This is a genomic window from Nonomuraea thailandensis, from assembly GCF_024172165.1.
Classification (GTDB): domain Bacteria; phylum Actinomycetota; class Actinomycetes; order Streptosporangiales; family Streptosporangiaceae; genus Nonomuraea; species Nonomuraea thailandensis.
The window spans coordinates 10,862,672-11,088,078 of record NZ_JAMZEB010000002.1 but is presented as its reverse complement, the minus strand read 5'-3'; the positions used below and the strand labels follow the sequence as shown (position 1 = coordinate 11,088,078).

The following is a 225,407-nucleotide window of genomic DNA, read 5'->3' as shown; positions in this document are numbered from 1 at the left end:
CGTGCACGGCGATGTAGTAGCCGCCGTCGGTGTAACGGACGATGCTGCCGGCCGCGTACCACTGCCCGGCCGCCCAGTTCGGGTGGTCGCAGGACGGGGTGGGCGTCGTCCCGCCCCCGCAGGCGCCCTGATCGGCCCAGACGCCGGCGTTGCCAGGGGCTTCGTTCTGCGTCCACCACTTGGCCGACCAGTTATGGCCGTTGTAAGAGACCACGGCGCCACCCTGGTAGGCGGTGGAGGCGGTCCACGCCGTCGCGCAGGCCGCGGCCGAGGCGGACGACGTGGGGAGGGTTACTGAGATCGTGCCCGCGGCGAGCAGCGCGGCGGCCAGCGACGTCAGGCTTCGTCGCACCCGACACTCCCTTCCTCGAGAAAATCTCTTAGGAAAGTTTCTTAAGAGTTGAGGAGATGGTGGCATGATCGGGCCCGGCGCCACAAGGCTCATTGTCAAACTGCCAGTCAGCGCCGGCCGCGTACGACGGCGATGGGGATCCCGGCACGAGGTCTCAACGCACGCCGACGGTCTGCCGCTCGGGGACGATGACGGCGACGACCCGCTCCTCCTCCCTCGGGTACGGCTCACCGAGGTACTTCCTGGAGATCCGGTCGATGATCTCCCAGGCCGCGTCCCCTTCGAGCCATTCGACCACCCGCCCGCGCACGATGACGGGCTCGAACGGATTGCCGGGGGCGGTCAAGGACAGCGCCACCCGGGGGTCGCGCCGGAGGTTTCGGGCCTTGCGCGAGTGCGGGCCCGTGAGGAAGACGATGTGGTCGCCGTGGGTGGCGACCCAGAGCGGGACGGTGTGCGGCGAGCCGTCCGGCAGGACGGTGGCGAGGTGGGCCAGCGAGGTGCTGTCGAGGGCGTGGCGCACGTCGGGGTCGAGCGTCATCTTCTTCTCCTGGGGGTGAGTGGGGTCAGAGCCGGACTTCGTGGTGGAGGTGGGTGACACCCGGCGCCGGGACGGCTTCGACCAGGCGCAGGCGGATTTGCGAGGGGAACGCCTGAAAGAAGGGCCGGCCACAACCGAAGCGGACCCCTCGGAGTTCCTTGAGGAGACTCCATGACCGTAGCACTTTGAGTTCCCTGAGGGAACCCCGATTGCTAGAATGCCCGCATGCAACGCACGAACTTCGGGGAGATGGCCTGCTCCATCGCGCGCACCCTCGACGTGATCGGGGAGCCCTGGTCGCCGCTGATCCTGCGCGACGTGTGGGTCGGCATGAACCGGTTCGACCAGCTCCAAGCCGACCTCGGGATCTCCCGCAAGGTGCTGACCGAACGCCTCAACCACCTGATCGGCCACGGCGTGCTGGAGCGCCGCCCCTACGACAACCGGCCCCGCTACGAGTACCACCTGACCACCAAGGGCACCGAGCTCGTCGACCTGCTCATGGTCATGACCGGCTGGGGAGACAGGTGGCTCGCGGGCGAGGCCGGGCCGCCGGTGCTCTACCGCCATCACGCGTGCGGCGAGACCAGCCAGGTCGACCTGCGCTGCGCCCACTGCGGCGAGCCGATGCACGCCGGCGACATCGACCCGCTGCCGGGCCCGGGCTCGGCCGGCTGACCACGGCTGTTCTGTCGTCCGCTGCTGCTATAGATTGCGCCATCACCTGATCTTCAAAGGAAGCAGGATGTCCGATGGCATCAGTGACGTTTCGCGACGAGAGCGCGACCGGCCGGGCACTGGCCGAGTTCTCCCTGCCCGGCCTGCCCGAGCGGATCTCGGCCAGGGAGCTGGTACGGCTGCGCGTACGCGAGGAGGTGGCCCGGCACAACGCCTCCCCCGGCCGCCACTTCCGCGGCCTGGTCAAGCCGACCGACGCCGAGGCCGAGCTGAACGGCTACCGCATGCGCACCGCGCGCACGCTGGACTGGGAGAGGCAGGCCGACGCCGCCGAGGCGGCGTTCGCCCGCAACGGCTTCCTGCTGCTGGTCGGCGACCGGCAGCTGGAGGATCTGGACACCGAGATCGACCTGACCGCCGACCCCGTCGTCTCCTTCGTCAAGCTGATCCCGCTGGTGGGCGGCTGACGGCCCGATCCCGGCAGGCGGGAGGAAGACCTTAAGAGTTCGGTAAGCCGGCTGCGGGAAGCTCTGAGCACACCGGACAACGACCGGGCCGCACGGCCCAGCAGGAGGACCATCATGAGGACGATCGCCGCCAGCCTGTTCATCTCCCTCGACGGCGTCGTCGACGAGCCCGGCGAGTGGCACTTCCCCTACTTCAACGACGAGATGGGCGCCGCCGTCGACAGCCAGTCCGCCGACACCCTGCTCCTGGGCCGCAAGACCTACGACAGCTTCGCCGGAGCATGGCCCGCCATCGAAGCCGAAGGAGGCGAGGACGCCGGCTACGCCAAGACCCTCGGCGACGCCCGCAAGATCGTCGTCTCCCGCCAGAACCTCCACTTCACCTGGCGCAACTCCGAACTCCTCCACGGCGACCTCATCCAAGCCGTCACCGCACTGAAGAACGAACCCGGCGGCCGCATCGCCATCAGCGGCTCCGTCTCCGTCGTCCGCCAGCTCCTGCACGCCGGACTGATCGACGAACTCCACCTGCTCGTCCACCCCATCGCCGTCCGCAAGGGCGAACGACTCTTCGACGAGGCCGACACCACCCTCCCCCTGGAGCTCGTCAAGTCCGAGACCTTCTCGACCGGCGTCCTGTACCTGGTCTACAAGCCCGCCAAGGCGGCCTAGGATGACCGACCGGCATGGGCGGCTCCGGGTACGAAGGGGTTCGTGACTTCTACCGGGAGTGGTTCGTCGGGCGCAACGCCGCCGACATGTCCATCGAGTCGCTGAGTCGTACGGTGGGGGACGACCGCATCGTCGACGAGATGCTGATCACCTTCACCCATGACATCGAGATCCCGTGGATCCTGCCCGCCGTCCCCGCGACCGGCAGGCAGGTGCGCGTCCCGGTGATCGGGATCGTGGGGTTCGAGGGGACAGCGGTCGCCAGCGAGCGCGTCTACTGGGATCAGGCCGCCGTGCTCGCCCAGGTGGGGCTGCTCGGCGACGACGTGGTGGAGCGGTTGCCGATCATCGCGGCTCCCGACGGCCTGCTGGACGGGACGGTGGCTCCCAACCAGTTGGCCCGGCCCCGGTAAAGAGCTTTCCAGGGCCGGGCCGGGAGGCTCCCGGGCGGGTAGGAACCTGCCATCACGAGCATGTACACCGTCCTGCGAGGCATCCGGCGGCGCGCCGAGCAGGCGCCGCCGTCGCGGGAGCGGTTCATCGACCTGCTCCGGGCGATCTCCATCGTCGCCGTGGTCCTCGGGCACTGGCTGGTGGCGACGGTCGGCTACGACCGGGACGGCGAGCTGAACGGCCGGTCGGCGCTGCCCGAGCTGCCCTGGGCGCATCCCCTCACCTGGCTGGTGCAGGTGATGCCGGTCTTCTTCCTCGTCGGCGGGTACGCCAACGCGGCGTCCCTGGCCGCCGTCCGCCGCCGCGGCGGGAACGCGACCGGGTGGCTGCTGAACCGGAGCGGCCGGTTGCTGCGCCCGACGACCGCCCTGGTGCTGGTCACGGCCGGTGGCGCGCTGGCCGCCCGGTTGTTCGGCGCCGATCCTGCCCGGGTGCGGCTGGTGGCGTGGTTCGCCTCGATCCCGCTGTGGTTCCTCGTCGCGTACCTGGCCGTGGTCGTGCTGACCCCCGTGATGTACGCGCTGCACCGCCGCTACGGCCTGGCGGTGCCGGTGGTGCTGGTCTGCCTCGTCGCCCTGGGGGACGTGGCCCGGCTGCTCGGCGAGCCGTTCTGGGGCAACGGCAACTTCCTGTTCGGCTGGCTGGCCGTCCACCAGATGGGGTTCGCCTGGCGGGACGGCCTGTTGCCGTCCCGCGCCCGCGTGGCGCTGCCGCTGGTGTGCGGCGGGGCCGGCCTCGTGCTGGTGCTCACCCTCGCCGGCCCCTATCCGGTCAGCATGATCAACGTGCCCGGGGAGCGGCTGCACAACATGTCACCGCCGAGCCTGGCCCTGCTGGGGGTGGCCGCCACCCAGCTCGGGGTGGCATTGCTGCTGCGTGAGCGGGGCGAGCGGTGGCTGCGGGTCTCGCGCGTGTGGATCGCGGTGGTCGCCGTCAACGCGGTGATCCTGACGATCTTCCTCTGGCACGTCAGCGCCGCGATCCTGCTCGCCGCCGCGCTGCATGCCGCGGGGGTGCTGCCCGTTTCCGAGGCCGGCTCGGCGGCCTGGTTCGCCTGGCGGCTCCCGCTGCTGGTCATGCTCGGTCTCGTGCTCGTGCTGCTGGTCGCGATCGCGGGACCGATCGAGGTTCGCCGCACCGGCCGGATCTCGGGCCCGCCGCCGTGGCTGGTGGTGCCGGTCGTGGCGGGGTTCGCCGCCGTCATCGCGGGCCTGCTCGGCAACAGCCTGCTGCCCAGCACGAGCCCGACCCTGTTCGGGTGGCCGACGCCGGCGCTGATCGCCTACCTCGCCGGCACGGCGGTCCTGCGCCTCCTCCGGCGTACGAGCGACTCCTGATCTCAGTCTCAGAATCTATTCTGCCTCGATTTGGTTTCTGAGATAGCGATAGACGGTCGCCCGGGAGACGCCGAAGCGGGCGGCGATCTCCTCGGCGGCCAGGCCTTCGGCGTGCAGGGAACGGGCCTGCGCGATCTGGTCCCCGGTGAGGGCGGCGCGCCGCCCGCCGTTGCGTCCCCGGGCGCGCCCGCGGGGCCTTGGTGCGGCGGGCTCGCCCAGCAGGGCCCTGGCGCCGTCCAGGATCAGGCCGCGCAGCCGCTCGGCCGGCTCGTCGCGGAACAGCACCACCGGATCGGCCAGCCCCGCCACCACCTGCGAGGCCCGCACCCGCTGCGCCAGCCCGCCGCCGGGGCCGGCCACCAGGTCGTTGGCCAGCGCGATCGCGGCCCTGAAGCGGTCGGCGACCGGCGCCTGCACCAGCAGCGTCATGTCCCTGACCAGCATGGTGAGCGTGTGCCGGTGCCGCAGGTGCACATCCACGTAGCCCTCGATCGCCCGCCACCGCACCTCCTCCGCGCCGTCGCAGGACTCCGCCCGGGCCAGCACCGCCTCCAATTCGTCCAGGAGCGGGAACGTGAGCCGGTGAAGGATCTCCTCCTTGGAGTCGAAGTGGTAGTAGAGGGCGGCCTTGGTGATGCCGACCTCGTCGGCGATCGCCTGCATGGACGTGGCGCGGTAGCCGCGGGCGGCGAACAGCGCTCGCGCCGCCTCCAGGATCCGCTCGGATGTCATGGATCTCACTTACCTGCGGTCAGTTTCTTCGCTAGAGTGCTTACCGCTGGTAAGTCTATGGCCACGGGGATGATCTGTATGCGTACCAAGGTGTCCTTCACCGCCGGCGGCATCCGCTGCGCCGGCTACCTCCACCTGCCGGCCGGCTCGGGCACGGCGCCGTGCGTGGTGCTCTGCCACGGCTTCAGCGGGACCATGGACCGGCTCTTCGACCACGCCGAGCACTTCGCCGCCGAGGGCTTCGCCGCGCTGGTCTTCGACTACCGCGGCTTCGGCGAGAGCGACGGCGAGCCGCGTCAGCTGCCCGACATCGGCGGCCAGCTCGCCGACGTCCGCGCCGCCGTGGCCTTCGCCCGCGGGCACGAGCGGGTCGATCCCGGCCGGGTGCTGCTGTGGGGCAACTCGCTGGGCGGCGCGCACGCCATCACCGTGGCCGCCGACGACCCAGGGATCGCCGCCGTGGTGGCGCAGATCCCGTTCAACGGGTTCCCGAAGAAGGTCGAGGGCCGCTCGACCGGTGAGACGCTGCGGCTGCTGGGCGCGATCGTCTGGGACGCGCTGCGGGGCAGGCTGGGCCTGAGCCCGTACTACATCCCCATGGTGGGGCGGCCGGGAGAGCTCGCCGTGGCCGCCACCCCCGAGGCCGACCAGCACATCCAGACCCTGACCGGCGGGCAGACGACGCTGTGGCGCAACAGCGTCGCGCCACGGGGGCTGCTGCGGATGATGCGCTACCGGCCCGCCGACGCCGCGGCCCGCCTGGCCTGCCCGCTGCTGGTCTGCGTCGCGGCCCAGGACCGGGAGACGCCGCTGGAGAGCACCCGGGTGCTGGCCGAACGCGCGCCGCGTGGCGAGCTGCGTGCCTACCCCGGGACTCACTTCACCTTCTACACCGACCCGGAGCTGCGCGAACGCGTGGTCGCCGACCAGATCGACTTCTACCGCCGGGTGTCCGCGACGGTGTGACACGGGCGGAGCGGCTCCGCGGTGGCGCGTCAGTGGCCGCGTCAGGACGGTGACGGTGCGGTGTCAGCGCAGTCGGTGATCGTAAGGCACATGAACGGCGCGACACCCCGCCCGTTCGAACCGGAACCCTCCCCAAGGAGCACACCCACCATGTCGATCACCTTCTCCGAGCAGGACCAGACCACCCTCCGCACCGCCGCCTGGGGCGCCGTCTACCTCATGTCCGCCGCCGGCGCCGCCGGCTCCGCCCACAAGGCCGCCACCAACGGCTCCATCGCCCTGACCTCCGCCACCGGCGCCATCGGCCACGTCCTGGCCAAGGCCCCCAAGAACCTGTCCGGCAAGACCGTCGCCGCCCTCGCCGACCAGGTCCTGCCCGCCCTGACCGCCTCCACCGCCCTGCTCAAGCAGCACACCCCCGACCAAGCCGACAACTTCCGCCGCACCGTCACCGTCGCCATCGACGCCGCCATCCAGTCCCAGACCGGCGAGCCCAGCCCCACCATGACCGACATGGCCCGCAAGATCACCGAAGCCCTCGACGCCGCCTGACCCCCATGCCCACCACCGGCCCGTCACGGGGTCCCCACCAGACCCCGTGACCGGAATGCTCAGTTGCCCACGCCGAGATCGGCCATGAACGCCGACGGGTACCGGTCACCGCGCGCCGCGCCCGCCGGCACCGCCTTCTCGATCTCGGCGAGATCGTCCGCGGTGAGGACCAGGTCCATCGCGGGCAGCGCCTCGGCCAGCCGCTCGCGGGTGCGGGCGCCGGCCAGCGGCACGATGTCCTCGCCCTGCGCGGCCACCCAGGCGATGGCTAGCTGGGCGACGGTGCAGCCCTTCGCCTCGGCGACCCGGCGCAGCGCGTCCACGAGGGCGAGGTTGTGCTCCACGTTCCCGCCGGAGAACCGCGGGCTGAAGCCCCGCATGTCGCCGGGGCCCGCGGTGTGGCCGGCCGACCAGTGCCCGGAGATGAGGCCGCGGCCGAGCACCCCGTACGCGGTCAGGCCGATGCCGAGCTCCCGCAGCGTGGGCAGGACGTCCGTCTCCACCGCCCGCGAGAGCAGCGAGTACTCGATCTGCAGGTCGGCGATCGGGTGCACGGCGTGCGCCCGGCGGATCGTCGCCGCGTCGACCTCCGAGAGCCCGATGTGCCGCACATGACCGGCGTCCACCATCTCCTTGATCGCGCCCACCGTCTCCTCGATCGGGACCGCCCGGTCCAGGCGGGCCGGACGGTAGATGTCGATGTGGTCGGTGCCCAGGCGGGTCAGCGAGTAGGCCAGGAAGTTCTTCACCGCCTCGGGACGGCCGTCCTGCCCGCCGAGCTGGGAGCCCGGCCCTCGCATCTGGCCGAACTTGACGCTCAGCCGGTAGCTGTCCCGGTCCCGGCCGCGCAGCGCCTCGGCGAGCAGCAGCTCGTTGTGGCCCATGGCGTAGAAGTCGCCGGTGTCGATCAGCGTGACGCCGGCCTCCAGCGCGGCGTGCACGGTGGCGATGCTCTCCGCGCGGTCCGTGGCGCCGTACGCGCCCGACATGCCCATCGCGCCCAGGCCCAGCGCGGAGACGGCCGGTCCGGTGCGGCCCAGGGTTCGTGTCTGCATGGTGTTCTCCTTCGTCGATGTCGTTCCTCACTCTGGGCGCACGTCGAGGCGGGCGGAATCGGAGCGTTCATCATGGGAGAGCCGCTCCCTGGCTCCGCTCGCCGGCCGCGAGGCAGGATGAAGGCATGGAACGTGAGCAGCTGGCCGACTTCCTGCGCCGCCGCCGTGAGGCGATCCAGCCGGCCGAGGTGGGCCTGGCCGCCAGCCCCCGCCGCCGCACCAGCGGCCTGCGCCGGGAGGAGGTGGCGATGCTCGCCGGCATGTCGGTGGACTACGTCGTACGCCTGGAGCAGGGGCGCAGCAGTCAGCCGTCCACGCAGCTGCTCGGCGCGCTGGCCCGGGCGTTGCGCCTGTCCGACGACGAGCGCGACCATCTGTTCCACCTGGCCGGGCACCAGCCCCCGCCCGCCGACGGGACGGCTCGCCTGGCGCGCGCCGGCCTGATGCGGATGCTCGACCTGCTCGGCGACACGCCTGCCGTGGTGATGTCCGACGTGGGCGAGGTGCTCGCCCAGAACCGGGCGGCGCTCCTGCTGATGGGCGACCAGACCCGTCACTCCGGCGACCGGCGCTACATGGTCTACCGCTGGTTCACCGACCCCGCCACCCGCGCCGTCCACCCGCCCGGGGAGCAGGAGCACCAGTCCCGCCAGATGGTGGCCGACCTGCGCGCGGTCGCGGGGCGGCGGGCCGGCGACCCGGTCATCACCGCGCTCGTCGAGCGGCTGCGGGCCGTGAGCGCCGACTTCCGGCGGCTGTGGGCGGAGCACGAGGTGGCGGTCCGGCGCGCGAACCGCAAGACGCTGACGCAGCCGCGGGTGGGCCGCCTGGTCATGGACTGCGAGACCCTGATCACGCCCGACCAGCGGCAGCAACTGCTGGTGTTCACCCCGGCGGACGACGAGACCCGCGAGCGGCTGGCCCTGCTGCGGGTGCTCGGCCTGGAGGAGTTCCCCGCGGAGGTCGCGGCCGAACCCCACGGCCAGGACTGAGCCTCGCCGCGGAACAGCCATCCGGCCGCGAAGCCGGACGCGTGGGTCTCCGTACCGGCCGAAAGTACTGTCCGGATCCCTGCTTTGTGCCGATGTGAGGGCCTTTTCCTGCTTACAGGATGTGGTCCCATGTCATCTGAAGTACGGCAACGCCGCTCCCGGATCGCGGCGCTCGACGTGATCCGCGGGTTCGCCCTGTGCGGAATCCTGCTGGCCAACGTTCAGCCGATCGCCCACACCGATGGGGCGCCGGTGGCGGTGGCGCCGGAGAGCCTGGGATACACCTGGCTCGGCCTGTTCGTCGAGCAACGCTTCTACCCGATCTTCTCGCTGCTGTTCGGCGTCGGGTTCTCGCTGCTGCTGCGCTCGGCCGCGGAACGGACCGCCCGGCCCAGGCTGCTGCTCCTGCGCAGGCTGGTGGCGCTGCTGGCGATGGGCGCGGCGCACCATCTGCTCCTGTGGCAGGGCGACATCCTGGCCGTCTACGCCGTCGTCGGGCTGGTCGTGCTGCTGCCCTCGGCCTGGCTGCCGCGCCGGGCGGTGGCGGGGCTGGCGGCCGTGCTCCTCGTCGCCGCGCTCGCGCTGGTCCCCGGGCCGATCGCGCTGGTCCCCGGGCTCTTCCTGCTGGGCTCGGCGCTCACCCGGTACGGGGTGATCGACCGTCTTGAGCGCTCCACCCGCGTTCCGGCCGGGCTCGGGCTCCTGTTCGCCGTACTGGCCGTGCCCGTGGCGGTGTTGCAGCTCGAGCAGGTGCGGTTCAGCCTCACCCTGGCGCTGGCGGGGTTGCTGACCGCGGGTGCGTACATCTGCGGGATGCTCGTGCTGCTCAGGACGCCGTTGCGGCGGGCGCTGGAGGTCGTCTTCGCGCCGCTGGGGCGGATGGCGCTGACCAACTACCTGAGCGCCACCGTGCTCGTGCTGCTGGTCGCTCCGCTGGTGGGCGGGGTGCCGCACGAGTGGCCCGCCGGCACCGTTCTGATCATCGCGGGCGGCGTCCTGGTCGTCCAGTGGGTGTGGTCCACGCTCTGGCTCGGCCGCTACCTTCAGGGGCCGGTCGAGTGGTTGTGGCGCTGGGTCACCTGGGGCCGCCGGCCCGCTGCGCTGCGCACGGGCGAGCGCGCCGGAGCAGGACAGGAACGACGCGCCTGACGTGCGGCCGGGTTCTGGACGTGGGTCACCGCTGGAGCGAGGGGACGGGCCCTGAGCAGGGGAAGGCTCGCCGGTACTCGGTGGGGGCCACGCCGAGGTGCGCGGAGAAGTGGTGGCGCAGGTTGTTGGCGCTGCCGAGCCCGCTGCGCTCGCTGATCTGGTCGATGGGCAGCTCGGTGGTCTCCAGGAGGAGCTGCGCGCGGGCCAGGCGCTGGTGGAGCAGCCACTTCATCGGGCTGGTGCCGGTCGCCGCCCGGAGGTTGCGGTGGAAGCTGCGCACGCTCATCCCGGCGCGGGCGGCCAGGCCCTCGACGGTGAGCGGCCGGTCGAGGTTCTCCAGGGCCCAGTGCAGGACGGGGGCGATGCCGTCGTCGGTCACGTCGACGGCGCGTTCCACGTACTGGGCCTGGCCGCCCGGCCGGTGGGCGGGCACGACGAGGCGGCGGGCGAGCTGGTTGGCCACCCGGGCGCCGAGGTCGCGGCGGACGATGTGCAGGCACAGGTCGAGCCCGCCGCTGAGCCCTGCGCTGGTGAGCACGTCGCCGTCGTCCACGTACAGGACCGACTCGTCCACCTGGACCCGCGGGTAGCGCTCGGCCAGCTCGCGGGTGTGCTCCCAGTGCGCGGTGGCGGGGCGGCCGTCGAGCAGGCCGGCGGCGGCGAGGGCGAACACGCCGTTGCAGAGGGAGACCAGGCGCGCCCCGCGGGCGGCGGCGCGGCGGAGCGCGGTGAGCAGCTCCCCGGGCAGCTCACGGCCGCCGTTCATGTACGACTCCGGCACGACCGGGACGATCACCGTGTCGACCTTCTCCAGCTCGTCCAGCCCGTACGGCGCGTTCAGCGTGAACCCCGGCCCCGGCGCGGACGCCCCGGGCCGCGGCCCGACGAGCCGCAGGTCGTACCACGGGTCGGCGAGGTCCGTGTGGGCCACGCCGAAGACCGCCGTGGCGATGCCCAGCTCGTACATGTCCCACATCGCGATGGCGTCGTCGATCACGACCAGCGCCACGGAGCCCGCACCCATGGAGGCCACCCTATGGCAGTAATTTGGTGAATGTCGGCACTCCTGCCAGTGTCGGCCGGCCGCTCCCGCTGCCATCGTGGTGGATCGTCACCACCGAAACGGACAGAAAGCGACAGACATGGCAGGAACACCGGTCACGGTCATCGGCCTGGGATTGATGGGCCGGGCGCTGGCCACCGCCCTCATGAACGCCGGCCACCCCACGACCGTCTGGAACCGCACCCCGGGCAAGGCGCAGGCCCTGGTCGAGGCCGGCGCGAGCCAGGCCCCGACGGTCGAGGCCGCCGTCGCCGCCGCTCCCCTGGTGATCGTGTGCGTGCGCGACTACGACGCCGTACGCGGGCTGCTCGCCCCGGCGGAGCCGGCGCTGGCGGGCCGCGTCCTGGTCAACCTCACGTCGGGCGCGTCCGACGAGGCCCGGGCGATGGCGGAGTGGGCGGCGGAACGCGGCGCCGAGTACCTGGACGGGGCGATCATGATGACGCCTCCGGGCATCGGCGCGCCCGAGACGGTCATCCTGTACGGAGGCCCGCCCGCCCTGTACGAGGCGCACGAGCCGGCCTTGCGGGTGCTGGGCGGCGGCACCACGCTCATCAGCTCCGACGTCGGCCTGCCCTCGCTGTACGACGTCGCGCTGCTGGGGATCATGTGGTCCACGTTCAACGGGTTCATGCACGGCGCGGCGCTGCTGGGCACGGAGAAGATCCCGGCCACCGACTTCCTGCCGATGGCCACCGGCTGGCTCAGGGGCGTGGCGACGTTCCTGACGGCGTACGCGCAGCAGATCGACGACGGCGCCTTCGCCGCCGAGGACGCCACGCTGGAGACGCAGGTGCCGCCCGTGCGGCACCTCATCCACGAGAGCCGCATCCGGGGCGTCGACGCGACCCTGGCCGAGTACACCGAGGCCCTCCTCACCGAGGCGATCGGCCGAGGCCACGCGCTCGACAGCTACGCCCGCGTCATCGACCACTTCCGGCCATGAACGCCGACCTCGTCGTGGAGGCGGCGGACGAGACGGTCGCGGCCCTGGAGAAGGCCGCCGAACGGGACTGGACGCGCCGCGCGGCGGGGCTGGAGTGGACCTGCCGGGCCACGCTCGACCATGTCGCGCTCGGCGTCGTCGGCTACGCCGGGCTGCTCATCGCCCGGCCGGCCGACCGGTACGTCACGCTCTTCGCCTCGCTCGACCCGCAGGCGCCCATCGGTCACTGCCTGGAGGGGATCGGGATCGCGGCCCGCCTGCTGGCCTCCGCCGTGCGCGAGGCCGGTGACGACGTGCGCGCCTGGCACCCGTGGGGGCACTCCGACGGCCCCGGCTTCGCCGCCATGGGGATGGTCGAGCTGCTGGTCCACGGCCTGGACATCACCCGCGCGATGGAGCTCGACTGGCGTCCGCCGGAGCACCTGTGCGCTCCCGCCGTGCGGCGTCTGTTCCCTGAGGCTCCGGACGGCGAGGACGCGGCCGAGATCCTGCTGTGGTGCACCGGCCGCGCCGGGCTGCCGGGGCTCGGCCGCAGGGACCGCTGGCAGTGGGACGGCGCCGTCCGCTGAGCTGGAGTCCCGCGGCCGGTGATCCGGGCGCGTTCGCGGGTAGACACGTGCACCAGGAGGACAAGGGAGGTCGGGATGCGCCGGTTGGTCGCGATCGTCAACTCGTCGGCGGGCAGCGCCGGCGACGAGGTCGTGTCCCGGGTCCTGGCGGAGCTGGGCGAGCACGCCGACACGGTGGAGGCCCGCATCGGGGATCCGGCCGAGCTGCCGGAGGCGCTGGCCGGCCACCCCGAGCGGGACCCCGTCGTCCTGGGCGGGGACGGCACGCTGCACTGCGTCGTCGAGGCCCTGGCCGAGCGGGGCGAGCTGGGGCGGCGCACCGTCGGGCTGGTCCCGCTGGGCACCGGCAACGACCTGGCGCGCACCCTGGGCGTGCCGATGGACCCGGTCGAGGCGGCCCGGGTCGCTGCCCTGGGCGAGCCCCGCGCGCTGGACCTGCTGCGGGACGACGGCGGCGGCATCGTGGTCAACGCCGTGCACCTGGGGGTCGGGGTCGAGGCCGCGCGGGCGGCCAAGCCGCTCAAGCCGGTGCTGCGCCGGTTCGCGTACGCGGTGGGGAGCGTGATCGCGGGAGCGCGGATGAAGGGGCTGCCGCTCAGGGTGGAGGTGGACGGCCGGGTCGTCGCCGACGGGCGGCGCAGGGTGCTGATGGTCGGGATCGGCAACGGCCGGTCCATCGGCGGCGGCACGCCCATCGCTCCCGACGCGCGGCCGTCCGACGGGCTCGCCGACGTGGTCGTCTCGTTCGCGACGAGCCCGCTGCGCCGGTTGCTGTACGGGGTGCTGCTGCGGCTCGGACGGCACACCGGCAGGCAGGACGTGGTCACCGTGCGCGGCGCCCGGATCGGGATCTCCGGCCCGCCGGTGCCCGTGAACGCCGACGGCGAGCTCACCGGGCCCGTGACCGGGCGCACGTGGACGGTCGAGGCGGGCGCGTGGCGGCTCAGCGCCGTGCGTGCCGGAACGCGGCCCTGATCTCGGAGACCAGCAGGTCCGGCTGTTCCAGGCCGGGGAAGTGGCCGCCGCGGTCCAGCTCGTGCCAGGAGCGGAGGTCGTGGTAGCGGCGCTCGGCCCAGCGCCGAGCGGTCGGCCACGGCTCGGCGGGGAACAGCGAGCAGAAGGTGGGCACCTTCACCGGTTGCGCGTTCTCCTCCTCCGCGCTGCGCGGCACCCACCGGATGGCCTCCCAGTACCAGCGGGCGCTGGAGGCGCCGGTTCCGGTCAGCCAGTACAGGGAGATGCCGTCCACCTGCTGCCGCACGCTCACCCCGCCGCCGGCCTCGGGGCGGGTGTCGGAGTAGGCGGTGAACTTCTCGCCCAGCCAGGCCGCCAGCCCGGCGGGCGAGTCGAGCAGGGAGTAGCCGAGCGTCTGCGGGCGGGTGTTCATGATCAGGCCGAAGCCGTACCCGTCCATGAGGTGGAGGTCGCGCCGCTCCAGCATGCGCTGCTCCGCCGGGCCGGGGTCGAGCCGGTCCCCGGGCAGGGGGGAGGCGGGCGGCATCGTCAGGTGCAGGCCGGTGACGCGCTCGGGCGCCTGGCGGGCGAGCTCGGTGCTGACGTAGGCGCCCCAGTCGCCGCCGTGCGCGCCGAACCGCTCGTAGCCGAGCGCGGTCATCAGCTCGGCCCAGGCCCGCGCCGTACGGCCGGGGTTCCAGCCGCGCTCGCGCGGGCGCTCGCTGAACCCGAACCCCGGCAGGGCCGGCACGACCACGTGGAAGGCGTCGCTCGCGGGGCCGCCGTGGGCGACCGGGTCGGTGAGCGGGCCGAGCACGTTCTCGAACTCGAGGACGGAGCCGGGCCAGCCGTGGGTCAGCACCAGGGGCAGCGCCGCCGGCTCGGGCGAGCGTACGTGCCAGAACGCGATCCGCAGGCCGTCGAGGCTCGCGCGGTAGTGCGGGATCGTGTTCCACCGGGCCTCCGTGACCCGCCAGTCGTGCTGCCGCCAGGAGTCCAGCAGCGTTTCGAGCCGGTCCAGCTCGATCCCCTGCGTGGCGTCGGGCACCGTCTCCCGCTCGGGCAGCCGGGCGCGGTCCAGCCGGTTCCGCAGGTCCGCCAGGTCGTGGTCGGGAACGTGGATGGGGTACGGCTCAATCTCAGTCACCAGATTTCCGGACATGGGAGAAACCCTAGGAACGGGCCGTTCTCGAATCCATGCGCGGGATTGCCGGGAAACGGTCAGGAATTGCGGTAGGCCGAGGGACGGCTGCCGGTGTGCCGCAGGAAGGCCGTCGACAGGGCGCCGGGGCTGCCGAAGCCGCAGAGCGGCGCGATCTGGGCGACCGTGAGGTCGGTGTCCCGCAGCAGGTGCCGCGCCCTCTCGATGCGCAGCCGGGTCAGGAACCGGTGCGGCGTCTCCCCCGTCGCCCGGCTGAACACCCGCACCAGGTGGTAGACGCTGAGGTACACCTCGTCGGCGAGGTCGGCCAGGGTGAGCGGCTCTGGCAGCCGGTCCCGCATGAGGGCGATCGCCGCGCGGACGCGGGCGTCCTCCCGCGCCGGCGCGCGTCCGGCGGGCCGCCGGGAATGGCGGGTGAGCAGGTGCACGGCCAGGAAGGCGGCCGCGGACTCGGCGTACAGGTCGCCGGGCTCCTCGGCGGCGCCGACGGCGCGGACGGCCTCCTCGATCAGCGGATCGCCCGCGGCCACGGACGCCGCCAGGCCCGCGTAGTCCACCGCGCCGCCGCCCAGCCGCTCGGCGGCCCGCTCGACGGCGCCGCGCGGCAGGTGCACCTGCACGCTGCGCAGCGGGCCGTCCGCGCGATAGCGGCGGCGGACGGGCTGGTCGGGGACGGCCAGCTCCAGCCGCCCCGGCGCCCAGGCGTGGCGCCTCCACCGGCCACCGGCCCGCGTCTCCAGCACGGTGCTGCCCCCTACGGGCAGGATCAGGTGCAGGTCCGGCACGGCGGGCAGCTCCATGTCCTCGACCACCGGGACGTGCTCGAACCGTTGCACCAGCAAGGACTGCCAGCCGAGGTCCTCCCAGCTGCAGTGCGTCCGCCGCACGTAGCGGTGCATGTCGAAACCGGCATAGGGCTGGAGGTCCAGATGAGCGGAGTCGAACACCATGCGGCCGAGGCTAACGGCACCCGCGCGGCGCCGGCTGACACAATGCCCGGCATGCACAAATCGGACCTCCATCACTACCTCAGGACCGCGCGTGAATCCCTCGTGTGGAAGCTCGACGGCCTGTCCGAGTACGACGTCCGGCGCCCCCTGACCCCGACGGGCACCAACCTCCTCGGTCTGGTCAAGCACCTGGCCAGCGTCGAGCTCGGCTACTTCGGCGACACCTTCGGCCACCCGCACGGCGAGTCGCTGCCCTGGTTCGAGGACGGCGCCGAGGTCAACGCGGACATGTGGGCGACGCCCGGCGAGTCCCGCGAGCAGATCATCGCCCTCTACCACCGCGCCTGGGCCCACGCGGACGCCACGATCGAGAAACTGCCCCTGGACGCGCCCGGTCACGTCGCCTGGTGGCCGGCCGACCGCAACCCCACCTCCCTGCACCGCGTCCTCGTCCACGTGCTCGCCGAGACGCACCGCCACGCCGGCCACGCCGACATCGTGCGCGAGCTGATCGACGGCGCCGTCGGCCGCCAGGAGAGCGACATCCTGCCCAGCGACGACCGGGCCTGGTGGAGCGACTACCGCGAGCGCCTGGAACAGGCCGCCCGGCAGGCCGGATGACAGGGTGACGCCCGCGTCGCGAGGTCCTACAGCATGTGCCTGATCGGCCCCGGCATCTCGGGGACGGGCTGCCTGCGCAGCTCGTCCACCTCCGCGCGGGTCAGCAGGCGCGCCTCCAGCAGGCTCGTGAAGCAGTCGTGCCAGTCCCTGCGCGCCTCGTCGGGCCGCCCCAGGGCGTGCAGGGTCTGGCCGGCCCACCAGGCGGTCACGGCGTAACCGATGCGGTATCCGGCCTCACGCAGGAGCGTCAGCGCCACCTGGTAGGTGTCGGCCGCCTCGGCCAGCCGTCCGGCGTGCAGGTAGGCGCGGGCCAGGGTCTCGCGGGACACCCCCTCGCCGTACAGGGTGCCGCTCCACTTGGCGACGGCCACCCTCGCCTGCGCGATCGCCTCCTCGAACCGGCCCTGCCGGTAGAGCAGGTGCGCGCGGTTGTTGAGCACGGCGCCCACCGCGTAGTGCTCCTCGAACTCCTCCGCGAGGTCCAGTGCCCGTGACAGGTTGGCGTGGGCGAGATCGAGCCGCCCCAGCATGGTGTAGATGACGCCGAGGTTGTTGAACGATCCCATCCTGCGGTGCGGCAGGCCGGCCTTGTCCCAGCACGCCACCGCCCGTTCCAGGTGGTCGATCGCCTGCTCGTAACGGCCCTGGTCGCGGTAGACCCAGCCCAGGTAGCTCTCCGCCTGCGCCTGCCCGGCCCAGTCGCCGTGCCGGGCGGCCAGCTCGATCGCCTGGAGATGAACGTCGGCCAGGTGCGTGACCCAGCCGCGGTAGTTGAACGGCATGTGCAGGCCCAGCGCCAGCCCGATGGCGGTGTCCGGGTCGGCGGCCCCCGCTGCCTGGTGGGTCACGGCGAGCAGGTTGTCGCGCTCGGCCCCGGTCCACTCCCTGGCCTCGCGCGCGCCGGCGAGCGCGACGCCCGGCTGGTCCGCGGCGTAGTAGGGCTCCTGGACCTGCGGGTGGACGAGCTGCGTGGCGGTGTTCGCCGTGGCCAGGTAGTGGTGGAGCCCCCGGCGGAGGGTGTCCGCGCGTTCCCGCCCGGGCAGCTCGTGGGCGGCCTGATCCCTGGCGTACAGGCGGATGAGGTCGTGGAAGCGGTACCGGCCGTGCCCCACGGACTCCAGGAGCCGGGCGACGCGGAGCCGTTCGAGCGCCGCCTCCGCCCGGGACTCGGGCCAGCCTGCCAGGGCGGCGGTGGCGGCCGGGGTGTGGGTGGGCGTGTCGAGCAGGCCGAGGAGCGGGAGGGCGCGCGCGGCGTCGTGGCCGCTGGGCTCCTCGCGCAGGTGCCGGTGGCCGACCGCGATGCTGGCCCGTACGGCCAGGTCGTCGTACTGCAGGGTGTCCAGGCGCCGGGCGGCGTCGGCCAGGCGGTCGGCGAGGTCGGACAGGCGCCAGTCGGGCCGGGCCCGCAGCCTGGCGCCGGCGACCCGGATGGCCAGCGGGAAGCCGTCGCAGAGCGCGGTGATCTTCGCGGCGGCCTGCGGCTCCCGCTGGACGCGGTCGGGGCCGGCGATCCTGGCGAGCAGCGTGACGGCGTCGCGGTCGCCGAGCCCGGCCAGGTGCAGGTGGCGGGCCTGGCCGAGGGTGTTCAGCGCGTAGCGGCTGGTGACGACGGTACGGCAGCCCGCCCCCGCCGGGATGAGCGGGCGCACCTGGTCGGCGTCGAGCGCGTTGTCGAGGATGACGAGCAGGTCGCTCGCCGCGGTGAGCGACCGGTAGCGCGCGATCGCCTCCTCCTGACCGGCCGGCACGGCGGAGCCGTCCAGCCCCAGCGACCGCAGCAGGTGCCCCAGGGCGTCGGTGACAGGCAGCGGCTGCAGCCCGGGGGTGGCGCCGTTCAGGTTGACGTAGATGACACCGTCGCGGAACCGCCCGGCCATCGCGTGCGCGACGTGCACGGCCAGCGCCGACTTGCCCACGCCTCCGGACCCGTCGACCACGGCCACGCCCTCGTGCCGCAGCGCCTCCCGCAGCCATTCCACCTCCACCTGCCGGGCGGTGAACGAGCGGGTGTCGGCGGGCAGCTCGGCGGGCACGATCGGGCCGGCCTGCGCCGGTGCGACCGGCTCCAGCGAGGGGTCCCTGGTGAGGACGGCGTGCTGCAGCCTGCGCAGCCGCACGCCCGGCTCGAGACCGAGCTCCTCCACCATGGCGGCGCGCCCCTCCTGGTAGACCGCGAGCGCGTCGGACGGCCGGGCCGCCCGGTAGAGCGCCAGCATGAGCTGGGCGCGCGGCCCCTCCCGCAGGGGATGGGCCTGGACGTGCGGCGCGAGGTCGGTCAGCACCGCGTGGTGGTCGCCCGCGGCCAGGCGCAGCTCGATGTGGTCCTCGAAGACGGCCAGGCGTTCCTCCTCCAGGCGCTTGGACTCGATCTGCGCCCACGGGTCGGTCAGCTCGGCCAGGGCCCGCCCCCGCCACAGGGCCAGCGCCCGCCGGAACAGCTCGTCGGCCGTGCCCGGCTCGCGCCGGTCGCGCGCCATCCGCGCCTGGCCGGCCAGCAGCGTGAAGCTGTGCGCGTCCACGTGGTCGCGGGGCAGGTTTAGCAGGTAGCCGCCGGGCACGGTGGTGATGAGCCCCGAAGGCAGCGCGTCACGCAGCTTCGAGACCACGATGTGCAGCTGCTTGCCGGCCGTGGTCGTCGAGGTCTGCCCCCAGACGTCGGCGACGAGCTGGCGCGTGCTGACAGGGTGGCCGGCGTCCAGCGCCAGGCGCGTCAGCACGGCGACACGGCGGCGGCCCGCCAGCCGGACCGGCTGCCCGTCGATCTTGATCTGCCAGGGCCCGAGGAACCCGATCTCCACTTTCATCAGGGGAGGAAGCCTATGAAGGAGCGGTATATCGCCGGTATGTTCCCGGCCTGGTATGCGGCGGGTATGTCCGGCGGCGGGTATGTCCGGATTCTGTTGACAGCCCCTGCGGCGGCTGGCGGAATGGGCGTCCTGTCTCTGGAGGGAAACCCGTGCGTCCAGCCCGTTCCGCGGCCGTCGTCGTGCTCGCGGCCGCTTTCTTGTCCGTCCCGCAGCCCGCGCAGGCGGCCGTGTTCAAGCACCCCGGCGTGCTGGTCAGCCGCGCCCAGCTCGACTTCGTCCGGGCCAACCTGGACAGGGAGCCGTGGCGGGCGGCCTGGCGGAAGCTGCAACGCCACTCCTTCGCCTCGCTGTCCTACACCCCCACCCCCCGCTCCGTCGTGGAGTGCGGCCCGACGTCGAACCCCGACCACGGCTGCTCCGACGAGCGCGAGGACGCCATGGCGGCCTACACGCACGCCCTGCAGTGGTACCTGACCAAGGACGCCCGCTACGCGAAGAAGGCGATCCAGATCATGGACGCCTGGTCGGCCGTGATCACGAAGCACACCGGGAGCAACGCGCCGCTGCAGACCGGCTGGGCCGGCGCGAACTTCTCCCGCGCCGCCGAGCTCATCAAGCACACCTACACCGGCTGGGCCCAGGCCGGCCGGTTCGCCGGCAAGCTGCGCACCGTCTACCTGCCGACCGTGATCGCCGGCGCGCCGAACAACAACGGCAACTGGGAACTGATCATGACGGACGCCGCCATCGGCATCGCCGTGCACCTGGACGACCGGGCCTCGTTCGACCGGGCGGTCTCGACCTGGCGCGGCAGGCTGCCCGCCTACGTCTACCTGAAGACGGACGGCTCGGTGCCCAAGGCGGCGCCGAACAGCAAGCACGACACCAAGGCCGAGATCATCGACTACTGGCAGGGCCAGACCACGTTCGTGGACGGGCTGACCCAGGAGACCTGCCGCGACTTCTGGCACACCGGCTGGGGCCTGGCGGCCATCGCGCACGTCGCGGAGACGGCCGGCCACCAGGGCGTGGACCTGTCCTCCAAGGCCAAGCACCGGCTGCGGTTCGCGATGAACTTCCACGCCCGCTACCAGCTGGGCGGGACGGTGCCGTCGTGGCTGTGCGGCGGGAAGATCAAGGCCGACCTGGGCGACCACTTCGAGGTCGGCTACAACGCGCTGCACCACCGCCTCGGCTACGACGACATCCCGTACGCCAAGCAGTGGGTGGAGCAGAAACGCCCCACCGGGGTGTCGCACTTCCTGGGCTGGGAGACCCTCACCCACGCGCAGAACCCGCACCGCGCCGGGATGGGCATGTCGGCCACGCCCGACTTCGACGCCGACGGTGTGGGCGACCTCTTCTCCACCGCCACCGGCACGCTCACCATCTGGAACGGCGAGGGCGGCAACACGTTCGGCCCGCCCGTCGCCGTCGAGGGCGCGTGGAGCGGCTTCTCCCGGCCCGTCGCCGGCGACTTCAACGGCGACGGCCTCAGCGACCTGCTCGCCGTCAGGAAGGACACCCACAAGCTGCACGTCTGGAACGGCGCAGGCGGCAACACGTTCGGCCCGGCCATCGAGCTCGGGCCCGGCTGGGCGCCGTACGCCGGCTCGCTGGTGTCGCTGGGGGACGTCAACGAGGACGGCCGTACCGACCTGGGGGCCGTGAACGCCGCGACCGGCACGCTGTACATCTGGAACGGCAAGGGCGCCAACGGGTTCGGCCCGGCCACCCCGGTCGGCGGCGGCTGGCCCGCCTTCTCCCGGCCGGTCGCGGGCGACTTCAACGGTGACGGCATCGGCGACCTGCTCGCCGTCAGGAAGGACACCCACACGCTGCACGTCTGGAACGGCAGGGGTGCGAACAACTTCACCGGCGCCGCCGAGGTCGGCCCCGGCTGGGAGCAGTACGCGGGCTCGCTGATGTCCCCCGGGGACGTCGACGGGGACGGCAGGAGCGACCTGGCAGCCGTCCACGCCGGGACCGGCGCCCTTCAGGTCTGGAACGGCAGGGGCGGCAACAAGTTCGGCCCGGCCACGGCCGTCGGCACCGGATGGAAGTCCTTCTTCGGGCCCGCGGCGACCCCGAGCCCGTCAGGGACGCCGAGCCAGTCAGGGACCCCGAGCCCGTCGGCGACCCCGAGCCCGTCGGCGTCCGCGGGCTAGGGAACGCCGGCACCCCGTCCGGCCCGGCAGGTGGCGCGCTCATCGAAGCGAACGGCGATCCCGCGTTTCAGTACAGTGGCGGGATGACAGGTGAGCAGGTGAGCGCGCGGGTGGACAGCTGGATCTGGTCGGTGCGGCTCACCAGGACGCGCTCGATCGCGTCCGACGCCTGCCGGGGCGGGCACGTCCGGGTCAACGGGGTGCGGGTCAAGCCCGCGCACGCCGTACGGGCCGGTGACGAGGTCAGGCTCCGGCACGAGGGCCGCGAGCGCATCGTGGTCGTCTCCCGGATCATCACCAAGCGCGTCGGCGCCGCCGTGGCCGCCGAGTGCTACGTCGACAAGAGCCCGCCGCCTCCGCCGCGTGAGGAGACGGTGCAGGTGGCCGTCCGCGCTCGCGGCGCGGGCCGCCCCACCAAACGCGAGCGCCGCAGCCTCGACAAGCTGTTCGGCCGCTCGGCGGCGGAGGGGCGGGCCCGCCCGGAGTGATCCGGGCGGAATTTCGCGGAAGGCCGGGCTCCCAGCGGGCAAGTACGGATGTCCTTCTCATCCGGGAGCCCCTGAGTGATCCTTGCCCCTGACACGTTCGAAGCGGTCTTCGACGCCCACTACGAGGAGATCCGCCGCTATCTCGGCCGCCGGGTCGGTCTCGACGTGGCGGAGGATCTCGCGGCCGAGACCTTCCTGATCGCCTTCGACCGGCGCGCGGCGTTCGACCCGTCGTACGGCGCGGTCAGACCCTGGCTGTACGGCATCGCCACCAACCTGATCGGCCGGCACCGGCGCGCGGAGCTGCGCCGCTACCGGGCGCTGGCCAGGAGCGGGCCACCACCCGACGACGACGGCTCCCACGATCGGCTGGTCGACCGGCTGACCGCCGAAGTGACGGTGGGACGGCTGGCCGAGGCGCTGGCCGGGCTCTCGGCCGGGGAGCGGGACGTGGTGCTGCTGGTCGCGTACGGCGGGCTGAACTACGCGGAGGTGGCCACCGCCTTGGGGATCGCCGAGGGAACGGTCGCCTCGCGGCTGAACAGGGCCAGGGCCAAGCTGCGCGCGACGCTGGGAGTGGAGGCGTGATGAGGGAGTTCGAGTTCATCGACCGGGTGATGCCGGACGTCCCGCCGCCCGCGCCTGAGCAGGTGGCCGCCGTGCGCGCCCGGCTCGCCCAGCGCGCCGCCTCCCCGGCCCGGCGCCGCCGGCCGCTGGGCGGGTGGAAGGGCATGGCGCTGGCCGCGGCCGCCGTGATCCTCGTGATCGGCGCGGTCGCGGTCCTGCTGCCGCCGCCCGCGCCCGCCCCGGTCGCCACCACGCCCCGGCAACTGCTGGAGGCGGCGGCCGACAGGCTGGCGGCGCAGCCGCACACCGTCCTGCGCTACTGGCGGCAGGACACCGAGCAGATCGCCAGGACCAAGGGCGACGGCGGTTACCTCGTCGAGGAACGCAGCCGGGACGTGATCGCCTTCGGGCGGGATCGCGACTGGTACACCTGGCACGAAGCCGTCTCGGCCGAGCCGTACGACGCCGAGGCCGCCGAGGCGTGGCGGCGCGCCGGCTCCCCCCGGCTCTGCCCGGCCCGCGGCTGCGACCCCGGCCTGCCCGCGTACGCGGGCCGCTCGATGGACCGCCCGCTGGCGGTGGCGCCCGGCTGGACGGCGACGCTGCCGGAGCTGCTCGCGCTGCCCAGGGAGCCGGCCGCGCTCAGGAGGGAGCTGCTCGAACACGCCCAGGACACCGCGGGCGCGCCCCCGGAGGAGTGGCTGGCGCAGGCCGCCCGCCGGCTCGTCGTGGAGTTCCCCGTCACCCCGGGCACCCAGGCGGCGGCCTATCGCCTGCTGGCCGGGCTGCCCGGGATCGGCGTGCGCGGCGACGTCCGCGATCCGGCCGGCCGCCGGGCGGTGACGCTGGAGCTGCCGACGCGCGGCGTCGTACGCGTCCAGCTCGTCATCGACCCCGGCAGCGGCGCGTTGCGAGCGGTGCGGCAGGTGGCCGAGGAGATCCCGCACGTGGTCACCGTCATCGTGAGCAGGGGCTGGACCGATGCCCGGCCGGTGCCGCCGTCCGGCTGCCGGGGCTGCTCGGGCCGGTACTGAACGGCGTGAGGGCGGGCGTGGTCACGCCCGCCCTCAGGAAGTGACGTGTCTCACCGTCGGCGGGCGCCACATCCACGTCACACTCCGGGCCCCGGGCGCGTCTTCTGTGTAGGCAAGGTAAGGGGGCCCAGGATGCGCTCGTTGTCGGCCAAACGCCGTACTTTCCAGTTCTCGCATTGGTCGTTCATGTTCGCCGAGATCGCCGTCTGGTCGTTCGTCGTCCTGCTGGTGACCGGCGCGCTGCTGATGCTGGTCTACGACCCGAGCATGTCGCAGGTGACCTACGACGGCTCGTACGGGCCGCTGCGCGGGCTCCTCGTCAGCGAGGCCTACGACTCGACCATGCGCCTCAGCCTGGAGGTGCGCGGCGGTCTGCTCATCCGGCAGATGCACCACTGGGCGGCGCTCGTCTTCGTGGCGGCCGTCGTGCTGCAACTGCTGCGCATGTTCCTCACCGGCGCGTTCCGCCGGCCGCGCACCGCGCAGTGGCTGATCTGGGTGACGCTGCTCGCACTCGGCATGGCCGCGGGCGAGACCGGCAACGCCCTGCCCGACGACATGCTGTCGGGCGGCAGCCTGTGGCTGATGCTGTCGGTAGCGCAGTCGATCCCGGTGGTGGGCTCGTGGGCGACGTCGCTGCTGTTCGGCCCCGGCTTCCCCGGTGACCAGATCATCCCCGTCCTGTACGCGGGGCACCTGATCATCCCGGCCGTCATGGCGGCCCTGCTGATCGGCCGCGAGCTGCTGGTGCGGCGCAACGGCCACTCGCGCTTCGTCGCCACGCTGCCGGGGCGGCGCAGCGCCCGCCCGATGATGGCGACCGCGACGGTCGGCATGCTGATCATCCTCGGGTTCGGGTTCCAGATCGCCCCGATCTGGCTGTACGGCCCGGCCAAGCCGACGCAGATCTCGGCGGGCTCGGTCCCCGACTGGTACATGGGCTTCCTCGACGGCGCGCTGCGCATCATGCCGGGGTGGGAGCTCACGCTCGGCGACTACACGCTCAGCCTCGCGGTCCTCGTCCCGACTCTGGTGATCCCCGGGGTGTTCTTCACCGCCCTGGCCGCCTACCCGACGGCCGAGCGGCTGGTCCTGAGGTGGCGCGGGCGCCGCGACGCGCTGGGCCGGCCCAAGACCGCGAGCCGCATGGCCCGCGAGACGGCCGCCCGTGACGTGCTCGACCGGCCGCGTGACACGCCGGTGAAGACGGCCATCGCGGCCGCCGGGGTCGCGTTCTACGGCCTGCTGTGGGCGGCGGCGGCCAACGACCAGCTCGCCCACCAGTTCGACCTCAACGTCAACACGGTGACGGTGTTCTTCAGGTACGCCGTGGTCATCGGCCCGGTCGTCGCCTTCGCCGTCACCCGGTGGATCTGCCTCGGGCTGCAGCAGTCGGACCGCCACGTGGCCGAGCACGGCGTGGAGACGGGGATCATCACGCGGTCGGCGGACGGCGGCTTCCACGAGGTGCTGGAGCCGCGGGAGCCGGCGATCACCGGGCGCCGGTGACGCGGGACGGGGCCGCACCGCCATGGCCGGGCGGTGCGGCCCCGTTCACTCATGACGTTTCGTCACGCCCCGCGAGCAGCAGACCGGCGGCTGCCATCGCCACCCCGGCCAACGCGTAGAGGAAGGCGGCGCGGAAGCCGCCGACCCCCGCGGTGCCGGCGGCCACGCCCACCAGGACCGCGAGCCCGAGCGCGCCACCGAGCTGGTCCACCGAGCGCTGCACGCCCGCCGCGGCTCCTGCGTCGCTGTCGGTGACGCCGTGCAGCGCGGCGTTCTGCAGGGCGATCAGGCCGAGGCCCATCCCGGCCGCGATGCCGGCCATGCCCGGCAGCACGTCCACGGCGTACGTGCCCTGGTCGGGCAGGCGCGCCAGCCAGCCGAGACCCGCCGCCGTGCACGCCAGCCCCACCAGCGCGGTGCGCCGCACGCCGAGGGCGCCGATGAGCCTGGACACCTGGGAGACGGCCAGGAACAGCGCCGCGCAGAACGGCAGGAAGGCCAGCCCTGCCCGCATCGGGCCGAACCCCAGCACGTCCTGCAGATAGAGCGTGAGCAGGAAGAACGCGGTGGACAGCGCCGCGCTCAGCAGCACGGTCACGGCGTTGGCCACGGCCCTGACGCGGTGGCGGAAGAACGACAGCGGGACGAGCGGGTTCCCGGTCCGAGCCTCGACGATCACGAAGGCGGCCAGCAGCAGCACGCCCGCCACCACGGCCGCGGGCCTCGCCTCCAGCACGCCGTACACGAGGCTGAGCGGGCCGGCCGTCAGCAGCGCGGCGCCCGGCAGGTCCAGCCGCCCGGCGCGGGCGGCCGGCCGGTCGGCCGGCACCAGCTTCGGGGTGATCAGCAGCACGGCGGCGGCGAGCGGCACGTTGATGCCGAAGATCCAGCGCCAGTGCAGCAGCTCGGTGATGACTCCCGACAGCAGCACGCCGGCCACGAGTCCTCCGGAGGAGATGGCGCCCCAGATGCCCAGCGCCCTGGCCCGTTCCGCGGGCTCGGGGAAGAGCAGCGCGATCAGCGACATCGCGGCGGGCGAGGCCAGCGCCTCACCCGCGCCCTGGGCGAAGCGGGCGGCGACCAGCGCGGGCAGGCTGGGCGCCAGCCCGGCGGCCAGCGAGGCCAGCGCGAACAGGGCGGCGCCGAGCAGGAACATCCTGCGCCGGCCGAGCAGGTCGGTGACCCTGCCGCCGAGCAGCAGCAGCCCACCGCCGACCAGGGTGTAGCCGGTGACGACCCAGGACAGGGAGGTGACCGGGGCGTCGAACCGCGCGCCGATGGCCGGCAGCGCCACGTTGACGACGGTGACGTCGATGGCGATGAGGAACTGCAGGAGGGAGAGGAGCGCGAGGGCCGTCATCCGGCGCCCCGCGGGCACGCCGGCGCGTGCCTCGGAGTGGGTGTTCACGAAGTGGGTCTCCAGGTAGCGGGACTTCGCGACCGCAGGGGTCGCAAGGGCGCTTCCGTGCCGGTACGGCGATCCGGCCGCAGCGGCCTCGGCCGGTGCGGCTACGCCGTGAAACGGCACACCTGGAACTATTCGGTGACAGCGATACCCACGTCGTGGAGCTTAGCAAGGGTCAGCGGGCCGGGGTGCGTGGCCGGTTCCACCACAGGGAGAGTGACAGGGCCGCGGTGATGAGGACCGCGCCGCCGGCGGCGAACGCGGCGGCGGTGTCGACCTGCTGCCGGACGACGGTGAAGCTGCCGGGCAGGGAGTTGAGCGCGGTCTGGAGCTGGACGGCGTTCTCGGCGCGGTGGTAGGAGCCGCCGGTGGTCTGGGCGATCCGCTTGAGCGCGGGCTCGTCGATCAGGCGCACGTTGCGGCCGCCCCGGTCGAATCCGCCGCGCCCGCGGCCCCAGCCGCCCCAGCCGCCGTCGACCTGGGAGCTGTCGCAGACCATCGGGGCCGGATTCGTGGTGCCGAAGCCGATGGTGAAGACGCGCAGGCGGCGCGCGGCCGCCTCCTGGGCGGCGGTCTGCGGGTCCACGCCCTGGGTGTTGGCGCCGTCGGTGAGCACGACGATGGCGGCGCTCGCGTAGCCCTCGCCGGCCTCGCCGGTGGGGGTCGCCCCGGTAGGGGGAACCGACGGGTCCACGTCCGAGATCGCGTCGATCGAGGCGAGCACGGCCTGTCCGATCGCGGTGCCGCGGTACGTGGTGAGGTTGTCCAGCGCCTCGATCAGCGCGTCGGTGTCGTCGGTGGGCGGGACGAGCAGGCCGGCGGTGCCCGCGAAGGTGACCAGGCCGATGCGCGGCCCGTCCCGCTGCGACTCGATGAAGTCCGCGGCGGCCTTCCTGGCGGCGGTGAGGCGGTTGGGGTCGACGTCCGTGGAGCACATGGAGCCGGAGGTGTCGAGCGCGAGCAGGATCGTCGCCGACGTCTGCGACACCGGCACCGACGCCTGCGGCCGCGCGGCTCCGACCGCGAGCAGCGCGAGCCCGGCGACGAGCAGCGCCGGGGGGACCACGCGGGTCCAGCGCGTCCGGCCGGGCAGGGCGGTGCGGACGAGCGCGATCGAGGTGACCCGCACGGCGGCCCGCCGGCGGCGGCGCCGCGCCCACCAGCGAATCGCGAAGATCAGCGGGATGATCAGGACCGACAGCAGCGCCCACGGCCATGAGAACGTCATTCAGATCACCCGTCCCGATCGCAGCACGGTGAGCGCCGCTCCCGCGGTGAGCAGTACGAGGGCGAGCCCGATCAGCCCGCCGGCGAGAGGCAGCGGCTCGTCGGAGACGGTGAGCCGCAGATCGATCGTGTCGGCGATCCCGTCGAGCCGCGTGGCGTCGGAGGCGGGGTGGTAGCCGCCGCCGGTGGTCTCCGCGATCAGGGTGAGGGCGTCCTCCTCCAGCGACGTCTGCAGGTGGAACCCGTCCACCTGCACCGTCGCCCCGGCCGTCGTGCCCACGCCGACGGTGTGGATGTGCACGCCCGCCTTCTGAGCCACCTCGGCCGCCTTCTCGACGTCCCCGTCCGCGGTCCGGTCCCGGTCCTGGCCGTCGGAGAACATCACGATCGTCGCCGACGGCCAGTAGCCGATGTCGGGCGCGTCGCCGTCGCGGCCGATGGCCACCTGCTTGCCGGTGATCGCCGACAGGGAGCCCATGATGGCCGTGCCCAGCGAGGTGTCGCCGGTGACCCGCAGCCGTTCGATGGCCTTGAGCGCGATGGAGTGGTCGGCGTCCGGACGGGCGGCGGTGAGCGCGCCCCGCTCGAAGGCGACCACGCCGATGTCGACGCTGGCGGGCTGCGCCGCGACGAACGCGCGGGCCGCCCGCTGCGCCGCCGCCAGCCGGTTGGGCGCGATGTCGTCGGCGCCCATGCTGTTGGAGACGTCGATGGCCAGGATGACGGTGCCCGCGGCGCGCGGGACCGGCACCATCGCCGTCGGGCCCGAGGTGGCGATCGCCAGCACTCCGACGCCGGCGATCGTCAGGCCGACGCCGAGGTAGGCGCGCCGGCCGCCCGGCACGGCGACCCCGGCCGCGGCGAGCGCCGCCGCGCGGCGGCGGGCCGAGACGACGGCCGCCCAGGCGAGCGCCGCCGTGACGAGCAGCCCGGCCACGAGCAGCAGCGGGGACGACAGAGTCATCGCGCCTCCTCCGCCGAGCCCCCGAGGCCGGTCACGGCGTCGGTCACGGCGTCGGTCACAGCGTCCGTCACAGCGTCGGTCACGGCGTCGGTCATGGCGACCGGTCCCGGGTTCTGGCGACGACCTCGACGAGCGCCTCGGCCAGGTCGCGGTCGGTGTCGACGCGGTGGACGGGCACCCCGGCCCTGCGCATGCCCGCCGCGAGCCGGGCGTCGCGGGCGTTCACGGCCTCGCGGAAGCGCACCCGCAGCAGCGGGTCGGCGGAGTCGACGACGAGCTGCTCCCCCGTCTCGGCGTCCTCGACCACGATCAGGCCCGCTTCCGGCAGCACGTCGTCGGCCGTGTCCACGATCCGCAGGGCGACCACCTCGTGCCGCCTGGCCAGGCGCTGGAGCGAGCGTTCCCAGTCACCGTCGCCGATGAAGTCCGACAGCACGACGATGAGCGCCCGGCGGCGGGCCAGCCGCCCGGCGGCGTCGAGCATCTCCGCCAGGTCGGTGGTGGCGCCACCGTGCGACTCGGCGGTGCGCTCCAGCTCTGCGCCGATCCGCAGCGTGTGCCGCCGGGTGGTGCCGGGCGGCACGACCCGCACCATCCCGGTGTCGAACAGCAGCGCGCCGACGCGGTTGCCGCCCCGCCCGAACAGCCGGGCCAGGACGAGGGCGAGCTCGGCCAGCACGTCGTGCTTGCCGCGGCCCGGCCGCCCGGCCGCCATCGACGCCGACCGGTCGAGCACCAGCCACACCGTCAGCTCGCGGTCCTCGGTGAACACCCGCAGGTGCGGCTCGTCCAGCCGGGCGGTGACGTTCCAGTCGATGTGCCGGGCGTCGTCGCCCTCGTCGTAGGGGCGCAACCCGGTGAAGTCGATGCCGGCGCCGCGGTACGTGGTGCGGTGGGCGCCCTGGAGCCGGCCGTCGAGCCTGCGGACGACCTTCCACTCCAGGCGGAGCAGGAGTTTCTCGGGGGCGGTGGCCATGGCGGCTCAGCGGTTCTGCAGGACGACGTCGGGCGCCCTGACGGCCCCGAGCACCCTGGTGACGATGGTGTCGGCGTCGACGTCGTCCGCGAGGGCCTCGTACGACAGCACGAGGCGGTGGCGGAGCACGTCGAGCGCGAGCTCGGCCAGGTCGTGCGGCAGGACGTAGTCGCGTCCGCGCAGGAACGCCAGTGCCCTGGCGCCGGTGACGAGCGCGATGGAGGCGCGCGGGCTGGCCCCGTACGTGACGTACCGCTCCAGCTCGCCGAGCCCGGCCGTCGCCGGGGAGCGCGTCACGGACACCAGCCGCACCGCGTAGTCCACGATCGCCGGATCGACGTACACCTCCCGCGCCCGCACCCGCATCGCCATCAGCTCCTCGGCCGTCAGCATCGGCTGCGGCGTTTCCGGCGGGCGCAGCGCCCGGTCCACGATCGCCTGCTCCTCGGCCTGCGTCGGATAGTCGACGACCACCTTCATCATGAAGCGGTCGACCTGCGCCTCGGGCAGCGGATAGGTGCCCTCCGACTCGATCGGGTTCTCCGTCGCCATGACCAGGAACGGCTCGGGCACGCGGAACGTCTCGCGCCCGATCGTCACCTGATGCTCCTGCATCACCTCCAGCAGGGCGCTCTGCACCTTGGCGGGGGCGCGGTTGATCTCGTCCGCCAGCAGCAGGTTCGCGAAGACCGGGCCGAGCTCCGTCCTGAACTCCCCGGAGTGCTGGTGGTAGACCCGCGTGCCGACGAGGTCGGCGGGCACCAGGTCGGGCGTGAACTGGACGCGCTGGAAGCTCCCGGCGATCGCGGCGGCCAGCGACCGCACCGCGAGCGTCTTGGCCAGCCCCGGCACGCCCTCGACGAGCAGGTGCCCGTCGGCGACCAGCGCGACCGCCATGCGCTCCAGCAGCACGTCCTGCCCGACGATCGTGCGCTTGACCTCGAACAGGACCTGTTCGAGCGGATGAGATTCGGTCGAGGTCATGCGATCCCTTCGGTCATATCCGGGGCCCGGGGGGGGCCGTCGCCTTCGTCTCCGCCCAGGGCCGCGCCGATCGGCACCGCGAACGCGATGCCGGCGAACGCCTCGTCGCCGCCCGGGTCGGCGATCGAGACGACGATCCCTATCAGCAGGCCGCGGGCGTCCAGGAGGGGGCCGCCGGAGCTGCCGGGGTTCACGGAGGCGTCGAACTGGATGAGCCCGCTCAGGTCGCCCTTCTCCGCCGACCGGTCCAGACCCGACACGACGCCGGTGGAGACGCTGTACGTCAGCCCCAGAGGGTTGCCGATCGCCACGACGGGCGCGCCCACGGCCACGCCGCCGCCGAGCGTCGCGGGGACGACGATCTCCGGCAGCTTCGCGGGCTTGAGCGTCGCGACGTCCCGCTCGGGGTCGGCCGACGTGAGCGCGGCCTTCGCCTTCGTGCCGTCGGCGAACGTCAGGTTGACGTCCTTGGCGCCCTTGACGACGTGGTGCGCGGTCAGCACGGTGCCGTCGTCGGCCGCGATCACCCCGGTGCCGAGCGACTCCCCGGCCTGGATGACCACCACCGACGGCCCGACCCTCTTGTAGACGTCGGGCACGGTGAGCGTCGCGCTGGGTGTCGGCGTGGGGCTCGGCCTGGGCGCGGCCTGCTCGCCGCGTCCGCCCGCGCTGCCCAGCCAGTACGCCAGCGCCGCGACGACGACGAGCGCACCGGCCCCCACGACCGACCGCCGAGCCCTCCCGGCCCCGGCCTTGCGAGCCTCGGCCGCACCGGCCTCCTGCGGCACGTGCTCCATCGCTCCATCGTCATAAAAGTCAGCTCAAAGTGCCACAAACTCCACCTGAGAACTCCATGAGAACCACGTCAGCTCGCCTGGAGCTCGGCCAGCAGGTCCTGGGAGTAGGCGATGCGGCCCGTGAGCTCCGCCGCCGGGCGGTGGCACAGGGCCAGGGCGGCATCGGCCATGACCTCGGGAGGCTCGTTGTCGGGGGCGTCGTCGGTGGTGAGGCGGTGGAAGAGGGTGCCCGGGGTGGGGACGACCTGGTTCGGCGACAGCGCGTTCACGGCGATGCCGTCGGCGTAGAGCTCGGCGGCCAGGCCGGTGGTGAAACGTTCGAGCGCGGCCTTGCACATGCCGTACACCGTGCCGCCGAAACCGGCGTACGGGCCGGGCGGGAAGGTCGGATGGCGGGCGGCGATCGAGGAGATGTTGAGTATCCAGCCCGCGCCGCGCTCCCGCATGCCGGGGATGACCAGCCGGGCGAGGTGGAAGGGCGCGTTCACCTGCACCTCGAACATCAGGTCGTAGCGGCGGTCGGTGAACTCGGAGACGGGGGTGAAGTAGGTGACGGCGGCGTTGTTGACCAGGATGTCGACCGTGCCGTACCGCTCTTCCGCGGCCTGGACGAGGGCCTGCCTGTCCTGCTCGCGCGACAGGTCGGTGGGCTGGGCGAAGGCGGTGCCGCCGGCCGCCTCGATCCGCGCGACGGTGTCGCCGATCGTCCCTTCGAGGCGGCTCTGCGACGCCTCGACGGTACGGGCCGCGGCGACGACCTTCGCGCCCTCGGCGGCCAGCCGTTCGGCTATGGCGGCCCCGATGCCCCTGCTCGCTCCGGTGACGACCGCGACCTTGCCTTCCAGTACGCCCATGGCTGTCCTCCTGGACCCTCGCCGGCCTAGCCTCCATCGCGATACTAGAACGATATTCAGTTGTTTCACCCTCGGACGGGCATGCGGAAAACCGGGCTAGCATCGTCCGCCATGACCGACTCTTCCACCTATCTGACTGTCACCTCGCAGGCCTACGACGCCGTCGCCGGCCTCTACGCCGAGCTCGTCCGGGGCGAGCCGAAGCTGCCGCTGGAGCGCGCGATCGTGGCCGCGTTCGCCGACTCCGTGCGGGCCGCGGGCGGCGGGACCGTGATCGAGGTGGGGTGCGGGCCAGGGCACATGACGGCGCACCTGCGAGAGCTGGGGCTGACCGCCTTCGGGATCGACCTGTCGCCGGCGATGATCGGTCTTGCCCGGGAAAGCCATCCCGAGCTGCGCTTCGAGGTCGGTTCGATGGACGCGCTGGAGGTCGCCGACGGTGAGCTCGGCGGCATCCTGTCGTGGTACTCGATCATCCACACGCCGCCGGAGGAGCTGCCGCCGTACTTCGCCGAGTTCCGGCGGGTGCTCGCGCCCGGCGGACATCTGCTGCTCGGGTTCTTCGAGGCGGAGGGCGGGCCGGTGACGCCCTTCGACCACAAGGTGACGACCGCTTACCGGTGGCCGATCGACGACCTGGTGAAGCTGGCGGTGGAGGCCGGGTTCGCGGAGGTCGGGCGGATGTCGCGGGAGCCACTGGCGGAGGAGCGGCAGTTCCGCCGGGGCCACCTGCTGCTGCGCGGCTGAGCCTGCCGGACCGGTCGCGAACGTGACAGGATCGACCGCCATGGGTGCCAAAGTCGTGGCGGTCGTCGCCCTGATCCTGATCGGCTCCGGCCTTCTCACCGGGTTCCTTCCCGTCACGTCGGGCGGGCAGGCCTGCGGGTCGGCGTTCGCCGAGGCCGCGCCGGACGAGACCGCGATCGCCTTCTACCCGGACGACGGCTGTACGGACGTCCGGAGCCTCGTGCGGATCCCGGCGATCGTGCTCCTGGCGGCCGGCGGCGCGACGCTCTGCGCCGCCGGGATGCTGCGCTGGCGGATCAGCCTGGCCAGAGGCTGAGCCCCACCTCACCTCTCCGGCTCCCCGCCCTCGGTGCGGTGCTGCGCGTACACGATCAGGGGTTCGGCGGGAGACCGCACGTCGGGCAGTCGGGCCGCTGCGGGATCGTCCGCGAGCGGATCTCCAGCGGCCAGAAGTCCACCTCGCCCCACCGGTCGCCGAGCGCCGGCGGCAGCCCCGCCAGGATGCGGACCGCCTCCCAGGCCAGGATGTTGCCGACGAGGCCGGACAGCGCCCCCATCGCGCCCGCCTTGTCCCGCTTGCCCACGACGGTCTCCATGCCGTCCCGCCCGTGGTCGGCGAACGTCTCGGCGCGTACGCAGGCCCAGCAGGCGGTCCTGCCGGGGATGATCGAGGTGCCGAGGACGCCGATGTGGTAGGCGTAACCCGTCCCCATGATGTGCGGGATGTCCGGCCAGCACGCCTCGCTCACCCAGCCGGCCACGTCGTTCGGGGTGGGCAGGTCGGCCGCGTTGATGACGATGTCGGCGCCCTTGACCACGTCGGCGAGGTCGCCGGCGCCGCCGATGCGCCGCGCCACGGCCTCCACCTCGATGAACGGATTGACCTCGCGCAGCCGGGCGGCCGCCGCGTCCGCCTTGGGCACGCCCAGGTCGGCCATCCCGAACAGCACCTGCCGGGTGAGGTTCGAGACCTCGACCCGGTCGAAGTCGCACAGGCGGATCCGCCCGACGCCCGCGCCGGCCAGCGCGAGCGCCACCCAGCCGCCCAGCCCGCCGACCCCGCAGACGACGGCGGTCGCGTCGGCCAGCCGCCGCTGGAGCGCGGCCCCGCTCGTCTCCGGCGACCAGCCCTGGTCGCAGAAGTCCTGGAACAGCCGTAGCTGCCGGTCGTAGAATTCGGCCCGCGCGGTGCCTAAAAGGCGAAATTCCCGCTCCGGGGCGGCGACCCGGCTCAACAGCCCTTCGCGCTCCAGGATTTGCACGACTTCCGCCACCCGCTCCCACGCGTCGGGACGCCCGCCACAGGCCAGAGCGCCGATCTCGGCGATGGTGCGGGTGCCGTCGAGAAGCACCACCACGTCTTTCACGAATTCGTCGCAGGCGAATCTCTTCACGGTCCGGTCGGCCAGGCACAGGAACAGCAGCGTGCCGCCGTCCGCCTGCACGATGACGCTGTCGCGCAGGCGTGGGCGCGATGCGGTGTCGGCCACGGACATGCCTCCTACGGGGATGTGGGTGAAGCGGAATGCCTCACCCACAGGACGCTACCCGAGCCGGCGTTTCAGTTTCCGTGGGAGTTCGACGCGGTCACCGCCCCGACGCGCAGCGGGACTTCTTCCACCTTCACCATCACCGGGCGTCGTTCCATCGCTACCCTTTCTCCTCTGATATTCTCCCGCGCATATCATGCCGAGTTCGCGGTTGCCTGACAAAGGCTCTTACTCGGCATTCCTCAACGAGAAAACTCGTCGAGTTCGCGGACGGCCTGATCGAGCTCGTCGGCCACCCCGCGCCGCAGCAGCCGCGCGTAGAGCCCCTCGCCCTGGTGGCCGAGCCGCCGGATCAGCGCGGCCCGCTCGGCCATCTGCACCTGCACGGCCCTGACGAGCGCCTCGGGCCGGCCCGTCCACCCGTAGGCGTCCAGGAAGCGCCGCAACCTGGCGGGCCGGGCCTCGAACGCGGTGAACCCCGTCGAGGCGTCCACGTGCCGGGCGTGCAGCGGCACCCAGCAGTGCGCCACCAGCGCCACCTCGGCGTCCACCGTGGTCGGCCCGGCGAAGTCCCAGTCGAAGAAGCCGGTCAGCCGCCCCGCGCGGTAGGCGGCGTTGGCCGGGCCTGCGTCGTTGTGCCCGATGATCAGGCCCGGCGACCAGCGCCTTCCCGAGCGCCAGCGCGCGTCCGGGGGCGGCACGAAGTCGGCCACGGCCTCGTGGTAGGCACGCAGCCACCGCGCCACCTGCACGAGCGTGCCCTCAGTGCGGGTCCACGACGGCCACACCGCAGCGTCCCCCATGGTGTCGCCCTCCAGGTACGTGAGCACCTCGTACCCGCCCTGGTCGACGCCCAGCACCCGGGGAGCCCCCTCGAACCCCTTGCGCTCCAGGTGGCGCAGCAGTTCGTGGACCGAGGCCGTCCACTCCCGGACCGGCCGCCGGACGGTGGCGCCCACGCGGACCGCGCCCCCGTCGTTCCCCCCGCCGAGCGGTTCCCCCGTCATGAGGAAATCGTGCCTGGCGACCTGACCCCCATCAAGGCCACGGGGAACGGCGGGCGGTGTACGTCGCGGGAACACGCGCGAGGTGGCGATTTTCCTCCGCAGAGTGGCCGATCACGGGAAGATGGCACCGAAAGGCGCAATCCGGCCCGCACCGCGATCCGAGTAAGGGTGCCATGATCGATCAAGGCGCAGTCCTTCCCCTCGGCCACGAGGATCCCCGGCAGATCGCCCAGTACGCCGTCGAAGGACGTCTCGGCGCGGGCGGTCAGGGAGTCGTCTACCTCGGCCGCGGCCCGGACGGGCGACCGGTCGCCGTCAAGGTGCTCAAGGCCATGCAGGGCCGCGACCGCTTCGAGCGCGAGGTGGCCGCGGCGCGCCGCGTCCCGCAGGCGCACACCGCCGCGATCCTGGACGCCGACGTCCTGGGCGAGCGGCCCTACATCGTCAGCGAGTACGTGCCCGGGCTGTCGCTGCAGGCGGCGGTGGAGCGCAACGGCGTCTTCACCGGCCACGTGCTGGAGCGGCTGGCCACCCACACCATCACCGCGCTGGCCGCCATCCACGGCGCGCGGGTCGTGCACCGGGACTTCAAGCCGGCCAACGTGCTGATCGGGCCGGACGGGCCGCGCGTGGTGGACTTCGGCATCGCCCATGCCCTGGAGTCCGGCGGGCACATGACGAGTTCCCTGCTGGGGACGCCGCCGTACATGTCTCCCGAGCAACTGAACGAGCAGCCCGCCGGCCCGCACACGGACGTGTTCGCCTGGGCGGCGACGATGGTGTTCGCCGCGACCGGCCGGCCGCCCTTCGGCCAGGGGCCGTTCGCCGCGGTGGCCCACCGCATCCTGCACGGAGCCCCGAACCTGGAGGGCGTGCCCGCGCCGCTGCACGACGTGCTCGCGCGCTGCCTGGCCAAGGATCCGGCGGAGCGGCCGTCCTCTCTCCAGGTGCTGCAGTCGCTGATCGGCCACGGCACCGTGGTGGAGCCGGAGCTCCCGCGCCTCGCCCTCCAGCAGGCGCGCCCGCCCGACGGGCCGGCACCTGGCCCCGCACATGGCCCGGTCGATGGGCCGATCGGCGGGCCGGTCAGCGGGCGGGCCGGGGGGCGGGCCGGGAAGCCGGGCGGTGGGCCGGGCGAGCCGCCCACCGCGCCGGCGAGGAGGCGCACGGGCCTGCTGATCGGCGCCGTCTCCGCCGTGCTGGTCGTCTTCACGGCCTGCTCGGTCGCGATCCTGCGGTACGCGGGCGCGGACGACGCCGAGCCCGCCGCCTCCGGGCCCACCGGGCCCGCCACCTCCGAGCACGCCGATCCCGGCGCCTCCGGGCACGCCGACCCCGTCGCCTCGGGGGACGCGGAGCCCGGCACGACGGCTCCAGCGGCGCCGGCCGGGACGCGCAACCGCTGGCTGCTCGGCGAGGGCGCCGGCATGCGCGCCGCCGACTCGGCAGGCGGCGCGGAGCTGGTGCTGCGCCCCGGCGCCCGCTGGGACGCCCGGCCGCCCGCGCCGGGGCGGAACGCGCTGCTGTTCGACGGCGTCAAGGGCTACGCGGCGACCGAGACCGCGGCGGCCGTCGATCCGGCGCGCAGCTTCACCGTCGCGGCCCTGGCCCGCATCGACCGGCTCCCGGCGGCCTCCGACTTCGCCGCCGTGCTGAGCCAGGACTCGACCGAGGACGTCTTCTCCTACACCCTCCAGCACATGAGCTGCACCGCGCCGGGCAAGCCCGACCTCTTCTGCCCGGGCAAGGGTTCGTACTGGGCGTTCTCGGTGCACGAGACCGGAAGCTTCGAAGCGGAACGGGCCGTGGCCGCCACCGGCGCCGAGCTCCGGACATGGGCGCGGATCACGGCGGTCCACGACCGGCAGGCCGGCGAGATCCGGATCTACGTCAACGGCCGCCTGGAAGGCATCAGGGCACTGACCAGACCGGTACGCCGCGCCTCCGGCCCCTTCTACCTGGGGCGCGCCACGTACGTCACCCCCGTGGACTTCTGGCCGGGCGCGATCGCCGACGTGGCGATCTGGGATCGCGCGCTGTCGGACGAGGAGATCAGCGCCCTTGGTTGAGTCTCGAAATATAAATCTAGACAAACCGGACATTGCGCCGTTAGCCTGAGGGCGCTCCAGTTGGGGGCCAACTGGAGCACCAAACTTCACCCATCCGCTCGGGCCTGGCAGCCGGGTTACCAGTCGGCTCCAAGCCATGGACAAGAGCACCCCCTCACCATCTCCGTACGTGAGCGGATATTTCAGGAAAAGGTTGACGAAGATCGCCGCCGTCGCGGCGGCCATCGTGACGGTGGCGCTGCCCGCCGCCCCCGCGGCCGCCGACGACGCGCCCGACGAGCGGCCGGACGTGTCCGTCGGCACCTGGCTGGCGGCGCGTACGCAGCCCGCGGTCCAGCTGACGAGCTTCACCTACACCGGCACGGTCGCCGTCCCGACCAGCACGATCAACGAGACCGCGTTCAACGGGCTGACGCAGCAGGCCGTCGAGGCGGTGCAGGCCGGCAAGATCTCCTCGGACGAGCGCAGCATCGCCAAGTGGCTCTTCCAGCGGATCGCCGCCGACGTCGACACCTACCTCACCGAGACCACTCCGGAACGCACGGTCGAGGCCGAGGTCGGCGGCCTGTGCACCGGCTGGTGGGTCACGCCCGACGGCTACATGGTGACCGGCGCCCACTGCGTCCAGGTCGGCGAGACCGAGCTCAGTCAGCTCTTCGCGCAGCAGGCGCTGGCCAAGTTCAACGAGCAGGACGCCAAGGAGATCATCTCCGGGCTCCAGGGCATCGAGGCCGACGAGGAGATCCTGAAGCTCGCGCAGCAGATCTACGTCACGTTCAACACCGGCCACATGAAGATCCGCAACCTGCAGCAGAGCCTGTCGGTGCTGCAGAGCCTGCCGGGCGGCGGCGTGGACAAGACCGCCAAGGCGACCCCGGCCGAGCTGGTCTCGGTGGGCGAGAGCTACCCCGGCAAGGACTTCGCGCTGCTCAAGGTCAACGGCCAGCAGAACCTGCCGACCGTCCCGCTCGGCGAGGACGCCGACGTGCGCACCGGCGACACGCTGTACATCAGCGGCTTCCCCGGCCTGGTGACGAACACGCCGTTCTTCAGCCTGGAGTCGAGGCTGGAGCCGGCGCTGACCGAGGGCCCGTACAACGCCAAGCGCGCCACCCAGACCGGCGTGCCGTACATCCAGACGCAGGCGCCGTCCTACCAGGGCAACTCCGGCGGCCCGGTGTTCAGCAAGGACGGCAAGGTCATCGGCATGCTGATCGCCGGCACGGTGAGCGAGGGCGGCGAGGCCTCGGAGAGCGAGAGCTTCGTGCTGCCGGTGAGCATCATCAAGGAGAAGCTCGGCGAGAAGAACGTCAAGCCCGCCCAGGGCGTGACCACCACCCGCTACAACGAGGCGCTCAACGACTACTTCCGCAACTACTACGAGGACGCGCTGCCCAAGTTCCGCGAGGTGCAGGCGCTCTTCCCGAACCACCCGTACGTGGCCAAGTACATCAGCGACACGCAGGCGGCGATCTCGGCGGGCAAGGACGAGTCGCCCCGGCCGATCCTCATGTGGGTGCTGATCGGAGCCGGCGCGCTGCTCGTGATCGTGCTCGCCGTGGTGCTGGCGAAGGTGCTCGGCCGGCGCCGCCGCCGCGCCGTCGCGGCGCACGCCCCGTACGGCGCGGTGCCGACGCCGCCGTGGCCGCAGCACCCCCTTCCGGCGGGCCAGGCCCAGGTCTCTCCCCCGGTCCCGCCGGCCTACCAGCCGTACGGGTACAACGGCTCCAACCACGGTCACGGGCCGCAGGCGGGGCAGCCGTACCTGGGCGACCAGACGCGCGACGTGCGCTACGGCCAGTTCTCGCCCCCGCGGGACGGTCGCCCCTCCTGAACGTCCGCCTTCCTGACCGCTTCCAGGGTGGCCGACAGCTCGGCCTCCGGCACGAAATGGCCGAAGGTGTCGTTCGCGAAGAAGGACACCCCGGCCACGGACCCGGCGTGCGCCGCCAGCACCTCGCGCTGGTAGAGGTAGGTACGCCGGTCGTCCAGATACGTCCTGTACCAGTACCAGGGATCCACGAAGTCGAGCCCGAGCAGCGGCCGCGGCCCGCCGAGCGCGGCCTTGCTCAGCAGGTTCGGCACGATCTCGGTGCGCTCGACGAGCACGGCGAACGTGCTGACCAGGATCGCGTCGAGCGAGCGGTAGGCGGCGTCGGTCATGCCCCACGCCTCCCGCTCCACCTCGGCCCGCCAGTAGGTGTCCATCCAGTAGACGAGCCGGTCTCCCATGGCCTCCCGCAGCCGGAGGAAGAACCGCTCGATCCCGGCCGACCGCTCCGGCGTGAGCGGCGGCGCGTTGTCCGGGTGCCAGAACCCGACCAGGCCGAACTGGTTGCCGAGCATGACCCCGTCCAGCCCGAAGTCGGCCGTGAACGCGGCCGTCTGCGCGGCCACGAAGTCCCCGGCCGCCAGCCCGGCCTCGATGCCGCCGGGGTAGGCGGCGTACGGGCGGGGGTCGGCCGCGAGCGGCGCGGTCACGTCGACGACGCCCGGCACGATGTGCCCGCCGGCGTCGGCGGTGCCGGTCGCTGCCTCCGGGTGCCGCTCCGTCTTCCACTCGCTGCGGCAGAACTCGGGGCCCGGCTCCAGGTACTCCAGCAGGCTCACCCGCAGGCCGCGCCGCTCGGCCTCGGCGCGCACGGCCGCGTAGAGGCCGGCCAGCGTCCGGTAGTCCATCGGCTGCTCGGACAGCACGAACATGGGCCCGGCCGAGTACGGGTTGAACGAGCGCTCGCCCCCGTCGCGCACCCTGGCCAGCCAGTCGCGGTTGTGCGCCCTCGTCGCGGCGGCGGGCCCGCCGGGCGCCAGCGCGAAGCAGTTGTAGCGGGCCCAGTCGAAGCGGTGGTCCCAGGCGTCGAGGCCGGCGTAGTTGAGCACGTGGTCGCCGTTGCCGGCGCAGAACACGATCGTGACGGGCCGGTCGGCCAGCCAGTCGGCGTGGTGGTCGAAGAAGGCCGCCACCCCCGGGCCCGGATCGTCCAGATCGTCGAAGATCTTGGGGGTGATCCAGAGGCAGGCTTCCAGGTTCACTTGGCCTCCCCGAACGCCTTGTCCATGCGGCCGAGCAGGGTCGGCACGTCGATCGTCCCGTTGAACAGCTCCTGCACGGAGGTCAGGTGCTCCTGCTGCACCTTCGGGCCGGGCCAGCCCTGGTCCGGGTAGAGGGTGGACTTCCCGTTCCTGACGGCTTCGAGCACCGGCTGCTGGAGCGCGTCGGGCTGGAAGGACGGGCTGGACAGCGCCGGGCTGCTGCCCGACTCCGTGGCGTACAGGGCCTGGCCTTCCGGGGAGGCGAGGAACTGCATGAACTTCTTGGCCAGGGCCGGGTTCTTGGCCTTGGCGTTGACGCCGTACACGATGCCGACCGACACCGGCAGGTAGGTCGCCTCGGCACTGTCCGTGGCCGGGAACGGGGTCATCGAGAACGTGGTGCCCTGCGGCGCGGAGTTGAGCGCCGACTGCACGGCGGACAGCACGTGCACGGCGCCCAGCGCCTTGCCCTGGCCGAGGAGCTGCATCTGCTCGTCGTAGCCGACGCCGTTGGGGCTGTCGTTGAAGCAGCCGGAGTCGCGCAGTTGCAGGTACTGCTCCATGGCCCGCTTCCACTCCGACTTGGCGAAGCTGGCTTGGCCGTCCCGCTGCTGCTGGGTGAACTGCGGGTTCGGGCCGTAGACGAGGGAGGCGGTCAGCGCGTACGGGACGAGCTGGGTCACCCACGCCGACTTCAGGCCGAGCGCGAACGCCACGACCCCCTTGTCCTTGGCGTCCTTGCAGAACGCGAGCACCTCGGGCCAGGTCGTGGGCTTGCTCAGGCCGGTCCTGGCCAGCGCCTGGTCGTTCCACACGGCTCCGATGGCGCCGATCGTCACCGGGACGGCCACCACCTTGCCCGCCGGGTCGGTGGTGACGGCCTTGAGGTCGGCGCTCAGGCCGCTCGCCCAGCCCTCGCCCGACAGGTCCATCAGCATGCCGTCGGCGCCGAGGTCGCGCACGGCCATGGTGTTGCCGCCGCCCGGCCACATGCGGAACACGTCGGGGGCCGTGCCCGAGGAGAGCTGGGTGCGGAGCTGCTGCTGGTAGGAGGCGTCGTCCTCGGTGAACGTGGTCTTGACGGTGACGCCCGGGTTGGCCTTCTCGAACGCGTCCACGGCGGCCTGGGCGGGGCCCTGCCCGGCGGCGGCGAAGGTGAGGACCTGCTCGCCGGGGGTGGCGGTGGTCTGGCCTCCCGAGGTCGAGCAGGCGCCTGCCGCGACCGCGAGGCAGCAGGCGGAGGCGAGCGTTTTGACGATCTTCTTCATGACGAACTCCAATGGGGGGTGGAAATCAGCCTTTGAGGCCGCCGGCGAAGCCCTTGATGATGTGCTTCTGCAGCGCGAAGTAGACGACGAGGATGGGGATCACGCTGATCACGAGACCGGCGAAGATGAGGGGCCACTGCGAGACGTACTGGCTGACGAACCCGTAGATCGCCACCGGCGCCGTGGTGTTGTCGCTGCCGCCGAGATACAGCAGCGGGGTGAAGAACTCGTTCCAGATGCCGACGGCGTTGAGGATCACGACCGTGCCGGTGACGGGTCGCAGCAGCGGGAAGACCACGGAGACGAACGAGCGCAGCGGCCCGCAGCCGTCGAGCAGCGCGGCCTCCTCGTAGTCGAGCGGCAGCTCGCGCAGGAACATCGTGTAGAGGAAGACCGAGAACGGGATCTGCTGCCCGACGTTGATCAGGATGACCGACCAGAGCGAGCCGAGCAGGTCGAGGTCGCGCATGGTGGCGTAGAGCGGGAGCAGGGCGAGCTGGCCGGGCACGAGCAGGCCGCCGATGACGAAGTAGAACGTGTACCGCGACCAGCCCCGCGTCACCCGGGCGAGCGGGTAGGCCGCCATCGACGCGAAGCCGATGATCAGCACGACGCTGACGCCCGTGATGAGGAAGCTGTTGGCCAGCGCCGCGCCGAGGCTCGCCTGGTTCCAGGCCTGGACGTAGTTGTCCAGCGTGGGCGGGAAGGCGAAGGCCAGCGCCCCGCTCTGGCTGTCCTGCGGCTTGAGCGAGACGTTGAGCAGGCCGACCAGCGGCACGAGGAAGGCCACCGCGAGCAGGATCAGGCTCACCTCGCGCGCCAGCGTGCGCCAGGTGTATCGCGCGTGCATCAGATGCTCTTCCTCTGCGTCAGGCGGAACTGGACGGCCGCCAGGACCGCGATGACCACGGTCATGACGACGGCCAGCGCGATCGAGAACGGGAAGTCGCCGAGCGCGAACGCGCTCTTGTAGATGGCCGTCGAGATCGTCTCCGTCGCCGTGCCGGGCCCGCCGCCGGTCATGGCCATGACCTGGTCGAACTGCTTGAGCCCGCCGATGAGGCAGAGCATCACGTTGATCACGACCGCGCCGTTGAGCAGCGGCAGCACGACGCGGCGGAACTTGCTCCACGCGCCCGCCCCGTCGATGGTGGCCGCCTCCAGCACCTCGGCCGGGATCGCCTGCAACCCGGCCAGGTAGATCACCATGGAGTAGCCGGAGAACTGCCAGACGATCTCCAGGACGATGGCGTACAGGGCCGTGTCGGGGTCGCCGAGCCAGTCGTGGGCCAGCCCGCCGAGGCCGACGGCGCGCAGGGCGTCGTTCACCGCGCCGTTGGGCGACAGCAGGAAGCTCCACACGTAGCCGGCGACCAGCGGGGTGAGGACCACGGGCGCGAAGAAGATCACCCGCAGCACGTAGCGGCTCTTGACCATGCTGTTCACGCCGAGCGCGAGGAGCAGGCCCACGACGTTCTGCACGACCGTGGCGGCCGCCGCCAGGGTGAGCGTGTTGACCAGGGCGTCGAGCGCCGTGCGGTCGGAGAAGACGGAGGTGAAGTTGTCCAGGCCGACGAAGGACCAGTCGGGGCGCAGGCCGTTCCAGTCGGTGAAGGAGAACAGCGCGCCGTTGGCGCTGGGGACGACGACGATGAAGAGGTAGATCGAGATCGCGGGCACGACGAACCACCAGGGCGCGCGGACCCCGACCCGGCGGCGCTTGGCAGGGGCCTGCTCGGTGGGTTCGCGTACGCCGGGCGGTGTCGTCGTCGCATGAGTGGCAGCCACGTGTGACTCCTCTCGCGGGGGTGACCATGGATGCACGTGGTCTGCTGGGACGGAGGCGGGGATGATCTGGGCCTCGTCGTGGAGCGAGCCCACATTGTCGTGAATCGATTCACGACGTTTCGGGCAGATTACGGGCACGGTCTCGGCGATGTCAATGACGTCACCGAGCTTCAGGCCGTTTTCGTGAATCCATTCACGAGTCCGCTAGGCTGATGCCGACACCCCGGCCTCGAAGACATGTCAGTGAGGAGACCGATGGCCTCTGGATCGGCGCCGAAGCAGTCGAAGGCCGAGGTTTCCGCCCCCACGGTCGCCGACGTGGCGGCCCGCGCCGGGGTCTCGCGGGCGACGGTCTCCTACACCTTCACCCAGCCCGGCCGGGTCTCGCCCGACCTGCGGCGCCGCGTCGTCGAAGCCGCCGACGAGCTCGGCTACGTCGGCAACGAGGCGGCCCGCCGGCTGCGCGTGGGGCACAGCCTGGCCCTGGGGCTGCTGGTCTCCAACATCGGCAACCCCGTCTACGCCGAGCTCGCGGCGGGCGCCGAGGCGGAGGCCGCCAGGCACGGCCGCTTCATCCTCGTGGCCAACAGCGACGAGAGCCCGGAGCGCGAGCGGGCCTACCTCGGCTTCTTCGAGTCCCAGCAGGTGAGCGGCATCCTCGCGGCCCCGGTCGGCGACGTGCCCGAGGAGCTGCTCGGGCTGGGCCGCAGGGGCACGCCGTTCGTCCTGGTCGGCACCGCGACGGGCCCGCACAGCTATCCGGCGATCTCCGGTGACAACGAGCGCGGCGGCCATCTGGCGGCCTCGCACCTGCTCGCCCAGGGGCGGCGGCGGCTGATCTTCATCGGCGGCCCGCACCCCCACGTCGACCTGCGACTGGCGGGAGCCAAGCGGGCGGTCGACGAGTTCGGGGAGCCGGCCTCGCTGGAGATCATCCGGATCCAGGTGCAGACCGCGAAGGTCGGCGAGGCGGTCGCGCGGACGCTGCTGCGGCGCCCGGCCGGCGGCTTCCCCGACGGCATCGTGGCGGGCAACGACCTGCTCGCGCTGGGCCTGCTGCACGGGCTGATGATGGGCGGGGTCCGGGTGCCGGAGGATCTGTCGCTGGTCGGGTACGACGACATAGAGTTCGCCGACTTCGCCATCGTGCCGCTGACGACCATCCGCCATCCGTCGGCGGCCCTGGGCGCCAGCGCCGTGCGGATCCTGCTGGGCATCGAGTCCGAGCGTGACACGCTGGGGCGGTTCGAGCCCGAGCTCGTGGTCCGCGAGACCTCGTTCCCCGCCGTCGAGGGCGACCACCACGACGGATGACGGGAGCCGATCACCACGCCCGATGACGGGCTGTTGACACGGCCGCGACGCCGCTCGTAGGCTCCGCCGTACCGCATCGTCGTGAATCGATTCACGATCATGGTCGCCACATCAGCGCAGGTCAGGACCTCTCCCCCGCTAGGCACCCCCTGGAAGGCACCATCATGAGCTCTAAACGCATCGCCACGGTGGCCGTCACCGCGGCGCTCGCGCTGACGACCGCCACCCCCGCGGCGGCCTCTCCCCAGCCGGCCCCGCTGCCCGAGGTGGCCGCCCTCGACCCCACCGCGATCGACCTCGCCGGCTTCACCGGCCTGGAGCAGCAGATCGCGCCCTACCTGGGCAATCTGGCGCGCCTGGCCAACAGCGTCAACGACGACAGCGCCACGAACTACGGGTTCATCACCTGCAACTGCTGGCGCACCGGGCAGGGGCCGAACGACGCCCGGGTCATGGAGAACGTCCTCACGCTCGCCTACTTCTACACCGCCGACCGGCCGTGGAACCCGTACCGGCGGGACGCGGCCCTGCGCGGCCGCCTGGAGGCGGCGCTGCGGTTCATGCTCGGCACCCAGAACGCCGACGGCTCGTTCCCGCAAGGTTCGGGCGACCTGCACTCGCGGGCCGCCACGGGGTGCGCGCTCGAACTGTACGCGGTCATGCTGGAGCTCCTCGACGCCGACGGCACCCTCGATCCCGCCCTGGTGGCGGAGCTGACCGCGGCCATGAAGCGGGCGAGCACGTGGTTCCTGGAGGACGAGGAGGTGTGGGGGCCGCGCGGCGCGCAGTTCGCCAACCAGGTCGCCGGCGGGCTGGTCGGCATCTCCCGCCTGCTCGGCCGCTTCGGCGACGCCGACTTGCGCGCCCGGTTCGAGCAGCGCCTGGCCGAGCACGAGAAGGTCTCGCAGGGCGAGGCCGGGTTCTTCCGCGACGGCACCGTCGCCCACCGCTACAGCCTCGAAGTCGAGTCCGAGGACCTCGCCGGCTGGGCCGACCCCGCCACCCGGCCGGTGATCGACCGGATGCAGGCGCGCTACCTGGACTGGGCCCAGTACAACCTGCTCTACGACCAGGGGCTCGACGGCTACTTCATCAACACCGCCATCGACTCGCGGCACCGCGGCTGGAACTACGCCGACGAGCTGCCGATCGGCTCCAACAACCTCTGGGGCTCGGTGATCCCGCAGGCCCGCGCCTACTCGGCGACCCGGGAGGAGAGCGAGGAGCGCCGCGCCGCGTTCGCGCGGGCGGGCTGGCAGACCTCGGTCGCGCCGCTCATCGCCCCGACCTGGGCCTACCTCGATCCGTCGATCATCAGGGACGTGGCGCTGGGCGAGGAGTACCACCCGGCCGCCGCCGACCGCCTGGCCGCCATCAGGACGCTGCGCCCCTACGCCGGAGCCCCGTACACCGAGCACCGCGCGGACGCGGTGACCGGGCAGCGGTTCGTCTTCGCCAAGCGGCCCTCGTACGTCGTCGGCCTGGGCTTCGGCAAGCACGTGGACACCCAGTACGGCTTCTGGGACAACCAGCGGTTCGGGCTCAGCTACCTCTACGACCCGAAGCTCGGCGTGGTCGTCCAGGGGCAGAACGCGCCCCAGATCGGCGCGCCGCGCACCCGGCCGGTGGACGCGGAGCTCTCGTGGGGCACCGGGTGGACGGCGGCGGACGGCGTGCACTTCGACTCCTACGACCAGCCCGTCCCCGCGTTCTACCGCGACGGCGCTCCCGTGGATCCGGCGGCGGCGGGCGACCTCGACGACCTGGAGATCCGGTACGCGGCGGCGGGCGGCACCAAGTCGGTGACGCTGGACGACCGGCTGCGGGTGCGGGTCGAGGCCGGCGCCACGCCGTTCTTCGAGCGCATCCCGCTCGTGCTGGACAAGGGCGACACGCTGCGATGGATCGGCGGCGGTGCCGTCGCGGTGGGGTCCCGCTCAGAGGCGCAGAACGCCTCGGGCGTGGTGGTCGAGCGTGACGGCCGCAGCGTGGAGATCCGCTGGACCGGCACGGGGTCGGCGGTGTTGTGGCCGTCGTCGTTCCCGGTCGCGGGCGGCAGGCGCACGCTCCAGGTGCTCGACCTCAAGGCCACGGGCACGCTGGCCTACGACATCCGGGTCGTGGACGACGCGTGCGTCGGGTCGGACGAGCGGGCGCGCGTCTTCATCGGCGACCGCGACACCGGCGTCGCCAACCCCGGCGACGGCACCGGCTGCACGGTCGCCGACCGCCTGCGCGCCGACGAGCAGTGGGACAGCCACCACGCCTTCGTCACCCACGTCACCAGGACCACCGCGGCACTGGCCCGCGAGGACGTGCTGACCCGGCGCGACGCCGCACGCCTGGTCGCCGCCGCGGCCCGCTCCGACGTGGGCAGGAACCTCGTCACCGCCTCCCTGAGCGCGGCCGAGGCGGTGGCGGGCACGCGGCTCGACGTGCGGCTGTCGGGGCGGAGCATCCGCGAGGCGACCGTGTCGGGCCCCTGCCTGACCGGCGACGTCACCACCGTGCCCACCAGGGCACGGGCGGGCGGCGGAAGCGCGTTCGCGCAGGTCACCGTGCGGGAGACGACGCTGCCCGGCCCGTGCGCGCTCACCGTCCGCACGGTGCGCACCACCGGAACGACCGAGCTCGACCCCCTTCCGCTGACCATCGTGCCGGACGCCCAGGGCGTCGTCTTCCGCGACGGCTTCTCCTCGCCGTCGCAGGCGTGGACCGCCGTGGACGGCTCCTGGAGCGTCACCGGCGGCGTCTACCGCCAGCAGGACACGACCCGTACGGGCTGGCGGTCCTACGTCAACGGCCTGACGATCGCCGACGGCACCGTCGAGACCCGCATCGACTTCCGCACGACGGCGACCTCGACCGCGTTCGGCGGCGTCCAGGTGCGCACGGCCAAGCCCGGCGACGCGTACACGCAGTCGGGCTACCTGGTCTACCTGCGGCCCAACGGCTCCGTGGACGTCTACCGGGCAGGCACGGGCGTGCTCGCCACCGGCGCCGGGCCGGCGGTCACGGGCCCGACGACGTTGCGGGTCGAGCTGCGCGGGGCGCAGATCCGCGCCTTCGTCGGCGACGACCCCGCGCCTCGCGTCACGGTGACCGATCCGAGCCCGATCACCGGCCCCGGCTCCGTCCAGCTCATCACCGGCAGGGCGGCGGTCGACTTCGACGACGTCCGCGTCACCAGGTGAGCAGCCCGGGGGTGTGGTCCCGCAGCACGCTCAGGAAGGGCTCGGCGAGCGTGCCACGGTAGCCGCGCCGCCGCAGGACCGCGACCACCGGCAGGCCCGCGTCCAGGCTCTCGATCTCGATCGCCCGCAGGCTGCCGAGGCGCAGCTCCTCCCGGACGCTGCTGGTGGGCATGAGCGCGAGACCGAAGCCCGCCTCCACCAGCCGCCGCTGCGCGGTGAGGCTGTCGATGCGGGTGATCGAGGGCTCGGCGAGCCCGGACGCGGCCAGCAGGCGTTCGAGGAGGTGCCCGTAGGAGTCGGAGCGGCCCCGCTCGGGCGGGAAGCTCAGCCAGCGCTCACCCTGGAAGGCGCGCAGGTCGGGCAGGCGGCCGGCGGTGACCGGGTGGGAGGCGGGCAGCACGACCAGCAGCCGCTCCGCGCCGAGGGGGATCGACTCCAGGCGCGGGTCCGGGTCGGGGAAGTAGCGCAGGCCCATGGTGGCCTCGCCGCCGCGGACGAGGGCGCTCACCTCCCGGCTGGTGGCCGTGCGCAGCTCGACCCCGGCCTGGGGGAAGCGCGACTCGAACGTGCGCAGCGCGTCCACGATGTGCGAGTCGGCCAGGGTGCCGACGATGGCCAGGCTGAGCGTGCGGGCGGCCCCGCCGGCGGAGGCGTCGCGCACGGCCCGCTCCGCGTCGCGGACCGAGGCGAGCACGGCCTCCGCGTGCGGCAGCAGCGCCCGGCCCGCCTCGGTCAGCGCCACCTGACGCCCGGCCCGCTCGAACAGCGCCGCCCCCAGCGACCGTTCGAGCTCGTGCACGCGGCGGCTGATCGCGGGCTGGGACCGGTTCAGCCTCCTGGACGCCTCCGTGAACCCGCCCACCCGGGCGATGCAGAGAAAGGTCTCCAGCTCGTCGAGCGTCACGATCCATCAGTATTCCTGATGGAAAAGATCCCGACTATGCATTTGACCGATCGGTGGAGCGGTGGCGACAGTGGGCGCATGACGGATCAGACGGCCCGGGCAGCCCGTTTCCGCGCCCTGCACGAACGGCCGGAGCCCCTTCTGCTGCCCAACCCGTGGGACGCGGGCACGGCCAGGCTCCTGGCCGGCCTCGGCTTCGAGGCGCTGGCCACCACCAGCCTCGGCGTGGCCAACGCGCTCGGCCGCACCCGCGCCGGCCGGCAGGACATCCTCGACAACTGCCGGCAGATCGCCGAGGCCACCGGCCTGCCGGTCAACGCCGACCTGGAGAACGGCTTCGCGGACGACCCCGCCGAGGCCGCCAAGATGGTCGCCGACGCCTGCGCCCACGGCGCGGCCGGCGCCTCCATCGAGGACGCCACGGGCGACCCCCGCGCGCCGATCTACGAGTTCGAGCGAGCCGTCGAGCGGGTGCGGGCGGCCGTCGAGGTCGCGCGCGGGCTGCCCGTCCCGCTCGTGCTGACCGCCAGGGCGGAGAACCTGCTGCACGGCGTGGACGACCTCGATGACACGATCCGCCGCCTGCAGGCGTTCGAGGCGGCGGGCGCGGACGTCCTGTACGCGCCGGGCCTGCGCACGCTCGACCAGATGCGCGCCGTCGTCTCCTCCGTCGGCAAGCCCGTCAACGTCGTGATGGGCTTCGCCGACCCGGAGATCACGCTGGAGCAGCTCGCCGGGATCGGCGTGCGGCGGGTCAGCGTCGGCGGCGCCCTCTCCCGGCTGGCCCTGCGCGCGTTCCTGGACGGGGCCAGGGAGATGCGCGCCGGGCGGTTCGGGTTCGTCACCGGGATGGCCTCGATCGCCGAGCTGCACCAGGCCTTCCGGTGAGTCAGCGCTCGCAGGCGGCCTGCCGCGCCTGGACCGCGCGGACGCGCCCGACGTCGAGCTTGGTCGTGCGGTCGAAGCGGTAGATGCCGTTCTCCTCCTGGAAGACGTCGGTGAGCTGGGTGTAGCAGTAGCCGAACATGTCAGGGTCGTCCAGCAGCGCGCCGGTCAGCCCGGCGAAGCGGGCGTGGAACTCCTCCTCGTCGCGCACGCGCTGCCCGTAGCCCCAGGAGCCGACGCGGGCCGCGTCCTGCTCGGTGCCGGCCAGCTCGGGGTTCCACCAGATGCCGCCGTACTCGCTGACGAAGTACGGCTGGCCCCGGTACGGCACGGAGACGGGCCGCCCCGCGGCGGTGTTGACGTAGGGCAGGCCCTTGCCCAGGCCGCTGAGCTGCCCGGCGAACGCCGCCGGCTCCTGCTCGTAGAGGTGGCAGTCGTAGACGTCGGTCTCCGGCACGCGGTGGCTGTAGCCGGAGGCGTCGATGACCGGGCGGGTGGGGTCGGCGAGCTTCGTGGCCAGGAACATGGCGCGGGTGACGTCGTCGAGCTGGGTGACCTGGTCGCCGATCGCCTGTGACGTCTCGTTGAGCGGGCACCAGCCGATGATCGACGGGTGCGAGTGGTCGCGCTCCAGGACCTCCAGCCACTGCGTGACGAAGGACGCCGTGGGATGTTGCTCGCGCCCGTCGAAGGCGCCCCAGTCGCCGAACTCTCCCCACACCAGGTAGCCCAGCCGGTCGGCGTGGTGGAGGAAACGCTCCTCGAACACCTTCTGGTGCAGGCGCGCGCCGTTGAAGCCCGCGGCCACCGACAGCTCGATGTCGCGCAGGAGGGCGGCGTCGGAGGGGGCGGTCATCAGGCCGTCCGGGTAGTAGCCCTGGTCGAGCACGAGCCGCTGGAAGACGGGGCGGCCGTTGATGAGCACGCGCCTGCCGTCGATGGCGATGGAGCGCAGCCCGGCGTAGCTGTCCACGGCGTCCGTGACGGCGCCGCCGGCGTCGAGCAGCTCGATCCTGACGTCGTAGAGGAAGCCCTCGCCGGGCTCCCACAGGCGCACCCGGTCCTCGGGAGGCGGCAGGCGCAGGGAGGGCGCGAGGTCCAGGTCGGCGCGGGCGGTCGCGGTGGCGACGGGGCCGTCGCCGTCGGCGACCGTCACGCGGACCGAGGCGCCGGGTCGGTTGGCGGACAGCGGGGTGACGACGGTGAAGGCGGAGGTCGCAACGTCCGGGGTGATGCGCGGGCGGCGCAGGTGCACGGCGGGGACGGGCTCCAGCCACACCGTCTGCCAGATCCCGGTCGTGCGGGTGTAGAGGCACTCGTAGTTGCCGTACCGGGTGGACTGCTTGCCCCGGGCCTGGGGGCCCCGGCGGGGGTCGCGGACGCGTACGACGATCGTGGCGTCCTCGCCGGGGCCGGCCACGTCCGACAGGTCCGCCGTGAACGGCGAGAAGCCGCCGCGGTGGCGGGCCACCTCCGTGCCGTTCACCCACACCGTGGCGTCGTGGTCGACGGCGCCGAAGTGCAGCAGCGTGCGGCGGCCCGCCCAGGCGGGCGGGATCGTCACCGTGCGGCGGTACCAGACCGCCTCCATGAAGTCGGTGTGCCCGAGGCCCGACAGCTCGGACTCGGGCGCGAAGGGCACGGTGATGGTCCCGGCGAGCTCGCGTTCGCGCAGGCCGCGCTCCAGCCCGGAGTCGGCGGCGTCGATCTCGAACTGCCACGGCCCGTTGAGGTTCAGCCAGTCGGCGCGGGCCATCTGCGGGCGGGGATATTCCGGTCGGGGGAGGTCGGGGGCGGCGGAACTCGGCATCTGGCACCCTTCGCCTGGAACTGGGTCGATCTTTAGCTACCCGCCCGTCCTCCGGCCGCAGCCCCAGGGCCGTCATGATTTCGCCGTGTCACACGAACAGCAGGACGATGATCGCGATGCCGAGAGTGAAGTCGAGCACGAAGCAGAACTCCGCGAGCGACCGGGCCACGACCTTGTTCGCCCGCCAGACGATCACGTCCTGGACGGCGTGGCCGATGAGCGCGACCGCGACCAGCCACGTCCCGAGTACCGGGTCCAGGGCCAGCGCGACGAGCGCGGCGGCTCCGCAGACCAGCATCAGCGGGATCTGCACGGCGGCCAGCCGTGGCCTGCTCGGCAGGCCGCTGACCAGGCTGAGCACGATGACGGACACCGCACCGCCGACCAGCACGGGCCACAGCTCCGCGCCGATCACCTCCACCACCAGCACCCCCGCCACGCAGGCGCCGAACAGGATCCACACGACTCCGGGCCGGTCGACCACCGCGGTGCCCAGGTAGATGAGGGCCGCCAGGAAGACCACGAGGCCCTGGTTGCGGCCGTCCTGGTCGTCCATGACGGAGAACGCCGCCGCCGCCAGGCCGGCCAGGGTGGGCCAGCGGTGGGCGAGGAAGGTCAGCGCGCGGCCGGTTCTCGGGGCGGCCGATGGGGAGGAGATGTCTGCCATGCCCCGACTCTCGCGGGCCGGCCCGCCTGACGTCCCCGCCCGCCGATCGAGCGGTCCGAAATCCTGGGGATCCGGTCCGATCGCCACCTGAGGCGGCTAGCGGCGCTCGGCCGCGGCGAGGCCCGCCGGTCGCATGCGGCCCTGCTCCCGCAGGCGCTCCACCCTGGCGAGGTTCCGCGCGGACCAGTTGCTGCGGGGTCGGCGCGGGGTGTAGCGCTGGAGGTAGGTGGTGGCGTCGCGGGCGCGGGTCAGGCCGTCGATCCAGCCGTGGCACAGCGCCTCCTCCAGGGCCTGCTCGTAGGTGAGGCTCGTCGGCCGCGTGGTGCCCTTCTTGGCCAGCACCACCCACGCCTCGGTCTCCGTGTCGTGGTGCTCGGACAGCCAGCTCCGCCACGCGGCCGCGTCGGGGAAGATCGTCATGACGTGCCCTTCATGGCGGCGAGGATCTCGAGGTAGTGCGGGTTGTACATCAGGCCCAGGACGTTGCCCCAGGGGTCGATCACGGAGGCGGTGATGAAGCCGGTGCCGCGGTCGTGGGGCGAGTCGTGCGCGGTCGCGCCCATGGCCACGAGCCGGGCCTGCGCCTCGGGGACGTCGTCCACGTGCCAGTAGACGATGGCGCCCGCGGGCCTGCCGATCGTGGCGGGGTCGGGGGTCATGGCCAGCGGGCTGCCGGCGTACTTGCTGTGGATGACGCCGAACTCGTGCTGGTAGTCGCCGATGCGCCACTCCATGTACGCCGGGGTGTCCATGTACGGCGGGATGCCGAACAGCTCGGTGTACCAGCGCTTGGTCGCCTCGAAGTCGGGCGAGTAGAAGGCGGTGGTGGTGAGTCCTCGAAGCATCTGGGGCTCCTTCTCCCTGAGGTGTGCCACCATCATCGCCCCCGAAAGTGCTCACCGAATGAGCACTTTTATGAGCAGTTCAGCTCCGGCGGCGGCGGACTTCCCAGACGCCCGCCGCGACGCCCGCCACCATCGCCACGAACGCGATGATCGCGATCTCCACCGGATGCATGGTGCCCAGCGGTGCCAGCAGGCTGCCGATCACGATGAACGTGAGCAGGGCGGCAATGGCGCCCACGATGACGGGCATGTGCGACCTCCTGACCCCTGAGGGAACAGATTCCCGGTCAGGGCCAGAGGAACACCAGGGCGGTGAGGGCGATGGCCAGGGCCACGAAACCGGGGGTCCGCGGCCGGTCGGCGGCCTCCCTGCGGGAGGAGACGACCAGCGTGACGATCAGGGCCAGCGCGGCGAGCAGGTGCAGGCCGTACCAGACGGCGATCGGGAGCCCGCCCAGGACGGTGCCGGACAGCAGGTCGTCCACGGAGCCGTAGCCGCCCGCGAAGCTCACCACGAGCAGGCCCAGGCCCAGCCACGCGGGCGCGTACCGGAAATGTCCGAGCATGACCCACACGACGGCGCCCAGCAGGAGCAGGGTCGAGGAGGTGAGGTGCAGTTGCCTGATGAGCAGACCGCCGCGTACGTCGAAGCTGATCTCCAGGGTGGACACGTAGGCCGCGCTCATCGGGACGCCGCTCAGCGGCGCGTAGCCGCCGTCGTAGAGCACCTCGTGGCCACCGGGCGTGTAGTGGAAGGCCAGGAAGGCGCCGGTGGCCAGGACGACCACGAAGCAGTAGATGAGCATCTCACCTACGAGCTGGCGGGCTCGCTCCATGCGCTCAGTGCAGGGTGGCGGTGAAGGTGCGGCCGTAGGCGTGGTGGGTCGTGGCCTGGATCAGGGTTCCGCCCGGGACGCGGCGCACCGTCACCCCCTCGTCCGCCGTGTCGAGCCGGAGCCGGGCGCCGTGCACGACGACCGAGACGCGGTCGCGTTCCATCGTCGGATCGGACAGCGCGACCACCGTACGGCCGCCCGACGAGCGGACGATGACCGAGGCCGGGCCGTCGACGAGCAGGCCACCGGCCTGGCGCGGGCCCTGGCCGAACACGTTGCAGGCCACGATGCCGAGCGTCCTGTGCCGCACCGCCTGGACGTGGCGGTTGTTGGCCAGGACGGTCAGCGGGCCGTCCGCGTAGGCGCGCAGGGCGGGCTCGGTGGCGTTCGGCACCAGGGCGTAGGCGAAGGCGGGGACGTCGCCGGAGATCGTGGCGGTGAACACGTTCTTGGTGACGCCGGTGTCGGGGTTGGCGACGCGGACGACCCGGCGGCTGCGGGTGACCGTCTCCAGCCCCGCCGTCACCGGCTGCCGGGTGAGGAAGGCGTAGCCGACGGCGGTGCGGCGGGTGCCGTTGGCGTAGCGCAGCCAGCGTGGCGAGGCGCCCGGGGCGCCCGGGGCGCCCGGCTGCCAGGGCTGCCCGTCCCAGTGCTCGCCCGTGAGCGCGACCGCGTCGCCAGGGGCGGCGATGCGGCTGTCCACGGTGGTCACCACGTCCCGGCCGTCCTGGCCGGAGACGCCGGCGGCCAGGACCACGATCTCGTCGTCGAACATGAACCAGGACTTGGTGGCGCGCGCGTTGCGGTACGCGACGAAGTCGCCGGGCAGGAGGCCCTCCTGCTTCGCGGCGTACGCGGCGTCGTCGGACTGGACCATGCCCGCCACCCCGTACGCGCCGAGGGTCGCGCCGCCCGAGAAGGCGTTCCGCGCCCGCGGGAAGTACACGTAGGTGTTCTGGGACTCCGAGGAGGAGGTGAAGTTGAGCGGATGGCCCGGGTTCTCGTACCAGAAGCGGCCGTACAGCTCGGGCACCGTCCGCCGCTCCTCCACCGGCGCGGTCACCCCGGCCAGCCGGTACGGCGAGACGGCCGTGTAGTAGTCGACGCCGAACACCTCGCGCTGGTCCTCGCCCGCCAGGTACAGGTAGTACGCCCCGTCGCCCTGGAACCAGGGCATCAGGTTCTCGCCGTTCATGTACTCGTACTTGCTGATCCGCTCCGAGCTGCGCGCCAGCGCGAAGGCGTAGCCGGGGCGGCGGTGCACGGTGCGGTCCATGGCGTTGAAGGCGACGCTGCGCTCGGGCGGGTTCAGGTCGGCGGCCGGGATGCCGGAGTCGGCGCGGATGGCGGCGTACCGGGCGATGCTCACCGGGGAGACGAACGCGGCCGTGTCCGCGGCCGGCAGGAACCGCAGGTACCGCTTCAGCGGCAGCGCGTCATCGACGTGGTCGGCCAGGTCGGCGATGGCCTCCACGACCACGCCGATGTCGGTGTAGCCGCTGCTGGTGCGCGAGACCGCCCGCCCCTTGACGATCTCCATCATCCAGCCCTCGAAGATCAGCGGGGCGAAGCCGTCGGTGATCCACCGGTACACGACGCTCGGCAGGTCCTGCGGCCCGCTGGTCACGCCTTCGAGCATCTTCAGCGTCTGCACGACGCGGGTCAGCAGGCCGCGGCCGTACGAGCCGGTGTAGGCGACCGAATGGTGCTGGATGAAGGAGCCGTCGCGGTAGTAGCCGTCGGTGACGCCGTGCTGGAGCCGGTAGGGGTCGATCGTGGCGAAGACGGTGGCCTGGTCGGCGACGGCCTTGGTGACGCGGGCGTCGTCGGCGGTGAGCGCGCCCTGGAGGATGCGGTTGGCGGTGATGTCGGCCAGGTTGGCCCCGGTGTGGAAGCGGGAGTCGAGGTCGACGTCGCCGTCCTTGCCGTTGCGGAGGTAGGCGTCCATCGAGGCGAGGTAGGTCGCCGTCAGGTCACCGCGTAAGGCCTCCGGCAGCAGGAGCAGGGTCCTGCTCACGTGGGCGGGGATGGCGATCTCCCAGTTGTGCCAGTTGCCGTAGTAACCGGCCGACTGGTCGCCGAAGTGGCGCTCGTGCAGCCAGCGCAGGCCGCCGGCGACGCGCTGCTGCGCGGCGGCGTCGTCGGCCAGCGCGCTGCCGGGCGCGCGCGTGGCGAGCGCGATCTCGTAGAGGTACTGGTAGGCGAGCCGGAGGTTGACGTCGTCGGCGCCGAGCGTCAGGCCGGCGAAGAGCTGCCCCTCGCCCGCCTGGTCCATGGCCGCCAGCCGCTGCCGGGCGGTGGCGAGGATGGCGGCGAGCTTGCCTGCCACCTCGGGGCGGGCGTTGACGTCCGGCGTGCCGGCGAAGATGGCGAGGGTGTTGGCGAGCAGCCTCGCGTGGTCGACCGCCGCGGCGTGCGACGGGGAGGCGGCGACGGCGAGCAGGCCGGCGGCGGGGAACAGGGAGAGAACCTGGCGGCGGGACATGTGCGGCACGGCGGGCTCCAGGCCGGAGGAGGATTACGCTGGGGCTCACCGTACATGATCTTCTGCGTTCACTTCGAGAGGTAGAGGGTCTTCCACGTGCCCGCGTACAGGCAGTTGAGCGACGGCTTGGCGGCCTTGCGCTCGGAGCACACCTTGAGCTCGACCTGGTAGACGTGCCGGTACTTGAAGGAGAACTGCTTCGGGGTCCTGTAGGAGCAGTCGCGGGCCCAGTGCTCCCGGTTCGGCAGCTCGTTCCCGGACCGGTACGTGATGCGGAAGACGGCCCAGCCGCACGCCGCGCCGCGGGTGTTGTCCTGCACCTTGCCGGAGACGCGCACGACGTCGGCGGTCGGGAGGTCGGCGTGGTCCTCGCCGGTGGCGGTCAGGGTGCCCGTGGCCTTGGCGGCCTGGCCGGGCGCGTAGTACGGGCCCCACGGGCCGCTCGCCGCGTTCGCGGCCTGGGCGGTGAGCGCGGTGAGGGTGAGGGTGGCGGTGGCCACCAGGGTCAGGCCGGCAAGGGTACGGGTGATCGCCATGGGGGGGACCGTCCTTCTCAGGTGGGATGGCCCCACTGTGCGCTCCCCCGATTTCAGGTGGCTTGCCGGATGACTTCGTCCACTTTCAACTTGATTGCCTGGCAGCCGTCAGCGTCAACATAGGCTGGGAACGTCCAGGGATTGGCCCAGGCGGCGAGAGGCGCGGCACATGGCCGACACGACACCCGACCACCCCGACGAGACCTCCCGGCCGCCGCGGCGGTTCCGGACCAGCCGTGGCCGCCGCGTGGGCGACGCGATCATCAGCGTGTTCATCCGGGCGGGCCTGGTGCCCGGCTCCTACCTGCTGACCACCCGGGGCCGCAAGACCGGGCGCCCGCGCACCAATCCGGTGACCGTCGTCGAGCACGCCGGCAAGCGGTGGCTGGTGGCGCCCTACGGGGTCGTCTCATGGGTGCACAACGTCCGCGCGGACGGGAGGGTGACCCTGAGCCGGCGGTTCGGCAGGCGCTCCTACACCGTGCGGGAGGCCACGGCCCAGGAGGCCGGGCCCGTGCTCAAGCTCTACGTCGCCGTCGCGACCCCCACGCGCCCCTACTTCCGGGCCACGAAGGACTCACCGGTGGAGGCCTTCGTCGCCGAGGCGGGACACCACCCGGTGTTCGAGCTCGTCCCCACGAGCTGAAGCCCGACGGCTCCTCGCCGGACGAGGCCCTACGGCTTGAGGCCCTACGGCTCCTGACCGGCCACGACGGCCAGCAGCACGTCGGCATGGCAGTCCTGGTCGGGCCTGCACCAGCAGGCGAGGTCCTCGCCCGCCAGCTCCTCGCGGGCCCGCTCGACGAGCTCCGGGTGTTCGCGCAGGTGCACGCGGTAAAGCTCGATCACCTCGGCCCGCTCGTGGACCCGCCCGCCGCACGTCCGGCAGCCCTTCCCGCCGACGCTGTGCGGGCTGTTGTACGGGCTCGCCTTCAGCCCGGGCGCCGCCCTGCCCACGTACGTCGCCCCCTCGGGCACGTGCCCGTGATACCTGTCGCCCTCGACCTTGACCCGGTGTGCCACCGTGGCCTCCTCAGTGGACCGCTCCCAGTCGCCGCACCGCCTGATAGTACGAGCGGGCGAGCCGGTCGCAGGCGGTTCTGCGGATCTCGGCGTACGTGGCGCACACCTGGTTCATGTCGAACAGGAAGGCCTGGTCGACGCGTTCCCTGTGGGCGGGGAACAGGCTCATCGCCTTGTAGTTGCGGTAGCCGAAGTCGTGCCGCGTGCAGGGCAGGCTGAAGTCGAAGCCGAGCGGCTTGTCGGGGCTGCCGGAGCAGACGTCGGTGGACCAGTCGAAGGCGTAGGGGGCCCAGGAGGACCGGTCCTGCCAGGCGGCGCGCCAGGCGGCGGCGCTGCCGTCGGTGGGCTGGGTGAGCGCCGAGAGTGCGGTGAGTTTCTGCTGCAGCGTCACGGCCGGGGCCGGGAACGCGGCGATCAGGGCGAGGGCGGCGAGCGGTGATCCAACCATGAGAGCCTGCTTCGTCGTGCCAGGAAGCTGTCATGGGTAGCTTCGCCTGACCGCCCCGGCGTCCGGGCGGGATGCCGGGCAATGCCGGTTCAAGATTTAGTAGATGCGGTACTTCTTGCCGCAGTTGTCGAACTTGCCGGCCCAGCAGGTGAACGTGTAGACCTTCTTGATCCCCTTGCCGCTCCAGGCGCCGGCGACCTTGCCGTCCCAGGCCTTGTTGAACTTGTGCCAGGAGCCGTTCTGGTAGTACTCGAACCACACCCAGGCCTTCTTGCCGCCGGCCTTGTCCACGCCGTACCACTTCGTGAACACCTTGCCGCCCGAGTTCCAGGTCTTGCCGTAGGTGTAGGCCTTGTGGTCGCTGGAGAAGAACTTGCCCCACTTGACGACGGTGACGGTGCTCGCGGTCGTCGTGGCGGCCTGGGCGGCGGCCGGGCTGAGGGCCAGGCCGGTGACGGCGATCGAACCGGCCAGGGCGGCGATCGTGAGGGTCTTACGCATGATCGGGTCCTCTTCCTGATGGTGTTCGGTGCTGCCGGGCTCGTCCCGACAGCAGGAACACTACGGAGAGCGCCAGGGATCATCTGTGGAGGAATCCACACACCAGCCGTGATCAGCACCACACAGGTTCAGGTCATCCGGGAGGCCGCCTCACGCGTACGCGCATCCTGATGTCGTCCTCGGCCCACAGCACGAAACGCTCCACCGGCGTCACGGGATGCTCCTCGACCGGCTCGAAGCGGAACCGCCTGAGCAGCACCGCCAGCACCAGCTCCGCCTCCACCATGGCCAGGCTCGCGCCCTCGCAGCTACGCGGCCCCAGGCCGAAGGGGATGTAGGCGTACCGGGCACGGCCCGCCGACGCCTCCGGGGTGAACCGGTCGGGGACGAACGCGTGCGGGTCCGGCCAGTGGTCGGCGTTCAGGTGGACGGCCCAGAAGGGGTAGAAGATCGTGGTGCCCGCCGGGATGTGGTGGCCGCCGAGGGTGAGGTCCTCGGTGGTCTCGCGGGCGCCGTACGGGCCCGGCGGGAAGAGCCGCATCGACTCCTTGAGCGCCATCTCCAGGTACGGCAGGCGCTTGAGGTCGGCGTACGACGGGGCGGGCCGGTCGCCCAGGACGTCGTCCAGCTCGACGGCCACCCGCGCCGCGGCCTCCGGGTGACGGGCCAGGAGGTGCAGGGTCCACGAGACGGCCACGCCGGTGGTGTGGTGGGCGGCCAGCATGATCATGAGGACGGTGTCGCGGATGCGGGCCGCCGTCATGCCGGCCTTGACCAGGGCGGCCACCAGGTCGCTGCCGCCCGCGGCCAGCACGCCGTCCACGACCTCGCGCAGGTACGCCAGCGCCCGCTCGGCCTTCGGCAGGTCGTCGTCGCCTTCGTGGAGACGGCCCAGGTAGACGGTCAGCACGGTCTCGAACGCGCTCACCACGCGGGCGGGGTCGTCGATGTCGCCGCCGAGGGCATACTGGCAGATCATGCGCAGGGAGAGCGCGCTCAGCTCCTGCTGCAGCGCCACCTCCCCCATCCCCGCCCAGCGGTCGGCGAGCTCCGTGGCCAGGGCGGTGAAGGCCGGGAAGCAGGTCTCGTGGGAGGGGCGGCCGGCCAGCACCGACAGCAGGGCGCGGCGGAACGGGACGTGCTCGTCGGCGGGCAGGGTCTGGAGGTTGCCCGCCTCGCACAGCGGGGCCAGGAACTCGAAGAGCTTGTCAGGGCGGGCGTTGACCGCGGCCGTGGCCTCCAGGAGCACGGGGTCGGCCACCGAGACGGCCGACGGGGCGCCGGGGAGCTGGAAACGCACGAGCGGGCCGTACCGGTCGTGCAGGTCGAGCTGGTAGGCGTGCAGGCCGCCCGCCGCGGCGATGGCGCTCAGCCCGCTGTCCGGCTGGGTGGGAGGTCCGGGGATATCGCGCACGCCGCCACGGTCTCCCGATCCCGTTCGCTTGGCAAGCCTTCCGGCGGGTCTGTCAAGATCACCACATGGTGCGATCAGGGGTGACGCTGCTGGCCGTGCTGCTGCTCCTCAGCGGGACGCCGCAGCCGGCGGGCACGTCCCGGACGTTCGAGGACGACGCCGCGCAGGCCGTCCGTACCTGGCGGACGAGCGGCGCGGCACAGCGGTGGGACGACGGGCTCCTGCCGCTGGGCGAGCTCAGCGCGATGCCGCCGAAGGTGCTCAGGAGGATCGAGCGCGACGAGGAGTTCGGGTGGAAGGTGGCCGGGCCGCTGCCCGCCACGCCCGCCGATGCGCAGGTGCGCTGGGACGACGGGACCACCAGGCGGGTGCCGGTGATCGGGGCGCGCCAGGCGATGCTGGAGCATTCGCCGTGGGAGGGCGGGGACTCCGGCCACGCCGACGACGAGAGCCACCACCTGACCGGGGCCACCTTCACCACGATGCGGCTGAGGACGCTGCGCGGCATGGCCACCGTGCCCGCCTGGCGGCTGCGCTTCTCCGACCTGCCCGGCACGATCGATCAGGTCGCGGTCGACTGGGACGCGCTCGGGCGGCTGGGAGATCTGGTCGGCGAGCACGTCGGGGGCGGCGGGGTCTCGGGCTTCGAGGCGCTCGACGAGCGCACGCTGCTGGTGCGCTACGGCTACGGTGCCTGCGGCCACGAGCCGCTCGACGTCCGGGTGCGGGTCAGCGAGCACTCCGACGTGGTGGTGCTCGGGACCGACGTCCCCGACCAGGGCGGCGGCATGTGCGCCGGGGTCGGGATGTCCGGCGAGGGCGTCGTCGGGCTGGAGCAGCCGCTGGGGAACCGGGTGGTGCTCAGCGCGGGGAGCGGGCTTCCCGTTCTCTGCGGCCGGATGCCGGTGGCGTGCTAGCGGCCCTCGCCGTGGACGCTCGCGTATGGAGATGAGATCGTCCACCATGGACCGTCTCGCCGGCCGGGCGTCACCATATGACCATGCTTGTACTCGCTCTGATCACCCTCGTGCTGCACGGCGCCCTCACGGGCCTCTTCTACGCCTTCTCCATGTCCGTCATGCCGGGCCTGAACGCCATCGACCCCGCCCAGGCCGAGTCGGCGATGCGGAGCGTCAACCAGAAGATCCAGAACGTCTGGCTCTTCCTCGTCTTCATCGGCTCGCCGCTGGCCGCCCTGGTGTCCGGGTTCCTCGCGGACGGCATGGCCGCCACCTGGTTCTTCGCCGCCGCGGGAGTGAACTTCGTCGGCTCGTTCCTGGTCACCGTGGCGATCAACGTGCCGATGAACAACGCGCTGGACGCCGGCACCATGGCGTTCAAGGACTACTCGCCACGGTGGACCGCCTTCAACACGCTGCGCACCGTGGCGTGCGCGGCCGGCCTCGTCCTGGTCGGGCTCGGGCTGACCGCGCTGTGATCAGGGCCCGTAGCGGGTGCGCAGCAGGCCCCGGCAGAGCCAGCCCGAGCTCCCCGGCCGCCTCGCCGGGGAAGGTCCCCACGAACCCCCCGCTCTGCGCCACCCCCGCGTTGATCTCGTCGGCCGCGAAGTGGTCGACCAGCCGCACCTGCGCCGACCGCACGCCGGGCGCCGCCCGTACGGCGTCGAGCGCGTCCGCCACCATCAGGTACGCGAAGTTGGGCGCGCAGAAGTACGTCGGCAGCCGCAGCCGCACCGACGCGTGACCGTCGCGCAGCTCGGCCGAGCTGACGAAGCCCAGGTCGGTGATCGGCTCGTCCAGCTCCGGATCCCGCACGGTGGCCAGCGCGGCCCACAACGCGTTCACGCCGGCACGGGGATGTCGTAGAGGCGCGCCAGGTTCAGGCCCAGGATCTTCCGCTTCACCTCGGGCGTCAGCTCGCCGTACTCGGCGCGCAGGTCCTCCGGGATCTGGAAGTCCACGAACTTCTCGATCAGCCACTTGGGTGTCCAGATGGCGTAGTCGCCGGCGAAGGTGATGCGGTCCTCGCCGACCCAGTACAGCAGCTCGCCGAGCACCTGCGCGAAGTAGCGGGGCCGGCTGTGGATGAACGGCATCGCCACCGCCAGCCCGGCGTACACGTTGGGCTCCTGCGTGGCGATCCAGCAGAAGTCCTCCAGCCTGGGCAGCCCGCAGTGCTCGACGATGAAGCGCAGCTCGGGGAAGGCGGTCGCGGCCTCGTCCACGTCGGCCACGTCGAACGCGTCCCTGTTGAGCGGCCAGATGGTCGGCCCCTTGTGCACGTGGATGTTGCGGATGCCGAGCTCCTGGCACTTGTCGAGATACCGGTACGCCCACGGGTCGCTGAGCTTCCAGCCCTTCGAGGCGCCCTTCCACTCGGCGGTGTGGAGCTTGACGCCGCGCAGGCTCCACCGCTCCGCCTTGGCCTCCAGGGCGTCGAGCCCGGCCTCGCCGTCGCGCGGGTCCCACGACCCGTTGACGATGAACTTGTCCGGGTACTTCTCGGCGAACGCCCCGTCCTGCTCGGTGGTGTTGAAGCCGTTGACGAAGAAGCCGGTGCCGTAGCGGTTGGCCTGGTTCGACGGGCGGCCGTCCCAGAAGTGCACGTGCCCGTCCACGACGAAGTACCTGTCGCCGTCCTTGTCGTACATGGTCAGCTCCTCGACGGCACCAGGATCCCGCGGCCCTGCAGGCGCCCGCCGTCCAGGTCGTCCATGGCCTCGCCGACGGCGTCCATGGGGTACGTCCTGGTGTGCAGGCGCACCCTGCCCCTGGCGGCCAGGGCCATCAGCTCGTCGAGGTCGTTGTAGGAGCCGACGAGGTTCCCGATGACGTTGATCTCGGTGGAGATGATGTCGATGGTGGGCAGCTCGACGCGGCCGCCGTACCCGATCACGAAGTACGAGCCGGCGCGGCGCAGCATCGCCACGCCCTCCCGCTCGGCGCCGCCCTCGCCCACGAAGTCCAGCACCACGTGCGCGCCCCGCCCGCCGGTCAGCTCGACGACCGACTCCACCTGCCTGCCGTCGGCGGGCACGGTGTGCGTGGCGCCGAGCTGCTCGGCGAGCTTCAGCGCCGCCGTGGACCGGTCGACGACGATGATCTCGGCGGGGGTCATGGCGGCCAGGCACTGCACGCCGATGTGGCCGAGCCCGCCGGCGCCGATGACAGCGACGCTCGTGCCCGGGTGGAGCAGCGGCTGCGCCTTGCGTACCGCGTGGTAGGCGGTCAGCCCGGCGTCGGCCAGCGCCGCGACCTCGGCGGGGTGCAGCGACTGGCTCAGCCTGACGACCGAGCGGGCGGAGGTGAGCAGCAGCTCTGCCATGCCGCCGTCGGAGTCGATGCCGGGGAAGCGCGCGTTCGCGCAGTGCACGTCGTCACCGCCGCGGCAGGCCCGGCACAGCCCGCACGTGACCAGCGGGTGCAGGATGACCGCGTCACCCGGCCGCACGTTCGTCACGGCGGAGCCGACCTCCCGCACCCAGCCGGCGTTCTCGTGCCCGATGGTGTACGGCAGGCGGACCCCGCTCTTGCGCGCCCACTGCCCCTCGACGATGTGCAGGTCCGTACGGCACAGCCCCGCGCCGCCGATCTCGACCAGCACGTCCAGCGGGGCAGTGACCCTCGGCTCGGGGACGTCCTCCACCACGGGTCGCTTGGTGTACTCGTGCAGGCGTACGGCTTTCATCGTCGACCGCTCCCTGATGAGACGTCAGCCCGATCGTCGGCGTGCTGGTCGGGAGCGGTCAACGCCCGAAATTTCAGAACACGGGAATTCCGGTGCTACTCCCGGAAGTGCTCCTTGAGGATGACGCCGTGCACGCCCGTGGTCCTGTCGACCACCTGCGACACCTCGAAGTTCGTCGCCGCCGACAGGTAGGCGTAGGCGACGGCCCGCTCCATGCCCTGGTCCCGCTCCAGGAAGTCGAGGGCGTTGACGACCGCGCGGCGCATGGCCACGTCGAGGTCGTTGACCTGGCCGTCGCCCGACCCGTCGGGGTCGGACAGGCCGATGGGCAGCCAGGCGTCCTTCGTCTCCGCGAACGGGTAGTGGAAGGCCACCGAGGGCGCCTCGCCGGAGCCCGGCTTGCAGACGGTGAGGCGGAAGGTGGCTCGCAACGAGCCCTCCATCGCGGTCAGCGCCACCTCGCCGCCGCCCATCGCGTGGTGCGGGTCACCGGTGTAGAACAGCGCGCCGTCCGCGAACACCGGCAGGTAGAAGGTGGCGCCCGCGCCGAGGTGGTGGATGTCGATGTTGCCGCCGCCGAGGGTGGGCGGGATCGAGTTGAGCAGGGGGTCGGTCATCCGGTCGGCGGCGGCGAACGCGACGCCCATGACGCCCATGAACGGGTTCAGCGGGAACGTCACCTCCTTCGACCGCCCGCCCTTCAGCACGCCGCGTCCCCGCCGGACCGGGGTGAACACGGACACGTTGCCGTACTTCGTCGGATCGCCGGTGGGCCGCCCGTCGGTGGCCACAGGTGGCATCACCTCCTCCAGGGTGATGCCGTCGGGCGCGCCACCGCCCGCCTGCCTGGCCAGCGCGCCCTTGCCGTGGCGGCTGGAGACGACCCCGTACGGCACGCGCGGCAGCAGCGAGAGCATCTCGACCTTGAGCACGTCGCCGGGCCGCGCGCCCGCCACGTGGATCGGGCCCGTCACCACGTGGGGGCCGTCGACGTCGAAGCTCCGCGGGGTGCGGGAGTAGTCGCGGGCGATCGCGACGGCGTCCTGGAGCACGTCGGCCCGGCGCACGCCGTGCCCGGCGAAGTAGGCGACGGGGTCGCGGCCCTGGTCCTCCAGGATGCCCTCGTGCGAGACCGAGTCGACGGTGACCGTCTCGCCCGACCTCATCCTCAGCACGGGCTCGCTGCTCAGGGACGGGACGTATCCCCACCTGACCTGCTCGGGCGTGGACGGGAGGTAGTGCCTGCCGTGGATCGGGCCCTTGCGGGGATGGAGGATCTCGCGGGGCATGGTGACCGAGGCCGCGGCCGGTGGCGCGCTCGCCAGTAAGGTGGCGCCCGCTCCCCCGCCCAGGGCCGCCGCCACCCGCAGGAAGCTCCGTCGTCCGAATCTCGTGATCAGGGCGTCTCGCACGTCGCCCGGGCTCGTCGGCACCTTCATGATTGCTCCTCACACTCGTGACGCCGATCATCGGGCACGGCTGTTGCGTCCTTGTTACGCGCCGCCGCCGGTCTGCGAGGATCGGAATCCGAATACCTGCACGGCCTGACCGAAAGGCATATCGAGATGGCTCCGAACATCGCGACCGCGCGCCGCGTCGACCTGCCCGAACTGCTCGGCTTCCTGCGCCCGCGGCACCACGGCCTGCTGTCCACCACCCGTGCCGACGGGCGTCCGCAGCTCTCGCCCGTCTCCTGCGGCGTCGACGAGAGCGGCAGGATCGTGGTCTCCACCTATCCCGACCGGGCCAAGGCGGTCAACGCCCGCCGTGACGACCGCGTGTCGATCTGCGTGCTGTCCGACGACTGGAACGGGCCGTACGTGCAGGTCGACGGCAGAGGCGAGGTGCTGGACATGCCGGAGGCGCTGGAGCCGCTCGTCGAGTACTACCGGTGCATCGCGGGCGAGCACCCCGACTGGGACGAGTACCGCGAGGCCATGCGGCGCCAGGACAAGTCGCTGATCCGCATCCACATCGACCGCTGGGGCCCCATCGCGACCGGCGGCTTCCCCGCCCGCCTGGCCTCCGGTCGATGACGCGGACCGGGATCACACCATCGCCAGGTAGGCCGCCAGCTCCTCGGCCGAGGAGGTGGCGACGCCGACGTAGCCGTCCGGCCGGATGAGGGTGTGCCGCGCCCCTCCGTACGGCCGCGCCGGCACGTACGCGCGCACCTCGGGGCCGCCGGGCACGCGGGGCGCGGGGTCCGGGGACAGCAGCGTGAAGTGCGGCCCCCGCAGCAGGTCGAACAGGCGCGCCCGCCGCCCGCCCACCGGCTCGACCGGGCCGTCGGGCACCCGGTCGCCGCCGTTCGCGGCCAGCGAGCCGCCCCGGTAGCTCAGCGTGAGCTGGTAGGTCTCCGGGTCGCGCCTGATCGACTTCTTGTCGTGCAGGTCCGAGCTGAGGCCGAGCACGCCGGCGGCGATCGGCCTGCGCTCCTCCTCGTAGGTGTCCAGCAGCGACTCCGGCGCGCCCGCCAGCACCCTGCCCAGCTTCCAGCCCAGGTTGTAGGCGTCCTGCACGCCGGTGTTGAGCCCCTGCCCGCCCTCCGGCGGATGCACGTGCGCGGCGTCGCCCGCCAGGAAGACACGACCGGAGCGATAGCGGTCGGCGAGCCGGATGTTGACCCGGTAGAGGGAGGACCACAGCAGCTCGGTGAGCCGCACGTCGCGCCGCATCGACCGCTGCGCGAACATCCGCTGGTACCAGGCGAGCGTCTGCTCCGGCTCGACGCCCGGCCTCAGCGAGGCGAGCAGCTGGAAGGCGCCGGTGCCCGCCATCGGGTACAACGCCACCATGCCGCTGCCGGGGCGTACCCAGACGTGGATGTGCTCCCTGTCGAGGCCCTCGGCCCGCACGTCGGCCAGCGCGCTGCGCTGCTCCTTGCGGGTCTCGCCGGTGAAGCCGATGCCGAGCGCCTTGCGTACGGTGCTCCTGCCGCCGTCCGCGGCCACCAGGTAACGCGCCCGCACGCTCTCCCCCGTGCCGAGCCTGGCGGTCACCCCTCCCGCGTCCTGCTCGAACCCGGTCAGCGCGACGCCCTGCTCCACCTTCCCGCCCAGCTCCCCCAGCCGCTCCCGCAGCACCGCCTCGGTGCGCCACTGCGGGTGCATGACCACCGTCGGGTACGGCACCGCGTCCGTGGCGGTGGCTCGCCTGTGCATGCGTGCCCGCCAGACGGGCACCCTGCCGATCCTCACCCGCAGCGGCGGGTACGGCGTGGCGGCGGCCAGGATCGGCGCGATCACGCCGAGGTCGTCGAAGACCTCCAGCGTGCGGGGCTGGAGCCCCTTGCCCTTGGAGCCTGCGGCGGGCTCGGGCGCCTGGTCGACGACGCGGCAGGCGACGCCGCGCCGGGCCAGGTCCACGGCGAGGGTGAGGCCGGTCGGGCCGGCGCCCGCGATGAGCACGTCCGTGTTGTTCATGGCCCCGACCGTGCCAGGCGGCTCTGCCGGATCGCTGTCAGCCTCTGCCGGGGCGCTGTCAGCACTGCGGGGCGCTGCTGGACGCTGCCGGGCGCCGTCAGCCGCTGCCGGGGGTGGCCCTTCCTTCCGCGCCCCAGTCCCACAGCGCCTGCAGCACCGGCCCGAGGCGGTGGCCCTGCGGGGTGAGCCGGTAGGAGGTGCGCGGCGGCCAGCCGGCCCGGCGGTCGCGGACGAGCACGCCGCTGCGCGCGAGCTGCGCCAGCCGGTCCGACAGGACCTTGTCCGACAGCGCGGGCAGCGCCCGCGCGAGCTCGGTGAACGTGCGCTCCCCCCGCAGCAGCTCGCGCACCACCAGCGTCGTCCACCGGCCGCGCAGCGCGGCGAGGGCGACCTCCACCGGGCAGGACGGCGTGGGCTCGGCGACCGCCGCCCGGGGATCGTCGGGCAGCCCCGGCCGACGGATCGCGTCACCAACCGTTTGGTGAGTCACTGAGCAGTCTCCTAGCGTTGCCGCGTCTCGAATCCTGTGTCCGTTCTACCGGGAGTGATGGATGATGCGTGAGCTTGCCAGGCGGCCCGAGGACGTGCCCGCGGTGTTCGCCGAGCGATTCAACAGCGGTGATCCCGCGGCGGTGGCCGAGGTGTACGAGAGCGGGGCGGTGTTCGTGCCCGAGCCGGGCGGCCCGCTGACCGGCGCCGAGGCGCACGCCGCCAACGCCGCGTTCATGGCGCTGGGGGTGCCGATCGCGGTACGTCCCCGGCACGTCTACACGACCGGCGACCTCGCGCTGCTGATCGTGGACTGGACGATCGAGGGCACGAGCCGCGCGGGCGAGCGGGTGCGCATCGAGGGCACGGCCACCGACGTCGCCCGGCGCGGCGCGGACGGCCACTGGCGGTACACGATCGACAACCCGTTCGGCGTCGCCCTCCTGAGCAGCGGCGGCGCGGCCTGACCCCGGCGGCGGAGTGGGCTGGAATTGTCGGTGCCGGTCGCCATGATGGGTCCATGACCGAGACGCCCCCCATCACCGCGCTGCCCGACGACACGGCCTACGCCGAGGCCGTGCAGCTCGCCGTCGACTCCGCCGCGGCCTACTACGCCGACGGCACCTCGACGCTCGACGACGACGCCTACGACCGGCTGGTCCGCGGCATCCAGGCGTACGAGGAGGAGCACCCCGAGTCGGTGCTGCCGTCGTCGCCGACCGGGAAGGTGGCCGGCGGGGCGGTGGTGGGCGACGTGCCGCACACGGTGCCCATGCTGAGTCTGGACAACGTGTTCGGCGCCGAGCAGCTCGCCGACTGGGCGGCGGGGCTGGAGCGCAGGCTCGGGCGGCCGGTCACGGTGTGGAGCGTGGAGCCCAAGCTCGACGGCCTGGCGATCTCGGCCCGCTACCGGCACGGCCGCCTGGCCCAGCTCGTCACGCGCGGCGACGGCAGCGCGGGCGAGGACGTCTCGCACGCCATCGGCACCGTCGTCGGCCTGCCCGACCGGCTCGCCGACGCCGTGACGGTGGAGCTGCGCGGCGAGGTCATGATGACGACCTCCCAGTTCGAGGAGGCGTGCGCCAAGCGCACGGCGCACGACGGCACCACGTTCGCCAATCCGCGCAGCGCCGCCGCGGGCACGCTGCGCGCCCAGGACCGGCCGTACGTGTGCGAGCTGACGTTCTTCGGCTACGGCGCCCTCCCGGCGCCCGGCGACGAGTCCGAGCTGGCCGTGGGCCTGCGCGAGTGGCCGCACAGCCAGATCATGGAGTGGGTGGCGGCGCAGGGCGTGCAGACCACGGCCGCCACGCCGGTGGCCGGGATCGTGGCCGAGACGATCGACCAGGTGCAGGGCCGGGTCGGGGAGATCGCGGCGGCGCGGGCCCAGCTGCCGTTCGGCATCGACGGCATCGTGATCAAGTGTGATCTGGCCGCCGACCAGGCGCAGGCGGGGTTCAGCTCGCGGGCGCCGCGCTGGGCGGTGGCCTACAAGCTGCCCGCCACGGAGAAGATCACCAAGCTGCTGGCCGTGGAGTGGAACACCGGCCGCACCGGCGTCATCGCGCCCCGCGCCGTGCTGGAGCCCGTCGAGCTCGACGGCAGCATCGTCACCTACGCCACCCTGCACAACGTCGCCGACATCACCCGGCGCGGCCTGATGCTGGGCGACAGCGTGACCGTCTACAAGGCGGGCGACGTCATCCCCCGGGTCGAGGCGCCGGTCGTGCACCTGCGCACCGGCGAGGAGCAGCCCATCCCCATCCCCGAGGTCTGCCCGATGTGCGGCGACGAGATCGACCGGTCGCAGGAGCGCTGGCGGTGCGTGCGGGGGCGCGACTGCCAGGCGATCGCCTCCGTCATCTACGCGGTCGAGCGCGACACGCTCGACATCGAGGGCCTGGCGGCCAACCGCATCAAGCAGATGTTCGAGACCGGCCTGATCGCCGACTTCGCCGACCTGTTCTTCCTGACCCGCGAGCAGTTGCTGGCCCTGGAGCGGATGGGCGAGACCAGCACCGACAACCTCCTCGCCGCCATCGAGCAGGCCAAGACGCGCCCGCTCAGCAGGGTGTTCGCGGCGCTCGGCGTGCGCGGCACGGGCCGCTCGATGAGCCGCCGCATCGCCCGCCACTTCGCCACGATGGACAACATCCGCGCGGCCGACGCCGAGGCGATCCAGCGGGTCGACGGCATGGGGCCGGAGAAGGCGCCGGTCGTGGTGGTCGAGCTGGCCGGGCTCGCCCCGCTGATCGACAAGCTGGTGCGCGCCGGGGTCAACATGACGGAGCCCGGCGCCACCCCGCCGAGCGACGAGCCGAAGGCCCCGTCCGCGGACCTGCCGCTCGCCTCGATGTCGGTGGTCGTGACCGGCACGATGACGGGGCCGCTGGCGGCGCTGACGCGTAACGAGGTGAACGAGCTGATCGAGCGGGCCGGCGGCAAGTCCTCCTCCAGCGTCTCCGCCAAGACGTCGCTGCTGGTGGCCGGCGAGAAGGCGGGCTCGAAGCGGGCCAAGGCCGAGACCCTGGGGGTCCGGATCGTGAGCCCGGAGGAGTTCGCCGATCAGGTCAGCGCGTTCATCTGAGCCGGCCGCTCGGGTAGGGGTGGCGGGTGAGCCTGCCACTGGGATCGGCGGGTGAGCCTGTCACTTGGCGGTTGTGGTGCGTGCGCCTGTTACTTGTCGGGTGTGGCGCGTGAGCCTGTCACTTGGCGGGTGTGGCGCGGCGGCGCAGCCAGCCGGCGGCGCGGTGCGCCACGGGGCCCAGCACGCTGACCTCCTTGGTGGCCTTCTTGAGCGCCTGGACGGCGTGCTGCGACTCCGTCGTGACCTTCTTCAGCTCGGCCGTCGTGCGCCGCAGCTCGGCGGTGAGCCGGTCGAGCTCGCTCTGGGGCTGTGCCGGCTTCGGCTTCTTGCGCTGGTTGACGCGGACGAGGTGACGCTCGCCCAGCACGTCCGTGGTGTGCCACAGGTCGGGGCGCGTGGCGAGCCATTCGAGCAGCCGCTCCCGCACGGGCGCCGGATCGCCCCACATGCCGTACAACTTCTGGCTGCTGACGCAGATCGGCTCCAGCCCGAGACCGGCGACGGCCTCCCAGACGGCCAGCGCGACGCCCGGGGTGTGCTCGCTGCGGTAGTCGTCGAACGCGACGACCCCGCCCTCCTTGAGCACGGTCCGCGCCGCCACCACGTCGTCTTTGACGTGCGTGTACAGGTGGGAGGCGTCCACGTGCACGAACCGGCAGGTGCCCGCCTCGACGTGGTCGAGGATGACCGACGTCGGCCCGTGTACGACCTCGGGCAGGGTGTCGTGCACGCCCAGGTAGTTCTGCTCGAACCGGCGGCGGGTGAGCGAGGAGTACGACCGGGTGGTCTCGGCGTCGTTGTCGGCGTCGGGGGCGTCGGACTCGAACAGGTCGCAGACGGTGAACGTCTCTCCCCTGCGTACGTGGTCGCCGATCAGGACGGCGCTCTTGCCCAGGTACGTTCCCAGTTCGAGGACGTCGCCGGAGGCGCCCTCGTCCGACAGGAACCACTCGAACAGGCGCTGGTCGGCCGGCCAGAACCAGCCGGGGATGCGCTCCAGAGCGGCGGTGAGATCCGGTGCTGACATGCCCGGACGCTAACAGCCCCGTTTTCCGGAGAAGAAGAGGGTTTGCCGCATGGCCATCCGGAGGTCACCGAAAGTTCGGCCGGCCGGCTCCGATCTCCCGCGAGGCCCGATTCTGTCGGTGCCGCCGTTCATAATCACCATCAGCACCACCCTTGAGGAGGAAATGATGGCCAGGCGATCCGGGCGCCGCAGGAAACGCACCAAGTCGAGCGGAAAGGCGCAGTTGTTTCTGATCGTCCTGGTGAGCGCCGCCATCGCGGTCGCCCTCGCGGCCAGATTCGCAGTGGAGAATCCGGGGGTGGCCTTGAGCGTTCTCGTGCTTCTGGCAGCGCTCTTCGGGGGTGCTCTTTTCCTGCGATATCGGACCATCCAAGCCCGCCGGCGGCAATTCCTCGCCGCCAACACGGAATTGGCGAAGGTCGATCTCATGTCCGGGTCGCAATTCGAGCACCTCATCGCCGAACGCATGATCGCCGAAGGGTTCCGCCGGGTGCGCGAGCGGGGCGGCAAAGGCGACGGCGGCGTCGACATCACCGCCGTCGCGCCCGGGGGCGTGCCGTACGCGGTGCAGTGCAAGCGCTACAGCCGCACCGTCGGCGCCCCCGAGGTGCGTAACTTCCTGGGGGCGCTGGCCAACACCTTCGACGGGCACACCGGCGTCCTCGTCACCTCCGGCCACCTCACCCGCCAGGCCCGCGAGGAGGCGCTGAACGCCCGCCGGCCGCTCCTGCTCGTCGAGCGCGACCACCTCGCCGACTGGCTGACGGGTGTGGTCGCCCTGGCGCCGCAGCGGGTGCCGTGACCTGATCGACTTCAGAGCGGCCGCATCGTTAGGGTTGGGCGCTCTGTTCCTTCGCCCCCCGAGGAACCACCCGTGCTCCGCCACCGTTCCGGCCTGGTCGTCGTCGCCGCCCTGGCGATCCTGGTCGCCGCGTCCGGCGTCGTCGCCCTGACGACCGGCGATGCCCGGCTCTCCATGGCGTTCGTCTACGCGCGGTTCCCCGGTGAGCCGGACGACGTGGCCCCGGACCTCCTCGCCATGGTGGTCCTGGTCGGGCTGGTACGCGTCTGGGGTCTGTGGCAGATCCTGCCGAAGCGGCACGACGCCGGGCGGCGGCCGGGCCGGGACGAGCGGTTGTTGCGGATCGCGCTGTACGCCTGGCTGGCGTTCGAGTTCGTCGACCGCTTGTCCCTTGAGTCCGACGCGGCCCAGGATCTCGCGCAGGTCGCCGCGACGGTGCTGTTCTTCCGGGTGATGCGCCCGGTGTCCCTGCCGTTACGGGTGGTGGCGCTCGTCGCCGGGCTGCTGATGCCGGTGCGCAGGCTCGCCGTCGCGGCGCTCGAGGTGGCCGGGGCCGATGGCCGGGCTCTTGACGACGTCCTGCCCGCGAGCGGGGTGCCGTGGCTGCTCTGGCTGGTGCTGACGCTGGTGGCGCAGGCGAAGGACGGCCGCTGGCGGCGGGGCACGTTGTGGGCGGGAGCGGTGTTCGCCGCGGGGCCGGTGCTCGGGCCGGAGTTCTCCCCCTTCAGCCGGTCCTACGTGTGGTTCGAGGGGCTCGGCCTGGTCCTGGACGTGATCATGATGGTGTGGCTCGGCCGGTCCGCGCGCGAGGTCGCCGGCGAGCCCGGGGCACCTTCCGTCAGCCCGCCCAGGTGTGCGCTGCGGTGGTGGCCGGCGCAGGGGGCGGCGGTGGTGGTGCCGCTGGTGCCGGCCGTGGTCAACGGCGTGAACGGGGTGTTCGCCTGGATCGGGCCGCGCGGGGCGATCGTGTCCTGGTTCTCCGGGAACGGCTGGTTCCTGCGGCAGCTCTGGCTCCCGCTCGACCTCCTCATCGGCATCGGCGGCGCGTCGGGGCTGGTGCTGGCGGCCGTGCTGCTGCGCACCCGGCGGCTCGTGCTCGGCACGAGCGCGGCGCTGCTGCTCGCGGCGGCGGCCGGCGTGGTGAGCGGGATGACGACCTGGAACGAGGGAACGCGGGCGGCCCAGGCCTTCGAAGCCGCCCTCTGGGACGCGATCTTTCCTGGCACCGGCCACAGGGACGCGGTCGCCGGTGACGTCTCCCTCTACGGCAGTGGCCCGAGCCTCGTCGGCTCCCGCCACGGCCGCGGCCCGACAACGTTCGACGAGCTGCTCGCGAGCGAGCCCGGCATCTCCCCGCTCTGGTACAGCGCCGCCTTCACGGCCTCCGCCCTGCTCCTCACGCTCGCGTACGCCACCCGGCCGGCCAGGCGCGGCCCGTACCGGGTGGCCGCCGCGAGCCTGGCCACCGGCGCGCTGCTCGCCCTGGTGCCGGCGTCGGACCAGGAGCCGGACCGGACCAGCACCTACGGCGAGTGCGAGTCCGAGCTGAGCCGCGGGTCCTCCACCGGGATGACCGGCGAGCGCGCGTTCGTGTGCGGGGTGCGGTACAGCACCGCCCCGCTGTTCGGCGCGGACATGCCGGACCGGCGGGTGATCGCGTACGGGCGCCGCATGTGCGGCGTCTACACGAGCGGCGACCCGCGTGACAGGGCCCGGTTCCGGCAGGCGTACGGGATCGACCCGCTCGAACACGCCGGGCTCCTGGCGAGCATCTGCCCGAAGGCCGAAGCGGACGTGGAGCAGGCGGCGGCCGAGGAGGAGGCCGAGATGCTGGCGTGGGAGGCGGAGGAACAGGCGATGTGCGACCGGGCGCCGCGCCACCGGCCGCTGGTCGAGCCCGTGCGGGCCACCCGGAGGAAGGAGCCGGTCTGGCCGGAGATCGGGCTGGAGGCGTACGAGGACGCGGACGTGCCGGAGTCCGGCCTGTACGGGCGGGACGTCGATCTGGTGGCCACCGCACCCGGTCACCTGCTCATCGAGGTCGACACCACCTACGGCGTCTGCGTCACCACCGAGACCTACGACCGCCGTCCCCCGGTCGAGACGAAGGGCTGGCAGCACGTCGTCGAGGTCGGGTACGAGAGCCCGACGGGCGTCATCGAGCTCACCGACAACCTGGCCGGCGTCGAGCTGCCCGACCTCTCCCTGCGGGGCAGGAAGGGGCACTACCGCATCCGCGTCCACTACGACCCGCCCGACTGGGAGCGGAAGGTGGGCCAGCGGCTGCTCGTCATGGCCTGGCCGGGGCGCGGCGACGACCGCGTGGTGCACCGGGCGCCTCAGCGCTGAGCGCAGATGGCGGTGTCCAGAGCGGCCTCGACCTTCTGCTGGGCGGGAGCGGAGGCGGGCAGGTGGGTGACGGCGACGGCGGCGGCGCGGCCGTCCTCGGTGGCGGCGTTGGAGGTGTAGTAGCCGGGGATGGCGCCGCCGTGTCCCCACGCCGTGACGCCGCACGACAGCTTCACGCTGCTCAGGCCCAGGCCGTACCGGCCGTCGCGGCCGACCTGCGGCGCGGGGACGGTGGTGCGCATCTCCTTGAGCTGGGCGGGCTTGAGCAGCCTGCCGTCGAGGAGCGCGGTGAAGAAGCGGTTCAGGTCGCCGGGAGTGGAGATCATCTGTCCGGCGGTCCAGGCCTGGGACGGGTCGAACTCGGTGACGTCGGTCATCGGCTGCGCGGGGTCGTCCCGGTGGTACCCGGTGGGGTGCGGCCGGCGGATCCGCCGGTCGCCGTCGGCCGGGAAGTAGGTGCGGGTCAGGCCGAGCTTGTCGACGGTGCGCCTGGTGATCTCCTCGCCTGCCCGGTGACCGGTGACCTTCTCGATGAGCAGGCCCGCGACGATGTAGTTGGTGTTGCTGTAGGCCCACTTGGCGCCGGGCGCGAACTGCGGCTTCTTGCGCAGCGCCAGGCCGAGGAGCTGCCGCGGCTCGTAGTGCCTGTGCAGGATGGGCAGGGCGCCCTTGGCGAAGAGGGTGTCGGTGTACTCGGGCAGGCCGCTGGTGTGCTGCAGGACCTGGCGCACGGTGGCGCGGCTGCCGCGCAGCAGGCCCGGCAGGTACGTCTCGACTCGGGCGTCCAGCTTGACCTTGCCCTCGCCGACGAGCTGCAGCACGGTCACGGCGGTGAAGGTCTTGGTGTTGCTGCCGATGCGCACGTACCCGTTGGCCGGCGGCCGCTCCTTCAGCCCCGCGGTGTAGTGGCGCGTCCTGCCGTCGCGTGACTGCACGGCGGCGAGGGCGGCGGGGAAGCCTTCCTCGGTGACGAGCTCGTCCAGGGTCGCGTCGAGTGCGGGGCCGGCGGCGGCGGTGGCCTGCGTGGCGGCGCCGCACAGGACGGCGAGGGCGAGGGCGGGGGCGCCGGTCCACCGGCGGAGACTCGTGGCGATCATGCGGTCAAAACTACGGACGGTCAGGGTGCGGTGGCGATCCCGTATACGGGACGATCGTGGTAGGGCTGCCTCTACCGTCAGGCCGCGCCGTCGAGGGATCGCAGCACCGCGCGGGTGAACTCCTCGGTGCCGGCCGTCCCGCCCAGGTCCCGTGTGCGCACGTCCCCCTTGGCCAGGACGTCCGCGATGGCGGCCACGATCTCGTCGGCCGCTCCGGCGTGCCCCAGGTGCTCCACCATCAGGGCGGCCGACCAGATGGCCCCGATCGGATCGGCCACGCCCTGGCCCGCGATGTCCGGCGCCGACCCGTGCACGGGCTCGAACATGGACGGGAACTCCCGCTCGGGGTTGAGGTTGGCCGACGGCGCGATGCCGATGCTGCCCGCGACCGCCGCCGCCAGGTCGCTGAGGATGTCGCCGAACAGGTTCGAGCCCACGAGCACGTCGAACCGCGACGGCTCCAGCACCAGCTTCGCGCAGAGCGCGTCGATGTGCTCCTGGTCCCAGCGCACGCCGGGATGCCCGGCCGCGCGCTCCCTGACCAGCTCGTCCCAGAACGGCAGCGTGTGCACGATCCCGTTGGACTTGGTGGCGGAGGTCAGGTATCCCCGGCGGCGGCCGGCCAGCTCGAAGGCGTAGTCGAGCACGCGGGTCACCCCCGCCCGGGTGAACACCGCCTCCTGCACCGCCATCTCCTCCGGGAAGCCGCGGTTCATCCGGCCGCCGATCTCGCTGTACTCCCCTTCGGTGTTCTCCCGCACCACCACGAGGTCGATGTCACCGCGCACGGGGCTCTCGACGCCCTCGAAACGCCGGACCGGGCGCAGGTTCACGTACTGGCGGAAAGCCCGCCGGATCGGGATGAGCAGGCCCCACAGCGAGACGTGGTCGGGCACCCCGGGCGCGCCGACCGCGCCGAGGAAGACGGCGTCGTGGCCGCGCAGCCGGTCGAGGCCGTCGGGCGGCATCATGGCGCCCTCCCGCAGGTAGCGCTCGCACGACCAGTCGTACTCGGTGAGCCGGAACGCGAAGCCGTGCCGCCGGCCCGCCGCCTGCGCCACCTCCAGGGCCGCGGGGGTCACTTCGAGCCCGATGCCGTCTCCGGGGATCACCGCGATGTCATGCGTCGTCATGCTCCCGATTCAACCGGCGCTCCGGGGAAACGTCCAAGACGGCGGCAACGTGAGGAGCAGACGATGAACCCCGGCCCTCCGAGAACGGACGTCGACCAGGCCCTGCTGGGCCACGCCACCTACCGGAGCCTCGGCGAGCAGCGGCTGACGCCGGCCGAGGAACGCTTCGAGAAGGCCAGGCGCACCACCGGCCTGTGGCTCGCGCCGCTCGTCACGGTGGCCTTCCTGCTGCTGCCGCTGCGGATGGACGCCGAGCAGCACACGCTGGCGGCCGTACTGCTCGGGGTCATCGTGTTGTGGGTGACCGAGCCGGTGCCCATCCCCGTCGGCGGGCTCATCGGCGTCGGCGTGATCGTGCTGCTCGGCGTGGCCTCCGCCGCCGACGCGCTCACCCCGCTCGGCTCCCCCACGCTGTTCACCTTCATCGGCGCGTTCATCCTGGCGCAGGCGATGCTCAAGCACGGCGTGGCGCGCCGCTTCGCCTTCCGCATGTTGTCGCTGCCGGGGGTGGGCCGCTCGACGTTCCGGCTGGTCGTGGCGTTCGGCCTGATCACGTGCCTGCTGTCGGCGTTCGTCTCGAACACCGCCACCGTCGCCATGCTGCTGCCCACCGCGCTCGGCATGCTCGCCGTCATCGCCAAGCTGCTGCAGGACCGCGGGCTGGTCGCGCCCGACTTCAACCCGCTGCGCCTGCGGGTCGGCGCGGCGCTGGTCCTGATGCTCGCGTACGGGGCCAGCGTCGGCGGCCTGATCACGCCCGTCGGCAGCCCGCCGAACCTGATCGGCCGCGGCCTCATCGAGGAGGCCACCGGCAGGCGCATCTCGTTCACCGAGTGGATGCTCACGGCGCTGCCGATCTGCGCGCTCATGTTCGCCGCGCTCGCGGTCGTGCTGCTCCTGCTCAACCGGCCGGAGATCCGCAGGATCGAGGGCGTGGAGGAGTACGTGCACCGCGAGCGCGCCACCCTCGGCCCGCTGTCGCGCGCGGAGAAGAACACCCTCGTCGCCTTCGGCGCCACCGTGTTCCTGTGGATCTTCCCCGGCCTGGTCGCGGTGTTCACCGGGACCGACTCCGCCCTCTACACCACGATCAGCGGCCGGCTGAACGAGGGCGTCGTGGCCGTGCTCGGGGCGGCGCTGCTGTTCCTGCTGCCGACCGACTGGGGCAGGCGCGAGTTCACGCTCACCTGGAGCGACGCCTCCAAGATCGACTGGGGCACGATCGTGCTGTTCGGCACCGGCATCATCTTCGGCTCGCTGCTGGAGGGCACGGGGCTGGCCGAGACCATCGGCTCGTCGGCGGGCTCGGCGCTGGGGCTGGGCAGCGTGTTCGCCATCACCGCGTTCGCCGTGGTGCTGGCCGTGCTGGTCTCGGAGACGACCAGCAACACGGCGTCGGCGGCCGTGGTGGTGCCGATCGTCATCCCGATCGCGGTGGCGGCCGGGGTGAACCCGTTCGTGCCCGCGCTGGCGGCGACGTTCGCGGCGTCGTTCGGGTTCATGCTGCCGGTGTCCACGCCGCAGAACGCGATCGCGTACGGGTCGGGGGTGGTGCCGATCACGACCATGATCCGGTCGGGGGCGAGCTTCGACGTGCTCGGCGCGCTCCTGATCATCGTGCTCCTGCCGCTGCTCGTCGGGCTGACCGGCATCGGCGCCTGATCAGGCCTCCCTGGAGCGCAGGAACGCCTCCAGCGCGGCCCGGACGGCCGCCCGCGTCGGCTCCAGGGCGATCCCGTGCTCCCACAGGAGCTTCCCGGCCGGGCCTGACTTGTCGTGCAGGAGGCCGAGCAGCATGTGCTCGGTGCCGATGTAGTTGTGCCGCAGCTCCGCCGACTCGGTCAGCGCGGCCGTGAGTGCCCGCCGGGCGTCGGCGCCCACCGACAGCGCCGCCGGTGAGCCGGGGCCGGTCGGCAGCCGCCGTTCCAGGGCCTCGCGCAGGGCGGCCGGGTCGGCGTCCTGGGCGGCGACGGCGCGGACGGCCAGCGTGTTCGGGTCGTCGAGGATGCCGAGCAGCACGTGACCGGCCTCGATGGAGGGCCGGCCGAGGCGGCGGGCGTGCTCCTCGCCCCGTTCGAGCGTCTCCTTGGCCCGGCCCGTGTACCGCTCGAACGCTCCCGACCTGGCCAGGTCGGCGATGGTGAGGCTGGACCAGCGCCGGCCGTAACGCTGCTGGGCCGCCTGGCGGCTGATGCCGAGATGGTCGCCGACGTCCGCCCACGAGGAGCCCTCGGCCCGGGCCAGCTCGACCAGGTAGCCGAGCAGGCGATCGCCGACCTTCTGCAGGTCGGACAGCACGCCTTCGGCCACGGTCAGGCGGGTCAGGGCGTCGGTGTCGTCCGCGCTGCGCTCTTCGACGATCGACAGCAGGTCGGCGAGGTCGGGTAGCTCTGGCACCGTACCATTATGACTGTCAACGCCCGCCTTGACACTTCATGGATGTCAATGCGAGCGTTGACACATGGACATCAGCACGCTGGCAGAGGCGCTCGACACGTTCGTGCCCGAGATCATGGAGCACTGCGGGACGCCCGGGTTGTCGATCGCGGTCGGGGCCGGCACGGAGGTGGCGCTGGCCCGCGCGTACGGGGTCGCGGACCTGGCCACCGGCCGGCCGATGACGGTGGGCACGGTCGGCCCCACGGGCTCGGACTGCAAGCCGTACACCGGGGTCGCCGCGCTGCAACTCGTGGAGCGCGGGGTGATCGGGCTGGACGACTCGATCGAGCCGTACGTGCCCGTCGTCAACCCGCACGGGCAGCGGCCGATCACGCTGCGGGACCTGCTCACCCACCGCAGCGGGCTCGGCACCGGCATGGGCAACTTCGACCGGGTGCCGCCCCCGCCGCTGGGGGAGCATCTGCGGCGGGTGCTGGAGGCGGGGCGGTCCGACGCGTACGGGGGCACGATGGTCCCGTTCTGGGCGGGGCCCGTGGGAGCCGCGTACCAGTACAGCAACGTGGGGATGGCCGTCGTCGGGCACCTCGTCGAGCTGCTCAACCCCGACGGGGTGACGTTCTCCGAGTGGATGGCACGGCACGTGTTCGCGCCGCTGGGGATGGGCTCGACCGTGTTCCCGCGGGCCCAGCATCCCGACTTCGTGCCGGCCGAGCTGCTGGCCCGCCGCTCCACCGGGTACGCGACGCTGCCCGGGATGTGGCTGCCGCTGCCCGCCCTGTACCCGGGCGACTATCCGGCGGGATCGGCGCTGAGCACGCCCGCCGACCATGCCCGGTTCGTGCTGGCGATGCTCAATGGTGGTTCCCCGATCCTTTCCCAGGACCTGGCGACGCAGATGATCACGGCTCAGGCGTCCGGTGGCACCCTCGCGGGGCCGCACCCCGGGCTGTCCGTCGGGCTGGTGTTCAACGTCTTCGGCGGCGAGCACCCGTACATCGGGCACGGCGGCGAGTACCCCTGGGGGTGGACGCACTTCACCCGCGGCTGGACCGAGGACCGGGTGGCGCTGGTGATCTCCGCCAACCAGCTCGACCTGGGCGACTTCGGCCTCTCCGACCGGCCCGGCCACGCGGCCGCCCGGCTGGTCGCCGAGATCGTCACCGCCTGGGTGCACGGCGGCGATCCCCGCCCCCGCCGCACCCTCGCGGCCGGGCGGAGCCTCCTGGCGGGCCTGCTGGTCGGCGACCGGCTCACGACCCGGCTCGGCATCGCCTCGCAGCCTTCCGCCGAGGACGTCGCGCGGGTCGCCGAGGGGGCCGTGGTGTCGCTGCCGTGGGATGCGGAGGCGTTCCGGCAGGGGGTGGGGCAGGTGCGGCTGTCGGCCACGCCGCTGGTGGACAACGCCATGACCGTACGGCGGGAGCTGCCGGGGCACGAATTGGCGCTGCCGGCGCGGCAACTCGGGGTCCCCGGCCTCGTCACGCAGCTCCAGAGCGGTGCCGGGTCGCAGGTGGCCGAGAGCGCGGGCGCGGCGGGCGGGGCCGGGTCGCAGGTGGCGGGGAAGTGAGCGTGGACGACAGCCGGACCGTGCTGGAGGCCCTGTCGATCGCGGTGTCGGCGGGCGTGCCGACGCTGTTGTGGGGCAGCCCGGGCACCGGCAAGACCTCGGCCGTCGTGGCCCTCGCCGAGTCCCTGAACTGGCCCATCGAGGTGGTCATCGGCTCGATCAGGGAGCCGAGCGACTTCGCGGGCCTGCCGGTGGTCTGCGACGGCGCGGTGCGGCTGACCCCGCCGGCCTGGGCCCACCGCCTGGCCACGGCCGGGCACGGCCTGCTCCTCCTCGACGAGCTCACCACGGCTCCCCCGGCGGTGCAGGCCGCGATGTTGCGGGTGGTGCTGGAGCGGGTGGTCGGCGACGTGCGGCTGCCGGACAAGGTGCAGGTGGTCGCCGCCGCCAACCCGCCCGAGGAGGCCGCCGACGGCTGGGACCTGGCGCCGCCGCTGGCCAACCGGCTCGTGCACCTCAACTGGCCGGTGGACGGCAGGCAGATCGCCCGGGGCCTGGCCGTGGGCTTTCCCACGCCGCCGCTGGCCGGGTTCGCCCGGCCGCCGTCCCCCGAGCAGACGATGCAGGCGCGCGCGACCGTGGCGGCGTTCCTGGAGGTCAGACCCGCACTGGCGCTGCAGGTCCCGCCGGTCGGCGGCCAGGGGTGGCCCAGCCCTCGGTCGTGGGAGGCGACGGCGAAGCTGATGGCCGCGTGCAAGGCCGCCGGCGCCCCGGCCGAGGTGCTGGCCGCGCTCGTGGCGGGAGCCGTCGGCGAGGGGGCGGCCCTGGAGTTCCTGTCCTGGCTGGAGCACCTGGACCTGCCCGGACCCGATGGCGGTGCTGGCGGACCCGGACGCGTTCGAGCTGCCCCGGCGCGGCGATCGGGCCTTCGCCGTGCTCACCTCGGTGGTGGCCGTCGCGGTGACCGCCGGCGACGTGGAGCGCTGGGACGCCGCCTGGAGGGTGATCGCCAGGGCCGCCCGTACCGCGCCGGACGTGGCCACCCTCGCGGCCCGCACCCTGGCGGCCCGCCGCCCGCCGGGCGCCACGATCCCGGCAGCGCTGCTGGAGCTGGCCCCGATCCTGCGCTCGGCCGGGCTGCTCGGTGACTAGCCCCGAGCTGTGGGAGAAGTGGTCGGCGGCCCGCGTCCGCGCCGCCCACCAGGCCCCCTACCTCGCGACCGCCCTGCTCGCCCTCGACCGCGTCCTGGTCACCGGAGCCTCCGGCGAGCTGCGGCGCTTCCCCGCGGACCCGGGCTGGCACGTGTACGCCGGGGTCGAGGAGCTGGCCCGGCAGAGCGTGCAGGAGGTGGCCTTCTGGCTCGTCCACCAGGTCACGCATCTCCTGCGGGGACACGCCCGCCGCTGTCCGGGCGGCGTCGTGGAGCCGCTGCCCGAGGAGCGGCAGACCTGGAACCTGGCCACCGACGCCGAGATCAACGACGACCTCACCTCGGACCTCACACCGGAGGCGACCACCCCCGCACACCTCGGCCTCCCCGACGGCTGGACCGCCGAGCAGTACTGGCACGCCCTGCGCGATTCCTCCCGCCGGCACGGGCACGACCTGCCACCGACCACCACCCCAGGGGACTGCGGCAGCGGGTGCGACGGCCTGCCCCGCCCCTGGGAGCGCGACGACCTGCCCCCCGCCCTCTCCTCCACCACCGCCCGCCTGACCGCGCTCGACACCGCCCGCAGGATCCGCGAACGCCTGAACGCCCAGGACGACGTCCCGGCGGGCTGGCGCCGCTGGGCCGACCAGGTGCTCGAACCCACCGTGAGCTGGTGCCGCCACCTGTCCGCCATGGTGCGCCACGGCCTCACCCAGGCGGCCGGCCGCGTCGACCACACCTACCTCAGGCCGTCACGCAGGGCCGCCGCGCTGCCCGGCATCGTCCTGCCGAGCCTGCGCCGCCCGCTGCCCTCGGTGACCGTGCTGATCGACACCTCGGGCTCGATCACCGAGACCATGCTGGCCCAGGCCCTGGCCGAGGTCACCGGCGTCCTGCGCGCCATGGGCGTCGGACGCCGCCTGCTCACGGTCATCACCTGCGACGCCCGCGCGTACCGCCCGCAGACCCTCACCCGGGTCTCGGACCTGCGCCTGGACGGCGGCGGAGGCACCGACCTGCGGGCCGGCTTCGCCGCCGCCCTGTCCACCCGCCCGCGCCCGGACCTGATCATCGCGATCACCGACGGCCGCACCCCATGGCCGCACCGCCCACCCGGGACCCGGGTCGTCGTCGCCCTGCTCGACCCGGCCGGCCGGTCGCCCGAGTGGGCGCGGACCGTACACGTAGAAGGAGCACCATGACGTCCAGCACGCCGGAATTCGACCCCGCCCCTTACGAGGCGGCCGGCATCCCGCCCGCGGAGGGACACCGCTGGTGGGCCTGGCGGCTGACCGCCGTCCAGGCCACCGCCTGGCGGCGGGCCGGAGTCACCGACCCGGCCGAGGCCGTCCAGTGGACCACCGCCCACGTCACCCCCGGCATGGTCGCGACCTGCCGCGCCGCGGGTCTCACCGCCGCCGAGGCGCTCCTGTGGCACGAGTACGAGTTCGACCTCGACGACGCCATCGCCCTCAAGCACCAGGGCCACGCCCCGGACCAGGCCTACGACCTCGAACGAGGCCGCAAACCCCGCAGCCCGCACGACCCCACAGCCCCCGGGGACGCCTTCACCAGCCTCATGTCGTTCGCGGGCGGCGGCGACCCGCGCGACCGCGCCCAGCGGTTCATCGCCCGCCTCGCCAACACCGACGCCCTCGTCATCTACAGCTACTGCGGCGAGGACTGGGTGGACGACCAGGCCGTCGCCTGGGCCCGGCACAACGTGCCCGCCCCCACCGCCCGCATGTGGCAGGAGCTCGGCCTCAGACCCGCCGAGGCGAGCCGCTACATCCAGCGCGGCCTCACCCCGATGGCGGTCGCCCGGGCCTGGTGGCAGGCCGGCATCCCGTTCGAGGAGACGGCCTCCTGGGCGGGCGCCGGCCTGACCCCGGAGGAGGCCGCCGCCCAGCGCGCCAGAGGCGTCACCGCCGAACAGGCCGAAACCCTCCGCGCCCTCCGCGACGACCTGTGACGTCCGCCGCGGAGGGGTCGCACCGTCGCCCTGGCCACGCCACCGCCGCGCCTCAGGAAGGCTGCCGCCAGTTCGCCGCGCACGAGCTGCCGTGCTTGACCACCTGGGGCAGCGACTCCTCCGCCGGCCAGATCTGCAGCAGGTAGTGATCGACGGGACCGTTCGACAGATCGACGCCGTCGACGGCGTCGTCCATGCCCCGTGCGTGGTACCTCAGCCGGTACCACCCGGGCCCGGCCGGGAGGGCGGGCAGCTCGTGGCCCTCGCCACCCCACTCGTGCAACATGAACTCGCCGGACTCGGACTCGATGCTGATCTCCACGACGTCCTCGAAGCCCTCGGTGTCCGCCCCGGGGTCGTGGTCGGCCACCGCGACGTTGAAGTCCACCGTCCCGGTGTGCAGGCCGGTGATGAGGAACGCGTTCCCGTCCGCGACCCGGATGATGCCCACCGGGTGGGTCGGGTGGTCGTCGAGGAGGTCCTCGGGGCCCTCGGCGTCGTCGGTGCAGTCGATCAGGTACGCCTGCGCGTAACTGACGCGGAGGTCGAAGTGCATGACATGCACGGTGCCCGGTAAGGCGGTCGATTCGTTCATGGACACGAAGCGTAGGGATGATCACCGACATTTCAGAGGTCAGGCGGCCAGGGCTGAAAGTCTCACCCCGCGCCACCACCGCCCGCGCGGCCGCGGGCTGCCAGGTCACCTACACCGTCCCCAGCCAGTGGGCGGGCGGCTTCTCCGCGAACGTCGTCATCAGGAACCTCGGCGACCCGCTCACCGGCTGGACCCTCGGCTGGTCGTTCACCGCCGCCCAGCGGATCACGTCCGGCTGGCGGGCCACGTTCACCCAGAACGGCGGCCAGGTGACGGCCGCCGACGCCGGCTGGAACGCCTCGCTCGGCACCAACGCCACCACCGACCTCGGCTTCAACGCCACCTGGAACAACTCCGCCAACCCGGCCCCCGCCACGTTCACCCTGAACGGCGTGACCTGCACCGGCGGCACCACCCCCGGCGAGCCCACCCCCACGGCCACCCCGCCCCAGGGGCAGCTCTGCAACGCCTTCGACTCCGTGACGATGGGCAAGTACTGGATCAACAACAACCTGTGGGGCCAGGACTCCGGCACCGGCACGCAGTGCGTCTGGGCGGGCTCCACCAGCGGCAGCACCATCTCGTGGGGCACGAGCTGGAACTGGTCGGGGCAGAGCAACCAGGTCAAGTCGTTCGCCGGCTCGGTCCTCGGCTGGCACCGGGGCTGGAAGCTGTCCGGCACGGGCCTGCCGACCCAGGTCTCGGCCAACCGCAACGTGAACACGACGTGGAACTACAACGTCTCCACCACCGGCACCATGAACGTGGCCTACGACCTCTGGCTGCACACGATCTCCAACCCCACCTGGGAGAACAACCCCACCGACGAGGTGATGATCTGGACGTACCGGACCGGCGGCGCGGGCCCGGTGGGCACCAGGCAGGCCACCGTCACGCTGGGCGGCACGACCTGGGACCTCTACCGGGGCAACATCGGCTGGGAGGTCTACTCGTTCGTCCGGACCGGCAACACGAGCAGCCTCGACCTGAACCTGCGTGACTTCCTCAACCACCTGGTGAGCAGGGGCTGGCTGGCGAGCTCGAAGTACCTGACGAGCGTCCAGGCCGGCACCGAGGTGTTCATCGGCCAGGGGCGCCTGGACACCACGGCGTACTCGGTGACGGTCAACTGACTCACATGGTCGTCCCGCCTGAGACGTCGAGCCGGTGCCCGGTGATGTAGCGGCTGTCGTCGGAGGCCAGGAAGGCGACGGTGTCCGCCACGTCTTCGGGCGCGCCCAGCCGGCCGAGGGGCGTCTGCGACGACAGCCAGGCCAGGGCCTCGCCCACCAGGCGCCCCTCGTGCATGTCGGTGTCGATGACGCCGGGGGCCACGAGGTTGACCGTGATGCCGCGGGGCCCGAGCTGCTTGGCCAGCGCGATGGTCAGGACGTCGAGTGCTGCCTTGGACATGGCGTAGTCGATCGCCCTGGGCATGGCTGCTCCCCTGGTCAGCATGGTGCCCACGGTGACGATCCGCCCGCCGTCGCGCAGCCGCGGGAGGGCGAGCCTGGTGATGAAGAACGGCGCGGTGGTGTTGACGGCGAACAGGCGCTCGAAGCCCTCCCGGGTGACGCCGTCGATCTCCGTCTGGCCACCGAGGACGCCCGCGTTGTTGACCAGGATGTCCAGCCCGTCGGCGTGCGCGTCGAAGCCTGACCACAGCGCTTCGGCGTCACCCGGCGCGCCCAGCTCGGCCTGGACGGCGAAGGCCCGCCCGCCGGCGGCCTCGATGGCGGCGACGGTGTCCTCGGCGGCCGTGTGGTTGCCGCCGTAGTGCACGGCGACGCGGGCGCCCTCGCGGGCCAGCCGGACGGCGATCGAACGGCCGATGCCCCTGCTCGCACCCGTCACCAGCGCCGTCTTTCCGGCCAATCTCATCATCATCACCCTCATTTCGCGTACCACGTACGAGAAATGGACCCTAACCATTCAGGTACCATGTACGCAAATGAGTGTGGACGAGGAGCCGACCAGCATCTGGATGCTGCCGGAGCGGCAGGAGCGCTCGGGGCCGGGACGCCGCCCCGGCTACAGCCGCGAGCAGATCACCAGGACGGCGGTCAGGATCGCCGACGCCGAGGGCGTGGAGGCCGCGACCATGAGGCGGATCGCGGGCGAGCTGGGCACCGGCGCCATGTCGCTCTACCGCTACGTGCCGCGGCGCGACGACCTGTTCGACCTCATGATCGACCTGGCGATGAGCGAGATCGAGCTGCCCGACGGCCCCTCCGGTGACTGGCGCTCCGACCTGGCACTGCTGTCCGGGCGGGTCCGCGCCACCGGGCTACGCCACCCCTGGCTGATCGCGCTGCTCACCGGCAGGCCCACCCTCGGCCCGCACCTGCTGCGCGTGCACGAGTTCGCGCTCGGGGCTCTCGACGGCACGGGGCTCGGCATCGACGACATCACCGCCCTGGCCGGCATGCTCAGCGACTACACGCACAGCGCGGTCCGCCGGGAGCTCGGCTGGCTGGAGGAGGCCCGCCGCACCGGCCTGGACCCCGAGCGCTGGAAGCGCGACTACATGGGCCCGTACGTGCGCCAGGTCGTCGAGTCCGGCGACTTCCCGCTGTTCAGCCGGTCGGTTCTCGACTCCCGCATCGCCCACCTCACCCCCGAGGAACGTTTCCGGCACGGCCTCGACCGCATCCTCGACGCCATCGCCGCGCTCATCCCGTCACCCCCCTGACCACCGCAGGCCCCCTCGCCGACACCGCTGCACCGGCCACCGCGGGACCCTCGCCGACACCGCTGCGCCCGCCACCGCAGGACCCTCGCCAAGACCGTTGTTGCGCAGGCCGTCGCCGGTCACCCGGCCACGGCCCGCCCGCTCAGGCCGAGCCGACGGGAACGAAGCCGGAGCCCGCCCGGTAGTTGGGCGACTGGTGCCGGAAGTAGGTGTTGTAGACCTGGCAGTAGCGCCCGCCCCTGGCCAGCAGCGTGGCGTGGTCGCCCTCCTCCACGATCTGCCCGTGGTCGAGCACGATGATGCGGTCGACGTGCTCGATCGTGGACAGCCGGTGCGCGATGACGATCGACGTCCGCCCGGCCAGCACCACGTCCAGCCCCTCCTGGATCTGCGCCTCGGTCAGCGGGTCGACGCTGGCCGTGGCCTCGTCGAGCACCACGATCGCCGGGTCCTGGACGAGCAGCCGCGCCAGCGCGACGAGCTGCCGCTGCCCCATCGACAGGGCCCGGCCGTGCTCGCCGACGTCGGTCTCCAGGCCGTTCGGCAGCGCCTCGATCCAGTCGCCGCCGCCCACCGCCGACGCGGCGGCCAGCACCTCCTCGTCGGTCGCGTCGGGCCGCGGGTAGCGGATGTTCTCCGCGACCGTGCCGCTGAACAGGAACGGCGCCTGCGGCACCGCCCCGATCTGCCTGCGGTAGCTGCCCAGCTCCAGGGTGCGGATGTCGCGCCCGTCGATCAGCAGGCGGCCGTCCTGGAACTCGTAGAAGCGGGTGATCAGCTTGCTCAGCGTGGACTTGCCCGCGCCGGTGTGCCCCACCAGCGCCACGGTCTCCCCCGCCTCGATGGTCAGGTCGAAGTCACGCAGCACGGGGTGCGCCGGGTCGTAGCCGAACGTCACGCCCTCGAACTCGATGCGCCCGGCCAGCCGCTCCGCCGGCACCGCGTCCGTCTGCACCACCCGCGGCGGCGCGTCGATCAGCGCGAAGACCCGCTCGGACGCCGACAGCCCCTGCTGGAACTGCGACCAGAACGCGGCGATGGACGTCAGCGGGAACCAGAAGAGCGACACGCCCTGCAGGAACAGGTACCAGTCGCCGGCGGTCAGCCCGCCCGCGACGACCGACGCGCCGCCGAGCTGCACCAGCGCCACCGTGGCGAGCCCGGCCACGAGGAAGAGCACCGGGAAGATGGCGGAGAAGACGAAGCCCTGCCGCAGCGTCACCTCGTAACTCTGCCGGTTGATCGGCCGGAACTCGTCGTGGACCTGCTGCTCCTGCCGGAAGTTCTTGGCCACGGCGATGCCGCCCATGGTCTCCTGGAGGTTGGCGTTCACCCGGCTCAGCGACCGCTGGGCGCGCCGCGTGCTGACCCTGGCCAGCCGCCGGAACAGCAGCGCCAGCCCCACCACGATCGGCACCACCAGCAGCGTCAGCAGGGCGAGCTCCACGCTGCGCACGAACAGCAGCACCGTCACGAAGCCCACCATCAGCACCTGGCTGATCAGGTCCATCGTGAGCGTGGAGACGGTGGCGAAGTCGTCGGTGTCGGACGTCACCCGGCTGACGATCTTTCCGGAGGGCGTCTCGTCGTAGAAGGACAGGTCGCGCTTGAGCACCGCGTCGAACGCGTCCTCGCGCAGGCGCAGCACGACGTCACCGGTGACCTTCGCGCTGTTCTTCTGCCGGACGAAGTTGAAGCACCACGACAACACGCCGGTGGCCAGGATGCCGGCGGCCAGCAGCCACCCCACCTGGCCGATCGTGCCGTCGGCGATGGCGTCGACGGCCATGCTGCCCAGCGTGGGGATGGCCGCCTGACTCGCGGACCCCAGCACGATCATGAAGGCCACCAGGACCATGGCGCCCAGCTTGGGCCGGAAGTACGACAGGATCCGGCGCAGCAGGTCGCGGTCGTTGTAGGTGCGGTCGTAGTCCTCGGCCTCGAGGCCGTCCATGATGAAGCCCATCAGCGCACCCCTCCCTGCTCGCCGGCCAGCACCGGCCCCTCGTCGCGGAGGTCGGCCTCGTCGTAGTGGGCGAAGACCCGCCGGTAGAGGCGGCTGCGCCCGATCAGCTCGTCGTGGGTGCCGAAGTCGACCACCTGGCCGCGCCGCAGCAGCAGCACCTTGTCGGCCCAGCGGATCTGCGAGAGCCGGTGGGTGATGAGCAAGGTGGTGCGCCCTTCGAGGATGCGGCCGATGGCCTGCTGGATCCTGTCCTCCGTCGCGGAGTCGATGGCGCTGGTGGAGTCGTCCAGCACGAGGATCGCCGGGTCGGTCAGCAGCGCCCGCGCGATGGCCAGCCGCTGCCGCTGCCCGCCCGACAGTGTGACGCCCCGCTCGCCGATCACCGTGTCGTAGCCGTCGTCCAGCTCGTCGATGAACTCCGCGGCCTGCGCGTCGCGCGCCGCCTCGATCACCGCCTCGCGGTCGGCCCGCTGCCCCTTGCTGAAGGCGATGTTCTCGGCCACGGAGCGGGAGAACAGCACGATGTCCTGCTCGATCGTGGAGATCTGCGAGCGCAGCGAGTCGAGGTCCCACTCGCGCACGTCCACGCCGTCGACCAGGATGCGCCCGGAGGTGACGTCGTAGATGCGCGGCACCAGCTTGGTCAGCGTGCTCTTGCCCGACCCGGTCTCGCCGACGATCGCCACGGTCTCGCCCGGCTGCACCGTGAACGTCACCCCGCGCAGCGCCGGCTCGCCGTCGGCCTCGTAGCCGAACGTGACGTCCTCGAAGACGATCTCCCCGCTGATCGGCGCGACGTGCCCGTCGGGCCGCTGCTCGATCTCGCTGTCGGAGGTGATGATGCCGAGGATGCGGCGCGAGGAGACGATGCCGATCTGGATCAGCGAGAACGTGAAGATCGACATCTGCGTCGGGAACCCGAGCATGCCCATCAGCCCCATGAACGCGACCAGCTCGCCGACCGTGATCGCCCCGAGGCTCTGCAGGTAGAGGCCGTGCCACAGCGCCGCCGCCATGGCGAAGGCGAACAGCAGCGTCGGCAGGTAACGCGCCTGCACCAGCCCGTTGCGGACGAACGAGTCGCGATACCGGCGCGCGTTGGCCCGGAACCGCAGCCGCTCCTGCGCCTCCTGCGCGGTCACCTTGATCACCTCGATGCCCCGCACGGCCTGGTTGAGCCCCGCGTTGAGCTCGCCGAACTCCTCCCGCATGCGGGTCGCGACCGGGTTGAGCTGCCGCATGTAGTGCCAGAGCGCCACGATGAACACCACCGCGAACACGCCCGGCGCCAGCAGCAGGCGCGGATCGATGGCGGCGATGAAGAACAGCGGCACCAGCCCGGTCAGCCCCGAGTCCACGATGAGGTCGGCCCCCGGCGTGATCATGATCGAGAGCTGGCGGATGTCGTTGGCCGCCCGGGCCATCAGGTCGCCGACCCGCTGCCGGTTGTGGAAGGTCTGGCTCTTGCCGAGCAGGCTCACGTACAGCTCGTCGCGCGCGTCGCGCTCCAGCCGCTTGGCCAGCACCTCGCTCGACAACCGCGCCCACAGGTCGAACAGCCCGCGCGCCACCACGATCGCCAGCAACGCCCACGCGATCAGCCCGAGCGCGTCCATCGGCTCGCCCCGCACGCCGAGCACGGCGTCGAACGCGTCGCCGGTGAGCAGCGGCACCATGGCGTTGAGCACCACCATGACCAGCGACCCGCCGAGGAAGCCGAGCAGGTGCAGCGGGTGGCGGCGCAGATGCGACCACAACCAGCGCACCGGGCCGCGGCGGTTGTAGCGCGGCCCAGCGACGGAGAACTCCGAGCCACTGGTGATCGACATGCTCAAGCCCCTCGGCATAGGTGGACCTGCTTTGTATCACCGGGCACCGACAGTTCTCGAACCCTTTTACGTCGTGGCGTAGCGTAGCCTCATGGAACGCATGAGTGACGACGAGTGGCGGGCGTTCGCCTCGGCGGGCACCCGCACGGGCAAGCTCGGGGTGACGCTGTCCGACGGCGCGCCGCACATCACGCCGATCTGGTTTCTGCTGGACGACGACGAGGTGGTGTTCAACACCTCCGAGACCGGCCTCAAGGCCAAGGCGCTGCGCCGCGACCCGAGGGCCGTGCTGTGCGTGGACGACCAGGCGCCGCCGTACTCGTACGTGCTGATCAAGGGCCGCGCCACCATCACGCTCGACCTGGAGGAGATGCTGGTGTGGGCCGTCGAGATCGGCCGGCGTTACATGGGCGACGGGCGCGCCCAGGAGTTCGGCGCCCGCAACGCCGTCCCAGGCGAGTGCCTCGTACGCTTGCGCATCGACAAGGTGGTCGCCCACCGCGCCGTCGCGGGCTGACCAGAAGATCAGCCCAGGACGAAGGGCAGCTTGCCGGTCAGCTCACCGAGCTGCGCCCGCTCCGCGTCCGTCGCCGGCCGCCGTCCCGTGCCGACCAGCAGCGCGTCCGCGTCGGAGAACGACGCCGGGAACGCGGCCCCGGCGAGCTCCTCCAGCATCGCGCGGGCGCGGGACAGCCCCTCGGCGGGCGGACCGGCGACGTGCGGCAGGTGGGCGATCAGGTCGAGGTGGTGCAGCGTCCACTCCATGACGTACGCGGACAGGTAGTCGCCCACCGTGAGGACCTGGTCCTTGGTCCCGACCCGGGCGGCCGGATCGGCGAGCGCGGCGGCGCGCCCGGCCGCCGAGCCCACGTCGTCGAGGTGGAACTTGAGCAGCCGCGGCTCCTGGTAGGCGGCGGCGAGGCGGACGGTCAGCGCGTCGAGCGGGTCGTCGCCGGTCGGCGGCTCGACGAGGTCCCAGTACGTGACCGCGTTCCTGGTCGGCGCCCCGTCCCGGGGAGTGGCCAGGGTGATCAGGACGTCCTGGGCGTCGATGACCAGGTGGCAGGCGAGGTCCCGGACGAGCCAGCCGGCGCAGCCGGAGGGCCGCTCGAAGTCCTCGTCGGCGAGCCCGGCGACCGCCGTGCGCAACGCCGCCCACGACCGTGAGAAGAGATCCACCGCAGCACGCTAACAGCGCCTGCCACGTCACGTGACCCGGCGCGGGGCGAGCGCGGCTTGCGCGACCTGGTCGTTCCAGACATCACACCTTCCTGACGACGACCGATTCCGGAACCAGCTTTTCCAGGTCGTCCACGTCGGAGGTCAAAACGGTCACCTGCCCCTTCTGCTGCCGGGCGATTACGGCGAGCACCGCGTCGATCGCGTACTTGTGGCCATGCAGTCCGGCATCCGAGAGAAGCCGCCGGGCCTCACGAGCCTCGTCCTTGCCGATGCCGACGACGTCGAGCCGGGAGAGCACCCAGTCCCAGCGCTGCTCGGTGATCCGTCCGTCATGCGCCTCGACCACCGTCATCGGAGACGTCACCACGTCCGCCTCTCCCCGCGCCGCGAGGTCGAGCATGGCGATCAGCTTCCTGTCACCCTTCACGGCCAAGGACAGGGCCTGGCAGTCGAGCACGAACACGCGCAGGAGTGACCGCCCGTGCTCACCACCGCGCTTCCTCACGCGGATTCTCCCCCGCTGCGCACATCGCCGGTGCGGCGGCGCTCGTGCTCAGCGTCGAGATCTTCAAGCTCCGCCATCGCCGCGGCGCGCTCGTCTTCGGTGACCGGGCCGTATTCCTCTTCCAACCAGCCCACCAGCTCCCGCAGCCGATCTCGGTCACGTTTGGCACGCAGCGCCTCCGCGACGTAGGCCGAAAGCCCTCGTTCGGCCGCGTCTGCGCGGATCTCCTCAAGAAGATCTTCGGGAACCGTCACCGTTATCTTCTTGGTTGCCATACAAGACACCATACTCTCCGTGGTACACCCCATACCAGTGTTCACGTGACCCGGCGCAGGGCGAGCGCGGCGGCCACACACGCGAGCGGGATCGCGGGCAACACGTACCGATGGTCGAAGTCGAGCGCGGCCACCGGCGCGACCAGCAGGAACATCGCGAACGACCACGGCAGCAGCGCCGCCCTGCGTCCCCGCCGCAGCGCGCCCGCACCGCCCGCCACCAGCAGCACCCCGAACACGGGCCCGTGCAGCAGCCATGGATACGGGTAGGCGGCCAGCACCGACGCGAACGGCTCGACCGAGCTCATGCCGCGAATGTCGGAGTCGTACTCGTTGCGGACCTTGCCGATGAGGGCGTGCTGCTCGGGCAGCGGCCAGGAGCCGCGCGGGAAGGTCGTGTGGGCACTGACCCGCCTGGGGTGGGCGACGGGCTGCCAGGTGAAGGCGAGCGAGGTGTCCTTGACGACCTCGCGCAGGTAGTCGAGCGGCTGGGCGGCGATCGCGGTGACGGCGAACGATCTGGCCAGGTCGTTGTGGGCGAACCGGTCGCCGGGCAGGCGGTTGAGGGAGGAGCCGGGCGCCCAGACGTACTCGGAGGCGGCGTCGAGGACGGTGCCGTTCGGGCAGAGGGGTGCCAGGTCAGGTGGCGGCTGGATGCGCGAGCAGTCGGCGAAGGTCATGGTGCGGGCCCAGAGGGCGACGCCGTCGGAGCCGCTCAGGGCGAACCTGCCGTGGTGCTGGGCGTACCAGCCGGCGTAGGCGAGCAGGGGCAGCCCGCCCGCCAGCACGAACGCCACGATCCGCCGCCAGGGTGTGCGGCGGGCCAGGAGGAAGAGCGCGGCCAGGCCGAGCAGGGGCACGGCGGCGGTGCGGGTGAGGCCGGCCAGCGCGAGCAGCAGCCCCGCCGCGGTCGCCGCCCTGGTGGAGAGGTGACCGGTGGGACGCCACAGCAGCGCCGGCAGCGCGGCCGTGATGAGGAAGATCACTTGCAGGTCGGACAGCACGGAGTGTTCCAGCCGGACGAAGGACGGGTCGAACAACACCGGCACCGTGGCCGCCGTGGCCGCCCAGCCGGGCACCGACCAGCGTCTGAGCAGCGTGTACAGCATCACCGCGACGCCGAGCCCCATGGCGTGCTGGATCCCCGCCACCAGCTCCACGCTGTGGAAGGGGCGCAGGGCCCACAGGAACCACGAGTAGCCGGCGGGGTGGAAGGCGCCCTGTGGCCGCAGGTGCACGGCCACGTCGAGGTAGGTGAACGAGTCGTACCAGTAGAGCCGCGCGGTGTCGTACCCGAGCATGACCAGCACGCGGAGTGCGGCGGCGAGGACGAGCACGCCTCCGAACACCCGGTGCCCGGAAAGGCTGCGGCCCGTGGCGTCCGCGCGAGAGCGGGCGCCACGGGCCAGGGTGGCTGTCACGAAGGGTCCCCCGATGGAGCGGGCCGAGCGGATCTCGGCCATCGGGGAGGTAGTCCAGCGAGCGGTCCATAACCCGGCCGTCACCGGATGTGGTTATGCCCGCGTTATGTCGACATGCGGTCATTCCGGGGAGCAGGCCGTCAGGCGGCGTCGAGGGCTGCGGTGATCTTGCGGAGCATCTCGGCCACGGGAGGGCGGGGGTCGCCCTGGTGGGTCCGGGCGGCTGCTTCGATGGCGACGACGACGGTGCGGCGGAAGTTGACGGCCTCCGCGGGGTCCTGCTTGTTGAGCAGGCTCATGGCCGCGGTCAGGGCCGGCAGTACGACGTCGGCGAGCTCGGCCACGGACTTGCCGCGCAGGTTCACGCCCTTGGGCCACTCGGCGAGCACGTGGCCGGTCAGGCCGGTCGCGGAGGCCAGGGCGATGGAGCCGTGGGTGGCGGCCCGGTGGGGCTTGCCGGCGGCGTCGGCGGCGGCCATCAGGGAGACCGAGCCCCAGGCCGCGGTGCGCATGGTGATCTTGTCCTGGGCGGTGAGGGTGAGGGACATGGTGGGGGTGCTCCGTTCAGTTCGTGAGGTGCTCGGTTGCTTCGTGACATCCACGATCGCCGACCGGGCTGACACCGGGCCGTCGCCGATCTGACACGGCGCTTCTACGCGGCGACGAGGATCCTGGACTCGTCGGTGGTCGAGGGCGTGCCTGCCGTGACGCGGCGTCCGCGCAGCAGGAGCAGGGCCAGTACGGCGGCCGCGAGCACGCCGGCAGCCGCGCCGAGGAAGGCGTACGACATGGCCGCGCCGTAGGCCTCGCGAGCGACCGCGGACAGGGACGGGTCGGCCACGGCGGCGGCCACCGAGCGGCGGGCCTCCTCGGGTGCGCCGGCCGGCATGGCCGAGGCGTAGCCGCTGGTCGCCAGGCTGCCCAGGACGGCCACGCCGAGCGCGGCGCCGGCCTGCTGGATGGTGTTGTTGAGCGCCGAGCCGGCCCCGGCCCGCTCGGCGGGGACGGCGCCCATCAGCGCGATGACCGCCGACGGCATCGCCAGGCCGCTGCCCGCGCCCAGCACGGCCTGGGCGACGGCCAGGATCGCGAAGCTGTCCGCGGAGGAGAGGCCGAGCAGGCCGAACCCGCCCGCCATCACCACCATGCCGAGCACCGCGGTGGTGCGGTTGCCCAGCCTGGTGCCGAGCGCGGCGCCGACGCCGTTGAAGATCATGGAGGCGGCGAACATCGGGATGAACGCCAGGCCGGCCTGGGTGGAGCTGTAGCCGAGGACGAACTGCATGTACTGCGTCAGCACCAGCAGCAGGCCACCGTTGCCGACCTGGACCAGCGTCATCGACAGGCTGCCACCCGCGAAGTCACGGTCGCGGAACAGCCTGAGCGGCACCATCGGGTGCTCGGTGCGCAGCTCCCAGACGACGAAGGCGCTGAGCGCCACGACGGCGATGACCAGCTGGATCCAGGCGACGCCGTGCGCGAGCTCGTTGATCGTCCACACCAGCGCGGACATGCCGATCACGGACAGGACGGCGCCGAGGGGGTCGGGCCTGGTCACCGGCCCTCTGGACTCGGGCATGAGGGCCAGGGCGGCCGTGACGGCCAGGGCGGCGACCGGGACGTTGATCCAGAAGACCGCCTCCCAGCCGAGGGAGGCGACCAGGGCGCCGCCGAGAACGGGCCCGCCGACCAGGCCGAGCACGCCGAAGGCGGCACCGGCGGCCATGGCCTTGCGCCGTTCGGCCTCGTCGGTGAACACGTTGATCATGATGGACAGGTTGGAGGGCATGATCAGCGAGCCGCCGACGCCCATCGCCACGCGGGCGGCGATCAACTCGCCGGGGCTGGTGGCGAACGTGGCCACCAGGGAGGCCGCGCCGAACAGCGTCAGGCCGACGACCATGACCTTCCGCCTGCCGTACCGGTCGGACAGCGAGCCGGCCGTGAGCAGCAGGCCGGCGAAGACCAGCATGTAGGACTCCAGGATCCACTGGATGTCCTGCGCGGTCGCGCCCAGGTCCGCGGACAGCGCCGGGACGGCGACGGTGAGCGCCATGTTGTCGATGACCAGAACCAGCGTGCTCAGGCAGAGCGCGATGAGGATCAGCCAGCGGCGGGGATGCGGTCGCATGTCTCCTGCTTCCTGCGCCGTTGGGCGCGAACTCGGTGTCAGGCGTCGATGGCCTGGTAGACGGTGGTCCAGAAGTCGTTCATGAGGTGGGCGGGGTTGGGGACGGTGTAGCCGAGCTGGCAGAGCAGGATGCCGGTGACGCCGTTGGCGGGGTCGGCGTAGGCGGAGGTGCCGCTGCCGCCGTCCCAGCCGAACTGGCCGATGGGGGCGTAGTCGCCGCGGTAGGTGCGTACCGCCATGCCGATGCCCCAGCCGCCTTGCTGGCCCTGGCCGAAGGAGATGTGCACGTTGTTGCGGGCCAGTTCGGTGCGGGGGGCGTTCTGCTCGGGGGTGAGCCGGTTGGTGGTCATCAGCTCCACGGCCGGGCGGGACAGGATGCGGCGGCCGTTGTGCACGCCGCCGTTGAGCAGCATCTGGAAGTAGGCGTGGTAGTCGTCGGCGGTGGAGACCAGGCCACCGCCGCCGCCCTGGAAGGCCGGTGGCTTGCTCCAGCGGCCGTTGCCGGGCTCGTCCCAGGCCAGGAACTCGCCGGTGGCGGGGTCGGGGGCGTACAGGGTGGGCAGCCGGTCGAGCTGGTCGGCGGGCACGTGGAAGCCGGTGTCGGTCATGCCGAGCGGCTCGAAGACGCGCTCGCGCAGGAACTCCTCGAAGCTCTGCCCGCTGACCCGGGAGACCAGGACGCCGGCCAGGTCGCTGCTGATCTGGTACTGCCACTGCTGGCCGGGGTGGTACATCAGCGGCAGCTCGCCCAGGCGGCGCATCCACTCGTCCTGCTCGGGCACCTCGGTGGGCAGGTTGGGGGTCAGGCCCGCGGCGAACACCGCGTTCATGATCGGCTTGCCGAGGGCGGTGAAGTCCATGCCGAGGCCGAAGGTGGAGGTGAGGACGTCGCGGACGGTGATCGGGCGGCGGGCCGGCACGGTGTCGTCCAGCTCGGCGTCCGGGCTCGTCAGCACCTGGCGGCCGGCCAGCTCGGGCAGCCACGGGTCGACCACGTCGTCCAGCCGCAGCCGGCACTCGTCCAGCAGGACCATCGCGGCGGCGATCGAGACCGGCTTGGAGGTGGAGGCCATCCGGAAGATCGTGTCGCGCTGCATCGGCGCGCCGCCGTCGTGCCGCATCGTGCCGAGTGTCTCGACGTGGGTCTGGCCGCCGCGGCTGACCAGGGCCACCAGGCCGGGGATCTTGCCGGAGTCGACATGCCGGGCCAGCACCTCACGCAGCCTGCGCAGACCCGTCGTGGTGAAGCCGTTGTTGCTCATCATGAATTCCTCGCGTCCTTCGTGGTGTGAAGCCGGTTCGCCTTGCCGAACCGCTGATGAGGGCAACCTTCGCCGGACGCTCTGATACGGGGCTGTCGCCGTTCTGACGCCACTACTGACATGGGCCGGCTGACGTGCCGGCCGGTTCCTGCTCGCACGCCACGACGGAGCTGCCGGACGGTTGACGCTCATGAGCTCGCACTTGACCGTCGCTGAGGAGAGCATGGGAGTGCGGCGGGCCGGATTCGCGGCCTCACCTCCGGAGACAGGTGATCGATGCGTCTACATCCCGGCGAGACCGAGGCCACCGGCTGGCGGGTGGTGACCGTCCTCGACGCCGTCCGGCGGCTGCGCAGGGCGTCACCCGGCGTCACCGGACGTCCGCGAGTGATCGCGATCGACGGCCGGGGCGGCGCAGGCAAGACGACCCTGGCCGAGCGGCTGCGCGAGGCGGTGCCCGGCTCGGCCGTCGTGCACACCGACGACCTAGCCTGGAACCACGCCTGCTTCGACTGGGGCGCCGTGCTCGTCGAGAACATCCTGCGCCCCCTGCACCGAGGTGAGGCGGTGAACTTCCGCCCTGACCCCTGGATCACCCACGACCGGCCCGGATCGATCACCGTCCCCGCCGGCGCCGGCGCCGTCTGGGTCGAGGGCACCGGCATCATCCGCGCAGAGCTTGCCCCGTGGCTGGACGCCTCGGTATGGATGCAGGGCGACCTCGATCAGCAGGAGCGCCTGCTGACCGACCGCGACGGCGACTCTCCCGAGCAACTGCAGCACGTACGGAACTGGCTGCTGGAGGAGCTGCCGTTCTTGAGGCGGGAACGCCCGTGGGCCCGAGCCACCATGATCGTCGCCGGCCCTCCGCACCTCGACCACGACCCGGACACCGAACTGGTCATCGCCCCGCCGACCGCCCCTGAGACCGGCCGCTCCACCCGCAGAACGCAGTGAACCCGGCCGCCGGCGGTGCTACGTCACGCGCTACGTCACGCGCTGCGTCCCGCGCCCGAGCGCCAGGACGGAGCCATCACAACTTCTCCCGCAACCTCAGGTACTCGCGCCCCGCCTTCGTGATCCTGACATACCGCGCGAGGTCGAACTCCTCATAGGCATGCCCATGATCTTCACGAATCGCGTTGAGCCCCCGCTGCGAATCGACCGGCTCCACGAACCCCATGGCGTCCAGCCGCTCCAGCTCCAGCTGCAGCTTCCCGTCCTGCCGGAACCTCGCCGGCACAGGCCCCTCACCGGCGAGCCGCCGCAGATGGTCCCACTCGTACTTGGTCACCAGCCCGCTCAGCGCGACCTGCAGCGCCCGCAGCTCGGACTCCAGCGCCCGTTGCTTGGCCTCGGTCCTGTCCAGCCTCGCACTGACCCCGCCGGCGCCGATCGACAGATCGGTGATGGAGTAGGACGAGGCCGCGAACCACACCCCGACCAGCAAGGCCGCCGCCAGGGCCACCTCGTGTACTTCGAGCCGGCGGGTTATTAGGCCGAGCGGGATGGCCACGATGTAGGCCAGGTAGATGATCGTCAGCAGAATCGCGAGGATCGTACCGATGCGCCGCGTATCCATGCCCGAAGTGTGAAGCCCTCGGCCCATCGAGGAAAGCCGATCTGGCCCTTACCGGCCGGCGCGGACGACATACCGGCAGCGTGCGGCTCGCCCCCGGTCGCGCGGCGGGCTTTGACGCGGACGCTGCGCGGGGACGGCCCATCGCCAGGGGTGGATCTGATCGGTGCCGGGGCATGATTTTGCGACCGGTGTCGTGCAGGCGAGCGGATGGGCAGGCCGGGGGTAGTGGTCGATCCCGCGGCGGTCAGACGTCCAGGGGGTGCCAGGCGGAGCCGGCGCCGTCTCGGCGGACCTGTCCGAAAACCGCATCGGCGAAGTGGATGCCAAAACCGATCGTGTCAGGCTCTTCCAGCTCGGCGACGAGTTGACGGCGATGCTCGGCGGACTGGGCACGGTCGTGGTCATAGAGGCAGGACCATTCGGGGTGGTCCATTTGGATCGGTGAATGCAGGGCGTCGCCGAAGGCGATCAGCCGGGTTCCACCGCCGGTGATGACGTACTGCGTGTGCCCGGCCGTGTGCCCACCGGTGATCTGCACCCGCACGCCAGGGAAGATCTCCTGCCCGTCCGTCACCGTGCGCACGCGCGGTGTCAGCGCGGCGACCTCCTCTTCGGTGACGCCCTGCGCGGCCAGGTCGCGGTGAGCCCATTCCGGTGCGGCCACCAGATACTCGGCCTGCGTGAACACAGGCTGGTCGCTGCCCGGGGCGAGTTGCCAGGCCCAGCCGAGGTGATCGATGTGCAGGTGGGTGAAGGCCACCGCCTCGATCTCGTCCGGCCTGCGGCCCAGCTCGGCCAGACTGTCCAGCAGCGCGCCGCCGCGAACGGCGCCGTTCGGGCTGCCCGGCTCGGCCGGCAGCGACACCGGACCCCACCCCGCGTCGATCAACAGAGCGCGGTCAGCGTTCTCCACCAGGAGACCACCGATACTCGCCACCAGATGGCCGGAGGCGTCCAGGTACTGGGGGTGGGCGGCCCAGGTCTCCTCGGTGGTGTCCGGCAGCCAGCTGCGCGGCCTGCCCTCGATCACCCCGTCCGGCACGTAGGACACCTTCGTGTCGCCCAGCCACACCGAGCGGATCCCCGCCGGCCGCCGCAGCCGCTCGTCCTGGTCAACCGCGGAGCTCGCCATGGTCGCGTTCCCTTCTCCAAGTCAGTCATCGCCACGTCTGCCATCGGCGACCAGGCCACCATAAACATCAAGCTTGAACCAGTCAAACTTGAAATATACTGACTTGATGGACTTGCTAGCATGGAGCACATGACCACCTCCCCAGAACCGCAGGCCGTCGCCGAGCGGGAGCTGTGCGGCCTGGTGAACGGGCTGGCCCAGCAGATCGCCGTTCACGTACGCGAACGCGCCGCCACCTTGGGCCTCACCGCGGCCCAGGCGACCGCGCTGCGGGAGATGACCGGGCCCATGACCATGCGGGAGCTTGCCGAACGCATGAGCTGCGAGCCCTCCAACGCCACCTTCATCGTCGACAAGCTGGAGAAGCAGGGCCTGCTCGAGCGCCGCGCGCACCCCACCGACCGTCGCGCCAAGCAACTCGTCCTCACCCCGGAGGGCGACGCCCAGCGTGAGCGGCTGCTCGAACTCCTCGTCCAGGACTCACCGCTGGCCGGCCTCAGCACCCAGCAGCAGCGCACTCTTCAGGACCTGCTCGAACAGGCCATCATTCGTTCGTGAGCCGACCCGCACAGCCATGTCCGCACAATGCCCTGCGATGCCGAGCTGTGCCCGATCCCGCCGCTTCTGCTGAGTCGTCCCTTGTCATCCTGGACACCATCAGCTAGATATGTGATCTTCCTATGTCTTTCTGAGGGCGTGATATGACCGACGCTCCGATCCTGGGTCTCTACGACTCCCTGATCACCGGCACGCTGGATGCGGAGATCAGCGCCTGGCGGCAAGCCGGCCACCTGATCGAGGTGTCGAAGATCGACGAAGAAGAGGTCGCCCATCTGCTGGGCCGCTTCATCGGCGAAACAGCGGCTCGGGCTTTCGCTGGGCTCAAGGGGCACCCTGACCGGCAAGTAGCGCTGGCTAATCGGCTGCTGGCGGAGCTCACTGAACCGGAGACCGTCGCGGAGGGGCCGCAGCAGCTCCTGTCGATCGTGGGAGACGCTCCGGGAGCGGCCACCCCGCGTCGGCCCCTGACGTCGCTTTCGGAAGCGGCCCTGCTCACCAACGCTCGCGAGGACCCGAACCTGGCGCACGAGCTTGCGGCCGAGCTCGCGAGTGCCGACCGGGTGGATCTGCTGTGTGCTTTCGTGAAGTGGTCGGGGCTACGCATCCTGGAGAAGCCGCTGGCCGAACTGCGGCGTCGGAACGTGCCGCTGCGGGTGATCACGACCACCTACATGGGGGCGACAGAACGGCGGGCGCTGGACCGGCTGGTCAACGATTTCGGCGCCGAAGTGAGGATCAGTTACGAGCGTAACTCGACCCGGCTGCACGCCAAGGCATGGCTGCTGCGCCGCCAAACCGGCTTCGACACTGCCTATGTCGGCAGCTCCAACCTTTCCCGCGCGGCTCTCCTGGACGGGCTGGAATGGAACGTTCGATTGTCGTCGGTGACCACGGCGCGGTTGCTGGACAAGTTCGAGGCAACCTTCGACTCCTACTGGAACCGGTCCCAGTTCGAGCCATATGACCCGGCGACCGATGCCGATCGCCTGGATGAGGCGCTGGCTCGCTCTCACGCGGGCAAGCAGTTGTTCGACATCCCCGAGTTGGTACCGCACCCCTTCGACCACCAGCGCGAGATGCTGGCCGACCTCGACCGGGAGCGCACCATCCATGACCGGCACCACAACCTGCTGGTTGCCGCGACCGGCACGGGCAAGACCGTGGTGGCCGCGTTCGACTACCGCAATCTGCAGCAGCGGCTGGGCCGGCAGCCGTCGATGCTGTTCGTGGCGCATCGGCGGGAGATCCTGGCTCAGGCGATGCGTACGTATCGGCAGGTGCTGGCCGTCCCGGACTTCGGCGAGCTGCACGTAGGAGAGGAGAAGTCGCGGCACTGGCGACATGTGTTCGCCAGCGTGCAGTCGCTCACCCGCCGGATCCTCGAGTTCGACCCCGAGCACTTCGATGTCGTGGTGATCGACGAGTTCCACCACGCCGCTGCGCCGACCTATCGACAGATCATCAACCATCTCAAGCCGAAGGAGCTGCTTGGCCTGACCGCGACGCCGGAGCGATCCGATGGCACGTGGGTACAGGATGAGTTCTTCGACCGGCGAATCGCCTCCGAGCTGCGGCTGTGGGATGCGCTGGATGCCGATCTGCTGTGCCCGTTCCACTACTTCGGGATCAATGACGGAACCGACCTGTCCGAGGTGAAGTGGACGCGCGGCGCCTACGACGTCTCCGCTCTCGACAACGTCTTCACCGGTGACGACGCCCGTGCCCGCCTGGTCTTCAACGCGGTGCGCGACAAGGTGAGCAACCTGGAGACAGTGCGCGGGCTGGGCTTCTGTGTCTCGGTGCGGCATGCGCACTACATGGCCGAGTTCTTCACCAAGAATAGGATGCCGTCGCTGGCAGTGGATGGATCGACAGAGGACGGCACTCGCAAGGCAGCACTCCGGGCGCTCGCCGAAGGGGAGATCAGGTTCCTGTTCGCGGTGGACCTGTTCAACGAGGGCCTGGATGTGCCCGACGTCGACACGCTGCTCATGCTGCGACCCACCGAAAGCGCCACGATCTTCCTGCAGCAGCTCGGCCGCGGGCTCCGTCGTACGCCGGAGAAGGACGTGCTGACCGTGCTCGACTTCGTCGGGCAGCACCGTAAGGAGTACCGGTTTGCCAACCGGTTCCAGGCACTGACCGGGTTCTCCAGAGGGCGGCTGGACAAGCAGGTCAAGGATGACTTCCCGCTGCTGCCGTCGGGGAGTCAGATCGTGCTCGATCGGGTGACCAAAGAGCGGCTGCTGGCCGATCTCAAGGTCCAACTCGGGGCGACGGTGAACACGCTGTCGCAGGAAATCCGCTCGCTCGCGGAGCTGTCGCTCATCAGATACCTGGAGGAGAGCGGACGCGACATCAGCGATCTGTACCGCAATCGGCGCTATTGGACCTCGCTGCTGCGCCGTACCGGACTGCTGTCCGAGCAAGTCTCGCCTCTGGAAGAGGCACTGGGACGGCGCGTCCGCGCGTTGCTGCACGTGGACGATCGAACCCGCGGTGAGGCCTACGTACGACTACTGCAGCCAGACGGCCCCCGCTACGCGTCACTGTCCCCAGCTGATCAGGCCTTCGCGCGGATGCTGTTCTTCTCGTTCTGGCGTGATGGCGGCGGATTCGCCTCCTACGACGAGGCACTGGACCAACTGCGCGGCGAGGCTGCGCTGTGCGATGAAATCAAGCAGGTGCTCTCCTTCGGCATCGACAGGCCACGATATGTGGCCAAGCCGATGGAGCTCGACGGCGTGCCGCTGGCCATCAATGCTCGCTACTCCACCGACGAGGTGCTCGCCGCGATCGGCTGGGCTTCGGTAGGTGGTCTGGTGCCCTCCACCATGCGCGAAGGCGTTGCCTGGAGCCCGGGCGCCCAGTGCGACGCGCTCTTCGTCACCTTGCAGAAGAACGAGAAGGAATTCTCACCGCAGACGATGTACCGCGATTACGCCCTCACCTCGCGTCTGTTCCACTGGGAATCCCAGAATCGGACCAGCGCCGCTTCGGTTACTGGTCGCCGCTACCAGAACCACGCGACCGAGGGCAGCCACGTGCTGCTGTTCACCCGCCAGCGGAAGGAGAACGAGCTCGGTCACCCGGAGGCCTTCGTCTTCCACGGCGAGGTGAGCTACGTGGAGCACCGCGGTGAACGGCCGATGGGTATTACGTGGCGACTCGACGAGGAAATGCCCGCAGACTTGTTCCGCCGCGCGGCCATTGCCGGATAGGGGGCATTCGTACCTCCCAGAGCAGCCGATCCGAATGCCCACTCGGCAGCACATGTGCCATTCTGTAGAAGCCCTACGGCGGATGGCCTTTTGTTGTCCAGCCCGCTGGCGACGGAAGTCGAACACATCGTGAAGAGTCACTGGATGTCCGCCTATACGGCAACCGTCGCGCGGGTATAGATCGCCACCAGCAAGGGGTAGAGCACGTGAAGACCTTCACCGTGACTGTCGCCGGCACTGAACGGTTCGACGGCGAGGAGCCTTACACATGGGTTGTGGAGGCGCCCGATATGGCCAGCGCGACAAGCAAGGCCGTGGCGTACCACGCACTCGCCCAGGATCAACAGCTGTGCGATCTGGAGGCCGACCCACTGCGCACCTTTGAAGGCCTTCCTCCTGACAATTGCGGCTATTACTGGAACGATGTGCGAGCTGAGCTTCTCTGAGTTCCGCAACCATCTGTCTGCATTTCCCTAGACTGGGATGTCAGTAGGTTGGATGCGCCCTATCCCCATCCATGATGTCCCACTCGGGTTCGGGTACGACCCCGCACGAATACGTGGCTTCCTCCAGCAACTGCGGTGTCAGTTTGATCCCGGTGAGGTGCTCGGCCAGGAGGAACATCGGACCCCTGTGGAGATCGACGAGCGGTGGGTAGCGAGCGTCGATCTCCTTCATGATCTCCACAAGCTCGGCCGGCACCGGCTCCATGTAGCCCTCCTGCGCGATGAAGCAGAACCGGAGCTCTCCATCCTCAAGCCAGTAGAAGTAGTCGAGGGCCTTGATGTCGAGGCAATAGTGGGAGACGAGGCGGGTGCCCGCGGACAACCGCGTGACGATGTCTGTAGTGATGCCGAGCACGGTGCCCGCCATCTCAACGATCATCACCCAGTCACCGACGACTGTGATGCCGACGAGCGCCCCGGACGAGCTGCTGCCGCACAACCCGTTGAAAGTCGTCGGTTTGAAGTCCTCAAGACGACCACCGAGCCGGATCGCTACTTCCTCTGGCGTCAGGCCTCGAACGTAGGTGATGCAGCCGCCTGTCTCGGCGAGCTCGGCGTGGTTCTTGTCGAAGATCATTGCGTGATGCTCGCAGGTGCCACCGACAATCGAGCTCATCGAGCCCGAGGAAGAGCGGGCTCGGCCCAGGCCGGGGGTCCGGGGGCCGGGAGGCCCCCGGCAAGGGGGCGGCTCCCCGACAGGGCGCAGCCCGGAGCTCAAGGCGCGAAGCGCCCCATGCGGAGGTCCAAGCTTTGAGCTGGGGTGCTGCCCGGAGCCGAAGGCGCAAGCCCGCGCCTTCAGATCTTGCCGACACCGGCGCCCGCCGGCACGACGGTCGGGACGCTGGAGGCAGGGTCGGCGGTGTACGGGTAGATGGTGCGGGGTTCGGGCACGGAGCCGCGCACCTCGATCGCGTGGTTGCAGTCCACGAGGATGTTGTCGCGCTGGACGATGCGGCCCAGGTCTCCACTGAAGTCCACGCGGCCCGGGTTGTTGACGCTGAAGAAGTAGTTGCCCTCCATCAGGATCTTGGAGTCGTTGGTGGAGGCCACGCCGTAGCTGTTGTCCCGGTAGTAGTTGTTGTAGACGTGGGTCAGCTCCGAGAAGCGCACGCGAGGATGGCGCTGGTCGGAGGCGTCGAAGTAGTTGTGGTGGTAGGTGACGCGCAGGCGGCCGATGTCCTGGGCGCCGTTGTCGTCGTCGTGGCCCAGGAGCAGGGTCTTGTCGTGGTCGTGGAACCTGTTCCAGGAGACGGTCACGTAGTCGGAGCCGCGCTTGATGTCGACCGCGCCGTCGTCGCCGTTGGACAGGTCGTTGTGGTCGATCCAGACGTGGTGGCTGAACATCTGCACGTTGATCAGGTCGTCGGTCGCGCCCGACAGGGACAGGTTGCGGATGATGACGTTGTGGACGGCGTTCGCGGGTGGTGAGGTGACGTCGTCGTCCACCGGGAGGCCGATGTTGAGGCCGCCGCCCACCAGGCGCGCCGTGCTGCCGAGGCCGATGATGGTCTTGTCGGAGGTGACGTTGTGCATGCCGTCGGACGAGCCTGTGGGCAGGGTGATGGTGCCGCTGACCTGGATGACGTACGGGCCGGGGCGGGCGATGTGGTCGAGGAACTGGGCGGTGGTGGTGACCGTGACCGTGGGGCCGCCGGCGCCGCCCGTCGTGCCGTTCTGGCCGAGGGCGTTGACGGCGGCGAATCCGATGGGGCCGGCGTCCGCTACCGAGGAGGCAGCGATGGTGGCTGCGGTCGAGGGAGGTAGGCAGATCAGGGGGGCTGTGATGAGCAGGGCCACCGTGATGGCCAAGCGCCGTAACGCAAAGCGGACAGTCATGGTGAGAACTCCTTGAAGATTGCCGACGCCGGCTCCGACACCGCACCGGCGCCGCTGTCGCCTTCACCGAGTTCGGGTTCGCCTGTGTACGCGGAGGGTCCTTGGATGGTGCTGCCGGATAGACAAGAAACCGCCGAACTCGGCCAAGGCCGGGGGTCCGGGGGCCGGGAGGCCCCCGGCTAGGGGGTGTGGGGGAGCTCGGCTCCCCCACCGGGCGCAGCCCGGAGCCTGAATGCGCGAAGCGCTGCCAAGCGGAGGCCCGAGCTTTGAGCCCCGAAGCCTCGTTTAGATCTTGCCGACGCCGGCGCCGGCCATGACCGTCGCCTTCACCGAGTTCGGGTCGGCCACCGTGTACGAGTAGTACGCGGACGCCTCCTGGACGGTGCCGCTGCAGTCAGGAGCGCCTGACTCGTTCACGAACACGTTGTTCCGCGCGACGCACCTCCCACCGGGCCCCGCGTAGGAGTTCGTCACGGGCTCCTCGACCCGCTCGAAGTAGTTCCCCTCGACCAGGCACCCGGCATCGGCCTGGCAGGCCACCCCGGTGTCGGTGTTGTAGAAGTAGTAGTTGTTGTACACGTGCACGGGCTCGCCGAACCGCACCCGCGGGTTCCGCTGCGGCGTCCCGTCGAACCAGTTGTTGTGGTAGGTGACCTTCAGCCGTCCGACGTCCTGAGCGGCGTTCCCGTCGTCGTGCCCGAGCAGCATGTTCTTGGTGTGGTCGTGCGTGTGGTTCCAGGAGACGGTCACGTACGACGACCCCCGCTTGATGTCGATCAGCCCGTCGTACCCGTCGGCCAGGTCGTTGTGGTCGATCCAGACGTGATGGCTGAACATCTGCACGTTGATCGAGTCGTCGGTGGCCCCGCGGAACGACAGGTTGCGGATGATCACGTTGTGCACGGCGTCGGCGGGCGGCGAGGTCACCGCGTCGCTCGCGGGCAGGCCGATGTTGAGCCCGCCCCCGGTGATGCCGGACGTCGCACCGACCCCGAGGATGGTCTTGTCGGAGGCCACGTCGTGCATGCCCGCCGGGACGGTGATCGTGCCCATGACGCACACGGTCAGCGGGCTCTGCTGGCCGATCGCGGCGAGGAGCTCGGCCGCCGTGTCCACCGCGACGGTCGGTCCGCCCGCGCCGCCGGTGGTCCCGTTCTGCCCCCACGCGTTCACCGAGGCGAAGCCGGTGGGCGAGCCGGAGGTCCGGCAGCTCCCCGGCGGGATGGTGGGCGTGGTGGGCGGGTCGGTGGGGCCGCCGAGGTCCGTGACGAGCACGTCGTCGAAGGTGGCGCTCGCGTAGTAGCCCGCCAGCCCGGCCCTCCCGGAGCCGAACGAGGTGTCCGTGGTGGAAACGACCTGCACGTTGTTCACGAAGCCGCGCAACGTGGTGCCGAACGCCTCCAGCCTCACCGTGTGCCACGCCCCGGTGGTGACGCCGGCCGCGCCGGTGGCGAGCGTGATGGGGGCGCCGCCGGTCCGCTTGCCGAGGACGGCGGCGCCCGTGTTGCTCAGGCCGAGGAAGTAGTAGTTGCTGCTGCTCTGCGCTCTGGCCAGCACCGCGACGTACCGTCCTGAGCCGTTGTACGCGATCGGCTTGACGCGGGCCTGCACCGCCTGATCGCCCCAGCCGCTGCCGCCGCCGGCCAGGGCGCGGGCGTCGGCGCTGGTGCCCGACTGGCGGTAGGCCGGGGAGCCGTCGGTGACCACCGACCAGCTCCCGCCGGACCGGGCCCAGCCGGTCGCGTCGCCGTCCTGGAAGTCGTCGCTGAACAGGGTCGCGGCGGACGCGCTCGGGATGATCAGGAGTGCCGCGACGATGGCCGCGCCGAGTGCGGCGCAGGCCAGGTGGAGCGGAGTGTTGCTGCGCACCGTGGAGCCTCCGGGGGTGAGGGGCGGCGACCGGGCGCGTCGGGGGGAACGAGGAGAGCGCCGTATCGCGCTGCCTGACGGGACGAGCTTCACATCTTTATGCAACCGATTGTTAGGCACGTCAACCCGATTGGTGTGCAGTTTTGTTGCAGCAAGAGTAGAGGATTTTGCAAGCGATTGTAGGGCGTAGGCTGGCGATCATGACTGTGGCCGACCTGTGGTTCGACCCGTCCTGCCCGTACACGTGGGTGACCGCGCGCTGGCTGATGGAGGTGCGCGCGGTGCGCCCGGTCGAGGTGCGCTGGCACGTGATGAGCCTGTCGGTGCTGAACGAGGGCCGCGACGACGACCCTGAAGGCGATCCCGAGGGCTACCTCTGGGTCCCGGTCCGCATCTGCGCGGCCGTTCAGCGCGACCACGGCCAGCAGGCGCTGGAGCGGTTCTACACAGCCCTGTGGACGACCGGCACGGGCGACTGGATCGGCGACCTGCGCACCGCGCTGGGCGCCGCCGGGCTGCCGGTCGAGCTGGCCGAGGCGGGCCTGGGCACCGGCTACGACGACGTCGTACGCGCCTCCCACGCCGAGGGCATGGCCCTGATCGGCGGCGACCACGTGGGCACCCCGATCGTCGCGGTCACGCGGGAGGACGGCGAGCGCGTGGTGTTCTTCGGGCCGGTCGTCTCCCGCGTGCCCACCGGCGAGCAGGCCGCCCGCCTGTGGGACGGGACCCTGCTGGTGGCGGGCACCCCGGGCTTCCACGAACTGAAGGGCAGGCCGCACGAGGAGCCTCACACAATGTGACGGCTTCTGCTGATTCCGTGATCCCCGCAGGGTGTGCGGGCTATCTTGGGTGGCTCCATCAGCCGCGGACGAGAGCGCACCAGCCTCATGGACGAGCACGTCATCACCATCGGATGGGTCGACGCCCCCGATGAGATCGCCTATCACGACTACGTCGAGGGCACCTACAACTCCTTCTCGTGCACCTGTGACCTGCCACTGCCCGACCGCGACACCGCCACGCGGCACGCCGCCGAGTCCGGCCGGTGCCTGATGTGCCTGGGCTCCGGCACGATCTCCATCAACCCTCACCAGAGCAGCGGTTGCGACGCCTGCGCCGGCTCGGGCAGGTCGGAGCCGGGCACGATCATGATCCAGGCGCGGGTGACGGAGAGCTTCGTCAAGGAGGTGGCCGCCCTGCTGCCCGACGAGTTCGGGCTCTGCGACGTGGTGGCCGCGCTGGAGCCGCGCATGAAGGGCGGGGCCGAGGCCGTGCTGTCGGTGGCGGCGGGGCTGATCAGGTATCTGGAGGTGCAGGGCGAGGTGGTGCTGTGCACGGCGCCCGACTTCCTGCCCGGGGAGGGGGTGGAGCAGCGCTACGGCGATCCGCTGTGGCTGCGCGTGCGGTGATACTGATGGGGTGACCGTGACGGCGTGGGCGGCGGTGGCCGTCCTCCTCGGGGCGTACACGCTGACTGCCACCGAGAAGGCGCACCGGGTGGCGGCGGCGCTCGGCGGCGCGGGGATCAGCTTCTGGCAGTTCACGAAGTACGGGCTGGTCGTCACGCTGGTGACCGTGGCGCTGTCCACCCCGTACCTGTGGCTGCGTCATCTCACCTGAGGGGCAGCACGTCCACCCCGCGCTCGTCGTCGCCACGCGGCCCGAGGATGCGCCGCTCGGACTCCTCGATGCGCACGTCGTTGATGCTGGCCTCCCTGCGTCGCATGAGCCCGGACCCGTCGAACTCCCACTGCTCGTTGCCGTAGCTGCGCCACCACTGCCCCGAGGCGTCACGGGACTCGTACTGGAACCGCACCGCGATGCGGTCGCCGAGCACCGCCCACAGCTCCTTGCGCAGCGCGTAGTCCAGCTCCCTGTCCCACTTGCGGCGCAGGAACTCCCTGATCTCGTCGCGTCCGGACACGAACTCGCCGCGGTTGCGCCAGACCGAGTCCTCCGTGTACGCGAGCGCCACCTTGTCGGGGTCGCACGTGTTCCAGGCATCCTCGGCGGCCTGGACCTTGATCCGGGCGGTCTCCTCGGTGAACGGCGGGACGGGCGGACGGGACATGGCGGCCTCCTCGGACACGAGAGAACGGTCGTTCTCGCGAGCTATCGTAGAGAACGACCGTTCTCCAGAGCAAGCGAGGTGCCATGGAACACGCCGAACGACTCCTCACGGCGGCCGGCGAGCTCTTCTACCGGCGCGGCATCCAGGCCGTCGGCATGGACGAGGTCAGGGCCGCCTCCGGCGTCTCGCTCAAGCGCCTCTACCAGAGCTACCCGTCCAAGGAGGCGCTCATCGTGGCGTACCTGGAACGGCGCGACGAGCGGTGGATGAGCTCGCTCACCTCGTACGTGGCCGAGCGCGGCGACTCGGTCGAGGCGGTGTTCGGCTGGCTGGAGCGGTGGTTCGGCGAGGAGGACTTCCGCGGGTGCGGCTTCCTCAACGCGTACGGGGAGCTGGGGGCGACCTCGGAGGCCGTCGCCGGCGTGGTGCGGCGGCACAAGCGCCGGCTGCGCGACTACCTGCGGGGGCTGGTCGCCGACGACCTGCTGGCCGAGCAGCTTCTCATGCTGGTGGACGGGGCCACGGTCACCGCCATGGTGGACCGGGAACGAGGAGCGCAGGCGGCGCGGGCGGCCAAGGAGGCCGCCCGCGTGATCACAGCAGCTTGTCGAGGGTGATCGGCAGGTCGAGCACGCGCCTGCCGGTGGCGTGCCGCACCGCGTTGGCCACGGCCGCGGCGACTCCGGTGATGCTCACCTCCCCGACCCCGCGCAGGCCCATCGGCATGGTGGAGTCCGGCTCGTCCAGGCAGAGCACGTCGATGTGGGGGATGTCGGCGTGCACCGGCACGTGGTACTCCGACAGGCTCGCGTTCATGACCCGGCCGCTGCGGTGGTCGATCAGCGTCTGCTCCGACAGCGCCATGCCGATGCCCATCACGATGCCGCCGCGAAGCTGGCTCGCCGCGGTCTTGGCGTTGATCACGGTGCCGACGTCGAAGACGCCGAGCCAGCGCGAGACGCGCACCTCCATGGTGTCGGGGTCCACCCGCACCTCGCAGAACTGCGCGCCGGTCGCCGCCCGCACCAGCCGCCTGCGCTCGCGCAGGGTCCGCGCCACGAACCCCAGCATGCCCGCCTTGCTCTCCACCTCCACGTGGCCGCGGCCGGCCGCCTTCAGGATCTCCGCGTACGTCTGGCCGGCGGCCCCGGCGTACAGCCCGCCGTCGCGCGCCTCCACCTCGTCCGGCCTGCGCCCGCGCAGCGGCGAGCCGGGCGCGCGGCGGACCAGGCCGAGCAGCGTGCGCTTCAGCTTGGCGGCGGCGTCCTGCACGCCCGCCGCCGCGCTCGCGGTCTGCATCGAGCCGCCGGCGCCGGGCCCGACCGGCAGGTCGGAGTCGCCGTACTCGACGCGTACGGACGCCAGCGGCACGCCCAGCTCGTCGGCGGCCATCTGCCCCAGCACCGTCGCCGTGCCCATGCCCATCTCCTGGAGGCCGCAGCGCACCACGACCGTGCCGTCCGCGTCCAGGCGCACCGTGACGTTCGCCGGCATCCGCATCGACGGGTGGTAGGCCGTGGCCACTCCCATGCCGACCAGCCACCGGCCGTCCCGCATGGCCCCGGGCCGCGGGTCGCGCTCGTGCCAGCCGAACCGCTCGGCACCCAGCGCGTACGCCTCGCGCAGCCTCCGGTGCGCGAGCTTCTGCCCGCCCAGCGGGTCGCGGTCAGGCTCGTTGCGCAGGCGCAGCTCGACCGGGTCCAGGCCCAGCTCGCAGGCCAGCTCGTCCACGGCCGACTCCAGGGCGAAGGTGCCGATGGACTCGCCCGGAGCCCGCATGAAGGTGTTGGGCAGCAGGTCGAGCCGGACGGTGCTCTGCCGCAGGTGGATGTTGGGCGCGGCGTACAGGTGCCGGGTGCCGGCGGTGATCTGCTCCCCGTGCCCGCCGCCGCGGCCGGTCCTGGACACGCTGGTGTGCAGGATGGCGGTCAGCGCGCCGTCCGCGTCCGCGGCCAGCGCGACCCGCTGGATGCTGCCCGTGCGCCCGCCGACCGTGTGGTAGACGCCCTCGCGGGTGAGCGCCAGCCGCACCGGACGGCCCGTCGCCCGGGCGGCGAGCACGGCGAGCAGCGTGCCCGCCCATACCGAGCCCTTGCCGCCGAACCCGCCGCCCACGTACGGGGACAGCACCCTGACGTTCTTCTCCGGCACGCCGAAGCGCTGCGCCAGATGCCTGCGCATCCACGTGATGCTCTGCGTGGCCTCGTGCACGGTGAGCCGGTCGCCGTCCCAGACGGCGGTGGTGGCGTGCGGCTCGATCGCGTTGTGGTTGTGCGGCGGCGTGGTGAAGGTCAGGTCCACCGAGTGGAGCGCGGCGGCGAGCGCGGCCTGGGCGTCGCCCTTGTCGGCCGAGGTCTCGCCGAGGAGGTTGCCCTTCTGCGGGACGGCGTTGTGCTGCTCGGCCGCGAGGTCCACCGCGGCGGGCAGCCCCTCGTACGACGGGCGCACCAGCGACGCCGCGTACCGGGCCGTCTCCGGGGTCTCGGCGACCACGACCGCGACGGGCTGGCCGTTCCAGTGCACCTCGTCGGTGGCCAGGTAGTTGACCGGGGTGCCGGAGGCGAGCGTGCTGGGGTCGAGGAGGCTGGTCCTGGGCGCGGGCTTCATGGGCGGCGCGTTCTCGTGGGTGAGGACGTCGATCACGCCGCGCACCGCGCTCGCCTCCGCCGTGTCGATGGCGGTGATGCGGCCTCGCGGGACGGTGGCGTGCACGAGCGCGGCGTAGGCCAGGCCCGGGTACGGGTACTCGGCGGCGAACTTGGCCTCGCCGGTGGTCTTGGCGGGGCCGTCGACCCGGTCGATCGCCTGGCCGACGTACTTGGTGGCACCGGTGGCCTGCTCGGTCTCGGCGTACTTGACGCTCATCCGGCCGTCACTCCCTTGCTCAGCTCGCGCAGCGTGGCCGTGATCGTGGCCGCGGCGAGGCGGGGCTTGAAGGCGTTGCCCTCCCTGGTGGCGGCCTCCGCCAGCTCCGCCTCGGCCGCGCGGCGGAAGGCGGTCTCGTCGGCCGGGCCGCCGAGCAGCAGGCCCTCGGCCCGGGTGGCCCGCCAGGGCTTGGGCGCGACGCCGCCCAGCGCCAGCCGCACCTCGGTGACCGTGCCGTCGCGCACCTCCAGGGCCGCCGCCACCGAGACGAGGGCGAACGCGTACGACGCCCGGTCGCGGACCTTGCGGTAGCGGGAGTTGGCCGCGACCGGCGCGGGCGGCAGCTCGACCGCCGTGACCAGCTCGCCGGTGGCCAGCGCGGTCTCGACGTCCGGGGTGTCGCCGGGCAGCCGGTGGAAGTCGGCCATGGGGACGCGCCGCGTGCCTTCCCGGCCGCGTACCTCGACGGTCGCGTCGAGGGCGGCCAGCGCCACGCACAGGTCGGAGGGGTGCGCGGCGACGCAGCTCTCGCTGACGCCCAGGATCGCCGTGCTCCGATTGAACCCGTCGAGCGCGTCGCAGCCGGCGCCGGGCGAGCGCTTGTTGCAGGCGGAGGCGTGGTCGTAGAAGTACGGGCAGCGGGTGCGTTGCAGCAGGTTGCCGCCCACGGTGGCCATGTTGCGGAGCTGGGCGGAGGCGCCGGACAGCAGCGCCTGCGACACCATCGGGTAGCGGGTGCGCACCCGCCGGTCGGCCGCCAGGGCGCTGTTGCGGACGAGCGCGCCGACGCGCAGCCCGCCGCCGGGCAGCTCGTCCACCGTGTCGAACGGCAGGCCGGTCACGTCCACGACGGTGTCGGGGCGTTCGATGCCCTCGCGCATGAGGTCCACCAGGTTGGTGCCGCCGCCGAGGAACCTGGCGCCCGGCTCGGCGGCCACCCGTACGGCCTCCGCGACGTCGGCGGGCTTGACGTACGCGAACGGTCTCATCCCGAGACCTCCTTGATCGCGTCCACGATCCCGTTGTAGGCGCCGCAGCGGCACAGGTTGCCGCTCATGCGCTCCCTGATCTGGGCCTCGTCGAGCCCTCGGGACTCGGGCACGGCGCTGGGCATGCCGGACTCGTACTCGGCCAGCATGCCGATCGCCGAGCAGATCTGGCCCGGAGTGCAGTAGCCGCACTGGAACCCGTCGTGGCGCACGAACGCCTCCTGCAGCGGATGCGCCACGCCCTCGATCGTGGTGATCTCCCTGCCGTCGTACTGAACGGCCAGGGCCAGGCAGGCGTTGATCCGCACGCCGTCGGCCAGCACCGTGCATGCCCCGCAGGCGCCCTGGTCGCAGCCCTTCTTGGGGCCGGTCAGCCCGAGCCGCTCGCGCAGCGCGTCGAGCAGGCTCACCCACGGCTCGACGTCGAGGGACTCGACGGAGCCGTTCACCTTCATCCGTATCTCGGTCACTCGCATCCTCCCGGCTTTGCACCGGACGCTAACAGAACAGCGTTCCCTTAACAAGTGAACGGTGTTCTCTTAAAATCACGCCAGTATGCTGATGGCGACATGACGCGGTCGGCATTCCTCCGGGCCAGGCGGCCCGAGCACAAGCAGCAGCGGCGCGAGGCCATCCTCGCCGCCGCCCGCGAGCTCGCCCGCACCTCGGGGGTGCGCAACGTGAGCCTGGGCGCGGTCGCCGAGGCCGTCGGGCTGGCCAAGTCCAACATCGTGCGTTACTTCGGCACCCGCGAGGAGATCTACCTGGAGCTGCTGGTCGACGAGTGGCGGCAGTGGGCGGAAGCCGTCTCCGGGCGGCTGGGCACGGTCCGCTCCGCGGTGGAGGCGGTGACCGTGCTGGCCGAGACGATCAACGACCGGCCGCTCTTCTGCGACCTGCTCAGCCACGCCTCCACCAGCCTGGAGCACAACGTGTCGGCCTCGGCGGCCCGCGCGTTCAAGCACGCGGTGCACGACCGGATCGCCGAGATGGGCGCCGAGGTGGCCCGCGCGACGGACCTGACCGAGCGCGAGGGCGGCGAGCTGGCGGCGGCCGCCAGCGGGCTGGCCGGCATGCTCTACCCGGCCTCCAACCCGCCGCCCGCGCTCGCCCAGGTCTACGCCGAGGATCCGGAGCTGGCCGCCTCGTGCCCGGTGCTGCTGCCCACGCTCGTCCGGGCGCTCTCGGCCCTGGCCGCCGGGCTGCCCACGCTCAGGGACGAGTGAAAGTTTCACCTCTCTCCAGGCATTCCTTCCCCGTCTCCGTCGCGTCGCTGTACATCGGGACGCTTTCCGCAGACCATGTGCCCGGACCTAACCGGTTAACAGGAGGGCACCCCTCATGATCAAACGACTCGGGCTCGCGGCGGCGGCGCTCCTGTCGCTGCTCGTCTCGATGCTGATCGTCCCGGCTCCCGCGCACGCCGCGGTCGGGCTCCGGGTCAGCGGCACCAGAATCATGGAAGCCAACGGGAACGCGTTCGTCATGCGCGGCGTCAGCCACGCGCACACCTGGTACACCAATCAGACGGGTTCCTTCGCCGACATCAAGGCGCTGCGCGCCAACACCGTGCGCGTGGTGCTGAGCGGCGGCCGGTGGACCCCGAACAGCGCCTCCGACGTGGCCAACGTCGTCTCCCTGTGCCGGCAGAACCGGTTAATATGCGTGCTCGAAAACCACGACACCACCGGGTACGGCGAGCAGAGCGGCGCGTACACGCTCGACCAGGCCGTCGACTACTGGAACAGCGTCCGCAGCGCCCTGACCGGCACCGAGGACTTCATCATCGTCAACATCGGCAACGAGCCGTACGGCAACAACAACGTCTCCGCCTGGACGGCCGCGACCACGAACGCGATCACCCGCATGCGCACGCTCGGCTTCCAGCACATGCTGATGGTGGACGCGCCCAACTGGGGCCAGGACTGGCAGTTCACCATGCGCGACAACGCCAGGACCGTGGCCGCCGCCGACACGCAGAAGAACACGGTGTTCTCCGTCCACATGTACGGCGTCTTCGACACCGCCGCCGAGATCACCGCCTACCTGGACGCCTTCCAGACCGCGGGCCTGCCGCTGGTGATCGGCGAGTTCGGGCACAACCACTCCGACGGCAACCCCGACGAGGACACCATCATGGCGCAGGCCGTCTCCCGCGGCCTCGGCTACATCGGCTGGTCGTGGAGCGGCAACGGCGGCGGAGTCGAGTACCTCGACATGGTCACCAACTTCAGCCCGACCGCGCTCACCTCCTGGGGCCAGCGCATCTTCAACGGCGCCAACGGCATCACCGCCACCTCGCGCGAGGCCACCTTCTTCAGCGGCGGCGGCACCGACACCACCGCCCCGACCACGCCCGGCACCCCGTCGTCCTCCGGGGTCACCTCCACCGGCGCGACCCTGACCTGGGCCGCCTCCACCGACGCCGGCGGCTCCGGGCTGGCCGGGTACGACGTCTACCGCGAGCAGGGCAGCACCGACCCGCTGCTCGGCTCGTCCACCACCAACTCCATCAACCTGACCGGCCTGACGCCCGCCACCCAGTACCAGGTGTACGTCCGGGCCCGCGACGGGGCGAGCAACCAGTCCACCGCCTCGGCCACCACCACCTTCACCACCACCTCGGGCGGCGGCAACGGCGGCTGCACGGCCGCCGGGACCGTGCAGAGCCAGTGGGGCGGCGGGTACGTCGTCCAGCCGGTCACGGTCACCAACACCGGCACGTCCGGCATCACCGGCTGGACCGTCACCTTCACCCTGCCGGCCGGGCACACGCTGGCCGGGTCGTGGAACGCCGCGGTGACGACCAGGGGGCAGACGGTGACGGCCAGGAACGCCGGCTACAACGGCAACGTGGCAGCCGGAGGCAACACCAGCTTCGGCTTCCAGGTCACCCGCCCGGGCGGGAACACCGCCACGGTCGGCTCGTACACCTGCGCCGCCTCCTGACAGGCACCTCGGGCCGCCCCGCGGGGCGGCCCGCTCCTCACTCCCTGCCGTGGGTGGGGACGAGGTCGAGCTCACTCATGCGGCGGGCGCCCCATTCGCCCAGGGCGCCCAGCGCCGCGTAGAGCGCGACCCCGGCGTCCGTCAGCTCGTACTCGACCCGGGGCACCGTCTCCTCGAACACGGTCCGCCGGACGATCCCGTCGGCCTCCAGCTCGCGCAACTGCTGGGCGAGGACCTTCTCGCTGATGCCGGGCAGGCTGCGGCGCAGCTCGCCGAAGCGGCGCAGGCGCTCGTCCAGCGCCCACAGGATCAGCGCCTTCCACTTGCCGTCGACGACGTCCATCGCGGCGTCCAGAGCACAGATGTAGGGCGGGTTACGCACCGCCACATGATAGTCAGGCGGCGGCGCGGCGCATCCGCCACAGTGACGCGCGCAGGTGGCCGGCGAGGTCGTCCGGCACGTCGGCCTCCTCGGAGGCGGCCAGGATGTTCTCCAGGCCGGTCGCCTGCATCGCGGGGTTGTACTCCTCGGGGACGAAGTCGCTCACGTCGGCGCCGCTCACCATGAACGGGAGCATCTGCTCCAGCCATGGCTGGAGCACCTCGCGCTTGAACGCCTCCACGTCACCGCCCTCGCGGTGCACCATGGTCACGGCATGGTCGGCCCCGGCGCTCATGCCGTACATGCCGCTGAGCGCCGCCATGTCGTACAACGCCGCGAAGCCGGGGTCCGCGCCCACCCAGTGCGGACGGCCGATGGGCGCGAGCGCGGGGGCGACCCGGTCGAACAGCTCACGCTCACCGCTGTAGAGGATGAAGGCGCCGTCCGTCCCCACCGTGGGAGGCACCGCCATGATGCCGCCCGCGAGGAGCCGCGCCCCGTGCCCCGCCAACCGCCCGTCGAGCTCGCGCGCCTGCCGGGCGGAGCCGCTGGTGAGGTTGACGAGGGTGGCGCCGTCCAGCTTCGGCGCCACCGGGGCGAGCGTCTCGCGGACGCTGGCGTCGTTCAGCAGGCACACCACCGTGAGGTCGCTGCTCTCGATCGCCTCTTCCACGCTCGACGCCTCCCGCGCGCCGAGCCCGTCCGCCTTCCCGGGAGTGCGGTTCCAGACCGTCACCTCGCGGCCGGCGCCGAGGAGCGCGCTCGCCAGAGCGCGTCCCATGGCTCCCAGCCCGAGGATGCCAATGCGTTGCGTGTTCATGCGCACCACTGTTCACCGGGCGCCGCTTCCGCAACAAGAACGCACTTAGAAGTGCGTGGTTACCCGGAGGTCAGGAGACCCCGGGCGGTGAGGTGGAGTCGCGGATCACGAGCTGGCAGGGCAGCGTGTGCACCCCGGGCGTGGCCTTGCCGTCGATGGCCGCGAAGAGGTGCTGCGCCGCCGTCCGGCCCAGCACCTCCAGGTTCATGTCCACGGTCGTCAGCGCGGGCCGCGTCTCCGTGGAGAGCACCTCCCAGTTGTCGTAGCCGACCACCGCGATGTCGTCGGGCACCCGCCGCCCGCGCTCGCGCACGGCCTCCACGAACCCGGCCGCGATCTGGTCGCTGCCGCAGAACACCGCGTCGATCTCCGGCTCGGCCATGAGCAACATCTCGGCCGCGTGCCGGCCCCACCGCTGCGACCACACGCCGGACAGGGTCTGCCCGGCCTGCTGGACCCCGGCCTCGGCCAGCGCCCGCCGCAGCCCCTCCTCACGGTCGCGGGCCGCCTTGTAGTGGGCGGGGCCGGTGACGTGCGCGATGCGCCGCCGTCCCAGGGCGAGCAGGTGGTTGACCGCCATCGCCGCCGCGCCCACGTCGTCGGGCACGAACGACACGTCGGACGGGTCCTCGGACGGCCCGTAGGCGTACACCACGGGCACCGGCAGGTCCTTGCTCACGGACGGCCGCGGGTTCGTGCTCTCCCCCACCACGATCAGCCCGTCCACGCGCCGCGACAGCAGGGCGCGCAGGTGGTGCTGCTCCCTGATCGCGTCCCCGCGCGCGTCGCACAGCAGCACCGCCATCTCCCCCGCGCCGAACGCGTCCTCGGCCCCCAGCAGCACGGGGATGCCGAAACGGCCGACGCTGTCGGAGGTCAGCAAGCCCACGGTCCTGGTCTGCCCCGAGAGCAGCCCCCTGGCCAGGGCGTTCGGCTGGAAGGAGAGCTCCGCCGCCGCGGCGAGCACGCGTTCGCGCGTGGCCGCCCGCACGTCCTGGCGCCCGTTGAGCGCCTTGGAGGCCGTGGCGATCGATACCCCCGCCAGCGAGGCCACGTCGTTGATGGTCGCCCGCTTACCCGCCATACTTCGAAACCCTTTTCGGTGAATTGTGAACCGCTTAGCACCATAGCACCCATTGACATGGGCTCATGTTTCTTCTACGTTTCCGAAAACCTTTAAGTCCAGGAGCACATCATGAGACGAAGGCTGGCCGGGATCTCCCTCCTCGGTGTGTTAGCGCTCACAGCAGCGGCCTGCGGCAGTAGCGGCGGTGGTGGTGGCGGCGGGACACAACCGGCGGACAGTCCCGTGACGATCACCATGTGGACCCGCGCGGCCACCCAGACGCAGAGCGAGCGCCTGGTCGCCGAGTACAACAAGACCCACAAGAACCAGGTCAAGCTCACCGTCATCCCGACGGACAACTACCAGCCCCGCATCGCCGCCGCGGCCGGCGCCAAGCAACTTCCCGACGTGTTCGCGGCGGACGTCATCTTCGTCCCGAACTACACCTCCCAGGGCCTGTTCATGGACATCACGGACAGGATCGCGGCGCTGCCCTACAAGGACAAGCTCGCCCCCTCGCACATGAAGCTCGGCACGCTGGACAACCGGCAGTACACGCTTCCCCACACCCTCGACCTGTCGGTCTGGTTCTGGAACAAGGACCTGTACGAGAAGGCCGGCCTCGACCCCGAGCAGGGCCCCAAGTCGCTCAAGGAGTTCGCCCAGCACGCCACCACCATCCAGGACAGGCTGGGCAAGGACGGCAAGGTGCACGGCACCTTCTTCGGCGGCAACTGCGGCGGCTGCTACGTCTTCACGTTCTGGCCGTCCGTCTGGGCCGCCGGCGCGCAGATCATGAACGACGAGGGCACCACCTCCCTGAACGACCAGCCGGTCATGACCGAGGTCTTCAAGATCTGGCGCGAGCTGTACGAGAAGAAGGCCACCGGCCCGACGGCCAAGGAGGAGCAGGGCCCCACCTGGACCGGCTTCTTCCCCAAGGGTGAGATCGGCGTGATGCCGATGCCGTCCACCACGCTCGGCCTGATGCCGAAGGAGATGAAGATCGGCGTCACGCCGATCGCCGGCCCCGACGGCGGCGAGTCCACGTTCGTGGGCGGCGACTCGCTCGGCATCTCCGCCACCTCCAAGAACGCCGACGCGGCCTGGGAGTTCATCAACTGGACGGTCTCCGACCAGGCCCAGGTCGAGGTGATGGCCAAGAACAAGGACGTGCTCGCGCGCACCGACCTGGCCAGCAACAAGTACTCGGCCGAGGACCCGCGCGTGGTCATGATCAACTCGCTGGTGGCCAAGGGGCAGACGCCGTTCGCGCTGCGCTTCGGCCAGACCTACAACGACCCGCAGGGGCCGTGGCTGCGGCTGGCCAGGGAGGCGGTCTTCGGCGACGCCTCGAAGGTCCCGCAGCTCAACGCCGAGATCACGAAGTCGCTGCTGCAATGACGCTGACGGTCACGCGTTCGAGGCGGGCGGCGCACTCGGCGCCGTCCGCCCGGTGGCGGAGCAGGAAGGTCCAGGGCTGGCTGTACGCGGCTCCGACGGCCGTCATCGTGGGCGTGCTGTTCATCGCGCCCCTCGTGCTGGTCGTCTGGATGTCGCTCAACCGCTGGCCCCTGCTCGGCCAGGCCACCTTCAACGCCCCCGCCAACTACCTCAAGATCGCCGACAACCCGCTCTTCATCGACGCGGTCTTCTTCACGCTGAAGTACACGGCCATCACGACCGTCCTGCTGTCGGGCGTGGCCCTGGGCCTGGCGCTGCTGGTGCAGGAGCGCAGGCCGGGCGTCGCCTTCTTCAGGACCGCGTTCTTCCTGCCGGGCGCGGTCGGCTTCGCGGCGGCGGGCCTGCTGTTCTACGGGATGCTGAACAACGACTTCGGCCCCATCGACCCGATGTTGCAGGCCCTGGGCGTCACCAGCGAGCCGGTCAAGTGGATCGGCACCCCGAACATGGCGCTGTTCTCCACGATCACGCTGGTGATCTGGCGTTTCGCCGGGTTCAACATGCTCATCCTGCTGACCGGGCTGCAGGCCATCCCGACCGAGGTGTACGAGGCCGCCAGGAGCGACGGCGCGAACCGCTGGCAGATCTTCACCAAGATCACGCTCCCGCTGCTGCGCCCGACGCTGGCGCTGATGCTGATCCTCAGCGTCACGGGCTCGCTGCTGGCCTTCGACCAGTTCTTCGTCTTCACCAACGGCGGCCCGGACAACAGCACGGTCTCGATGGTCATGGTCGTCTACCGGGACGCGTTCTTCCGCTTCGACCTCGGCGGCGCCGCGGCCCTGTCGGTCGTGCTGCTCGTGGCCCTGGTCGGGCTCAACACGCTGATGATGCGGAGGCTCCGGTGAGCCGTTACCTCACCCTGTCCGCCCTGGCGGTCCTGTTCCTGTTCCCACTGGTGTGGAGCGGATACGCCTCGCTGGAGGAGCCGGCGAACTACCTGGAGATGGCCCGCTTCGGCGAGGGCATCGGCACCTACGCCACCAACAGCCTGCTGGTGTCGGTCATGACCGTGGGCGGCACGCTGATCGTCTCGGCGCTCGGCGGCTACGGCTTCGCCCGCTTCGACTTCCCGGGCAAGAACCTGCTGTTCCTGGCCACGCTGGCGATCCTCATGGTGCCGTACGCGACGATCCTGATCCCGCTCTACGTCCTGCTCGGCTACCTCGGCCTGCAGAACTCGCTGGCCGGGCTCTCGCTGGTGTTCGTGATGTTCCAGCTCCCGTTCGCGCTGTTCATGATGCGCAACGCGTTCGAGGCGCTGCCGCGCGAGCTGGAGGAGGCCGCGCTGGTGGATGGCTGTGGCACGTTCCGGGCCTTCTGGCGGATCCTGCTGCACGCCGTGCGGCCGGCGCTGATCACGGTCGGCCTGTTCGCGTTCCTGGCCTCGTGGAACGACTTCTTCGCACCCCTCATCCTGCTCAACGACGGATCGTCCTTCACGCTGCCGGTGGCCGTGGTCAGCATGACGCAGCACACGTTCGGCGCGATCGACTACGGCATGCTCCAGGCCGGAGTCATGGTCATGGCCATCCCCTGCCTCATCCTCTTCATCGTTCTGCAGCGCCACTACGTGCGCGGATTCATGTCAGGAGCTCTGCGTGGCTAATCCCGTCCTGCCCTCATCGGGTGTCCTGTCCCCCCTCGGCCTCGACTCCGTACGCGTGCTGCCCGGCTTCTGGGGCGACCGGATCGTGCTCAACAACGAGGTGACGATCGCCCACTGCCAGGAGTGGCAGGAACGCGAAGGCTGGATCGGCAACTTCCGCGGCGAGCGCCCCCGCAGGGGACGGGAGTTCAGCGACTCGGAGATCTACAAGCTGCTGGAGGCCATGGCCTGGGCCGACCATCCGGGGCTGCCCGCGCTGGCCGAGGTCGTGGCGCAGGCCCAGGAGGGCGACGGCTACCTCAACACCCGCTGGTCGGGCAGCCGGTACACCGACTTCGAGTGGGGTCACGAGCTCTACTGCTACGGCCACCTCATCCAGGCCGGGGTGGCGCGGCTGCGCATGCACGGCGAGGACCAGCTCACCCAGGTCGTCACCAGGGCCGCCGACCACGTGTGCCGCCGGTTCATGGACACCGACGAGACCTGCGGCCATCCGGTGATCGAGATGGCGCTGGTCGAGCTGTACCGGGCCACCGGCGCCGAGCGCTACCTGGAGATGGCCCGCCGCTTCGTCGAGCGCCGCGGCCTGCCCGCGCTCGCCGACATCCCGTTCGGCCGCGGCTACTACCAGGACGACGTGCCCATCCGGCAGGCGCAGGTGTTCCGGGGGCACGTCGTGCGCGCGCTCTACCTGGCCTCCGGCGTGGTGGACGTGGCGGTCGAGACCGGGGACCAGGAGCTGCTCAAGGCGGTCGAGTCGCAGTGGGAGCGGACGGTCGCCCGGCGCACGCATCTGACCGGCGGCATGGGCTCGAGGCATGCCGACGAGTCGTACGGCGAGGACTACGAGCTGCCGCCGGACCGCGCCTACAACGAGACGTGCGCGAGCATCGCCTCCATCATGCTGGCGCACCGGCTGCTGCTGGCCACCGGCGACGCGCGCTACGCCGACCTGGCCGAGCGCACCATGTACAACATGCTCGCCACGGGCGTGGCGCTGGACGGCACGTCGTTCTTCTACGTCAACCCGCTGCAGGTGCGGGTGCCGGCGACACCGCTCGACGGGGTCAACCACGCGGCCGAGGGCGGGCTGCGCTCGCCGTGGTTCGACGTGTCCTGCTGCCCGAACAACATCGCCCGCACGCTGGCCTCGCTGCCCGCCTACGTGGCCGCGGCCCAGGACGGCGGGGTGCTGATCCACCACCTCACCTCGGCGGAGATCCGCTCGGAGCGGCTGGCGCTGCGGGTGGAGACGGGATACCCGTGGCAGGGCTCGGTCAGCGTGCGGGTGCTGGAGGACGGCGAGGGCCGCATCGGGCTGCGCGTCCCGGCCTGGGCCGGGGACGCCACGCTCGCGCACGTCCCGGTCTCCTCCCAGGACGCGCCGCTGCCGGAGGGCCCGGTCATCCGGCAGGTCGGCCCGGGCTACGCCCACGTCGAGGGGCCGTGGCGGGCCGGTGACGAGATCCGCCTCGAGCTGCCGATGCGGCCCAGGTGGACCGTCCCCGACCGGCGGATCGACGCGCTGCGGGGCAGCGCGGCCGTGGAGCGGGGGCCGCTCGTCTACTGCGCGGAGTCGGTGGCCGACGAGCCGCCGCTCGCCGGCGTGACCGCGCGCGTCGACCCGCCGGTGGAGCACGAGACGGACGGCGTGGTGGAGCTGGAGGTGGGCGCGCGGGTCGCGGCCGGCGGCAACGGCTCCTGGCCGTACGGCGCGGGGCCCGGCTCGCAGGAGGGCGGGGACGTGCGGCTGCGGCTGGTGCCGTACCACCGGTGGGGCAACCGGGGCCCCGCGACCATGCGTGTCTGGCTACCGACGATCTAGGAGATGCACGTGCGCAAACCGTTGGTGTGCTTAGCCGTGTTAGCGCTCACAGCCGCGCTGGGGACGGCGCCCTCGCACGCGGACGAGGCCCTGGGCATGCCGGTCTTCACCGGGGCCGACCCGGTGCCGGACGAGCCCGTGGGCTACCACCCGCGCAGGATGATGGAGCAGATCTACAAGAAGGAGAAGGGCGGCGACTCGTACTGGATCGACCGCGTGCTCGCCCGCCCCGGTGACGATCCGGCGGGGCCGTGGCTGATGACGCGCGGGCGGGCGCTGTTCATGAAGGAGCACGACCCGTCGGTGCTCGGTTTCGGCGGGTACGCGGCGTACTGGGAGAGCATCGACAACCGCGACGCGTACGAGATCTCGCTCGGCGCCCCGCTCACCGAGGACGTGGCCGAGCGCCTGCAGATGCCCAGCCACTGGACCGGGCAGTACGCGGGCGAGGGGCTCGCGGTCGGGGTCAAGAAGTTCATCACCCACGAGAACGTGGCCGTGACCACCCTGGAGATCACCAACACGGGCGCGGAGCCGCGCACCGTTCCCGTCACCGTCACCTCGCCGTACGCCAGGAAGGCCGACGGCGACCGGGAGCTGACCGGCGCGGTGTGGGCGAAGAACAAGCTCACCACGATCTTCCCCAGGCTCAGCGGCGACGGCCTGAAGGTGTCGGACGGCGCGCTGAAGGGCTCGCTGACCGTCGAGCCGGGCGGGACCGTGCGGGCCAAGGTGCAGATGGGCTTCGTCACCGAGGAACTGCCGAGGTCGCGCGCGGAGTACGACGGGTACAAGGGCCGCTCGCCCGAGCAGGCGCTGCGCCGCCAGCTCCAGGACTACAACGCCTGGTGGGCCGAGAACCTGCCCTACATCGACGTGCCCGACGAGAACATCAAGAAGTTCGTCTACTACCGCTGGTGGCTGATGCGCTTCAACTTCCTCGACGCCGACATCCCCGGCAACGACTTCCAGTTCCCCACGTCGGTCGAGGGCGCTCTGGGCTACAACAACGCGATCGTGCTGACCGTGCCGATGTTCGTGCAGGACCTGAAGTACCTGCGGGACCCGATCTACTCGTACGGGCCGTGGGTGTCGGCAGGCGAGGTGTCGCGTAACTCGAAATACACGGATAACCCGGGTGACCCGGAGAACTGGTCGAACAGCTACACGCAGTACATCTCGGCCGCGGCCCTGGAGAGCTACCAGCTCCACGGCGGGCAGCCGTCGATCCTGCGCAACCTGGCCAGGTACGCCGAGAAGGACGTGTACGGGCAGCTCGACGCGTACGACTCCAACGACAACGGGGTCATCGAGTACGACTGGGAGGCCATGACGGGCAACGACGCCGACGCGGTGTCGTTCCACTACTACGACCGGGCCAACGAGCGGCTCGAAGGCGCCTACGTCTACGCCAACGCGATGGCGGCGGCGCAGGCGTACGAGCTGGCCGGCGACGCCACGAAGGCCGCCGAGCTGCGCGGCGTGGCCGACAAGGTGAAGAACGGCGTCCTGACCCTGCTGTGGGACGAGCAGAACAAGCTGTTCAAGCACCGCGACCTGCAGACGGGCAACCTGATCCCGTGGAAGGAGTCCAACAACTACATCCCGTACGCCGCCGGCCTCGTGCCCACCGACGACCCGAAATATCGGGAAGCGCTGAGGTTGTGGGCCGATCCTGCGGAATATCCGATCTTCCCGGCGTACACGGCCAACCAGAAGGACAAGGCGGAGGCCGCCGCCGCGGGCCACCCCGGCACCAACAACTTCTCCCAGATCAACTCCACCCGGAACTTCGCGCTGTTCTCCAAGGCGATGCGCCAGTACGAGACGCCGTACATCACGGCCGAGCAGTACAAGCAGCTCCTGTACTGGAACGCCTGGTCGCAGTACGTCGGCGGCGACACCCGCTACCCCGACGCCAACGAGTACTGGGCCAACTGGAACCCGCAGACCAAGACCATCGGCTACCGCTCCTGGATCCACCACACGATCCTGGGCAGCAGCAACTGGACCGTCATCGAGGACGTCATGGGCCTGCGCCCGCGCTCGGACGGCAAGGTCGAGCTGTGGCCGGTGGACATCGGCTGGGACCACTTCACCGTCAACGGCGTCAACTACCGCGGCGCCGACCTGACCATCGTCTGGGACAAGCCGGGCGACGGCACCCGGCACTACGCCGGGGTGCCCGAGGGGTACTCGATCCTGATCGACGGCAAGCGCAAGGTCACGCTCTCCGGCCTCGCGCACGCCACCTGGGACCCGCGGACCGGCAAGGTCGAGGGCGGCGACGTGGTGCACGCCGAGAAGGCTCCCTCGCTGAAGTCGCCCACCGAGGTCAGGCTGACCGGCGACCGCGTCGAGGACCTGTTCCGGAAGGCCGGCGTGGACCTGCGCTCCACCCGCCAGAACCTGGTCGCATCGGCCACCGCCTCCACCGGCGACCCCACCGGCGCGGTGGACGGCTTCACCATCAACGAGCCCTACTGGGGCGGCGGCGACTGGCTGGAGGTGGACCTCGGCACGGCGCGCAAGGTCGACACGGTGCGGCTGTACTTCTACAACGACCGCAAGACCCGACTCGACCCCGCGCTCTACACCCTGCAGTACCAGGACGGCGGCACCTGGAAGGACGTACCCAGACAGGACAGGACCCCGGCCTATCCCCGGGCGAATCTGAACGAGATCCGCTTCCCCGCCGTGACCACCGCCAAGCTGCGGGTGCTGGCTGGGGGCGCGAGCGTGAAGGAGGTGCAGGCCTACCGTACGGGCCTGCCCGCCGGCCGCGTGTCCAACCTGCCGCCCCAGGTGGTGCCCGTCGTCGATCCCGCGTTCACCCGCCCAGGACAGGCCAGGATCGAGGCCGTGGTCAAGGACGACGCGCTGCCCAAGAGCACGCTGTCCATGCAGTGGGCCAAGGTGGACGGGCCGGGTGAGGCCTACTTCACCGATCCGACCGGGCCGGCCACGGTGGTCGCGTTCTCGGCGCCGGGGCCGTACACGCTGGAGCTGACCGCCACGGACGGCGCGAAGAGCACCACCGCCACCGTGAACGTCACCGCCACCGACCAGGCCACGCAGGTCAACATCGCCCCCAAGGCCACGCCCACCGCCTCCTACACCTCACCGTGGGAGCGCGTCGCCGCGATCAACGACGACATCGACCCGCCCCGCTCCAACGACGCGGCCAACCCGCGCTGGGGCACCTGGCCGCAGCAGGGCACCCAGTGGGTCCAGCTCGACTGGCCCGCTCCCGTCCAGGTGAACAAGGCGGACGTGTACTTCTTCGACGACGGCGGCGGCGTGCGCGTGCCCGCCTCGTGGAAGATCCAGCAGTGGGACGGCGACTCCTTCGAGAACGTCACCGGCGCCCAGTCCTACCCGAAGGCCGTGGACGCCTACAACACCGTCTCCTTCGACACCGTCACCACCTCGCGGCTGCGCGTGCAGCTCGAGTCGGGCGGGGCGTCGGTCGGCCTGCTGGAGGTCAAGGTGTACGAGGTGCCGCCGGACTCGGTGCGCCCCGTCCACGTGCCCACCCTGGTGGACACGCTGCCGCGGCTTCCCGCCACGGTCGAGACCCTGTACGCCGACGGCTCCCGCGGCCGGGCCGCCGTCACCTGGCAGCAGGTGACACCGGAGCAGGTCAGGACGGGCGGCACCAGCTTCGCCATCACCGGCCTGGCCGAGGGCGTGCGGCAGCCCGCCCAGGCGACGGTGTACGTCCGCGCCACCGCGGCGGTGACGATCACCTCGATCGCCGAGGAGAGCGTCACGACCCGGGCCGGGGTCGCCCCGTCGTTGCCGGAGACCGTCGTGGCGACGTACAACGACGGGTCGAAGGACAGCTCGGTGGCCGTCACCTGGGAGTCCGTCGATCCCGAGCGGTACGCCCAGCCCGGCACGTTCACCGTGTCCGGACAGGTGACGGGCACAACTGTGACCGCGAAGACCACCGTCACCGTCCAGTAGCGCCTATTCTGTCCTGGCCCCGCCCGTTTCGCGGGGCCAGGACAGGAGCGGGACAGAGCACGATGGCCGAACTCGCCGACAACACGCCCAGGCGTCTGACGGGACCGGTCGCCGTCGCGTCCCTCATCGCGGTGGCCTCGCCCATCCTGACCGTGGCCGCCCTGCTCATCTGGGGCGGCCTGCCCGCCGAGTGGTCACCGGAGCGGACCGTGACCCCGCAGTCCGCGGTCACGATCACCTTCCCCGCGGTCGGCGCGTTCCTCATCTACCACCGTCCGCGCCTGAACATGGCCTGGCTGATGTCCATCGGCGGGCTGGCGGCGGCCGTCAGCGACGTGTCCCAGGCGCTGATGTTCCGCGCCGCCGCCGACGGCGAGATGGCCGTTGCCGGGTGGTTACGGGCTCCGAGCCAGATCGGGTGGGCGGTGTGCGGGCTGACGCTCACGATGGTGATGCCGCTGTACTCGCCGAACGGCCGGCTGCCCTCCCAACGCTGGCGGCCCGCTCTGTGGCTGGGCTGCGCGGCGATCACGGCCACGGCGGCGCGCGCCCTGTTCAGGCCGCAGCCGTCGCCCGAGGGCTACCCCTATCCCGAGGTCATCCCCAACCCGCTCGCGATACCGGCGCTGGCGCCGTACATCGACCTGCTGGCCGCCGTGGGCTGGACGGGCATCTACACGGCGATGGCGCTGGCGGCCCTGTCGCTGGCGCTGCGGCTGCGGCGGGCCGATCCGGTCGGGCGGCGGCAGATCGGCTGGCCGCTGTTCGCGTTCGCCGGGTACATCGTGTTCCTGATCGCCGCCGCGATCTGGCCCGTGTTCATGTGGCCGGCCGTCGCTTGGGCGGCGGCCATCCCGTTCGCGGTGGCGTTCGCGGTGATGCGCTACCGGCTCTACGGCATCGACACCGTGATCAGCCGGGCCTTCGTGGCGGCCGGCGTGGTCGTGGTGGTCAGCCTCGTCTACTTCGGCGCGGGCACGCTGTCGAGCGTGGTCGTCTCCGGCTACCACCAGGTGGCCGGGATCGCGGCCGCCCTGTTCGCCGGCGCGTTCTTCCAGCCGCTGCGGCGGGTGTTGCAGCGGGCCGTGGACCGGCTGCTGTACGGGGCGGTCGGCGACCCCGGCGTGCTGGCCGAGCGGCTGACGCAGGCCGTGCGCGGCGCCGACCCGGCCAGGGCGCTGAACTCCGTGGTGAGCGTGCTGCGCGACGGGCTGGCGGTCGAGGGCGTGGCCGTGGAGGTGGCCGACGGCGAGCCCCGCTACGTGGAGAGCGGCCACGTCGGGGCCGAGCCGCGGGAGGTGCCGCTGGTCTGGCACGGGACGCGGGTCGGCCGCCTGCTCGTCGGCCCGCCCGGGCCGCGCCGCTTCCCCGCCGCGCACAACGAGCGCGTGCTGGCCACGCTCACCCCGTACGCGGCCGACGTGGCGCACGCGGTGCGCATGGCGGCGGACCTGCAACGCTCGCGCGAGCGCATCCTGACGGCCCGCGAGGAGGAGCGCCGCCGCCTGCGCCGCGACCTGCACGACGGCCTCGGCCAGACCCTCTCGGCCATGGCGATGACGATCAACATGGCCCGGCTGACCCTGAAGAGCTCCCCCGAGGCCGCCGACGAGCTGCTGCGGGACCTGCACGCGGGCATGAGCGCCGTCACCGGTGACATCCGCGAGCTCGTGTACGGCCTGCGCCCGCCCGCGCTCGACGACCTCGGCCTCGCTCGTGCGGTACGCGACCTGGCCGGGCAGTCCTCGCCCGACACCGCGATCGACGTGGAGGTCGAAGGAGACCTGACGGACCTGCCCGCGGCCGTCGAGGTGGCCGTCTACCGCATCGTCCAGGAGGCGCTGACCAACATCCGCCGGCACGCCGAGGCGTCGCGCGCCAGGATCGTGCTGCGGCGGGAGGAGCCGGTGCTGCGGGTGCTGATCTCCGACGACGGCAAGGGGCTGCCCGCCTCGCACCGGGCCGGCGTGGGGCTGGGCTCGATGCGGGAGCGGGCGGCCGAGCTGGGCGGCATCTGCGTGGTGACCGGCGAGCCTGGGGCGGGCACCCGCGTCGAGGTCATGCTGCCGCTCCTGACGGCCGGCGTGAGCCTCCGCTCCTGACCGGGGTTTTACCTGGCAGGAGCGGTCGCTTGACGGCCGGACCACCAGCTCTGGGCAGCGTGGGAGGACGTGTTCATACGGAGGTGAGCGCATATGACGCGATTCAGCGTGCCGGCCTGCGTCCTGCTGCTGGTGTCCACGACCGCCGTGACGCCGGCCGCGGCGGAACGGCGGGCTCCGTGCCCCACGCCCGGCTCCGCCAGGCCCACCGTCGTGCTGGTCCACGGCGCCTGGGCCGACACCTCCAGCTGGAACGGCGAGATCCTGGCCCTGCAGCGGGCGGGTCACCTCGTGCGCGCGGTGGGCAACCCGCTGCGCGATCTGACCGGCGACGCGCGGACCGTACGCGACTTCCTGGACACGCTCTCCGGCCCCGTCGTCCTCGTCGGCCACTCCTACGGCGGCTCGGTGATCACCAACGCCGCCGCGGGCGACCCGGACGTCAAGGCCCTGGTGTACGTCAACGCGGCGGCGCCGGCCGTCGGCGAGACGACCGCGCAGCTCAGCGGCTCCGGCTCGGCCCTCGGCGGCGACCCGGCCACCCTGTACGACCGGGCCGCCTACTCCGGCGCGGCGGGCGACGCGACGGACCTGTACCTGAAACAGGACGTGTTCGTCCGCTCCTTCGCCTCCGACCTGCCCAGGGACACGGCCCACCAGCTCTGGGCGACCCAGCGGGCGGCCTCGACGGCCGCGTTCACGACCCCGTCGAAGGCCGCGGCCTGGCAGCAGATCCCCTCCTGGTACTTCATCGCCACCGGCGACCAGATCATCGTTCCGGACTCGCAGCGGGCCATGGCGAAGCGGGCCCGCTCCAAGGTCACCGAGTTCGCCGGCGGCTCGCACCTGACGCTCGTCTCGCACCCCCAGGCGGTCACCCGGGTGATCGAGGACGCGATCTGCTCCGTCCGCTGAGGGCTGCGGCGCAGGCGGGGCCGGAGTGGTGGTTTCCTATACGCATGCCTGATCTCGTAGTCGACGGCGGCGACAAGCTCTGCGTGCAGTTGCTCATCGAGCTGCGGGCCCACGTGCGCGCCGCGGGACCGGGCGCCGTGATCCACCTGATCGCCACCGATCCCGCCGCTCCGGTGGACCTGCCCGCGTGGTGCCATCTGACCGGGCACACGTACCTGGGGCCGGTGGAGGGGGCGGAGCGGCCCACGTACGCGTTGCGCGTGGCCGAGGCCGCCAAGGAGACGCAGGATTCCAAGCCTTGGCACGCGACTTAAGCGGTTAACACCTGTACGGGAGGGGCACCATGCCAGGGGGGCAGGGTGTCCTACAGTGTGGAGGGTTATCCGGTTCAGAGAGGGAGTCCGTGAAGCGACCGACGATCGCCGACATCGCCAGCCGGGCGGGAGTGTCCAAGGTGGCGGTCTCCTACGCGCTCAACGGGCAACCGGGGGTGTCGGAGGCGACACGGGCCAGGATCATCGCCATCGCCGACGAGATCGGCTGGCGGCCCAACAGCGCGGCCCGCGCGCTCAACGGCGCCAGGGCCAACTGCGTGGGGCTCGCGCTCTGCCGTCCCGCGCGCATCCTGGGCGTCGAGCCGTTCTTCATGGAGCTGATCAGCGGCATCGAGGGCGTGCTCGCCGACCGCTCGTACGCGCTGCTGCTCCAGGTCGTCACCAGCCACCAGCAGGAGAGCGAGGTCTACCGCCACTGGTGGGGCGAGAGCCGCATCGACGGCGTGTTCCTGGTCGACCTGCACTACGACGACTCCCGCGTGGCCGAGCTGGAGCGGCTCGGCATGCCGGCCGTGGTGATCGGCCACCCCTCCGAGTCGGGCTCGCTGTCGGCCATCTGGTCGGAGGAGGGCGAGGCCGTGCGCGAGACCGTCGGCTACCTCGTCGCGCTGGGGCACCGCCGCGTCGCGCGGGTGGCCGGGCTGCCCGAGCTGGTCCACACGACGGTCCGCGACCAGGCGTTCAGGCAGGCGTGCGAGGGCGTGGCCGAGCACGTCATCGTGCACACCGACTACACCGGCGAGGAGGGCGCCAGGGCCACCAGGCGGCTGCTGAGCTCGCCCGACCGGCCCACCGCCATCGTCTACGACAACGACATCATGGCCGTGGCGGGCCTGTCGGTGGCGCAGGAGATGCGGGTGGAGGTGCCGCGCGACCTGTCCATCGTGGCCTGGGACGACTCGCCGCTGGCCCAGGTGGTGCGGCCGCCGCTGACGGCGCTCACCCGCGACATCCCGGCCTACGGCGCGCACGCCGCGCAGCGACTGCTCGCGCTGATTGCGGGCGAGGACGTGCCGCCGTACGAGGACCAGGCCGCCATCCTCACGCCACGCGGCAGCACCGGCCCCGCCCACTCCGGCGCGTAGCCCTCCGCCACAGACCCGTCCGGCACGCAGCCTTCCCGCCACAGGCCCGCCCGGCACGCAGCCCTTCTGTCACAGCCCGTCCGGCGCGCAGCCCGTCCAGGGCGCAGCCCGTCCGGCGCGCGGCCTTCCGCCATGACCCCGTCCGGCACGTGTCACGGGCGGGGACCGCGGCTGGCAGACCGCCCGTCCAGGCCCGTGACACGTGCCGTCCCCTCCTCGCGGCATTTCTCTGTGGAGCCGCCCCTGCGTCCCCCGCGCCGAGGCGACTCCATGATGACCGAGGCGGGAACGTACGCCCTGAGTACCTCCGTACCTAAACGAGATACGAAATACAGCGATTCGTGACCGTAGCAGTTGACAATTTTTTTTGTCGGCTTCTACCCTCTTCATCAGACGCCACTCCCCTACCAGAGGGTTCGACGATGAGATTCCGCACCACGATCGAGCTGGCCGGCAAGACCGCCACGGGCTTCGAGGTCCCCGCCGGGATCGTCGACGAGCTGGGGAGCGGCAAGCGCCCGGCCGTCAACGTGACGATCAACGACTACACCTACCGGAGCACCGTGGCCCCGATGGGCGGCCGCTACCTGCTGCCCCTCAGCGCCGAGAACCGGCAGGGCTGCGGCGTGGCGGCGGGCGACGAGGTCGAGGTGGAGCTCACACTGGACACGGCGCCCCGCGAGGTGACGGTGCCCGGCGACCTGGCCGCGGCACTCGACGCGGCGCCCGAGGCGAAGAAGTTCTTCGAGAGCCTGTCCTACTCGCGCAGGAGGTGGCACGTGCTGAACGTCGAGGGCGCCAAGAAGCCCGAGACCCGGCAGCGGCGCGTCGCCGACACGGTGGCCAAGCTCGCAGGCGGCGAGGGGTGACGGGTGCGTAACGGGGGGCGTGGCGGGTAGGCGGGCGAGTATGACTGAGGGTTTCGACACCGACATGCTCTGGAACGAGTTCCATCGGGCGGTCAACATGAACTCCGAGGAACTGCGCTCGTACCTGCTCGCCGAGGCCGCAGGCGAGGAGGGCTTCCCGCCCGATCCCGACCTGGGCATCGACGAGCTGGGGCGGGGTGTGCTGCACGTCCTGAGCAAGCGGAAGGGCGACCTCACCAAGAGCGATATCGACGTGATGCGCCAGGTCGTGGAGCTTGTCGAGACCATGGGTGACCGTACGGATGACGACTCGCGGCGCGAGCTCATGTCCGTAGGTCACGACCCGCTGAGAGGATGACCCCATGGTCCAGCCACATCCGTGGATCGAGGGCTACGTACGCGCGTGGAACTCCAACGATCCCGACGACATCGCCGCCCTGTTCACCGAGGACGCGGTCTACTACACCGAGCCGTACAGCTCGCCGTGGCAGGGGCGGGACGACATCGTCCGCGAGTGGCTGGGACGACAGGACAAGCCTGGTGAGGCCACATTCGAGTGGCATCCGGTGAGCGTGACGGAGGACGTGAGCGTCATCCAAGGAGTCACGACATATCCGGACAAAACGTACAGCAACCTCTGGGTGATACGGTTCGCCCCCGACGGGCGATGCCGGGAATTCACCGAATGGTGGATGCGGCACGATGTCAAGTGATGCAATGGGCCGAACCGTCTTCACCCGAGGAGATCCGTTGAGAGACAACCTCGACCTCGCCGCGAGCGCCCAGCAACTGGCCGACGCCGCCCCGACGGGATCGATCGACCGTGCCGCCGCCTCGTCCGTGGCCATCACGCTGGCCACCACCCGCGACATCGCCGACGCCAGGCAGACCCTGGACGGCGTCTCGCCGGAGGAGGTAAGGCAGGCGGCACTGGCCCTGTTCGACCGTCTCTCGACCCAGTAACCACAGCAAGCAGCCAGGCGGGGCACTCCCGCGCCACCGCCATGCGGATCTTCCGCCGCGCAGGCCCAAGGCGAGGCGCGGGCCGGCCGCCGTCAGCGGGGTCCATGCCGGCGGGTGTCAGGCGGGTCTCCCGTCGACGGGTGTCAGGTCGGCCGGTCTCCCGCGTGCGGGTGTCAGGCGGGTCTCTCGCCGGCGGGCATCAGGCGGGTCTCCACGGCGCGGCGGGCGCGGGCGGCGGCCCGCTGGTCGCCGTGGAGCTGGATCGCGTGGTTCAACGCCATGACCACGCCCAGCAACTCGAACACGACCTGCTCCGGATCCGTGCCCGCGGGCAGCTCCCCCGCGTCCACGGCCCGGCCCGCCTCCTTGCCCAGCCGCCTCCGCCAGGCCTCGAACCGGCTCTCCACCGCGTCCCGCACGGCCCCGGGCCGGCCGTCGAACTCGTGCGCCGCCGCCACGAAGAAGCACCCGCCGGGAAAGACCTGACGCTCCAGGTACGAGATCCACGCCTCGCAGAGCACCCGCAACCGCACCAGCCCCGGCGCGGCGGGCGCGGCGGGCTCCCACACCTCGGCCAGGAAGATCCCGTCCGCCCGCTCCAGGACGGCGAGCTGCAGCGCCTCCTTCGAGCCGAAGTGCCCGAGCACGCCCGACTTGCTCATGCCCAGCTCGGCGGCGAGCCGGCCGATGGTCAGCCCTTCGAGCCCCTCCACGGAGGCGACGGCCACCGAGCGGTCGAGGATGGCCGCCCGCGTGCCCAGCGCCTCGGCGACCGACCTGCGCGGGCTCATGCGAGGTCTCCGTCCGTTGGTGAAGCGTTCACACGGGACATTTTAGCGTCCGAACGTTCGCTTGCTATAGTCCGCCGCATGAGTGGATCACGACTTGTCGCCACAGGCCACTACCAACCCGCCAAGATCATGACAAATGACGACCTGGCGGAGCTGGTGGACACCAGCGACGAGTGGATCAGCAAGCGGGTCGGCATCCGCACCAGGCACGTGGCCGAGGACGGTGAGAGCGTCGCCGACCTGGCCACGCACGCCGCCGCCAAGGCACTGGCCGGCAGCGGCCTGAACCCCTCCGACCTCGACCTCGTGCTGGTCGCCACCTGCACCCAGACCGAGCGCGCCCCCAATGTCGCCTCCCGCGTGGCGGCCCGGCTCGGCGTGCCGGGCGGCGCGCTGATGGACCTGGGCGCCTCCTGCTCCGGCTTCACCCACGCCCTCGCCCAGGCCGACCACGCCATCCGCGCGGGCGCCGCCACCCACGCCCTGGTCGTCGGCGCCGACAAGATGACCGCGGTGACCGACTGGACCGACAGGACCACCTGCGTGCTGACGGGCGACGGCGCGGGCGCCGCCGTGGTCAGCGCGTCCGAGGAGGCGCGGATCGGCCCCGTCGTCTGGGGCTCGGCGCCCGAGCTGGGCCGGGCCGTCCGCATCGAGGGCGCCCCGACCCGCTTCTCCCAGGACGGCCAGACCGTCTACCGCTGGGCCACCACCCGGCTCCCCGCCATCGCCAGGCAGGCGTGCGAGCGCGGCGGCGTCCGGCCCGAGGACCTGGCGGCGGTGGTCCTGCACCAGGCGAACCTGCGCATCATCGATCCCATCGCCGACAAGCTCGGCGCGGTCAACGCGATCGTCGCCAGGGACGTGGTGGAGTCGGGCAACACCTCGGCGGCCAGCGTGCCCCTCGCGCTGTCGAAGCTGCTGGAGCGCGGAGTGGTGCCGCAGGGGGCGCCGATGCTGCTGTTCGGCTTCGGCGGCAACCTGTCCTACGCGGGCATGGTCGTCCGCTGCCCCTGACGTCGGCCCTCGGCGACGGATCGGATCCCTCGCTGAGGGGTCCTGGTGGTTGCGCTCAGCGACGAGTGCGAACACTGTGGAAGCATGCCAGGCGTCGACACGCTGGACGGCCTGCTCGAGGCCGTCGCCGAATTCCGTACGGACGACTACGAGCTCGCGGTCGAGGAGAGCGCGCTCGAGCGGGCCAGACGCTCGCTGCAGGAGACGGGGCTGCTGCTGCTCGGCGAGGTGCACGGGGTCAGGGAGAACCCGCTGATCGTCCTCGGCCTCATGCGGGCACTTGAGCTGACCCATCTGGCCCTGGAGTGGCCGGAGAACCTCAAGGCGCAGCTCGACGTCTACCTGGCCGACGGCACGGGGCTCGACCATCCGCTGTGGTGGCTCGGCGACGGGCGCGTGACGGCGGGGCACTTCGCCGTGCTCAAGGCCATCCCGGGGCTGTCGGTCACGCTGTTCGACGGCGGGATGTTCACCGGTGACTGGTCGCAGCGGGACGCGCTGATGGCGGAGCGGGTGCTGACCGCGCACATCGAGCCCGCGCTGGTCGTGGCGGGCAACGCCCACACGCTCACCTCGCCGACCGAGCTGGGGCTGCCGATGGGGGCCTGCCTGGCCAGCGCTCGGCCGGCGCTGGAGAGCGTGCGCATCCAGTACGGCAACGGCAGCTACTACAACATCGAGCCGCGGCAGAGCAGGGGGTACGCGGCGGTGGCCGGGCTGTACGCGGACGAGGCGGAGCTGCTCGTCGGGCTGCCCGAGTTCAGCGAGGCCACGGTGCCGCACCTGCCGGTCGAGCTGCTGCGGGACCGGCTCGGCCTCTGAGCCCCGATACGACCTCTGGCCGCCGGTACGGCGGGGTTGCGCGGGTGCGTACTGTTGACTCGGCGCGCAGTCGTGGAGGGTGGATGCGGGTCGGGATTCTGGGGCCGTTGCGGGTGGCGGGGAGCGAGGTCGGCGGCGCTCGGGTGCGCGCGTTGCTGGTGCGGCTGGCACTCGACCCCGGGCGGGTGGTCACCGCCGACCGGCTGATCGAGGACCTGTGGCCGGATGACGCGCCCGCGCATCCGATGGCGGCGCTGCAGTCGCTCGTGTCGCGGGCGCGCAGGCAGGCGTCCGGGCTGATCTCCTCGCATCCCGCCGGTTACGTGCTCGCCGTGCCGCCTGGTGAGGTGGACGCCTGGGCGTTCGAGCGGCTGGTGCTCGACGGGGACGTACGGGCGGGGCTGGCGTTGTGGCGCGGGCCCGCGCTGGCGGACGCGGCCGGGCTGCCCTTCGCGGCGGGGCCCGCGGCGCGGCTCGAAGAGCTGCGGCTCACGGCGCTGGCCACGCGCATCGCGGCGGATCTCGACCAGACCCCGAACGGCCACGGCTCGCATGGTCAGAGTTCCGATGGCCACAGTCCGGGTGGGCTGGGGCTCGGGGCCGGGCACAGTGTTGCCGGGGTGGTGGCGGAGTTGGAGGGGCTGGTCGCGGTGCATCCCCTGCGCGAGCCGTTCCACGCGCTGCTCGTGCGGGCTCTGGTCGCGCAGGGGCGGCGGGCCGAGGCGCTCGCGCTCTTCGAGCGGATCAGGACCGCGCTGGCGACGGAGCTGGGCGCTGACCCGGGGCCGGAGCTGCGGCGCGCCCACCTGGAGGCGCTGCGCGACGCGGAGCCGGAGGCGCCCAGGAGCAACCTGCCCGCCCGGTTGACGAGCTTCGTGGGCCGCGCCGAGGACGTCGAGCGGGTCGGCACGGCGCTGGCGGGCGCCAGGCTGGTCACGCTCGTCGGCCCCGGCGGCGCGGGCAAGACGCGGCTCGCCGTGGAGGTGGCGGCGGGGCTGGCCGTGCGCGACGGGGTATGGCTGGTCGAGCTGGCCTCCGCCGCGAGCGTGCGGGCGGCGGTGGAGGGCGTGCTCAAGGCCACCGATCTCGTGGCGGCGCTGCGCGGCACCGCGCCCCTGATCGTGCTGGACAACTGCGAGCACGTGATCGAGGAGGCGGCCCGGGTGGCGCGGTGGCTGCTGTCCGAGGTCGCGGGCCTGCGGATCCTGGCCACGAGCCGGGAGCCGCTGGACGTCCCCGGAGAGCGCCTGCACCAGGTGCTGCCGCTGCCGGCGGGGCCGGCCGGTGAGCTGTTCGCCGATCGTGCCGCCGCGGCCAGGCCCGACCTGGTGGTGACGCGGGCGGAGGCGGAGCGGATCTGCCGCGAGCTCGACGGCATCCCGCTGGCCATCGAGCTGGCCGCCGCGCGCCTGCGGACGATGCCGATGTCGGTGCTGGTCGAGCAGCTCGGCGACCGGCTGGCCTTCCGCGGCGGGCGCACCTCGGAGCCGCGGCACCGCACGCTGCGCGCCGTCATCGACTGGAGCTGGAACCTGCTGTCCGAGCGCGAGCGGGAGCTGCTGCGCGGCCTCACGGTCTTCTCGGGCGGCGCCACGTACGAGGCCGTCTCCCGGGTCTGCGGCGGGGACCTGGACCTGCTCTCCTCGCTGGTGGACAAGTCGCTCATCGCGGTCTCCGGCGACCGCTACACGATGCTGGAGACCATCAGGCAGTACGCCGCCGCCGACCTGCCCGAGCTGTGCCGGGAGCACGCCCGCTACTACACCGGGCTGGCCGAGACCGCGGATCCGCACCTGCGGACCGGGGCGCAGCTCGAATGGCTGGCGGTGCTGGACGCCGAGCGGGACAACCTGGACGCGGCGCTGCGCCGCACCGACGACCCGCTCAGGCTCATCCTGCCGCGCTTCTGGCCGTGGATCGTGCGCGGGCAGTGGCGGGAGATGGGCGAGCAGGCGGCGGCGGTGCTGGCCAGGGTGGGCGAGGGCGGGACGGCGCCTCCCGGGCAGGGGGTGGGGCGGCGCGGGCGGGAGGTGGCGTACGGGCTCTGTGTGGCGCTCACGGGTGGCGGGGTGAGCCGGGCGCTGCGCGAGAGCGACCATCCGGCCGCGCTGAACGCGTACATGCTGGGCAGCGGCCTGGCGCCGCCCGGCGAGGTGGTGGAGCTGGCCGAGCGGGCGCTGGCGCGGCTGCGCGACCATCCCGACGGGTGGACGCGGTCGGCGGCGCTGCTGGCGGCGGGCGTCTCGCGGTTCGAGTACGGGGCGGTGGCGGGGGCGGAGGACCTGCTGGAGCCGGCGCTGGCCGGGTTCCGCGAGACCGGAGACCGGTGGGGGCAGTGGACGGCGCTCTACTGGCTGTCGCTGGTCGCGGAGAACCGGGGCGACTTCGCCGCCGCCGTGGCGCTCGGTGAGGAGCCGGAGCGGCTGGCCGCCGAGTTGTCCGGGCTGGAGACGCCGCTGGGGCCGATGACGTTCCTGCTGCGGCTCGGGCAGCTCAAGGGGCGGGCCGGAGATCGTGCGGGGGCGGCGCGGGCGCTGGACCGGGCGTGGGCGGCCGCCGTGCGGTCGCGGGACCAGGACATGATCGCCAGGGTGCTGCACGCCAGGGCCGAGCTGGCCCGGCGCGGCGGGGACCCGGGCGAGGCCGCGCGGCTGCTGGAGCGGGCCATGGCGCTCGGGGTCGAGACGACCGCGCAGTTCGGGGCGCTGCTGCGGGTGGAGCTGGCCCGGGTGAGCCTTGAGCCGGTCGGGCCGCTGCGCGGGGCGCTGGAGTTGATGGCCGGGTGCTCCGACAGGACCGTGCGGGCGAGCGTGCTGGAGGGGGTGGCCGAGCACCTGGCGCCGCTGCCCGCGGCGGAGCTGCTGGGAGCCGCGCGGGCGCTGCGCGGCATCGGCGTGTCCGCCGACCCCCACGTCAACGGCCTGGTGGACCGGTGCGCGCGGGCCCTGGGGGCCGGGGCCTGCCACGCGGCGCTGTCCCGCGGCGCGACGATCACCGACCCCGAGAAGCACGCGCTGGAACGGCTCCCGGCCGCGGGCGGCGGATGATCGGCGCGCGCTGGGCGGGCAGGCCGGAGTCGGGCCAGGTAGGCTCGACGTACGGCCAGCAGGAGATCGGGCGGCCCGCCACCACGACCACGGTCGTCCCCTCCGGGGTGGGCAGCGGGGCGAGGGCTTCGGGAAGGGTGGCGGCGGCATGCCGGGCGATCGTGTGACACCACTCCTGCTCGTCCACGGCACGCCCTTCAGGGCCGATCCTGAGCACGTGGCCGTGGAGGCGGCAGGCAGCGGATTCTTCCCCGCCGTGCAGGCGCTCGCCCGCCCCTTCTACGCCCCAGGTCGCGGCCACTGCCTCACGGATCACAGAGGTTAGAGGCGTGTTGACGTAGATCACACCGCCACGCTACGCGCTTCCGGTTTGACGGCGGATGCGCGATGGTTAGGGCAACTTGCACCGTGAGGTAAGGAGAGCAGTGGCCAGTCCTGGCACCATCGACACTCGAGGCAGTGACTTCGCCCGACTAGCCCATCGCATAGCGGACGCCGGCCTCCTCGACCGGCGTCCCTTTTATTACGCCATCCGGATGAGCATCGCGGCCGTCGTGTACGCCGGCGGCTGGGCCCTGTTCGTCTGGGTGGGGGACTCCTGGTGGCAACTCCTCGTCGCGGTCGCGATGGCCGTGATCTTCGCGCAGCTGGGCTTCCTCGCCCACGACCTCGGGCACCGGCAGGTCTTCAGGACGCGGCGGCCCAGCGACGTCGTGGGCCTGATCATCGGAAATTTCGGCATCGGTCTCGGCTGGGGCTGGTGGAACACCAAGCACAACAAGCACCACGCCAACCCCAACCACGAGGACCATGACCCCGACGTCTCACCGGCGGTGATCGTCTGGTCCCAGGACCAGGCCGTCCGGAGCGCCGGCCTGCCCCGCTTCATCGCGAAGTACCAGGCCTACTGGTTCTTTCCGCTGCTCACGCTGGAGGGCTGGCACCTGCACATCGCCAGCTTCAAGGCGCTGTTCCAGCCCACGGCCAAGCGGCGCAACGTGGAGCTGACGCTGCTGATCGTCCACTTCGTGCTGTACTTCGGGGTGGTCTTCACCGTGCTGCCCTTCGGCAAGGCGCTGCTGTTCCTCGCCGTGCACCAGGGGCTGTTCGGGGTCTATCTCGGCTGCACGTTCGCGCCGAACCACAAGGGCATGCCCGTGCTCACCAAGGAGGACAAGCTGGACTTCCTCCGCAAGCAGGTACTCACCTCACGCAACGTGCGCGGCAACCTGTTCACCGACGTGGCGCTCGGCCAGCTCAACTACCAGATCGAGCACCATCTGTTCCCCAACATGCCTGCTCCGAACCTGCGCAAGGCGCAGCCCATCGTGGAGCGCTACTGCGGGGAGATCGGCGTCGACTATCTCCAGACCGGTCTCATCGAGTCGTACGGGCAGGCGCTGAGCCACCTGCACGAGGTCGGCGCCCCCCTTCGCCGCTGACCCGCTCATGGGCGCCCCTCACCGGGCGCCCTCCTCCTCCTCGAGCCGCTGGATCAGCCGGTCGCGGCGGCGTTCGAGCCCGGCGATCAGCTCGACCTGCTCGTCCGCCTGGCTGATCATCGCCGAGATCTCGATCTGGTCGGTCGCGCCCATGTCGCGGATCTGGTCGCGCACGTCCTGGTTCTCGGCTCGCAACCGGGTCAGGTCCTCTTCGACCCGCCGGAGTTCGTCCCTTGTGCTCATTCAACGGCTCTACCCAGAACTGCCGCCGCGATCACCGGGGCCTGTCGACGGGGCGCGTGCGCGAACGTACAGAATGAGGGCATGCGCAGGCCCTCTCCCAGCACGATCGTGTCGATCGTGACCATCGCCGCCGTGCTGGCAGGGTCCCTCTTCGCCTTCGACGGCTCCGGCCGGCTGAACGTGCTGGACTTCGTGCTGCCGGTGATCGCCTGCGCCGCGCTGCTGGCGCGGGAGCGCTACCCGGTCGCGGCGCTGGTCGTCGTGGCGGTCTCGGTGGCCGCCTACTACCCGTACGCGGGAGCCGACGGGCCGCTCATCGTGATGTTGTTCGTCGTCCTGTACACGGCGGCCGACCGCGGCCATCTCACCGCCGCCGTCGCCACGGGCGCGGCGGCGCTGCTGGCCATGGGGTTCGGCGAGACCGGCGGCATCAGGCACGTGGACAACACCACGTTCGTCTCGATCACGGGATGGGTGGTCGCCTCCATCGCGTTCGGCGGGGTCACCCGCAACCGCCGCGCGTACCTGTCGGAGGCCCGCCGGCACGCGCTCGACGCCCTGCTGACCAAGGAGGAGGAGGCCAGGCGGCGGGCCAGCGAGGAGCGGCTGCGCATCGCCAGGGAGTTGCACGACGTGCTCGGGCACAACATCTCCATGATCAACGTGCAGGCGTCCGCGGCGTTGCACGGGATCAGGAAGCGGCCGGAGGACGCCGAGGCGGCGCTGCGGACCATCAAGGACACCAGCAAGGAGACGCTGCGCGAGCTGCGGACCACCCTCGGCGTGCTGCGCCAGGTGGACGAGGACGCGCCGGTCGCCCCCGCCGACAGCCTGGCCCGGGTGGACGAGCTGGTCGCGGCCTCAGGGTTGAAGGTGCGGACGGAGCTGTCGGGCCCCCTCGACGCCCTGCCGACCGAGGTCGACCTGGCCGCCACCCGCATCGTCAGGGAGGCGCTGACGAACGTCTCCCGTCACTCGGGCACGGAGCACGCCACCCTCGCGATCACCAACGAGGCCGGACATGTCATCATCACCGTGCAGGACGACGGGCCCGGCACCACGTACGACGGGGGCAGCGGCTTCGGGATCCAGGGCATGCGCGAGCGCGCGACCGCGCTCGGCGGGACCCTGGAGGCCGGCCCCCGCCCCGAGGGCGGCTTCCGCGTCACCGCCCGCCTGCCACTGACCCAGCCGACGAACGGGGCTCGATGATCCGCGTACTGCTCGCCGACGACCAGACCCTGGTACGGGCCGGGTTCCGGTCCATCCTCAGCGACGAGGACGACATCGAGGTCGTGGCCGAGGCCGCCAACGGCGCCGAGGCGATCGCCGGGGCCCGCGAGCACCGGCCCGACGTGGTGCTCATGGACATCCGCATGCCCGAGCTCGACGGCCTGGAGGCCACCCGCCGCATCGCGGGCGACCCGGCGCTCGGCGACGTCAAGGTGATCATCCTGACCACGTTCGACCTCGACGACTACGTCTACGGCGCGCTGCGGGCGGGCGCGGGCGGCTTCCTGGTCAAGGACACCGAGCCGGCCGAGCTGATCCACGCCGTCCGGGTCGTGGCCAGGGGCGACGCGCTGATCGCGCCCTCGATCACGCGGCGGCTGATCGCCGAGTTCGCCGGCCGGGTCAAGCGGCCGGAGCCGGGCCCCGAGCTGAACGCGCTCACCGAGCGCGAGCGCGAGGTCATGACGCTGGTGGCCGCCGGCCTGTCCAACGACGAGATCGCGGCCCGCCTCGTGCTCAGCCCCGCGACGGCGAAGACGCACGTCAGCCGGATCATGACCAAGCTGCGGGTGCGCGACAGGGCCCAGCTCGTGGTCATCGCGTACGAGGCCGGCATGATCACGCCGGGCTGGCTTACTCCCTGAGTCGTACGTCCGCCGCCCTCGTGCGACCCGGGATGTAAGGCGGGTGCCCGCCCCGGCATGACGCGGCGGGGGTGACCGTACCGGGAGGGTCTGCGGTATGGACATCGTGGACCTCGCCCGCCTGCAGTTCGCGCTCACGGCGGGCGCGCACTTCCTGTTCGTGGCGTTGACGCTCGGGCTGGCGACGCTGGTCGCCGTCGTCCAGACGCGCGCCACCTTCAGCGGCGACCCCGTGCACCTGCGGATGACGCGGTTCTGGGGCCAGCTCTACATCATCAACTACGCGATGGGCATCGTGACCGGGCTCGTGATGGAGTTCCAGCTCGGGCTGTCGTGGAGCGGGCTGACCGAGTACGCGGGCGACGTGTTCGGCTCGGCGCTGGCCATCGAGACGCTGGTGGCGTTCTTCGTCGAGTCCACGTTCCTGGGCCTGTGGATCTTCGGCTGGAACAAGCTGAACCGGTGGGCGCACCTGGCGCTGATCTGGGTGGTGACGCTGACCGCGTACGCGTCGGCGTTCTGGATCATGGTCGCCAACGGCTTCCTGCAGAACCCGGTCGGGCACGTGCTGGAGGGCGGCCGGCTGCGGCTGACGGACTTCGGGGCCATGGTGGCCAATCCGGCGGCGCAGGTGGCGTTCTGGCACGTGCTGTTCGGAGCGATGATCGTCGGTGGGTTCTTCATGGCCGGGGTGAGCGCGTACCACCTGGGCAGGCGCACCGCCGAGCAGGACCTGTTCCGCAAGTCGCTGCGGATCGGGATCGGCGTGGCGCTGCCCGCCCTGCTCCTCACGGCGACGTTCGGCGGGATCGGGTTCGAGACCCTGCAGCCCGCGAAGGTCGCGGCGTGGGTGAACGACCCCGAACGGCTGGCCGCCGCGCAGGCCGAGATGGTGGCCAGGCTCGGTCCCGGCGACTACCTGCCGCCCGTGGGGGCGGTGCAGACCAGCGGTATCACGATGATGGCGCTGTTCGCGATCATGCTGTTCGTGGCCGCGCCGAGCTTCCTGCTCATGCTGATCCGGCCCGTGGTGCGCGGGTTCAGGGTGTGGCACCGGCTGCTGACACTGATGATCCCGGTCCCGTTCGTCACCATGCTGGCCGGCTGGATGTTCCGCGAGATGGGACGCCAGCCGTGGGCCGTGTACGGGCTGCTGAAGACGTCCGACGCCATGTCGCCGGTGACCGAGGGGCAGATGGTCTTCTCGCTGACCGCGTTCGTCACGGTGTTCGCGCTCCTGATCGCCGTCAACTACTGGCTGCTGGCCAGGCACGCGCGGCGCGGGCCCGATGCGGTGGCGCTGGGCGACCGGCCGGTCGACGCCCCCGTTCCTGCTCCTTCGTTCTAGGGGACGCTTGTCATGGAGATCTTCATTCTGGGCTTCTTCGCCATCGGGTACCTCGTGCTGGCCGGCGCCGACATCGGGGTCGGCATGGCGCTGCCGTACCTGGGCAGGTCGGCGGGCGAGCGGCGCGAGGTGATCGCCGCGATCGCGCCGTTCTTCCTGGGCAACGAGGTGTGGCTGGTGGCCACGGCGGGCGTGCTGGCCGGGCTGTTCCCCCGGCTGGAGGGCGAGCTGCTGCACGGCAACCACACGGTGGTGGTGACGCTGCTGCTGGCCTGGGTCGTGCGCGACATGGGGCTGTGGCTGCGCGGGCGCGTGCCGGGGGCGCGCTGGCAGGCGTTCTGGGACGGTGCGATCGTGGCCGGGAGCTGGGGGCTGGCGCTGAGCTGGGGCGCGCTGCTGTCCCACGTGCTGCTCGGCATCGAGGGGCCGGTGGCGGTGCTGCCCGCGCTGGTGCTGGCCGCGCTGTTCGGCACGCACGGGCTGACGTTCGCGGCGCTGCGGCTGCGCGGGACGCTGCGGACGCGGGCGGCGGTGCTGGCGGGCGGGGCCGGGGAGGCGCGCACGTACGCGCTGACCTCGGTGGTGCTGGTGGTCGTCGGGGTGCTGGCCGGGCTCCGGCTGCCGCTGGAGCCCGGCACGTCGGGGCCGCTGCTGGTGCCCGTCGTCCTGACCCTGATCCCGTTCCTGGTGGCCGCCCAGGCGTGGGTGTGGTGGACGTTCAGGCACCGGGTGAGCGGCCCGTCCTACCTCTAGAACCCTCTAGAAGAGCGGCGCTCCGTCCCTGGTCAGCTTCCAGTTGGCGGCGGCGAAGCCGGCCGGGTCGATGGTGCCCTGGGCGGTGGCGTACTCGATCAGCGCCTGCCGGATCTCCACCTGCGCGTTGTAGAGCACGGGGGCGGTGCTCACGTGCGGGAAGCCGCCGCCGCCCGACTGGCGGTAGTTGTTGATCGCGACCAGGAACTCCTTCTCGGCCGGGATCGGCGCGCCTTCGTAGGCGAGGTTCGCGACGCGCTGGCCGGCCGGCTTGGCCACGTCGAGGTCGTAGGAGACGCCGGCGAGCTGGTCGTAGTTGTAGTCGGGGGTGTTGTTCGCGTTGGTCAGCTTGGTGACGTCGACCGGGGCGCCGGGCGCGAGCTGGTTGAAGTACCTGGCGGAGTACTCCAGGTAGTCCTTGAGCTGCGCGCCGGTCAGCTTGACCGCCATCAGCGTGTTGTCGTAGACGTACAGGCCGGCCACGTCCCTGACCCGGACGTCGCCGGCGGGGAAGACGGCGCTGCGGCTGAACGGCGCGGCGATCGACAGCACCGGCAGCGTGTTGTCCGGCAGCGCCTGCTTGACCGTCTCGATCTGCACGTGCTGGATGTAGTCGAGGATCGGCGTGTCCTTGTACGGCGACTCGGCCGCCGAGAGCTGCTGCGCCGACCTGGCCACGACCTTGTTCACGTAGCCGACCGTGGTGTCGTGCTGCGGCTTGAGCAGCGCCACGATCTTCGGGTCCTCGGGCAGCGTGTTGGTGTTGAGCGTGGTGGACGACTTGCCGGTGACCACCCACTTGCCGCGCTGCTTGGTGAGCTGGAAGTCCAGCCGCGACAGGCGCTGGCCCCACTTGCCCGGCTCGGTCAGCAGCACCTGCTTCCCGGTGGTCTTGTTCGTCACGAACCGCTGGGCGACCTCGTTGTGCGCGTGCCCGAACAGCACCGCGTCGATGCCCGGCACCTGCTCGGCCACCATCGCCGAGGCGTTCTCGACCGGCAGGTCGCCCCCGTAGGAGGACATGCCGTTGTCGCCCGCGTGGGCGGTCACGACGACCACGTCCGCGCCGAGGCCGCGGATGACCGGCACCCACTTCCTGGCCGACTCGACCAGGTCGGTGAAGCGCAGCCTGCCCTCGACGTTGGCCTTGTCCCAGATGGCCACGCCCGGGTTGGTCAGGCCGAGCACGCCCACCTTGACCGGCTTGTCACCCTTGACCTTCATGGTCTTGATCACGAACGGCTTGTACGCCGGCAGCCCCGATCTGTCGTGGACGGCGTTGGCGCCGAGCACGGGCGCCTTCATCTGGTCGATCCAGGTGGCCAGCAGCGGCAGACCGTAGTTGAACTCGTGGTTGCCCAGCGTCACGGCGTCGTACCCGATGGCGTTCATGGCCTTGGCCATCGGGTGGGTCTCGCCGCTCTCGGTGATCGGCTCGACCTTGGCGTAGTAGTACGCCAGCGGCGTGCCCTGGATCGTGTCACCCGAGTCGAACAGCAGCGTGCGCTCCGCTCCGCGCTCGGCCCTGATCCGGTTGACCAGCGAGGACACCTTCGCCAGGCCGACGTGGTTGCCCTGGCTGTCGGAGTAGGCGGTGTCCTTGAAGTAGTCCCAGTTGAGGGCGTTGCTGTGGAGGTCGGACGTGCCCATGACAGTGACCGTGACCGTTTTCGCCGGTGCGACGGCCTGCGCGGGGAGTGCCACCAGGGCCAGCACGCTGGTGGCGGCGGCCCCGGCGAGGGCGAGCTTCATGGTCTGCATGGTGCGGAGAGTAACCAGGACAAATCACTCAATGGTTACGAGCGGGTGATGAACTCCTTGATGAGCGCTGTGACTTCCTCCGGGCGCTCGTGCAGGACGACGTGGCCGCTGTCCAGCTCGGCGTACCGGCTGCCGGGGATGGCCGCGTGCAGCGCGCGGGCGTGCTCCACGGGGACCAGGTAGTCCTGGGTGTTGCCGATGACCAGGGTGGGCGCGGTGATCCTCGGCAGCAGGTCCCTGATGTCCACGCGCAGGTCCAGCTCGATCTGGCGCAGCGTGCCGCGGGGCGGCTCGCCCGCCATCAGCGCCTTGGCGCCCACCGAGCTCACGAAACCCGGGCTGAAGCCCACGAGCGGCCCGTACGCGGCGTGGCTCTCGGGGTCGGTGGCTGCCAGCCGCGCCCACGTGCGCAGGCCCAGCTCCAGCCGCGAGTCCGCCAGGTGCGTCCAGCCGGCGATCAGCACCAGCCGCCTGACCAGCTCGGGCCGCTCGGCGGCGACCTTGGCGGCGACGGCGGCGCCCAGCGAGAACCCGACCAGGTCGGACGGCTCCTCGAACGCGGCGGCCACCTGGCCGGCGAGCAGGTCGAGCGTGAGGTCGCCCCCGGGGTCGAAGGTCTGGCCGCTGCCGGCGTAGTCGGGGGTGATGACCGTGCGCACATCGGCGAGGCCGGGGACGAGGTGGGCGTAGTTGGTGACGGCGTCGCCGCCGGTGCCGTGCACCATCACGAGCCCGGGGCCGGTGCCCGCCTTCGCGTAGTGGACGGCGCCGCCGTCGTGGATGACCGTGGGCATGTCCTGACTCCTCAGAGGTTCCCGCCGCCGGTGGCGTCGATCGTGGTGCCGGTGACGAAGCCGGCCTGGGGTGAGGCGGCGAAGGCGACCACGTCGGCGATCTCCTCCGCCTGGCCGACGCGGTTGACCGCGTGCCTGCTCGCCGCGTACGCCCGAGCCCCGGGGTCGCCGCGCAGCCAGCCGGCGTTGGTGTCGGTGTCGATGATGCCGGGGGCGACGTTGTTGACCGTGATGCCGCGCGGGCCCAGCTCCTTGGCCAGGGCCAGGGTGAAGGTCTGCACCGCGCCCTTGCTCATCGCGTACGCGATGCCCTCGGGGAAGGCGATGCGGGTCGCGCCCGAGGTGACGTTGACGATCCTGCCGCCGTCGGGGATGAGCGGCAGCACCTGCTGGGTGAGGAAGAACAGGCCCTCGACGTTGACCGCGAACACGCGGGAGAAACCGGCCCGCGTCACCTCCCCGATCGGCTGGGACAGGCCGATCCCGGCGTTGTTGACCAGCACGTCGAGCACGTCCGTCTCGGCCCGGACCCGCTGCGCGAGCGCGGTGACCTCCTCCGGCACGCCGAGGTCGGCCCGCAGCGCGACCGCGTTCGCGCCGATCGTGTCCACGACCTCCTGGGCGGCTACGCCGTCCCCGGCGTAGTTCACGATCACGCGGAACCCGTCCTTGGCCAGCCGCAGCGCGACGGCGCGGCCGATCCCCCTGCTCGCACCCGTGACGAGGGCAGTCCTCATCGCCCCACCTTTCTTTAGCGATCGATACAGAACGATAGCATAGCGATCGCTATAGAATGAGGGCATGGCGAGGCGACGGGAGTTCGACAGGGAGGCGGCGCTGGAGAGCGCGCTGCTCGCGTTCTGGCGGCACGGTTACGAGGCGACCTCGATCGCGGAGCTGACCGCCGCCATGGGCATCAGGCCGCCCAGCCTGTACGCGGCCTTCGGCGACAAGCGGCGGCTGTTCGAGGAGGCCGTGCGGCGCTACCAGGAGACCTACGGCGCCTTCACCACCCGCGCGCTGGCCGAGGAGCCCACCGGGCGGGGCGCGATCGAGCGGGTGCTGCGGGAGGCGGCGGCCGAGTACGCGAGCACCGAGCATCCGGGCGGCTGCATGGTCATCACCGCCGCCGTGAACTGCGGGCCGGAATCGGCCGAGGTCGAGGAGCTGCTCCGGCGGTTCAGGACGGAGGCCAAGGCGGCGTTCAAGGCGCGCATCGACGGCGACATGGCGGCCGGGCGGCTGCCCGCCGGCACGGACACGGCGGGGCTGGCCGCCTTCTACGCCGCGACGGTCCAGGGCATGTCCACGCAGTCGCGTGACGGTGCCTCCTACGAGGACCTGCTCGCCATCGCCACCCTCGCCATGTCCGCCTGGCCAGCCGCCGGTGAGGCCGTCACAACGACTTGACCGAGGCGTCCTCCGGGGGGATCTCCGGGGGCGAGGCACGCAGCCAGCGGCAGCCGTGCGGGTCCAGCGGCACCCGCGCCACACCCTGCTCCGACACCTCCAGCGTCCCGTCCACCAGCAGATCCGTGAGCAGGCAGCGCTCCAGCCCGTCCAGCCGCAGCTCCACGTCCTGCGCCGTGTCGCAGAGGTTGTGCGCGACCACCACCGTGGCCCCGTCGGCGTCGCAGCGGTGCGCGAAGACCGCCGGATGCCCGGTGTCCAGCACGGTGTACTCGCCCCACGCCAGCTCGGGGCACTCCCGGTAGCGCTCGATCAGGAGCTGGAACCAGCGCAGCAGCGAGCCGGTGTCCCGCTTCTGGTCGGCCACGTTCACCCGGTCGGGAGCGAAGGAGCCCCCGGGGATCTCGCGGACCGGCTCGGCCTGACTGAAGCCGCCGTCCTCCGACCACTGCATCGGGACGCGGACCGCCAGGCGGCCCTCCTCCTCCAGGTTCTCCCCCATCCCGATCTCCTCGCCGTAGAAGATCACGGGGGTGCCGGGCAGCGAGAACAGCAGGCTGTAGGCCATCTTGACGCGCCGCAGGTCGCCGCCGAGCATCGTCGGCAAGCGTCGGCGCAGCCCCCGCCCGAAGATCTGCATCTCCTTCTCCGGCCCGAACGCGCGGAAGACCTCCTCCCGCTCCTCCTCCGTGAGCTTGTCGAGGGTCAGCTCGTCGTGGTTGCGCAGGAACATCGCCCACTGGCAGTCCTTGGGCGGCTTCGGGCGCTCGCGCAGGGCGTCGACCAGGGGCGTGGCGTCGTTGCGGGCCATCGACAGCCAGGCCTTCTGCATGCCGATGAAGTCGAAGCACATGGTGATCTGGTCGCCCAGCCCGTCACCGAAATACGCAATTAACTCCTTGTACGGCACGTTCACCTCGCCGAGCAGGATCGACCCGCCCTTGCGCCGCGTCATGAACGCCCGCAGATCCGCCAGGAACTCGTGCGGGTTCGCCAGCCGCGGATTGACGTTCTCGATGAGGAACGGCACCGCGTCCACCCTGAACCCCGACAGCCCGAGCTCCATCCAGAACCCGAGTATGCGCGTGATCTCGTCCCTGACCTCGGGATTGCCCACGTTCAGGTCCGGCTGGTGCCGGTAGAAGCTGTGCAGGTAGTACTGGCCCGAGCCCTCGTCGTACTCCCATACGCTGTTCTCCTTGTCGGGGAAGACGATCTGCTCGGGGTTGTCCGGCTCCGGCCTGTCGGACCAGACGTACCAGTCGCGGCGGGCCGAGTCCCGGCTCGACCGGGCCTCCACGAACCACGGGTGCTGGTCGGAGGTGTGGTTGACGACCAGGTCGGCGATGACCCGCAGGCCCCGGTCGTGGGCGGTCCGCATGAACTCCACGAAGTCGCCCAGCGTCCCCAGCCGCGGGTCGATGGAGTAGAAGTCGGTGATGTCGTAGCCGTCGTCCTTGTTGGGGGTGGGGAAGAACGGCATGAGCCACAGGCAGGTCACGCCGAGCCCCGCGAGATAGTCGATCTGCTGCGTCAGGCCGCGGAAGTCGCCCACGCCGTCGCCGTTGCCGTCCTTGAACGTCTCGACGTCCAGACAGTAGACCACGGCGTTCTTCCACCAGACGTCGGAGGTGTACGTCAGTCGCATCCGTTCCCGCTACCCCGGGCGAGGGCGCTCATGACAGGGTGCGGACGGCGGCTTCGATCAGGTCCCAGAACGCCTCGACGTCCACGCCGGTGGCCACGTGCGCGTTGGGCTCGCGCCCCAGCTTGCCGAGCAGGTCCACGCTGGTCGCGCCGGCGGTCTCGGTGCCGCGCAGCTCGATGTCGAGCCTGGTGCGCACGGTCGTGACCAGCCCCGGCCTGGCCACCAGCGCCACCGCCACGGGGTCGTGCAGCGGCCCTTCCGGCATGCCCTGGTCGGTCTCGTAGGTGGAGTTGAAGTAGCTGAGCAGCTCCACGCCGAAGGCGGCCGTCCGGTTGCCGACGGCGCCGATCCTGGCCATCACCTCGGGCGTGACGAGGACCTGGTGGGTGACGTTCAGGCCGATCATGGTGAACGGCACGCCGGAGCCGAGCACGATCGACGCGGCCTCGGGGTCGGTCCAGCAGTTGAACTCCGCGTACGGGGTGATGTTGCCCCGCCCCGTGGACCCGCCCATCCACACGACGTCCCCGATCCGGGGGAGCCGGTCCGGGTACGTCCGCGCGAACATCGCGATGTTCGTCAGCGGCCCGGTGGCGACGATCGTCACCGGCTCTCCGGCGGCGTCGAGGGTGTCCCTGATCAGCTCGACGGCGGTGCGCGGATCGGCCTCCACGGCAGGCGGCGGCAGCTCGGGGCCGCCGAGCGCGTTGTCGCCGTGGATCCCGACGGCGGGCGACAGCAGCCGCACCATGGGGCTGTCGGCGCCGGGCGCGATCGGCACCCCGGTGATGCCGGCCAGCCCGGCCACCACCCTGGCGTTGTAGGTGGTGTGGGCCAACTTGCCGTTGCCGCCGACGGTGGTGATGGCGCGCAGGTCGATCTCCGGGTCGCCGGCCGCCAGCCAGATGGCGAAGGCGTCGTCGTGGCCGGGGTCGCAGTCGAGGATCACCGGTGTCGGCATCGGGCCATGCTACAGAGTCGATCCGGGCGGTTCCCGTTCGTTCAGGGGGAAAGACTCCATGCCGGAGAAGGAGAACAGCATGTCGTTCACCGACGAGGAGATCGCCTACCTGCGCTCTCAGCCGCTCGCCCGCCTGGCCACGCTGTCCGGCGACGGGCAGCCGGACGTGGTGCCGGTGGCGTTCGAGTTCGACGGCGCGCACTTCTGGATCGGCGGCGCCGGCGAGCAGGTGCTGCGCACCAGGAAGTTCCGCAACATCGGCCCGGGCGAGGCCAAGGTGGCGCTGGTCGTGGACGACATGGTGTCGTTCGAGCCGTTCGTCGCCCGGGGCGTGCGCGTGTACGGCGTGGCCGACGGGCCGGTGGAGTGGGCCGGCCTGGTCGGGCCCGGCGTCTACTCCCGCATCACGCCGACCGTCTCGTGGAGCTGGAACCTGTCCGGCGAGCCGGTCGGCGACACCTGGTACGAGTCCCGCCGCACCGAGCACCAGCCGCGCTCAACGCCCTGACATGACCGCCTGCCTGGCCCGTAGCGCGATCTCCAGCTCGAACCGGATGTCCGGGTCGGCGAGCTGGTCGCCGTACAGCTCTTCCAGCTGCCGCAGCCGGTAGCGCACCGTCTGCGGGTGCACGTGCAGCTTGGCGGCCACCTCGCCGGCGCCGCGGCCGTGCCGCAGCCACGCCAGCAGCGTCTCCGCCAGCCGGTCCTGCTGGTTGGGGCGCAGGTGGGCCAGGGGCGCGAGCCGCACCTCGGCCAGCGCGCTGACCAGCTCCTCGTCCTTGAACACCACCAACGTGGCCAGGTGGTCCTCGCACCGCAGCAGCCCGCGGGGCAGCACGCCGCGCCGGGACAGATCCAGCGCCTCGCCGGCCCACCGCAGCGACGTCGCGGCGGCGGCGAGCGGCACGGCCGGGCCGATGGCCGCGCGGTGGCCGCGCAGGGCGTGCTCCAGCGCCTGCGCCTGGCCGGGGCCCGCCGGGTCGGGCACGAGCAGGCACGGCAGCGCCCGCCCTGGCCCGGTGAGCACGTCGGGCGGCAGCGGCGGCATCCGGCAGGCGCCGTGCTGGTCGTCGAGCGCCACGCAGGCGACCGTCCTGGGCAGCCGCCAGGCGGCGGCCTTGGCCAGGTCGGCGATGGCGTCGGGGCTGGCGGGCGGCCGGCTGAGCAGCAGGTCGAGCAGGCGGCCCCGGCGGCGCTCCATCTCCCCCGCGGCGTGCGCCCTGGCCTCCTCGAAGCCCTCGGCGGCGGCGTCGGCGAGCTGGTCGAGGTAGACGAAGATGGTCTCGCCCAGGTCGTACAGGGATTGGGGAGACAGGCCGAGCGGGCCGGCCAGCTCGGTCAGCCGCCGCCAGCCGACCCGGGCGCCGAGCCGCATCGCGGCCTGCAGCGGCTCCAGGTTGCGGCCCTCCGCAGCCTCACCCTTGCCGATCATGCGGAACGGCTCCGGGTCCCACGGGGCGTCCGGGCTCTCGATGCGGTCGAGGAAGCCTTCGATGGCCTGCTCGACCGCCATGCGCACGACCTTGATGTAGATCTCGTCCGATGGCCGGGCGTACTCGGGGATGCGGGCCTGGATCTCCTCGATCACCTCTTCGGAGACCGGACCGATGCCCGACCTGAGCGTTTTCACGATGTCCGCGGGTGTACGGCTTTCGCTGATGTCACTCTTGATCGCCATCGTCCCTCCTGCCGCCATTGTGACCCAGGCAACAGGAGAATGGGTAGCAAACGCTTGTTTCTTATCACTTCTGGAGGAACGCGCTGAACTCCTCCAGGTCGATCAGGCCGTCACCGTCCTTGTCCAGCTTGAGCACCCCCTCCTGGGCGGCCTCCAGCGTCACGGGCTGGCCGAGCACCTCCATCAGGCGCACGAGCTCGACAGCGGAGATGCGGCCGTCCTTGTCGGCGTCGATCAGGTCGAAGGTGGTCGCGTACTCACTCATGGGGGCACCTCTCTACGAGTCCGATCTCGGGTCAGACCTTAGTGGTCACCTGTCGCAGCGCGTCGATGAACGCGAGGACTTGTGGGCTCTCGTCCCTTTCGCGCCAGGCAATGGCCAGTTCCCCAGGAGGCAGCCCCGTAACCGGCCGGTACGTCATGCCGGGCCGTTTGTAGAGCGCGGCGTTCCCCTCGGCCACCAGCACCACCCCGAGCCCGCTGATCACGGCCTCGAACACCTCCTCCGGCGTGTTGGCCGTCACCCCGACCACCGGCTCGTCGCCACGCGCGTCGAGGCCGAGCCAGAAGTCCCGCAGCGGCCCCGCCGCCCGCGGCAGCGCGATGAACGGCTCCCGCCGCAACGCCTCGAACGGGATCTCCGCCAGCTCCGCCAGCGGGTGGTCGGCGGGCATGGCGACCCCGCGCCGCTCGGTGGCCAGCACGTGCGTCCGCAGCCCCGCCGGCACGGGCAGCCAGATGAACGCCACGTCCGACGACCCGTCGGCCAGCCCGCCGCTGGGGTCGTCCCAGCCCACCAGCCGCAGTGACACCTCCCACCCCGGCATCGTCGCGCGGAAGCGGCGCAGCGCCTCCTGCTGCAGCCCTCTGCCCACGGCCGTCTGCAGGCCGATCACCAGCGTGCCCGTGGGCGCCGCCGCCCGCGCCTGCTCCACCCCGGTGTTCCAGCGTTCGAGCAGCTCGCGGGCGACCGGCAGCAGCGCCGCCCCCTGCCGGGTGAGCACCACCCCGCTGGGCACCCGCTCGAACACCCGGAACCCGAGCAGCCGCTCCAGCACCCCGAGCTGCTTGGACAGCGCGGGCTGGGAGACGAACAGCCGCTCCGCGGCCCGCGTCACGTTCAGCTCCTCCGCGACCGCCACGAAATACCGCAACTCTCGCAAGTGCACGTCCATAGCCAATGGTTATAGCAAAGGGTCTTGGACCCCGGGCGGAAGCGCGCGGCACGATCGGACGCATGAAGACACGGACTCTCGGCAGCTTGCAGGTTCCCGCGATCGGCTTCGGCGCGATGGTGCTCTCGCCCGGCGTGTACGGCGAGGTGGACGACGCCCGCGCCGAGGCGGCGATCAAGGCTGCGCTGGACGCGGGGGGCACCCACGTGGACACCAGTGACGCCTACGGCCCCGACGGCCACAACGAGCGCCTGGTGGGCCGCGCGATCAAGGGCCGCAGGGACGAGGTGGTGGTCGCGACCAAGTTCGGCCTGGCGATCCCGGAGGGCGAGCCGAGCCGGTCGCACCCGGTCGGCTACGCCTTCGGCGAGCTGCGGGTCAACGCCGAGCCGCGCCTGGTGCGCCGGTACGCCGAGCGCAGCCTGCGCAACCTGGACACCGACGTGATCGACCTCTACTACGCCCACTACCCCGACCCCGGCGTGCCGATCGAGGAGACCGCCGGCGCGCTGGCCGAGCTGGTGCGCGACGGGCTGGTCAGGCACATCGGCCTGTCCAACGTGACGGCCGCCCAGCTCAGGGCGGCGCACGCGGTGCACCCGGTGACGGCCGTGCAGAACGAGTGGTCGATGTGGCGGCCCGTGGACGCCGACCTGCTCGCGGCGGCACGCGAGCTCGGCGTCGGGATCGTGGCGTGGAGCCCGCTGGGCAACGGCTTCCTGACCGGCACGGTGCAGGCGCTCGGCGAGGGCGACTTCCGGCACAACGCCCCCCGCTTCTCGGCCGAGAACCTCGCGGGCAACAACGACCGGTACGCCCCCGTCAGGACGCTGGCCGCGAACCTCGGCATCACCCCGGCCCAGCTCGCCCTTGCCTGGCTGCTGCACCAGGACGAGCACGTGGTGGCGATCCCCGGCAGCCGCACCCCCGCCCACATCGAGGAGAACCTGGCCGCCGCCGACCTCACCCTGCACCCCGACACGCTGGCCAGGCTCGGGGAGGCGCTGGCCAGGTTCGAGGTGAGCGGCGGGACGCTGCTCTAGACGACCGCCGCCGGCACTCTCGTCGGGGGCCGCCGTGGCCCTGGAGGACTGCCGCCGGCACCCCGTCAGAGGCCCGCTGTGGCCCTGCCTCTGATGGGCGTGGCGAGCCAGACAGTGGCGATCGACGTGTAGAGGATGAGCAGGGCCACGCCCGGTTCGGCCGCCAGCACCGAGACGACGACGGCTGCGGCGAGCAGGCCGGCCCAGCCGTACAGGATCGCCCGGCGGCGGGGCGAGCCGGTGTGCGCGGCCTCCTGGACGGGGGTGACCAGGGCCATGGTGGCCGCCCCCGCGGTGCCCAGCGCGTCCTGGCCGAGCGCGATCCCGGCCCCGAGCAGCGCCGCGCCGGCCACCACGAGGCCCAGGCAGAGCACGGCCACCCGTGCCTCCACGCCCTCGAAGAGCAGCCGGGTGGCCTTGCCGCGGGTCAGCCGCGTCGTGGTCCACGCCTCGGCCACCCAGCTCACCCAGTGCAGCAGGGCGAGGACGACGAAGACCACGATGACCGGCGGGACCGCGGGCAGCAGGAAGATCAGCCGCCAGCCCTGCGGGAACCTGCCGCGCAGCCGCGACAGCCGCCGGTAGACGGGGTTGCGCTGCTTGAGCGCCCGCACCAGCAGGTCCCTGGCCGCGCCGAAGCCGGGGTCGAGGCGAAGCACCTCGCGGAAGCTCTCCGCCGCCCGCCCCGGCTCCCCGAACCGCAGCGCCGCACGGCCGTCGACGAAGTGCGCCGTCGGGCTCTCCGGGTCGATCCGGAGGGCGTGGGCGGCGGCGGCGCGGGCCTGACCGGCGTCACCGAGGTTGGTGCAGGCCAGCGACACCAGGCTGACCAGGTCGGCGTCCTGCGGCTCGATGCTCAGCCCGCGCAGGGCGGCGTCGGCCGTCTGCCGCCACTCGCCCTTGAGCAGGTGCGCGCGGGCCAGCACCTCCCAGGCCGGGGCGTACTCGGGGGAGAGGTCCAGGGCCGCGCGGATGGCGGCGATGGCGTCGTCCGGACGGCGCGCCCGGTTGTAGACCTGGGCGGCGGCGTAGTGGGGGAACCAGTGGTCGGGGGCGAGCCGTACCGACTCCTGGGCCTCCTCGACGGCCTCCGTCACCTTCCGCTGCTCGATCAGGGCGAGCGCCAGCAGGGCGTGCCCGCCGACGTGCTGCGGCTCCTCGGCCAGCAGGCCGCGCAGCTCCCGCTCGGCGTCGGCGGGGCGCCGCAGCCGCAGCAGCGCACGCGCCCGCTCGACCGGATCCGCCACCCTCGTCACCGCGCGCCCACCAGGCCGGCCACCCTCACCACCGCACACCCACTCTCACCAGGGAGCCCTCACCACTTCGCCTTCACCCAGGGCATCAGCTCGTCCCAGGCGCCGGAGTCGTTGGCGTGCATGACGTAGTTGCGGGCGGTGCCCATCCACTCGCGGACCGCCGTGGGCCGCACGCTCCTGGCGGCGGCCAGCAGGTCCTGCGTGGTCAGCGGGATGGGGCGGCCGGCGTTGAGCGACTGCTGGAGCTTGGCCTCCACCGCCCGGTCCACCACGCCCTTGAGGTCCGCGCCCACGAAGTGCTCGGTGACCTGCGCCACCGCGTCGTAGTCCATCTCGGCCAGCGGCTTGTCGCGGCACAGGATGCGCAGGATGGCCGCGCGCGCCTGCTGGTCGGGAGGCGGCACGAACACCGGCTGGTCGAGCCGTCCCGGGCGGCGGAAGGCCACGTCCACGTACCACGGGGCGTTCGTGGCGGCCAGCACCAGCACGCCCTCGTTGGCGTGCTGGTCCACCCCGTCCAGCTCGGACAGGAACTGGTTGACGAGCTGGCGGCCGTGCGCGTGGCGCATGTCGGAGCGGCGCCCGGCCAGCGCGTCCACCTCGTCGAAGAACAGCACGCACGGGCGGTTGCGGCGGGCCAGGTCGAACGTGGCGCGCAGGTTGCGCTCGCTGTTGCCGATGTACATGTCGAGGATGTCGGCCAGGCCCACGTTGACGAACGCCGCGCCGAGCTCGCCGGCCGCGGCCCTGGCCAGGTGGGTCTTGCCCGCGCCCGGCGGCCCGTACAGCAGCACGCCGCCGCCGGCGCGCTTGCCGAACGCGGCGAACATCTCCGGCTGCTGCATCGGCAGCAGCAGCTTGATCCGCAGCGCCTCCTTGACGGTCTCCATGCCGGCCACGTCGGCGAACGAGACCCCGGACCGCTCCACCTCCGCCGTGCTCGCGTCGCCGGGCAGCGGCACGGACGGGAGGAACGGCGACGCGGCGCCGGGCGGCGCGGGCGCACCCGCGTACGGTGGCGGTGCGACGGCGGGGGGCGCGGTGGGCGAGCCGCCGGCCGCCCCGTGGGGCGGCGGGGTGGCGGGGCGCGAGGCGCCGGTGATCCGGGCCTCCAGCTCCTGGTCCGCCACCGACGCGTCGCGGGAGGTGGCCTCGAAGTAGCGGTAGGCGGCCTTGGCCGTGTCGCCCTCGCCCAGCAGCGCCCGAGCCGCGAGCACGCCCGCGGCGGGCGGGTAACCCGGCACGGACAGCAGCGGCTCCAGCGCCGCCATCGCCTCCCCGAAGGCGCTCTGGCGGATGAACGCGTCCGCCAGCCCGGTGATCAGCTCCGGGTCCTGGGGCGAGAGCGCGAGCGTGGCGCGGAACTCGGCCTCGGCGTCCGCCAGGTAGCCCTTGGCCAGGAGCTGACCGGCGAGGTGCCGGCGCAGGGGGAGGTTGTCCGGGGAGAGACGCGCCGCCTCGCGGAGCGCCTGAAGGCCGGCATCGTCGGGCACGTGCCGTTCCCTTCTGTCGCAGGTTTCGGTCATCTCGGACTACGCAAGATACCGAAATCTCGACTACCTGGGGTTATTCAGGGCCGGATGGGTGTGGTCTGGGCGGAAGCGATCCGCCAGGCGCCGTCCTCCTCCTTCACCGCCACGTACGTCAGCCATCCGGACGCCGACGGCAGGGCCGCCCGCGGGTCCTGCCTGACCTCCGGATCACGGCCGTCGAACACCCGCTTCATCGAGGCCACGATCGCCACGTCGGGCCGGACGAACCGGATGTCCGCCACCTCCGTCCTGGTGATCACATCGGCCAGCGGCGACTCCAGTGCCGCCTTCATCACCTCGGCCAGCGCGTCCCTGCCCGCGACCCGCCGCCCGGCGATGTTCACGATGGCCGTGTCGGCGGTGTGCAGGGCGACGAACGGGTCCAGGTCGTTCTGGTGCGTCTCGGCCTCCGCGACCAGGCGCCTGATGGCGGCGACGTCCTCGGTGCTCTCCATGATGACCTCATCTCCCTTAATTCGGAGCGTTTCGCTCCGGTAAGAGGATGTTATTAACGGAGCGCTTCGCTCCGCAAGGGGTCAGCGGGGACGGAACAGGCTCAGCCGATCCTCGCCGACCCGTTCCCGCAGCTCCCGGTCCTCGACGCCGAGCCCCTCGGCCGGCGCCAGGGCCAGCACGCCCACCTTCCCCACGTGCCGGTTGAGCTGCACGGCGCGGGCCGCGTCCGCCGCGCGCTCCAGCGGGTACACGGTGGAGAGCGTCGGGTGGATCAGGCCCAGCGAGATGAGCCGGTTCACCTCGTGGCACTCCTGGTAGTTCGCGCCGTGGGAGCCGATGATGCGCTTGAGCTTCATCCACAGGTGGCGGTTGTCGTACTCGTGGGCGTACCCGCTGGACGAGCCGCACGTCACCACCGAGCCGCCCCGCCTGGCCACGTACACCGAGGCGCCGAACGTCTCCCTGCCCGTGTGCTCGAACACGATGGCCGGGTCCTCCCCCACCAGCCGCCTGACCTCCGCGCCCAGCCGCCGCCAGGCCTTCTCGTCGCCCAGGTCGTCGAACTGCGCGCGGTCCACGACGTACGGGCAGCCCATCCTGCGCAGCAGCTCCGCCTTCTCCGGCGAGCTGACCACGCCCACAGGGATGCCGCCACCGCCCAGCACGAGCTGCACGCCGTACCCGCCGAGGCCGCCCGTCGCGCCCCACAGCAGCACCACGTCGCCCTGCTTCATCCGCGCGCCGCGCTCGCCGACCAGCATCCGGTACGCGGTGGAGGCGCACAACATGTTGCAGGCCGCCTCCTCCCAGGTCAGGTGCCGGGGCTTGGGCAGCAGCTGGGTGGCCTTGACCACGGCGAAGTCGGCCAGGCCGCCGAAGTTCGTCTCGAAGCCCCAGGCCCGCAGGTCGGCGGCGAGCATGCCGTCGTGCTGCACGACCGGGTCCTCGCCGTCCACGTACGCGGGGCTGGTCACCACCCGGTCGCCGATCCGCCACCGCCGCACCGCCCTGCCGGTCCTGACGACCACGCCGGCCGCGTCCGAGCCGAGGACATGCGTGGGCAGGTCGTGCCTCGGGTCCGTACGCCCGAACCGCTCCAGGAACGCGAACGTCGGGATCGGCTCGAACATCGCCGACCAGACCGTGTTGAAGTTGATCGCGCTGGCCAGCACCGCGATCAGCACCTCGTCCTCGGCCAGCTCCGGCATCGGCACCTCGCCGACGTGCAACGTCCTGCGCACGTCCTTGTCGGGCTCGTCCTGGTCGAACGTGCCCACCTCGTCCTTGCGCAGGTGGGCGGCCCGGTAGGTGGCGGGCACGTCGAGACTCGCCAGCTCGGCGGGCTCCGCGCCCGCCACCACTGCCTGTGCCAGTGTCATAGCAGTCCTCCCAGGTGCTCGGCGATGACCTCGACGTGCGGCGGATCGAGCAGGTCGAGGTGGTGCGCCCCGGGGATCTCGACGATCTCCAGGTTTGGGCAGTACGGCCCGAAGCCCCTGGCCGGGTCGCCCTCGTGGGCGTAGCGGGGGTCCCGCACGGTCCAGGGGGTGGGCTCGGTGGAGCGGTAGAGCACGACCCTGCCGTGGTACGGGGCCTCGGGGCGGTAACGTTCGATGGCCCTGGTGTCCTCGTGCGAGGTGAGCTGGTGGCGGAGCACCGCTCCGGGCAGCGCCTCCATCGCTCCCGACTCGGCCATCCTGGCCCTCACCAGGGCCGTGCGGGCGTCCTCCGCCAGGTCGAGCAGCTCGGCCGGATCCAGCTCCAGCTCCACGCCGTACGTGCTGCGCAGGTGGGCCGCGAAGTCCGCGTAACGGCGCGCCTCGATCTCCCGGCGGGCCGCCTCCGGCACCTGCTCCGGCAGGCCGGAGTCGATCATGGCCACCAGCTCGACGTCTGCCGCGCCCAGCCGGCGGGCGAGCTCGAACGCCAGGATCCCGCCGAACGACCACCCACCCAGCCGGTACGGCCCCGGGCCCGCCTCCTTGATCGCCTCGGCGTAGCGTCCGGCGCGCTCAGGGATGTCCAGTGCGGTGTCCAAGGCGGTGTCCAAGGCGGTGTCCAGGCGTTCGAGGCCGCGGACGGGAGTGCCGGGCAGGCGGGCCGCGAGGAGGGCGTACACGCCGGTGGTGCCGCCCGCGGGGTGCGCGAGGTAGAGCGGCCTGCCGGCGGTGACGGCGTTCAGCCGCCGCACCACCCCTCGCCCGGCCTCCGCCTCCTCCAGCCCCCGCACCACCTCGGCCAGCTCCGCCACGCTCACCGCACCCGGCCCGTCCGGCACCCTGTCCTGGGCGCTCGCGGGAGGCGGCGCGACCGGCCTGCCGAGCTCGCGGCTCAGGAGGGCTGCCGCCTGGGGCAGGACGTCCGGCGGGACGAGGTCCGTGACGGAGGGCTCGCGGCCGAGGAGCCCGGCGAGCACCCGCACCACCTGCCGCTCCGCCGCGTCCCTGGCCGCGACGGCGGGTGCGGCCGCCGGCAGGCCCAGCTCGGCGGCGACCATGCCCGCGAGGGTGCCCACCGAGCAACCCGTGAGCATGGGCGCGGTGGGCACCGTGACGCCGAAGTCGTGCTCGATGGTGCCCCGCAGCCGGGTCGCGGCCAGCGAGTCCAGCCCGGCGTCCGTCAGCACCGCGCCCGCGCCCAGCCCGTCCGGGGTCAACCCCAGCACGGCGGCCGCCCTCTCCCGGACGCGCACGAACACGGCTTCCGGCGTGAGCGTGGCGAGATCCAGCGGGGCGACGGGTTCGGGTCGCGAAGGGCCGGAGGGGCGGTCCTCGATGCCAGGCGGGCCGTCCCCGGGACCGCTGCCGCCATCCGCACGAGCCGGGGAGGCAGGCACGCGATCAGCCGCTTCGTGTGTCACGCCGGAGAAATACGGCATGCGGCCGATGGCCGGGAACATCGTGACCGCTTGGCTGACGTCCACCTTGACGACTCCGGCCGACCTCCCGCCGCTGATCAGCGTCTCCAGCGCATCGAGCCCCTCCTCCGCCGTCAGCGGCTCCACGGCGGGCAACCCGACCCCGGCGGAGGTCCCCGCCCACGGCCCCCAGGCGATGGCGACCCCGGGCAGGCCGTCCGCCCGGCGCAGCTCGCACAGCACGTCCAGCCAGGCGTTCGCCGCCGCGTAGGCCGCCTGCCCGGGAGAGCCGAGCATCCCGGCCGCCGACGAGAACGCCACCCACCAGTCCAGGTCCAGGCTCCTGGTGGCCTCGTGCAGACGCAACCCGCCGTCCACCTTGGCCGCCCACACCCGTTCGAGGCTTCCGGGGTCCAGGTCGGCGATCAGGCGGTCGTCCAGCACCCCGGCCGCGTGGATCACGCCGCGCAGCCGCATCCCGCCGGCCGTCGCCGCCGCCACCAGCCGCTCCGCCGTGCCGGGCAGCGCGAGGTCCCCCGTCACCACCTGCACGACCCCGTCGGCCTCGGCCTCGGACCGGCCGTTCAGCACGACGCGGGTCGCGCCACGCTCGGCCAGCCGGGCTGCGACGAGCCTGCCCAGGCTGCCGGTCCCCCCGGTGATGAGGTACGCGCCCGGCCCGACGACGCCGTCCGCGCCGCCGGCCGGCGGCTCCGGGGCGTGAACAGGCAGGACCGGGGCGCGCGCAGGTGGCGTGGAAGCGCGGCGCAGGCGGGCCGCGTATCGCACCCCACCGCGCCAGGCCACCTCGTCGTCCCTCACCTCACCGCCCGCGCCACGCGCCGTGTCGTCAACGTGGGTCAGCTCCGCCGCCAGGTCGGCGAGGTCGTCGAAGTCCACCAGGGTGGCGCGGAGCTCGGGCCGTTCCAGGGCGAGGACCCGGACCAGCCCGCGTAACGCCGCGGGCCCCGGGTCGGGTCGCTCGCCTTGCAGGACCGCCTGCGCCCGCTCGGTCCCGATCGACACCCGGCAGCCCCGCGCGGCCAGGGCGGAGACCACCAGGATCACCCGCCGGGCCGCCGCCGGAGAGAGGCCGCGGGAGGGCAGCAACAGCACGGGCGGCGAAGGGTCGAGCCCGGCGGGGAGGAGCGCGTTCTCCCCGCGTGGCAGCGCGAGGAGCGTGGAGGTGGGGCCGAGCAGGGAATGGAGGCGGGCCGCCCGCGCATCCCCCTCATCGGCCAGGATGAGCCACGCGCGGGACGAGCCCGCCTCCCGTGGTGGCGCGGGGTCCCAGTCTCTTGTGACCAGTCTGCCGTCCAGCAGGTTCGGCGGAGCGAGCGGGGGCAGGGCGCCGGCCCAGTGGCGGACGTGGCGCCAGGGCGAGTGGGGCACGTCCACGACGCGCCCCGAGGTGCGCGGGGCGACGGCGGTGGCGGCGGTCGCGATCTGGGTGTGGAGGTCGCCGGTCGTCAGCACGGCGGTGGGCGGGAGGGTGCCGCGCAGGGCGCCGGTCAGCACGGGGTGCGGGCTCACCTCGGTGAACAGGGTGCGGCCGTCCTCGACGGCGGCTCGTACGGCCTGCATGAGCCGCACGGGACGCCGCACCCCCGCCGCCCAGTAGGCCCCCTCGAACACCGGCACCTCCCGGGGATCCTCGAAGACCACCGAGTAGTACGGCACCACCGGCTTGCCCCCCGCGACCCCCGCCAGCTCCTGCCTGAGCACCGGCAGCAGCGGCTTGACCTGCGGCGAATGCCCGGCCCCCTCGGCCGTGAGCGTCCTGGCGAACATCCCTCGCCCCGCCACCGACTTCGCGAACGCCGCCACCCGCTCCGGCTCTCCCGTCACCACGCACTGCCCGGGCGCCGAGTACACGGCCACGTGCAGGTCGGCGGGCACCTCGCAGGCGTCCACCCCCACCACGGCCATCGCCCCGCCGCCGCCCAGCCCGCCGAGGAGCCTGGCCCGCGTGCAGATCACCTTGACGGCGTCCCGCAGCGGGAGCCCGCCGGCCACCACGGCGGCCGCCACCTCCCCCATCGAGTGCCCGATCACGGCGGCCGGCTCGAACCCGTAGGCGCGCCAGGTCTGCGCCAGGGCGAGCTGGGCCGTGAAGAGGATCGGCTGGATCTCGGCGACGCCGGAGGGGAGGGGGTCGTGGACGTCGATGCCCGCTTCGGCGGCGAGCAGCGGGGCGACGGCGTCCACCGTCCACCGGTACGCGGGTTCGACGTCGTAGAGGCCCAGGTCGGGAGGGTGGGGCCGGTAGCCGCCGAACACCCACACGGGCCCGGCGCCCGCCGTCTCGGCGAGCCGGGCTCCGGACGCCGGTGCGGGCCGCACGTCGCGGAGTCGTCCGGCGAGCTCCGCGGCGTCGCCGGCCACCACGGCGGCGGCGACCCTGCCCCGTCCGGCGCGCCGGGCCAGGGTGTGGGCGACGTCCCGCAGGTCGGCGTCGGGACGCCAGGCGGCCATCGCCCGGGCGTGGTCGCGGACCCTGGCCTCGGTGGTGTCGGTGAGCAGGAAGACGTGCTTGGCGGTGCTCCCGCGCCCCGAGCCACCCGCACGAGCCCCGTCGGAGCCCGGCGTCGCACGTGGCGAGCCGCCCGCGTCCGGCGTCGCGTGCGGGGGGTCATCCGTCCGTACGCCGTAGGCGTCCAGGGCGACGTGCGCGTTCGTGCCGCCGAACCCGAACGCCGACACCCCCGCCCGCGCGTCCGCCCGTGGCCAGGCGGTCGGCGAGGTGACGACCTTCAGCGTGTCCCAGGGGATGTGCGGGTTGGGGCGGTGGAAGTGCAGGCTGGGCGGGATGACGCCGTGGTGCAGGGCGAGCACGGTCTTGATGAGCCCGGCGACGCCGGCGGCGGCCTCCAGGTGGCCGAGGTTCGTCTTGGCGGAGCCGAGCAGCACCGGCGTGCGGACGGCGGCGGCGATGGCGCGGGCCTCGATCGGGTCCCCGAGGAACGTGCCCGTCCCGTGCGCCTCGATGTAGTCGGGCCCGCGATCCCCGTACACCTGCCGCAGCAGCGCCTCCTGCGCCTCCGGGTTGGGGGCGACGAGGCCGTTGGAGCGGCCGTCCTGGTTGACGGCGGTGGGGCCGACCAGGGCGAGCACGCGGTCCCCGTCCCGGACGGCGTCCGCGAGCCGCTTGAGCACCACCACCCCGCAGCCCTCGGCGCGCACCATCCCGTCGGCCGAGGCGTCGAACGCCTTGCACCGCCCGTCGGGCGCGGTGCCGCCGCCCCGGTCGAAGGCCAGCGTGATGACCGGGGACAGCAGCAGGTTCACGCCTGCGGCCAGCGCCAGGTCGCACTCGCCGACGCGCAGGCTGGAGACGGCCAGATGGGTGGCGACGAGGGAGGAGGAGCAGGCGGTGTCCACGGCCATGGAGGGGCCGCGCAGGTCGAGCAGGTAGGACAGGCGGTTGGCGCCCATGCCGAGCGCGGCGCCGGTGGCCGTCCAGGCGTCCACGGAGGCCAGGTCGGCGGTGGTGAGGTAGGCGTACTCGTTGCCGGAGATGCCGGTCCAGACGCCGGTGCGGGTGCCGGCCAGCGACCTGGGGGCGATGCCGCCGTGTTCGAGCGCCTCCCAGGCGGTCTCCAGGAGCAGCCGCTGCTGCGGGTCCATGGCCGCCGCCTCGCCCGGCGCGATGCCGAAGAACTCCGCGTCGAACGCGGCCACGTCGTCGAGGAACCCGCCGTGCCGGGTGGCCCCCGCGGCGCCCTCCCCGAACAGCTCCCAGCGCCACGCGGGCACCTCGCCGACCGCGTCGCGCCCTTCGACGAGCAGCTCCCAGTACGCCCGCGGGCCGTGCGCGCCGGGGAAGCGGCAGCCGACGCCGACCACGGCCACGGGCTCACCGGTGGGAGGCGCGGCACGTACGGGGGTCCCGGGGGTGGCCAGGGCGCGGGCCAGGCGGTTCACGGTGGGGTGCTCCCACAGGAGCGTCGGGCTCAGCTCCCGGCCCAGCAGCTCGCCCAGCTCGGCCGCCACGGCCACCGACTCCCGCGAGGAGAGCCCGTACTCGCCCAGGGGCCGGTCGGGGTCCACGTGCTCGCCGAGCCGCTCGACGAGGAAGCGGCGGATCTCACCTTCGCCGGGTACGTCCATCAGCGCTCCCATGCATCTGGGGTGATCGGCCAAGATACCCACGGGCCAGGGGCGAGGGTCAGGCCCGGACGGAACATTCCTCGGCCGCGTTTTGTCACTGCGGTGATGATTTATCCGGCGTGACGCAACGAGGGCCGGAATTTCGTACGGACGCTCATAGCCGCGCCGCCGCCCCACCGCCTACCCTCGCCTGCACTGCCGGCGAAGGAGCCCGACCATGTCATCACGCATGCGCCGCCTGCTGGCCGTGGCGGCGGTGCCGCTGCTCGTCCTGTCCGCGCCGGGTGTCTCCACCGCCCGCGCCGACCCGGACTGGTCGCTCGTCCCCGAGGGCTCGGCCTCCGGGCAGCCCAGCGCGAAGCCGACGCGGCCCGCCCAGGACACCGGTCACCTGCCGTGGCAGAAGGCGCTGCCCGGGCAGGCCCGCGTGGTGCGCGAGCGCCGCCTCGACGCCCGCACCCTGGACGTGCTGATCTCCTCGCCGTCGGTCGGCCGCATGCTGCCGGTCCGGCTGCTCCTCCCGCAGGGCTGGTCGAAGGGCGCGAGACGCACGTGGCCGGTGCTGTACCTGCTGCACGGCGGCGCGGACGACTACACCTCGTGGACCCGCATGACCGACATCTCCACCTACACCGCCGACCTGGACGCCATCGTCGTCATGCCGGAGGCGGGCCGCGCCGGCAACTACACGGACTGGCACAACGGCGGCAGGGGCGGGCAGCCGGCGTGGGCCACGTTCCACACCTACGAGGTGCGCCGCCTGCTGGAGATCGGCTACCGCGCCGGCAGCCGGCGGGCGATCGCGGGCCTGTCGATGGGCGCGTACGGCGCCGTCAAGTACGCCGCCCGCAACCCCGGCATGTTCCGCTTCGCCGGGGCGTACAGCGGCATCCTGGCCACCCGCCTGCCCGGCATCCCGGCGGTCATCATGAACGCCCAGGCCAGCGAGAAGCAGGACCCGCTGGCGCTGTGGGGCGACCCGAAGCGCGACAAGCGGGTGTGGGCCGCCAACGACCCCCTGGCCCTCGCCGCGAACCTCAAGGGCGTCGCCCTCTACCTCTCCAGCGGCACGAACAGCTTCAACGGCCCGCTCGACCCGCCGGGCTCGCCGTGGCATCCGGCGCACCTGGGCGAGCCGATCTCGGCGTACACGGGCAAGGCGCTGAGCAAGCGGCTCAAGCAGTTGCGCATCCCGCACACGCTCCACCTGTACGGGAACGGCACGCACACCTGGCCGTACTGGATCAGGGAGTTCAAGAGCTCGTACCCGATGATCCGCAAGGCGCTCGGCGCCTAGGGGACGGCCGCCCGCACGTCCCAGCCGGTGCCGCGCCGGTGCAGGCGCGGCACCAGGTCGGCCATGCCGGGCCGGCCCCGCTCGCGCCACTCCAGCGCCCAGCCGTCGAGCCGGTCGGCCGCGGCGGGGGCGCCCGCCACGAACAGGTCCCCCGAGGGGCCCGCCAGGGCCACGCCGCCCGGGTCCGAGCAGCCGACGCCCCACCCCTGGTCGCCGAGGGCGGCCGTGGTCAGGCCCTCCGGACGGGCGGCCATGAGGTAGGCGTGCAGGTCGACGGCGCCCGGCCAGCCGGTGCCCCCACGCCCGTCGGTGATCATCAGTTCGAGCAGCCGCATGCCGACGGCCGGCTCGTGGGCGCGCAGCCACTCGGCCGCCACCCACCACATCCGGCCCGCCGCGTCGCGGGTGAGCGCGTCCACGCCGTAGGAGGGCACCGGCCACTGGTCGTGCGGCTCGGGCCTGGCCTCGGCGAAGCCGCCCGGCATCAGCAGGTCGGCGGCGAGCCGGTCGGGGCCCGCGCCGCGGCGCAGCCGTGCCACGGCCATGGCGCGGGCCAGCGGGGCGAGGTGCACCGGGGTGACGATCAGCGCTCCCGGCACGGCGTGCCGCACCCACACGTCGGGGACGCGTACGGGCGTGACCCAGGCGATCACCCGGTCGTACCCCACGCCGGAAGGCCCGCGCCGCTGGTCGCCGGCGGCCGCCACGCCGGAGGGGCCGCGCCCCTGATCGCCCGCGGGGGGCGCCCAGCGCGTGCCGTCGCCCGTGACCAGCCGCACGTTGCGGCACCCGTCGTCGGCCAGCAGGCGGGCGGCGCGCGCGGTCAGCCGCGCGTCGATGTCGACGGAGGTGACGTGCCCGTCCGGCCCCACCAGCCGCGACAGCACGGCGGCGGAGAACCCGGACCCGGTGCCGATCTCCAGCACCCGGTGCCCCGGCTCCGCCTCCAGCCGCTCCAGCATGCCGGCGACGACGGCCGGGTTGGGGGCCTGCGGCAGCCGGGCGCCGCCCGCCAGGACGGTGTAGGCGGGCCGGTCCACGCAGGCCAGGGCGCGTCGCACGGCCTCGCCGGCGATCGCGTCCCAGGCCTGCGTCATGGATCGCCCCCTACGGAACGTCGAACGTCTTGCGGTTGCCGGCCCCGATGACCTCGATCCCCTTGGTGCCGAGGATGCCGTCGAGCGGCAGCGACACCGTGTAGGGAGCCGTGGCGGGCAGCCCGATGCCGGGCAGCGATCCGATGACCTCGATGCCCCAGTACTCCGGCTGCTGGATGTAGACCAGCGGCGAGAGCGAGACCGTCATGTTGAGGTACGGCTTCGTGCCGCTGACGATGAGGATGAACGACCTGGGCACAATGCCGGGGACGACCCGCGCCTCCTCGAAGTCGATGAGCCGTACGGACGACGGAGCCGGCAGTTCGGCGAAGTTCTCGACCATGGTGAAGCCCCCTTCACGACCAGTGATACCCCCACGCGGGCCACCACAGCCGATCCAGCCGATGACCCGTCCATGGCTCAAACTCTCATGCCCCGCCCGAGCCGCGACAGGTCCACCGGAGACTCCCACGAGACCCTAACGGCCAGGACATGCCCCGCTGATCTACAGCTTCCTCAGCACCACCAGCTCGCTGCGGTGGTCGGCCCCGATCGGCTGCCACGCGGCGGGCCTGATGCCGGCGCCCATGAGCGTGCCGCCGTGCAGTCGGGAGCCGTCGGTCTCCAGCTCGTACAGCGCCTCGGGGTCGAGCCCGGTCAGCCGGAGCGTGCGGGGGCCGCGCTTGGCGTTGCCGAGCGGGTTGTAGACCAGCACCACGACCTGGTCGTCCAGCACGTACTGCACGGCGGAGCGCTCCTGCCCCGGCGTGCCGGCCAGCCGGTACTGCGCGCCGTGCTGCACGGTCCTGCGCACCCGCTTGTACTGGGCGATCAGCTCGGCGGCCGTCTCCAGCTCGCCGGAGGTCCACTCCGACAGGTTCCCGCCGACGCCCAGCACGCCCGCCATCGCCACGTGGAAGCGGTAGCGCAGCGGCATCGCGCGCCTGGTGGTCGGGTTGGGCGAGTCGGTGACCCAGGCGGACATGGCACTGGCCGGGTAGAGCTGGGAGAACCCGTGCTGCACGGTCTGCCGGTCGCGGGCGTCGGTGTTGTCCGACGGCCAGACCTCGTCGGTGTAGCGCAGGATCCCGTAGTCGACGCGCCCGCCGCCGCCGGCGCACGACTCGATCCGCAGCCCGGGATGCCGCTCGCGCAGCGCCCGCATCACCTCGTAGACGCCGCGGGTGTGCTCGATCCAGACCAGGTCCTGGCCGGCGCCCCGCTCGGGCCAGCCGGCCTGGGTGAACGGGCGGTTCATGTCCCATTTGAGGTAGTCGAGGCGGTGCTCGGTGACGAGCCGGTCGAGCCAGCCGAGCGCCCACTCGCGTACGTCGTCGCGGGCGAAGTTGAGCACGAGCTGGCCGCGCTTCTCGTCGCGGCGGCGGTGCTCCAGGTGCAGCGCCCAGTCCGGGTGCGCCCGGTAGAGCTCGCTCTCCTTGCTCAGCCCCTCCGGCTCCACCCACAGCCCGACGCGCAGGCCCAGGTCGCGGATGCCGTCGAGCATGCCGCTCAGCCCGTCGGGGAACCGCTCGCGATGCGGGAACCAGTCGCCCAGCGAGGTGGTGTCGTCGTCGCGGCGGCCGAACCAGCCGTCGTCGATCACGAACAGCTCGACGCCCAGCGAGGCGGCGGTCTTGGCCAGTTCGAGCTGCTGCGCCTCGGTGACGGCGAACGTGGTGGCCTCCCACGAGTTGTACAGCACGGGCCGCTCCTCGAAGGGGGTCGGCAGCACGTGCCCGCGGGCGTACGCGTGCCAGGCCCGGCTGGCCCCGCCGAACCCGCCGGTGCTGTAGAGCCCCAGCACGGACGGCGTGACGAGCTCCTCGCCCGGCGCGAGCGTCCAGCGCAGGCCCTCGTGGCCGAAGCCGCCGGAGACGCAGACGCCGCCCTCCGGCCGCTGGGTGGTGGTCAGGCGCCAGCTCCCGCTCCAGGCCACGGCGACGCCCCAGACCTCGCCGTGCTCCTCGGTGGCCTCACCGGCGTCGATCATCACCCACGGGTTCGCCACGTGGCTGGTGATGCCCTGGCGGCTGGTGAAGACCAGCTCGCCGACCGGCAGCGGGCCGCGCTGGAGCTGCGACTCCTCCGCCCAGGCGCCGAAGACACCGCTGTAGCGGTAGGCCGGGGCGTCGGGGACGAACCAGTTGCCGGAGTCCAGGCGGGTGACGGCCACCTCGGCGCCGGCCCTGACGGTGGTCCAGCGCTCGATGACGTCGGTGTCCTGGCGCACCCGCAACGACAGCACCACCTCGAACGGGTGGTGGGCGTCGGCCAGCAGCACGTCCAGCCGCTCGGCCCCGCCTTCCTCTTCATGCCGCTCCGCCCCGGCCAGGCGCAGCTCCAGCGAGCGCGTGTGGCCGAACGCGACCTGCAGCGAGGGCGAGCCCCATCGCGTGCCGCCGTCCACCGGCAACAGCTCCTCGACCTCGCCGGGCGTGGAGAAGCTGGAGACGTGCCGCCTGGGCAGGCCGGTGACCTGCCGCGCGGCCTCCGGTGAGAGGCGTGGGCCCCAGTACGTCTGCCGCGGCGCGGCCTCCCCGGTGTCCGGGTCGATCTCCACGCCTATGACGTACGTGGAGGAGGGCGTGGTGAGCGCCCAATGGTGGTCGTCGAGCGGGATTACAGGCATCGGCGTCCCCCGAGCTGCTGGTTCGATCAGGCGGCTGGAGACTAACCCGCTTTAATGCACCAGGTCAATGAAAGAGCGCCACAAAGGTGGTCTTCCTGTGATCCACGCCACCGCTTTACTTGACAACGGGAACAAATACCCCCAACCATGGCCCCGTGTTCTCACACACCGCCACGGACCCTGTGCGGCTCACCGACGCCACGCGCTCCGTGTTCGTCGAACTGCTCGTGCACGGCCCCCTGTCGAGGGCGGAGGTGGCGCGGCGGCTGACCCTGTCGCCGTCCGCGCTGACCAAGCTGACCAGGCCGCTCATCGAGGCGGGCTACCTGCTGGAGGCCACCGGCGAGGAGGGCCCGGCGACCGTCGGGCGGCCCTCGCAGCCGCTGCAGGTGGACGCCTCGCGCATGTCGTTCGTCGGCATCAAGCTCACCGAGGACGAGCTGTTCGCCGTACGCACCGACCTGGCGGCCACCGTGCACGGGGAGACGTCCAGGCCGCTCGCCGACCACGACATCGACCACGTGCTCGGCCGGATCGTCGAGGCGGTCGAGGAGCTGACGGTGCCCGAGCGGCCCCTGTCGGCCGTCGGCATCAGCCTGGCCGGCACCGCCACGCCGAGCGACCCCGTCGTGCACACCTCGCCGTTCCTCGGCTGGAGCCAGCTACCGCTGGCCGACCTGGTCGAGCGGGCCGTGAACGTGCCGACCGTGCTGGACAACGACGTGCGGGCGCTGACGGCCGTCCAGCAGTGGTTCGGCGAGGGCGTGGGGCGCTCGTCGTTCGCGCTGGTCACCGTTGGAGCGGGCCTCGGCTGCGGGCTCGTCATCGGCGACCGGCTGGTCACCGGGCGATCCGGCGCCACCGGGCTGGTGGGCCACCTGCAGATCGACGACCGCGGCCCGCTGTGCGAGCGGGGCCACCGCGGCTGCGCCCGCGCGTACGCCTCCTCCCCCTCCATCCGCCGCTCGATCGCCACCACGATCGACCGGCCCGAGCTCACCTTCGACGACTGCCTGGCGCTGGCGGCCGACGGCCACCCCGTCGCCCGCCGCGTGCTCGACGAGGCCGGCGCCGCACTCGGCCAGGTCGTCGCCACCGTCGCCAACATCACCGGGCCCGAGCTCGTCGTCCTGTCCGGCGAGTCGGTCCACATGTACGACGTGTGCGCGGAAGCGTTCCACACCGCTCTCGCCGCCCACACGCACTGGACGGCCGGCCCCGTACGGGTCGCCGTCAAGCCCTTCGCCTTCAACGAGTGGGCCAGGGGAGCGGCCGTGACCGCTCTCCAGCATCTGCTGTTGCACCGCTGAACAACCGCCGGCGGGCACTAGGAGGTCAGTTGACCAGTGATACCGTCCGCGCCGCCCCCCGCACCCCATCCGGAACAGTGCCCGGGACAGTGCCCAGGACTCCCCCACCCCCCTTCCGACGCCGACTCGGTGACCTGCCCGTCGCCGTCCTGTTCGTCCTCCCCGCCGCGATCGGCTTCGCGCTCTTCTACCTCTGGCCCGCCATAAGGGGCGCGTATCTGAGCCTGACCAGGTACAACGTCCTCACGCCGCCCCGTTTCATCGGGCTGGAGAACTACGAGAAGCTGTTCGGCGACCGCCTGTTCTGGAACGCGCTGAAGGTCACCGCCGAGTACGTGGTGCTCAACATCGTCTCCCAGACAGTGATCTCCATGCTGCTGGCCGTCCTGTTGTACCGGCTGACGAAGTCCATGCTGGTGCGCGGGATCGTGCTGCTGCCCTACCTCGTCGCCAACGTGATCGTGGCCCTGCTGTGGTTCTGGATGCTGGACTTCCAGCTCGGCGTGGTCAACAACATCATCGAATGGCTGGGCTTCGACCGGGTCGCGTTCTTCGGCTCCGACCTGGCCATCCCCACCATCGCGGGGATCAACACCTGGCGACACATGGGCTACACCGCGCTGCTCATCTTCGCCGGGCTGCAGATGATCCCGCCCAGCGTGTACGAGGCCGCCGCCATCGACGGGGCCTCGGAGTGGCGCACCTTCTGGCGGGTCACGCTGCCGCTGCTGCGGCCGGTGATGGCGCTGGTCATGGTGCTCAGCGTGATCGGCTCCTTCCAGGTCTTCGACACGATCGCGGTCACCACGGCCGGCGGGCCGATCAACGCCACCAGGGTCATCTACTTCTACATCTACGACCTGGCGTTCAACCGGTTCAACTTCGGCTACGCCGCCGCGCTGTCGTCCGTGCTGTTCGTGCTGCTCGCCGGGGTCGCCTACCTCCAGCTACGCCTCTCCCGCGCCGGTGAGTCCGATCTGAGGAGTTCGTGATGGCCCGGATCCGATGGGGCAGGGTGGCGGGCTGGGCCGTGCTCGTGCTGGTCATGCTGGTGACGCTGTTCCCGTTCTACTGGATGTTGCGCACGTCCTTCTCCAACACCCGCGCGCTGGCCGCGGGGGCCGCCGACCTGCTGCCCGTGGACTTCACGCTCGGCGCCTACCGCCGGGTGCTCGGCCTGTCGAGCACCGCGGAGGCGGTGGCGGAGGGCGGGTCGAGCGGCACCGTCAACTTCTGGCTCTACCTGCGCAACTCGATCGTCGTCTCCACGGTCACCACGGCCGGGCAGGTCTTCTTCGGCGCGCTGGCCGCCTACGCCTTCGCGCGGCTGCGCTGGCCCGGCAGGAACGCCGTCTTCACGCTCTTCGTCACCGCGCTCATGGTGCCGCCGATCTTCACCACGCTGCCCAACTTCGTGCTGATCAAGGAGCTGGGGCTGCTCAACACCTTCCTCGGGATCGTGCTGCCGCACCTGCTCATGACGCCGTTCGCGGTGTTCTTCCTGCGGCAGTTCTTCCTCGGCATCAACGCGAGCGTGGAGGAGGCCGCGCGCATCGACGGCGCCGGGCACGTGCGCACGTTCTTCCGCATCGTGCTGCCCATGAGCCGCGGGCCCATCGCCACGCTGGCCATCCTCACCTACATCACCAGCTGGAACGACTACTTCTGGCCGCTGCTGGTCGGCAAGGCGGAGAACGTCCGGGTGCTCACGGTGGCGCTCGGCATCTTCCGCTCCCAGACGCCGCAGGGCAGCCCCGACTGGGCCGGCCTCATGGCCGCCACCCTCTTCGCCGCGTTGCCGATCATGGTGCTGTTCGCCCTGCTCGGCCGCCGCGTCATCGACTCCATCGGCTACACCGGCGTCAAGTGAGCGCCGTCCCCCCACCACGGAAGGTTGTTGTGATGAAGCGTTGTCTTGCCGTCACGGGCGCGGCGGTGCTGCTGCTGGCCGGATGCGGCGCCCAGGAGGAGCCGCAGGCGGCCGCCGGGCCCGTCACCATCGACTACTGGCTCTGGGACACCGCCCAGCAGCCCCAGTACCAGGCCTGCGCCGACGCCTTCCACAAGGCGAACCCGAACTACACCGTCAAGATCACCCAGTACGGCTGGGACGACTACTGGAACACGCTGACCACCGCCTTCGTCTCCGGCACCGCCCCCGACGTGTTCGTCGGCCACCTGTCGCGCTACCCCGAGCTCGCCGCCCAGGGCCAGATCCAGCCCCTCGACGAGAACGTCACCAAGGACAAGGTGGACCTGTCGATCTACCAGGACGGCCTGGCCGACCTGTGGGTCGCCAAGGACGGCAAGCGGTACGGGCTGCCCAAGGACTTCGACACCGTGGCGGTGATCTACAACACCGACAAGCTGAAGGAAGCCGGCGTCAAGCCCGAGGAGATGGCCGAGCTCAGCTGGAATCCGCAGGACGGCGGCACGTACGAGAAGATGATCGCCCGCCTCACCGTGGACAAGAACGGCAAGCGCGGCGACGAGCCCGGCTTCGACAAGAAGAGCGTCGCCACCTACGGCCTCGGCCTGGCCGGCAGCGGGGCGGGCTTCGGGCAGACCGAGTGGAGCCAGTACGCGATGAGCAACGGGTGGCAGTACGGCGACCAGAACCCGTGGCCGAGCAAGTTCAACTACGCCGACCCCAAGTTCAAGGAGACCATCAAGTGGTTCACCTCGCTCATCGACAAGGGGTACATGCCGACCATGGACATCGCCAGCTCCGGTGTCGGGCAGATCGACGCGTACGGGGCGGGCAAGTACGCGATGGTCACCGAGGGGAGCTGGAACACCAAGACGTACTGGAACCTGAAGGGCGTCAAGTCGGCCCTCGCGCCCACCCCGATCGGGCCGACGGGTAAGCGGGCCAGCCTCTTCAACGGCCTGGCCGACAACATCTCCGCCTCAACCGACGGCCCCGACGCGGCATGGGCGTGGGTGAAGTTCCTCGGCTCGCCGGCGTGCCAGGAGGAGATCGTGGCCAAGGAGGCGATCGTCTTCCCGGCGATCAAGACGGCCACGGTGAAGGCGGAACAGGCGTTCAAGGACGCCGGGATCGACGTCAAGCCGTTCACCATGCACGTCGAGGAGGGCACCACGCACCTGGCTCCGATCGCCGAGCACTGGGCCGACATCACCGCGACGATGACGGAGACGATGGACGCGATCTTCTCCTTCAAGGCGGACATCAACTCGCTCGACCAGGCGAACGCCACCGTGAACGGTTACTTCGGCTGAGCGACGCGAGGGCCGGGCGCCGCCACTCAGGCGGCGCCCGGCCCTTTTCGCGGTTCCGGGGTCAGGAGGTGTGCAGGTACACCTGGCCGAAGACCTCCGACAGGTTCTTCAGGTCCGTCGCCAGGTCCACCTCGGGGTGGGCCGGGTCGTAGACGGTGGCCAGGCGCGGCTTGATCGTGCCGAGCTTCTTGAGCTGCTCCCACGTGGTGTTGGCGGCCCACTTCTCGCCGTACACGCGGCTGACCTGCCCCTGGTCGTTCTGCCAGCGCGACCACAGCGTGACGGTCTCGGCGGCGTCCTCGCGCAGCGGCGCGGCGATCCGCTCGGCGATCGCCTTGGTGACCTGCTGCTCGTTCAGCGCGGACGAGCCGGCGGCGGCGAACGAGGCGTCCTCGGCGGCGATCTGCGCGTAGGCGTCCCAGGCGCGGGCCTGGACCTGGGCCCACTGGTTGCGCTGGGCGGCGGTGGCGTCGATCTTCCAGGTCGCGTACTCGGTGGCGAAGTGACCGCTGTCGAGGGCGAGCTGGTCGAGGTAGCCCTTGCTCAGCCAGGCGCCGATGCGCTCGGGGTCGAGCAGCGGGTACTTCTTGGTCAGCTCGGCCGTGCAGGCCTGGTCCGCGCCGCAGCCGAGCACCGGCACCACCGTGTGCGCGGCCAGCTTCTTGCCCGGCAGCAGCGTGCGCAGGGCGGTCGTGGTCTCGGAGACGAACTTGTCCAGCTCGTCCGCCGTGGCGAAGGTCTGGTTGTGGCCGAGCTGCGAGGTGAACCTGACGCCCACGACCCCGGGCTGCGTGGCGACCAGCGCGGCGATCCTCTTGGCGGCCTCGGTGAGCTTGCCGGCCTTGTAGTCGTCGGCGAGCTCGGTCTCGATCCAGACCCGCATGGTGGTCTGGGTCTGGGCCATGGTCTGCGTGGCCTGGCCGGCCGGGGTGGCCTGGGCGGCGGTCTTCTCGGCGGCGGTGATCGCGTTCGGGTCGACGTAGCACTGCTCGCCGTTCTGGCACTCCGGCGTGCCGCCGTCCTCGGCGCCCGGCACGTCAGGCGAGTCGACGTCGTGGAGCTGGCCGTCGCCCTCGGCGTCGGTCGGGCACTCGTTGCCCTCCTCGCCGCAGTCGATCATGATCGGCGGGATGGGGGCGGCGTTCTCCATGTTCTCGCCGTCGTTGCCGAGCCAGAACAGCGCGGTGTCGAGGGCCTCTTCCGGCGTGTTCAGCCAGGTGCACACCACGTACGACGGGGTGCCCGGGGGCAGCTCGTCGTTGCAGTTCCTGTCGTCGTCCTCCGAATAGGCGGGGACCCCGATGCCGAGCAGCGAGAGGGTGAGACCGATGATGAAGACCTGCCGTAGCCGCCGTCTCATGACACCTGACTTCCAGGGGGTGATCGTGGGCATATGAACAATATCCGGACGATCAAGGACGATCAATGAGATCCGCGGCGTTCTTCACGCCATGCTCAACACGTAGTAGCCGTCCCAGTCGTGCGGCGTTCTCCCGATATTCACCTGCGGCGATCAGCCGCGCCGCCAGCTCGTCCCTGGTCAGCTCGGTCACGGGCAACGGCCGCGGCCCCGCTCCCAGCGCCGCCACCCGCCTGCCCCAGAACGGCTGATCGGAGAAGAACGGGCAGACCACGTTCGGCACCCCCGCCGTCAGCGCCGTGCCCGTGGTCCCGGCGCCGCCGTGGTGCACGACGGCCGCCATCCGCGGGAACAGCCGCTCGTGCGCCACCTCCCCCACCACCCTCAGGTCGTCGTCCCCGGCCACCGGCAGCCCCTGCACGACGCCCCGCATCCGCGCCCGCCGCAGCGCCCCGGCCACCTCGGCCGCCACGCGCTCGCCCTCGTCAGGCACCATGCTCCCGAACCCTACGAACACCGGCGCCGGCCCCGCCTCCAGGAAGTCCTCGATGCCGCTGTCCGTTCCCGCGGCCAGGAAGTCCTCGATGCCGCTGTCCGTTCCCGCGGCCGGCAGCCGCCAGTAGCCGGTCAGATGCACGTGCCCGGGCCAGTCCGCAGGTCTGGGCACGACGAGCGGGCTCACCCCGCACCACACCGGCACCCGCGCCCGCCGGTCCGCCGCGAACGGGCTCCCGCGCAGCGGCCCCAGGCCCAGGACGCTCGACCGCAGCCGGTTCACCATGCGGCCGAGCACCACCCAGCCGAGCCGCTCGATCACCGCGTAACTGGCCCGGTTCCCCAGCGGGCCCAGGGTCGCTCGGGGGATCAGCGGGTTGGGGAACTCGCGGGTCGGCTCGCTGGGCTGGAAGTGCAGGATCCGGTACGGGGTGCCGTACCGGTCGTGCAGGTGCCGGCCGAAGGCGCCCAGGGCGGGGGCGAGCACCAGGTCCGCGTCCGCGCAGGCGGCGTCCACCTCCTTGACCAGCGTGGTGGCCAGCGGCTCGACCACGGTTCTGAACCCGCGCACGAACCCCAGCGGGCCGCTCCCCAGCCACCGCCGCCCCTCCTCGCTCTCCACGACCGCCCGCGGATCCACGCCCAATGCGGCGAACACCACCCCGGGCACCGCCGACGCGACCTGCCGCTCGCCGGGCTCGGCCGCAACGGCGTTCTCGGTGCCGTGGCGGGCGAGCCCGGCGTAGCGAGCGGGCGCGACCAGCGTGACCGCATGGCCGCGCGTGGCCAGCTCGCGGGCGAGCGCCGCGCACGGCTGCACGTCCCCTCGCGACCCGAGCCCCAGCACCGCCACCCTCACGTGCGCACCGTCCTCGCCACCCTCGCGTGCCCTCCCGCCTCCCGGGGCAGCGGCCACGCCCTCATGGGAGGGACACCAGGCTGATCAACGCCCCGGCCAGCACCAGCCCGGCCGCCACCAGCAGCCCGACCGCGTACCCGGTGGCGAAATCACCCGCGGCGTGCACGATCACTCCTACGGCCGCAATCCCGAAGAGTCCCGAAATTTCGCGACTCACGGAGAAGATCCCGCCCGCCACCCCCGCCCTCGCCTCCGGCACGGCGCCCAGCACCGCCGACCCCAGCGGCATGGTCAGCGCCGACCCCACCCCGATGGCGCACACGGCAGGCAGCAGCCGCCCCCACCCGTCCCCCGCCTCCAGCGTCCCGGCCAGCGCCATCCCGCCGGCCACCAGCACGAGCCCGGCGGCCACCGTCCGCCCGGCCCCGATCCGCCGCTCGACCAGCGGCACGACCGGCGTGACGATCACGACCAGCAGCGCCAGCGGCACGAACGCCATCCCGGCGTCCGTCGGCGTGAACCCGAGCACCCCCTGCAGAAAGATCGCCGTATAGAAGAACACCCCGTTCACCCCGAGCCCCCAGAGCACCTGCGCCGCCACCCCGCCCGCGAAGCTCCGCACCCGGAACAGCCCCAGCTCCACCATCGGCTCGCGGGCCCGCCGCTCGGCCACCACGAACGCCGCCACGCCGCTCGCGCACACGAGCACCGCCACCACGACGGCGGGCGACGCCCACCCGTGCGCCCCACCATGGATCAACGCGAACGTCCCGGCCGCCAGGAACACCACCGACGCCACCACCCCGGCCACGTCCAGCTCCCGCCCACCGGCCGCACGGCCACGAAGGCGGCCGGGGTCGCCCGCGCCTCCCGGGACGGCCACGGCGACCAACGCCATGATCACGACGCCGAGGGGCACGTTGGCCAGGAACACCCAGCTCCAGTGCGCGTGCTCGCTGAGGTAACCGCCTGCCACCGGCCCGAGCGCCAGCGCCGCCGCCCCCGAGGCCATCCACACGGCCACCCCCATGGAACGCTGCCGCTCCTCCCGCCCCGCCAGCACGGCCAGCGTCGCGGGCAGGGTCAACGCCGCCCCGGCCCCCTGCGCCAGCCGGGCCGCGACCAGCACCCCGACGGAGCCGGACAGGCCCGCGCCGAGCGAGGCCACCGTGAACGCCGCCAGCCCCGCCAGCAGCACCCGCCGATGCCCGTGGACGTCGGCCAGCCGCCCGCCGGCGAGCATGAGGCCCGCGAACGTCAGGATGTACCCGGTCGCCACCCACTCCAGGGCGGCCAGGCCCGCGCCGAGGTCGCGCTGGATGCTCGGGACCGCGACGGTGACGACCGTGTTGTCCAGCGTGGTCATGAAGCCGGCCAGGCCCGTGACGAGGTACAGCGCCCAGACCCTGGCCGGTCGCCGCCGCGCCCCGGTGACGGTCAGGCTCATTCGTCCACCTCCACCCACGTCCACCCGCCGCCCGGCAGCGCCCGGACCTCCCGGGCACGCCTGTCCGCCACCCGCACCCACCCCGCCTTCCGCTCCGGCTGCTCGCCCTCCTTCGCCGCTGTACGTCCACCGGGCGCGGCGGGCCGCGGCGGCGCGGGGAGCGGCACGGGATCGGTGTCCGCCCCGAAGACGGCCGACCGCCCGTTCACGGTCACCGCGGGTGGCACGGCCGCGGACGTCGGCGTGGATGCTGGTGCGGGTGTCGATTTCAAAGCCGGGAGGGCAGGAGCGGGGGCGGGGGCAAGGGCTGGGGACGGGGCGGCTTCGCGGAGCTCGATGCGGCGGTGGAACGCGCGCCACGACCGTGGCAACCACCAGTTCGCCCCGCCCATCAACCGCATCGAAGCAGGCACCAGCAACGCCCGCACCAGCGTCGCGTCCACCACGATCGCCACGAACATCCCCACCCCGAGCAGCTTCACGATCGTGATCCCGGCCGTCGAGAAGGCCCCGATCACGACCAGCAGCAGCAGCGCCGCACTGGTGATCACCCCGCCCGTCTGCTGCAACCCGGCGGCCACGGCGGCGGTGTTGTCCCCCGTACGCACCCACTCCGCCCGCACCCGCGACAGCAGGAACAGCTCGTAGTCCATGGACAGCCCGAACACCACGGCCAGGATGAGCACGGTGACGGTCGCCTCGATGGACCCGGTGGAGGTGAAGTTCAGGGCGGCGGCCAGGTGGCCGTCCTGGAAGGCCCACACGATGACGCCGAAGGACGCCCCGATGGACAGCACGTTCATCAGCAGCGCCTTGACGGGCAGCACCAGCGACCCGAACGCGGCGAACAGCAGCACGGCCGTGACCGAGCAGACCACCAGCGCCATCCACGGCAGCGTGGCGACCAGGCTGTCCTGGAGGTCCAGTTGTGCCGCGGTGGGCCCGCCGACCACGACCCGCCGCACGTTCGGCTCGGGCGAGAGGGCTCGGATCGACCGGACGAGGGCTCTGGCCTCGTCCGACATCGGGTCGGAGGCGTACCGCACGGCCAGCCGCACAGCCCCGTTGTCCTGCGACAACCCCGCCACCTCGACGTCCGTGACGCCGGGCAGCCGCTCCAGCCGCCGCACCAGCGGCCGGACGTCCACGGGGCTCACGGGGGTGACGGCGCTGATCGGCGTGTGCCCCTGCCCGAGCGGCCCGCGCAGCGGCGGCGCTTCGGTGAACGAGCGCTCGACCAGGACGTGCACGTCGATCGCGGCCATGGCGTTGCGGGCGAAGTCCCGGTCGAGGGTCTCGGCGACGCGGCGGCTCTCGGAGGCGGCCGGGAGCACCCGGTGGTCCACGTTCCCGAACTTGACGTGCAGGAACGGCACCGCCAGCCCGGCCAGCACCACGCTCACCGCCACCAGGTACAGCACGGGCCGGCGCATCACGCTGGAGGCGACGGAGTGCCACAGCCCGCCCTCCCGGCGCGGCCCGAAGTCGGGCGTGATGCGCAGGGCGTTCACGCGCGGCCCCAGGACGCCGAGCACGGCGGGCAGCACGATGAGCGCGGCCCCCACCGCGACGAGCACCACGGCGGCGGCGCCGAGCCCGATCGAGCGCAGGAACATCTGCGGGAACATCAGCAGCCCCAGCAGCGCCGTGGCGACGGTCAGCCCGGAGAAGGCCACGGTGCGCCCCGCCGTGGCCATGGTCCGCACCACGGCCTGCTCGTTCGTGGCCCCGCGGGCGATCTCCTCCCTGAACGCCTTGAGCACGAACAGCGAGTAGTCGATGGCCAGGCCGAGCCCGAGCATGGTGACGACGTTCAGCGAGAAGACCGACACCTCGGTGACGGAGGTGAGCAGCCGCAGCAGCACCAGCGCGCCGAGCACCGCGAGCAGCCCCACGACCAGTGGCAGCCCGGCGGCCACGAGGCTGCCGAAGACGACGACGAGCAGCACCAGCAGCACGGGCAGGGAGATGGCCTCGGCGCGGGCGAGGTCGGCGGCGGTCTGGTCGTTGAGCTCGCCGAGGAGGGGGACGGAGCCGCCGACCGACACGTGGAGGTTGTCGACGTCCCTGAGCCGGTCGGCGATGGCGGCGTAGGCGCGTGGCTCGTCGCCCTTGAGGGTGACGATCGCGTACGTCGAGTGCCCGTCCTCGGAGACCATCTTCCTGGACCCGGTCGTCCAGTACGTGGCCATCGCCCGCACGTGCCGGCCCGGCAGCTCCCGCAGCGAGTCGTGCACGGCCGCCTTGTAGCGGGCGTCGCGCGCCTTGACCGAGGGATGCCGGTAGAGGACGACGACGTCGGGGGCGTGGCCGCCGTACCAGTCGTCGTTCCAGCGGGCGGCGGTGGTGGAGTCGGCGCGCGGGTCCTCGAAGCCGCCGTCGGCCATCCGGCCGAACAGCTCCAGGCCGAGCGGCGCGACGAGGACGGCGGCGGCCAGGGTCAGCGCCAGCAGGGTCCACCGGCTGCGGTAGACCAGACGGCCCGCCGACTCAAACAAACAGACCCTCCACGTACGCCTGGAGGGTGGCACGGCGGGCGATCTTGCCGCTCGACGTCCTCGGCACGGTCCCGGCTCCGGTCAGCACGAAATCGTGCACCGCTAGATCGTGAAATTTCCGGACGGCGGCCCGTACCGCCCGCACGACCTCCTCCGCGTCGGCGGACTCCCCGGCCCGCGAGCGCTCGGCCACCACGACCAGCCGCTCTCCCTCGTCCCGGGTCAGGGAGAAGGCCGCCACGCGGTCCCGTCGCACCGCCGGATGCGCCTCCTGCACGGTGGCCTCGATGTCCTGCGGGTAGTGGTTGCGCCCGTCCACGATGACCAGGTCCTTGATCCTCCCGGTGACGTACAGCCGCCCGTCGTGCGACACCCCCAGGTCCCCGGTGCGCAGCCAGGTCCCGTCCGCCCCCTCCAGCACCGCCCCGAACACCTCCGCGCTGCGGGCCGGATCCCGCCAGTAGGCGCGCGCCACGTTCGGCCCCTGCACCCAGATCTCCCCCACCTCGCCGTCGGGAAGGGCCCGCCCGGACGGCCCGACGATGCGCACCCGCTGCCCGTGGGGACGGCCGCACGACACCAGGCGGGACCCCTCGACGGCGGGCACCGCGCGCCCGTCCCGCAGCGCGTCGCGGTCGAAGACGGTCGCCACCGGCCGCTCGTCCCGCCCGGTGGCGGTGACGAAGACGGTGGCCTCGGCCAGCCCGTACGCGGGCGTGTGCGCCTCGGGCCGCAGCCCGCACCCGGCGAACGCCGCGTCGAACGCCTCGATCGCCCCCGGCCGCACCGGCTCCGCGCCGTTCAGCATGACCCGCACCCCGGACAGGTCCAGGCCGGCCTTCTCCTCGGGGGTGACGCGGGCGGCGGTGTACTCGTAGGCGAAGTTGGGCCCGGCGGTGAAGACGTCCTCGAACTCCGACAGCAGCCGCAACCACCGCACCGGCCGCATGACGAACGCCACCGGGTCCATGAACGCCGCCTGGTTGCCGCCCATCATCGGCATCGCGACGGTGGCGACCAGGCCCATGTCGTGGAAGAGCGGCAGCCACAGCGCCGCGACCGAGGTCCTTGGCCTGGCCCGGAACAGCTCCCAGAGCTGGGTGGCGTTGGCGGCGAGGTTCCCGTGGGTGATCTCCACCCCGGCGGGCGTGCGGGTGGAGCCGGAGGTGTACTGCAGGTAGGCCAGGTCGCCGGGCCCGGCGGGCTCGGGCTCCCACTCGTCGGCGAGCAGGTCGGAGACGGTGTCCACGGCGAGCACGTGCTTGGGGGCGTGGGCGGTGGCCAGGAAGCCGGTGACGCCGGGCAGCGCGGGGGTCGTGGTCAGCACGATCATGGGATCGGCGTCGGCGTACGCCCCGGCCAGCCGCTCGCCGTGCCCCGGCAGCCCGGGCGCGAACAGCGGCACCGCGACGAGCCGGGCGTACATCGCACCCAGCATCGCCACCACGTAGTCCAGCCCCTGCGGCACGAGCACCGCCACGCGGTCGCCGGGCCCCGCCAGCTCGCGCAGCCGCACGGCCAGCGCCCTGGCTTTGAGGTCGGCGCGCGCCCAGGTGAGCGAGTGCCGCGTGCCGCCCCCGAGGTGGTCGAGGAACGTGTACGCGGGCGCCTGCGGGATCTCCCGGGCCCACCGGGCCACCTGTGCGATCAGCGTCTCGCGCATGCCTGGTCCCCTCACCGTGAGCAGGACCTAGCAAATTACGGGAGAAGCAGGCGCGATTCTTGCCCGGCACCGGCACAATCCGCGCCCGGTCTTGTTGCCGAAGTGACAATGAATAAGCAGACGACACAGCGCATTCGTTGCGGCAGAATGACGGAGTTTGGCTGCTTTCAGGGGGTTTGCGCAAATGCACGGCAATCTAGGCGATCTCGGCCTGCTCAGGGACCGTCGCTTCGCGCTCCTGCTGTCAGCACGCACGATCTCCGTGCTGGGCAGCGCGTTCGCCCCCGTCGCCCTGGCGTTCGGCATCCTCGGCCTGCCCGGCGCCGACGCCTCCACACTGTCGGCGGTGCTCACCGCCGAGGCGCTGCCCATGATCCTGTTCATGCTGGTCGGCGGCGTGATCGCGGACCGGCTGCCGCGCCACCGGGTGATGATGGCGGGCGAGTTCCTCATGGCGACCGGGTTCTTCTGCCTGGGGGCGATGCTGCTCACCGGCTGGACCCCGCCGGCCGCGCTGATCGCGGCGTCGGCGCTGGCCGGGGTGGCGACGGCGGTCACGTTCCCGGCACTGACCGGGATCATCCCCGAGGTCGTCCCGCTGGAGAAGCTGCAGACCGGCAACGCGCTGCTCGGGCTGGGCGCCAACGCCTCGCGGGTCGCGGGCGCGGTGCTCGGCGGCGGCATGGTGGTGCTGGTCGGCGGTGGCTGGGCGCTGGTGATGAGCGGCGCCATGTTCGCCGTGGCAGGCCTGCTGATCGCGCTGCTGCGGCTGGAGCCGGGCGACCGGCAGCGGGGCGAGACCCACTCGGTGCTGGCCGACCTGCGCGACGGCTGGCGGGAGTTCAGCTCGCGGCAGTGGATCTGGGTGGTGGTCGCGCAGTTCTCGCTGATGGTGATGGCCATCCAGGCCGCCCACGGTGTGCTCGGCCCGCTGCTGGCCAAGGAGAGCCTGGGCGGCCCGCTGGCCTGGTCGGGTTTCCTGGCCGGGGAGGCGGTCGGGACGATCGCCGGGGTGCTGATCTCGTTGCGGCTGCGCCCGAGCCGCCCGATCCTGGTGGGGGTGCTGCTCTGCCTGCCGACCGCGCTGCCGTACCTGCTGCTCGGCCTGGACGCGCCGCTCTGGGTGATCGTCGCGGGGGCGTTCGTGTTCGGCGTGTGCTTCGACGTGTTCGGCGTGTTGTGGCAGACCACGATGCAGCGCGAGATCCCGGCGGAGTCGCTGTCGCGGGTCAGCTCGTACGACATCCTCGGCTCGATGATGTTCGGCCCGATCGGGCTGCTGCTGGCCGGGCCCGCGGCGGGCTGGTTCGGCACCGAGGAGTCGCTGCTCGGCTGCGCGGTCATCGTGGTGATCTCCACGCTGGCCGCGCTGCTGTCACCCGGGGTGCGCAACCTGCGCGCGCCGGAGCCGCGGGCCGCCGCTCACGCCGACCTGAAGTAGGCGTTGGCCCTGGGCTGGAACATCAGCACCAGGGCCCCCAGCACGGCCAGCACGTGCAGGATCCGGCTGGCCGCGAAGGCCCACGTCATCGCGTCGGCCCCGGCCACGGCCCCGGCGATCGAGCCGCCCGCGAGCAGCCACTCCACCGGCTCCTTCACCAGCGAGACCGTGCCGAACACGCCGAGCGTGCCGGCCAGCGTCCAGCGGGCCCAGTTCGCGCCGCCCTTCAGCTTCAGCGCCAGGAACACCGCCCCGGCGAACACGGCCAGCCGGAACCCGGCCTGCGGAAGCAGGCCGAGCACCGGCGTGCCCTCGTACAGCAGCCTGCCGATCATCAGCACGGCCTCGAACGCGCCGAACGCGACGGCCGACAACCACAACATGGCGGCGGTGTGCACGACGGGCGGGGTCGTCTCGGTCCTGACGGCGGTGGTGGTGGTGCTCATGACGGAACCTCCGGATATGTGGTGATACCGCAGTCTCCGTCGAGCACCCTGTCCGAATCATGCCCGCCGTCCCCCGAGTTCCGGTGGGGCGCGCCCTACCCCACCTGGCCGCTTGTCCGCAGGCCGCGGGTAGGGACCCGCTCGCGCAGCCCGAAGCGCTCGTCCGGCGCGTGTTCACCGTCCAGCACGCCCGCCACGTATCCGGCCAGCGCCGGCGCGTGCTTGAACCCGTGCCCCGAGTCCCCGCCCAGCAGCCACACGCCGGGCGCGGTCTCGGCGAGCAGCCACTCGGCGTCCGGCGTGAGCGCGTACTGGCAGACCTGGCTGAACAGCACCGGCGCCTGCGCCAGCGCGGGGAACCTGCGGCCCAGGTAGCTCGCGGCCCGCTCGACGCTGTCCGCGTCGACCGCGCGGCTGCCGTGCTCGGGCTCGTACGGCCGCCCCTCCGCGTCGGAGGTGGCCTTCATGCCCACCCCGTCCACGTCGCCGTGCCCGTAGGCGGAGGCGTCGTAGTCGACCCAGGCCGGCGTCTCGGGCACCGACCAGGCGAGCGGCACCGCGAAGTGCAGCGTGTCCTGCTTGGACACGGTGATCGGCAGCCCGTCGAAGAGCTGGGGCAGCCAGGCGCCGCACGCCCACACCACCCGGTCGGCGCGGTGCACCTCGCCGTCGACCAGGACCGCGCTCTCCCCCGGAACGGGCAGCGCCCGCGCCCTGACCAGCCGGACCCCGGCGTACGCCGCCAGGCCGGCGGTCACCTGGGTGGCCCGCCTGGCCCTGATCACGCCCGCGTTCGGCTCCCAGAGCAGGAAACTGAGGCCGTCGCCGCTGAAGTCGGGGAAGAACCTGGCGCCGTCGTCCGGGTCGAGCTGCCGACACTCGATGTCCAGGCCTTTCAGCACCTGGGCGCTGGCGTGCTCCCACCCGTCAGGGGTCCTGGCGAACCACAACATCCCGGCCTCCAGGTAGAGCTCCTCCCCCGCCCGCTCGCCGAGCCGCCGCCAGCCGTCCCTGGCCTCCCACGCACGGCGGGCGTACCAGTCGTCGGTCCCGTGCGCGCAGCGCAGCAGCCGCGTCTCGCCCGCGCTGGCCTGCCGTACGTGCCCCGGCCGGTGCTGCTCGACCAGCGTCACCCGCCAGCCGGTTTCGGCCAGCCGCAAGGCCAGCGACGACCCCCAAATGCCTGCTCCGACCACAATGACCGATTTCATGAGACCACCGTGACCGCAAACCCGGCTCCGCCACAAGACTTCAGACGATGATGAGCCTGACGACCACGCCCGCGCAGTTGCCCGCCACGCAGACGCGCACCGGCACCTCGGAGATTCCGGGCGCGGCGGGGACGCCGCCCACGTGGCCGTCGGGGCCGATGCTCACGCCCTCGGGCACCTTGTCGTGGTCGGTCACGGTGAAGGTGGGCACCACCCCGGCGGGGCCTCCATTGATGCCGATCTCGCCGTTCAGCGCCGTGCCCGCCTTGCCGGGGAAGGTCAGCTCGCGCGGCTCCCACGGCACGTTGGCCAGCACCACGAGCGTGACGTCCTGCGCGCGGCACGCCGGCCCGGTGCAGATCTGCACGGTGGCGACGAACGTGCCGGAGCGCTGCGGCTTGCCGTACAGGCGGCCGCCCTGGTCGACCTTGACGCCGACCGCGAGGTAGGCGGGGCGGAAGGTGACGCCCTTGGCCACGGGCAGCAGCCACTGGCTGACCTCTATGCCCACGGTGACGTAGAACGTGCTCTCCACCAGGCTCTCGTCGGCCGGCGACTCGCGCGACACCTGGACCATGGGGGTGGTGAGCGAAGGCATGGCAGGCGAAAGGGCGCACATCGCCAGCCCGGCAAGCAGGAGAACCCACCTTTGCCGCATCATTACCCCCCGGCTCTTCTACGCGGTTACGTACCCCCTTCACCGGCCCCTTCACAGCGGAACGTCGCTACATAATCGGTCGCATGGCCGCTGAATCAGCTCAGACCCTGGAGCGCGGGCTCCGCCTGCTCAGACTGCTCGCCGACGGCAAGGGCGGGCGCACGCCGACCGAGCTGAGCGCGGAGCTGTCGCTGAGCCGCCCGGTGGTGTACCGGCTGCTCACCACGCTGCTGGGCGAGGGTTTCGTGCGCAGGGACGCCGAGGGGCGGGTGCATCTCGGGTTCGGGGTGCTGGCGCTGGCCCAGGCCGTGCAGCCGCTGCTGCGTGCGGCGGCGGTGCCGACGTTGCGGCGGCTGGCCGAGCAGGTGGGCGCGACCGCGCACCTGACCGTGGCCGAGGGCGACGACGGGCTGGCCGTCGCGGTGGTGGAGCCGTCCTGGACGAAGATGCACGTGGCCTACCGCGAGGGCTCGCGCCATCCGCTGGCCAAGGGCGCGGCGGGGCAGGCGATTCTCGCCCTACGGGAGGGGCGGCACGACTACTTCGTGACGGAGGGGCAGTTGCAGGAGGGCGCGCGAGGCGTCGCCGCGCCCGTGACCGGGCTCCCGTGGCTGGAGGCGTCGGTGGGGGTGGTGACGTTCGGGCCGCTGGAGGAGAGCACGGGGTCGCGCGTGGTGGCCGCCGCCGCGGAGCTGGCCGCCGCCCTGGGTTGACATCTCCTCTCCGATAGCGGACGGTAGTTACATATAGAGGACACGTTCGTCCGATAGTCGGACAGGCAGCATGGAGGGGCCGATGCCGTACTACCGGGTCGTGGGAGAGGTGCCGCGCAAGCGGCACACCCAGTTCAGGCGGCCTGACGGCGGTCTATACGCGGAGGAGCTGATGGGCGAGGAGGGCTTCTCGTCCGACTCGTCGCTGCTCTACCACCGCCACCTGCCGACCGCGATCATCAAGGCCGAGGCGGTCACACCGGCCGTGGAGACACGGCTCGAGCCCAACCTGCCGCTCTCGCCGCGCCACTTCCGCACGCAGGACCTGGCCGGCGCCGGCGACCTGGTCGCCGGCCGGATCACGCTGGCGGGCAACAGTGACGTCCGGTTGTCGTACGCGACCAGCGACCAGCCCAGCGAGCTCTACCGCAACTCCATGGGCGACGAGTGCGTCTACGTCCAGCGCGGGCGGGCGCGCTTCGAGTCCACGTACGGCGTGATCGAGGCCGCCGAGGGCGACTACGTGGTGATCCCGACCGGCACCATCCATCGCTGGGTGCCGCAGGGCGGCCCGGCGAACGTGCTGGCCATCGAGGCGGCCGGGCACATCAGGCCGCCCAGGCGCTACCTGTCGCAGTACGGCCAGTTCCTGGAGCACGCGCCCTACTGCGAGCGCGACCTGCGCGCCCCATCCGAGCCGTTCGTCGTCGAGGGCGAGGAGGTGCCGGTCCTGGTGCGCACGCGCGGCGGGCTGACCAGGCTCGTCTACCGCAACCACCCGTTCGACGTGGTGGGCTGGGACGGCTACCTCTATCCCTTCGCGTTCAACATCGAGGACTTCGAGCCGATCGTGAAGAAGACGCACGCGCCGCCGCCGGTGCACCAGACGTTCGAGGGGCCGGGGTTCGTGGTGTGCTCGTTCTGCCCGCGGCCGCTCGACTACCACCCGGAGGCCGTGCCGATCCCGTACAACCATCACAACGTGGACTCCGACGAGTTCATGTTCTACGTCGGCGGCGACTACTCGGCCCGCGCGGGCTCCGGCATCGACGTCGGCTCGATCTCGCTGCACCCGGCCGGCTTCACGCACGGGCCGCAGCCGGGAGCGGTGGAGGCGGTGATCGACGCCGTCTCGCGCGGCGTCACGACGACCAGCGAGGTGGCCGTCATGGTGGACACGTTCCGCCCGCTCGACCTCGGCCAGGGCGCGCTGTCCTGCGAGGACCCCGGATACGCCTGGACCTGGGCACGATGAACCTTTACACCGCACTCGTGGACGACGCGGGCCTGTTCCCGCCGACGTCCCTGCACATGGACGAGGCCCTGGCCCGCAACCGGCGCGACCTGGAGCAGGGCAACGACGTCCTCACCCACCGCTTCCTCTGCCCGGCCAGCCGCCTGGAGCGGCTGCGCGGCATGGACTACCGGCCGCGCAGGATCGGGCTCATCGCCGACACCAGCACGCTGCCCGACTGGGGCGACCTGCCGGTCGACTACGTCGAGACGCGGCTGCCGCCCGACACCTCCGTCGAGGAGCTGGCCGGGCAGCTCGGGCTGCGCGACGGCGTGCGGCTGTTCGCCGAGGTGGCCCCGCGCAAGATGGCCGTGGACGTGCCCGACGGCGTCGGGCTGAAGGTGCGCTGCGGCGGCACGACGGCCGACGCGTTCCCGCCCGTGGAGCACCTGGGGCAGTTCATCAGGTCCTGCGTGGAGAACGGCATCCCGTTCAAGGCCTCGGCCGGGCTGCACCACGCCGTCCGCCACTTCGACCCCTCGCTCGGCGTCGACCGGCACGGCTTCCTGAACCTGCTGCTGGGCGTCTGCGAGGCCGTGGAGGGCCGCGACCCGTCGCCCGTGCTGCGCACGACCGACGTCGGCCAGCTCGTCCGGATGGCGACCTCCGTCCAGGAGGACACCGCCCGGCGGGCACGCGAGCTGATGGTGAGCTACGGGTCGTGCAGCACCAGCACGCCCATCGAGGACCTGCGCACGCTGGGGCTGATCTCATGAGCTGGGGTGTGGACAACCTGCCGTACGGGGTCTTCTCCTGCCCAGGGCGGGAGCCCAGGGTCGGCGTCCGGTACGGCGACAAGGTCCTCGACCTGGCCTCCGCCCTGCACGACGAGGTCTTCGCCGCCCCCTCGCTCAACCCGTTCATGGCCAGGGGCCGCGCCGCGTGGCACGACACGAGGGCGTTGATCAGGAACAAGCTCACCACCGACCGGTCCGTCACCGAGCGGCACCTGATCCCGCTGGACCAGGTGCGGCTGCACCTGCCGTTCGAGGTGGCCGACTACGTCGACTTCTACTGCTCGATCGACCACGCGAGCAACATCGGCAAGATCTTCCGCCCGGGCTCCGAGCCGCTGCAGCCCAACTGGCGGCACCTGCCCGTCGGCTACCACGGCAGGTCGGGCACGGTCGTGGTGTCGGGCACGCCGGTCAAGCGCCCCGAGGGCCAGCTCGGGGCCGGGACGTTCGGGCCGTGCCGGAAGCTCGACGTCGAGGCGGAGCTGGGCTTCGTGGTGGGCGTGCCGACCTCGATGGGCTCGCCCGCGGGGGCGTTCGAGGACCACGTGTTCGGGGTGACGCTGGTCAACGACTGGAGCGCGCGGGACATCCAGGCGTGGGAGTACGTGCCGCTGGGACCGTTCCTGGCCAAGTCGTTCGCCACGTCGGTCTCGCCCTGGGTCACGCCGCTGGAGGCGCTGCCCAGGATCCCCGGCAGGGCCCAGGACCCCAAGCCGGCCGCGTACCTGCGCAGGCAGGGCGACTGGGGCCTGGACATCGAGCTGGAGATCCTGCTCAACGGCGAGGTCGTGGCGCGACCGCCGTACTCGGCCATGTACTGGACGCCCGACCAGATGCTCGCGCACATGACGGTGAACGGGGCCTCGCTGCGGACCGGTGACCTGTTCGCCAGCGGCACGATCTCGGGCCCCGAGCCGGGCCAGCGCGGCTCGCTCATCGAGCTGACCTGGAACGGCACCGAGCCGATCAAGCTGCCGGGCGGCGAGACGCGCACGTTCCTCCAGGACGGCGACACGGTGACGATCCGGGCCACCGCCGCCGGGCTGACATTGGGCGAAGTTTCCGGAACCGTCGGATAGCTGACTCGGTGTGCTTGCACGGTGACTCACCGCTACCCTGGGATCACCCCTTCCCTCGGAAAGCAGGAGTCACATGCGGCATGCCGCGACGCTTTGTGTCGCCTTTCTCCTGGTCTGTGGGTGTCTGCTCCTGGTCGGCGGTTGCGGTTCCGGCGCGGCCGGGCCGCCCGCGGCGCCGCCCGTCGTGCAGGTCTGGCCGCCGTTCGACTCCAAGCGCGCCCGGACCGATCGCGGCCTGGTGATCAGGGCACAGGGCGGCACGCTCACCCAGGTGCTGGTCTACGAGGGCGGCGAGCCGGTGCCCGGCCGGCTCGACGACGCGCGCACGACGTGGCGCACCGACTGGACGCTCCGCCCCGGGGCCGAGTACACCGTGACCGCCACCGCCACCCGCGAGGGCGCGCCCGCCACGGTCGCGATGGGCCGCGTCCGCACCCGCACCGCCGCCAGGACGTTCCAGGTGGCCGCCACCGCGCCGTTGCCCGGCGAGACGGTCGGCGTGGGCATGCCGATCATCATCGACTTCGACGCGCCCGTCGAGGAGAAGGCGGCCGTGGAGCGGGCGCTGGAGGTGCGGGCGCAGGCGCCGGTGGAAGGCGCCTGGCGGTGGACCAGCGACACGCAGGTGATCTACCGCACCCGGCGGCCGTGGTCGGCCAGGCAGCAGGTCACGGTCACGGCGCACCTGGCGGGCGTGCGCGCGGGCGACGGCCTCTACGGCGGCACCGACTCCACCTTCGCCTTCACCGTCGGCCGCAGGCAGACCAGCACCATCGACACCCGGACGCACCAGATGGTCGTCCTGCGCGACGGCAGGGTCGCCCAGCGCATGGCCATCAGCGCCGGCATGGCCACCACCACCGAATACACCACGACCAGCGGCATTCATCTGACCATGGACAAGGGAAATCCGGTGCGCATGATCTCCCCCGGCCGCCAGAAGGGCGATCCCGGCTTCTACGACCTGATGATCGACCACGCCGTGCGCATCTCCAACAGCGGCGAATACGTGCACGCCAAGGACAACCTGTGGGCCCAGGGCCGGTCCAACGTCAGTCACGGCTGCGTCAACGCCCGGCCGGATCAGGCGGCCTGGTTCTACGCCACGTCGCTGCGCGGCGACCCGGTCACGATCACGGGCACCGACCGCCCCCTGGAATGGGACAACGGATGGGGTTTCTGGCAACTCCCGTGGGAGAAATGGCGGCAGGGAAGCGCGCTGCGGGAAATCGACGGCCCAGGTGAGAGGGTGCCGCAGCGCTGATATCAGGATTACGGTAGAGGAAGGAGGAACCACACGCGGACACAGGCCCGTTGTCTCATCAGGAGGGCCAGGACATGGATGAATGGATCATCTGGGTAATCCTCGCAGTCGTCCTCGGCGTGGCCGAAATATTCACGCTCACGGCTTCACTCGGCCTGCTGGGCGCCGCGGCGCTGCTGACCGCCGCCACCGCCGCCCTCGGCCTGCCCGTGCCCCTGCAGTTGATCTTCTTCGCGGTGTCCTCCGCGGCCGGCCTGCTGGTGCTCAGGCCGATCGCGATGCGTCATATCAACCAGCCGCCGCTGCAGCGGTTCGGTGTGGAAGCGCTCGTCGGTAAACCCGCGTACGTCGTGGCCGAAGTGACGGGCCGTGACGGGCGCGTGCGCATCGGGGGCGAGGAATGGTCGGCGCGCGCCTACGACGAGACGCTGGTGATCCCCACAGGAGCGACGGTCGACATCATCGAGATCGAAGGGGCGACAGCCCTCGTATATCCCCGGGAGTAACCCATGGATCCGCTGTTGCTGGTCGGACTGTTCGTCATACTCTTCGCCGCGATGACCCTGCTGAAGGCGGTGCGGATCGTCCCTCAGGCCCGGGCTCGCAACGTCGAGCGCCTCGGCCGTTACCACCGGACGCTCAAACCCGGGCTCAACTTCGTCATCCCGTACATCGACCGCGTCTACCCCATGATCGACCTGCGGGAGCAGGTCGTCTCCTTCCGTCCCCAGCCGGTCATCACCGAGGACAACCTGGTGGTCGAGATCGACACCGTCCTGTACTTCCAGGTGACCGACCCGCGGGCGGCGGCGTACGAGATCGCCAACTACATCACCGGCGTCGAGCAGCTCACCGTCACCACCCTGCGCAACGTCGTCGGCTCCATGGACCTGGAGAAGACCCTCACCTCCCGCGACACCATCAACAGCCAGCTGCGCGGCGTGCTCGACGAGGCCACCGGCAAGTGGGGGCTGCGGGTCAACCGCGTCGAGATCAAGGCCATCGACCCGCCGAAGACCATCAAGGACGCGATGGAGAAGCAGATGCGGGCCGAGCGCGACAAGCGCGCGGCGATCCTGAACGCCGAGGGGCAGCGGCAGTCGCAGATCCTCACGGCGGAGGGCGACAAGCAGAGCCGCATCCTGCGGGCCGAGGGCCAGCGCACGGCCGCCATCCTGGAGGCCGAGGGCCAGTCGCGCGCCATCGACCAGGTCTTCCAGGCAGTCCACCGCAACGACCCCGACCCGAAGCTGCTGGCCTACCAGTACCTCCAGGTGCTCCCGCAGCTCGCGCAGGGCGACGGCAACACGTTCTGGGTGATCCCCAGCGAGGTCACCTCGGCCCTGCAGGGCGTCTCGAAGGCGTTCACGGAGGCCCTGCCGCGCTCGGCGGCCACGCGGGACGAGGTGCCCGACACCTCGGCGGCCGACGAGGAGGCGGCCAGGGCCTCGGAGGCCGCGGCCGAGGCGGTGGCCGACGCCCAGGACGCGGAGAGCCCGAACGGGCCGCGTCAGATCACGCAGAAGGTCGAGGAGCCGTCACCGTTCCCCGACCTGGACAAGAAGCCGTCGGAGGCCGAGCGCTGACCCCTCGGCCGGCGCCGATCGTGCGACCGGCGCCGGCCGGGCCGTGGGTCAGTGCGACAGCGGCGCCTCGGTGGTGTCCACCAGGGTGCACTCGGCGATCGGCCCCTCGCCCACCTTCGCCCAGATCCCCGCGACGATCCCGCCGTTGTTCTCCGACACGCTGAACTCCAGGACCCCGGTCTGGCCCGGGCCGATCACGCGGGGATCGATGACGAAGCCCGGCAGGCCGTCCTCAGGCGTGGGGAACACGTGCAGCGAGGCCTCCTCGGCGGTGAGGAAGTGGCTGCTGCGAGGCTGGGGGCTGCACTTCTTGCCCATGGGGATGTAGTCCACGACCACGTTCGCCCCCAGGTCGCGCAGGTCCTGCTCCAGCCTGTCCGGATCCTTGGCCTCGTTGATGCTGATGTGGATCAGCCCGTCGGGCAGCCTGGACACCGCGTACGCGGGCGAGCCGCCCAGCAGCAGCGGGACGGCCACCGCGGCGGCTGCCGCCAGCCCCAGGGCGGGGGCCAGGACGGTGAGGCGGGGCAGGCGGCGCCTGCGCGGGCTCGCGTCGATCTCGGTCATCACGAACTCCTTGAGCAGTCGGTGACGGCCCTCGGGAAGATCGCGTTCAGCCGGTATGTTCATCGGATCTCCTCCTTCGCGGGGCCACGGTCACCTACTACCTGTCGGCTTTCCGGAGGCGGTTCCCCGGCGTCCGCGAGTTTTCTGCGCGCCCGCGAGAGCCGCGAGCGCACCGTGCCCACCGGGATGCCGAGCGCCTCGGCCGCCTGGGCGTAGTCGAGGCCCGACCACACGCACAGCGCGAAGACGTCCTGCTCCTGGCGGCGCAGCCGCCCGTACGCCGCGCGCACGGCGGCCAGGCGCTCGGTGTCGTCGATGCGGCCCACGACCTCGTCGGCGAAGTCCGGCACCGTCTCACCCCTGGGCATCCTGGCCAGCGCGTCGTCGTGCCTGCGGGCGGCCCGGCGCACGTTGCGGTGCACGTTGGTGGCGATGCCCAGCAGCCAGGGCCGCAGGGAGCCGCCCTCCGGGTCGATCCGCGCCCGTAAGCGCCAGGCCTCCAGGAAGGTCAGCGCCATCACGTCCTCGGCGGTGGACCAGTTGCCGGTCAGGCGGAAGGCATGGTTGTAGACGGCCTTCGCGTCATCGTCGAAGAGCCGTGCGAACGCCTCCTGGTCACCGGCGCGGATGCGGGCGCGTGTCGACATATCCACATATGTCTACTGTCCGGGCACGCGCCCCGGTTCCGTCCGGCCGCAGTGTTCCGCTCAGCCGCAGTGTTCCGCTCAGCCGCAGTGTTCCGCTCAGCCGCGGTGTTCGGTCTGGCCGCGGTCGAAGTACGCCGCCAGGTCCGCGTCCAGGGCCGGCACGTCGTACGGCATGCCGCCGTCGCGCAGCGACATCGTCGCCATGTACCCGGCCGCCACGCTCATCCTGGCCGCCACCGGCGAGGTGTCCGTCACCCCGCCCTCCCTGACGAACCTCAGGAACTCGGTCACGATCTCCATGTCCGCGCCCCCGTGCGAGCCCGACGCCTCCGGCACCTTGTACGCGATGTCGCAGTCGTCCCGGTAGCCGGTGGGCCCGGTGTTCCACACCTTCACCGTGTCCCCCGGCCCGTCGCCGAAGTTCTCCAGGCGGCCCTCGGTGCCGATCACCGTGTAGTTGCGCACGTAGTCGGGCGAGAAGTGGCACTGCTGGTAGGCCGCGATGACGCCGTTGTCCAGGCGCATGTTCATCACCGACACGTCCTCGACGTCCACGACGTGGTGCAGGTTCCTGCGCGTGGTGGGCGGCCACTCGTACTCCTGGAGCCAGCCGTCGGGCCGCGGGGTGCCGGGCTCGCGGCGCGGCAGGTCGCCGTAGAGCATGAGGTCGCCCAGGGCGTTCACCCTGGTCGTGTAGCCGCCGGCGAGCCAGTGGATCACGTCGAGGTCGTGCGCGGCCTTCTGCAGGAGCAGGCCGGTGGTGCGGGTGCGGTCGGCGTGCCAGTCCTTGAAGTAGTAGTCGCCGCCGTAGGAGACGAAGTGGCGCACCCAGACCGTCTTCGGCTCGCCGATGACGCCCTTGGCGATGATGTCGCGCATCAGCCTGACCACGCCCATGTGCCGCATGTTGTGGCCGACGTACAGCCTGGTGCCGCTCTCGCGGGCGGCGCGCAGGATCGCGTCGCAGCCCTCGACCGTGATGGCCATCGGCTTCTCCAGGTAGACCGCCTTGCCGGCGCGCAGGCAGTCGATGGCCAGCCGCTCGTGCGTGTCGTCGGGCGTGTTCACCACGACGGCGTCGAGGTCGGGCCGGTCGAGCAGCTCGCGGTAGTCCTCGGTGAGGAGCTCCGCCTCGAACGTGCCCGCCCGCCTCTTGAGCACCGCCGGGTCGGAGTCGCACAGCGCGGCCACCACCGCGCCCCTGCCGGGCCGGTGCGCCGCCAGGGCGAGGCTGGTCCGCAGGCCGAGGCCGATGACTCCGATGCGCAGGTCTTCCACGGGCGTTCCTTCCGACAGCACCGATTTATCCAAGAAGTCAGCTTAAATCATGTGCTTCTACTCAAACATGATCGATATGCGCACTTTTCCGACAGATCTGGCTCAAGGTGCTTGCGTAAAGAGCTGCCGGTCGGCATGTTCGAGCGCCAGCCTGACCGCGCCCAGCGCGATGCACTCGCTGCCCAGGCCCGAGGCCACGACGACCGGCGGGTAGAGGCAGACCTCCGCGAACCGCTCCCTGATGGGCTCGATGAGCAGGTCACCGGCCTTGGCCAGGCTGCCGCCGATCACCACCATCTCCGGGTCCAGCGGGTTGACCACCGTGATCAGGCCCTCGCCGAGATGGCGGGCGAAGTCCCTGACGGCCCGCGCGGCCAGCTCGTCGCCCGCGCGGGCCCGTTCGACGGCGAACTCGGCGGCCTCGCGCTGCGAGCGCATCTCCCCGGGCTCGACCGAGATCGCGTAGTCGGTCATGTGCCGGTAGGCCCGCCAGTGGTCGCCGGGCTGCCGCCCGATCTCGCCCGAGGCCGCGTGCGCGCCGCGATGCGGCCTGCCGCCGATGAGCAGCCCCAGGCCCAGCCTGCTGCCGGTGAAGAGGTAGACCACGTCCTGGCGGCCGCGCGCCTGCCCGCGCCAGTGCTCGGCCAGCACCGCCAGCCGCATGTCGTTCTCCACCAGCACCGGCGCCGGGAGCCTGCGGGACAGCTCGCCCCGCAGGTCGAGCCCCGTCCACCCGGCCAGCGCGACGCTCTTGACGACCCGGCCGGAGCCGTCCACCGTCCCGGTGGTGCCGACGCCCACGGCGGCCACGTCCGGCACCGTCAGCCCCGCCTCGGCCACCACCGCGCCGACCAGCTCCGCGATGGCGTCCAGCCGGTCGCCGGCGGGCGCCGAGGGGTGGCCGGGCACGTGGCGCGCGGCCACGACGGCTCCGTTGAGGTCGGTGACCATGGCCCGCAGCCTGGACGCGCCCACGCCGACCCCCACCACGTGCCCGGCCGCCGCGCGGAACCGGAACCGCCTGGCCGGCCGCCCGCGCTGGCGGTCGCCCTGCTCCTCGCCGCACTCCTCCGCCCACCCCTCGGCGAGCAGGCCCTCCACGGCGACCTCGGCGGTCGGCCTGGACACCCGGGCCGCCCGCGCCAGCTCCGACAGCGTGGCCACCTCGCTCTCGCGCAGGACGCGCAGGATGGCCGCCGAGTTGAGCCTGCGCAGGAGAGAGGCGTCACCGCCCTGCTGTCGCACCGAACCTCCCACCGGTTATTTCAAGGAATTTGTCTAATTCTGCCAGGTCGGACGGTCGCGTGAAGCAGAGCTGTGGGGGCACTTAAGAACTCCTCGATGGACACGTCCCGTGCCTGGCGGGCACAGTGCACTAGGTTCGTAACGGCGAAAGTGGGGGGCCATGAAAGCGCTGGTCAAAGAGCGGCCCGAGGCCGGCCTATGGCTGGTGGACGTGCCCGAGCCCGAGGTCGGTCCCGGCGAGGTGAAGATCCGGGTGCTGCGGACCGGCATCTGCGGCACGGACCTACATATACGGAAATTTGACGATTGGGCGCGGCACACGCTGGAGCTCCCGCTCATCGTCGGACACGAGTTCTCCGGTCACGTGGTCGAGGTGGCGCCGGGCGTCGAGGACATCGCCGTCGGCGACCTCGTCAGCGGCGAGGGGCACATCGTCTGCGGCAAGTGCCGCAACTGCATGGCCGGCCGCAGGCACCTGTGCGCCAACACGATCGGGCTCGGCGTCAACCGGGACGGCGCCTTCGCCGAGTACGTCACGCTGCCCGCCTCCAACGTCTGGGTGCACCGCGTGCCCGTCCACCCCGACGTGGCGGCCATCTTCGACCCCTTCGGCAACGCCGTGCACACCGCGCTGTCCTTCCCGCTGGTCGGCGAGGACGTGCTGATCACCGGCGCCGGCCCCATCGGCCTGATGGCGGCGGCCGTCGCCACGCACGTCGGCGCGCGCAACGTGATGATCACCGACGTCAGCGACGAGCGCCTCGACCTGGCCGGCAAGCTCGGCGTCTCCCTCACCGTGAACGTCTCCCGCTCCTCGATCGCCGAGGGCATGCGCCAGCTCCACCTGCGCGAGGGCTTCGACGTCGGGCTGGAGATGTCCGGTAACCCGGTGGCCGTGCGCGACATGATCGCGAGCATGACCCACGGCGGGAAGATCGCCATGCTGGGGCTGCCTGCCGAGGAGTTCGCCGTCGACTGGTCCACCATCGTCACCTCGATGATCACGATCAAGGGCGTGTACGGCCGGGAGATGTACGAGACCTGGTACAACATGTCCGTCCTGCTGGAGAAGGGCCTCGACCTCTCCCCCGTGATCACCGACCGGTTCTCGTACCGGGACTTCGACGCCGCCTTCGACACCGCCGCAAGTGGCCGTACCGGCAAGGTCATCCTGGACTGGAGCGAAGGAGCCCGGCTGGAGAGCGCGAGTGACGAGCCAACGGAAGCCGAAGCGGTCGCGACCGTAGACAGGAGCCTGTGATGTTCACGAACGTGCGCCAGCAACTGCGTACGACGCTCGACGAGATCAGCGAGGCGGGGCTGCTCAAGCCCGAGCGCGTGATCTCCACCCCGCAGAGCTCCCAGGTGAGCGTGGCCGGCCGCGAGGTGCTCAACTTCTGCGCCAACAACTACCTGGGCCTGGCCGACGATCCCACCGTGGTCGAGGCCGCCAAGCAGGCGCTGGACCGGTGGGGGTTCGGCATGGCCTCCGTACGCTTCATCTGCGGCACCCAGGAGGTGCACAAGGAGCTCGAGACCCGCCTGTCCGACTTCCTCGGCATGGAGGACACCGTCCTCTACAGCTCCTGCTTCGACGCGAACGGCGGCGTGTTCGAGACCCTGCTCGACGCCCAGGACGCGGTGATCTCCGACGCGCTCAACCACGCCAGCATCATCGACGGCATCCGCCTGTCCAAGGCCCAGCGCTTCCGGTACGCCAACCGCGACATGTCCGAGCTGGAGGCCCGGCTGAAGGAGGCGTCCGAGGCGCGGCGGCGGCTGATCGTCACCGACGGCGTGTTCTCCATGGACGGATATCTCGCGCCGTTGCGGGAGATCTGCGACCTGGCCGAGCAGTACGACGCCATGGTCATGGTCGACGACTCCCACGCCGTCGGCTTCGTCGGCCCGACCGGCCGCGGCACGCCCGAGCTGCACGGCGTCACCGACAGGATCGACATCATCACCGGCACGCTCGGCAAGGCCCTGGGCGGGGCCAGCGGCGGCTACGTCTCGGCCCGCAAGGAGATCTGCGAGCTGCTGCGCCAGCGCTCGCGCCCGTACCTGTTCTCCAACTCCCTGGCCCCCGTCATCGCCTCGGCGTCGCTGCGCATCCTCGACCTGCTGGAGACCTCGAACGACGCCCGCGAGCGGCTGCGCGCCAACACCGCCCGCTTCCGCAGCGAGATGGCCAGGAACGGGTTCGACATCCTGCCGGGCGACCACCCGATCGTGCCCGTCATGATCGGCGACGCCGCCGAGGCCGCCGCCCTGGCCGAACGCCTGCTCGACCTGGGCATCTACGTGATCGGCTTCTCCTACCCCGTCGTGCCGCACGGGCAGGCCAGGATCCGCGTGCAGCTCTCGGCCGCCCACTCCGAGCAGGACGTGGACCGCGCCGTCCAGGCCTTCGCCCAGGCACGGGGCTGAGCCCGCGCGCGGCGCCGAGCTGAGTATCCTCGCTGCGTGATAGACACGCGGCGGTTGCGCACGCTGCGCGCGGTGGCCGACCACGGCACGGTCACCGCCGCGGCGGCCGCGCTGCACCTGACGCCTTCCGCCGTGTCCCAGCAGCTCGTGGCACTGGAGCACGAGGTGGGGCACCGCCTGCTCACCCGTGACGGGCGCGGCGTGCACCTCACCGCCGTGGGCAAGATCATGCTGGCTCACGCGAACCAGGTCCTCGCCCAGCTCGAACGCGCCGAGGCCGAGGTGGCCGCGTACACGACGGGCGAGGCGGGCGAGGTCACCGTGGCCTGCTTCGCCACCGCGATCAGCGCCGTGCTCTCCCCCGCCATCGCCGCCCTGCGCGAGACCTCGCCCGGCGTGCGCGTGCGCGTGCAGGACGCCGAGGGCGACCACAGCCTGGCCATGCTGCTGGACGGCCAGGCGGACCTGGCCATCACGGTGGAGTACCGCGGCGCCCCCGACGCCGCCGACCCCCGGCTGTCACGCCGCCCCCTGTACGCCGAGCCGTTCGACCTGGTGCTCCCCCGCGACCACCCGCTGGCCGGCTCGGCCACGCTGGTGTCGCTGGCCTCCGAGACGTGGATCGGCCCCTACCCGGGCAACCCGGTGCACGACGTGATCACCTTCGCCTGCCAGCAGGCGGGCTTCACGCCGGGCCTGGTGCACTGCTCCGACGACTTCCGCGCCGTGGTCGCGCTGGTCGGGGCGGGAGCCGGGGTGGCGCTCGTGCCACGGCTGGCGCTGCGCGACATGGCGCTGCCCGGGGTGGCGGTGCGGCAGACGCCGGGCCCCGAGCGCCGCGTCTTCGCCGCCGTACGCCGCGGCTCCGACGCCCATCCCCTCCTGCGCCCGCTTCTCGCGGCCCTCCGCGAGGTGGCCGGATCTCTCGGAACGGGCTGAAACACTCCACCCATATCCGGACATCTCCTCGGGTGTGTTCGCCGATCGGAAGGACCACTCCATGGGGCCACCTGAGCCCGAGCAACGCTTCGAGGAGCTCTATATGGCGAATTATCCAGCCATCGCCACGTATGTCAGGCGGCGCGCGACGTCGCCCGACGACATCGCGGACGTGATCGCGGAGACGTTCACCACGGCCTGGCGCCGGCTCGACGACATCCCGCCGAAGGCGGAGGAGACCAGGCTCTGGCTGTACGGCGTCGCCAGGCGCGTGCTCGCCAACCACTTCCGCGCCGAGGAGCGCCGCACCGCCCTGACCGCGCGCCTGCGCGACGAGGTCTCGGCCTGGGCCGCGCCCGAGCCGGCCCACGATCCCGCCTACCAGGCGTTCCGGCGGCTGGCCGACGACGACAGGGAGCTGCTCTCGCTGGTCGCCTGGGAAGGGCTCAGCGGGCCCGAGATCGCCAAGGTGCTCGGCTGCTCCCGCGGCGCCGCCCGGCTGCGGCTGCATCGTGCCCGCAAGCGGCTGGCCAGGGAGCTGGCCGCCCTCGACCCCGAACTCGCCGGCTACGGCAACCGCGCCGTCTCCCTCGCGAAGGGACAGTGATCATGACCGACAAGACCGTCGACGACGTCGTCTCCCGGCTCGCCGCACCCCCCGTCACCTCCGTCGGCGAGGGCGCCCGCGATCTGATGCACCACATCATGGCGGTCTCGCCCGCCCCCGAACCCGCGAGGCCCCGCGGACGGCGGAGCCTGCGGGTGGCCATCCCCGCGGGCGCCCTGCTGGCGGCCGGAGCCGTGGCTGCCACCACCTGGCTGCTTCCTGCCTCACCCGCCGCCGCGCTCGACATCAAGGAGGAGGGCGGCTACTACGTCATCGAGATCAATGACCTCTTCGCCAACCCCGCGGTGTACGAGCGGCAGCTACGGGACGCCGGGCTCGACGTCCGGCTCCGGGTGATACCCGCCACCGCCGCCTTCGAGCGTCAGGTCTTCCCCACCTCGCCGGACGACAGGTACCTGACCGAGATCCAGGGCATCTACCCGCCAGGCCCCTGCGACAGGGTGGACGGCTGCGCCACCGGCGTGAAGATCCCCAAGAACTTCGCCGGAACCGCCGACATCGCCGTGAGCCGTAGGGCGCGGCCGGGCGAGAAGTACCAGAGCATCACCACGTTCAGCGCCAAGGGTGAGCCCATGCACTGCGTGCCCTATCTCAACAAGACCGTCAGCGAGGTGCTGCCGCTGCTGAAGGAACGCGGGGTGCGGGTCAACGAGTACTCGGACGCCGCGGTCGTCGGCAACGACGACGGCAGCGACCTGCGTAGCTCGGTACCCGGTACCTGGCACGTCATGGACGGCTACCTCACCGAGCCGGGCATGGCCACTCTCTCCGTCTCGGAGACACCGATGCCGGAAGAGGACGTCATCCGCCGCGACCAGAAGACGCTGAGAGTGGACGGCTGCTCGATCGCCTGATCTCCAGGGGTAGCCTGCTGGCCCATGACACCGAACGGGCCGGACGGCCTCCCCTACCGGAGGCTGCTCGGCCTGCCCGGGGTCCCGGCGCAGGCGGTGCTCGGGTTCCTGGCCCAGCTCACGCAACAGGTGGCGCCCGTCGGCATCGTGCTCGTGGTGCAGGGCGCGAGCGGTTCGCTGGCCCTGGCCGGGGTGGCGGCGGCGGCGTTCTCCGTCGGAGCGGGCATGGGCCGGCCCGTGCAGGGGCGGCTCATGGACCGCCACGGGGCCAGGACGGTGCTGGCCGGCACTGCCTTCCTGCACGTGGCGGCCCTGCTGGCGCTGCTCGCATGCGCCAGGCCCGGCTTACCGTGGTGGCCCATGGTGGTGCCGGCCTGGATCGCGGGCTTGGGGCTGCCGCCCGTCTCCGTCAGCATGCGCGTCGAGTGGGGCCGCAGGGTCGCCGCCCCCGACCGCACCGCCGCCTACAGCCTGGTCTACCTGGTGCAGGAGCTGGCCATGCTCGCCGGGCCCCTCCTGTTCGGGCTGCTGATCGCGGTGGCGTCGGCGTCGCTCGCGCTGGGCCTGGTCGCGGGGGCGGCCGGGGCCGGCACGCTCGCCTTCGCGCGGGCGCTCCTGGCGGGCGCGGACGGGCCCGCGCGCGAGCGGGGGCGGGCCTTCGCCGACCGGCGCATGCTGGTGCTGATGGCCGTGGTGCTGCTGCACGGCGGCACCTTCGGGGCGCTCCAGGTGGGGCTGCCCGCGCTGGCCGCCGCCCGCGGCGTGCCCGCCGCCACGGGGTTGCTGGTGGCGGCGCTGTCGCTGGGCGGCATCGCGGGGGCCATCGCCTACGGGGCCCGCTCGTGGCGCTCGCCTGCCCAGGTGCGGCTGGTGGGGCTGATGTTGCTGCTCGGGCTCGCGCTGGCCCCGCTGGTGCCGGCCGGGCCGCTGCCGGTGTTCTGCGTGGTGCTGTTCGCCGGCGGGCTGGTGCTCAACCCGGCGCTGACGACGTCGTCGTTGCTCGTGGACGAGTACGCGCCCACCGCGCAGGCCGAGGCGTTCGGCTGGATCTCGACGGGGCTCGGGATCGGTGGCGCGGCGGGATCGGCCGTGGCGGGCGTGGTCGGGGAACGCTTCGGCCACGGCGCTCCCTTCCTGGCAGGCACCGCGTTCGCGCTGGCGGGCGGCGCGCTGGCGGCGCTGCTGCTGAGGCGCGCCTGAGGCCGGGGAGCAGCGCGTACCGGGGGGTGCCGTCGTCCGCGACGAGTGGCGGGGCCGGCCGTTCGGGCAGGATCCGCACGGCCACGACGACGAGCACGATCACCCGAGCGCCGCGACCAGCCACAGCACGTCGCCGCGGTCCGGACGCACCCGCGTCCCGGCGGCGCCGGCGAGGGGGCGGTCGCGCCCGGCCACGAACAGGACGATCATCGCCACGAGTAACGTCCCCGCCAGGTACAGCACCATGGCCCGCCCTTCCCGCCCGGATGATCACGGCCTGGCGGGTGCTCAAGCAGGGGTGCGGGCCAGGTCCAGGGCCTCGGTGAAACGCGCGTACGTGTCCAGCTCAGCGTCCACGGGCTCCAGCACGAGCTCCCTGCCGACCTGGCCGATCGACGCGCGCAGCGCCTTGCCCGTACGGCGGGCCCTGCGCCTGCCGCCCGCCCAGGCCGCCAGCCTCGACAGCAGCGCGACCAGCACCCCCGCCAGCGCGCCGCCCACCAGCAGCACCGTCGGCCACGGCACCACCCCGACGGTCGGCAGCGGCGGCTGCGGCAGCCGCAGGTAGTCCATGCCGAACAGCACGCCCAGCCACAGGGCGCCGGCCAGCATGGCCGCGAACACCAGCCACTGCAGCCCGTTCACGGCCCGCCACCAGCGGGGGCGCCTCGTGCCGACGGCGGACGTCGTGGCCACCGCCCGGTCCACCGCGTCCGCCAGCTCCCTGGCGCGTGACCTGGCCGCCTGGCGCACCGCCACCGCCCACGCCGCGGGCAGCCCGGCCGCCGCGACCTCGCCGACGTCCCTGACCGCCGTCTCCACCTGCGCCCGCTGCACGGCCGAGGCCGCCGGCACGGACGTCCTTCCGACGATCTCCCCGGCCGCCTGCCCGCCGCCCGAGCGGCTCTTGGGCGCCATGCCGCCGAGCCGCAGCCTGCGCAGGGGGTCGGGGCGGAACTTCCTGATCCACCTGGTGACCGGCCATCCGGTGGCGACGACGGCCCGATGCCGGTGCCCCTTCGCCACGGCCTCCACGACCACGGGCACGCCGGCCGCCGCGCACAACGTGCCGGTGAGGGCGCGCTCCGCGCCGGCCATCCGCTTGGCGACGCCGCCGCTCCCCACCTGCGCCTCGCCCTCGCCGGACGGCTCCTGCCCCGCGGCCTCGGCCCGCCCGAGCGCCAGCGCCCCACCGGCACCACCGGCCGGCGACGAACCAGCCGCCTCCTGCCCGCTCCGCCTGCCCTGCCCGCTCCAACTCTCCTGCCCGCTCCGCGCCTCCTGCCCGTCCTGCCCGTTCGCTGGAGGCAGCGCCGCAACGGCGGTTCCACCACTCCCTGCGGACAACGCGGCGGGCTCGCCGTCCTCCACAGCCTGTGGAGGGCCGGCGGTGGCGAGGTGACCGGCGGCGGTGCTGATGTCGGCGGCCAGGCGGGCCGACCAGGACCTGCGTTCCGAGACCCGCTCCCCGAGCAGCGCCCTCAGCTCGTCCATGCCCCGCCCCGTACGGGCCGAGACGGCGAGCACCGGAACCCCCGGCAACCCGTCGTCGTCCAGCAGGCGGCGCAGGTCGCGCAGGCAGCGGTCCACCGCGTCGGCCGGCAGCCTGTCGACCTGGTTGAGCACCACGACCATCACGTCCCGGTGCGCGGCCAGCGGGCGCAGGTAACGCTCGTGCAGCGCGGCGTCGGCGTACTTCTGCGGGTCCACCACCCACACCAGCAGATCGACCTGCTCCACCAGCCGGTCCACCTCCAGGCGGTGGGACAGCCGGATGGAGTCGTGGTCGGGCAGGTCCAGCAGGACGAGCCCGGACAGACCGGGGCCGGCGGCGTCGGCGGCTGCGTGGCGGCGCGGGATGTCGAGCCAGTCGAGCAACGGCCCCGCGCCCCCGCCGTCCCACAGCGCCGCCTGGGCGGTCGAGGTCGTGGGCCTGGTGACGCCGACGTCCGCCAGGCTCTCGCCCGCCAGGGCGTTGTAGAGGGAGGACTTGCCGCTGCCGGTGGCGCCGGCCAGGGCGGCCACGGTGTGGTCGATGGACAGCTCGCGGCGTACCCCGGCGCGCTCGGCGACGGCTCGCGCGCCCGACACCGCCCGCTCGGACAGCCGCCCCTCGCCCAGCGTGGCCGCCTCCAGCAGGGCCGCCAGCCTGGAGTCGAGCGACGGCCCCTCCTTGCGCCGCAGCAGTTTCACGACCTCTCCTCCGGCGCGTCGCCCGCATCTGGAAGGGGCAGTCCGGCCGTCCGCGCGTCCCGCGCTCCGGACTCTTCCGGCGCCGGTACGGGCAGCTCCGCCGTCACCGACGCGGGCAGTTCGGCGCGGTGGTCGCGGATGCGTCCGGCCGCCGTGCGCAGCGCGTCCGCCGTGCCCCGGGGCGGCTCCACCGGCTCCAGCCGGGCGGTGAACCGGGCCGCCTCCTCGTCCAGCAGCCCGCGCACCCGCTCCCGCAGGTCCTCCCTGGCCCGCGCGGTCAGCGACCGCACCGCCTGGTCCCCGAACACGGCCTCCAGCAGCTTCTGCGACAACACGCTCGTGCCACCCGCGATCCCCACCTCGATCCCCGTCAGCCCGCCCGTGGAGGCGAACACGGCCAGCATGAGCAGCAGCCCGGCCCCGTTCACCCCGAACGAGGCCACCCTTGCGGTGGTGCGCCGCTCGGCCCCCTCCTCACGGACGAGGTCGAGGACGTACTCCTGCCATCCCCGCACCGCCGACTCGGCCCGTTCGGCCAGGTCGGCCGAGGCGCGCCCGAGCCGGGCGGACTCGACGGCGCCGAGCCGTTCGAGGAGACCGGGGCCGCCGGGCGCGGCCGACCAGCCCTCCAGGGCACGCTCGGCGGCCCCGTCGGCGGCACCCCTGATCAGCGCCTCGACGCCGCTCTCCAGGGCGTCCCTGAGCTGGACCTCCGGCATCCGTCCGGTGAAGAAGCCGACGACGCGGTCGCGCAGCCAGCCGACGCGGCTCTCCAGGGAGCGCATGAGGTCGCCGGTGCCGATGAAGTCCTGCCAGCGGGCCAGCACCTCGCCGCGCAGCAGCGAGCCGTCCCGCATGCCCTCGTCGAAGTCGGCCATCCCGCCCGCGTACGCGCCCGCCACCACGGAGCGCAGCCCGTCGAAGGCGGCCTGCTGACGTTCGACGGCGGCGGCCAGCGAGGGCACCCGGGTGGCCAGGCTGTCGAGCGCTCCCGACAGCGTCTGCCGCACGACCCGCGACCGTTCGGCGGCGTCGGCGGCCAGGCCTGTGAGCCACGAGGAGATGTCATCGACGAAGGCGGCGGGCAGCCTGGCCTTCTCGTCGGGCAGCGCCGCCTCGGGCACGGTGAACAGCCGGGTGCCTTCGAGGCCGTTCTCGGTGAGCAGGCGGGCGAGGTCGCGGGAGACGGGCTCGACGGCCTCCGGGGGCACCCGGTCGAGCACGACGGCCAGGGCGGTGCTGCGTTCGCGGGCCGAGCGCAGGAAGCTCCACGGCACCTCGTCGGCGTACCGGGCGGCGGTGGTGACGAACAGCCACAGGTCGGCGGCGGCCAGGAGCTGCGCGGCCAGCTCGCGGTTGGCGGTCACCACGGAGTCGATGTCGGGCGCGTCGAGCAGCGCCAGCCCGGCCCCCAGCGCGGGCGAGGTCACCACGCGCAGCGCTCCCGGGCCTTCGCCGGTGGCGCGGGACAGCCCGGGCAGCACGTTCTGGCCCATGAACCAGGAGCGGTCGGCGGGGCTGACCACGAGCGTGGGCACCAGCGTGGTGGGGCGCAGCACGCCCGGCTCGGCCACGTCGGCGCCGACCAGCGAGTTGACCAGCGTGGACTTGCCGGCGCCCGTCGAGCCGCCGACGACGGCGAGCAGCGGGGCGTCCAGGGCGCGCAGGCGGGGCAGCAGGTAGTCGTCGAGCTGGCCGGTGAGCTCGCGCAGCGCGCGCCGGTCGGCGTCCGCCTCGCCGACCGCCAGCGGGAACAGCTCCCTGTCCAGCGGTCGCCGCAGCGACTCCAGTGCGCGCAGCAGGTCCATAGGACCACGCTAACCCCGTTTAGGGGCCTTCTCCGGCACTGACCCGCATTGCCGCGTCACAGCCGTACCACGGTGCGGGTCCTTCCCGGGGAAGGAGGGCGGCAGCCAGGCCGCCGTCCCGGGCGCGCAGATGCAGGACGGCGCCCTTCGCCTGCGCGGTGGGCGGGCGCGGTTCAGTTGGAGGCCGGGGGCTCGCGCAGGACGTAGCCGACGCTGCGGAGCGTGTGGATGAGCCGCGGCTCGACGTCGTCCACCTTGCGCCGCAGGTACGACACGTACGACTCGACCACGCCCGCGTCCCCGCCGAAGTCGTAGTTCCACACGTGATCGAGGATCTGCGCCTTCGACAGCACCCTCCCGGCGTTGACCATGAAGTAGTGCAGCAGCTTGAACTCGGTGGGCGACAACCGGACCTGACGCCCTCCGCGCGACACCTCGCGCGCCTCCTCGTCCAGCTCCAGATCGGCCACCTTCAGCTTGCTGGCGGGCGCGGCCTCCCCCCGGGTGCGCCGCAGCACCGCCCGGATCCTGGCCTGCACCTCCTCCAGGCTGAACGGCTTGGTCACGTAGTCGTCCCCCACGCGCAGCCCCGCGATCTTGTCCTCGGTGGCGTCGCGGGCGGTCAGGAAGAGCACGGGCGCGTCGATCCGCCTGGCCACCTCGAACCCGTCGAGGTCGGGCAGCATCACGTCGAGCACCACCAGATCGGGCGAGGTCCGGACGGCCACCTCCACGGCTTCCTCGCCGTCGGCGGCCGTCAGCACCTCGAACCCGGAGAAGCGCAGGCTGGCGGCGAGCAGATCCCTGATGCTGGGCTCGTCGTCCACCACCATGATCAGCGCCTCGGGTTTCGTCACCTACTTAGAGTGACAAAGCGACCTGAGGGTTAGCTGAAGGCTCACTCCAAGGCGAGTGGGAGTTCGACGCGGAAGGTGGAGCCCTCCTCGGGGGAGCTGTCCACGGTGACGGTGCCGTCGTGGGCGCGCACGAGCGCCTGCACGATGGCCAGGCCGAGCCCGCTGCCGCGGTCCTCGGCCGAGCGGCGGCGGGATCTGGCGGAGTCGGCCCGGTAGAAGCGCTCGAAGACGTGCTCGACCTGCTCGGGCGTGAGGCCGGGGCCGTGGTCGACGACCTCGACGAAGAGCTTGTCGCCGCTCGCCCCGGCCCGGACGATGATCGGGGAGCCGGGCTCGGTGTGCACGATGGCGTTGGTGACGAGGTTGGTGACGACCTGGCGCAGGCGCACCTCGTCGCCGGAGACGATCAGGGCCGCGCCGCCGACCACGTCCAGCTTGATCAGCCGGTCGGGGGCGAGGATGCGGGCGTCGTGGACGGCGTCGGCGGCCAGCGCCAGCATGTCCACGGGCCGCATCTTCAGCGGGCGCTGCTGGTCCACCCTGGCCAGCAGGAGCAGGTCGTCCACCAGCACGCTCATCCGGCCCGCCGCCTTCTCCACGCGCTGCATCAGCTCGGCGGGGTCGGCGCCGGGGTTCTGCCTGGCGTACTCGGCGAAGCCGCGGATGGAGGTGAGCGGGGTGCGCAGCTCGTGCGAGGCGTCGCCGACGAACTGCCGCATGCGGTCCTCGGAGCGGCGGGCCGCCGCCTCGGACGCGGACCTGGCGGCGAACGCGGTCTCGATCTGGGCCAGCATCCCGTTCAGCGATCTGGCCAGGCCGCCCACCTCGGTACGCGGGTCGCCGTCCGGCACCCGGCGGCCCAGCTCGCCCCCGGCGATGGCCTCGGCCGTGCGCTCGATCTCGCGCAGCGGCCGCATGCTGTGCCGGACGATCGTGACCCCGGCCACGGCCAGGATGAGCAGGATGCCGCCACCGCCCAGCAGCTCGATGAGCACGAGCCGGGTGGTGATCGCGTCCACCTCCTCCAGGCTCACCGCGACCACGAGCGTGCGCCGCGGGGCCACGACGCTGCCCAGCACCCGCCACTCGCCGTCGCCGCTGATGGCGGGCGCCGTGTAGGGCTCGGGTTCGGGCGAGCGCGGCAGCACGGGGATCGGCTTCTTGTCCACGTCGCGGTCGGTCAGCATCGGCACGTACGGGCCGCCGGGCTCCTTGACCAGGGCGATCGCGTCGGACTCGATGAGGATCGGGTGCTCGGCGGTCTCCCTGTCCTTGCGCCAGTCGCTCCTGACCTTCTTGTCCATGCGGGCGCTGAGCAGGTGGAGCTGGCTGTCCACGCGGTCGAGCAGGTAACCGTGCAGCACCGAGACGCTGACCACGCCGATGAAGAACATGCCGAAGCCCAGCAGCGCCAGCATCGACGCGATCAGCTTGATCCTCAGCGGCAGGCCGCGCATCAGGCGCTCGGTGGCAGGCGCAGCACGTATCCGACGCCGCGCAGGGTGTGGATGAGCCGCGGGCTCCGGTTGTCGATCTTCCGGCGGAGCACGGACACGTACGACTCGACGATGCCCACCTCGCCGCGGAAGTCGTAGTCCCACACGTGGTCGAGGATCTGCGGCTTGGACAGGACCCGCCCGGCGTTCGTCATGAAGTAGCGCAGCAGCTTGAACTCGGTCGGCGACAGCGCGACCGCGTTGCCTCCGCGCCACACCTCGTGGCTCTCCTCGTCCAGCTCGATGTCGGCGAACGTGAGCCGCGGCGGCGCCGCCTGCGTCTCCCCCGCGGTGCGGCGCAGCACGGCGTGGATCCTGGCGACCACCTCCTCCAGACTGAACGGCTTGGTCACGTAGTCGTCGCCGCCGAGCGTGAGCCCGCGGATCTTGTCCTCGGTCTCGTCACGGGCGGTGAGGAACACCACCGGCGTGTGCAGCCCGCCGCCGCGCAACCGCCTGACGATCTCGAAGCCGTCCAGGTCGGGCAGCATGACGTCGAGCACGACGAGGTCGGGGCGGTGCCGTTGGACGGCGGCCACGGCGTCGAGACCGCTCTTCGCCGTGGTCACGTCGAAACCCGCGAACCTCAGGCTCGCGGCGAGGAGTTCGAGGATGTTGGGGTCGTCCTCGACTATCAGCAGGCGTGATTCCATCACACCCAAGGATGCCCTCATCGGACGAGTGCTGGGACAATTCCGGCAATATGCCGGGCAATGGCCAGACTTGAGGTGGCCGCCGGGGATGGGGCATTCCTCACCAGAACTACCTTTCCTTGGACATCCACCACGAAGTCATCCACCAGACTTCCGTCCCTGGCGACGGCCTGCGCGCGCACGCCGCCGGGAGCCCGCTCCAGGTCAGCGGCGGCGAGCTCGGGCACGTAGCGGCGGGCGGCCATGAGGAAGGCGCCCTTGGCCACGGATCCATAGACTTCCTTAAGTCCGGTACGCCAGTGCGTCCTGGCCATGCGCAGCGTTCCCGGCCAGCCGAGAATTTGCCGAACATTACGGAAATTCGACCATCGGTACCCTTCGTACGCCGTGGCCAGCACCGCGTTCGGTCCCACCAGCACGCCACCGCCGATCCGCCGCGTCAGGTGCACCCCGAGGAACGGGTAACGCGGGTCCGGCACGGGATAGATCAGCCCCCGCACCAGGTCCCTGGCAGCGCCCCTGAGCGCGTAGTACTCGCCCCTGAACGGCACGATCCGCACGTCACCGCCCGCCCCTGCCATCCCGGCCACCGCGTCGGTGCCGAGCCCGGCGCACACCACCAGGCGGTCGAAGGCGAACCTGCGCCTGCCCGCCACCACCTCGACCTTGCCCGCCCGCTCCCTGAGCGCCCTGAGGGGGTGCCCGAGGCGTACCGACCCGCCCAGCTCGGTCACGTCCTGCGCGAGCCGGCGCGCGACGGCCGGGAAGTCGCAGATCGCCGTGTGCGGCGAGTGGATGGCGGCCACGCCGACCGCGTGCGGCTCGATCTCGCGCAGCGCGAGCGCGTCCAGCTCCGCGACGCCCGGCACGCCGTTGGCGCGCGCCCGCTCGGCCAGCGCCGCCAGCCGCGGCCGCTCGGCCCGGCTCACGGCCACGACCAGCTTGCCGACCTCCTCGTACGGCAGCGCGTGCGCCGCGCAGTACTCCTTGAGCAGCGCCACACCCTCCCGGCACAGCCTGGCCTTGAGCGAGCCCGGCGGATAGTAGATCCCCGCGTGCACGACGCCGCTGTTGTGCCCGGTCTGGTGGGCACCGACGCGCCCCTCCTTCTCCAGCACGGTCACCTCGGCGCCTCTGGCCGTGGCCAGCTCTCGCGCCACCGCGAGCCCGACGATGCCGGCGCCCACGACTCCGATCTTCTCCGTCACATGTTGATTTTCCGCGTTACCTGCCATCCCCGCCATATCCGGGCGAATCGAACATGAGTACGATGCCCGTATGTACGTCCCGCCAGAATGGCCCGCGGAGGTCCGGCCCCCCAGCGTGCCCGACTGGGAGACCTCGGCAGTGGCCTGGCTGCTCGACGCGGTGCCGCCGGACTACCGGGCGTACGAGGTGCTCAGACGGCATCCGGTGGCGCTGGCCGCGATGGCCCGCCACCACGTCAGATCGGCGGTCGAGGCGGCCCGCGCCGGCTACCGGGCGGCCGCGGTCGACCTCAAGGGACACCTGCCTCCGCACGCCATCGAGGCGGTGCTCGACACCTACCGGGAGGAGGGGCCGCGGCTGGTGCGGCTGTCACGCTCGATCGAGGTGGTCGAGCGTGCCCTGAGGGGCGACATCTTCACCGCCACCATGCGCCGCGAGCCCTGAGCGCTCAGCGCGTGCGGCGGGCCAGGAAGGTGATCACGCCGATCGCTGCCACCGCCGCGGCCAGCCAGATCAGCACGTCCCTGAGCGTCAGCCCCGCGCCGTCGCTCTCGCCGGCGCGCGCCACCGGGGCGGGCTCCTTGTCCTGCTCGGCCCGGACAGGGCTCGGCGTGGGCGTGCTCCCCGCCGGGAGCGGCACCCGGTAGACGGGGCTGCGCGGCCCCTCGCTGCCGACGAGCAGCGACCGCCCGTCGGCGGTGTACGCGATCGACTCGGCCTGCTCCAGCTCCGGCATCGTCACCCGGCCGATCGTCTCGCCGGAGGAGCGGTAGAGGGTGGCGGAGAAGTAGGTGCGCACGACGTACGACGAGCCGTCGGGCGCGTAGGCGGCGTCGGTGGCCATGAGGGGCGCGCTCGCGACCTTGCGCAGCACGTTCACCCGGTCCGTACGCAGCTTCTGCGGCGCCGCGTACACCGAGCCGGAGAACTCCTTGGACACCACGTACAACCGCCCGGTCCGCGGGTGCACCATGAGGCCCTCGGCGTTGCGCGCGCCGTCGGCGTAGCGGAACCGGTAGCGGGTGGCGGGCAGCGTGGCGTCGGCGATGGTCCGCGGCTCGAGCACCTTGTAGACCGACACGTTCGGCCAGGCGCCGTCGAGGTTGTCGCCGATGTCGGCGAACCAGAGCACTCCGCGCCCCGTCCGCGGGTCCTTCGTGGCCGCCATGGCCTCCCAGTCGCGCGCCTGGGCACCCCGCACCTGGAACGTGGCCAGCGTGCGACCCTCGCCGTCCACCGCGTAGAACGTGGGGGCGGCCGCGCTGTCGTTGTGGGTGTAGTAGAGGCCGTCGTGCGTGGGCGACACGGCCAGCCCGCTCGACTCGGTGATCCGCTGGTCCCTGAAGGTGAACAGCTTCTCCGTCCCGTCGTCGGCCGGCGCCGCCGCGAAGGCGGGCCCCTGCGAGGCCGGCACCGCGGGCAGCAGGCACACGGCCGCCACGACGAGCATCCTGGTCACGAAGTCCCCCACGCCAGCCATCATGCCCCACCGGCGCGCGCCGGACGGCCTTCCAACACGGTGGGGACGCAAGCCGGGCTCCTCCGCCTACCGCGCCCGGGCGGGCGACCTCGTGCCGCCCGGGTTCTGGCCCACCCTGGCGCTGTGGCGGTGGAAACCGGTGCCCTGCAACACCACCAGGAGCCCGTTGGCCACCGCCATGGCCGCCCACAACCCGTCGATCCCCCACGCCCTGGCGACGGGCACGGCGGCCACGACCAGCAGGCCGTACCCGATGACGAAGGAGAGCAGGCTGGAGGAGGAGCGCTTGAGCGCGGTCAGCCCGGTGCCCTGCACCGCCTGGGCCGCGTCGAGCACCGACGACAGCAACATCAGCGGCAGCAGCCCGAGCGCCCGCTCCCGCACCGCGCCGTCGTCGGTGAAGAGCGTCAGCACGTGTTCTCCGAGCCCGAGCAGCACAGCCGCCACCACGAGCGTCCCCGTGACGGCGAGCAGGGCCGCGGCCCGGTGCGCCCGCCGGGCCCCGGCCACGTCGGGCGCGCGGGCCACCTCGGGCACCGCGGCCTGCGCGACGGACAGGGAGGCCAGCATGATCAGGCCGGTGAGCGTGATCAGCACCGCGTGGGCGGCGGTGTCGCGCGTGCTCGTGGTGCTCGCGGCGAAGGTCACCACCCCCAGCACGCCGAACTTGACGAGCACGGTCCCGGCCAGCGGGATGCTGACCTTCGCCAGCTTGACGATCTCGCGCGTCCTGGGCCGTCCCTGCCCGATGGGCCGCCCCAGCGCCCGCCGCAGGCTGATCGCCGCCACGCCGGCCGCGCCCGCGCCGGAGACCACCCAGGCGATGCCCACCCCGGTCAGGCCGAGCTCCGGCACCAGCAGGGCGGTGAGGCCGCCCACCCCCACCCCGAAGACCAGGGTCGGCCAGAGCACGTGACGGCTGCGCCCCAGCGCGACCAGGATGGTGCTCGCCCCGCCCGTGGAGGCGAAGACCAGCAGGTACACCGCCAGGAGCCACGGCAGCACCCCCATCTCGCGCACCACCTCGTCCGGCACCCCGGTGACGCGGGCGAGCAGCGGCACGCAGAGCACCGCGAGGGCGCCCAGCGTGCCCGTGGCCAGGCTGAGCCAGCGCGCGTCCCGCACGACCGGCACGGCCGCCGCGGGCTCCTCCCTGAACGGTGCCACGAACGGCCCGAGCCCCCGCAACGCGCCCTGCACGGCGGCGGCAGCGGCGTTGAGCACGGCGCTGATCACGGCGAACGCGGCCAGCGTGACCGTGTCGTGGTTGCCCAGCACCGAGGTGACCACCAGCGACCCCGCCGTGCCCGCGACCATCGCGAGGAAGAGCGGCACGGCGGCGCGCAGCAGCGCGATCATGAGCGACGCAGATCCGGCGGGGGGTCCGAGATCATGACGCGAGTCTATGGCCTGGAGTGCGCTCCAGGTCCTTAGTGTGTTGTGTCATGGACTACGTCAACCTCGGACGCAGCGGTCTCCTGGTGAGCCCGCTCTGCCTCGGCACGATGAACTTCGGCCCGCGCACCACGGAGGAGGACTCCTTCGCGATCATGGACCGGGCCCACGAGCTGGGGCTGAACTTCTTCGACTCGGCGAACGTCTATGGCGGCCAGAAGGGCGAGGGCATCACCGAGCAGATCGTCGGCCGGTGGTTCGCCCAGGGCGGCGGCCGCCGGGAGAAGACGGTCCTGGCCACCAAGGTCTACGGCGACATGGGCGACTGGCCCAACGAGCGGGGGCTGTCCGCGCTCAACATCCGCCGGGCGTGCGACGCCTCGCTGAAGCGCCTGCAGACCGACTACATCGACATCTACCAGGCTCACCACGTGCACCGGACGACCCCGTTCGAGGAGTTCTGGGAAGCCATGGAGGTCCTGCGGCAGCAGGGCAAGATCCTGTACGTCGGCTCGTCCAACTTCGCGGGCTGGCACCTGGCCAAGGCCCAGGAGAGCGCGGCCCGCCGCAACTTCCTCGGCCTGGTCAGCGAGCAGACCCACTACAACCTGCTCACGCGCGCTCCGGAGCTCGAAGTGCTGCCCGCCGCCGAGGACTACGGCCTCGGCGTCATCCCGTGGAGCCCGCTGGCCGGCGGCCTGCTCGGCGGCGTCCTGCGCAAGCTCGACAAGGGCCGCTCGGGCGCCGAGCACATGCTCAAGCAGCTCGAACGGCACCGCGACAAGATCGAGCAGTACGAGAAGTTCTGCGACGAGCTGGGCGAGGAGGCGGCCGACGTCGCCCTGGCCTGGCTGCTCAAGCAGCGCGCGGTCGTCTCACCGATCATCGGCCCGCGCACGATGCAGCAGCTCGAAGGCAGCCTGCGCGCCCTGGAGATCGACCTCGACGAGGCCGCTCTGGCCCGCCTCGACGAGATCTTCCCCGGCCACCGCACGGCGCCGGAGGACTACGCCTGGTAGCAGGCCGGCGGGCCGTCGCCGTGGCGCCACCTGCCCGGCGGCGGCCCCGGCGTGCGCGGCCCCAGGCGGGCACGGGCCCGGCGGCATGCGGCATCAGGTCAGCACGGCGCCGACGACGACGATCAGCAGCAGCAGGCCGAGCACGATGGGCAGCAGCCAGGAGCGAGGACGATCCACGACCTGGAGCCTAGCTCTGCCCGGCGGGTGCCAGCGCCCATTCGGCGAGTGACTCGTACCTCACCTGCGCCCCCGTGTGGCTGCGGACCAGCCTGACGCTCTCGGCCCGCCACGGCGACCCGCTGAATCCCGACAGCGACTCCACCAGCTCGCGCAGGTCCGTCTCGCCCTTGGCACGGGCAAGCGTGAGGTGGGGATGGAAGCGCTTCTCGTCGGTCTGCGCCGCTCCCGCCCGGCGCGCGCCCGCCTTGACCGAGTCGGCGAGCCTGGTCATGGAGTCGCCGCTGACGCCCACCCAGAAGACCCGTGCCCGCCGCACGGAGGAGAAGGCGCCGAAGCCGTGGAAGGCCAGGTTCAGCACGCAGTGGCGGCGTACGGCACGGGCCAGGCGGGTCTCCAGCTCGGGCAGCACCTCTTCGGGCACCTCCCCGAAGAACCCGAGCGTGATGTGCCAGGTCTCCCGATCGGGCCAGCGCAGCCCCGGCACCTGCCCGACGTGCGGCGCGATGGCACGTGAGATCTCGTCCAGCACGTCATCGGGCGGCACCAGCGCCGCGAAGAGCCTCATGCCCCACGATTCTCCCCTGGCCCGTCCCCGCCCGTGCAACAAGGGCGGGCACCCGCGTGCCGCGGGTGCCCGCCCAGCCGCCCGGCGACGACGACGCCGGGCTCATGACTCATGCGACCGCGAGCGCCGGCCTGCCCACGCGCGAGCTGATCAGGCGCGTCATCAGCACGGCCAGCCCCGTGCCGACCAGGACCAGCACCCCGGACAGGATGACCCCCGTCCGCGGCCCGCCCAGCTCGGACAGCCACCCGATCAGCGGCGCCCCCACGGGAGCCCCGCCGGTGAAGACCAGCATGTAGATCCCCATGACCCGCCCCCGCATCTCGGGCGAGGTGGCGAGCTGGACGCTGGCGTTGGCGACGGTGTTGATGGTGATCAGCGCGATCCCCGTGGGGATCAGCAGCAGCAGGTACGCGGGGTAGAACGGCGCCACCCCGGTGGCGATCTGGAACAGCCCGAACCCGATCGCCCCGGCGAAGAGCACCTTGCGCGACAACCGCGCCCGGCGCGCCGCGAGCAGCGCCCCGCCGAGCGCGCCCACCGCGAACATGCTGGACGCCAGCCCGAACGAGGACGCCCCGGCCCCGAACACCTCACGCGCCATCAGCGCGATCGACATCGAGAACGACTGCGAGAACATCGACACGAAGGCGATCAGCAGCACCGGCATGAGCAGCTCTTCGTGCTGGAGCACGTACCGGAGCCCCTCGCGGAGCTGGCCCTTGGCCCTCGGGACGGGCTCGGCCACGTTCAGCTCCGCCTTGCGCATGAAGATCAGGCTGGAGATCACCCCGCCGAACGTCAGCGCGTTGATCAGGAAGATCGGCCCCGTGCCGCCCAGCACGTAGATCAGCACGCCGGCGAGGGCCGGGCCGACCACGCGGGCCAGGTTGAAGATGGAGCTGTTGAGGGCGATCGCGTTGGGCAGGTCCGCGCGGCCGACCATCTCGACCACGAACGCCTGCCGCGTCGGCACCTCCACGCAGGAGATCATGCCGAGCAGGAACGCCATCACGTACACGTGCCAGACCTGGGCGGTGCCCGTCATGGTGAGGATGCCGATGGTGAGCGCCAGCCCGGCCATCAGCGTCTGGGCGCCGATGAGAATGGGCCGCTTGGGGTAGCGGTCGGCGAGCACGCCGCCGAACATCCCGAACAGCAGCATCGGCAGGAACTGCAGCGCGGTCGCCGTGCCGAGCGCCGCCGCGCTGCCGTGGGCGTTGCCGGGGCCGGCGGTCAGATCCAGCACCAGCCAGTCCTGGGCGGTGCGCTGCAGCCAGGTGCCGATGTTGGAGACGGTGCCGCCCGCAGCGAACATGCGGTAGTTACGAACCCTGAGTGACCGGAACATCCCGGTCCTGGGTTCTTCGGGCTCTATATCTTGCTGAGCTTCTCCAGGATCGGCGCCGCCTGCCTGAGGATCGACCTCTCCTCCGGAGACAGCTCCTTCAACCGCTGCGTCAGCCACGCCTCCTTGCGGCGGCGCTCCTCCTTCAGCAGCTTCTCGGCGGCCTCGGTCACCGAGACGGTCACCTGCCGCCGGTCGGTCGGATGCGGGGTGCGGGCGACCAGGCCGCGCTCCTCTAGGGCGGCGATCACGCGCGTCATCGAGGGTGGTTGCACCTTCTCGAGCTCGGCCAATTCGCCGGGGGTTATCCCGGAATGCCGTTCCACCGCGGCGAGGGTCGCGAACTGTGTGGGCGTCAGCGAGTGCGCCGCCGCCTGTCGTCGTAGGCGTCGGTTCAGCCTTGCCAGGGACACGCGCAGGGCTGAAGCCAGACCTGCGTCGCTGCGCAGGTCCATCTTGGGCTGGGTTTTGGTTAGCATGAGTCATTACCTTTGCTAACTATACGGCAAGACAAGATATTTCCGGACACAACTGTTGTTCCACCCCTTGATACCCCGAAGCCGCCCCGCGCGCGCGGGACGGCTCCGAAGGTGTGACGGGCAGGTACGGGCTCAGAGGCCGAGCATCGCCCTGACCGGGCCGATGGCGAAGTAGAGCGCGAACAGCGCGGCCACGCCCCACAGCAGCGGGTGCACCTCACGCGCCCTGCCGCGCACCACCTTGATCAGCACGTAGCTGATGAACCCGGCGCCGATCCCGTTCGAGATCGAGTACGTGAACGGCATGATCACGATGGTCAGGAAGGCCGGGATCGCGATCTCGAAGTCGTCCCAGTCGACGTCCTTGATGGCGGTCATCATCAGGAAGCCCACGATGACCAGCGCGGGCGCGGCGGCCTCGTAGGGCACGATGGTGACGAGCGGCGTGAAGAAGATGGCCACGAGGAACAGCAGACCCGTGACCACGCTGGCGAGGCCAGTGCGAGCGCCCTCGCCGACCCCGGCGGCCGACTCGATGTAGGTGGTGTTGGAGGAGACGGATCCGGCGCCGCCGGCGGCGGCCCCGAGCGAGTCGACGAGCAGGATCTCCCTGGTACGCGGCAGCGTCCCGTCCGCCTGCACCAGGTTCGCCTGGCGGCCGACGCCCACGATGGTGCCCATCGTGTCGAAGAAGTCGGTGATGAGCAGGGTGAAGACGAGCAGGGCGGCCAGCAGCACGTCCACCCGGATGAAACCGCCGAACGGGTCGAACTCGGTGAACAGGACCAGCGGGTTGTTGAAGCCGATGACCTGATCGGGCACGACGGGCCGGTTGAGCTGCCAGGTGTAGGGGTTGTCGGGCGAGGCCGGGCCGAGCTTGGCGATCGCCTCGACGATGATGGCCAGGACCGTGGTGCCGACGATCCCGATGAGGATGGCGCCCTTGACCTTGCGCGCCACCATCGCCGCCGTGGCCAGCAGGCCGATGATGAACACGAAGATCGGCCAGGAGGTCAGGGAGCCGCCGATGCCGAGCTCCAGGGGCGTCCCGGCGGCCTTGCGCACGAAACCGGCGTCCACGAAGCCGATCAGCGCGATGAACAGGCCGATGCCCACGCTGATGGCGGTCTTCAACTGGGCCGGGATGGCGTGGAAGATCGCCGTCCTGAGCCCCGTCAGCACCAGCACGGCGATGATGACGCCTTCGAGGAAGACCAGGCCCATGGCCTCCTCCCAGGTCATCACCGTGGCGATCTGGAAGGTGACGAAGGCGTTCAGGCCGAGCCCGGCCGCCATCGCGAACGGCACCCTGCCGATGACCCCCATGAGGATCGTCAGCACGCCGGCCACGAACGCCGTGCCCGCGGCGACGAGGGCCACGGGGGCGGTCGCGTTGTCGGCGATGAACTGGCCGTCCACGTCCTTGCCGTTGGCCAGGATCAACGGGTTGAGCACGACGATGTACGCCATCGTGAAGAACGTGGCGATGCCGCCGCGTACCTCTCGGGAGACGGTGGACCCTCGTGCGGAGATTGCGAAGAAACGGTCTATCGCATTACGTGTGTCACTCACGACGCGAAGAGTGACAGCAGTCATGAACTGCGAAAAGAGCCAGTGATGAGATCGAGACCCGATTGGAAGCTAGGCTGGACAACGTGAAGCAGCAGTGGCATCCCGACCCCGAGCCGATCAAGACCAACGACACGGCCGCCGTCGCCGTCGGCACGGCCGTCTGGGCGGTCGCGTTCGTCGCCCTGCTGATCTTCCGTCCCGCCCCCGAGAACACCTGGTGGATCTGGACCTGCCTGACGGGCGTGGGCTTCGGCTTCGTCGGCATCTGGCTCGTCCGGAGGCCCGGGCGCGGCTGACCCCGCGCGGCAGGTGACATTCGTCATCTCCGGCTGTTCCCCGAAGTCACCTTTAAGTGGTGTTTCTGCCCACTACATCGGCACATGCCCGCCAACTCATGCTTGTTGCATGAAGAAGCCCATCGCAACCTTCCTCCTGGGCGCCGTGGTGCTCACCGCCTGCAGCACCGGCGGCACCTCAGCACCGCCCGCCCAGAGCGGCACGGGGGGCACGGGCGGCACGGCGGGCACGGTGGCGTGGAGCGCGTGCACCGACCTCGTCGGCCCCGACGGCAAGCCGTTCACTCCCGGGCCCGGTGTCGAGTGCGGCAAGCTCCCGGTCCCCTGGACCACTCCGAGCCCGACGGCGAGAAGATCGACATCGCGCTCCTCCGGGTCAAGGCCACCGGCGACCGCCTCGGCTCCCTGGTGTTCAACTTCGGCGGCCCCGGCGCGTCGGGCGTGGACTCGCTGGCCATGACCGCCACCGCGTTCAGCAAGCTCGGCACCCGCTACGACCTGGTCGGCTTCGACCCGCGCGGCGTCGATCGCAGCGCCGGCGTCACCTGCGGGAACGAGTTCGCCGAGATCATGGCCTCGGACGCGGACGACGACCAGGACGCGCTGGCCAAGGAGTTCGTCCAGGCGTGCCAACAGGAATCGGGCAAGGTGCTGCCCCACGTGGGCACCGTGAACGCCGCCAAGGACCTCGACCTGCTCAGGGCCGCGCTCGGCGACAAGCAGCTCAACTACCTCGGCTTCTCGTACGGCACCCACCTCGGCGCCGTCTACGCCACGCACTTCCCCAAGAACGTCGGCCGCTTCGTCCTGGACAGCGCCTTCGACCCCTCGGTGACCTACGAGGAACGCGCCGTCATCCAGGCGACGGGCTTCGACCAGGCGCTGGAGGCGTTCGCCGAGGACTGCGTGGCGAAGAGCTGCGAGCTCGGCGCCACCCCCGCCGCCGTGGTGAAGACGGTCGAGGACTTCGTCGAGGGCCTCAAGACCGAGCCGATCAAGGTGGGCGACCGCGAGCTCACGTTCTGGCTGGGCCAGCTCGCCGTCATCACCCCGCTGTACGCCAAGCAGAGCTGGCCCGTGCTGGAGCAGGCGACCGCCGCCGCGCGCAAGGGCAACGCCACCATCCTGCTCGCCCTGGCCGACTCCTACACCGGGCGCCGCCACGACGGCACGTACAACACGATGATGACCAGCCTTCAGGCCATCAACTGCGCCGACTACGCCGAGCGCCCGACGCCCGCGCAGATGGCCAGGACCAACGAGCGGGTGAAGAAGATCTTCCCGGTGCTGTCCTTCGACGGGATCAGCAGCGGGTCGTGCGAGTACTGGCCGGTGCGCGGGGACGACCAGGCCAGGCGCATCGACGCCACCGGCTCGGCGCCCATCGTGGTCATCGGCGGCAAGGGCGACCCGGCCACGCCGTTCCAGTGGGCCACGAGCCTGACGGAGAAGCTCAGGACCGGGGTCCTGGTCACCTACGAGGGCGAGGGCCACGGCGCCTACCTGACCGGCGACACCTGCGTCATGAGGACCGTGGACGCGTACGTGCTCGACGGCAAGGTGCCGGCCGCGGGCAGCACCTGCGGCGCCTGATCACGAGCCCGATACCGGGGAGGCCGACGAGGGCGCCTCCCCGGCGTGCTGTGGTCAGGACAGGTCGGCCTCGGCCAGCAGCAGCGGCACCGCCCCCGGGTCGCGCAGCAGGGCGGCCACCGCGAGGCGGTCGTTCCACTGCCCGGTCGCCCAGGCCAGCCCCCTGGCCAGCCCGTCGACCCCGGTGCAGTGCACGGCGCCCTCGAAGAAGCGCCAGGCGCACTCCACGCCGTCCACCAGCAGCTTCTCGTGCTCGACGTACGTCGCCGGCGCGGCCGGCAGCAACGACCGCACCTCGGCGGGCACCTGCCGCGTCACCCCTTCCGAAGTGACCGCACCCGAGGTGAGCTCGCCGGCGAGCGGCAGGTCGAGCAGCTCGGACAGGGCCTCCGCCAGGTCGTACGGGGCCAGCACCAGCGGCCGGTCGGTGACGAGCTGCAGCAGGTCGGGCGCCTCCACCACCACGACGTCCTCGGCCGAGGCCACCACGATCTCCCCGCCGAGCACCGCCCGCAGGCTCGGCGGCGGCGCCACCCGCGACGGGTCCACGGCGGCCAGCGCGATCCACAACGCCCTGAGCTGGGCCCGGTCGACCTCGATCGACTCGTCGGCCATCAGGTCGAGCAGCTCCTCGGGGCCGCCGTGCGAGGCCAGCAGCTCCGTGAGCGTCGTGCGGACGCCGAGCATCGACAGCGCCGCCTCGTCGAGCCCCGCCGGGGCGTCGGAGAACAGGCCCTGCAGCAGGGGGTCGGCGCCGGGCAGCCGCAGCTCCAGCGGCTTGCGCCCGCCCAGCACGGGATGGTTGGCCAGCCACCACGCCGTGTAGGACGGCACCTCCACGCCCTCCACGCGCAGCGGGTGCAGCGCGGCCCGCAGCGGCGGCGTGGTCAGCAGCTCCAGCGCGGCCGGCCAGTCGGCCACCAGCTCCAGGTCGCGCACCGCGAGGAACTCGGGCACCAGCGGCGGCACGTCCAGCTCGGGCAGCAGGTCGAGCACGTGGTCGAGCCAGTCGGCCTCGCCGTCGAGGTCGTGGTCGCACTCGTCGGGGTCGAGCAGCACGTCGGGCTCGTGCACCACGGCGAACCCGTCGAGCACCCCCGCCGCGGCCAGCACGCGCGGCCCGTAGGTCTCCTCCAGCTCGGCCGCGGCCACCCCGAGATGCGTGTCGGGCTCCAGGACCGCCGCCAGCGCCCCGTCGGCCAGCATGAGCTCGCCCGCCGGGTAGAGCTCGCCGTCGGCGCCGCGCAGCGCCAGCTCGCCCAGCCACGGCGCCTCGCCGGGCCCCAGCCCGGACGCCTCCACCAGCGACAGCACGGCCCTGGCCACCGGCTCGGGGTCGGGGCTGTCGAGCGACTGCGCGACGGCCGCCTTGGTCAGCGGGTCGTCCAGCACCGTGCGCGGCGTGGCCTCGGCGGCGCCCAGCCGCAGCAGCGCCGGGTGCGCCGCCTCCGGGTGCACGATGCGCAGCCCGAGCGGCGTCAGGTCGAGCTCGGCGCCGCCGTCGGTCAGGATGAGCGTGCCGCGCGGCCCGCGCACCAGCCGGCCGTCGGCCAGCGGCACCGGCAGCGCGCCCAGCGACTCGGGGTCGTCGGCCGGCAGCACCTCGTACAACGAGCGCCACCACGACGGCTCGCGCGCCTCCACGGCCTCGCCCGACAGCAGGTCGACGATGTCGGACAGCTCCACCCTGCGCACGCCGAGCGCGGCCATGGCGGGATGGCGGGCGGGCCAGCCGGCGGGCAGCAGCCCCGGCACGAAGGCGGCGACGGTGGCGAGCAGCTCGGCCGAGGCGGCGGCCACGACGGCCGCCTCGCGGCCCGTCACCACCCAGCCGTCGCCGTCGGGCTCGGGCGCCGGGTGCTCGACCTGCCACTGCGCGTCGGGCTCGTAGACCTTCTCGTCGGCGAACGACGGCGTCCGCACGGCCGGAGCGGGCGCCGACAGCGCGGGCAGCAGCGGCGTGCCGGGCAGCCGCTCCAGCACCGCCCTGCGGATGCGGGCGTCGAGCTCGCCCTTGCCCATGAGGGAGGGCACCAGGTCGAGCAGCCTGGAGGTGCGCGGCAGCTCGCGCAGCAGCCGGACGTAGGCGTCGGCGACCCGCTCGACCAGGAAGTCGGCCAGCGGCCCCTTGGCCACGTGGCGCCGGTCGGTGGCCATCGGGAACGAGGCGATCAGCAGCGCGGGCAGGTCGATGGGCTCGTCGCTGGGCGTCGGGGCGTGCACCACGGGCGGCACGGCGGCGGGCAGCGGGCCCGGCTCGCCGGTGCCGGTGACCGGCACCGCCCAGCGCAGCGACCAGAAGGGACGCGCGCGCTCCTCGGTGGGCCGGTCGGCGAAGAGCCTGCCCACCTCCTCGGGCGTGAACTCGCCGGACTCCGACACGACGTGCCAGCCGTCGGCGACCACCGTGCGCACGGAGCCGTCGACGTCGATCTCG

211 protein-coding genes and 1 pseudogene (2 of these 212 running past the window's edge) are annotated in these 225,407 nt (G+C 72.0%); 100 read left to right on the top strand and 112 right to left on the bottom strand.

Annotated elements, in window-relative coordinates; genetic code table 11:
- Positions 1 to 352, bottom strand: the beginning of a protein-coding gene (locus tag HD597_RS55520; RefSeq protein ID WP_253756331.1) for a glycoside hydrolase family 19 protein. Its footprint begins 710 nt before the window's first position; only the first 352 of its 1,062 coding nucleotides appear in the window; its start codon is at positions 350 to 352; its stop codon lies off the left edge, out of view.
- A 154-nt stretch (positions 353 to 506) separates the two neighbouring features.
- Complete coding sequence (locus HD597_RS55515; RefSeq protein ID WP_253756329.1) at positions 507 to 893, bottom strand: PPOX class F420-dependent oxidoreductase; 387 nt, start codon at positions 891 to 893, stop codon at positions 507 to 509.
- 225 nt (positions 894 to 1,118) lie between these two features.
- On the opposite strand from HD597_RS55515, the gene HD597_RS55510 reads away from it, so the two are divergent.
- The 5 genes from HD597_RS55510 (at position 1,119) to HD597_RS55490 (ending at position 4,500) form a co-directional block, all read left to right on the top strand.
- Positions 1,119 to 1,571 (top strand): winged helix-turn-helix transcriptional regulator, encoded by a 453-nt coding sequence (locus tag HD597_RS55510; RefSeq protein WP_253739536.1) that lies wholly within the window; start codon positions 1,119 to 1,121, stop codon positions 1,569 to 1,571.
- Between the two features lie 74 nt (positions 1,572 to 1,645).
- A complete protein-coding gene (locus tag HD597_RS55505) occupies positions 1,646 to 2,038 on the top strand; it encodes a hypothetical protein (protein ID WP_253756327.1) in 393 nt (130 codons plus the stop codon).
- A gap of 114 nt (positions 2,039 to 2,152) precedes the next feature.
- Positions 2,153 to 2,710, top strand: coding sequence for a dihydrofolate reductase family protein (locus tag HD597_RS55500; RefSeq protein WP_253756325.1), 558 nt, complete (start codon positions 2,153 to 2,155; stop codon positions 2,708 to 2,710).
- Positions 2,711 to 2,724: 14 nt separating this feature from the next.
- Positions 2,725 to 3,123, top strand: coding sequence for a nuclear transport factor 2 family protein (locus tag HD597_RS55495; RefSeq protein WP_253756323.1), 399 nt, complete (start codon positions 2,725 to 2,727; stop codon positions 3,121 to 3,123).
- 60 nt (positions 3,124 to 3,183) lie between these two features.
- On the top strand, positions 3,184 to 4,500 hold the full coding sequence (locus HD597_RS55490; protein WP_253756321.1) for an acyltransferase family protein: 1,317 nt from the start codon (positions 3,184 to 3,186) through the stop codon (positions 4,498 to 4,500).
- Between the two features lie 15 nt (positions 4,501 to 4,515).
- Here the strand turns inward: HD597_RS55490 and HD597_RS55485 are convergent, their stop codons facing one another.
- Positions 4,516 to 5,232: a TetR family transcriptional regulator gene (locus HD597_RS55485; RefSeq protein ID WP_253756319.1), complete on the bottom strand. Its 717-nt coding sequence runs from the start codon at positions 5,230 to 5,232 to the stop codon at positions 4,516 to 4,518.
- A 78-nt stretch (positions 5,233 to 5,310) separates the two neighbouring features.
- Here HD597_RS55485 and HD597_RS55480 point away from each other — a divergent pair, with 78 nt between their 5' ends.
- Positions 5,311 to 6,198, top strand: coding sequence for an alpha/beta hydrolase (locus HD597_RS55480; protein WP_253756317.1), 888 nt, complete (start codon positions 5,311 to 5,313; stop codon positions 6,196 to 6,198).
- Positions 6,199 to 6,348: 150 nt separating this feature from the next.
- Positions 6,349 to 6,750: a hypothetical protein gene (locus tag HD597_RS55475; RefSeq protein ID WP_253753251.1), complete on the top strand. Its 402-nt coding sequence runs from the start codon at positions 6,349 to 6,351 to the stop codon at positions 6,748 to 6,750.
- A 59-nt stretch (positions 6,751 to 6,809) separates the two neighbouring features.
- On the opposite strand, the gene HD597_RS55470 is transcribed toward HD597_RS55475, so the two are convergent.
- Positions 6,810 to 7,805, bottom strand: coding sequence for an aldo/keto reductase (locus HD597_RS55470; protein ID WP_253756315.1), 996 nt, complete (start codon positions 7,803 to 7,805; stop codon positions 6,810 to 6,812).
- Positions 7,806 to 7,930: 125 nt separating this feature from the next.
- Between HD597_RS55470 and HD597_RS55465 the strand changes: the two genes are divergently transcribed.
- Together HD597_RS55465 and HD597_RS55460 are read left to right on the top strand one after the other, a co-directional pair.
- Complete coding sequence (locus HD597_RS55465; RefSeq protein WP_253756313.1) at positions 7,931 to 8,797, top strand: helix-turn-helix transcriptional regulator; 867 nt, start codon at positions 7,931 to 7,933, stop codon at positions 8,795 to 8,797.
- 129 nt (positions 8,798 to 8,926) lie between these two features.
- Complete coding sequence (locus tag HD597_RS55460; RefSeq protein WP_253756311.1) at positions 8,927 to 9,946, top strand: DUF418 domain-containing protein; 1,020 nt, start codon at positions 8,927 to 8,929, stop codon at positions 9,944 to 9,946.
- A gap of 25 nt (positions 9,947 to 9,971) precedes the next feature.
- On the opposite strand, the gene HD597_RS55455 is transcribed toward HD597_RS55460, so the two are convergent.
- Positions 9,972 to 10,970: a GlxA family transcriptional regulator gene (locus tag HD597_RS55455; RefSeq protein ID WP_253756309.1), complete on the bottom strand. Its 999-nt coding sequence runs from the start codon at positions 10,968 to 10,970 to the stop codon at positions 9,972 to 9,974.
- Between the two features lie 76 nt (positions 10,971 to 11,046).
- Here HD597_RS55455 and HD597_RS55450 point away from each other — a divergent pair, with 76 nt between their 5' ends.
- From HD597_RS55450 to HD597_RS55440, 3 genes are all read left to right on the top strand, one after another.
- Positions 11,047 to 11,955: an NAD(P)-dependent oxidoreductase gene (locus HD597_RS55450; protein WP_345694543.1), complete on the top strand. Its 909-nt coding sequence runs from the start codon at positions 11,047 to 11,049 to the stop codon at positions 11,953 to 11,955.
- The gene (locus HD597_RS55445) at positions 11,952 to 12,524 is read left to right on the top strand and encodes a maleylpyruvate isomerase N-terminal domain-containing protein (RefSeq protein ID WP_253756305.1); all 573 of its coding nucleotides are present in this window, start codon (positions 11,952 to 11,954) and stop codon (positions 12,522 to 12,524) included. Before HD597_RS55450 ends, HD597_RS55445 begins: the two co-directional genes overlap by 4 nt.
- 75 nt (positions 12,525 to 12,599) lie before the next feature.
- A complete protein-coding gene (locus HD597_RS55440; protein WP_253756303.1) occupies positions 12,600 to 13,499 on the top strand; it encodes a diacylglycerol/lipid kinase family protein in 900 nt (299 codons plus the stop codon).
- On the opposite strand, the gene HD597_RS55435 is transcribed toward HD597_RS55440, so the two are convergent.
- Together HD597_RS55435 and HD597_RS55430 are read right to left on the bottom strand one after the other, a co-directional pair.
- Complete coding sequence (locus tag HD597_RS55435) at positions 13,468 to 14,625, bottom strand: epoxide hydrolase family protein (protein ID WP_253756301.1); 1,158 nt, start codon at positions 14,623 to 14,625, stop codon at positions 13,468 to 13,470. The two genes, HD597_RS55440 and HD597_RS55435, sit on opposite strands and share 32 nt — an antisense overlap.
- Before the next feature lie 74 nt (positions 14,626 to 14,699).
- Entirely contained in the window at positions 14,700 to 15,590 is an 891-nt protein-coding gene (locus HD597_RS55430) for an AraC family transcriptional regulator (RefSeq protein ID WP_253756299.1), read from the bottom strand.
- Between the two features lie 51 nt (positions 15,591 to 15,641).
- Here HD597_RS55430 and HD597_RS55425 point away from each other — a divergent pair, with 51 nt between their 5' ends.
- Positions 15,642 to 16,211 carry a DinB family protein gene (locus tag HD597_RS55425; RefSeq protein WP_253756297.1) on the top strand — a complete coding sequence of 190 codons (570 nt, stop codon included), beginning with the start codon at positions 15,642 to 15,644 and terminating at the stop codon, positions 16,209 to 16,211.
- Positions 16,212 to 16,237: 26 nt separating this feature from the next.
- Here the strand turns inward: HD597_RS55425 and HD597_RS55420 are convergent, their stop codons facing one another.
- Positions 16,238 to 19,015 (bottom strand): AfsR/SARP family transcriptional regulator, encoded by a 2,778-nt coding sequence (locus HD597_RS55420; protein ID WP_253756295.1) that lies wholly within the window; start codon positions 19,013 to 19,015, stop codon positions 16,238 to 16,240.
- 152 nt (positions 19,016 to 19,167) lie between these two features.
- Here HD597_RS55420 and HD597_RS55415 point away from each other — a divergent pair, with 152 nt between their 5' ends.
- From HD597_RS55415 to HD597_RS55395, 5 genes are all read left to right on the top strand, one after another.
- Positions 19,168 to 21,186: an FG-GAP-like repeat-containing protein gene (locus HD597_RS55415; RefSeq protein ID WP_253756293.1), complete on the top strand. Its 2,019-nt coding sequence runs from the start codon at positions 19,168 to 19,170 to the stop codon at positions 21,184 to 21,186.
- A gap of 83 nt (positions 21,187 to 21,269) precedes the next feature.
- Positions 21,270 to 21,674 carry an RNA-binding S4 domain-containing protein gene (locus HD597_RS55410; RefSeq protein ID WP_253756292.1) on the top strand — a complete coding sequence of 135 codons (405 nt, stop codon included), beginning with the start codon at positions 21,270 to 21,272 and terminating at the stop codon, positions 21,672 to 21,674.
- A gap of 75 nt (positions 21,675 to 21,749) precedes the next feature.
- Positions 21,750 to 22,262 carry an RNA polymerase sigma factor gene (locus HD597_RS55405; RefSeq protein WP_253756290.1) on the top strand — a complete coding sequence of 171 codons (513 nt, stop codon included), beginning with the start codon at positions 21,750 to 21,752 and terminating at the stop codon, positions 22,260 to 22,262.
- Positions 22,262 to 23,275 (top strand): CU044_5270 family protein, encoded by a 1,014-nt coding sequence (locus HD597_RS55400; protein ID WP_253756288.1) that lies wholly within the window; start codon positions 22,262 to 22,264, stop codon positions 23,273 to 23,275. Before HD597_RS55405 ends, HD597_RS55400 begins: the two co-directional genes overlap by 1 nt.
- 132 nt (positions 23,276 to 23,407) lie before the next feature.
- Positions 23,408 to 24,784 (top strand): cytochrome b, encoded by a 1,377-nt coding sequence (locus HD597_RS55395; RefSeq protein ID WP_253756286.1) that lies wholly within the window; start codon positions 23,408 to 23,410, stop codon positions 24,782 to 24,784.
- Positions 24,785 to 24,833: 49 nt separating this feature from the next.
- On the opposite strand, the gene HD597_RS55390 is transcribed toward HD597_RS55395, so the two are convergent.
- From HD597_RS55390 to HD597_RS55360, 7 genes are all read right to left on the bottom strand, one after another.
- Positions 24,834 to 26,192 (bottom strand): MFS transporter, encoded by a 1,359-nt coding sequence (locus HD597_RS55390; RefSeq protein WP_253756284.1) that lies wholly within the window; start codon positions 26,190 to 26,192, stop codon positions 24,834 to 24,836.
- Between the two features lie 172 nt (positions 26,193 to 26,364).
- Positions 26,365 to 27,417 (bottom strand): vWA domain-containing protein, encoded by a 1,053-nt coding sequence (locus HD597_RS55385; protein WP_253756282.1) that lies wholly within the window; start codon positions 27,415 to 27,417, stop codon positions 26,365 to 26,367.
- The gene (locus tag HD597_RS55380) at positions 27,418 to 28,380 is read right to left on the bottom strand and encodes a VWA domain-containing protein (RefSeq protein ID WP_253756280.1); all 963 of its coding nucleotides are present in this window, start codon (positions 28,378 to 28,380) and stop codon (positions 27,418 to 27,420) included.
- Positions 28,381 to 28,471: 91 nt separating this feature from the next.
- Positions 28,472 to 29,356, bottom strand: a complete 885-nt coding sequence (locus tag HD597_RS55375; protein WP_253756278.1) for a DUF58 domain-containing protein — start codon at positions 29,354 to 29,356, stop codon at positions 28,472 to 28,474.
- 6 nt (positions 29,357 to 29,362) lie between these two features.
- Entirely contained in the window at positions 29,363 to 30,340 is a 978-nt protein-coding gene (locus tag HD597_RS55370; RefSeq protein WP_253756276.1) for an AAA family ATPase, read from the bottom strand.
- Positions 30,337 to 31,137: a S1C family serine protease gene (locus HD597_RS55365; protein ID WP_253756274.1), complete on the bottom strand. Its 801-nt coding sequence runs from the start codon at positions 31,135 to 31,137 to the stop codon at positions 30,337 to 30,339. Before HD597_RS55365 ends, HD597_RS55370 begins: the two co-directional genes overlap by 4 nt.
- A 68-nt stretch (positions 31,138 to 31,205) precedes the next feature.
- Complete coding sequence (locus tag HD597_RS55360) at positions 31,206 to 31,991, bottom strand: SDR family NAD(P)-dependent oxidoreductase (RefSeq protein WP_253756272.1); 786 nt, start codon at positions 31,989 to 31,991, stop codon at positions 31,206 to 31,208.
- 111 nt (positions 31,992 to 32,102) lie between these two features.
- Between HD597_RS55360 and HD597_RS55355 the strand changes: the two genes are divergently transcribed.
- Both HD597_RS55355 and HD597_RS55350 read left to right on the top strand, forming a co-directional pair.
- A complete protein-coding gene (locus HD597_RS55355; RefSeq protein ID WP_253756270.1) occupies positions 32,103 to 32,738 on the top strand; it encodes a class I SAM-dependent DNA methyltransferase in 636 nt (211 codons plus the stop codon).
- A gap of 40 nt (positions 32,739 to 32,778) precedes the next feature.
- The gene (locus tag HD597_RS55350) at positions 32,779 to 33,054 is read left to right on the top strand and encodes a hypothetical protein (RefSeq protein ID WP_253756268.1); all 276 of its coding nucleotides are present in this window, start codon (positions 32,779 to 32,781) and stop codon (positions 33,052 to 33,054) included.
- Positions 33,055 to 33,109: 55 nt separating this feature from the next.
- Here HD597_RS55350 and HD597_RS55345 read toward each other — a convergent pair whose 3' ends face one another.
- Together HD597_RS55345 and HD597_RS55340 are read right to left on the bottom strand one after the other, a co-directional pair.
- Positions 33,110 to 34,228, bottom strand: coding sequence for a HesA/MoeB/ThiF family protein (locus HD597_RS55345; protein WP_253756266.1), 1,119 nt, complete (start codon positions 34,226 to 34,228; stop codon positions 33,110 to 33,112).
- Between the two features lie 242 nt (positions 34,229 to 34,470).
- Positions 34,471 to 35,235: a protein kinase family protein gene (locus HD597_RS55340; RefSeq protein ID WP_253756264.1), complete on the bottom strand. Its 765-nt coding sequence runs from the start codon at positions 35,233 to 35,235 to the stop codon at positions 34,471 to 34,473.
- Positions 35,236 to 35,408: 173 nt separating this feature from the next.
- Between HD597_RS55340 and HD597_RS55335 the strand changes: the two genes are divergently transcribed.
- Both HD597_RS55335 and HD597_RS55330 read left to right on the top strand, forming a co-directional pair.
- Entirely contained in the window at positions 35,409 to 37,304 is a 1,896-nt protein-coding gene (locus tag HD597_RS55335; RefSeq protein ID WP_253756262.1) for a protein kinase domain-containing protein, read from the top strand.
- A gap of 193 nt (positions 37,305 to 37,497) precedes the next feature.
- Positions 37,498 to 39,138, top strand: coding sequence for a S1 family peptidase (locus HD597_RS55330; protein WP_253756260.1), 1,641 nt, complete (start codon positions 37,498 to 37,500; stop codon positions 39,136 to 39,138).
- Here HD597_RS55330 and HD597_RS55325 read toward each other — a convergent pair.
- Genes HD597_RS55325 through HD597_RS55310 form a run of 4 tightly spaced genes read right to left on the bottom strand, consistent with a single transcriptional unit; the run spans position 39,096 to position 43,393 of the window.
- The gene (locus HD597_RS55325) at positions 39,096 to 40,337 is read right to left on the bottom strand and encodes a hypothetical protein (RefSeq protein WP_253756258.1); all 1,242 of its coding nucleotides are present in this window, start codon (positions 40,335 to 40,337) and stop codon (positions 39,096 to 39,098) included. The two genes, HD597_RS55330 and HD597_RS55325, sit on opposite strands and share 43 nt — an antisense overlap.
- Positions 40,334 to 41,605 carry an ABC transporter substrate-binding protein gene (locus tag HD597_RS55320; RefSeq protein WP_253756256.1) on the bottom strand — a complete coding sequence of 424 codons (1,272 nt, stop codon included), beginning with the start codon at positions 41,603 to 41,605 and terminating at the stop codon, positions 40,334 to 40,336. The genes HD597_RS55325 and HD597_RS55320 overlap by 4 nt, the downstream gene beginning before the upstream one ends.
- A 25-nt stretch (positions 41,606 to 41,630) precedes the next feature.
- Positions 41,631 to 42,455, bottom strand: a complete 825-nt coding sequence (locus tag HD597_RS55315; RefSeq protein WP_253756254.1) for a carbohydrate ABC transporter permease — start codon at positions 42,453 to 42,455, stop codon at positions 41,631 to 41,633.
- Positions 42,455 to 43,393, bottom strand: coding sequence for a carbohydrate ABC transporter permease (locus tag HD597_RS55310; protein ID WP_253756252.1), 939 nt, complete (start codon positions 43,391 to 43,393; stop codon positions 42,455 to 42,457). The genes HD597_RS55315 and HD597_RS55310 overlap by 1 nt, the downstream gene beginning before the upstream one ends.
- A 255-nt stretch (positions 43,394 to 43,648) precedes the next feature.
- Between HD597_RS55310 and HD597_RS55305 the strand changes: the two genes are divergently transcribed.
- Positions 43,649 to 44,707, top strand: coding sequence for a LacI family DNA-binding transcriptional regulator (locus tag HD597_RS55305; RefSeq protein ID WP_253756249.1), 1,059 nt, complete (start codon positions 43,649 to 43,651; stop codon positions 44,705 to 44,707).
- A 164-nt stretch (positions 44,708 to 44,871) separates the two neighbouring features.
- Positions 44,872 to 47,901 carry a hypothetical protein gene (locus HD597_RS55300; RefSeq protein WP_253756247.1) on the top strand — a complete coding sequence of 1,010 codons (3,030 nt, stop codon included), beginning with the start codon at positions 44,872 to 44,874 and terminating at the stop codon, positions 47,899 to 47,901.
- Here HD597_RS55300 and HD597_RS55295 read toward each other — a convergent pair.
- Positions 47,891 to 48,805, bottom strand: coding sequence for a LysR family transcriptional regulator (locus tag HD597_RS55295; protein ID WP_253756245.1), 915 nt, complete (start codon positions 48,803 to 48,805; stop codon positions 47,891 to 47,893). The two genes, HD597_RS55300 and HD597_RS55295, sit on opposite strands and share 11 nt — an antisense overlap.
- Before the next feature lie 78 nt (positions 48,806 to 48,883).
- Here HD597_RS55295 and HD597_RS55290 point away from each other — a divergent pair, with 78 nt between their 5' ends.
- The gene (locus HD597_RS55290) at positions 48,884 to 49,693 is read left to right on the top strand and encodes an isocitrate lyase/PEP mutase family protein (RefSeq protein ID WP_253756243.1); all 810 of its coding nucleotides are present in this window, start codon (positions 48,884 to 48,886) and stop codon (positions 49,691 to 49,693) included.
- Position 49,694: 1 nt separating this feature from the next.
- Here the strand turns inward: HD597_RS55290 and HD597_RS55285 are convergent, their stop codons facing one another.
- From HD597_RS55285 to HD597_RS55250, 8 genes are all read right to left on the bottom strand, one after another.
- Entirely contained in the window at positions 49,695 to 51,500 is a 1,806-nt protein-coding gene (locus HD597_RS55285) for a glycoside hydrolase family 2 protein (protein ID WP_253756241.1), read from the bottom strand.
- Positions 51,501 to 51,588: 88 nt separating this feature from the next.
- Complete coding sequence (locus tag HD597_RS55280) at positions 51,589 to 52,167, bottom strand: hypothetical protein (RefSeq protein ID WP_253756239.1); 579 nt, start codon at positions 52,165 to 52,167, stop codon at positions 51,589 to 51,591.
- A gap of 96 nt (positions 52,168 to 52,263) precedes the next feature.
- Positions 52,264 to 52,587, bottom strand: a complete 324-nt coding sequence (locus tag HD597_RS55275) for a YdeI/OmpD-associated family protein (RefSeq protein WP_253756237.1) — start codon at positions 52,585 to 52,587, stop codon at positions 52,264 to 52,266.
- Positions 52,584 to 53,012, bottom strand: coding sequence for a VOC family protein (locus HD597_RS55270; protein WP_253756235.1), 429 nt, complete (start codon positions 53,010 to 53,012; stop codon positions 52,584 to 52,586). Before HD597_RS55270 ends, HD597_RS55275 begins: the two co-directional genes overlap by 4 nt.
- A gap of 79 nt (positions 53,013 to 53,091) precedes the next feature.
- Positions 53,092 to 53,262, bottom strand: coding sequence for a hypothetical protein (locus tag HD597_RS55265; RefSeq protein WP_253756233.1), 171 nt, complete (start codon positions 53,260 to 53,262; stop codon positions 53,092 to 53,094).
- A gap of 37 nt (positions 53,263 to 53,299) precedes the next feature.
- Positions 53,300 to 53,848: a hypothetical protein gene (locus HD597_RS55260; RefSeq protein WP_253756231.1), complete on the bottom strand. Its 549-nt coding sequence runs from the start codon at positions 53,846 to 53,848 to the stop codon at positions 53,300 to 53,302.
- Positions 53,849 to 53,852: 4 nt separating this feature from the next.
- Positions 53,853 to 56,333 (bottom strand): polysaccharide lyase family 8 super-sandwich domain-containing protein, encoded by a 2,481-nt coding sequence (locus tag HD597_RS55255; RefSeq protein WP_253759879.1) that lies wholly within the window; start codon positions 56,331 to 56,333, stop codon positions 53,853 to 53,855.
- A 68-nt stretch (positions 56,334 to 56,401) separates the two neighbouring features.
- Positions 56,402 to 56,869 carry a hypothetical protein gene (locus HD597_RS55250; protein ID WP_253756229.1) on the bottom strand — a complete coding sequence of 156 codons (468 nt, stop codon included), beginning with the start codon at positions 56,867 to 56,869 and terminating at the stop codon, positions 56,402 to 56,404.
- Between the two features lie 169 nt (positions 56,870 to 57,038).
- On the opposite strand from HD597_RS55250, the gene HD597_RS55245 reads away from it, so the two are divergent.
- A complete protein-coding gene (locus HD597_RS55245) occupies positions 57,039 to 57,515 on the top strand; it encodes a nitroreductase family deazaflavin-dependent oxidoreductase (protein WP_253756227.1) in 477 nt (158 codons plus the stop codon).
- 44 nt (positions 57,516 to 57,559) lie between these two features.
- Here HD597_RS55245 and HD597_RS55240 read toward each other — a convergent pair whose 3' ends face one another.
- The 4 genes from HD597_RS55240 to HD597_RS66325 all read right to left on the bottom strand — a co-directional run bounded on the left by HD597_RS55240 (position 57,560) and on the right by HD597_RS66325 (position 60,255).
- Complete coding sequence (locus HD597_RS55240) at positions 57,560 to 57,892, bottom strand: DUF4326 domain-containing protein (protein WP_253756225.1); 333 nt, start codon at positions 57,890 to 57,892, stop codon at positions 57,560 to 57,562.
- Between the two features lie 10 nt (positions 57,893 to 57,902).
- On the bottom strand, positions 57,903 to 58,340 hold the full coding sequence (locus HD597_RS55235) for a phospholipase (RefSeq protein WP_253756223.1): 438 nt from the start codon (positions 58,338 to 58,340) through the stop codon (positions 57,903 to 57,905).
- 96 nt (positions 58,341 to 58,436) lie between these two features.
- A complete protein-coding gene (locus HD597_RS55230; protein WP_253756221.1) occupies positions 58,437 to 58,841 on the bottom strand; it encodes a hypothetical protein in 405 nt (134 codons plus the stop codon).
- A 133-nt stretch (positions 58,842 to 58,974) separates the two neighbouring features.
- The gene (locus tag HD597_RS66325) at positions 58,975 to 60,255 is read right to left on the bottom strand and encodes a cytochrome P450 (RefSeq protein ID WP_253756219.1); all 1,281 of its coding nucleotides are present in this window, start codon (positions 60,253 to 60,255) and stop codon (positions 58,975 to 58,977) included.
- 65 nt (positions 60,256 to 60,320) lie between these two features.
- On the opposite strand from HD597_RS66325, the gene HD597_RS55220 reads away from it, so the two are divergent.
- Together HD597_RS55220 and HD597_RS55215 are read left to right on the top strand one after the other, a co-directional pair.
- Positions 60,321 to 61,172, top strand: coding sequence for a hypothetical protein (locus HD597_RS55220; protein ID WP_253756217.1), 852 nt, complete (start codon positions 60,321 to 60,323; stop codon positions 61,170 to 61,172).
- 83 nt (positions 61,173 to 61,255) lie between these two features.
- The gene (locus HD597_RS55215) at positions 61,256 to 61,693 is read left to right on the top strand and encodes an anthrone oxygenase family protein (protein WP_253756215.1); all 438 of its coding nucleotides are present in this window, start codon (positions 61,256 to 61,258) and stop codon (positions 61,691 to 61,693) included.
- Here the strand turns inward: HD597_RS55215 and HD597_RS55210 are convergent.
- From HD597_RS55210 to HD597_RS55195, 4 genes and pseudogenes are all read right to left on the bottom strand, one after another.
- Positions 61,623 to 62,060 (bottom strand): iron-sulfur cluster assembly protein, encoded by a 438-nt coding sequence (locus HD597_RS55210; protein ID WP_253756213.1) that lies wholly within the window; start codon positions 62,058 to 62,060, stop codon positions 61,623 to 61,625. The two genes, HD597_RS55215 and HD597_RS55210, sit on opposite strands and share 71 nt — an antisense overlap.
- A pseudogene (locus HD597_RS55205) lies at positions 62,057 to 62,887 on the bottom strand (amidohydrolase family protein); the annotation flags it as partial. The gene HD597_RS55210 and the pseudogene HD597_RS55205, both read right to left, overlap by 4 nt.
- Positions 62,869 to 63,903: an NAD(P)-dependent alcohol dehydrogenase gene (locus tag HD597_RS55200; RefSeq protein WP_253756209.1), complete on the bottom strand. Its 1,035-nt coding sequence runs from the start codon at positions 63,901 to 63,903 to the stop codon at positions 62,869 to 62,871. The gene HD597_RS55200 and the pseudogene HD597_RS55205, both read right to left, overlap by 19 nt.
- Before the next feature lie 95 nt (positions 63,904 to 63,998).
- Positions 63,999 to 65,342, bottom strand: coding sequence for an acetamidase/formamidase family protein (locus HD597_RS55195; protein WP_253756207.1), 1,344 nt, complete (start codon positions 65,340 to 65,342; stop codon positions 63,999 to 64,001).
- 126 nt (positions 65,343 to 65,468) lie between these two features.
- On the opposite strand from HD597_RS55195, the gene HD597_RS55190 reads away from it, so the two are divergent.
- The gene (locus HD597_RS55190) at positions 65,469 to 65,939 is read left to right on the top strand and encodes a PPOX class F420-dependent oxidoreductase (RefSeq protein ID WP_253756205.1); all 471 of its coding nucleotides are present in this window, start codon (positions 65,469 to 65,471) and stop codon (positions 65,937 to 65,939) included.
- Between the two features lie 12 nt (positions 65,940 to 65,951).
- Here the strand turns inward: HD597_RS55190 and HD597_RS55185 are convergent, their stop codons facing one another.
- Complete coding sequence (locus HD597_RS55185) at positions 65,952 to 67,328, bottom strand: FAD-dependent monooxygenase (protein ID WP_253756203.1); 1,377 nt, start codon at positions 67,326 to 67,328, stop codon at positions 65,952 to 65,954.
- A gap of 97 nt (positions 67,329 to 67,425) precedes the next feature.
- Positions 67,426 to 67,818 carry a winged helix-turn-helix transcriptional regulator gene (locus tag HD597_RS55180; protein WP_253756201.1) on the bottom strand — a complete coding sequence of 131 codons (393 nt, stop codon included), beginning with the start codon at positions 67,816 to 67,818 and terminating at the stop codon, positions 67,426 to 67,428.
- 61 nt (positions 67,819 to 67,879) lie between these two features.
- On the opposite strand from HD597_RS55180, the gene HD597_RS55175 reads away from it, so the two are divergent.
- Positions 67,880 to 68,284, top strand: a complete 405-nt coding sequence (locus tag HD597_RS55175; RefSeq protein ID WP_253756199.1) for a YybH family protein — start codon at positions 67,880 to 67,882, stop codon at positions 68,282 to 68,284.
- Positions 68,285 to 68,337: 53 nt separating this feature from the next.
- Positions 68,338 to 70,404, top strand: a complete 2,067-nt coding sequence (gene ligA, locus HD597_RS55170; protein ID WP_253756197.1) for an NAD-dependent DNA ligase LigA — start codon at positions 68,338 to 68,340, stop codon at positions 70,402 to 70,404.
- 118 nt (positions 70,405 to 70,522) lie between these two features.
- On the opposite strand, the gene HD597_RS55165 is transcribed toward ligA, so the two are convergent.
- A complete protein-coding gene (locus tag HD597_RS55165) occupies positions 70,523 to 71,431 on the bottom strand; it encodes a class I SAM-dependent methyltransferase (RefSeq protein WP_253756195.1) in 909 nt (302 codons plus the stop codon).
- A 49-nt stretch (positions 71,432 to 71,480) separates the two neighbouring features.
- Between HD597_RS55165 and HD597_RS55160 the strand changes: the two genes are divergently transcribed.
- Together HD597_RS55160 and HD597_RS55155 are read left to right on the top strand one after the other, a co-directional pair.
- Complete coding sequence (locus HD597_RS55160) at positions 71,481 to 72,233, top strand: restriction endonuclease (RefSeq protein ID WP_253756193.1); 753 nt, start codon at positions 71,481 to 71,483, stop codon at positions 72,231 to 72,233.
- A gap of 72 nt (positions 72,234 to 72,305) precedes the next feature.
- Positions 72,306 to 74,582 (top strand): hypothetical protein, encoded by a 2,277-nt coding sequence (locus HD597_RS55155; protein WP_253756191.1) that lies wholly within the window; start codon positions 72,306 to 72,308, stop codon positions 74,580 to 74,582.
- Here the strand turns inward: HD597_RS55155 and HD597_RS55150 are convergent.
- Positions 74,573 to 75,679: a serine hydrolase domain-containing protein gene (locus HD597_RS55150; protein ID WP_253756190.1), complete on the bottom strand. Its 1,107-nt coding sequence runs from the start codon at positions 75,677 to 75,679 to the stop codon at positions 74,573 to 74,575. The two genes, HD597_RS55155 and HD597_RS55150, sit on opposite strands and share 10 nt — an antisense overlap.
- 77 nt (positions 75,680 to 75,756) lie before the next feature.
- Complete coding sequence (locus tag HD597_RS55145) at positions 75,757 to 76,812, bottom strand: tartrate dehydrogenase (protein WP_253756188.1); 1,056 nt, start codon at positions 76,810 to 76,812, stop codon at positions 75,757 to 75,759.
- A 63-nt stretch (positions 76,813 to 76,875) separates the two neighbouring features.
- On the opposite strand from HD597_RS55145, the gene HD597_RS55140 reads away from it, so the two are divergent.
- On the top strand, positions 76,876 to 78,474 hold the full coding sequence (locus HD597_RS55140; RefSeq protein WP_253756186.1) for an SLC13 family permease: 1,599 nt from the start codon (positions 76,876 to 76,878) through the stop codon (positions 78,472 to 78,474).
- On the opposite strand, the gene HD597_RS66320 is transcribed toward HD597_RS55140, so the two are convergent.
- Positions 78,475 to 79,209, bottom strand: a complete 735-nt coding sequence (locus tag HD597_RS66320; RefSeq protein ID WP_253756184.1) for a Clp protease N-terminal domain-containing protein — start codon at positions 79,207 to 79,209, stop codon at positions 78,475 to 78,477. It abuts the gene before it with no gap.
- A gap of 64 nt (positions 79,210 to 79,273) precedes the next feature.
- Here HD597_RS66320 and HD597_RS55130 point away from each other — a divergent pair, with 64 nt between their 5' ends.
- The 4 genes from HD597_RS55130 to HD597_RS55115 are packed head-to-tail and all read left to right on the top strand — an operon-like array spanning position 79,274 to position 83,845.
- The gene (locus HD597_RS55130; RefSeq protein ID WP_253756182.1) at positions 79,274 to 80,779 is read left to right on the top strand and encodes a serine hydrolase domain-containing protein; all 1,506 of its coding nucleotides are present in this window, start codon (positions 79,274 to 79,276) and stop codon (positions 80,777 to 80,779) included.
- Between the two features lie 2 nt (positions 80,780 to 80,781).
- Positions 80,782 to 81,867 (top strand): AAA family ATPase, encoded by a 1,086-nt coding sequence (locus HD597_RS55125; protein WP_253756180.1) that lies wholly within the window; start codon positions 80,782 to 80,784, stop codon positions 81,865 to 81,867.
- Positions 81,864 to 83,075 carry a vWA domain-containing protein gene (locus HD597_RS55120; RefSeq protein WP_253756178.1) on the top strand — a complete coding sequence of 404 codons (1,212 nt, stop codon included), beginning with the start codon at positions 81,864 to 81,866 and terminating at the stop codon, positions 83,073 to 83,075. Before HD597_RS55125 ends, HD597_RS55120 begins: the two co-directional genes overlap by 4 nt.
- The gene (locus HD597_RS55115; protein ID WP_253756176.1) at positions 83,072 to 83,845 is read left to right on the top strand and encodes a hypothetical protein; all 774 of its coding nucleotides are present in this window, start codon (positions 83,072 to 83,074) and stop codon (positions 83,843 to 83,845) included. Before HD597_RS55120 ends, HD597_RS55115 begins: the two co-directional genes overlap by 4 nt.
- A 52-nt stretch (positions 83,846 to 83,897) precedes the next feature.
- Here HD597_RS55115 and HD597_RS55110 read toward each other — a convergent pair whose 3' ends face one another.
- Complete coding sequence (locus HD597_RS55110; RefSeq protein ID WP_253756175.1) at positions 83,898 to 84,440, bottom strand: hypothetical protein; 543 nt, start codon at positions 84,438 to 84,440, stop codon at positions 83,898 to 83,900.
- Positions 84,441 to 84,457: 17 nt separating this feature from the next.
- Between HD597_RS55110 and HD597_RS55105 the strand changes: the two genes are divergently transcribed.
- A complete protein-coding gene (locus HD597_RS55105) occupies positions 84,458 to 85,573 on the top strand; it encodes a GH12 family glycosyl hydrolase domain-containing protein (protein ID WP_253756173.1) in 1,116 nt (371 codons plus the stop codon).
- Between the two features lies 1 nt (position 85,574).
- On the opposite strand, the gene HD597_RS55100 is transcribed toward HD597_RS55105, so the two are convergent.
- Entirely contained in the window at positions 85,575 to 86,321 is a 747-nt protein-coding gene (locus tag HD597_RS55100; RefSeq protein WP_253756171.1) for an SDR family oxidoreductase, read from the bottom strand.
- A 70-nt stretch (positions 86,322 to 86,391) separates the two neighbouring features.
- Here HD597_RS55100 and HD597_RS55095 point away from each other — a divergent pair, with 70 nt between their 5' ends.
- The gene (locus HD597_RS55095) at positions 86,392 to 87,132 is read left to right on the top strand and encodes a TetR/AcrR family transcriptional regulator (RefSeq protein WP_253756169.1); all 741 of its coding nucleotides are present in this window, start codon (positions 86,392 to 86,394) and stop codon (positions 87,130 to 87,132) included.
- 142 nt (positions 87,133 to 87,274) lie between these two features.
- On the opposite strand, the gene HD597_RS55090 is transcribed toward HD597_RS55095, so the two are convergent.
- A complete protein-coding gene (locus HD597_RS55090; protein WP_253756167.1) occupies positions 87,275 to 89,098 on the bottom strand; it encodes an ABC transporter ATP-binding protein in 1,824 nt (607 codons plus the stop codon).
- Positions 89,098 to 90,927: an ABC transporter ATP-binding protein gene (locus HD597_RS55085; RefSeq protein WP_253756165.1), complete on the bottom strand. Its 1,830-nt coding sequence runs from the start codon at positions 90,925 to 90,927 to the stop codon at positions 89,098 to 89,100. Before HD597_RS55085 ends, HD597_RS55090 begins: the two co-directional genes overlap by 1 nt.
- Before the next feature lie 91 nt (positions 90,928 to 91,018).
- Here HD597_RS55085 and HD597_RS55080 point away from each other — a divergent pair, with 91 nt between their 5' ends.
- The gene (locus HD597_RS55080; protein ID WP_253756163.1) at positions 91,019 to 91,444 is read left to right on the top strand and encodes a PPOX class F420-dependent oxidoreductase; all 426 of its coding nucleotides are present in this window, start codon (positions 91,019 to 91,021) and stop codon (positions 91,442 to 91,444) included.
- 8 nt (positions 91,445 to 91,452) lie between these two features.
- On the opposite strand, the gene HD597_RS55075 is transcribed toward HD597_RS55080, so the two are convergent.
- From HD597_RS55075 to HD597_RS55045, 7 genes are all read right to left on the bottom strand, one after another.
- Entirely contained in the window at positions 91,453 to 92,106 is a 654-nt protein-coding gene (locus HD597_RS55075; RefSeq protein ID WP_253756161.1) for a maleylpyruvate isomerase N-terminal domain-containing protein, read from the bottom strand.
- A gap of 82 nt (positions 92,107 to 92,188) precedes the next feature.
- Positions 92,189 to 92,572, bottom strand: coding sequence for a hypothetical protein (locus HD597_RS55070; RefSeq protein ID WP_253756159.1), 384 nt, complete (start codon positions 92,570 to 92,572; stop codon positions 92,189 to 92,191).
- Between the two features lie 38 nt (positions 92,573 to 92,610).
- Entirely contained in the window at positions 92,611 to 92,889 is a 279-nt protein-coding gene (locus HD597_RS55065; RefSeq protein ID WP_253756157.1) for a CopG family transcriptional regulator, read from the bottom strand.
- Between the two features lie 41 nt (positions 92,890 to 92,930).
- A complete protein-coding gene (locus HD597_RS55060) occupies positions 92,931 to 94,310 on the bottom strand; it encodes a hypothetical protein (protein ID WP_253756155.1) in 1,380 nt (459 codons plus the stop codon).
- 140 nt (positions 94,311 to 94,450) lie between these two features.
- The gene (locus tag HD597_RS55055; RefSeq protein WP_253756153.1) at positions 94,451 to 94,858 is read right to left on the bottom strand and encodes a hypothetical protein; all 408 of its coding nucleotides are present in this window, start codon (positions 94,856 to 94,858) and stop codon (positions 94,451 to 94,453) included.
- Between the two features lie 104 nt (positions 94,859 to 94,962).
- Positions 94,963 to 96,441 (bottom strand): MFS transporter, encoded by a 1,479-nt coding sequence (locus HD597_RS55050; RefSeq protein ID WP_253756151.1) that lies wholly within the window; start codon positions 96,439 to 96,441, stop codon positions 94,963 to 94,965.
- A gap of 38 nt (positions 96,442 to 96,479) precedes the next feature.
- Positions 96,480 to 97,706: a serine hydrolase domain-containing protein gene (locus tag HD597_RS55045; protein ID WP_253756149.1), complete on the bottom strand. Its 1,227-nt coding sequence runs from the start codon at positions 97,704 to 97,706 to the stop codon at positions 96,480 to 96,482.
- 273 nt (positions 97,707 to 97,979) lie between these two features.
- On the opposite strand from HD597_RS55045, the gene HD597_RS55040 reads away from it, so the two are divergent.
- A complete protein-coding gene (locus HD597_RS55040) occupies positions 97,980 to 98,660 on the top strand; it encodes a uridine kinase family protein (RefSeq protein WP_253756147.1) in 681 nt (226 codons plus the stop codon).
- Between the two features lie 76 nt (positions 98,661 to 98,736).
- On the opposite strand, the gene HD597_RS55035 is transcribed toward HD597_RS55040, so the two are convergent.
- Both HD597_RS55035 and HD597_RS55030 read right to left on the bottom strand, forming a co-directional pair.
- Positions 98,737 to 99,285 (bottom strand): hypothetical protein, encoded by a 549-nt coding sequence (locus HD597_RS55035; protein ID WP_253756145.1) that lies wholly within the window; start codon positions 99,283 to 99,285, stop codon positions 98,737 to 98,739.
- 244 nt (positions 99,286 to 99,529) lie between these two features.
- Positions 99,530 to 100,417, bottom strand: a complete 888-nt coding sequence (locus HD597_RS55030; protein ID WP_253756144.1) for an MBL fold metallo-hydrolase — start codon at positions 100,415 to 100,417, stop codon at positions 99,530 to 99,532.
- Positions 100,418 to 100,546: 129 nt separating this feature from the next.
- Here HD597_RS55030 and HD597_RS55025 point away from each other — a divergent pair, with 129 nt between their 5' ends.
- The 3 genes from HD597_RS55025 (at position 100,547) to HD597_RS55015 (ending at position 104,645) form a co-directional block, all read left to right on the top strand.
- The gene (locus HD597_RS55025; protein ID WP_253756142.1) at positions 100,547 to 100,975 is read left to right on the top strand and encodes a MarR family winged helix-turn-helix transcriptional regulator; all 429 of its coding nucleotides are present in this window, start codon (positions 100,547 to 100,549) and stop codon (positions 100,973 to 100,975) included.
- A 143-nt stretch (positions 100,976 to 101,118) separates the two neighbouring features.
- Complete coding sequence (locus HD597_RS55020; RefSeq protein WP_253756140.1) at positions 101,119 to 104,199, top strand: DEAD/DEAH box helicase; 3,081 nt, start codon at positions 101,119 to 101,121, stop codon at positions 104,197 to 104,199.
- 206 nt (positions 104,200 to 104,405) lie between these two features.
- A complete protein-coding gene (locus tag HD597_RS55015) occupies positions 104,406 to 104,645 on the top strand; it encodes a hypothetical protein (RefSeq protein ID WP_253756138.1) in 240 nt (79 codons plus the stop codon).
- A gap of 40 nt (positions 104,646 to 104,685) precedes the next feature.
- On the opposite strand, the gene HD597_RS55010 is transcribed toward HD597_RS55015, so the two are convergent.
- The 3 genes from HD597_RS55010 to HD597_RS66315 all read right to left on the bottom strand — a co-directional run bounded on the left by HD597_RS55010 (position 104,686) and on the right by HD597_RS66315 (position 108,410).
- Positions 104,686 to 105,282, bottom strand: a complete 597-nt coding sequence (locus tag HD597_RS55010) for a DUF6461 domain-containing protein (RefSeq protein ID WP_253756136.1) — start codon at positions 105,280 to 105,282, stop codon at positions 104,686 to 104,688.
- A 218-nt stretch (positions 105,283 to 105,500) separates the two neighbouring features.
- The gene (locus HD597_RS55005; protein ID WP_253756134.1) at positions 105,501 to 106,541 is read right to left on the bottom strand and encodes a pectate lyase family protein; all 1,041 of its coding nucleotides are present in this window, start codon (positions 106,539 to 106,541) and stop codon (positions 105,501 to 105,503) included.
- Positions 106,542 to 106,826: 285 nt separating this feature from the next.
- A complete protein-coding gene (locus tag HD597_RS66315) occupies positions 106,827 to 108,410 on the bottom strand; it encodes a pectate lyase family protein (RefSeq protein WP_253756132.1) in 1,584 nt (527 codons plus the stop codon).
- A 200-nt stretch (positions 108,411 to 108,610) separates the two neighbouring features.
- Here HD597_RS66315 and HD597_RS54995 point away from each other — a divergent pair, with 200 nt between their 5' ends.
- The 3 genes from HD597_RS54995 (at position 108,611) to HD597_RS54985 (ending at position 110,033) form a co-directional block, all read left to right on the top strand.
- Entirely contained in the window at positions 108,611 to 109,213 is a 603-nt protein-coding gene (locus HD597_RS54995) for a DsbA family protein (protein WP_253756130.1), read from the top strand.
- Between the two features lie 87 nt (positions 109,214 to 109,300).
- The gene (locus tag HD597_RS54990; protein WP_253756128.1) at positions 109,301 to 109,822 is read left to right on the top strand and encodes a hypothetical protein; all 522 of its coding nucleotides are present in this window, start codon (positions 109,301 to 109,303) and stop codon (positions 109,820 to 109,822) included.
- 10 nt (positions 109,823 to 109,832) lie between these two features.
- Positions 109,833 to 110,033 carry a hypothetical protein gene (locus HD597_RS54985; RefSeq protein WP_253756126.1) on the top strand — a complete coding sequence of 67 codons (201 nt, stop codon included), beginning with the start codon at positions 109,833 to 109,835 and terminating at the stop codon, positions 110,031 to 110,033.
- Here the strand turns inward: HD597_RS54985 and HD597_RS54980 are convergent.
- Positions 110,026 to 110,484 carry a nuclear transport factor 2 family protein gene (locus HD597_RS54980; protein ID WP_253756124.1) on the bottom strand — a complete coding sequence of 153 codons (459 nt, stop codon included), beginning with the start codon at positions 110,482 to 110,484 and terminating at the stop codon, positions 110,026 to 110,028. The genes HD597_RS54985 and HD597_RS54980 overlap by 8 nt on opposite strands.
- 83 nt (positions 110,485 to 110,567) lie before the next feature.
- Between HD597_RS54980 and HD597_RS54975 the strand changes: the two genes are divergently transcribed.
- Entirely contained in the window at positions 110,568 to 111,101 is a 534-nt protein-coding gene (locus HD597_RS54975) for a TetR/AcrR family transcriptional regulator (RefSeq protein ID WP_253756122.1), read from the top strand.
- Here the strand turns inward: HD597_RS54975 and HD597_RS54970 are convergent.
- Genes HD597_RS54970 through HD597_RS54960 form a run of 3 tightly spaced genes read right to left on the bottom strand, consistent with a single transcriptional unit; the run spans position 111,079 to position 114,814 of the window.
- Positions 111,079 to 113,349: a xanthine dehydrogenase family protein molybdopterin-binding subunit gene (locus tag HD597_RS54970; RefSeq protein ID WP_253756120.1), complete on the bottom strand. Its 2,271-nt coding sequence runs from the start codon at positions 113,347 to 113,349 to the stop codon at positions 111,079 to 111,081. The two genes, HD597_RS54975 and HD597_RS54970, sit on opposite strands and share 23 nt — an antisense overlap.
- The gene (locus HD597_RS54965) at positions 113,346 to 114,338 is read right to left on the bottom strand and encodes an FAD binding domain-containing protein (protein WP_253756118.1); all 993 of its coding nucleotides are present in this window, start codon (positions 114,336 to 114,338) and stop codon (positions 113,346 to 113,348) included. Before HD597_RS54965 ends, HD597_RS54970 begins: the two co-directional genes overlap by 4 nt.
- Positions 114,335 to 114,814, bottom strand: a complete 480-nt coding sequence (locus HD597_RS54960; RefSeq protein ID WP_253756116.1) for a (2Fe-2S)-binding protein — start codon at positions 114,812 to 114,814, stop codon at positions 114,335 to 114,337. Before HD597_RS54960 ends, HD597_RS54965 begins: the two co-directional genes overlap by 4 nt.
- 93 nt (positions 114,815 to 114,907) lie before the next feature.
- Between HD597_RS54960 and HD597_RS54955 the strand changes: the two genes are divergently transcribed.
- Both HD597_RS54955 and HD597_RS54950 read left to right on the top strand, forming a co-directional pair.
- Entirely contained in the window at positions 114,908 to 115,564 is a 657-nt protein-coding gene (locus tag HD597_RS54955) for a TetR/AcrR family transcriptional regulator (protein ID WP_253756114.1), read from the top strand.
- A gap of 115 nt (positions 115,565 to 115,679) precedes the next feature.
- The gene (locus tag HD597_RS54950; RefSeq protein ID WP_253756112.1) at positions 115,680 to 117,287 is read left to right on the top strand and encodes a cellulase family glycosylhydrolase; all 1,608 of its coding nucleotides are present in this window, start codon (positions 115,680 to 115,682) and stop codon (positions 117,285 to 117,287) included.
- A 37-nt stretch (positions 117,288 to 117,324) separates the two neighbouring features.
- Here the strand turns inward: HD597_RS54950 and HD597_RS54945 are convergent, their stop codons facing one another.
- From HD597_RS54945 to HD597_RS54935, 3 genes are all read right to left on the bottom strand, one after another.
- The gene (locus HD597_RS54945) at positions 117,325 to 117,669 is read right to left on the bottom strand and encodes a winged helix-turn-helix transcriptional regulator (RefSeq protein ID WP_372513605.1); all 345 of its coding nucleotides are present in this window, start codon (positions 117,667 to 117,669) and stop codon (positions 117,325 to 117,327) included.
- Positions 117,670 to 117,682: 13 nt separating this feature from the next.
- Entirely contained in the window at positions 117,683 to 118,489 is an 807-nt protein-coding gene (locus HD597_RS54940) for an NAD(P)-dependent oxidoreductase (RefSeq protein ID WP_253756109.1), read from the bottom strand.
- A gap of 70 nt (positions 118,490 to 118,559) precedes the next feature.
- Positions 118,560 to 119,573: a LacI family DNA-binding transcriptional regulator gene (locus tag HD597_RS54935; RefSeq protein WP_253756107.1), complete on the bottom strand. Its 1,014-nt coding sequence runs from the start codon at positions 119,571 to 119,573 to the stop codon at positions 118,560 to 118,562.
- A 225-nt stretch (positions 119,574 to 119,798) separates the two neighbouring features.
- Here HD597_RS54935 and HD597_RS54930 point away from each other — a divergent pair, with 225 nt between their 5' ends.
- The 13 genes from HD597_RS54930 (at position 119,799) to HD597_RS54870 (ending at position 134,691) form a co-directional block, all read left to right on the top strand.
- Entirely contained in the window at positions 119,799 to 120,959 is a 1,161-nt protein-coding gene (locus tag HD597_RS54930) for an ABC transporter substrate-binding protein (protein ID WP_253756106.1), read from the top strand.
- Positions 120,956 to 121,867 (top strand): carbohydrate ABC transporter permease, encoded by a 912-nt coding sequence (locus HD597_RS54925; protein ID WP_253756103.1) that lies wholly within the window; start codon positions 120,956 to 120,958, stop codon positions 121,865 to 121,867. Before HD597_RS54930 ends, HD597_RS54925 begins: the two co-directional genes overlap by 4 nt.
- Complete coding sequence (locus HD597_RS54920) at positions 121,864 to 122,628, top strand: carbohydrate ABC transporter permease (RefSeq protein ID WP_253756102.1); 765 nt, start codon at positions 121,864 to 121,866, stop codon at positions 122,626 to 122,628. The genes HD597_RS54925 and HD597_RS54920 overlap by 4 nt, the downstream gene beginning before the upstream one ends.
- A complete protein-coding gene (locus HD597_RS54915) occupies positions 122,621 to 124,453 on the top strand; it encodes a glycoside hydrolase family 127 protein (RefSeq protein ID WP_253756100.1) in 1,833 nt (610 codons plus the stop codon). Before HD597_RS54920 ends, HD597_RS54915 begins: the two co-directional genes overlap by 8 nt.
- Positions 124,454 to 124,489: 36 nt before the next feature.
- On the top strand, positions 124,490 to 128,422 hold the full coding sequence (locus tag HD597_RS66310) for an Ig-like domain-containing protein (RefSeq protein ID WP_253756098.1): 3,933 nt from the start codon (positions 124,490 to 124,492) through the stop codon (positions 128,420 to 128,422).
- Between the two features lie 62 nt (positions 128,423 to 128,484).
- Positions 128,485 to 130,524: a sensor histidine kinase gene (locus HD597_RS54905; protein ID WP_253756096.1), complete on the top strand. Its 2,040-nt coding sequence runs from the start codon at positions 128,485 to 128,487 to the stop codon at positions 130,522 to 130,524.
- 93 nt (positions 130,525 to 130,617) lie between these two features.
- Positions 130,618 to 131,439, top strand: a complete 822-nt coding sequence (locus tag HD597_RS54900) for an alpha/beta fold hydrolase (RefSeq protein ID WP_253756094.1) — start codon at positions 130,618 to 130,620, stop codon at positions 131,437 to 131,439.
- Between the two features lie 44 nt (positions 131,440 to 131,483).
- Positions 131,484 to 131,753: a sulfurtransferase TusA family protein gene (locus tag HD597_RS54895; RefSeq protein WP_253756092.1), complete on the top strand. Its 270-nt coding sequence runs from the start codon at positions 131,484 to 131,486 to the stop codon at positions 131,751 to 131,753.
- An 89-nt stretch (positions 131,754 to 131,842) separates the two neighbouring features.
- On the top strand, positions 131,843 to 132,859 hold the full coding sequence (locus tag HD597_RS54890; protein ID WP_253756090.1) for a LacI family DNA-binding transcriptional regulator: 1,017 nt from the start codon (positions 131,843 to 131,845) through the stop codon (positions 132,857 to 132,859).
- Positions 132,860 to 133,281: 422 nt separating this feature from the next.
- Positions 133,282 to 133,728 (top strand): YdeI/OmpD-associated family protein, encoded by a 447-nt coding sequence (locus HD597_RS54885; RefSeq protein WP_253756088.1) that lies wholly within the window; start codon positions 133,282 to 133,284, stop codon positions 133,726 to 133,728.
- Positions 133,729 to 133,768: 40 nt separating this feature from the next.
- Positions 133,769 to 134,086 carry a DUF3140 domain-containing protein gene (locus HD597_RS54880; RefSeq protein ID WP_253756086.1) on the top strand — a complete coding sequence of 106 codons (318 nt, stop codon included), beginning with the start codon at positions 133,769 to 133,771 and terminating at the stop codon, positions 134,084 to 134,086.
- 4 nt (positions 134,087 to 134,090) lie between these two features.
- Positions 134,091 to 134,441 carry a nuclear transport factor 2 family protein gene (locus HD597_RS54875; protein ID WP_253756084.1) on the top strand — a complete coding sequence of 117 codons (351 nt, stop codon included), beginning with the start codon at positions 134,091 to 134,093 and terminating at the stop codon, positions 134,439 to 134,441.
- A gap of 37 nt (positions 134,442 to 134,478) precedes the next feature.
- On the top strand, positions 134,479 to 134,691 hold the full coding sequence (locus tag HD597_RS54870; RefSeq protein WP_253756082.1) for a hypothetical protein: 213 nt from the start codon (positions 134,479 to 134,481) through the stop codon (positions 134,689 to 134,691).
- 173 nt (positions 134,692 to 134,864) lie between these two features.
- On the opposite strand, the gene HD597_RS54865 is transcribed toward HD597_RS54870, so the two are convergent.
- Positions 134,865 to 135,482 (bottom strand): TetR/AcrR family transcriptional regulator, encoded by a 618-nt coding sequence (locus HD597_RS54865; RefSeq protein ID WP_253756080.1) that lies wholly within the window; start codon positions 135,480 to 135,482, stop codon positions 134,865 to 134,867.
- A 78-nt stretch (positions 135,483 to 135,560) separates the two neighbouring features.
- Between HD597_RS54865 and HD597_RS54860 the strand changes: the two genes are divergently transcribed.
- The 6 genes from HD597_RS54860 (at position 135,561) to HD597_RS54835 (ending at position 141,810) form a co-directional block, all read left to right on the top strand.
- Positions 135,561 to 136,499 carry a beta-ketoacyl-ACP synthase III gene (locus tag HD597_RS54860; protein ID WP_253756077.1) on the top strand — a complete coding sequence of 313 codons (939 nt, stop codon included), beginning with the start codon at positions 135,561 to 135,563 and terminating at the stop codon, positions 136,497 to 136,499.
- An 84-nt stretch (positions 136,500 to 136,583) separates the two neighbouring features.
- Positions 136,584 to 137,321: a hypothetical protein gene (locus HD597_RS54855; RefSeq protein ID WP_253756075.1), complete on the top strand. Its 738-nt coding sequence runs from the start codon at positions 136,584 to 136,586 to the stop codon at positions 137,319 to 137,321.
- Positions 137,322 to 137,404: 83 nt separating this feature from the next.
- The gene (locus tag HD597_RS54850) at positions 137,405 to 140,368 is read left to right on the top strand and encodes an AfsR/SARP family transcriptional regulator (RefSeq protein WP_253756073.1); all 2,964 of its coding nucleotides are present in this window, start codon (positions 137,405 to 137,407) and stop codon (positions 140,366 to 140,368) included.
- A complete protein-coding gene (locus HD597_RS54845) occupies positions 140,365 to 140,535 on the top strand; it encodes a hypothetical protein (RefSeq protein ID WP_253756071.1) in 171 nt (56 codons plus the stop codon). The genes HD597_RS54850 and HD597_RS54845 overlap by 4 nt, the downstream gene beginning before the upstream one ends.
- The gene (locus HD597_RS54840) at positions 140,517 to 140,693 is read left to right on the top strand and encodes a hypothetical protein (RefSeq protein ID WP_253756069.1); all 177 of its coding nucleotides are present in this window, start codon (positions 140,517 to 140,519) and stop codon (positions 140,691 to 140,693) included. Before HD597_RS54845 ends, HD597_RS54840 begins: the two co-directional genes overlap by 19 nt.
- Positions 140,694 to 140,904: 211 nt before the next feature.
- Complete coding sequence (locus HD597_RS54835; protein ID WP_253756067.1) at positions 140,905 to 141,810, top strand: fatty acid desaturase family protein; 906 nt, start codon at positions 140,905 to 140,907, stop codon at positions 141,808 to 141,810.
- An 18-nt stretch (positions 141,811 to 141,828) separates the two neighbouring features.
- Here HD597_RS54835 and HD597_RS54830 read toward each other — a convergent pair whose 3' ends face one another.
- The gene (locus HD597_RS54830; protein ID WP_253756065.1) at positions 141,829 to 142,053 is read right to left on the bottom strand and encodes a hypothetical protein; all 225 of its coding nucleotides are present in this window, start codon (positions 142,051 to 142,053) and stop codon (positions 141,829 to 141,831) included.
- An 81-nt stretch (positions 142,054 to 142,134) separates the two neighbouring features.
- Here HD597_RS54830 and HD597_RS54825 point away from each other — a divergent pair, with 81 nt between their 5' ends.
- From HD597_RS54825 to HD597_RS54810, 4 genes are all read left to right on the top strand, one after another.
- On the top strand, positions 142,135 to 143,265 hold the full coding sequence (locus HD597_RS54825; RefSeq protein ID WP_253756063.1) for a sensor histidine kinase: 1,131 nt from the start codon (positions 142,135 to 142,137) through the stop codon (positions 143,263 to 143,265).
- Entirely contained in the window at positions 143,262 to 143,930 is a 669-nt protein-coding gene (locus HD597_RS54820; RefSeq protein WP_253756061.1) for a response regulator transcription factor, read from the top strand. Before HD597_RS54825 ends, HD597_RS54820 begins: the two co-directional genes overlap by 4 nt.
- Before the next feature lie 97 nt (positions 143,931 to 144,027).
- A complete protein-coding gene (locus HD597_RS54815) occupies positions 144,028 to 145,278 on the top strand; it encodes a cytochrome ubiquinol oxidase subunit I (RefSeq protein WP_253756059.1) in 1,251 nt (416 codons plus the stop codon).
- A 12-nt stretch (positions 145,279 to 145,290) separates the two neighbouring features.
- On the top strand, positions 145,291 to 146,031 hold the full coding sequence (locus HD597_RS54810; RefSeq protein ID WP_253756057.1) for a cytochrome d ubiquinol oxidase subunit II: 741 nt from the start codon (positions 145,291 to 145,293) through the stop codon (positions 146,029 to 146,031).
- Between the two features lie 6 nt (positions 146,032 to 146,037).
- Here the strand turns inward: HD597_RS54810 and HD597_RS54805 are convergent, their stop codons facing one another.
- Genes HD597_RS54805 through HD597_RS54795 form a run of 3 tightly spaced genes read right to left on the bottom strand, consistent with a single transcriptional unit; the run spans position 146,038 to position 149,323 of the window.
- Entirely contained in the window at positions 146,038 to 147,792 is a 1,755-nt protein-coding gene (locus HD597_RS54805; protein WP_253756055.1) for a bifunctional metallophosphatase/5'-nucleotidase, read from the bottom strand.
- A 35-nt stretch (positions 147,793 to 147,827) separates the two neighbouring features.
- Positions 147,828 to 148,586, bottom strand: coding sequence for an alpha/beta fold hydrolase (locus tag HD597_RS54800; protein WP_253756053.1), 759 nt, complete (start codon positions 148,584 to 148,586; stop codon positions 147,828 to 147,830).
- Between the two features lie 11 nt (positions 148,587 to 148,597).
- On the bottom strand, positions 148,598 to 149,323 hold the full coding sequence (locus tag HD597_RS54795) for an SDR family NAD(P)-dependent oxidoreductase (protein WP_253756051.1): 726 nt from the start codon (positions 149,321 to 149,323) through the stop codon (positions 148,598 to 148,600).
- Between the two features lie 64 nt (positions 149,324 to 149,387).
- Here HD597_RS54795 and HD597_RS54790 point away from each other — a divergent pair, with 64 nt between their 5' ends.
- A complete protein-coding gene (locus HD597_RS54790) occupies positions 149,388 to 149,996 on the top strand; it encodes a TetR/AcrR family transcriptional regulator (protein WP_253756049.1) in 609 nt (202 codons plus the stop codon).
- Here the strand turns inward: HD597_RS54790 and HD597_RS54785 are convergent.
- Complete coding sequence (locus HD597_RS54785) at positions 149,983 to 151,644, bottom strand: alpha-amylase family protein (RefSeq protein ID WP_253756047.1); 1,662 nt, start codon at positions 151,642 to 151,644, stop codon at positions 149,983 to 149,985. The genes HD597_RS54790 and HD597_RS54785 overlap by 14 nt on opposite strands.
- A gap of 28 nt (positions 151,645 to 151,672) precedes the next feature.
- Positions 151,673 to 152,605, bottom strand: a complete 933-nt coding sequence (locus HD597_RS54780; RefSeq protein WP_253756045.1) for a nucleoside hydrolase — start codon at positions 152,603 to 152,605, stop codon at positions 151,673 to 151,675.
- Between the two features lie 79 nt (positions 152,606 to 152,684).
- On the opposite strand from HD597_RS54780, the gene HD597_RS54775 reads away from it, so the two are divergent.
- Positions 152,685 to 153,113, top strand: a complete 429-nt coding sequence (locus tag HD597_RS54775) for a PPOX class F420-dependent oxidoreductase (RefSeq protein WP_253756043.1) — start codon at positions 152,685 to 152,687, stop codon at positions 153,111 to 153,113.
- On the opposite strand, the gene HD597_RS54770 is transcribed toward HD597_RS54775, so the two are convergent.
- The 3 genes from HD597_RS54770 to HD597_RS54760 all read right to left on the bottom strand — a co-directional run bounded on the left by HD597_RS54770 (position 153,102) and on the right by HD597_RS54760 (position 155,458).
- Positions 153,102 to 154,283, bottom strand: a complete 1,182-nt coding sequence (locus HD597_RS54770; protein ID WP_253756041.1) for a PucR family transcriptional regulator — start codon at positions 154,281 to 154,283, stop codon at positions 153,102 to 153,104. The two genes, HD597_RS54775 and HD597_RS54770, sit on opposite strands and share 12 nt — an antisense overlap.
- 64 nt (positions 154,284 to 154,347) lie before the next feature.
- A complete protein-coding gene (locus tag HD597_RS54765; RefSeq protein WP_253756039.1) occupies positions 154,348 to 154,548 on the bottom strand; it encodes an EF-hand domain-containing protein in 201 nt (66 codons plus the stop codon).
- 31 nt (positions 154,549 to 154,579) lie between these two features.
- Positions 154,580 to 155,458, bottom strand: coding sequence for a LysR family transcriptional regulator (locus HD597_RS54760; RefSeq protein ID WP_276083272.1), 879 nt, complete (start codon positions 155,456 to 155,458; stop codon positions 154,580 to 154,582).
- 62 nt (positions 155,459 to 155,520) lie between these two features.
- Here HD597_RS54760 and HD597_RS54750 point away from each other — a divergent pair, with 62 nt between their 5' ends.
- Positions 155,521 to 156,501: an aldo/keto reductase gene (locus HD597_RS54750; RefSeq protein WP_253756037.1), complete on the top strand. Its 981-nt coding sequence runs from the start codon at positions 155,521 to 155,523 to the stop codon at positions 156,499 to 156,501.
- A 65-nt stretch (positions 156,502 to 156,566) separates the two neighbouring features.
- Here HD597_RS54750 and HD597_RS54745 read toward each other — a convergent pair whose 3' ends face one another.
- The 5 genes from HD597_RS54745 to HD597_RS54725 form a co-directional block, all read right to left on the bottom strand.
- A complete protein-coding gene (locus HD597_RS54745) occupies positions 156,567 to 157,757 on the bottom strand; it encodes a tetratricopeptide repeat protein (RefSeq protein WP_253756035.1) in 1,191 nt (396 codons plus the stop codon).
- 59 nt (positions 157,758 to 157,816) lie between these two features.
- Positions 157,817 to 159,250: an ATP-binding protein gene (locus HD597_RS66305; RefSeq protein ID WP_253756033.1), complete on the bottom strand. Its 1,434-nt coding sequence runs from the start codon at positions 159,248 to 159,250 to the stop codon at positions 157,817 to 157,819.
- A gap of 77 nt (positions 159,251 to 159,327) precedes the next feature.
- Positions 159,328 to 159,744 (bottom strand): SgcJ/EcaC family oxidoreductase, encoded by a 417-nt coding sequence (locus HD597_RS54735; protein ID WP_253756031.1) that lies wholly within the window; start codon positions 159,742 to 159,744, stop codon positions 159,328 to 159,330.
- A gap of 81 nt (positions 159,745 to 159,825) precedes the next feature.
- Complete coding sequence (ccrA, locus tag HD597_RS54730) at positions 159,826 to 161,124, bottom strand: crotonyl-CoA carboxylase/reductase (RefSeq protein ID WP_253756028.1); 1,299 nt, start codon at positions 161,122 to 161,124, stop codon at positions 159,826 to 159,828.
- Positions 161,121 to 166,712, bottom strand: a complete 5,592-nt coding sequence (locus HD597_RS54725; protein ID WP_253756026.1) for a type I polyketide synthase — start codon at positions 166,710 to 166,712, stop codon at positions 161,121 to 161,123. The genes ccrA and HD597_RS54725 overlap by 4 nt, the downstream gene beginning before the upstream one ends.
- Positions 166,713 to 166,929: 217 nt before the next feature.
- On the opposite strand from HD597_RS54725, the gene HD597_RS54720 reads away from it, so the two are divergent.
- The gene (locus tag HD597_RS54720; protein ID WP_253756024.1) at positions 166,930 to 168,009 is read left to right on the top strand and encodes an alpha/beta hydrolase; all 1,080 of its coding nucleotides are present in this window, start codon (positions 166,930 to 166,932) and stop codon (positions 168,007 to 168,009) included.
- On the opposite strand, the gene HD597_RS54715 is transcribed toward HD597_RS54720, so the two are convergent.
- The 3 genes from HD597_RS54715 to HD597_RS54705 form a co-directional block, all read right to left on the bottom strand.
- Positions 168,006 to 169,106: a methyltransferase domain-containing protein gene (locus tag HD597_RS54715; RefSeq protein ID WP_253756022.1), complete on the bottom strand. Its 1,101-nt coding sequence runs from the start codon at positions 169,104 to 169,106 to the stop codon at positions 168,006 to 168,008. The two genes, HD597_RS54720 and HD597_RS54715, sit on opposite strands and share 4 nt — an antisense overlap.
- 10 nt (positions 169,107 to 169,116) lie before the next feature.
- The gene (locus tag HD597_RS54710; RefSeq protein WP_253756020.1) at positions 169,117 to 169,449 is read right to left on the bottom strand and encodes a hypothetical protein; all 333 of its coding nucleotides are present in this window, start codon (positions 169,447 to 169,449) and stop codon (positions 169,117 to 169,119) included.
- A 162-nt stretch (positions 169,450 to 169,611) separates the two neighbouring features.
- Positions 169,612 to 171,735, bottom strand: a complete 2,124-nt coding sequence (locus HD597_RS54705) for an alpha-galactosidase (protein ID WP_253756018.1) — start codon at positions 171,733 to 171,735, stop codon at positions 169,612 to 169,614.
- Between the two features lie 155 nt (positions 171,736 to 171,890).
- On the opposite strand from HD597_RS54705, the gene HD597_RS54700 reads away from it, so the two are divergent.
- The 4 genes from HD597_RS54700 to HD597_RS54685 all read left to right on the top strand — a co-directional run bounded on the left by HD597_RS54700 (position 171,891) and on the right by HD597_RS54685 (position 176,288).
- Positions 171,891 to 173,045: an ROK family transcriptional regulator gene (locus HD597_RS54700; protein WP_253756016.1), complete on the top strand. Its 1,155-nt coding sequence runs from the start codon at positions 171,891 to 171,893 to the stop codon at positions 173,043 to 173,045.
- Positions 173,046 to 173,134: 89 nt separating this feature from the next.
- On the top strand, positions 173,135 to 174,037 hold the full coding sequence (locus HD597_RS54695; protein ID WP_253756014.1) for a carbohydrate ABC transporter permease: 903 nt from the start codon (positions 173,135 to 173,137) through the stop codon (positions 174,035 to 174,037).
- Positions 174,037 to 174,915, top strand: a complete 879-nt coding sequence (locus HD597_RS54690; protein WP_253756012.1) for a carbohydrate ABC transporter permease — start codon at positions 174,037 to 174,039, stop codon at positions 174,913 to 174,915. The genes HD597_RS54695 and HD597_RS54690 overlap by 1 nt, the downstream gene beginning before the upstream one ends.
- Before the next feature lie 32 nt (positions 174,916 to 174,947).
- Complete coding sequence (locus HD597_RS54685; protein WP_253756010.1) at positions 174,948 to 176,288, top strand: ABC transporter substrate-binding protein; 1,341 nt, start codon at positions 174,948 to 174,950, stop codon at positions 176,286 to 176,288.
- 61 nt (positions 176,289 to 176,349) lie between these two features.
- On the opposite strand, the gene HD597_RS54680 is transcribed toward HD597_RS54685, so the two are convergent.
- From HD597_RS54680 to HD597_RS54660, 5 genes are all read right to left on the bottom strand, one after another.
- Positions 176,350 to 177,648, bottom strand: a complete 1,299-nt coding sequence (locus tag HD597_RS54680; protein WP_253756008.1) for a hypothetical protein — start codon at positions 177,646 to 177,648, stop codon at positions 176,350 to 176,352.
- A gap of 52 nt (positions 177,649 to 177,700) precedes the next feature.
- Positions 177,701 to 179,002, bottom strand: a complete 1,302-nt coding sequence (locus tag HD597_RS54675; RefSeq protein ID WP_253756006.1) for a glycosyltransferase — start codon at positions 179,000 to 179,002, stop codon at positions 177,701 to 177,703.
- A 61-nt stretch (positions 179,003 to 179,063) separates the two neighbouring features.
- Positions 179,064 to 180,449, bottom strand: coding sequence for an MFS transporter (locus tag HD597_RS54670; protein ID WP_253756004.1), 1,386 nt, complete (start codon positions 180,447 to 180,449; stop codon positions 179,064 to 179,066).
- Positions 180,446 to 182,947: an MMPL family transporter gene (locus HD597_RS54665; RefSeq protein WP_253756002.1), complete on the bottom strand. Its 2,502-nt coding sequence runs from the start codon at positions 182,945 to 182,947 to the stop codon at positions 180,446 to 180,448. The genes HD597_RS54670 and HD597_RS54665 overlap by 4 nt, the downstream gene beginning before the upstream one ends.
- The gene (locus tag HD597_RS54660; protein ID WP_253756000.1) at positions 182,940 to 184,610 is read right to left on the bottom strand and encodes a fatty acyl-AMP ligase; all 1,671 of its coding nucleotides are present in this window, start codon (positions 184,608 to 184,610) and stop codon (positions 182,940 to 182,942) included. The genes HD597_RS54665 and HD597_RS54660 overlap by 8 nt, the downstream gene beginning before the upstream one ends.
- Before the next feature lie 184 nt (positions 184,611 to 184,794).
- Between HD597_RS54660 and HD597_RS54655 the strand changes: the two genes are divergently transcribed.
- Positions 184,795 to 186,051 (top strand): MFS transporter, encoded by a 1,257-nt coding sequence (locus HD597_RS54655; RefSeq protein WP_253755998.1) that lies wholly within the window; start codon positions 184,795 to 184,797, stop codon positions 186,049 to 186,051.
- Here HD597_RS54655 and HD597_RS54650 read toward each other — a convergent pair.
- The 3 genes from HD597_RS54650 to HD597_RS54640 all read right to left on the bottom strand — a co-directional run bounded on the left by HD597_RS54650 (position 186,033) and on the right by HD597_RS54640 (position 188,306).
- Entirely contained in the window at positions 186,033 to 186,497 is a 465-nt protein-coding gene (locus HD597_RS54650; RefSeq protein ID WP_253755996.1) for a hypothetical protein, read from the bottom strand. The genes HD597_RS54655 and HD597_RS54650 overlap by 19 nt on opposite strands.
- A gap of 95 nt (positions 186,498 to 186,592) precedes the next feature.
- On the bottom strand, positions 186,593 to 187,708 hold the full coding sequence (locus HD597_RS54645) for an NAD(P)/FAD-dependent oxidoreductase (protein ID WP_253755994.1): 1,116 nt from the start codon (positions 187,706 to 187,708) through the stop codon (positions 186,593 to 186,595).
- A gap of 40 nt (positions 187,709 to 187,748) precedes the next feature.
- A complete protein-coding gene (locus HD597_RS54640) occupies positions 187,749 to 188,306 on the bottom strand; it encodes a hypothetical protein (protein WP_253755992.1) in 558 nt (185 codons plus the stop codon).
- A gap of 143 nt (positions 188,307 to 188,449) precedes the next feature.
- Here HD597_RS54640 and HD597_RS54635 point away from each other — a divergent pair, with 143 nt between their 5' ends.
- The 7 genes from HD597_RS54635 to HD597_RS54605 all read left to right on the top strand — a co-directional run bounded on the left by HD597_RS54635 (position 188,450) and on the right by HD597_RS54605 (position 195,039).
- Positions 188,450 to 189,079: an IclR family transcriptional regulator gene (locus tag HD597_RS54635; protein ID WP_253755990.1), complete on the top strand. Its 630-nt coding sequence runs from the start codon at positions 188,450 to 188,452 to the stop codon at positions 189,077 to 189,079.
- An 82-nt stretch (positions 189,080 to 189,161) separates the two neighbouring features.
- Positions 189,162 to 190,334 (top strand): homogentisate 1,2-dioxygenase, encoded by a 1,173-nt coding sequence (locus HD597_RS54630; RefSeq protein ID WP_253755988.1) that lies wholly within the window; start codon positions 189,162 to 189,164, stop codon positions 190,332 to 190,334.
- Positions 190,331 to 191,089 (top strand): hypothetical protein, encoded by a 759-nt coding sequence (locus HD597_RS54625; RefSeq protein WP_253755987.1) that lies wholly within the window; start codon positions 190,331 to 190,333, stop codon positions 191,087 to 191,089. Before HD597_RS54630 ends, HD597_RS54625 begins: the two co-directional genes overlap by 4 nt.
- Positions 191,086 to 192,189, top strand: a complete 1,104-nt coding sequence (fahA, locus tag HD597_RS54620) for a fumarylacetoacetase (RefSeq protein WP_253755985.1) — start codon at positions 191,086 to 191,088, stop codon at positions 192,187 to 192,189. Before HD597_RS54625 ends, fahA begins: the two co-directional genes overlap by 4 nt.
- 73 nt (positions 192,190 to 192,262) lie before the next feature.
- Positions 192,263 to 193,453: a L,D-transpeptidase gene (locus HD597_RS54615; protein ID WP_253755983.1), complete on the top strand. Its 1,191-nt coding sequence runs from the start codon at positions 192,263 to 192,265 to the stop codon at positions 193,451 to 193,453.
- A 74-nt stretch (positions 193,454 to 193,527) separates the two neighbouring features.
- Positions 193,528 to 193,959 carry an NfeD family protein gene (locus HD597_RS54610; RefSeq protein WP_185100436.1) on the top strand — a complete coding sequence of 144 codons (432 nt, stop codon included), beginning with the start codon at positions 193,528 to 193,530 and terminating at the stop codon, positions 193,957 to 193,959.
- 3 nt (positions 193,960 to 193,962) lie between these two features.
- Positions 193,963 to 195,039 carry an SPFH domain-containing protein gene (locus tag HD597_RS54605; protein WP_253755981.1) on the top strand — a complete coding sequence of 359 codons (1,077 nt, stop codon included), beginning with the start codon at positions 193,963 to 193,965 and terminating at the stop codon, positions 195,037 to 195,039.
- A 48-nt stretch (positions 195,040 to 195,087) separates the two neighbouring features.
- On the opposite strand, the gene HD597_RS54600 is transcribed toward HD597_RS54605, so the two are convergent.
- From HD597_RS54600 to HD597_RS54585, 4 genes are all read right to left on the bottom strand, one after another.
- Complete coding sequence (locus HD597_RS54600) at positions 195,088 to 195,669, bottom strand: hypothetical protein (RefSeq protein ID WP_253755979.1); 582 nt, start codon at positions 195,667 to 195,669, stop codon at positions 195,088 to 195,090.
- Entirely contained in the window at positions 195,666 to 196,253 is a 588-nt protein-coding gene (locus tag HD597_RS54595) for an RNA polymerase sigma factor (protein WP_253755977.1), read from the bottom strand. The genes HD597_RS54600 and HD597_RS54595 overlap by 4 nt, the downstream gene beginning before the upstream one ends.
- A 96-nt stretch (positions 196,254 to 196,349) precedes the next feature.
- Entirely contained in the window at positions 196,350 to 197,531 is a 1,182-nt protein-coding gene (locus tag HD597_RS54590; protein WP_253755975.1) for a Gfo/Idh/MocA family protein, read from the bottom strand.
- Between the two features lie 102 nt (positions 197,532 to 197,633).
- On the bottom strand, positions 197,634 to 198,776 hold the full coding sequence (locus HD597_RS54585; protein ID WP_253755973.1) for an ROK family protein: 1,143 nt from the start codon (positions 198,774 to 198,776) through the stop codon (positions 197,634 to 197,636).
- A gap of 160 nt (positions 198,777 to 198,936) precedes the next feature.
- On the opposite strand from HD597_RS54585, the gene tdh reads away from it, so the two are divergent.
- The 6 genes from tdh (at position 198,937) to HD597_RS54555 (ending at position 204,827) form a co-directional block, all read left to right on the top strand.
- A complete protein-coding gene (gene tdh / locus HD597_RS54580) occupies positions 198,937 to 200,037 on the top strand; it encodes an L-threonine 3-dehydrogenase (RefSeq protein ID WP_253755971.1) in 1,101 nt (366 codons plus the stop codon).
- Complete coding sequence (locus HD597_RS54575) at positions 200,037 to 201,206, top strand: glycine C-acetyltransferase (RefSeq protein WP_253755969.1); 1,170 nt, start codon at positions 200,037 to 200,039, stop codon at positions 201,204 to 201,206. Before tdh ends, HD597_RS54575 begins: the two co-directional genes overlap by 1 nt.
- A 36-nt stretch (positions 201,207 to 201,242) precedes the next feature.
- The gene (locus HD597_RS54570; RefSeq protein ID WP_253755967.1) at positions 201,243 to 202,145 is read left to right on the top strand and encodes a LysR family transcriptional regulator; all 903 of its coding nucleotides are present in this window, start codon (positions 201,243 to 201,245) and stop codon (positions 202,143 to 202,145) included.
- 61 nt (positions 202,146 to 202,206) lie between these two features.
- Positions 202,207 to 202,752, top strand: coding sequence for an RNA polymerase sigma factor (locus HD597_RS54565; protein WP_276083271.1), 546 nt, complete (start codon positions 202,207 to 202,209; stop codon positions 202,750 to 202,752).
- Between the two features lie 2 nt (positions 202,753 to 202,754).
- Positions 202,755 to 203,627: a hypothetical protein gene (locus HD597_RS54560; protein ID WP_253755963.1), complete on the top strand. Its 873-nt coding sequence runs from the start codon at positions 202,755 to 202,757 to the stop codon at positions 203,625 to 203,627.
- 24 nt (positions 203,628 to 203,651) lie between these two features.
- Entirely contained in the window at positions 203,652 to 204,827 is a 1,176-nt protein-coding gene (locus HD597_RS54555) for an MFS transporter (RefSeq protein WP_253755961.1), read from the top strand.
- Positions 204,828 to 204,926: 99 nt separating this feature from the next.
- Here the strand turns inward: HD597_RS54555 and HD597_RS54550 are convergent, their stop codons facing one another.
- The 7 genes from HD597_RS54550 to lhgD form a co-directional block, all read right to left on the bottom strand.
- Positions 204,927 to 205,073: a hypothetical protein gene (locus HD597_RS54550; RefSeq protein WP_253755959.1), complete on the bottom strand. Its 147-nt coding sequence runs from the start codon at positions 205,071 to 205,073 to the stop codon at positions 204,927 to 204,929.
- Positions 205,074 to 205,115: 42 nt separating this feature from the next.
- Positions 205,116 to 207,020 carry a YfjP family GTPase gene (locus HD597_RS54545; protein WP_253755957.1) on the bottom strand — a complete coding sequence of 635 codons (1,905 nt, stop codon included), beginning with the start codon at positions 207,018 to 207,020 and terminating at the stop codon, positions 205,116 to 205,118.
- Positions 207,017 to 208,828, bottom strand: a complete 1,812-nt coding sequence (locus HD597_RS54540) for a GTPase family protein (RefSeq protein ID WP_253755955.1) — start codon at positions 208,826 to 208,828, stop codon at positions 207,017 to 207,019. The genes HD597_RS54545 and HD597_RS54540 overlap by 4 nt, the downstream gene beginning before the upstream one ends.
- 173 nt (positions 208,829 to 209,001) lie before the next feature.
- Positions 209,002 to 209,661 (bottom strand): response regulator transcription factor, encoded by a 660-nt coding sequence (locus tag HD597_RS54535; RefSeq protein WP_253759873.1) that lies wholly within the window; start codon positions 209,659 to 209,661, stop codon positions 209,002 to 209,004.
- Positions 209,662 to 209,726: 65 nt separating this feature from the next.
- Positions 209,727 to 211,142: a sensor histidine kinase gene (locus tag HD597_RS54530; RefSeq protein ID WP_253755953.1), complete on the bottom strand. Its 1,416-nt coding sequence runs from the start codon at positions 211,140 to 211,142 to the stop codon at positions 209,727 to 209,729.
- Entirely contained in the window at positions 211,142 to 211,834 is a 693-nt protein-coding gene (locus HD597_RS54525) for a response regulator transcription factor (RefSeq protein WP_253755951.1), read from the bottom strand. Before HD597_RS54525 ends, HD597_RS54530 begins: the two co-directional genes overlap by 1 nt.
- A 17-nt stretch (positions 211,835 to 211,851) precedes the next feature.
- Positions 211,852 to 213,069 (bottom strand): L-2-hydroxyglutarate dehydrogenase, encoded by a 1,218-nt coding sequence (gene lhgD, locus HD597_RS54520; protein ID WP_372513602.1) that lies wholly within the window; start codon positions 213,067 to 213,069, stop codon positions 211,852 to 211,854.
- 43 nt (positions 213,070 to 213,112) lie between these two features.
- On the opposite strand from lhgD, the gene HD597_RS54515 reads away from it, so the two are divergent.
- Entirely contained in the window at positions 213,113 to 213,487 is a 375-nt protein-coding gene (locus HD597_RS54515) for a hypothetical protein (protein WP_185100420.1), read from the top strand.
- A 4-nt stretch (positions 213,488 to 213,491) separates the two neighbouring features.
- Here the strand turns inward: HD597_RS54515 and HD597_RS54510 are convergent, their stop codons facing one another.
- Positions 213,492 to 214,523 (bottom strand): hypothetical protein, encoded by a 1,032-nt coding sequence (locus tag HD597_RS54510; protein ID WP_372513652.1) that lies wholly within the window; start codon positions 214,521 to 214,523, stop codon positions 213,492 to 213,494.
- 66 nt (positions 214,524 to 214,589) lie between these two features.
- Positions 214,590 to 215,882, bottom strand: a complete 1,293-nt coding sequence (locus tag HD597_RS54505; RefSeq protein ID WP_253755945.1) for an MATE family efflux transporter — start codon at positions 215,880 to 215,882, stop codon at positions 214,590 to 214,592.
- A gap of 86 nt (positions 215,883 to 215,968) precedes the next feature.
- Between HD597_RS54505 and HD597_RS54500 the strand changes: the two genes are divergently transcribed.
- A complete protein-coding gene (locus HD597_RS54500) occupies positions 215,969 to 216,937 on the top strand; it encodes an aldo/keto reductase (RefSeq protein WP_253755943.1) in 969 nt (322 codons plus the stop codon).
- Between the two features lie 187 nt (positions 216,938 to 217,124).
- Here the strand turns inward: HD597_RS54500 and thpR are convergent, their stop codons facing one another.
- The 4 genes from thpR to HD597_RS54480 form a co-directional block, all read right to left on the bottom strand.
- A complete protein-coding gene (gene thpR / locus HD597_RS54495; protein ID WP_253755941.1) occupies positions 217,125 to 217,682 on the bottom strand; it encodes an RNA 2',3'-cyclic phosphodiesterase in 558 nt (185 codons plus the stop codon).
- Between the two features lie 109 nt (positions 217,683 to 217,791).
- Positions 217,792 to 219,033 carry an MFS transporter gene (locus tag HD597_RS54490; protein WP_253755939.1) on the bottom strand — a complete coding sequence of 414 codons (1,242 nt, stop codon included), beginning with the start codon at positions 219,031 to 219,033 and terminating at the stop codon, positions 217,792 to 217,794.
- Positions 219,034 to 219,056: 23 nt separating this feature from the next.
- Positions 219,057 to 219,509, bottom strand: a complete 453-nt coding sequence (locus HD597_RS54485) for a MarR family winged helix-turn-helix transcriptional regulator (RefSeq protein ID WP_080044745.1) — start codon at positions 219,507 to 219,509, stop codon at positions 219,057 to 219,059.
- A 132-nt stretch (positions 219,510 to 219,641) separates the two neighbouring features.
- Positions 219,642 to 221,105, bottom strand: coding sequence for an NCS2 family permease (locus HD597_RS54480; RefSeq protein ID WP_276083270.1), 1,464 nt, complete (start codon positions 221,103 to 221,105; stop codon positions 219,642 to 219,644).
- A gap of 59 nt (positions 221,106 to 221,164) precedes the next feature.
- On the opposite strand from HD597_RS54480, the gene HD597_RS54475 reads away from it, so the two are divergent.
- Complete coding sequence (locus HD597_RS54475; protein WP_253755935.1) at positions 221,165 to 221,377, top strand: DUF2530 domain-containing protein; 213 nt, start codon at positions 221,165 to 221,167, stop codon at positions 221,375 to 221,377.
- Between the two features lie 96 nt (positions 221,378 to 221,473).
- Here the strand turns inward: HD597_RS54475 and HD597_RS66300 are convergent, their stop codons facing one another.
- On the bottom strand, positions 221,474 to 221,629 hold the full coding sequence (locus HD597_RS66300; protein WP_253755933.1) for a hypothetical protein: 156 nt from the start codon (positions 221,627 to 221,629) through the stop codon (positions 221,474 to 221,476).
- 51 nt (positions 221,630 to 221,680) lie between these two features.
- Here HD597_RS66300 and HD597_RS54465 point away from each other — a divergent pair, with 51 nt between their 5' ends.
- Complete coding sequence (locus HD597_RS54465; protein ID WP_253755931.1) at positions 221,681 to 222,970, top strand: alpha/beta hydrolase; 1,290 nt, start codon at positions 221,681 to 221,683, stop codon at positions 222,968 to 222,970.
- Positions 222,971 to 223,024: 54 nt separating this feature from the next.
- On the opposite strand, the gene HD597_RS54460 is transcribed toward HD597_RS54465, so the two are convergent.
- A protein-coding gene (locus tag HD597_RS54460) for a sacsin N-terminal ATP-binding-like domain-containing protein (protein WP_253755929.1) crosses the window boundary here: on the bottom strand, positions 223,025 to 225,407 show its 3' portion. It continues 653 nt past the right edge of the window; the window shows 2,383 of its 3,036 coding nt (coding positions 654–3,036); its start codon lies off the right edge, out of view; the stop codon is at positions 223,025 to 223,027.

Coding starts and splice junctions, on each gene's coding strand:
- HD597_RS55515 (WP_253756329.1), bottom strand. CDS start 893: ATGACGCTCGACCCCGACGTGCGCCACGCCCTCGACAGCACCTCGCTG.
- HD597_RS55510 (WP_253739536.1), top strand. CDS start 1,119: ATGCAACGCACGAACTTCGGGGAGATGGCCTGCTCCATCGCGCGCACC.
- HD597_RS55505 (WP_253756327.1), top strand. CDS start 1,646: ATGGCATCAGTGACGTTTCGCGACGAGAGCGCGACCGGCCGGGCACTG.
- HD597_RS55500 (WP_253756325.1), top strand. CDS start 2,153: ATGAGGACGATCGCCGCCAGCCTGTTCATCTCCCTCGACGGCGTCGTC.
- HD597_RS55495 (WP_253756323.1), top strand. CDS start 2,725: ATGGGCGGCTCCGGGTACGAAGGGGTTCGTGACTTCTACCGGGAGTGG.
- HD597_RS55490 (WP_253756321.1), top strand. CDS start 3,184: ATGTACACCGTCCTGCGAGGCATCCGGCGGCGCGCCGAGCAGGCGCCG.
- HD597_RS55485 (WP_253756319.1), bottom strand. CDS start 5,232: ATGACATCCGAGCGGATCCTGGAGGCGGCGCGAGCGCTGTTCGCCGCC.
- HD597_RS55480 (WP_253756317.1), top strand. CDS start 5,311: ATGCGTACCAAGGTGTCCTTCACCGCCGGCGGCATCCGCTGCGCCGGC.
- HD597_RS55475 (WP_253753251.1), top strand. CDS start 6,349: ATGTCGATCACCTTCTCCGAGCAGGACCAGACCACCCTCCGCACCGCC.
- HD597_RS55470 (WP_253756315.1), bottom strand. CDS start 7,805: ATGCAGACACGAACCCTGGGCCGCACCGGACCGGCCGTCTCCGCGCTG.
- HD597_RS55465 (WP_253756313.1), top strand. CDS start 7,931: ATGGAACGTGAGCAGCTGGCCGACTTCCTGCGCCGCCGCCGTGAGGCG.
- HD597_RS55460 (WP_253756311.1), top strand. CDS start 8,927: ATGTCATCTGAAGTACGGCAACGCCGCTCCCGGATCGCGGCGCTCGAC.
- HD597_RS55455 (WP_253756309.1), bottom strand. CDS start 10,970: ATGGGTGCGGGCTCCGTGGCGCTGGTCGTGATCGACGACGCCATCGCG.
- HD597_RS55445 (WP_253756305.1), top strand. CDS start 11,952: ATGAACGCCGACCTCGTCGTGGAGGCGGCGGACGAGACGGTCGCGGCC.
- HD597_RS55440 (WP_253756303.1), top strand. CDS start 12,600: ATGCGCCGGTTGGTCGCGATCGTCAACTCGTCGGCGGGCAGCGCCGGC.
- HD597_RS55430 (WP_253756299.1), bottom strand. CDS start 15,590: ATGGTGTTCGACTCCGCTCATCTGGACCTCCAGCCCTATGCCGGTTTC.
- HD597_RS55425 (WP_253756297.1), top strand. CDS start 15,642: ATGCACAAATCGGACCTCCATCACTACCTCAGGACCGCGCGTGAATCC.
- HD597_RS55420 (WP_253756295.1), bottom strand. CDS start 19,015: ATGAAAGTGGAGATCGGGTTCCTCGGGCCCTGGCAGATCAAGATCGAC.
- HD597_RS55410 (WP_253756292.1), top strand. CDS start 21,270: ATGACAGGTGAGCAGGTGAGCGCGCGGGTGGACAGCTGGATCTGGTCG.
- HD597_RS55400 (WP_253756288.1), top strand. CDS start 22,262: ATGAGGGAGTTCGAGTTCATCGACCGGGTGATGCCGGACGTCCCGCCG.
- HD597_RS55395 (WP_253756286.1), top strand. CDS start 23,408: ATGCGCTCGTTGTCGGCCAAACGCCGTACTTTCCAGTTCTCGCATTGG.
- HD597_RS55385 (WP_253756282.1), bottom strand. CDS start 27,417: ATGACGTTCTCATGGCCGTGGGCGCTGCTGTCGGTCCTGATCATCCCG.
- HD597_RS55380 (WP_253756280.1), bottom strand. CDS start 28,380: ATGACTCTGTCGTCCCCGCTGCTGCTCGTGGCCGGGCTGCTCGTCACG.
- HD597_RS55375 (WP_253756278.1), bottom strand. CDS start 29,356: ATGGCCACCGCCCCCGAGAAACTCCTGCTCCGCCTGGAGTGGAAGGTC.
- HD597_RS55370 (WP_253756276.1), bottom strand. CDS start 30,340: ATGACCTCGACCGAATCTCATCCGCTCGAACAGGTCCTGTTCGAGGTC.
- HD597_RS55365 (WP_253756274.1), bottom strand. CDS start 31,137: ATGGAGCACGTGCCGCAGGAGGCCGGTGCGGCCGAGGCTCGCAAGGCC.
- HD597_RS55360 (WP_253756272.1), bottom strand. CDS start 31,991: ATGGGCGTACTGGAAGGCAAGGTCGCGGTCGTCACCGGAGCGAGCAGG.
- HD597_RS55355 (WP_253756270.1), top strand. CDS start 32,103: ATGACCGACTCTTCCACCTATCTGACTGTCACCTCGCAGGCCTACGAC.
- HD597_RS55350 (WP_253756268.1), top strand. CDS start 32,779: ATGGGTGCCAAAGTCGTGGCGGTCGTCGCCCTGATCCTGATCGGCTCC.
- HD597_RS55340 (WP_253756264.1), bottom strand. CDS start 35,235: ATGACGGGGGAACCGCTCGGCGGGGGGAACGACGGGGGCGCGGTCCGC.
- HD597_RS55335 (WP_253756262.1), top strand. CDS start 35,409: ATGATCGATCAAGGCGCAGTCCTTCCCCTCGGCCACGAGGATCCCCGG.
- HD597_RS55320 (WP_253756256.1), bottom strand. CDS start 41,605: ATGAAGAAGATCGTCAAAACGCTCGCCTCCGCCTGCTGCCTCGCGGTC.
- HD597_RS55315 (WP_253756254.1), bottom strand. CDS start 42,455: ATGCACGCGCGATACACCTGGCGCACGCTGGCGCGCGAGGTGAGCCTG.
- HD597_RS55305 (WP_253756249.1), top strand. CDS start 43,649: ATGGCCTCTGGATCGGCGCCGAAGCAGTCGAAGGCCGAGGTTTCCGCC.
- HD597_RS55300 (WP_253756247.1), top strand. CDS start 44,872: ATGAGCTCTAAACGCATCGCCACGGTGGCCGTCACCGCGGCGCTCGCG.
- HD597_RS55290 (WP_253756243.1), top strand. CDS start 48,884: ATGACGGATCAGACGGCCCGGGCAGCCCGTTTCCGCGCCCTGCACGAA.
- HD597_RS55285 (WP_253756241.1), bottom strand. CDS start 51,500: ATGCCGAGTTCCGCCGCCCCCGACCTCCCCCGACCGGAATATCCCCGC.
- HD597_RS55280 (WP_253756239.1), bottom strand. CDS start 52,167: ATGGCAGACATCTCCTCCCCATCGGCCGCCCCGAGAACCGGCCGCGCG.
- HD597_RS55275 (WP_253756237.1), bottom strand. CDS start 52,587: ATGACGATCTTCCCCGACGCGGCCGCGTGGCGGAGCTGGCTGTCCGAG.
- HD597_RS55270 (WP_253756235.1), bottom strand. CDS start 53,012: ATGCTTCGAGGACTCACCACCACCGCCTTCTACTCGCCCGACTTCGAG.
- HD597_RS55265 (WP_253756233.1), bottom strand. CDS start 53,262: ATGCCCGTCATCGTGGGCGCCATTGCCGCCCTGCTCACGTTCATCGTG.
- HD597_RS55260 (WP_253756231.1), bottom strand. CDS start 53,848: ATGGAGCGAGCCCGCCAGCTCGTAGGTGAGATGCTCATCTACTGCTTC.
- HD597_RS55255 (WP_253759879.1), bottom strand. CDS start 56,333: ATGTCCCGCCGCCAGGTTCTCTCCCTGTTCCCCGCCGCCGGCCTGCTC.
- HD597_RS55250 (WP_253756229.1), bottom strand. CDS start 56,869: ATGGCGATCACCCGTACCCTTGCCGGCCTGACCCTGGTGGCCACCGCC.
- HD597_RS55245 (WP_253756227.1), top strand. CDS start 57,039: ATGGCCGACACGACACCCGACCACCCCGACGAGACCTCCCGGCCGCCG.
- HD597_RS55235 (WP_253756223.1), bottom strand. CDS start 58,340: ATGGTTGGATCACCGCTCGCCGCCCTCGCCCTGATCGCCGCGTTCCCG.
- HD597_RS55230 (WP_253756221.1), bottom strand. CDS start 58,841: ATGCGTAAGACCCTCACGATCGCCGCCCTGGCCGGTTCGATCGCCGTC.
- HD597_RS55220 (WP_253756217.1), top strand. CDS start 60,321: ATGGTGCGATCAGGGGTGACGCTGCTGGCCGTGCTGCTGCTCCTCAGC.
- HD597_RS55215 (WP_253756215.1), top strand. CDS start 61,256: ATGCTTGTACTCGCTCTGATCACCCTCGTGCTGCACGGCGCCCTCACG.
- HD597_RS55200 (WP_253756209.1), bottom strand. CDS start 63,903: ATGAAAGCCGTACGCCTGCACGAGTACACCAAGCGACCCGTGGTGGAG.
- HD597_RS55195 (WP_253756207.1), bottom strand. CDS start 65,342: ATGAAGGTGCCGACGAGCCCGGGCGACGTGCGAGACGCCCTGATCACG.
- HD597_RS55190 (WP_253756205.1), top strand. CDS start 65,469: ATGGCTCCGAACATCGCGACCGCGCGCCGCGTCGACCTGCCCGAACTG.
- HD597_RS55185 (WP_253756203.1), bottom strand. CDS start 67,328: ATGAACAACACGGACGTGCTCATCGCGGGCGCCGGCCCGACCGGCCTC.
- HD597_RS55175 (WP_253756199.1), top strand. CDS start 67,880: ATGATGCGTGAGCTTGCCAGGCGGCCCGAGGACGTGCCCGCGGTGTTC.
- ligA (WP_253756197.1), top strand. CDS start 68,338: ATGACCGAGACGCCCCCCATCACCGCGCTGCCCGACGACACGGCCTAC.
- HD597_RS55165 (WP_253756195.1), bottom strand. CDS start 71,431: ATGTCAGCACCGGATCTCACCGCCGCTCTGGAGCGCATCCCCGGCTGG.
- HD597_RS55160 (WP_253756193.1), top strand. CDS start 71,481: ATGGCCATCCGGAGGTCACCGAAAGTTCGGCCGGCCGGCTCCGATCTC.
- HD597_RS55150 (WP_253756190.1), bottom strand. CDS start 75,679: ATGATCGCCACGAGTCTCCGCCGGTGGACCGGCGCCCCCGCCCTCGCC.
- HD597_RS55145 (WP_253756188.1), bottom strand. CDS start 76,812: ATGACGACGCATGACATCGCGGTGATCCCCGGAGACGGCATCGGGCTC.
- HD597_RS55140 (WP_253756186.1), top strand. CDS start 76,876: ATGAACCCCGGCCCTCCGAGAACGGACGTCGACCAGGCCCTGCTGGGC.
- HD597_RS55130 (WP_253756182.1), top strand. CDS start 79,274: ATGGACATCAGCACGCTGGCAGAGGCGCTCGACACGTTCGTGCCCGAG.
- HD597_RS55115 (WP_253756176.1), top strand. CDS start 83,072: ATGACGTCCAGCACGCCGGAATTCGACCCCGCCCCTTACGAGGCGGCC.
- HD597_RS55110 (WP_253756175.1), bottom strand. CDS start 84,440: ATGAACGAATCGACCGCCTTACCGGGCACCGTGCATGTCATGCACTTC.
- HD597_RS55105 (WP_253756173.1), top strand. CDS start 84,458: ATGATCACCGACATTTCAGAGGTCAGGCGGCCAGGGCTGAAAGTCTCA.
- HD597_RS55100 (WP_253756171.1), bottom strand. CDS start 86,321: ATGAGATTGGCCGGAAAGACGGCGCTGGTGACGGGTGCGAGCAGGGGC.
- HD597_RS55095 (WP_253756169.1), top strand. CDS start 86,392: ATGAGTGTGGACGAGGAGCCGACCAGCATCTGGATGCTGCCGGAGCGG.
- HD597_RS55090 (WP_253756167.1), bottom strand. CDS start 89,098: ATGGGCTTCATCATGGACGGCCTCGAGGCCGAGGACTACGACCGCACC.
- HD597_RS55085 (WP_253756165.1), bottom strand. CDS start 90,927: ATGTCGATCACCAGTGGCTCGGAGTTCTCCGTCGCTGGGCCGCGCTAC.
- HD597_RS55080 (WP_253756163.1), top strand. CDS start 91,019: ATGGAACGCATGAGTGACGACGAGTGGCGGGCGTTCGCCTCGGCGGGC.
- HD597_RS55065 (WP_253756157.1), bottom strand. CDS start 92,889: ATGGCAACCAAGAAGATAACGGTGACGGTTCCCGAAGATCTTCTTGAG.
- HD597_RS55055 (WP_253756153.1), bottom strand. CDS start 94,858: ATGTCCCTCACCCTCACCGCCCAGGACAAGATCACCATGCGCACCGCG.
- HD597_RS55050 (WP_253756151.1), bottom strand. CDS start 96,441: ATGCGACCGCATCCCCGCCGCTGGCTGATCCTCATCGCGCTCTGCCTG.
- HD597_RS55045 (WP_253756149.1), bottom strand. CDS start 97,706: ATGATGAGCAACAACGGCTTCACCACGACGGGTCTGCGCAGGCTGCGT.
- HD597_RS55040 (WP_253756147.1), top strand. CDS start 97,980: ATGCGTCTACATCCCGGCGAGACCGAGGCCACCGGCTGGCGGGTGGTG.
- HD597_RS55035 (WP_253756145.1), bottom strand. CDS start 99,285: ATGGATACGCGGCGCATCGGTACGATCCTCGCGATTCTGCTGACGATC.
- HD597_RS55030 (WP_253756144.1), bottom strand. CDS start 100,417: ATGGCGAGCTCCGCGGTTGACCAGGACGAGCGGCTGCGGCGGCCGGCG.
- HD597_RS55025 (WP_253756142.1), top strand. CDS start 100,547: ATGACCACCTCCCCAGAACCGCAGGCCGTCGCCGAGCGGGAGCTGTGC.
- HD597_RS55020 (WP_253756140.1), top strand. CDS start 101,119: ATGACCGACGCTCCGATCCTGGGTCTCTACGACTCCCTGATCACCGGC.
- HD597_RS55010 (WP_253756136.1), bottom strand. CDS start 105,282: ATGATCTTCGACAAGAACCACGCCGAGCTCGCCGAGACAGGCGGCTGC.
- HD597_RS55005 (WP_253756134.1), bottom strand. CDS start 106,541: ATGACTGTCCGCTTTGCGTTACGGCGCTTGGCCATCACGGTGGCCCTG.
- HD597_RS54995 (WP_253756130.1), top strand. CDS start 108,611: ATGACTGTGGCCGACCTGTGGTTCGACCCGTCCTGCCCGTACACGTGG.
- HD597_RS54990 (WP_253756128.1), top strand. CDS start 109,301: ATGGACGAGCACGTCATCACCATCGGATGGGTCGACGCCCCCGATGAG.
- HD597_RS54980 (WP_253756124.1), bottom strand. CDS start 110,484: ATGTCCCGTCCGCCCGTCCCGCCGTTCACCGAGGAGACCGCCCGGATC.
- HD597_RS54975 (WP_253756122.1), top strand. CDS start 110,568: ATGGAACACGCCGAACGACTCCTCACGGCGGCCGGCGAGCTCTTCTAC.
- HD597_RS54970 (WP_253756120.1), bottom strand. CDS start 113,349: ATGAGCGTCAAGTACGCCGAGACCGAGCAGGCCACCGGTGCCACCAAG.
- HD597_RS54965 (WP_253756118.1), bottom strand. CDS start 114,338: ATGAGACCGTTCGCGTACGTCAAGCCCGCCGACGTCGCGGAGGCCGTA.
- HD597_RS54960 (WP_253756116.1), bottom strand. CDS start 114,814: ATGCGAGTGACCGAGATACGGATGAAGGTGAACGGCTCCGTCGAGTCC.
- HD597_RS54955 (WP_253756114.1), top strand. CDS start 114,908: ATGACGCGGTCGGCATTCCTCCGGGCCAGGCGGCCCGAGCACAAGCAG.
- HD597_RS54950 (WP_253756112.1), top strand. CDS start 115,680: ATGATCAAACGACTCGGGCTCGCGGCGGCGGCGCTCCTGTCGCTGCTC.
- HD597_RS54940 (WP_253756109.1), bottom strand. CDS start 118,489: ATGAACACGCAACGCATTGGCATCCTCGGGCTGGGAGCCATGGGACGC.
- HD597_RS54935 (WP_253756107.1), bottom strand. CDS start 119,573: ATGGCGGGTAAGCGGGCGACCATCAACGACGTGGCCTCGCTGGCGGGG.
- HD597_RS54925 (WP_253756103.1), top strand. CDS start 120,956: ATGACGCTGACGGTCACGCGTTCGAGGCGGGCGGCGCACTCGGCGCCG.
- HD597_RS54905 (WP_253756096.1), top strand. CDS start 128,485: ATGGCCGAACTCGCCGACAACACGCCCAGGCGTCTGACGGGACCGGTC.
- HD597_RS54900 (WP_253756094.1), top strand. CDS start 130,618: ATGACGCGATTCAGCGTGCCGGCCTGCGTCCTGCTGCTGGTGTCCACG.
- HD597_RS54895 (WP_253756092.1), top strand. CDS start 131,484: ATGCCTGATCTCGTAGTCGACGGCGGCGACAAGCTCTGCGTGCAGTTG.
- HD597_RS54885 (WP_253756088.1), top strand. CDS start 133,282: ATGAGATTCCGCACCACGATCGAGCTGGCCGGCAAGACCGCCACGGGC.
- HD597_RS54880 (WP_253756086.1), top strand. CDS start 133,769: ATGACTGAGGGTTTCGACACCGACATGCTCTGGAACGAGTTCCATCGG.
- HD597_RS54875 (WP_253756084.1), top strand. CDS start 134,091: ATGGTCCAGCCACATCCGTGGATCGAGGGCTACGTACGCGCGTGGAAC.
- HD597_RS54865 (WP_253756080.1), bottom strand. CDS start 135,482: ATGAGCCCGCGCAGGTCGGTCGCCGAGGCGCTGGGCACGCGGGCGGCC.
- HD597_RS54860 (WP_253756077.1), top strand. CDS start 135,561: ATGAGTGGATCACGACTTGTCGCCACAGGCCACTACCAACCCGCCAAG.
- HD597_RS54855 (WP_253756075.1), top strand. CDS start 136,584: ATGCCAGGCGTCGACACGCTGGACGGCCTGCTCGAGGCCGTCGCCGAA.
- HD597_RS54850 (WP_253756073.1), top strand. CDS start 137,405: ATGCGGGTCGGGATTCTGGGGCCGTTGCGGGTGGCGGGGAGCGAGGTC.
- HD597_RS54845 (WP_253756071.1), top strand. CDS start 140,365: ATGATCGGCGCGCGCTGGGCGGGCAGGCCGGAGTCGGGCCAGGTAGGC.
- HD597_RS54840 (WP_253756069.1), top strand. CDS start 140,517: ATGCCGGGCGATCGTGTGACACCACTCCTGCTCGTCCACGGCACGCCC.
- HD597_RS54835 (WP_253756067.1), top strand. CDS start 140,905: ATGAGCATCGCGGCCGTCGTGTACGCCGGCGGCTGGGCCCTGTTCGTC.
- HD597_RS54830 (WP_253756065.1), bottom strand. CDS start 142,053: ATGAGCACAAGGGACGAACTCCGGCGGGTCGAAGAGGACCTGACCCGG.
- HD597_RS54825 (WP_253756063.1), top strand. CDS start 142,135: ATGCGCAGGCCCTCTCCCAGCACGATCGTGTCGATCGTGACCATCGCC.
- HD597_RS54820 (WP_253756061.1), top strand. CDS start 143,262: ATGATCCGCGTACTGCTCGCCGACGACCAGACCCTGGTACGGGCCGGG.
- HD597_RS54815 (WP_253756059.1), top strand. CDS start 144,028: ATGGACATCGTGGACCTCGCCCGCCTGCAGTTCGCGCTCACGGCGGGC.
- HD597_RS54810 (WP_253756057.1), top strand. CDS start 145,291: ATGGAGATCTTCATTCTGGGCTTCTTCGCCATCGGGTACCTCGTGCTG.
- HD597_RS54805 (WP_253756055.1), bottom strand. CDS start 147,792: ATGCAGACCATGAAGCTCGCCCTCGCCGGGGCCGCCGCCACCAGCGTG.
- HD597_RS54800 (WP_253756053.1), bottom strand. CDS start 148,586: ATGCCCACGGTCATCCACGACGGCGGCGCCGTCCACTACGCGAAGGCG.
- HD597_RS54795 (WP_253756051.1), bottom strand. CDS start 149,323: ATGAGGACTGCCCTCGTCACGGGTGCGAGCAGGGGGATCGGCCGCGCC.
- HD597_RS54790 (WP_253756049.1), top strand. CDS start 149,388: ATGGCGAGGCGACGGGAGTTCGACAGGGAGGCGGCGCTGGAGAGCGCG.
- HD597_RS54785 (WP_253756047.1), bottom strand. CDS start 151,644: ATGCGACTGACGTACACCTCCGACGTCTGGTGGAAGAACGCCGTGGTC.
- HD597_RS54780 (WP_253756045.1), bottom strand. CDS start 152,605: ATGCCGACACCGGTGATCCTCGACTGCGACCCCGGCCACGACGACGCC.
- HD597_RS54775 (WP_253756043.1), top strand. CDS start 152,685: ATGTCGTTCACCGACGAGGAGATCGCCTACCTGCGCTCTCAGCCGCTC.
- HD597_RS54770 (WP_253756041.1), bottom strand. CDS start 154,283: ATGGCGATCAAGAGTGACATCAGCGAAAGCCGTACACCCGCGGACATC.
- HD597_RS54765 (WP_253756039.1), bottom strand. CDS start 154,548: ATGAGTGAGTACGCGACCACCTTCGACCTGATCGACGCCGACAAGGAC.
- HD597_RS54760 (WP_276083272.1), bottom strand. CDS start 155,458: ATGGACGTGCACTTGCGAGAGTTGCGGTATTTCGTGGCGGTCGCGGAG.
- HD597_RS54750 (WP_253756037.1), top strand. CDS start 155,521: ATGAAGACACGGACTCTCGGCAGCTTGCAGGTTCCCGCGATCGGCTTC.
- HD597_RS54735 (WP_253756031.1), bottom strand. CDS start 159,744: ATGGAGAGCACCGAGGACGTCGCCGCCATCAGGCGCCTGGTCGCGGAG.
- ccrA (WP_253756028.1), bottom strand. CDS start 161,124: ATGACACTGGCACAGGCAGTGGTGGCGGGCGCGGAGCCCGCCGAGCTG.
- HD597_RS54725 (WP_253756026.1), bottom strand. CDS start 166,712: ATGGACGTACCCGGCGAAGGTGAGATCCGCCGCTTCCTCGTCGAGCGG.
- HD597_RS54720 (WP_253756024.1), top strand. CDS start 166,930: ATGTCATCACGCATGCGCCGCCTGCTGGCCGTGGCGGCGGTGCCGCTG.
- HD597_RS54715 (WP_253756022.1), bottom strand. CDS start 169,106: ATGACGCAGGCCTGGGACGCGATCGCCGGCGAGGCCGTGCGACGCGCC.
- HD597_RS54710 (WP_253756020.1), bottom strand. CDS start 169,449: ATGGTCGAGAACTTCGCCGAACTGCCGGCTCCGTCGTCCGTACGGCTC.
- HD597_RS54705 (WP_253756018.1), bottom strand. CDS start 171,735: ATGCCTGTAATCCCGCTCGACGACCACCATTGGGCGCTCACCACGCCC.
- HD597_RS54690 (WP_253756012.1), top strand. CDS start 174,037: ATGGCCCGGATCCGATGGGGCAGGGTGGCGGGCTGGGCCGTGCTCGTG.
- HD597_RS54685 (WP_253756010.1), top strand. CDS start 174,948: ATGAAGCGTTGTCTTGCCGTCACGGGCGCGGCGGTGCTGCTGCTGGCC.
- HD597_RS54680 (WP_253756008.1), bottom strand. CDS start 177,648: ATGAGACGGCGGCTACGGCAGGTCTTCATCATCGGTCTCACCCTCTCG.
- HD597_RS54670 (WP_253756004.1), bottom strand. CDS start 180,449: ATGAGCCTGACCGTCACCGGGGCGCGGCGGCGACCGGCCAGGGTCTGG.
- HD597_RS54660 (WP_253756000.1), bottom strand. CDS start 184,610: ATGCGCGAGACGCTGATCGCACAGGTGGCCCGGTGGGCCCGGGAGATC.
- HD597_RS54655 (WP_253755998.1), top strand. CDS start 184,795: ATGCACGGCAATCTAGGCGATCTCGGCCTGCTCAGGGACCGTCGCTTC.
- HD597_RS54650 (WP_253755996.1), bottom strand. CDS start 186,497: ATGAGCACCACCACCACCGCCGTCAGGACCGAGACGACCCCGCCCGTC.
- HD597_RS54645 (WP_253755994.1), bottom strand. CDS start 187,708: ATGAAATCGGTCATTGTGGTCGGAGCAGGCATTTGGGGGTCGTCGCTG.
- HD597_RS54640 (WP_253755992.1), bottom strand. CDS start 188,306: ATGCCTTCGCTCACCACCCCCATGGTCCAGGTGTCGCGCGAGTCGCCG.
- HD597_RS54635 (WP_253755990.1), top strand. CDS start 188,450: ATGGCCGCTGAATCAGCTCAGACCCTGGAGCGCGGGCTCCGCCTGCTC.
- HD597_RS54630 (WP_253755988.1), top strand. CDS start 189,162: ATGCCGTACTACCGGGTCGTGGGAGAGGTGCCGCGCAAGCGGCACACC.
- HD597_RS54625 (WP_253755987.1), top strand. CDS start 190,331: ATGAACCTTTACACCGCACTCGTGGACGACGCGGGCCTGTTCCCGCCG.
- fahA (WP_253755985.1), top strand. CDS start 191,086: ATGAGCTGGGGTGTGGACAACCTGCCGTACGGGGTCTTCTCCTGCCCA.
- HD597_RS54615 (WP_253755983.1), top strand. CDS start 192,263: ATGCGGCATGCCGCGACGCTTTGTGTCGCCTTTCTCCTGGTCTGTGGG.
- HD597_RS54610 (WP_185100436.1), top strand. CDS start 193,528: ATGGATGAATGGATCATCTGGGTAATCCTCGCAGTCGTCCTCGGCGTG.
- HD597_RS54605 (WP_253755981.1), top strand. CDS start 193,963: ATGGATCCGCTGTTGCTGGTCGGACTGTTCGTCATACTCTTCGCCGCG.
- HD597_RS54600 (WP_253755979.1), bottom strand. CDS start 195,669: ATGAACATACCGGCTGAACGCGATCTTCCCGAGGGCCGTCACCGACTG.
- HD597_RS54595 (WP_253755977.1), bottom strand. CDS start 196,253: ATGTCGACACGCGCCCGCATCCGCGCCGGTGACCAGGAGGCGTTCGCA.
- tdh (WP_253755971.1), top strand. CDS start 198,937: ATGAAAGCGCTGGTCAAAGAGCGGCCCGAGGCCGGCCTATGGCTGGTG.
- HD597_RS54575 (WP_253755969.1), top strand. CDS start 200,037: ATGTTCACGAACGTGCGCCAGCAACTGCGTACGACGCTCGACGAGATC.
- HD597_RS54565 (WP_276083271.1), top strand. CDS start 202,207: ATGGGGCCACCTGAGCCCGAGCAACGCTTCGAGGAGCTCTATATGGCG.
- HD597_RS54560 (WP_253755963.1), top strand. CDS start 202,755: ATGACCGACAAGACCGTCGACGACGTCGTCTCCCGGCTCGCCGCACCC.
- HD597_RS54555 (WP_253755961.1), top strand. CDS start 203,652: ATGACACCGAACGGGCCGGACGGCCTCCCCTACCGGAGGCTGCTCGGC.
- HD597_RS54550 (WP_253755959.1), bottom strand. CDS start 205,073: ATGGTGCTGTACCTGGCGGGGACGTTACTCGTGGCGATGATCGTCCTG.
- HD597_RS54540 (WP_253755955.1), bottom strand. CDS start 208,828: ATGGACCTGCTGCGCGCACTGGAGTCGCTGCGGCGACCGCTGGACAGG.
- HD597_RS54535 (WP_253759873.1), bottom strand. CDS start 209,661: ATGGTGGTGGACGACGAGCCCAGCATCAGGGATCTGCTCGCCGCCAGC.
- HD597_RS54530 (WP_253755953.1), bottom strand. CDS start 211,142: ATGCGCGGCCTGCCGCTGAGGATCAAGCTGATCGCGTCGATGCTGGCG.
- HD597_RS54525 (WP_253755951.1), bottom strand. CDS start 211,834: ATGGAATCACGCCTGCTGATAGTCGAGGACGACCCCAACATCCTCGAA.
- lhgD (WP_372513602.1), bottom strand. CDS start 213,069: ATGGCAGGTAACGCGGAAAATCAACATGTGACGGAGAAGATCGGAGTC.
- HD597_RS54515 (WP_185100420.1), top strand. CDS start 213,113: ATGTACGTCCCGCCAGAATGGCCCGCGGAGGTCCGGCCCCCCAGCGTG.
- HD597_RS54510 (WP_372513652.1), bottom strand. CDS start 214,523: ATGGCTGGCGTGGGGGACTTCGTGACCAGGATGCTCGTCGTGGCGGCC.
- HD597_RS54505 (WP_253755945.1), bottom strand. CDS start 215,882: ATGATCGCGCTGCTGCGCGCCGCCGTGCCGCTCTTCCTCGCGATGGTC.
- HD597_RS54500 (WP_253755943.1), top strand. CDS start 215,969: ATGGACTACGTCAACCTCGGACGCAGCGGTCTCCTGGTGAGCCCGCTC.
- thpR (WP_253755941.1), bottom strand. CDS start 217,682: ATGAGGCTCTTCGCGGCGCTGGTGCCGCCCGATGACGTGCTGGACGAG.
- HD597_RS54490 (WP_253755939.1), bottom strand. CDS start 219,033: ATGTTCCGGTCACTCAGGGTTCGTAACTACCGCATGTTCGCTGCGGGC.
- HD597_RS54485 (WP_080044745.1), bottom strand. CDS start 219,509: ATGCTAACCAAAACCCAGCCCAAGATGGACCTGCGCAGCGACGCAGGT.
- HD597_RS54480 (WP_276083270.1), bottom strand. CDS start 221,105: ATGACTGCTGTCACTCTTCGCGTCGTGAGTGACACACGTAATGCGATA.